The organism is Pseudoalteromonas citrea (genome assembly GCF_000238375.3).
Lineage (GTDB): Bacteria > Pseudomonadota > Gammaproteobacteria > Enterobacterales > Alteromonadaceae > Pseudoalteromonas > Pseudoalteromonas citrea.
In genome coordinates this window covers 1-230,686 of record NZ_AHBZ03000023.1, presented here as the reverse complement: position 1 = coordinate 230,686, position 230,686 = coordinate 1, and the positions used below count along the sequence as shown (strand labels likewise).

At 42.9% G+C, this 230,686-nt stretch carries 153 protein-coding genes, 5 tRNA genes, 2 pseudogenes and 1 CRISPR repeat array (1 of these 161 cut by a window edge); of the genes and pseudogenes, 105 read left to right on the top strand and 55 right to left on the bottom strand.

All coding sequences use genetic code 11. The features are described from left to right. The 12 genes from PCIT_RS17065 to PCIT_RS17010 form a co-directional block, all read left to right on the top strand. On the top strand, nt 1-9,027 hold the 3' portion of the coding sequence (locus PCIT_RS17065; RefSeq protein ID WP_192992822.1) for a non-ribosomal peptide synthetase. 4,650 nt of this gene lie to the left of the window's left edge; the window shows 9,027 of its 13,677 coding nt (coding positions 4,651-13,677); the start codon falls outside the window, past its left edge; its stop codon occupies nt 9,025-9,027. 81 nt (nt 9,028-9,108) lie between these two features. Then, the gene (locus PCIT_RS17060; RefSeq protein WP_010365152.1) at nt 9,109-10,254 is read left to right on the top strand and encodes an efflux RND transporter periplasmic adaptor subunit; all 1,146 of its coding nucleotides are present in this window, start codon (nt 9,109-9,111) and stop codon (nt 10,252-10,254) included. Between the two features lie 9 nt (nt 10,255-10,263). Beyond that, on the top strand, nt 10,264-13,398 hold the full coding sequence (locus PCIT_RS17055) for an efflux RND transporter permease subunit (protein ID WP_010365154.1): 3,135 nt from the start codon (nt 10,264-10,266) through the stop codon (nt 13,396-13,398). Nucleotides 13,399-13,836: 438 nt separating this feature from the next. Further along, nucleotides 13,837-14,133, top strand: coding sequence for a DUF6482 family protein (locus tag PCIT_RS17050; RefSeq protein ID WP_010365155.1), 297 nt, complete (start codon nt 13,837-13,839; stop codon nt 14,131-14,133). 176 nt (nt 14,134-14,309) lie between these two features. Further along, entirely contained in the window at nt 14,310-15,077 is a 768-nt protein-coding gene (locus PCIT_RS17045) for a DeoR/GlpR family DNA-binding transcription regulator (RefSeq protein WP_010365156.1), read from the top strand. Nucleotides 15,078-15,159: 82 nt separating this feature from the next. After that, entirely contained in the window at nt 15,160-16,980 is a 1,821-nt protein-coding gene (gene glmS / locus PCIT_RS17040; protein ID WP_010365157.1) for a glutamine--fructose-6-phosphate transaminase (isomerizing), read from the top strand. A 339-nt stretch (nt 16,981-17,319) separates the two neighbouring features. Beyond that, nucleotides 17,320-17,647: direct repeats of the CRISPR family, unit length 28 nt; unit sequence GTTCACTGCCGCACAGGCAGCTTAGAAA. 2,083 nt (nt 17,648-19,730) lie between these two features. Beyond that, nucleotides 19,731-20,954, top strand: coding sequence for an FG-GAP repeat protein (locus PCIT_RS17035; protein WP_010365159.1), 1,224 nt, complete (start codon nt 19,731-19,733; stop codon nt 20,952-20,954). A gap of 441 nt (nt 20,955-21,395) precedes the next feature. After that, complete coding sequence (locus tag PCIT_RS17030; protein ID WP_010365160.1) at nt 21,396-22,745, top strand: sphingomyelin phosphodiesterase; 1,350 nt, start codon at nt 21,396-21,398, stop codon at nt 22,743-22,745. Between the two features lie 292 nt (nt 22,746-23,037). Next, the gene (locus PCIT_RS17025; RefSeq protein ID WP_010365161.1) at nt 23,038-23,469 is read left to right on the top strand and encodes a TraR/DksA family transcriptional regulator; all 432 of its coding nucleotides are present in this window, start codon (nt 23,038-23,040) and stop codon (nt 23,467-23,469) included. A gap of 192 nt (nt 23,470-23,661) precedes the next feature. After that, the gene (locus tag PCIT_RS17020; RefSeq protein WP_010365163.1) at nt 23,662-24,948 is read left to right on the top strand and encodes a DEAD/DEAH box helicase; all 1,287 of its coding nucleotides are present in this window, start codon (nt 23,662-23,664) and stop codon (nt 24,946-24,948) included. Nucleotides 24,949-25,252: 304 nt separating this feature from the next. Next, nucleotides 25,253-29,197, top strand: a complete 3,945-nt coding sequence (locus tag PCIT_RS17015) for a leucine-rich repeat protein (protein ID WP_192992821.1) — start codon at nt 25,253-25,255, stop codon at nt 29,195-29,197. A gap of 15 nt (nt 29,198-29,212) precedes the next feature. Continuing rightward, nucleotides 29,213-29,644 (top strand): DUF4231 domain-containing protein, encoded by a 432-nt coding sequence (locus PCIT_RS17010; RefSeq protein WP_010365167.1) that lies wholly within the window; start codon nt 29,213-29,215, stop codon nt 29,642-29,644. Nucleotides 29,645-29,813: 169 nt separating this feature from the next. Here PCIT_RS17010 and PCIT_RS17005 read toward each other — a convergent pair whose 3' ends face one another. Then, nucleotides 29,814-30,062, bottom strand: coding sequence for a DUF3297 family protein (locus tag PCIT_RS17005; protein WP_010365168.1), 249 nt, complete (start codon nt 30,060-30,062; stop codon nt 29,814-29,816). 423 nt (nt 30,063-30,485) lie between these two features. Here PCIT_RS17005 and PCIT_RS17000 point away from each other — a divergent pair, with 423 nt between their 5' ends. Beyond that, nucleotides 30,486-32,177, top strand: coding sequence for a methyl-accepting chemotaxis protein (locus PCIT_RS17000; RefSeq protein WP_010365169.1), 1,692 nt, complete (start codon nt 30,486-30,488; stop codon nt 32,175-32,177). A gap of 305 nt (nt 32,178-32,482) precedes the next feature. On the opposite strand, the gene PCIT_RS16995 is transcribed toward PCIT_RS17000, so the two are convergent. The 3 genes from PCIT_RS16995 to PCIT_RS16985 all read right to left on the bottom strand — a co-directional run bounded on the left by PCIT_RS16995 (nt 32,483) and on the right by PCIT_RS16985 (nt 35,108). Continuing rightward, nucleotides 32,483-32,887 (bottom strand): YbaN family protein, encoded by a 405-nt coding sequence (locus PCIT_RS16995; protein ID WP_010365170.1) that lies wholly within the window; start codon nt 32,885-32,887, stop codon nt 32,483-32,485. Between the two features lie 265 nt (nt 32,888-33,152). Next, the gene (locus PCIT_RS16990) at nt 33,153-33,692 is read right to left on the bottom strand and encodes a carboxymuconolactone decarboxylase family protein (RefSeq protein WP_010365171.1); all 540 of its coding nucleotides are present in this window, start codon (nt 33,690-33,692) and stop codon (nt 33,153-33,155) included. A 186-nt stretch (nt 33,693-33,878) separates the two neighbouring features. Continuing rightward, a complete protein-coding gene (locus PCIT_RS16985; RefSeq protein ID WP_010365172.1) occupies nt 33,879-35,108 on the bottom strand; it encodes a porin family protein in 1,230 nt (409 codons plus the stop codon). 396 nt (nt 35,109-35,504) lie between these two features. Between PCIT_RS16985 and PCIT_RS16980 the strand changes: the two genes are divergently transcribed. From PCIT_RS16980 to PCIT_RS16960, 5 genes are all read left to right on the top strand, one after another. Then, nucleotides 35,505-36,356 carry a D-hexose-6-phosphate mutarotase gene (locus PCIT_RS16980; protein WP_010365173.1) on the top strand — a complete coding sequence of 284 codons (852 nt, stop codon included), beginning with the start codon at nt 35,505-35,507 and terminating at the stop codon, nt 36,354-36,356. A 60-nt stretch (nt 36,357-36,416) separates the two neighbouring features. After that, nucleotides 36,417-37,769, top strand: coding sequence for a sigma-54-dependent transcriptional regulator (locus PCIT_RS16975; protein ID WP_010365174.1), 1,353 nt, complete (start codon nt 36,417-36,419; stop codon nt 37,767-37,769). Next, nucleotides 37,747-39,042, top strand: a complete 1,296-nt coding sequence (locus PCIT_RS16970) for a sensor histidine kinase (RefSeq protein ID WP_040696468.1) — start codon at nt 37,747-37,749, stop codon at nt 39,040-39,042. The genes PCIT_RS16975 and PCIT_RS16970 overlap by 23 nt, the downstream gene beginning before the upstream one ends. Nucleotides 39,043-39,071: 29 nt before the next feature. Further along, the gene (locus tag PCIT_RS16965) at nt 39,072-39,317 is read left to right on the top strand and encodes a hypothetical protein (protein ID WP_010365177.1); all 246 of its coding nucleotides are present in this window, start codon (nt 39,072-39,074) and stop codon (nt 39,315-39,317) included. An 89-nt stretch (nt 39,318-39,406) separates the two neighbouring features. After that, nucleotides 39,407-42,256 carry a TolB family protein gene (locus PCIT_RS16960; protein ID WP_040696465.1) on the top strand — a complete coding sequence of 950 codons (2,850 nt, stop codon included), beginning with the start codon at nt 39,407-39,409 and terminating at the stop codon, nt 42,254-42,256. A gap of 73 nt (nt 42,257-42,329) precedes the next feature. Here the strand turns inward: PCIT_RS16960 and PCIT_RS16955 are convergent, their stop codons facing one another. Beyond that, the gene (locus PCIT_RS16955; RefSeq protein WP_010365181.1) at nt 42,330-44,105 is read right to left on the bottom strand and encodes a PKD domain-containing protein; all 1,776 of its coding nucleotides are present in this window, start codon (nt 44,103-44,105) and stop codon (nt 42,330-42,332) included. Nucleotides 44,106-44,206: 101 nt separating this feature from the next. Continuing rightward, the gene (locus PCIT_RS16950) at nt 44,207-45,361 is read right to left on the bottom strand and encodes a tetratricopeptide repeat protein (protein ID WP_010365183.1); all 1,155 of its coding nucleotides are present in this window, start codon (nt 45,359-45,361) and stop codon (nt 44,207-44,209) included. Between the two features lie 236 nt (nt 45,362-45,597). On the opposite strand from PCIT_RS16950, the gene PCIT_RS16945 reads away from it, so the two are divergent. The 9 genes from PCIT_RS16945 (at nt 45,598) to PCIT_RS16905 (ending at nt 58,992) form a co-directional block, all read left to right on the top strand. Beyond that, the gene (locus PCIT_RS16945; protein ID WP_040696461.1) at nt 45,598-46,212 is read left to right on the top strand and encodes a PQ-loop repeat-containing protein; all 615 of its coding nucleotides are present in this window, start codon (nt 45,598-45,600) and stop codon (nt 46,210-46,212) included. A gap of 565 nt (nt 46,213-46,777) precedes the next feature. After that, complete coding sequence (locus PCIT_RS16940) at nt 46,778-48,022, top strand: HlyD family secretion protein (RefSeq protein WP_010365186.1); 1,245 nt, start codon at nt 46,778-46,780, stop codon at nt 48,020-48,022. A gap of 18 nt (nt 48,023-48,040) precedes the next feature. Beyond that, nucleotides 48,041-48,760 (top strand): ABC transporter ATP-binding protein, encoded by a 720-nt coding sequence (locus PCIT_RS16935; protein WP_040696458.1) that lies wholly within the window; start codon nt 48,041-48,043, stop codon nt 48,758-48,760. A 2-nt stretch (nt 48,761-48,762) separates the two neighbouring features. Further along, complete coding sequence (locus PCIT_RS16930; RefSeq protein ID WP_040696455.1) at nt 48,763-51,156, top strand: ABC transporter permease; 2,394 nt, start codon at nt 48,763-48,765, stop codon at nt 51,154-51,156. A gap of 180 nt (nt 51,157-51,336) precedes the next feature. Next, entirely contained in the window at nt 51,337-52,497 is a 1,161-nt protein-coding gene (locus PCIT_RS16925; protein ID WP_010365192.1) for an efflux RND transporter periplasmic adaptor subunit, read from the top strand. Between the two features lie 15 nt (nt 52,498-52,512). Next, nucleotides 52,513-55,656 (top strand): efflux RND transporter permease subunit, encoded by a 3,144-nt coding sequence (locus PCIT_RS16920; RefSeq protein WP_010365196.1) that lies wholly within the window; start codon nt 52,513-52,515, stop codon nt 55,654-55,656. A gap of 148 nt (nt 55,657-55,804) precedes the next feature. Beyond that, complete coding sequence (locus tag PCIT_RS16915) at nt 55,805-56,335, top strand: hypothetical protein (protein ID WP_021032196.1); 531 nt, start codon at nt 55,805-55,807, stop codon at nt 56,333-56,335. Between the two features lie 107 nt (nt 56,336-56,442). Beyond that, nucleotides 56,443-58,497 carry a S9 family peptidase gene (locus PCIT_RS16910; RefSeq protein ID WP_010365201.1) on the top strand — a complete coding sequence of 685 codons (2,055 nt, stop codon included), beginning with the start codon at nt 56,443-56,445 and terminating at the stop codon, nt 58,495-58,497. 69 nt (nt 58,498-58,566) lie between these two features. Next, nucleotides 58,567-58,992 carry a hypothetical protein gene (locus PCIT_RS16905; RefSeq protein WP_010365203.1) on the top strand — a complete coding sequence of 142 codons (426 nt, stop codon included), beginning with the start codon at nt 58,567-58,569 and terminating at the stop codon, nt 58,990-58,992. Here PCIT_RS16905 and PCIT_RS16900 read toward each other — a convergent pair. Continuing rightward, complete coding sequence (locus PCIT_RS16900; RefSeq protein ID WP_010365204.1) at nt 58,960-59,433, bottom strand: Dps family protein; 474 nt, start codon at nt 59,431-59,433, stop codon at nt 58,960-58,962. The genes PCIT_RS16905 and PCIT_RS16900 overlap by 33 nt on opposite strands. A gap of 338 nt (nt 59,434-59,771) precedes the next feature. On the opposite strand from PCIT_RS16900, the gene PCIT_RS16895 reads away from it, so the two are divergent. Continuing rightward, entirely contained in the window at nt 59,772-59,981 is a 210-nt protein-coding gene (locus PCIT_RS16895; RefSeq protein ID WP_010365205.1) for a hypothetical protein, read from the top strand. Here the strand turns inward: PCIT_RS16895 and PCIT_RS16890 are convergent. Continuing rightward, nucleotides 59,978-60,583 carry an alpha/beta fold hydrolase gene (locus tag PCIT_RS16890; RefSeq protein ID WP_010365206.1) on the bottom strand — a complete coding sequence of 202 codons (606 nt, stop codon included), beginning with the start codon at nt 60,581-60,583 and terminating at the stop codon, nt 59,978-59,980. The two genes, PCIT_RS16895 and PCIT_RS16890, sit on opposite strands and share 4 nt — an antisense overlap. Before the next feature lie 9 nt (nt 60,584-60,592). Further along, nucleotides 60,593-61,129 (bottom strand): YaeQ family protein, encoded by a 537-nt coding sequence (locus PCIT_RS16885; RefSeq protein WP_010365209.1) that lies wholly within the window; start codon nt 61,127-61,129, stop codon nt 60,593-60,595. Nucleotides 61,130-61,294: 165 nt separating this feature from the next. On the opposite strand from PCIT_RS16885, the gene ylqF reads away from it, so the two are divergent. The 5 genes from ylqF to PCIT_RS16860 all read left to right on the top strand — a co-directional run bounded on the left by ylqF (nt 61,295) and on the right by PCIT_RS16860 (nt 69,271). Continuing rightward, complete coding sequence (gene ylqF / locus PCIT_RS16880) at nt 61,295-62,239, top strand: ribosome biogenesis GTPase YlqF (RefSeq protein WP_010365210.1); 945 nt, start codon at nt 61,295-61,297, stop codon at nt 62,237-62,239. Nucleotides 62,240-64,289: 2,050 nt separating this feature from the next. Further along, nucleotides 64,290-64,454, top strand: a complete 165-nt coding sequence (locus PCIT_RS16875) for a hypothetical protein (protein ID WP_157592746.1) — start codon at nt 64,290-64,292, stop codon at nt 64,452-64,454. A 553-nt stretch (nt 64,455-65,007) separates the two neighbouring features. Beyond that, nucleotides 65,008-66,309, top strand: coding sequence for a GntP family permease (locus tag PCIT_RS16870; RefSeq protein ID WP_010365212.1), 1,302 nt, complete (start codon nt 65,008-65,010; stop codon nt 66,307-66,309). 299 nt (nt 66,310-66,608) lie between these two features. Next, a complete protein-coding gene (gene fusA, locus PCIT_RS16865; RefSeq protein WP_010365214.1) occupies nt 66,609-68,696 on the top strand; it encodes an elongation factor G in 2,088 nt (695 codons plus the stop codon). Nucleotides 68,697-68,875: 179 nt separating this feature from the next. Beyond that, complete coding sequence (locus tag PCIT_RS16860; RefSeq protein WP_010365216.1) at nt 68,876-69,271, top strand: hypothetical protein; 396 nt, start codon at nt 68,876-68,878, stop codon at nt 69,269-69,271. 64 nt (nt 69,272-69,335) lie between these two features. Here the strand turns inward: PCIT_RS16860 and hemB are convergent, their stop codons facing one another. From hemB to PCIT_RS16810, 10 genes are all read right to left on the bottom strand, one after another. After that, nucleotides 69,336-70,346, bottom strand: coding sequence for a porphobilinogen synthase (gene hemB, locus PCIT_RS16855; protein ID WP_040696006.1), 1,011 nt, complete (start codon nt 70,344-70,346; stop codon nt 69,336-69,338). Nucleotides 70,347-70,355: 9 nt separating this feature from the next. Then, nucleotides 70,356-72,200, bottom strand: a complete 1,845-nt coding sequence (locus PCIT_RS16850) for a sensor domain-containing diguanylate cyclase (protein WP_010365225.1) — start codon at nt 72,198-72,200, stop codon at nt 70,356-70,358. Beyond that, nucleotides 72,197-72,985, bottom strand: a complete 789-nt coding sequence (locus PCIT_RS16845; RefSeq protein ID WP_010365229.1) for a TatD family hydrolase — start codon at nt 72,983-72,985, stop codon at nt 72,197-72,199. The genes PCIT_RS16850 and PCIT_RS16845 overlap by 4 nt, the downstream gene beginning before the upstream one ends. Before the next feature lie 75 nt (nt 72,986-73,060). Next, entirely contained in the window at nt 73,061-73,804 is a 744-nt protein-coding gene (tatC, locus tag PCIT_RS16840) for a twin-arginine translocase subunit TatC (RefSeq protein WP_010365230.1), read from the bottom strand. A 32-nt stretch (nt 73,805-73,836) separates the two neighbouring features. Beyond that, nucleotides 73,837-74,148, bottom strand: coding sequence for a Sec-independent protein translocase protein TatB (gene tatB / locus PCIT_RS16835; RefSeq protein WP_010365231.1), 312 nt, complete (start codon nt 74,146-74,148; stop codon nt 73,837-73,839). Nucleotides 74,149-74,153: 5 nt separating this feature from the next. Continuing rightward, nucleotides 74,154-74,381: a Sec-independent protein translocase subunit TatA gene (gene tatA / locus PCIT_RS16830; RefSeq protein WP_010365232.1), complete on the bottom strand. Its 228-nt coding sequence runs from the start codon at nt 74,379-74,381 to the stop codon at nt 74,154-74,156. Nucleotides 74,382-74,444: 63 nt separating this feature from the next. After that, nucleotides 74,445-76,049, bottom strand: coding sequence for a ubiquinone biosynthesis regulatory protein kinase UbiB (ubiB, locus tag PCIT_RS16825; RefSeq protein ID WP_010365235.1), 1,605 nt, complete (start codon nt 76,047-76,049; stop codon nt 74,445-74,447). Nucleotides 76,050-76,060: 11 nt separating this feature from the next. After that, nucleotides 76,061-76,663, bottom strand: a complete 603-nt coding sequence (locus PCIT_RS16820) for a ubiquinone biosynthesis accessory factor UbiJ (protein WP_010365237.1) — start codon at nt 76,661-76,663, stop codon at nt 76,061-76,063. Nucleotides 76,664-76,671: 8 nt separating this feature from the next. After that, entirely contained in the window at nt 76,672-77,427 is a 756-nt protein-coding gene (gene ubiE / locus PCIT_RS16815; protein WP_010365238.1) for a bifunctional demethylmenaquinone methyltransferase/2-methoxy-6-polyprenyl-1,4-benzoquinol methylase UbiE, read from the bottom strand. 110 nt (nt 77,428-77,537) lie between these two features. After that, nucleotides 77,538-78,539: a GGDEF domain-containing protein gene (locus PCIT_RS16810; protein WP_010365239.1), complete on the bottom strand. Its 1,002-nt coding sequence runs from the start codon at nt 78,537-78,539 to the stop codon at nt 77,538-77,540. A 305-nt stretch (nt 78,540-78,844) separates the two neighbouring features. Between PCIT_RS16810 and PCIT_RS16805 the strand changes: the two genes are divergently transcribed. After that, a complete protein-coding gene (locus PCIT_RS16805) occupies nt 78,845-80,605 on the top strand; it encodes a DUF885 domain-containing protein (RefSeq protein WP_010365240.1) in 1,761 nt (586 codons plus the stop codon). Nucleotides 80,606-80,652: 47 nt separating this feature from the next. Here PCIT_RS16805 and mtnK read toward each other — a convergent pair whose 3' ends face one another. Continuing rightward, on the bottom strand, nt 80,653-81,855 hold the full coding sequence (gene mtnK, locus PCIT_RS16800) for an S-methyl-5-thioribose kinase (RefSeq protein WP_010365241.1): 1,203 nt from the start codon (nt 81,853-81,855) through the stop codon (nt 80,653-80,655). 122 nt (nt 81,856-81,977) lie between these two features. Between mtnK and mtnA the strand changes: the two genes are divergently transcribed. Beyond that, nucleotides 81,978-83,000: an S-methyl-5-thioribose-1-phosphate isomerase gene (mtnA, locus tag PCIT_RS16795; protein ID WP_010365242.1), complete on the top strand. Its 1,023-nt coding sequence runs from the start codon at nt 81,978-81,980 to the stop codon at nt 82,998-83,000. A gap of 30 nt (nt 83,001-83,030) precedes the next feature. After that, nucleotides 83,031-84,989 (top strand): S9 family peptidase, encoded by a 1,959-nt coding sequence (locus tag PCIT_RS16790; protein ID WP_010365243.1) that lies wholly within the window; start codon nt 83,031-83,033, stop codon nt 84,987-84,989. Between the two features lie 44 nt (nt 84,990-85,033). Here the strand turns inward: PCIT_RS16790 and PCIT_RS16785 are convergent, their stop codons facing one another. Genes PCIT_RS16785 through PCIT_RS16775 form a run of 3 tightly spaced genes read right to left on the bottom strand, consistent with a single transcriptional unit; the run spans nt 85,034 to nt 86,867 of the window. Next, a complete protein-coding gene (locus PCIT_RS16785; protein WP_010365244.1) occupies nt 85,034-85,576 on the bottom strand; it encodes a 1,2-dihydroxy-3-keto-5-methylthiopentene dioxygenase in 543 nt (180 codons plus the stop codon). Then, nucleotides 85,576-86,256, bottom strand: a complete 681-nt coding sequence (mtnC, locus tag PCIT_RS16780; RefSeq protein WP_010365245.1) for an acireductone synthase — start codon at nt 86,254-86,256, stop codon at nt 85,576-85,578. Before mtnC ends, PCIT_RS16785 begins: the two co-directional genes overlap by 1 nt. After that, on the bottom strand, nt 86,253-86,867 hold the full coding sequence (locus tag PCIT_RS16775; RefSeq protein ID WP_010365247.1) for a methylthioribulose 1-phosphate dehydratase: 615 nt from the start codon (nt 86,865-86,867) through the stop codon (nt 86,253-86,255). Before PCIT_RS16775 ends, mtnC begins: the two co-directional genes overlap by 4 nt. Before the next feature lie 207 nt (nt 86,868-87,074). Here PCIT_RS16775 and PCIT_RS16770 point away from each other — a divergent pair, with 207 nt between their 5' ends. Further along, a complete protein-coding gene (locus PCIT_RS16770) occupies nt 87,075-88,187 on the top strand; it encodes a methionine aminotransferase (RefSeq protein WP_040696001.1) in 1,113 nt (370 codons plus the stop codon). Then, nucleotides 88,175-88,984, top strand: coding sequence for an amidohydrolase (locus tag PCIT_RS16765; RefSeq protein WP_010365249.1), 810 nt, complete (start codon nt 88,175-88,177; stop codon nt 88,982-88,984). Before PCIT_RS16770 ends, PCIT_RS16765 begins: the two co-directional genes overlap by 13 nt. Here PCIT_RS16765 and PCIT_RS16760 read toward each other — a convergent pair. From PCIT_RS16760 to PCIT_RS16740, 5 genes are all read right to left on the bottom strand, one after another. Beyond that, nucleotides 88,981-92,271, bottom strand: a complete 3,291-nt coding sequence (locus PCIT_RS16760; RefSeq protein WP_010365250.1) for a methyl-accepting chemotaxis protein — start codon at nt 92,269-92,271, stop codon at nt 88,981-88,983. The two genes, PCIT_RS16765 and PCIT_RS16760, sit on opposite strands and share 4 nt — an antisense overlap. 188 nt (nt 92,272-92,459) lie before the next feature. After that, nucleotides 92,460-95,798 carry an amidohydrolase family protein gene (locus tag PCIT_RS16755; protein ID WP_010365251.1) on the bottom strand — a complete coding sequence of 1,113 codons (3,339 nt, stop codon included), beginning with the start codon at nt 95,796-95,798 and terminating at the stop codon, nt 92,460-92,462. 195 nt (nt 95,799-95,993) lie between these two features. Further along, entirely contained in the window at nt 95,994-98,153 is a 2,160-nt protein-coding gene (locus PCIT_RS16750) for an ATP-binding protein (RefSeq protein ID WP_010365252.1), read from the bottom strand. A gap of 106 nt (nt 98,154-98,259) precedes the next feature. Then, on the bottom strand, nt 98,260-98,916 hold the full coding sequence (locus tag PCIT_RS16745) for a helix-turn-helix transcriptional regulator (protein WP_021032157.1): 657 nt from the start codon (nt 98,914-98,916) through the stop codon (nt 98,260-98,262). Between the two features lie 229 nt (nt 98,917-99,145). Further along, nucleotides 99,146-99,517, bottom strand: coding sequence for a histidine triad nucleotide-binding protein (locus PCIT_RS16740; protein WP_010365254.1), 372 nt, complete (start codon nt 99,515-99,517; stop codon nt 99,146-99,148). A gap of 135 nt (nt 99,518-99,652) precedes the next feature. On the opposite strand from PCIT_RS16740, the gene PCIT_RS16735 reads away from it, so the two are divergent. Further along, on the top strand, nt 99,653-100,285 hold the full coding sequence (locus PCIT_RS16735) for a DUF2057 family protein (RefSeq protein ID WP_010365255.1): 633 nt from the start codon (nt 99,653-99,655) through the stop codon (nt 100,283-100,285). Between the two features lie 34 nt (nt 100,286-100,319). Here the strand turns inward: PCIT_RS16735 and PCIT_RS16730 are convergent, their stop codons facing one another. Then, complete coding sequence (locus tag PCIT_RS16730; protein ID WP_010365256.1) at nt 100,320-102,167, bottom strand: M1 family metallopeptidase; 1,848 nt, start codon at nt 102,165-102,167, stop codon at nt 100,320-100,322. A gap of 144 nt (nt 102,168-102,311) precedes the next feature. On the opposite strand from PCIT_RS16730, the gene murB reads away from it, so the two are divergent. The 8 genes from murB to tuf (PCIT_RS16690) all read left to right on the top strand — a co-directional run bounded on the left by murB (nt 102,312) and on the right by tuf (PCIT_RS16690) (nt 106,862). Next, nucleotides 102,312-103,325, top strand: a complete 1,014-nt coding sequence (gene murB, locus PCIT_RS16725; RefSeq protein ID WP_010365257.1) for a UDP-N-acetylmuramate dehydrogenase — start codon at nt 102,312-102,314, stop codon at nt 103,323-103,325. Next, on the top strand, nt 103,318-104,310 hold the full coding sequence (gene birA / locus PCIT_RS16720; protein ID WP_010365258.1) for a bifunctional biotin--[acetyl-CoA-carboxylase] ligase/biotin operon repressor BirA: 993 nt from the start codon (nt 103,318-103,320) through the stop codon (nt 104,308-104,310). Before murB ends, birA begins: the two co-directional genes overlap by 8 nt. After that, nucleotides 104,307-105,008 (top strand): type III pantothenate kinase, encoded by a 702-nt coding sequence (locus PCIT_RS16715; protein ID WP_010365259.1) that lies wholly within the window; start codon nt 104,307-104,309, stop codon nt 105,006-105,008. Before birA ends, PCIT_RS16715 begins: the two co-directional genes overlap by 4 nt. 124 nt (nt 105,009-105,132) lie before the next feature. Then, nucleotides 105,133-105,208 (top strand) — tRNA-Thr (locus tag PCIT_RS16710). Between the two features lie 46 nt (nt 105,209-105,254). Beyond that, nucleotides 105,255-105,339 (top strand) — tRNA-Tyr (locus tag PCIT_RS16705). A 46-nt stretch (nt 105,340-105,385) separates the two neighbouring features. Then, nucleotides 105,386-105,460: transfer RNA gene (locus tag PCIT_RS16700), tRNA-Gly, on the top strand. Between the two features lie 13 nt (nt 105,461-105,473). Next, nucleotides 105,474-105,549, top strand: a tRNA-Thr gene (locus PCIT_RS16695). Between the two features lie 128 nt (nt 105,550-105,677). Then, nucleotides 105,678-106,862 carry an elongation factor Tu gene (gene tuf, locus PCIT_RS16690; protein ID WP_192992820.1) on the top strand — a complete coding sequence of 395 codons (1,185 nt, stop codon included), beginning with the start codon at nt 105,678-105,680 and terminating at the stop codon, nt 106,860-106,862. 73 nt (nt 106,863-106,935) lie between these two features. Here the strand turns inward: tuf (PCIT_RS16690) and PCIT_RS16685 are convergent, their stop codons facing one another. Further along, nucleotides 106,936-107,109, bottom strand: a complete 174-nt coding sequence (locus PCIT_RS16685) for a DUF6435 family protein (RefSeq protein WP_010367621.1) — start codon at nt 107,107-107,109, stop codon at nt 106,936-106,938. Between the two features lie 156 nt (nt 107,110-107,265). On the opposite strand from PCIT_RS16685, the gene PCIT_RS16680 reads away from it, so the two are divergent. Both PCIT_RS16680 and PCIT_RS16675 read left to right on the top strand, forming a co-directional pair. Continuing rightward, complete coding sequence (locus PCIT_RS16680) at nt 107,266-108,093, top strand: arylamine N-acetyltransferase family protein (RefSeq protein ID WP_010367622.1); 828 nt, start codon at nt 107,266-107,268, stop codon at nt 108,091-108,093. Nucleotides 108,094-108,181: 88 nt separating this feature from the next. After that, nucleotides 108,182-109,510: a hypothetical protein gene (locus PCIT_RS16675; protein WP_010367623.1), complete on the top strand. Its 1,329-nt coding sequence runs from the start codon at nt 108,182-108,184 to the stop codon at nt 109,508-109,510. A 71-nt stretch (nt 109,511-109,581) separates the two neighbouring features. Here PCIT_RS16675 and cysQ read toward each other — a convergent pair whose 3' ends face one another. From cysQ to cysG, 6 genes are read right to left on the bottom strand one after another with little or no spacing between them, the layout of a single operon-like run. Then, on the bottom strand, nt 109,582-110,352 hold the full coding sequence (gene cysQ, locus PCIT_RS16670; protein WP_010367624.1) for a 3'(2'),5'-bisphosphate nucleotidase CysQ: 771 nt from the start codon (nt 110,350-110,352) through the stop codon (nt 109,582-109,584). 3 nt (nt 110,353-110,355) lie between these two features. Next, the gene (gene cysC, locus PCIT_RS16665) at nt 110,356-110,952 is read right to left on the bottom strand and encodes an adenylyl-sulfate kinase (RefSeq protein ID WP_010367625.1); all 597 of its coding nucleotides are present in this window, start codon (nt 110,950-110,952) and stop codon (nt 110,356-110,358) included. A gap of 12 nt (nt 110,953-110,964) precedes the next feature. Next, the gene (locus PCIT_RS16660) at nt 110,965-112,689 is read right to left on the bottom strand and encodes an SLC13 family permease (protein WP_010367626.1); all 1,725 of its coding nucleotides are present in this window, start codon (nt 112,687-112,689) and stop codon (nt 110,965-110,967) included. Between the two features lie 33 nt (nt 112,690-112,722). Further along, the gene (cysN, locus tag PCIT_RS16655; RefSeq protein ID WP_010367628.1) at nt 112,723-114,138 is read right to left on the bottom strand and encodes a sulfate adenylyltransferase subunit CysN; all 1,416 of its coding nucleotides are present in this window, start codon (nt 114,136-114,138) and stop codon (nt 112,723-112,725) included. After that, on the bottom strand, nt 114,139-115,038 hold the full coding sequence (gene cysD, locus PCIT_RS16650; RefSeq protein WP_010367630.1) for a sulfate adenylyltransferase subunit CysD: 900 nt from the start codon (nt 115,036-115,038) through the stop codon (nt 114,139-114,141). 48 nt (nt 115,039-115,086) lie between these two features. Further along, nucleotides 115,087-116,508, bottom strand: coding sequence for a siroheme synthase CysG (gene cysG / locus PCIT_RS16645; protein WP_010367631.1), 1,422 nt, complete (start codon nt 116,506-116,508; stop codon nt 115,087-115,089). A 346-nt stretch (nt 116,509-116,854) separates the two neighbouring features. On the opposite strand from cysG, the gene deoC reads away from it, so the two are divergent. The 16 genes from deoC to tuf (PCIT_RS16565) all read left to right on the top strand — a co-directional run bounded on the left by deoC (nt 116,855) and on the right by tuf (PCIT_RS16565) (nt 135,984). Continuing rightward, entirely contained in the window at nt 116,855-117,598 is a 744-nt protein-coding gene (deoC, locus tag PCIT_RS16640; protein WP_010367633.1) for a deoxyribose-phosphate aldolase, read from the top strand. 131 nt (nt 117,599-117,729) lie between these two features. Further along, a tRNA-Trp gene (locus PCIT_RS16635) sits at nt 117,730-117,806 on the top strand. A gap of 137 nt (nt 117,807-117,943) precedes the next feature. Next, on the top strand, nt 117,944-118,321 hold the full coding sequence (gene secE / locus PCIT_RS16630; protein WP_010367635.1) for a preprotein translocase subunit SecE: 378 nt from the start codon (nt 117,944-117,946) through the stop codon (nt 118,319-118,321). Between the two features lie 4 nt (nt 118,322-118,325). After that, nucleotides 118,326-118,883, top strand: a complete 558-nt coding sequence (gene nusG / locus PCIT_RS16625) for a transcription termination/antitermination protein NusG (protein WP_010367637.1) — start codon at nt 118,326-118,328, stop codon at nt 118,881-118,883. Between the two features lie 184 nt (nt 118,884-119,067). Beyond that, nucleotides 119,068-119,496, top strand: a complete 429-nt coding sequence (gene rplK / locus PCIT_RS16620; RefSeq protein WP_010367640.1) for a 50S ribosomal protein L11 — start codon at nt 119,068-119,070, stop codon at nt 119,494-119,496. A 4-nt stretch (nt 119,497-119,500) separates the two neighbouring features. Next, a complete protein-coding gene (gene rplA, locus PCIT_RS16615; protein WP_010367642.1) occupies nt 119,501-120,202 on the top strand; it encodes a 50S ribosomal protein L1 in 702 nt (233 codons plus the stop codon). A 339-nt stretch (nt 120,203-120,541) separates the two neighbouring features. Continuing rightward, nucleotides 120,542-121,036, top strand: coding sequence for a 50S ribosomal protein L10 (gene rplJ / locus PCIT_RS16610; protein WP_010367644.1), 495 nt, complete (start codon nt 120,542-120,544; stop codon nt 121,034-121,036). Nucleotides 121,037-121,107: 71 nt separating this feature from the next. After that, nucleotides 121,108-121,470: a 50S ribosomal protein L7/L12 gene (rplL, locus tag PCIT_RS16605; RefSeq protein ID WP_010367646.1), complete on the top strand. Its 363-nt coding sequence runs from the start codon at nt 121,108-121,110 to the stop codon at nt 121,468-121,470. 263 nt (nt 121,471-121,733) lie between these two features. Further along, nucleotides 121,734-125,759 (top strand): DNA-directed RNA polymerase subunit beta, encoded by a 4,026-nt coding sequence (gene rpoB, locus PCIT_RS16600; protein ID WP_010367647.1) that lies wholly within the window; start codon nt 121,734-121,736, stop codon nt 125,757-125,759. Nucleotides 125,760-125,875: 116 nt separating this feature from the next. After that, nucleotides 125,876-130,057: a DNA-directed RNA polymerase subunit beta' gene (rpoC, locus tag PCIT_RS16595; RefSeq protein ID WP_010367648.1), complete on the top strand. Its 4,182-nt coding sequence runs from the start codon at nt 125,876-125,878 to the stop codon at nt 130,055-130,057. A 273-nt stretch (nt 130,058-130,330) separates the two neighbouring features. Further along, complete coding sequence (locus PCIT_RS16590) at nt 130,331-130,636, top strand: hypothetical protein (RefSeq protein ID WP_010367650.1); 306 nt, start codon at nt 130,331-130,333, stop codon at nt 130,634-130,636. Nucleotides 130,637-130,822: 186 nt separating this feature from the next. Beyond that, nucleotides 130,823-131,353, top strand: a complete 531-nt coding sequence (locus PCIT_RS16585; RefSeq protein ID WP_010367655.1) for a hypothetical protein — start codon at nt 130,823-130,825, stop codon at nt 131,351-131,353. 296 nt (nt 131,354-131,649) lie between these two features. Further along, entirely contained in the window at nt 131,650-132,024 is a 375-nt protein-coding gene (gene rpsL / locus PCIT_RS16580) for a 30S ribosomal protein S12 (RefSeq protein WP_010367657.1), read from the top strand. Between the two features lie 103 nt (nt 132,025-132,127). Further along, nucleotides 132,128-132,598 (top strand): 30S ribosomal protein S7, encoded by a 471-nt coding sequence (gene rpsG, locus PCIT_RS16575; RefSeq protein WP_010367661.1) that lies wholly within the window; start codon nt 132,128-132,130, stop codon nt 132,596-132,598. Between the two features lie 27 nt (nt 132,599-132,625). Continuing rightward, complete coding sequence (gene fusA / locus PCIT_RS16570; protein WP_010367662.1) at nt 132,626-134,740, top strand: elongation factor G; 2,115 nt, start codon at nt 132,626-132,628, stop codon at nt 134,738-134,740. A 59-nt stretch (nt 134,741-134,799) separates the two neighbouring features. Then, complete coding sequence (gene tuf, locus PCIT_RS16565) at nt 134,800-135,984, top strand: elongation factor Tu (RefSeq protein WP_192992820.1); 1,185 nt, start codon at nt 134,800-134,802, stop codon at nt 135,982-135,984. Between the two features lie 120 nt (nt 135,985-136,104). Here tuf (PCIT_RS16565) and PCIT_RS16560 read toward each other — a convergent pair whose 3' ends face one another. Further along, the gene (locus tag PCIT_RS16560) at nt 136,105-136,473 is read right to left on the bottom strand and encodes a hypothetical protein (RefSeq protein ID WP_010365493.1); all 369 of its coding nucleotides are present in this window, start codon (nt 136,471-136,473) and stop codon (nt 136,105-136,107) included. Nucleotides 136,474-136,527: 54 nt separating this feature from the next. Between PCIT_RS16560 and PCIT_RS16555 the strand changes: the two genes are divergently transcribed. Further along, nucleotides 136,528-136,968 (top strand): tellurite resistance TerB family protein, encoded by a 441-nt coding sequence (locus PCIT_RS16555; RefSeq protein ID WP_010365491.1) that lies wholly within the window; start codon nt 136,528-136,530, stop codon nt 136,966-136,968. Between the two features lie 20 nt (nt 136,969-136,988). On the opposite strand, the gene PCIT_RS16550 is transcribed toward PCIT_RS16555, so the two are convergent. Continuing rightward, entirely contained in the window at nt 136,989-137,498 is a 510-nt protein-coding gene (locus PCIT_RS16550) for an RNA polymerase sigma factor (RefSeq protein WP_010365489.1), read from the bottom strand. Nucleotides 137,499-137,715: 217 nt separating this feature from the next. Here PCIT_RS16550 and PCIT_RS16545 point away from each other — a divergent pair, with 217 nt between their 5' ends. The 6 genes from PCIT_RS16545 to sdhD all read left to right on the top strand — a co-directional run bounded on the left by PCIT_RS16545 (nt 137,716) and on the right by sdhD (nt 151,022). Next, the gene (locus PCIT_RS16545; RefSeq protein ID WP_010365487.1) at nt 137,716-140,160 is read left to right on the top strand and encodes a penicillin acylase family protein; all 2,445 of its coding nucleotides are present in this window, start codon (nt 137,716-137,718) and stop codon (nt 140,158-140,160) included. Nucleotides 140,161-140,220: 60 nt separating this feature from the next. Continuing rightward, on the top strand, nt 140,221-140,424 hold the full coding sequence (locus tag PCIT_RS16540) for an MbtH family protein (RefSeq protein WP_010365485.1): 204 nt from the start codon (nt 140,221-140,223) through the stop codon (nt 140,422-140,424). Nucleotides 140,425-140,577: 153 nt separating this feature from the next. Further along, the gene (locus PCIT_RS16535) at nt 140,578-145,821 is read left to right on the top strand and encodes a non-ribosomal peptide synthetase (protein ID WP_010365483.1); all 5,244 of its coding nucleotides are present in this window, start codon (nt 140,578-140,580) and stop codon (nt 145,819-145,821) included. Between the two features lie 2 nt (nt 145,822-145,823). After that, nucleotides 145,824-150,254 carry a type I polyketide synthase gene (locus PCIT_RS16530; RefSeq protein WP_010365481.1) on the top strand — a complete coding sequence of 1,477 codons (4,431 nt, stop codon included), beginning with the start codon at nt 145,824-145,826 and terminating at the stop codon, nt 150,252-150,254. 64 nt (nt 150,255-150,318) lie between these two features. Then, nucleotides 150,319-150,699 carry a succinate dehydrogenase, cytochrome b556 subunit gene (sdhC, locus tag PCIT_RS16525; protein WP_010365479.1) on the top strand — a complete coding sequence of 127 codons (381 nt, stop codon included), beginning with the start codon at nt 150,319-150,321 and terminating at the stop codon, nt 150,697-150,699. Beyond that, nucleotides 150,690-151,022 carry a succinate dehydrogenase, hydrophobic membrane anchor protein gene (sdhD, locus tag PCIT_RS16520; RefSeq protein ID WP_010365477.1) on the top strand — a complete coding sequence of 111 codons (333 nt, stop codon included), beginning with the start codon at nt 150,690-150,692 and terminating at the stop codon, nt 151,020-151,022. The genes sdhC and sdhD overlap by 10 nt, the downstream gene beginning before the upstream one ends. On the opposite strand, the gene PCIT_RS16515 is transcribed toward sdhD, so the two are convergent. Further along, the gene (locus PCIT_RS16515) at nt 151,005-151,994 is read right to left on the bottom strand and encodes an AraC family transcriptional regulator (RefSeq protein WP_010365474.1); all 990 of its coding nucleotides are present in this window, start codon (nt 151,992-151,994) and stop codon (nt 151,005-151,007) included. The genes sdhD and PCIT_RS16515 overlap by 18 nt on opposite strands. Nucleotides 151,995-152,121: 127 nt before the next feature. On the opposite strand from PCIT_RS16515, the gene PCIT_RS16510 reads away from it, so the two are divergent. From PCIT_RS16510 to PCIT_RS16490, 5 genes are all read left to right on the top strand, one after another. Beyond that, nucleotides 152,122-154,269, top strand: a complete 2,148-nt coding sequence (locus tag PCIT_RS16510) for a TonB-dependent receptor domain-containing protein (RefSeq protein ID WP_010365473.1) — start codon at nt 152,122-152,124, stop codon at nt 154,267-154,269. A 374-nt stretch (nt 154,270-154,643) separates the two neighbouring features. Further along, nucleotides 154,644-156,725: a TonB-dependent receptor gene (locus PCIT_RS16505; RefSeq protein WP_010365471.1), complete on the top strand. Its 2,082-nt coding sequence runs from the start codon at nt 154,644-154,646 to the stop codon at nt 156,723-156,725. 181 nt (nt 156,726-156,906) lie between these two features. Next, nucleotides 156,907-173,223: a non-ribosomal peptide synthetase gene (locus PCIT_RS16500; protein ID WP_010365469.1), complete on the top strand. Its 16,317-nt coding sequence runs from the start codon at nt 156,907-156,909 to the stop codon at nt 173,221-173,223. Beyond that, complete coding sequence (locus PCIT_RS16495; RefSeq protein ID WP_010365468.1) at nt 173,220-177,014, top strand: amino acid adenylation domain-containing protein; 3,795 nt, start codon at nt 173,220-173,222, stop codon at nt 177,012-177,014. The genes PCIT_RS16500 and PCIT_RS16495 overlap by 4 nt, the downstream gene beginning before the upstream one ends. A gap of 250 nt (nt 177,015-177,264) precedes the next feature. Further along, nucleotides 177,265-179,361: a TonB-dependent siderophore receptor gene (locus tag PCIT_RS16490; protein WP_010365467.1), complete on the top strand. Its 2,097-nt coding sequence runs from the start codon at nt 177,265-177,267 to the stop codon at nt 179,359-179,361. 76 nt (nt 179,362-179,437) lie between these two features. Here PCIT_RS16490 and PCIT_RS16485 read toward each other — a convergent pair whose 3' ends face one another. The 6 genes from PCIT_RS16485 to fhuF form a co-directional block, all read right to left on the bottom strand. After that, nucleotides 179,438-180,202 carry a 2,3-dihydro-2,3-dihydroxybenzoate dehydrogenase gene (locus PCIT_RS16485; protein ID WP_010365466.1) on the bottom strand — a complete coding sequence of 255 codons (765 nt, stop codon included), beginning with the start codon at nt 180,200-180,202 and terminating at the stop codon, nt 179,438-179,440. Continuing rightward, the gene (locus PCIT_RS16480; protein ID WP_010365465.1) at nt 180,192-181,526 is read right to left on the bottom strand and encodes a condensation domain-containing protein; all 1,335 of its coding nucleotides are present in this window, start codon (nt 181,524-181,526) and stop codon (nt 180,192-180,194) included. The genes PCIT_RS16485 and PCIT_RS16480 overlap by 11 nt, the downstream gene beginning before the upstream one ends. Then, on the bottom strand, nt 181,526-182,392 hold the full coding sequence (locus PCIT_RS16475; protein WP_010365464.1) for an isochorismatase family protein: 867 nt from the start codon (nt 182,390-182,392) through the stop codon (nt 181,526-181,528). Before PCIT_RS16475 ends, PCIT_RS16480 begins: the two co-directional genes overlap by 1 nt. An 8-nt stretch (nt 182,393-182,400) precedes the next feature. Beyond that, nucleotides 182,401-184,011, bottom strand: coding sequence for a (2,3-dihydroxybenzoyl)adenylate synthase (locus tag PCIT_RS16470; protein ID WP_010365463.1), 1,611 nt, complete (start codon nt 184,009-184,011; stop codon nt 182,401-182,403). After that, nucleotides 184,008-185,228 (bottom strand): isochorismate synthase, encoded by a 1,221-nt coding sequence (locus PCIT_RS16465; RefSeq protein WP_010365462.1) that lies wholly within the window; start codon nt 185,226-185,228, stop codon nt 184,008-184,010. Before PCIT_RS16465 ends, PCIT_RS16470 begins: the two co-directional genes overlap by 4 nt. Before the next feature lie 109 nt (nt 185,229-185,337). Beyond that, nucleotides 185,338-186,060: a siderophore-iron reductase FhuF gene (gene fhuF / locus PCIT_RS16460; RefSeq protein ID WP_010365461.1), complete on the bottom strand. Its 723-nt coding sequence runs from the start codon at nt 186,058-186,060 to the stop codon at nt 185,338-185,340. 122 nt (nt 186,061-186,182) lie between these two features. Here fhuF and PCIT_RS16455 point away from each other — a divergent pair, with 122 nt between their 5' ends. Then, nucleotides 186,183-187,808 (top strand): cyclic peptide export ABC transporter, encoded by a 1,626-nt coding sequence (locus PCIT_RS16455; RefSeq protein WP_010365460.1) that lies wholly within the window; start codon nt 186,183-186,185, stop codon nt 187,806-187,808. Nucleotides 187,809-187,864: 56 nt separating this feature from the next. Here the strand turns inward: PCIT_RS16455 and hemN are convergent, their stop codons facing one another. Together hemN and PCIT_RS16445 are read right to left on the bottom strand one after the other, a co-directional pair. Further along, complete coding sequence (hemN, locus tag PCIT_RS16450) at nt 187,865-189,235, bottom strand: oxygen-independent coproporphyrinogen III oxidase (RefSeq protein ID WP_040698095.1); 1,371 nt, start codon at nt 189,233-189,235, stop codon at nt 187,865-187,867. A gap of 118 nt (nt 189,236-189,353) precedes the next feature. Further along, entirely contained in the window at nt 189,354-191,384 is a 2,031-nt protein-coding gene (locus PCIT_RS16445) for a methyl-accepting chemotaxis protein (protein WP_040698094.1), read from the bottom strand. Nucleotides 191,385-191,609: 225 nt separating this feature from the next. Between PCIT_RS16445 and PCIT_RS16440 the strand changes: the two are divergent. The 5 genes and pseudogenes from PCIT_RS16440 to PCIT_RS16420 all read left to right on the top strand — a co-directional run bounded on the left by PCIT_RS16440 (nt 191,610) and on the right by PCIT_RS16420 (nt 204,637). Beyond that, nucleotides 191,610-192,498: pseudogene (locus PCIT_RS16440) on the top strand (ISAs1 family transposase). A 761-nt stretch (nt 192,499-193,259) separates the two neighbouring features. Then, entirely contained in the window at nt 193,260-195,458 is a 2,199-nt protein-coding gene (locus tag PCIT_RS16435) for a type I secretion system permease/ATPase (protein ID WP_010365453.1), read from the top strand. After that, entirely contained in the window at nt 195,455-196,768 is a 1,314-nt protein-coding gene (locus PCIT_RS16430; RefSeq protein ID WP_010365451.1) for an HlyD family type I secretion periplasmic adaptor subunit, read from the top strand. The genes PCIT_RS16435 and PCIT_RS16430 overlap by 4 nt, the downstream gene beginning before the upstream one ends. Nucleotides 196,769-196,800: 32 nt before the next feature. After that, nucleotides 196,801-197,850, top strand: a complete 1,050-nt coding sequence (locus tag PCIT_RS16425) for a lysozyme inhibitor LprI family protein (RefSeq protein ID WP_010365449.1) — start codon at nt 196,801-196,803, stop codon at nt 197,848-197,850. A 31-nt stretch (nt 197,851-197,881) separates the two neighbouring features. Further along, the gene (locus PCIT_RS16420; protein WP_010365448.1) at nt 197,882-204,637 is read left to right on the top strand and encodes a calcium-binding protein; all 6,756 of its coding nucleotides are present in this window, start codon (nt 197,882-197,884) and stop codon (nt 204,635-204,637) included. Nucleotides 204,638-204,668: 31 nt separating this feature from the next. Here the strand turns inward: PCIT_RS16420 and PCIT_RS16415 are convergent. Further along, nucleotides 204,669-205,016: pseudogene (locus tag PCIT_RS16415) on the bottom strand (transposase); the annotation flags it as partial. A gap of 115 nt (nt 205,017-205,131) precedes the next feature. Between PCIT_RS16415 and PCIT_RS16410 the strand changes: the two are divergent. Together PCIT_RS16410 and PCIT_RS16405 are read left to right on the top strand one after the other, a co-directional pair. Next, a complete protein-coding gene (locus PCIT_RS16410; protein ID WP_192992825.1) occupies nt 205,132-205,782 on the top strand; it encodes an ISAs1 family transposase in 651 nt (216 codons plus the stop codon). Nucleotides 205,783-205,971: 189 nt separating this feature from the next. Continuing rightward, complete coding sequence (locus tag PCIT_RS16405) at nt 205,972-206,229, top strand: DDE transposase family protein (RefSeq protein WP_010365443.1); 258 nt, start codon at nt 205,972-205,974, stop codon at nt 206,227-206,229. 15 nt (nt 206,230-206,244) lie between these two features. On the opposite strand, the gene PCIT_RS16400 is transcribed toward PCIT_RS16405, so the two are convergent. The 3 genes from PCIT_RS16400 to hslR form a co-directional block, all read right to left on the bottom strand. After that, nucleotides 206,245-207,783 (bottom strand): phosphoenolpyruvate carboxykinase, encoded by a 1,539-nt coding sequence (locus PCIT_RS16400; protein WP_010365441.1) that lies wholly within the window; start codon nt 207,781-207,783, stop codon nt 206,245-206,247. Nucleotides 207,784-208,045: 262 nt separating this feature from the next. After that, a complete protein-coding gene (gene hslO / locus PCIT_RS16395) occupies nt 208,046-208,891 on the bottom strand; it encodes an Hsp33 family molecular chaperone HslO (protein ID WP_010365439.1) in 846 nt (281 codons plus the stop codon). A gap of 10 nt (nt 208,892-208,901) precedes the next feature. Beyond that, nucleotides 208,902-209,312 carry a ribosome-associated heat shock protein Hsp15 gene (gene hslR, locus PCIT_RS16390; protein ID WP_010365438.1) on the bottom strand — a complete coding sequence of 137 codons (411 nt, stop codon included), beginning with the start codon at nt 209,310-209,312 and terminating at the stop codon, nt 208,902-208,904. Between the two features lie 212 nt (nt 209,313-209,524). On the opposite strand from hslR, the gene gspC reads away from it, so the two are divergent. The 13 genes from gspC (at nt 209,525) to PCIT_RS16325 (ending at nt 221,474) form a co-directional block, all read left to right on the top strand. Then, nucleotides 209,525-210,418 carry a type II secretion system protein GspC gene (gene gspC / locus PCIT_RS16385; RefSeq protein ID WP_010365436.1) on the top strand — a complete coding sequence of 298 codons (894 nt, stop codon included), beginning with the start codon at nt 209,525-209,527 and terminating at the stop codon, nt 210,416-210,418. A 26-nt stretch (nt 210,419-210,444) separates the two neighbouring features. Next, a complete protein-coding gene (gene gspD, locus PCIT_RS16380; RefSeq protein ID WP_010365434.1) occupies nt 210,445-212,514 on the top strand; it encodes a type II secretion system secretin GspD in 2,070 nt (689 codons plus the stop codon). After that, nucleotides 212,507-214,054 (top strand): type II secretion system ATPase GspE, encoded by a 1,548-nt coding sequence (gspE, locus tag PCIT_RS16375; RefSeq protein WP_010365432.1) that lies wholly within the window; start codon nt 212,507-212,509, stop codon nt 214,052-214,054. Before gspD ends, gspE begins: the two co-directional genes overlap by 8 nt. Before the next feature lie 2 nt (nt 214,055-214,056). Beyond that, nucleotides 214,057-215,283 carry a type II secretion system inner membrane protein GspF gene (gene gspF, locus PCIT_RS16370; RefSeq protein ID WP_010365429.1) on the top strand — a complete coding sequence of 409 codons (1,227 nt, stop codon included), beginning with the start codon at nt 214,057-214,059 and terminating at the stop codon, nt 215,281-215,283. Nucleotides 215,284-215,346: 63 nt separating this feature from the next. Then, complete coding sequence (gene gspG, locus PCIT_RS16365) at nt 215,347-215,772, top strand: type II secretion system major pseudopilin GspG (protein ID WP_010365427.1); 426 nt, start codon at nt 215,347-215,349, stop codon at nt 215,770-215,772. 14 nt (nt 215,773-215,786) lie between these two features. After that, entirely contained in the window at nt 215,787-216,377 is a 591-nt protein-coding gene (locus PCIT_RS16360) for a type II secretion system protein (protein WP_010365424.1), read from the top strand. Further along, on the top strand, nt 216,374-216,748 hold the full coding sequence (gspI, locus tag PCIT_RS16355) for a type II secretion system minor pseudopilin GspI (protein WP_010365422.1): 375 nt from the start codon (nt 216,374-216,376) through the stop codon (nt 216,746-216,748). Before PCIT_RS16360 ends, gspI begins: the two co-directional genes overlap by 4 nt. Nucleotides 216,749-216,750: 2 nt before the next feature. After that, nucleotides 216,751-217,458 carry a type II secretion system minor pseudopilin GspJ gene (gspJ, locus tag PCIT_RS16350; RefSeq protein ID WP_010365420.1) on the top strand — a complete coding sequence of 236 codons (708 nt, stop codon included), beginning with the start codon at nt 216,751-216,753 and terminating at the stop codon, nt 217,456-217,458. Next, entirely contained in the window at nt 217,455-218,441 is a 987-nt protein-coding gene (gspK, locus tag PCIT_RS16345; RefSeq protein WP_010365418.1) for a type II secretion system minor pseudopilin GspK, read from the top strand. Before gspJ ends, gspK begins: the two co-directional genes overlap by 4 nt. Continuing rightward, nucleotides 218,438-219,646 (top strand): type II secretion system protein GspL, encoded by a 1,209-nt coding sequence (gspL, locus tag PCIT_RS16340; protein ID WP_010365415.1) that lies wholly within the window; start codon nt 218,438-218,440, stop codon nt 219,644-219,646. The genes gspK and gspL overlap by 4 nt, the downstream gene beginning before the upstream one ends. Then, complete coding sequence (gene gspM / locus PCIT_RS16335) at nt 219,643-220,116, top strand: type II secretion system protein GspM (protein ID WP_010365413.1); 474 nt, start codon at nt 219,643-219,645, stop codon at nt 220,114-220,116. The genes gspL and gspM overlap by 4 nt, the downstream gene beginning before the upstream one ends. Before the next feature lie 3 nt (nt 220,117-220,119). Beyond that, nucleotides 220,120-220,878 carry a type II secretion system protein N gene (locus tag PCIT_RS16330; RefSeq protein WP_010365411.1) on the top strand — a complete coding sequence of 253 codons (759 nt, stop codon included), beginning with the start codon at nt 220,120-220,122 and terminating at the stop codon, nt 220,876-220,878. A 2-nt stretch (nt 220,879-220,880) separates the two neighbouring features. Further along, a complete protein-coding gene (locus tag PCIT_RS16325; protein ID WP_010365410.1) occupies nt 220,881-221,474 on the top strand; it encodes a UPF0149 family protein in 594 nt (197 codons plus the stop codon). Here the strand turns inward: PCIT_RS16325 and PCIT_RS16320 are convergent. After that, nucleotides 221,471-221,674 carry a hypothetical protein gene (locus PCIT_RS16320; RefSeq protein ID WP_010365407.1) on the bottom strand — a complete coding sequence of 68 codons (204 nt, stop codon included), beginning with the start codon at nt 221,672-221,674 and terminating at the stop codon, nt 221,471-221,473. The genes PCIT_RS16325 and PCIT_RS16320 overlap by 4 nt on opposite strands. Beyond that, a complete protein-coding gene (locus tag PCIT_RS16315) occupies nt 221,674-222,033 on the bottom strand; it encodes a hypothetical protein (protein WP_040697918.1) in 360 nt (119 codons plus the stop codon). The genes PCIT_RS16320 and PCIT_RS16315 overlap by 1 nt, the downstream gene beginning before the upstream one ends. A 282-nt stretch (nt 222,034-222,315) precedes the next feature. On the opposite strand from PCIT_RS16315, the gene ccoG reads away from it, so the two are divergent. The 5 genes from ccoG to PCIT_RS16290 all read left to right on the top strand — a co-directional run bounded on the left by ccoG (nt 222,316) and on the right by PCIT_RS16290 (nt 226,578). Continuing rightward, nucleotides 222,316-223,743: a cytochrome c oxidase accessory protein CcoG gene (ccoG, locus tag PCIT_RS16310; protein ID WP_010365403.1), complete on the top strand. Its 1,428-nt coding sequence runs from the start codon at nt 222,316-222,318 to the stop codon at nt 223,741-223,743. 66 nt (nt 223,744-223,809) lie between these two features. After that, nucleotides 223,810-224,784, top strand: a complete 975-nt coding sequence (locus tag PCIT_RS16305; protein WP_010365401.1) for a serine/threonine protein kinase — start codon at nt 223,810-223,812, stop codon at nt 224,782-224,784. Nucleotides 224,785-224,799: 15 nt separating this feature from the next. Then, entirely contained in the window at nt 224,800-225,423 is a 624-nt protein-coding gene (locus PCIT_RS16300; protein WP_010365399.1) for a thiol:disulfide interchange protein DsbA/DsbL, read from the top strand. A gap of 15 nt (nt 225,424-225,438) precedes the next feature. Beyond that, entirely contained in the window at nt 225,439-226,068 is a 630-nt protein-coding gene (locus PCIT_RS16295; RefSeq protein WP_010365397.1) for a thiol:disulfide interchange protein DsbA/DsbL, read from the top strand. A 60-nt stretch (nt 226,069-226,128) separates the two neighbouring features. Further along, nucleotides 226,129-226,578 carry a 2-thiouracil desulfurase family protein gene (locus PCIT_RS16290; protein WP_010365395.1) on the top strand — a complete coding sequence of 150 codons (450 nt, stop codon included), beginning with the start codon at nt 226,129-226,131 and terminating at the stop codon, nt 226,576-226,578. A gap of 7 nt (nt 226,579-226,585) precedes the next feature. On the opposite strand, the gene trmA is transcribed toward PCIT_RS16290, so the two are convergent. Beyond that, a complete protein-coding gene (trmA, locus tag PCIT_RS16285; RefSeq protein WP_010365393.1) occupies nt 226,586-227,683 on the bottom strand; it encodes a tRNA (uridine(54)-C5)-methyltransferase TrmA in 1,098 nt (365 codons plus the stop codon). Nucleotides 227,684-227,868: 185 nt separating this feature from the next. Here trmA and PCIT_RS16280 point away from each other — a divergent pair, with 185 nt between their 5' ends. Both PCIT_RS16280 and murI read left to right on the top strand, forming a co-directional pair. Further along, entirely contained in the window at nt 227,869-228,969 is a 1,101-nt protein-coding gene (locus PCIT_RS16280; protein ID WP_010365391.1) for a DUF5610 domain-containing protein, read from the top strand. A gap of 66 nt (nt 228,970-229,035) precedes the next feature. Then, entirely contained in the window at nt 229,036-229,842 is an 807-nt protein-coding gene (gene murI / locus PCIT_RS16275) for a glutamate racemase (RefSeq protein WP_010365388.1), read from the top strand. Here murI and PCIT_RS16270 read toward each other — a convergent pair. Continuing rightward, entirely contained in the window at nt 229,832-230,299 is a 468-nt protein-coding gene (locus tag PCIT_RS16270; RefSeq protein ID WP_010365386.1) for an RNA recognition motif domain-containing protein, read from the bottom strand. The two genes, murI and PCIT_RS16270, sit on opposite strands and share 11 nt — an antisense overlap. Between the last annotated feature and the right edge of the window lie 387 nt (nt 230,300-230,686).

Below are 230,686 nucleotides of genomic sequence, written 5' to 3'. Positions count from 1 at the left end.
TTTGATGAAGAAAGCATCGTTCGTTTGAATACACATTTATGCCGACTCTTAACGAGCTTAGCGGAAGTGGGTGAAGGGACAGCAGCGCCACACAGTTTAGCGATGCTATCCAGTGCAGAAGAATATCATTTAGTGACAGAGCTTAATGATACGGGAGTGACCTATCCAAAAGAGCTATGTATTCATGAGTTATTTGAACAACAAGCACAGGATAATCCAGATAGTGTGGCAGTGGTATTTGAAGATACGCACTTAACCTATGGTGAGTTGAATTCGCGAGCGAATCAGTTGGCGCATTACTTGGTTGAGAAGCAAGGAGTTAGCCCAGATAAACTCGTTGGTCTATGTTTAGATCGTTCACTGGAAATGGTTGTTGGTATTTTAGGTATACTAAAAGCTGGAGGTGCATATGTGCCGCTGGACCCAAGTTATCCGCAAGAACGCCTTAGTTACATGATTGATGACGCAAAGTTGGAGGTTGTGCTTAGCCAGTCATCAGCAGTAAATGCATTGGGTGAGTTCAGTGGTAACGTAGTGTTATTAGATTCTCCAGAGGTATATACGCATTATAGCTCTGGTAGGTTAAATAGAGTCGCTCAGGGCTTAACGTCTGCGAATTTAGCGTATGTGATTTATACCTCTGGTTCTACAGGTAAACCAAAAGGGGTAATGGTTGAGCATCGAGGTGTACAAAATACGCTTTCAGACAATATATTGCAGATGGAGTTAGCGGAGCATTCAGTCTTTTATCAATCAACTTCAATTGGGTTTGATGCCGCGACTTGGGTGCTATGGTTGACGCTGCAATCAGGTGGAACCGTGAGGCTAGCGGACTCTAATGATTATGAAGAAGAGCTGCTACATTATAATGATGTAACACATATTATGATGACGCCTTCAATGTTAGAGTTGATCACACCTGAAAAGCATACAGGCGTGAGTCATGTTATTGTCGGCGGTGAAGCATGTTCATCTGAATTAGTACATAAATGGTTAGAACGAAAAGTACGGTTTTATAACGCCTACGGGCCAACTGAAACGTCTATTTGTTGCTCTATGTGGCAAGCTACCCCTCATGTGGCTATATCTGTTGGCAAGGTTATATCTAACAGCCAAGCTTACATTTTATCTGAAAAGGGGGAGCTACAACCTAATGGAACAGTTGGAGAGCTGTATATCGGGGGGGTTGGTTTAGCGCGAGGGTATCTAAATCGCCCAGACCTCACTGCTGAGCGCTTTGTTGATAATCCATTTTATGATTCGAAATTAGAAAGTAGCTCATCGCGGTTATATCGTACTGGTGATTTAGTGCGTTACTTACCTGATGGGAATTTAGAATTCATTGGTCGTGCAGATGATCAAGTAAAGATCCGCGGCTTTAGGATTGAACTGGGAGAAGTTGAATCACAGCTGGCGCAGCAAACTGGAGTCGATTCAGCTTTAGTGGTGGCCAAAGAATTAGCGGGAAGCCTACAGCTTATTGGATATATCAAGCCAGACGAAGTGATGGATGAGTCTGCACACAGTACCTATGTGAATGCGCTGAAAACCTCGTTAAAAACAACCTTGCCTGAGTATATGGTGCCGAGTGTATTACAGGTGATCACACAGTGGCCCTTAACGCCGAATGGTAAAGTAGATAAAAAGGCTTTGCCAGAACCAGACAGCAGTGTATTACAAGGCGCGTTTGTGGCACCTGAGTCAGCAACCGAGCATGTGTTGGCAGCTATTTGGTCAGAATTACTGACGATAGACGCGGCGCATATCAGTCGTACTGCGAACTTCTTTGAATTGGGAGGACATTCACTCTTAAGTATTCGTTTAATAGCAGCGATCCGTCAGCAGCTCTCAATAGAGCTGCCAGTGCAAACGGTCTTTGATACAGCGAGCTTAATGGCTTTGGCTGAAGCGGTAGATGCTGCACAAGGTAATACGATACACGCGCCTTTAGTCGCGGTTACCCGCTCGGAAGGGAGTGAGCCGGTGTCATTTTCACAGCAGCGCTTGTGGTTTATTGATAAGTTACAAGGGGGCTCACCTGAATATAATATGCCTATGGCGTTAACGGTACAGGGGCAACTGGATATTGATTTGATAAACCGTGTTATCACGGAAATAGTATCGCGTCATGAAGTGCTCAGAAGTGTGTATATCGAGGTTGATGGCCAGGCGCAGCAGGTGATAAAAGAGATGTCAGACGTCTCAGTGACAGTGATGCAAGAAGATGTGTGTCATTTGCAAGGAGAGGCACAGCAACACGCGGTACGGGCATTAGTTGAGCAAGAGTTTGTTACGCCGTTTGATTTAGCTGACGATGCGATGATGAGGGTAAATTATATCCATACGTCGTCAGACTCTGGGGTATTGTTATTTAATATGCACCATATTGCATCAGATGGGTGGTCGATGGATGTATTGAGCCAAGAGTTCTTTGCATTATATGACGCATTTAGTGCAGGCAAAGCGAGTCCATTACCGGCATTGGCTATCCAGTATGCGGATTATGCGCATTGGCAACGGGAACATTTAGTCGGTGGGGAGTTAGATAAGCAATTACTGTATTGGGAGCAGCAACTAGCAGACGTACCAGGGGTTCATGGTTTGCCACTGAGCTATCCACGTCCTGCGATAAAACAACATATAGGCTCGGTGGTGACAGGCGGTTTACCAGCAGAGGTTGCGAAACAGCTGCAAGTGGTGGCGAAGCAGCATAAGTTGACGCCATTTATGCTATTACATGGTGCATTATCTTTGCTGTTAGCTAGACACAGTAATAGTTCAGATATTGTGGTGGGAACGCCTGTAGCGAATAGAACACAGTCGGAATTAGCGCCTTTGATTGGTTTTTTTGTGAATACACTCGTATTGCGCGCAGAGACCGATCATGAGACGTTGGCAGAATACTTTCAGCATATAAGACAAGTGCATATAGGAGCGCAGTCAAACCAAGATGTGCCTTTTGAGCAGTTAGTAGATAGATTAAAAGTCCCTCGAGGAGGAGCACATAGTCCTTTATTCCAAATCATGCTGACGACGAGCACAGATTATGGTTTGAGCGCAGCGGAGGAAGTAAGCTCTTTACCGGGACTGGCATTGGAAGGATATGACAGTGGGGCAGTGACAGCGAAATTTGATTTAGATATTAACTTGAGCATGAGCGATGAAGGGGTAGGACTGACCTGGACGTATGATATCAGTGTGTTTGATGAACAAATGGTCTCGCGTTTGAATACACATTTATGCCGACTCTTAACGAGCTTAGCGGAAGTGGGTGAAGGGACAGCAGCGCCACACAGTTTAGCGATGCTATCCAGTGCAGAAGAATATCATTTAGTGACAGAGCTTAATGATACGGGAGTGACCTATCCAAAAGAGCTATGTATTCATGAGTTATTTGAACAACAAGCACAGGATAATCCAGATAGTGTGGCAGTGGTATTTGAAGATACGCAATTAACCTATGGCGAGTTGAATTCGCAAGCGAATCAGTTAGCGCACTATTTGGTTGAGAAGCATAATGTTAAGCCAGACACATTGGTGGGGATATGTGTAGAGCGTTCGCTAGAGATGGTGATAGGGATATTGGGTATTTTGAAGGCGGGGGGTGCGTATGTGCCACTGGACCCAAGTTATCCGCAAGAGCGTCTGAGCTATATGATAGAAGATGCACAGTTGGAGGTTGTACTCAATCATGAAGCCACATCAGATGTGCTAAAAGCGTATACGGGTGAGGTAGTTGCACTAAATATGCCGGCTTTGTATTCAAGTTATTCTAGCTCGGCGCTTTGTACAGCTGCATTGGGGTTGGCATCAAGTAACCTGGCTTATGTGATTTATACATCGGGCTCGACGGGCAAACCAAAAGGGGTATTAACACCGCACATTGGTGTGGCCAGGTTAGTGATAAATCAAGGGTTCATGGAGCTCAATGAGCGCACAGTGATGATGCAATGTGCTAATACGGCATTTGATGCTGCTACTTTGGAGTTATGGGGGCCATTGCTAAATGGTGGGCAATGTGTTCTTTATCCATATGTTAGATTGTCGATAGATTTATTAAACGCAGAGTTAGATAAGCATAGTGTGAATAGCTTATGGTTAACGGCTGGTTTCTTTAGAGAGTGGGCTATGTATGGCTCGAAGCCCCGAGCATTGAAGCAATTATTGGCAGGGGGAGATGTGTTGGATCTGGCTGCTGTGAGAGAAGTGCAGCGAAATATGCCGGAGTTATTGTTAATTAATGGCTATGGGCCAACCGAGAATACTACCTTTTCAACAACGTATAAGTTTGCAGGTCAGTACACAAGTGAGTTTGTACCTATAGGTAAAGCATTATCTAGTGATGAACTATACATTATGAGTCCAATGCAGCAGTTATGCCCATTTGGGACCGTTGGTGAATTATATGTGGGTGGTGATGGCTTGGCGCGAGGCTATTTAAATCGTCCAGAACTAACCGCAGAGCGTTTTATTGAAAACCCATTCTATGATGCCAAGGGCGCGCATAGTTCACCGCGTTTATATAAAACCGGAGACTTGGTGCGCTATTTACCGGATGGTAACTTAGAGTTCATTGGCCGTGCAGATGACCAAGTTAAGATCCGCGGCTTTAGGATTGAACTGGGTGAAGTTGAATCACAGCTGGCGCAGCAAACTGGAGTCGATTCAGCTTTAGTGGTGGCCAAAGAATTAGCGGGAAGCCTACAGCTTATTGGATATATCAAGCCAGACGAAGTGATGGATGAGTCTGCACACAGTACCTATGTGAATGCGCTGAAAACCTCGTTAAAAACAACCTTGCCTGAGTATATGGTGCCGAGTGTATTACAGGTGATCACACAGTGGCCCTTAACGCCGAATGGTAAAGTAGATAAAAAGGCTTTGCCAGAACCAGACAGCAGTGTATTACAAGGCGCGTTTGTGGCACCTGAGTCAGCAACCGAGCATGCGTTGGCAGCTATTTGGTCAGAATTACTGACGATAGACGCGGCGCATATCAGTCGTACCGCGAACTTCTTTGAATTGGGAGGACATTCACTCTTAAGTATTCGTTTAATAGCAGCGATCCGTCAGCAGCTCTCAATAGAGCTGCCAGTGCAAACGGTCTTTGATACAGCGAGCTTAATGGCTTTGGCTGAAGCGGTAGATGCTGCACAAGGTAATACGATACACGCGCCTTTAGTCGCGGTTACCCGCTCGGAAGGGAGTGAGCCGGTGTCATTTTCACAGCAGCGCTTGTGGTTTATTGATAAGTTACAAGGGGGCTCACCTGAATATAATATGCCTATGGCGTTAACGGTACAGGGGCAACTGGATATTGATTTGATAAACCGTGTTATCACGGAAATAGTATCGCGTCATGAAGTGCTCAGAAGTGTGTATATCGAGGTTGATGGCCAGGCGCAGCAGGTGATAAAAGAGATGTCAGACGTCTCAGTGACAGTGATGCAAGAAGATGTGTGTCATTTGCAAGGAGAGGCACAGCAACACGCGGTACGGGCATTAGTTGAGCAAGAGTTTGTTACGCCGTTTGATTTAGCTGACGATGTGATGATGAGGGTAAATTATATCCATACGTCGTCAGACTCTGGGGTATTGTTATTTAATATGCACCATATTGCATCAGATGGGTGGTCGATGGATGTATTGAGCCAAGAGTTCTTTGCATTATATGACGCATTTAGTGCAGGCAAAGCGAGTCCATTACCGGCATTGGCTATCCAGTATGCGGATTATGCGCATTGGCAACGGGAACATTTAGTCGGTGGGGAGTTAGATAAGCAATTACTGTATTGGGAGCAGCAACTAGCAGACGTACCAGGGGTTCATGGTTTGCCACTGAGTTATCCACGTCCTGCGATCAAACAGCATATTGGTGCTGTTGTGAAGGGGAGTTTATCCGCCAATGTTAGCCAACAATTGCAAGCATTAGCGAAACAACATCAATTAACTCCATTCATGTTATTACATGGTGCGTTATCGTTACTGTTGTCAAGACATAGCAATAGCCATGATATTGTCATAGGCACGCCTGTTGCAAATAGGTTGCAAGAAGCACTGTCGCCGCTTATCGGGTTTTTCGTTAATACGCTCGTGTTGCGAGCAGATACAGCCCATGAGACGTTGGCAGAATACTTTAAGCATATAAGGCAAGTGCATTTGGAGGCGCAGTCAAACCAAGATGTGCCTTTTGAGCAGTTAGTAGATAGATTAAAAGTCCCTCGAGGAGGAGCACATAGTCCTTTATTCCAAATCATGCTGACGACGAGCACAGATTATGGTTTGAGCGCAGCGGAGGAAGTAAGCTCTTTACCGGGACTGGCATTGGAAGGATATGACAGTGGGGCAGTGACAGCGAAATTTGATTTAGATATTAACTTGAGCATGAGCGATGAAGGGGTAGGACTGACCTGGACGTATGATATCAGTGTGTTTGATGAACAAATGGTCTCGCGTTTGAATACACATTTATGCCGACTCTTAACGAGCTTAGCGGAAGTGGGTGAAGGGACAGCAGCGCCACACAGTTTAGCGATGCTATCCAGTGCAGAAGAATATCATTTAGTGACAGAGCTTAATGATACGGGAGTGACCTATCCAAAAGAGCTATGTATTCATGAGTTATTTGAACAACAAGCACAGGATAATCCAGATAGTGTGGCAGTGGTATTTGAAGATACGCAATTAACCTATGGCGAGTTGAATTCGCGAGCGAATCAGTTGGCGCATTACTTGGTTGAGAAGCAAGGAGTGAAGCCAGACAGATTGGTGGGGATATGTGTAGAGCGTTCGCTAGAGATGGTGATAGGGATATTGGGTATTTTGAAGGCGGGGGGGGCGTATGTGCCACTGGACCCAAGTTATCCGCAAGAGCGTCTTAGCTACATGATAGAAGATGCAGCGCTGGATGTGATATTGACGCAGGGAGAGGGAGTCCAAGCTTTAGCAGGGTATAGCGGTAATCTTGTTGCGTTAGAGGCAGGGCATGAGTATGAAGATTATAGTAAGGTAGGGTTAGCTAAGTCACAATTGGGCCTCACATCGAGTCATTTGGCGTACGTAATTTATACATCAGGATCTACAGGGCAACCTAAAGGTGTAATGATTGAACATAGTGGCGTTATGAATACAATATCGCACAATGCGAGAGCATTTGAATTGCAAACAAGTTCAACGTTTTATCAATCTACCTCAATTGGTTTTGACGCTGCTACATGGGTTGTATGGCTGTCGCTATCTTCGGGTTCAGCATTACGATTAGCAAGCTCGTTTGATTTTGAAAGTGAGTTGTCAAATTACAGTGATGTCACTCACATCATGATGACGCCATCAATGTTAGAATTGATTGATGAGAGAAAAGTCGACCGAGTTACACATGTTATTGTAGGTGGTGAGCAATGTTCGCATGGCTTAATCGAGAGATGGATAGGTCGTAATGTGCAATTCTACAATGCATACGGCCCAACTGAAGTGTCTATATGTAGTTCGGTATGGAAAGCTAGAGCTTCGGAAGTTACCTCGATAGGTCAAGCGGTTGACAATACGCAGTTTTTAGTACTAAGTAAAGATTCAGAGTTGGTTCCAAAGGGAATAATAGGCGAGCTTTATTTGGGGGGGGAGGGGTTAGCGAGAGGGTATTTGAATCGTCCGACACTAACGGCTGAGAGATTCATTGATAACCCGTATTTTGATGCTGCAATGCCTCATAGTTCATCGCGTTTGTATCGCACAGGTGACTTAGTCCGCTATTTACCAGATGGCAATCTAGAGTTTATTGGCCGTGCAGATGACCAAGTAAAGATCCGCGGATTTAGGATTGAGTTAGGAGAAATTGAAGCGCAACTCACAGAACTGGCTGGGGTTGAGTCCGCTTTGGTGGTGGTAAAAGAGTTAGCAGGCAGTCAGCAGTTGGTTGGATATATAAAGCCAAAAAAGACAATTGGTGAGGCAGAGCAAGTAGCATTTATGCGAGAAGTAAAAGCTGATGTTTCAGCTGTGCTGCCAGATCATATGGTGCCAAGTGTCTTATTAGAGGTATCTAATTGGCCTTTAACACCGAATGGGAAAATTGATAAAAAAGCGCTACCTATACCGGGAGATGATGTATTAAACAGTGAATATATAGCACCTAATACTGAAGTGGAGCATACACTCGTTCGTATATGGTCAAAACTACTTAAGCTAGAAGCAGACACCATTAGTGTGACAGCAAACTTTTTTGAATTAGGTGGACACTCACTTTTGATAATAAAGCTCGTATCAGAGATTGAGTTAAATTATGAGGTGCATATTGACATTGCACAATTGTTTAAAGCGATGTCAATACAAGCGCAATTAAAGCTAATTGCAAAATGTAAGCAAAATAAAGAAAGGGAATTAATTAGGACTATTCATAATCACGCAGAGGCAGACAGCCATGTAATATTAATACCTGGTATTGCAAGTACTGAACGAGATTTTGAAGATGTTATGAATTATTTATTAGATCAAAAGCTTAACGTTAGCGTGGTACATCACCTTGGCCTTCGTAATAATGAAGAACCATTTTCGTCCATTGAAGTTGCGGTTAAAGCCTATGCGGAGGAGTTACAATTACAGCAATGCAAAGAGCTTATTTTAGTTGGTCACTCGTATGGGGGAGTGTTAGCACTTGAGCTGGCCAATCACTTACACTCTTTGGATATCAGTGTAAAAACGGTGATGTTAGATACGTATTTTGAACAGCACAAGTTTAGCCGAGTTAAGTTATTAGATATTCAAAAATCTGATTTTCCAGAACACCTTAAAAATTTGTACTTGTATCAAGCAAGTCTATTTAGAAATTATATCCCTATTGTTTATGAAGGGGCTCTTACCATGATATTTGCAGGCGATAGTTCAATGAACAGCAATACATACCATGAATATTTAGAACATACATTCAAGGCGAGTACATGGAAAAGTTACTCTATCGGTGGAGACCATTTTTCTATGCTTAGGGGTTCAGGGGGGCGGTTTATTTCAAAGTGCATTAGCTCGATGACATGAAATTTTAGTCGTAACTGAGTGCATACCCATATTTTAATGTGGGTATGTACTGACTTAGAATAATATTAAGCAGGATTTAAAATGACGAAGAATAAATATATAAAGCCTGTGGCCTTTCCCGCAGCAACTATTCTAGTTTTAGTGGTCTCATTTTTTGTGATGAGTGCAATGAGTAGTATGAAAACAGGAATGGATGTAAAGGTTAAAGTTAATAGCGTAACTGTTTTACCATTAGAAAAAGTTGACCATAGTATTGTATTTAGTGGTTATGGGGAGATCCGGCCGGGTGAAGAAACAAGTCTTTCTAGTCGAGTATCAGGCAATGTGGAGTTTTGGTCTGAGCACTTTGTACGTGGAAAAACTGTACGTAAGGGGGAGGTTCTTTACAAATTAGAAGATAGTCGATATCAAGCTGAGCTTAAGAATGCGGAAGCTAACCTGTTAGAAATGAAGGCTACTTTGGATCGTGAAATAGGGCTTGGTAAAGTTGCGAGAAGTGAATTAAAGCGTGTGCAATCAACAGTAGAGAATAGTTTATTCTTGCGTGAAGCTGAAATTAAGAGTGCATATGCTGCTGTAAGTTCTGCAGAAGCTCGTTTGATTTTGGCAAAAAAGAATTTGGAATATACTGTTGGTCGGGCTCCATTTGATGCTTTGGTTATCGACAAAAATATTGGAACGGGTCAATTTTTAGCTGAAGGCAGTAATATTGCAACTCTATATAACATTAATAATGTGGAAGTTGAGATTCCTATTGCGCGGTTTGATAATCCGTTTCTTCTAGACGAGCTTGCAGGTATATCCGTTGAAGTTAGGCTAGCAGATTCGAATAGAGTGGGGGAAGGGTATTTATCTCGCAAAATAAAAATAGTTGATAGCCGAACTCGAACACATATGGTCGTTGCAAAGTTAGAAGGTTTATTTGACAAGAGAAGTAAGAATGCATTTTTAAGGTTTGGCGATTTCATCAATGTGAAGTTTGCAGGTAGAACAATTAAAAATGTTTATAAGGTACCTGAGTCATTACTGAGTAATGGCAAGTTGTGGGTGGTGAAAGGGGGTCTGCTAGAGCAAAGAGATGTAACTGTAATAAGAAATGAGTCTGGTGTTGCAATTATTAGTAGCGGATTGGAGGAAGCTGATAAGTTAGTTCGATCAGTTCCAGACTATCCTTATGAAGGTATGCCCGTCGCTGTTATCCCTTCCGATACAATCAATTTACTATAGAGGTTTTATATGGAAAAACGATTAAAAAGAGGTGGATTGATTAAGTTTTTTATCCAAAATTCAGTTGCTGCAAATTTGTTAATGATGTTTGTCATTGTTTTGGGTTTTGTTTCTTATAAGTCAATAAATAAGCAAATATTCCCAGAGTCAAAGGTAACAACAATCGAAGTTAATGTAGTCCACTTTGGTTCATCGGCAAAAGAGATCGAAGAACGTATTGTGAGTAAGATAGAGGCGAGTTTAAAAAGCTTACCTGAAATTAAGCGAATGCGCTCTTGGTCAAATGATAGCTCTGGGAGGCTACTACTAGATGTAAAGAAAAATGCAGATGCAAAGATAGTACTAGATAAAGTAAAGTTATTAGTTGATGCAACGCCCTCTTTCCCAGCAGATATTGAACCAATAATAATTCAATTAAATGAAGGGTTACAGCCTGTAATCAGACTTGCGCTAGTTGAACGAAGTGAAATCGATTCGTTTAAAGCTTCTGCGCGTGAAATTTATACTGAACTGTTGAATTTAAACAATGTATCAGTAGTGACAAACAACTTACCTGCCGATGAAATATCGATAGAAGTAGATCCAGCCACTTTGAAAATGTATCGATTGACCATTAGTGATATTCGAACTGCTTTGAGTGACTATTCAAATAATTTGAGTGCAGGAGAGGTCAGATCTAATTCTGGCATCATTCCTGTGCGAGTTGAGAATCAAGCATACGATAAGGAAGCTTTCTCCAATATTCCCGTCATTACTTTAGACTCAGGTTCACAAATAAAACTAAAAGATATTGCATCTGTAAAAGATGGTTTTGTTGAAGGAGTCCATATATACACTTACTCTGGATACAATGCCGTTGCTTATGAAATATCAGCGACGAATGACCAAGACATGGTGGCCGTGGCTGATTCTGTAAAAAGTTACATAGAATATAAAAATAAGGAATTATCAGAGGGTTTGCAATTAGAAGTCATCATTGATGGTACTGACTATTTGGATCAAAGGCTTTCTATGATGCAAAGCAATTTGTTTCAAGGGGCCATTTTAGTGTTAGTAGTATTGACATTATTTCTTAGCTTTAAACTTGCTGTGTGGGTGGTTGTTGGACTACTTGTAAGTTTCCTTGGGGCCATGTTGATGATGCCATTATTTGGCGTGACTATAAATTTGATCTCATTATTTGCCTTTATTATGGTACTCGGATTAATTGTAGATGATGCTATTGTTGTTGGTGAAAGCGTAGATAAAGAAGTCACTCTTCGTGGCAATAGTTATGATGCCGTTGAAGCAGGTGTAAAGAAAGTCGCTAAACCTGCTATCTTTGGCGTTTTGACCACCATAGCAGTGTTTTTCCCTTTTATATTTAGTGATGGTTCACAAAGTGAGCTGTTCAAAGGTATTTCAGTCATTGTTATTTTTTGTCTTGTTTTTAGTATTATTGAATCAAAGTTGATTTTACCATCACATCTAGCAAATATGTCTGCCGCTAGTCGAAAAAGTTCAGGATTTAGATATGTTTTAAACGAGAGGCTCAGTGCTTTTAGTCATGGACCTCTCGCAAATGCTGTAGAATGGGCAGTAAGTAAACGATGGAGTGTGTTACTACTCTTTATGTGCACATTTGTTTTTTCGTTATCTCTTGTTCATTTTGGGCATGTTAAATCTATCTCCGATCCGATGGTTCCTATTGACCAACCTGAAATATCGATTGAATTAAATGACAACGCATCTATAGATGCTGTTGAACATGCAGCGCAAACGTTTCAAGACATGCTAAAGCGAGAAGAGCAGAAGATCATGGATGAATTTGGTCAAGGTATGATTAAAGACATACTTATTGAAAATTCAGGGCAAACTGATCTTAAATTCACAGTAGTGCTAGTTGCTGAAAATATAAGGCCTATAAACACATTTGATCTATCGCGCAGGTGGCGTGAGAATATGCCCGATATTATTGCATTGAAGGCGATTCATATTAAAGATGATGTATTAGGAAGGAATAATCGTTTTGGTGACTTTGGTTACTTCTTGTTTAGCGATAATATGGAAGACTTAAATGCAGCAGCCAAGCTATTAGCGGCTGAGTTTAGAAAACTGGAAGGAGTGTACGAAGTTGGCTCCAATATTTCTGTAGGTCGAAAAGAATTGGTGATGGAGCTGAAAGTACTGGCTAATACACTCGGTTTGACGCTGTCAGACATTGGTAGGCAAGTACATCACAGTTATACCGGTGCTGAGGTAGAGCGTTTTAATCGGAACGGTGAGGAAATTCGCGTTTTGGTAAGATACCCTCAAGAAAGCAGAAACAGTATTAGTGAGTTGCAGTATAAACGTATTCAAACCCCATCAGGTGATGAGGTTTTTTTAGGTGACGTCGTTAGTTTTATCGAACAAGAGGCGATTACTACTATTCGCCGAGAGTCTAACAAACGTAGCGTGTATGTATTTGGTTCTATTGATGTAGAGGAAGTACGTACATCACAAGTAATTTCTCAAGTGCGAGTCAATATTTTACCGCTCATTAAAGATAAGTACCCTTCAGTTTCGACTGACATAGGGGGGCGAATTAAAGAAACTAACAGTGAGAAAGATCAAATGCTTCTTTTCACCGTGGCGTCGCTCTTAACTGTTTATATTTTGTTAGCAATCCCACTAAAAAGTTATTTCCAACCACTGCTAATTATGTCAATTATTCCCTTTTGTGTGGTGGGTTCAATTTTTGGTCATTGGGTTGTTGCCGAGGACTTTAGTTTGGTTTCTATTTTCGGTTTAATAGCAGCCGCAGGTGTTGTAATTAATGATAGTTTAATTTTAGTTGACCGAATTAATAGTAAAATTAGCGACTTAACTCCAGTTCCACAAAGTGTGACAGAAGCTGTCAGTGAGCGATTCAGAGCCATACTGTTAACTTCTTTGACAACCTTTGTTGGTTTATTACCCATTATGTTTGAAACCAGTCTTCAAGCTAAATTTGTATCACCGATGGCAGTATCTCTTGGCTTTGCAGTATTAGTCTCAACGTGTGTGACTTTATTTTTAGTACCTATTTTATATGTTATTGGACATAATTTCAGTACGAGAATGACTCAATTTTCTGCTTGGTTTAGTCGTAAAAAAAGAATGATAGCCGTGAGTGAGCCCTGAAATATAAACGGTATTATTGGAAGAGTGCTGTGTTCACTGGAGAAACAGAGCACTCATAATTCGAATGAGCCAAAGGGTTGAATTTGAAAAGCAGTATATAAAATCATGTACAGGACACCACCGCAGTGGGGGCGGTGTTAACCCTATACAGTTTAAATAGCACTGGTTTCGTCGCAGGATATGACATTTTTGTAATGCGAATTGATCACCGACTAAGTTCCTACCTTCAGTTGATGGTTGCCTCAGAGTCGTGTGCCCTGTTCTCGTCGTAATTATTGTGGGCAATACATTAATAGTGGATGGCCCTTAACCACTGACTTCCTACTAGGGGCGCTTCGGCGCCTTTTTTCATAGGTAGAAAAAATTATCATTGGCAGTGAACAATATGCCGTATTCATACGTTTAATTGTTTTGTACAAAAAATGTTCAAGGTGATTTATGCAAAGCGCACAATTAAAAAACCATTTTAAGCAACACGAATTAAATGCGGTGATATTAAGCTATGCCGACTCAAGTCATTATTTAGCTGGCGGGTTAGATGATAATGGCGACTATCATCTACTGGCAGATAAAAAAGGTAATACTGTGACGTTTAAATCTCTCAGAGAAGCGGAAATGCAGTTGATCGAATTGGGCGCAACGAAAGCTATTTTGGATATGGAAACCGCCTATGATGAAATGGTCGGAACAGCAACGGCCGGGCACGGTAAGATAGAGTTAACTTTGTCTCATTAATATATAGCAAGGGCTTTTCATACATCTCAGTATTTGAGGGGCCTGTAGTTGTCACAACGACAAATAGGTTGCCTACAAACGCACCTAATAGAATGCAGAACATTTGCACTATTGTAATTCATTAAGTTTCGTTTAAAATACACTTAAATTTCGAAACGAAACTTAAGTGTATTCAAATGACCAAAAGAAACACCCAACAGCGTCGCCATACCATATTAAACTTAGTAAATACCCAAGGTGAGATCAGTGTTGATACACTTGCTGTTGAGTTTGAAACATCAGAAGTTACGATTCGAAAGGATTTAACAGCCCTTGAAAAGAGTGGGTTGCTTTTACGCCGTTATGGCGGCGCGATTGCATTACCGCAAGAAATCGTTGCAAAAAGCAACGATAAACAAGATTCCCTTCGCAAAATGGCAATTGCCAAAGCGGCTGCCAACTTAATAAAAGATCATAATCGCATTATTATTGACAGTGGCCGTACGACCGCAGCCATGATCCCAGAGCTAGGCAAAAAGCGTGGACTAGTGGTGATGACCAATGCAATTAATGTCGCTAAGCGTTTGCTTTCTCTAGAAAATGAACCAACCTTATTGATGACTGGTGGTACATGGGATCCGCACTCAGAATCGTTTCAAGGGCAAGTGGCAGAGCAAGTATTACGCTCATACGATTTTGACCAACTCTTTATTGGTGCTGATGGCATCGATGTTGAAAGAGGTACTACCACATTCAACGAGCTAGTGGGTTTAAGCCAAGTGATGGCAGAAGCAGCACGTGAAGTAGTGGTGATGGTTGAGTCTGACAAGATAGGCCGAAAAATACCGAATTTAGAACTACCTTGGGATCAAGTCACCACTTTAATCACCGACAACAACTTGGCAGCGCAAGCACGCCAAGTGATTGAAGCGTGTGGCGTGCAACTGATCTGTGTCGAGGTGTAAATCAAAGAGCAAACATACATTAAACCGTGTTGGCTCATGAATATAAACATCACACTAGCGTGCAAAATTAAATGGAGAGAGTATGTGTGGCATAGTTGGGGCGGTTGCTGAACGCCCAGTAAATAGAATTTTAATTGAAGGCTTAAAACGCCTTGAATATCGAGGTTATGACTCTGCAGGAGTAGCCTTAGGCACGGCGGGCGCTTTAAATACCGTTAAGGCGGTAGGTAAAGTGGTTAACCTTGAAAATGCCTTACTTGATGCAGGAGTAAAGGGGACCACCGGGATCGCACACACGCGCTGGGCAACCCATGGCGGCGTGACGAAAGCCAATGCACACCCGCATATTTCTAATGATGAAATTGCCCTTGTGCACAACGGCATTATTGAAAACCACGGCCCACTGCGCACCGCGTTAAAAGGGGATGGTTACGAGTTTTTATCAGAAACAGACACCGAAGTGATGGTGCACCTCATTCACCAGTTGCGTCAGCAGCACGACAGCTTATTAGAGGCCGTGCGCGCTGCGGTTAAGCAACTTGAAGGCGCATATGGCACCGTGGTATTTGATAAAGCGAACGATAATGAAATGATTGTCGCGCGCTCAGGTAGTCCGTTAGTAATTGGTTTGGGCTTAGGTGAAAACTTCATTGCGTCAGACCAATTAGCGTTGTTACCTGTGACCCGCAGCTTCATCTTTTTAGAAGAAGGCGATGTAGCGCGTATTACTCGCGATACAGTGGAGATTTTCGACAGCCTAGGCAATGCCGTTGAGCGTGAGGTGGTGGAATCAAACATTACCCAAGATGCGTCAGGCAAAGGGGATTATCGTCATTACATGCTCAAAGAAATTTATGAGCAACCATTGGCAGTGCGTAATACCTTAGAAGGGCGTATTGAAAATGACCGTGTCACAGTTGATGCATTTGGCGCCAGTGCTCAGCAAATTTTTAAAGATGTAAAACACGTGCAAATTATTGCTTGTGGTACCTCTTATCATTCAGGCATGGTCGCGCGCTATTGGCTTGAGCAATTTGCGGGTGTGAGCTGTAACGTAGAGATTGCCTCAGAGTTTCGTTATCGACAGTCGTTTGTGCACGAAAATAGCTTACTTGTGACGATTTCACAATCAGGTGAAACGGCCGATACCTTGGCTGCACTGCGCTTAGCGAAAGAACAAGGGTATATGGGGTCAATGACCATTTGTAATGTACCGGGCTCTTCATTGGTGCGCGAATCTGATTTGGCCTTTATGACCAAAGCGGGTGCTGAAATTGGCGTTGCTTCTACCAAAGCATTTACCACGCAACTTGTTGGCTTATTGATGCTAACTGCGTCAATTGCACAAGAAAAAGGTCGAGATCAAAGTGAAATCATCAATGCCATTAAAACGCTACCAAATAAATTGGAAGAAGCACTCACACTGGCAAGTGATATTGAAGAGTTAGCCGAAGAGTTTGCTGATAAACACCATTCACTGTTTTTGGGGCGTGGCTCGCAATACCCGATTGCGATGGAAGGGGCTTTAAAGCTTAAAGAAATCTCTTATATTCACGCAGAAGCTTACGCGGCGGGTGAGTTAAAACACGGTCCGTTAGCTTTGATCGATGCAGATATGCCAATCATCGTGGTAGCACCCAACAACGAATTGCTTGAAAAGCTTAAATCAAATGTTGAAGAAGTGCGTGCCCGAGGCGGTATTATTTATGTATTCGCTGACAAAGACACCGCGTTTGAATCAGACGACACCATGCGTGTAATCAACGTTAATCACGTAGAAGATGCGATTGCACCAGTTGTATATACAATCCCATTACAGCTCTTGTCGTATTACGTCGCGGTGATTAAAGGCACCGATGTTGACCAACCTCGTAACCTAGCGAAATCGGTCACGGTAGAATAACGGAATCCATTTCATACTGGTCCATTAAGGTATGGATTGCGCTGTAGGCGAAGGTTTATCCTTCGCCTTTTCTCTTTGTTAATACCTCCCATACAGGTCAAAGCTTTGTATTTTCAGCACTGCAATGAATATCCAATGTAGCTATAAAATCATGCGTGGCGATCTGCAATCATTCGTGTCATTATTTGTTCGAAAAGGTGAAAAAACACCCTTCAATTTTTAGCTCTTTAAAAAATCCATATAAAACAATGGCCTAAGTTTCATTGGTTTTTAAAGGGTAAAATGTAAGTTTTATTGGTAACGTTATGATTTAATTTAAGTTTACCAAAATAGTTCATTGTTCACTGCCGCACAGGCAGCTTAGAAAGATACCACCAATGCGGTAGTAAGCGAAGCCGCGTTCACTGCCGCACAGGCAGCTTAGAAAGGTTGAATTTTGTTGTTTGCTGTGGTGCTGTTGTTCACTGCCGCACAGGCAGCTTAGAAAAGTATTGCTCTGTGGCTTTTGCTAGTTTTGTAGTTCACTGCCGCACAGGCAGCTTAGAAATTGAAAATTGGCGTGCAAGAAACCCAATAGGAGTTCACTGCCGCACAGGCAGCTTAGAAAACGCGTAGCAACGCACGCAGACGGCCTAAAATGTTCACTGCCGCACAGGCAGCTTAGGTGATGAGTGGCCGAAACGCTTTCGTTTTATAAAAAGTGCAGCACGAAGAAGTGAGGTTATGGATGACCGATATAACCAAGCTCTACGGATAGATTATTCACGCAGTCGAGACTGTTTTGTGGACCCTGAAACAAGTTCAGGGAGACGAATCTTGGTTGAGTTTAACGCTTATGGATAGCTTTGATATGCGCGGCATAAAGCCCCGCCAACGAGGGAGGGTCCACACAATTCGTCTTTCTGACGAAGGTCAGAATCCAGAGTTTTAAAGCGTTGGCTTACATCGTTGAACCTAATCCATGCAAGTAACGCTTGATGTAACCCAGCTCCAAGGATGAATTGTTCACGCAGTAGAGGCTGATTTATGGACCCTGAAACAAGTTCAGGGAGACGAATCTTGGTTGAGTTTAACGCTTATGGAAAGCTTTTATATGCGGGGAATAAAGTTCCTCTAACGTTTGAGGGTCCACACAATTCGTCTTTCTGACGAAGGTCAGAATCCAGTGATTTAAAGTGTCAGCCTACACCGTTGAGCCTAATCCATGCTAGCGGTGATCAATGTAACCAAGATCCAAGGATGGATTGTTCACGCAGTCGTGTTGTTTTGTGGACCCTGAAACAAGTTCAGGGAGACGAATCTTGGTTGAGTTTAACGCTCATGGAAAGCTTTGATATGCGCGGCGTAAAGCCCCGCCAACGAGTGAGATTCCGCACGATTTGTCTTTCTGACGAAGGTCAGAATCCAGTGTTTTAAAGTGTTAGCTTACACCGTTGAGCCTAATCCATGCCAGCGGTGACCAATGTAACCAAGCTCCAAGGATGGATTGTTCACGCAGTAGTGGTTGTTTTGTGGACCCTGAATCAAGTTCAGGGAGACGAATCTTGGTTGAGTTTAACGCTTATGGATAGCTTTTATATGCGGGGCATAAAGCCCCGCCAACGAGGTAGGGTCCGCACAATTCGTCTTTCTGACGAAGGTCAGAATCCAGAGTTTTAAAGCGTCGGCTTACACCGTTGAGCCTAATCCATGCCAGCGGTGACCAATGTAACCAAGCTCCAAGGATGGATTGTTCACGCAGTAGTGGTTGTTTTGTGGACCCTGAATCAAGTTCAGGGAGACGAATCTTGGTTGAGTTTAACGCTCATGGAAAGCTTTGATATGCGCGGCGTAAAGCCCCGCCAACGAGTGAGATTCCGCACGATTTGTCTTTCTGACGAAGGTCAGAATCCAGAGTTTTAAAGCGTCGGCTTACACCGTTGAGCCTAATCCATGCCAGCGGTGACCAATGTAACCAAGCTCCAAGGATGGATTGTTCACGCAGTAGTGGTTGTTTTGTGGACCCTGAATCAAGTTCAGGGAGACGAATCTTGGTTGAGTTTAACGCTTATGGAAAGCTTTTATATGCGGGGAATAAAGTTCCTCTAACGTTTGAGGGTCCACACAATTCGTCTTTCTGACGAAGGTCAGAATCCAGAGTTTTAAAGCGTCGGCTTACACCGTTGAGCCTAATCCATGCCAGCGGTGACCAATGTAACCAAGCTCCAAGGATGGATTGTTCACGCAGTAGTGGTTGTTTTGTGGACCCTGAAACAAGTTCAGGGAGACGAATCTTGGTTGAGTTTAACGCTCATGGAAAGCTTTGATATGCGCTGTATAAAGTTCCTCTAACGTTTGAGGTTCCGCACAATTCGTCTTTCTGACGAAGGTCAGAATCCAGTGTTTTAAAGTGTTAGCTTACACCGTTGAGCCTAATCCATGCCAGCGGTGACCAATGTAACCAAGCTCCAAGGATGGATTGTTCACGCAGTCGTGTTGTTTTGTGGACCCTGAAACAAGTTCAGGGAGACGAAAAGAGTTAAGCAACGACCGATATAACCCAGCTCTAAGGATGGATTGTCCACGCAGTCGTGGCTGTTTTTTGGACCCTGAAACACGTTCAGGGAGACGAATTTTTTTGATTTCAATGGCTAAAACACATATCCCGTTGATACTGTGGTTAAGAGCATTAATTCATATCCCTGCTTGAAAAACGATGAAGTGTGGAATAAATTGGTTTTATAGATATACCGAATAAAGGGAAATTTATAATGAAAATGGGGTTTGTTTTTAAATGCTTATCGTGTGTTGCTTTGATAGTCAGCTGTCAAAGTGTTGCTCAACAACACAAATTATCACCGCATGATGGCAAAGCGGGTGATTATTTTGCTTTTGGTGTGGCAATTGATGGTACAACTGCGTTAGTGGGTTCACATAAAGCCGATGCTAAAAATAAGGAAGACTCGGGAGCTGCCTATGTTTATGGTCTTAGTGCTGGGGGGTGGCAACAGCAGGCAAAGTTGGTCGCCACGCCAGCTTATGCCCATGATACGCTGGGTGGCAATGTCGCGTTGAAAAACGGTATGGCTATGCTAGGGGTGATCAAACGAGATGATAAAGGCGAAGACGCGGGGGCGGTGTTTGCCTTTGAAAGAGAAGCCAATACTTGGTCACAAAAGCAAATACTCACAGCGAACGATGCCAAAGCGGGTGATGCATTTGGCCAGAGTATTGCGCTAACAGAGCGCTTTTTGGTGATAGGTGCCCCTCACAGTGACGCCCCCTACAAAGACTCAGGCTCCGTTTATGTTTACACCCGGGATAAAAAAGCATGGCGCTTTCACAGCAAATTGACAGCAAAAGATGGTGCTGAAGATGATTTGTTTGGCATCAGTGTGGCGATTGACGGCAATACTATTTTGGTTGGCGCTGATTTGCATGATGAAATCGCAAAAGAAGCGGGGGCTGTTTATGCGTATGTATTTGATGGTAAAAAATGGCAGCACCAAGCGAAGCTGATGGCTAAAGATGGTGCTCAAACCGATATTTTTGGGGTGAGAGTATCACTTGTTGGTGATACTGCGCTGATCTCTGCCAGAAGAGACGATATAGCCGGTGTGGGTGTTGATGCAGGATCTGCTTATATATTTGAAAGAGCACAAGGCCGCTGGACTCAAGTACAGAAGTTAGTCGCCCCAGATGGTAAAGCAGATGACAGATTCGCTCGTGGTGTGGCCCTTAACAAAGATACGGCTTTAATTAGTGCGATGCACCATGACGCCAAGGGTGACAATGCGGGTGCGCTTTATGTGTTTAAAAAACAACAGGGGTTATGGCGTTATAGCTCAAAAATTATGGCTCACGATGGCGCAGCAGAAGACCGTTTTGGGTGGAATATTGCACTGACAGATCATGCCGCCATTGTCGCGGTACCCCATCGTGATGAGCGCGGACTGCAGTCAGGTGCTGCGTATGTGGTTGATTTACCGAACTGATTTTGTTTGTGCACCGTAACAATAAAAGTGTATCAGCGTCAGTTGCATGCCTCTTTGACATACAACTGACGCTGATAATATACGGGTAAATGGGTGAGGGATCACGACTGTTTACGCGTGTATCGTATGGTCTTTGCTGGGTTGTTTTGACGATCGCAAAGTTGATAATGTGTTCTTTATAGTTTTTTTCTTCCTCTAATCGTACTTGCTAGGTTAACACGACCTTATTTTTATGATCACGCCTATGTTGTTGATGGTATAAATTATACAAAGTGTCATACCCACGTAATGCACATGATTTAGCTTTAATGGTGTGTCTGTGCACTCACTTGCTGAGTTTTATCATAGCGTTATGGTTTATAAGATACCGACCTATGGCATGAGTGAGGTACAGCAGAACATTCAAATCAAATCCAACAATTAAAAGAAAGGGATCTGTGTATGATCACACTTAAGCAATGCCGCGCGATCGGTTTAGTCATTGTCGGTGTTTTATCAAGCTTACTATCGGGCCAAGCGTTGGCAGAAAGCTACGTGTATTTAACCAACAATACCATGGAAACCTTGACGCTGAGTACGCAGCAAACTGGCCATGACAATATTCGCCATGGCGATCAATGGCAGCAATTGGCTGCTAAAGTACCACCATTAGGCACGGTTAAGTTTTTGCGTTTTAATCGCGACCAAGGCATTAAGTGGGGAAAAGAATATATTTTTACAACTGCCGTTAATGGAGCATCGCAGCCAGTTTATTTAAAGCAAAGATTGCTCGGCACCATGACATTTAGCAAGATGTGGCTCAGTGGTCAGGATGATCCATGGCACTATGATCGCGACATCCATCGTGTGCCTTTAGACTCTCAGCAACAAACTTTGGCATTTAAATCTTCTTCAGCCAGAGCATCAGGTGATGATATTCACTATGTGATCCACGATAAATTTAATAAATCAGAAAAGTCTCAATACTCTAACGAACTAAATGTACTGACTTACAATACTTGGGCATTACTACCACCGCTTGCTTCTAAAAATACGGGAGATCGATTAGATACTATCGCTGAGTATATGACTCATTATGATGTGGTGGTCTTTCAAGAAGTGTTCGACCCCATTTTAACTGCGAAATTCAGAGCAAAGGTTGCTCAGACTTACCCGTATATGACAGAGATCCCATGGCAAGTGGGTAAAATATTAACCGGGGGGTCATTCATTGCGAGCCGCTGGCCTATCGAAGCTCAAGACGCAGTCGTGTATGACGCGTGTCGAGCAGACGGGTGTTTGGCTGGTAAAGGGATGAATTATGCGAAAATAAGAAAAGGCAGTAATGCGTATCATATTTTTGGGACCCACACGCATGCGTACACCAGTGAGCAAGATGTCGCGGTGCGTTTTGAGCAATTGGCGCAGTTAAAGCGCTTTATTGAAAGTAAGCAGATCTCATATCAAGAGCCTGTGATTATGGCGGGTGACTTTAACGTGGATAAAATTAACTACCCGCAAGAGCATTTGGCGTTTTTGGCATTGTTGAATGCCACAGAGCCCGAGGCCACAGGCGCTTACCCATATTCATATGCTGGCCCAGTTAATATTTATGCCGATGAAGCGTTTAATGAATACTTAGATTATGTTTTATATAGTAATGACCATCTTGCGCCTTACGCCTCAGAAAATAACATGCTGACACCACGTAGTATCGACAGTCAGCATTGGCAAAGCTGGGATTTGTCTGATCACTATCCCGTAGAAGGGCGTTTTGCATTTCCATTGGCACCTGAATATATGCCTTATTAAAACAGCTGCATAGTACATCATGGGCGAACTGTCGGGCTTTCTTCATTGATGCCCACATGTTCTCCGTGTTGTGTGCTTTGTGTTTTGTAACACAGATTAAGCTTCTTACTTGGCTTACCTTTGGCTTATTTAAGATGAGAAAGCGAGTATCCCCCTACTTTGTCGTCACTTACTTTTAGTGACTGCAAAGTATCTTTATGATCGTACAACAAATAAAAGGCTATAATAGCCATTAAATGTTATGTTATAACAATATTTTTTGTGTTGTTTTTAAGTAATGTGGGTGAGTAATATGGAAGCAAGTAAATCTGTGCCTGAGTTGACACTAGAGCAAAAAATTCTCAATGCGCCTGAGGATGACTATATGAATGCGGAGCAATTAGCATTTTTTAAACAACGGCTTATCGAGTTACATGATGAGACAAGGGCGCATATTCGTGAGGCGAAAACACAAATATTGAATAAGCCAGATGTGACGGATCCGAGCGATAAAGCAACATGGGAAGAGCAATGTAGCTTATTAATTCGCATTGTTGAGCGCGAGCAAAGGTTATTACCAAAAATTCAGCAATCGTTAGAGCGTATTCGTCTAGATACCTATGGCTATTGTGAAGAGTCAGGTGAGCCAATCGGGATCCCACGGCTGTTGGCGAGACCGACCACCGAATATTGTGTTGATGTTAAAGCGGTACTTGAAATGAAAGAGCACCTACGCCAAGAATAACAGGCCGTGAAGCAGACTAAATATTGCTACGATTACTCGTCGCGTCTTATTTAGTCTGATTCTTATCGGCGGCATTTATTCACTATTTAATCTAATAAACGACCATGAACATTTCAGAGATAATACTAACTAAATTGCACAAAAATGCGCTAAACTCGCCGGCTACTTTTTTAGCATTGAGCCGACCCCTTTATGACTTTAGCCGCTTCGCCTAGTAACTTTACCGATCTTGGCCTTATTTCTCCTTTATTAGCACGACTGGCGGAGCTGGATTATGCCAGCCCAACGCCTATTCAAGCACAGGCGATTGGTAAGATATTAGCTGGGAGAGATCTGATCGCGGGGGCGAACACGGGCTCAGGTAAAACAGCGGCATTTGCATTGCCATTGTTGCAGCAATTATCAGAGCAAGGTTCTAGATGCGCTGATAAAGGCAACTTTGTGTCTGGGTTGGTGTTAGTACCTACGCGCGAGTTGGCAACACAAGTGGCTGACAGTATTAAATCGTATGCGGCACATTTGAATGGCGCAATTAAAACCACCGTGGTATTTGGTGGCGTGTCGGTTAATAAGCAAATGCAAAACTTGCGCGGTGGCAGTGATATTGTGGTGGCAACACCGGGGCGTTTGTTGGACTTAATCGCCAGTAATGCCATAAAGCTTGATCATGTGCGTACTCTGGTATTGGATGAAGCTGACCGTATGTTGGGGCTGGGGTTTGCTGAAGAGCTGTCTCAATTATTGGCGTTGATGCCAAGTACCAAGCAAACATTGTTGTTTTCGGCGACCTTTCCTGAACAAGTAACCGCTTTAACCGATAAACTATTAAACAGCCCAGTGGAAATACAAGTACAAAGCCGTGATGCCAGTACGGTGATACAGCGCGTATTTACTGTCAACGCTGGTCAAAAAACGGCATTGTTAGCGCATTTAATTGAGCAACATCAATGGCGACAGGCGCTGATTTTTGTTAATGCTAAAAACCACTGTGAGCATTTGGCGCAGAAGCTTGAAAAGCGCGGTATTAGCGCCCAAGTCTTTCACGGTGATAAAGGCCAAGCGGCACGAACACGCACCATGGACGCATTTAAATCAGGCAAAATCGATGTATTGATCGCCACCGATATTGCGGCGCGAGGCATTGATATTGCCAAACTACCGGTGGTTATTAACTTTAATTTACCGAGAAGCCCAGCCGATTATATGCACCGTATTGGTCGAAGCGGCCGTGCAGGTGAAGTGGGGTTAGCGCTCTCTTTGATTGATCATGATGACTATCATCACTTTAAAATCATTGAAAAGAAAAACAAAATTCGTCTTGAACGTGAACAAGTTGCGGGCTTTGAGGCGGATGATATTAACCCTGAACCGGCAGTAGAAAAGCCCATGGCCAAGCCTGAAGGCACGGGTAAGAAAAAACGTAAGAAGCAAACTGACCCAGATGATGAAGTATGGACAGGGTGGAAAACACGTTCTTAAGGCTTGCTCTTAAGAGCCGTAATTAAGACAAACAATGTATTATGGGGGCATCGCCCCCAGTTGACATAACGTCACCTAATCTCACCTTTTGTGACCCGTACTTGTAATCACACACGTCTTTACCAAACGCTCCGTACAGTAAACGTATATCTAAAAATTCAGCGTGTACTCTAAGCAAACTGTGTATTTAATCTAGGTATATTTCGCGTGAGGGCTTTATGGTTTATCTTCAGCCAGTTGATACCTTGGTAACAAATTAACAACAAGGTATAGTAATGCGATTGATTGGCAATAAGGTCCTAGGATGGAAAATGAACAGCAGAACGATACACTCGAACTGGCATACGCGCGTATTCAAACGGCACTAGACACGGGGGCTACGTCCCTGAGTTTATCTGGTTTACACTTTACGTATTTACCAACCACGCTGAGTGTGTTGGCGGATACGTTAACCGAGCTTGATTTAAGCTTTTGCCGGTCGTTAACAAACCTTGACGATTTGGCGGGGCTGACCCAGTTAACACAATTAGATTTACGTGGTTGTAGATTAATAGACAACCTTGATGCCATAGGGGAAATGACTCAGTTAACGCAGTTAAGTTTAAGTGGACGTGGGTCATTAACGAACATAGATGCCTTGGCGGGGCTGACTCAGTTAACTCGTTTGGATTTAAGAGGTTTAAGCTCGTTAACGAACCTAGATGCTTTGGCGGGGCTGACTCAGTTAACTCGGTTGGATTTAAGAGATTTAAGCTCGTTAACGAACCTAGATGCTTTGGCGGGGCTGACTCAGTTGACTCGGTTGTATTTAAGAAATTTAAGCTCTTTAACGAGCCTAGGTGCTTTGGCGGGGCTGACTGAGTTAACTCAGTTGCGTTTATATGGTTGCCTTTCATTGACGAAGCTAGATGCCTTGGCGGGGCTGACTCAGTTAGCGCACTTGGATTTACGTGGTTGTAGGTCATTAACGAACCTAGATGCTTTGGCGGGGCTGACTCAGTTAACTCAATTGAATTTAAGTGATTGCCAGTCATTAACGAACCTGGATGCTTTGGCGGGGCTGACTGAGTTAACTCGGTTGGTTTTAAGTGATTGCCAGTCATTAACGAACCTGGATGCTTTGGCGGGGCTGACTCAGTTAACTCAGTTGTATTTTAGTAATTTAAGTTCGTTAGCGAACCTAGATGCTTTGGCGGGGCTGACTGAGTTAACTCGGTTGGTTTTAAGAGGTTTTAGCTCGTTAACGAACCTAAATGCCTTGGCGGGGCTGATTCAGTTAACTCGGTTGTATTTAAGTGATTGTCAGTCATTAACGAACCTAAATGCTTTGGCGGGGCTGACTCAGTTAACAGAATTGGATTTAAGTGATTGCGAGTCAGTGACGAGCCTTGCAGGCATTACAGGGCTGACTCAATTAACCGAGCTTAACTTGATGAATTGTGCTCGTATTAGAGATATCGAATTAGTGGTAACATTAACAAACCTAACCTGGTTGCGACTTGACGGGGTAGCATTAGATAATATTGGATTTGTGCCTGCATTACACAAGTTAGAATATATCGATTTAGATAATAATAGTATTACAGATATTACCCCTTTATATGCGCTCCCACAGTTAAATACAGTATTATTGCAGTATAATGCATTGGTGGATGTTGCGCAGCTTCATACATTACTAGAGTGCCCCACGCTTGAAGAATTGCAGTTGTACAGTAACCCTTTTGCTAGCCACTATGGTATTAAATTAGAAGAACATGAGGATTCACGTAGTGTGCTGCGAAATTTACTGTTTCGCATAGATGACAGTCATGGCAAGCATATTGTGCTGCCCAGCAAGGTACTGCTACTTGGCAACCACGCAGCGGGTAAAAGCAGTTTGGCACATTATTTAACCCAAGGCACTTTAGCGCATAATGGTGACTCAACCCATATTTTGCAAATAAAGCCGTATAAAAAACAGGCTGATGTGAGGGCGCGCAAGGCGGCCCATAAAGCGTCTGCTTTGCCGGATGCGCTCATTTATGATTTTGGTGGTCAAGATTATTACCATGGCATATATCGGGTTTTTATGAGTCAACATGCGTTGACGTGTTTATTATGGCACCCACAGTCAGACTGCAATAAGGTTGAAAAAGACAGCGAAAAAGTGATGAGCCGCCATTTTAACCGAGACTACTGGTTGGGGTATTGGCAACATTATAATGCACTATCGAGCGAGCGTACTATTAGCACAGCACAATTAACCTCACCGATAGACGCGCCCCCTTTTAGTGCCCCGCTTACCGATGACACGAAAAAAGAAGCCAATGCGGAGCCGGCGGCCCCACTGTTACTGATACAAACTCACGCTGATGAAGAGGCAAACTTACGCCCTTGTGATAACCCCTATGTCCTTAATCAGCATATTGTCAGTTTAGACTCAACGCAAGAAAACCCCCTATTTTCAGCAAGTTTACAATATTTTCAGGCACAACTTGATTCGTTGATTAGCCAAACGCAAAAAACCGTTGCAGCGGCGCTGTGGTACGAGAAGTTTTTAAAGATGATTTTTAGCGAGCATAAAAAAAGCGTTAAACGTCATTGGCAGGCAAAACCCGTGAGGGAGTTGGTAGCCCTGTATAATCCTTCGGTGAATAATGTAGCTCAGCAGCTTACCCATTTAAAAACAGAATTAAGTCAGTTGCACGCACAAGGTATGGTGTTGTATTACCCCAGTGTTAATGCTGAGAAAGTCTGGTTGCATCCCATGTCTTTTGCTTATTATGTGCACACAAAGGTATTGAGCAAAGCCACGCTGGGGGAATATAAAGGGGTGATCCCCGCTCAAGCGCTGCGTAATATTGATCAAGATATCATTAGTGTACTTGAAAAAGAGCAAGTGATATTTAAGCATGATTATGGCGACCAAGCCGGTGAGTACATAGTCCCTAATTACTTGCCTTTGACCGACGACACTCAGCATGATTATCATTTACTCACGTTTGGTGTACAGCGTGATTTTGCGTTTGGGTTGTGGTTTAAAGCATATTTACCGCTGGGCCTGATCAACCAGTTAATTTGTCACTTTGGTAATTTACCCAACTATAAAAAGTTTTGGCGTGATCAACTGTTATTTACCTTAGGGGTGACGGAGCAAGGCGGACAAAGCCAAGCCAGCCAAGTACTTATTAAGCTTATTTTTACCGAGCAACTGCAAATTAAAGTCTTTATTAACAACAGTGATGAGTACATAAGGACGGCCCACAGTCGGTATGTTTATTATGTGATCATGAGTTTATACAACGACGGGCAGCCTTTGCAGCAGGTTGGTGAGTTTGAACAGTACTTTGCGGCTTTATCACATGGTTCAGCGGAAAAATCAGCGACTAAGTACGAAGATACTTTGGCCGCAATGAAAGATAAAAAACCAACAGAGAAAGCCTTACCTCACTCTTTTGAAAAAAATGATGACACCGTCGCGCATGCAGCTGAGCACCTAAAAGCCTTAGAGCGCATTTATGTTACACCGCCACAAGGGTTGTGGGTGTCGGTTGATGAACGCCATTATATTAACGCCTTAGATTTGTCGAAAATTAATAGAGAAACCCGTTTACCGTGTGAGCTAATAACGCCGGTTAGAGCACCATCGAATCAAAAACAGTGGTTGTCGCTGGCACCATTTAAACCTTTTACCCATAGGAGGCCAAGTGCGATGTTAAAAGTATTTGTTTCTTATTCTCATGATGATATAGCCCCGCGCCGTGAGCTACAGCAGTACCTGATCAATTTAGAGCGTGATGGCATTATTGAGCTTTGGCAAGATGGTATGATCAACACCGGCGATGACTGGCATGACACCATAGTGACGGCGCTCGATGACGCGGATGTGATCATTATGTTGGTCAGTCAGAGCTTTATTGCCTCAAGTTATGTTCATAGCGTTGAAATGCCGCTGGCCCTGAAAAATATGGCGCGCAGTCAGGCTAAAATCTTCCCGATATTATTGAGCAACTGCGATTATCAAGACTGGCAAATTATGCCTGCTGACGTGCGTACACAGCTCAAGGACAAGCAAGGTATGGGGAATAAAAAAGAGGCTGAGGGTACGCAGAAAACAGCCGCAACTCCTGTGGTAATGGGGAAATACCAATTTTTTCCGCAGGATGAAGAGGCGCAGCGTTTAAAACCGCTTAATCGTTGGCAATACCCTGAAGATGCATGGACGCAAGTCACTCAACAACTGCGCACATTATCGACCAATACAAAGTAAAACAAGGCAAGTACCATGGATAAAGACACCTATTTAACAGAGCGCGTTGATGAGCAAATAGCCTGGTTTGATAACGCGAGTATGAAAAACCAACGGGCGTTTAACCGCTGTCGAGTAATCGAAATGGTCAGTGCTGCGGCGATCCCTTTTATTACTGGGATGTGGGGAGATACCACCATAGGCAAAGTGATTGTGGGCGGCCTTGGGGTACTGATCGGCATTTGTGCTGGCTTGATCAGCTTAAAAAAATATCAGGAAAATTGGGTCAGCTACCGTGCACAATGTGAGGCACTTAAACATGAAAAATATGTATTCTTAAGCCGTTGTGATGATTGCAAAGAAGAAGAGGCGTTTTGTCAGTTTGTAAAAAAGGTTGAAGGGATCCTATCGCAAGAAAATACCCAATGGCAGGCGCGAAACCGCAATACAGGCAAAGAAAAACGATAAAATACGAGAATGGATAATTGGCTGGTGGCCTTTAACTTGGCTTAACTTAACTCAATATAGCTTGGATTTTTAATCACAGTTTAAGAAGTCACTCGTTGCTAGCCGAAGATAGGTAAGTTACTTGTGATGTGCGATTGAGCGCAGATCACAAGTAAGTGTGAGCTAGTTATTAACGATAGAACGCTTCAACCGTGCCTTTAACTGTTAATAGTAGAGGTTGGCCACGACGATCTAGCGCTTTAGGAGAAGCCACTTTGATCCAGCCCTCACTGATGCAGTACTCTTCAACATCAAAGCGCTCTTTACCATTAATTTTAATGCCAATATCGTGCTTAAACACTTCTTCATCGTGAAAACGGCTGCGTGGGTTGATTGAAAGGCGATCTGGTAGTGCTGGTTGTGATGTAGTGTCGTTCATAACATAACTTCTTGTGAGTAAAATATGCGCCATTGTAGGCAATCGTTGTTTGATGCTCAAGCGCGATGCAATAAATATAAATAACTTGATGCTAAAAATGAATGCCTAGGCTGTGTTGGAGAATTCGTTTACAGAGCATCGCTTAGAATGCGTCGTGAAAAAGGCATGATATGTTTGCTTTTACACCACCCTCTAAGCGAGTAATTACCGTGTTTAAGAAAGTTTATATTTATCATTTTTCGCTGGCGTTAACCGAAGCTAGCGACGAATTATTTAGCACTTAGCACTTAGCACTCAGCAGTAAATTAGCACCCAGAGTAAGCAAATGAATGTTTAGCGGAAAGAAGTTTTTTAGAAAAATCGCGATTTTTGCATTGTGTTACTACACTGTTTACACAACGGTAATAATAGGTCGTGCAGTGTATGAAAAGATTGAGTATTGGTACCAGAGTATATGCGATGGGTTTTTCGCAGCTTTGTTTATTACTCATTGTGAGTGGGTTGTCTTTGATACAAATGGCAAAGATTGGTAATGAGCTAATAGATATTGCTGAAGAAGATATTCCGCTTACGCGATACTTAACTCAACTTACTGAGCACCAGTTAGAGCAAGCAATTTTATTTGAACGAGCGCTCCTATACAAGTCACTAGCCGACCAAGGTGAACAGAAATTTGCGCCTAAGTTCAGTACTGTATTGAATGAGATTTCAGCACTCAGTGAAAAGATAGAAAAGGAGTTAGCATTTGCCATATCATTTGCTGCAGAAGCAATCACAAAAGCACATTCAGATTCTGCCAGACAAGAATTTACCAAAGTAACTAAACAATTACGTAGCATAGACGGGCACTATGCCAGTGTGAATTCACATATGATGAGTGTGCTAGATAGGCTGTCTTCTAACCCGCTTGTACAGGTTATGGATGACGTGGTGGCTGTGGAGCAAGAAGAAGATGACTTGAAAAATGAACTGATCGCTTTGCTGGATGACATTCAGTCTTATACCCAAGAAGCATCATTGCAAGCTGAGCATGATGAGCAAGCAGCAATTGTATGGATTGCGGTAACGTCTGCTGTGGCGGTTGGGTTTGCTTTGTTTATATCATTTGTGATTGGTCGTTCGATAACCACGCCGATAAATGAACTTATTGTCAGATTGAAAGCTGTGGCCAATGGCGACGGGGACTTAACGGTTAAGTTAGATGAGTCGGCCAGAGATGAAACCGGTATTATGGCGCGGGAGTTTAATAAATTTATTGGTAATCTACGTCATATTATTGCCAGTACTAATAACATTGTGAAGAGCCTCGGAGAGTCATCAGAATTAGCCACACAGGTTGTTGGCCAAACCCAGCAAAACGTGATTGCACAAAAAGATCAAACGGAGATGGTAGCTTCGGCTATTTATCAAATGACAACAACCACACAAGATGTGTCTAAAAGTACAGCGAACGCAGCAGAAGCGACGCAAAATGTACGAAATAAGGTGGCATCAAGCAAAGCAATTGCTTCTGAAACAAATAATATTATTGAAAACCTCGTTGTTGAAATGAATGAAGCATCGAGTGATATTACGTCGTTAGTGGAAGAAACCAACAACATAAGCACGGTACTTGAGTCGATTCAGAGCATTTCTGAGCAAACAAACTTACTGGCACTCAATGCTGCTATCGAGGCGGCTCGAGCGGGAGAAACAGGGCGAGGGTTTGCGGTTGTAGCTGATGAAGTCAGAACGCTTGCAAGCCGAACTCAAGGTTCAACAGCGGATATTCAAGACTTATTGGCTCGCTTAAAAACAGAAGCTAATAAGGTGGTTGTGAGCATGGCAAAAGGCACAGAAAGTGCCAGTGCTTGTTTAGGGAAAAGCCGAGAGACCCGCAGCACATTAGATGAAGCAGCCCAGTCTATAGACCTAATTAATGACTTAAACACACAAATTGCGACAGCCACAGAGGAGCAATCAGTGGTTGCAGTGGATATTGATAAGAGTGTGACCAACATCAATGATCTTGCCAGTGAAACCGCTGAAGGGGCGAATGAAACCTCCACTGCAAACCAAAACATAGCCCAGCGTGTCGTTGATTTACATGCGAACTTTGATCGCTTTGTGACCTAAGTGTCACACCTTCATATTGAGCCTGCGCAGCGTACAATATGAAGGCATTGAGCAGTACAGAGCCTTACTAGAGTCATCTTTAGTAAGGCTTTTTTAGTTGATGAGCATAACGTTTTGTTAAACGTAGCATTGTTAAACGTAGCATTGTTAAACGTGAGACTGATGGGGAGAATACAGGTAAGTCATATGGTGATGAGACAAGTGGGCCACCACCTTGCTCCAAAATGATGGCTCGATTTTTTGTGATGATTATTTATCACGGTTTAGCTGAGCATGACTCAGTGCAAATGTTGCGTGCGCAGTGATTAAACGACGTCCGATGATGGCGGGTATGATGGTTTGCGAAGTATATACGCCAGCACCATGACTTCGATAGCTGCCACGAGTGCGAGTACCCAGATTGCTGGTTGGCTGTAGCATAAAATAATAAAGCCCAGCAACATACCTATACCTGCGCCCCATTTGCCTTTTGGGGGCACGACTTGGTGTTGTTGCCACATTTGTAGGCTAGGCCCAAAGCGTGGGTGAGTCAGTAACCAGTTGGCAAAACGAGGTGATGAACGGGTAAAGCAGGCTAACGCAAGAATAAAAAAAATTGTGGTGGGCATAACAGGTAAAATGATTCCGATGAACCCCAAGGCAACGAAAATAATGCCAATCAAATGTAGCCAAAAACATCGGTTGAAAATGTTGTTTAGACCGCTCTTCATGCCTATGACCCTGTAATATCACTCATTTTAAGCTTATCACAGGGTTAATTAAAAGCGAGTTTTTGTATTTAACCTCAGCTCTGGATAAGTGAATGTGCCCAATAAAGCTATTTTTCTCACTCTCGGCGTTGCTTTCATTTGTAATAGCCCGCTATTACTGCATAAAAGTGCCTTGATATTGCGTAAAATATCATCATTGGATTGTAGTTAAGTTTGTTTTAAAAACATTTTCTATTCCAAAACCCTTATCCAAACCTGAGGCTATTTAGATAAACGCTTTAAACGGTTGGTCGAGAGGGGTTTTGGCTAAGTGATTCACATAGTTACTCATAACTTTTTGTGCCAAACCTAAAATGATGTCGAGCAAATGTTGTTGCGTATACCCTACGGCAAAAAATTGCTGCTGTTCTTGTTCGCTCAGTTGCCCTCTATTTCGTACTAGTTGTAATACGGTAGTACGCAAAGTTTCCAACTTTTGCGTTGGCAGTGCTGTGTGCGCTCGTAGTGCTTGTGTGAGTTCATCAGCGACGCCCATAGACTTAGCAATAGCGCTATGCGCCGGCACACAGTAATGGCAGTTATGTTCAATATTAATGGTTTGCCAGACCACGGTTTTTTCTTCGCTGTTAAAAGCGCTATTAAGAAATAAACTGTGTAATGTTTGATAGGCCTGCAAGTGAGGGGCAGACTCGGCCATAACTGCGTGTAAATTTGGCAGCATACCAAACGTATTAACGGAATCTTGTAACAAAGGTTTGCTTGGTTCAGGCGCGCTTTCTAAAGTGTGAAGGGTAAATTGAGTCATGTGGAAATACCTTTTACTGTTTAAGTTATATACCACATTAGCTGTATTTGAATGATTGTTCAAATAAGGTTTGGCTATATTGAGTGCATAAATAGACTAGCTGCTGTTGAAAGTTTTTTAATTGAGAGTCGGTCGCACAGAAACCCTTGTGCGACCGTAATATTACGCGTTAACCAATGTGTATGACTAAAAGTAGTAGCCAATATTGATGTTAAAGCGACGCTCAGTGTCGGTGCTATCACCGGCGATAGAACCACCAACGAAAGGCTGGTTTTTGGCATGAACTAAATCAAAGTAAGTAAATAACCCACCGGCAGCAACAGAGACTCCTGTTACATTCATCCAGGTATCTTCGCTCGCATCTGATTTGTCATAAATAATGCCAAAGTCGTTGTAAAATTGCAGTCCGGTTACTGCGCCCCATTTTACGGGTAAACTGTAAGCAATGTTGGCACTAGAAGTGGTGGCTTGTGCTGCAATACTGTCGTAAAACGCATATGCTCCAACAGCCATGCGATCGACGCCTTCAATATCATGATCGTATTCACCGTGCTGTAGCTGAAGGTTCCAAGGTCCAATATTGCTGTTTAAATGTAGTGCCCACGCGAGGCTGTCTCCGACACGATCATTGCCGTCATGTAACCCACCGAGCTGCCCAGAAAACCCAACCTCGGTTGTGCCTCCAGCGTGTTGGATATGATATCCATAACGTGCAGCAAAGGTGTTGTATTCACCGATAGCTTGCGTTGGGCTATCATAAATACCGTCCGAACTCTGGCGGTAGCCAACGACGTCGTATGAATAGCGATCTGCTCGGTCACCAACGTAGCCATCCACGCCACCTAGTTCATCATTTTTAAAAAAGCCGATATCTAGTTGCCAGTTGTCACTTAATTTACGCTTAAATAGAACGCCTAAGTCATGATCGTCTTCTAGGCCAATATAATAATTGGTACTAAAAAAGTAATTATGAGAATTATAAGGCCAGTTGCCAAAAGGGACTTTTGTGATCCCCGCTTGTACCTGCCAGTCTTTAGAAAAGTCATAGGCGGCATAGGCATATTTTACCGCAGTCATATAATCAAAGAAGCGTATTTCAGCATGTAATTCGACGTCTCCTACGTCACCAGCAAAGTTGACACGAAATAGATCAAAATCAAAGTCACCACCGCGATTTTTATTTCCATCGTTATAAGATGTGTGGCTGTAGTTGGTTCGAACCGCACCGCCGACTTTGATCCCCGAGGTGGATTTGGACTGAGGTTGTTTTACTTTTTTTGCATCATCTTCAATTTTTTGTATTTGCTGTTGCAGCTTAGCCAGTTGTTGTTTTAATTGAGCTAATTCGTCGACATTCGCCAACGTCGGCTGCGAGAGTAGCCCTGTCGCTAGGGCGAGCGCACTATATTTTAACATGATTATTATTCAATAAAGTTGCTAATGGGAGTGCTAATAGGGTAGACCATTTCGCACTTAGATCATAATAACATATCTGTAATATATGATTTTTAAGTAATTATCTAGTTATTTCTCGAGTTATGTGGAGGAGGCTAATAGTAAGCGCCTAAGCTAATCGGTGCTGTTATTTAGAGGTAATATAAAGCGGGTAGGTTAGTAAAAGAAGATACATTGTATGCGCTATATCAAAGGTGCCTGTGAAAAGTGGTTATAGAGTGATCATACCCTTGATAGTGAGAGTATGTTTACAGTCAGGTATATGAAGATGCTTCATATTCGCGGTTATTTATTTACTCAACACGCGTAAATTAGGTAACCTAGCTCGTGAATTTCAACACTTAAATAAGGTGAACTATGGATCTTTCAGCATCAGTGTCTATTCAGCGTACTGAGAGCGGTCTTGAGTATATACAAGTCGATAGCCCGTTGTGTCATGGTAAAGTTTTTTTACAAGGGGCGCAGCTAACGGAGTTTACGCCTAAAGGCCGAGATAACTTAATTTGGGTGTCAGCTGATGAAGATTACGTAGAAGGAAAAGCTGTACGCGGTGGGATCCCTATATGTTGGCCTTGGTTTGGTGTGCATAGCGATGCTGATTGGCCTATCCATGGAGTTGCTAGAAAGCTGGTTTGGCGTGCAGAAGAAGTGATTGAACACGACACGCATATTGAAGTGCGTTTATCACTTCCGATGACGTTGGTTGATGATACCTATTGGCCACATCAGTCAAAATTGGAAGTGACTTTTATGTTTGGGCAAAGTATTGAAGTACGCTTAACGAACACCAATTTAGGGCAACACGCCTTTACGCTCACTCAGGCTTTACATACGTATTTTCCAACACCAAATATCCATGAAACATCTGTAGAAGGACTACAAGGGTCGAAGTATATTGAATTTGGTGAAGGGCCGTTTGCACAAAATGAAGTGGTGCATTTTGCCCGAGAAACTGACATGGTCTACACCCAAGCCCCTGCAGTACAAGTGATCAATACACCAAAAGGCCGCATAGAAGTAGCCCGCGAAAACTCACAGTCATGTGTACTTTGGAATCCGTGGATAGAAAAGTCGCAGCGGTTAAGTAATTTTAAAGATGATGAGTACTTGTCGATGCTATGTTTAGAAGCGGCTAATGTGATGGATGATGCCATTACGGTACAGCCCGGAGAAAGCCATACTTTGACAACGCGCCTGCGTTGGATCTAATACCCATTTCATTTTGATTATCGTATCCTTGTAGTGAACCAATCACTGCAAGGAAACAATATGTCTGTTCTTATTATTGATGACAACCCTGAAGTACGTTTGAGTGCTGCATATTTGTTGGAAGACCATGATTATGCAGTACTTGAGGCCGACTCTCCTGATACGGCAAAACAACTGTTAGCAGTAAAGTCTATTGAGCTAATACTACTGGACATGAATTTTAGCCGAGATACCACTTCAGGTGAGGAAGGATTAGCATTTTTACGTTGGTTGAATATACATTACCCAGATAGAGCAGTGATATGTTTGACTGGCTGGTCGAGTGTGAACCTTGCTGTTGAAGCGATGCAATTGGGAGCCTGCGACTTCATAGAAAAGCCCTGGCAAAATGAAAGCTTATTGGCGTCGATTGTTGATCAGTTCAAACTGATGTCAAAACAAAAAGTAACAGCCTCTAAGTCGTTAATTGAACCCAAAGCTGATGCGCCATACCAATGGCAAAGCCAATGTATGAAAGCGTTAGAGCAGCAGTTACAAAAAGTTGCATCAACCAATGCGACCATCTTGCTAGCGGGCCCAAGTGGGGTTGGAAAAAGCCATATAGCACAGTCGGTACATCAATTGTCAGCACGTCAAACAGGGCCTTGGGTGAGCGTAAATATGGGCTCATTAAGTAGCAGCCTGTTTGAAAGTGAAATGTTTGGCCATGTTAAGGGGGCTTTTACTGATGCCAAGTCAGCGAGGGAGGGCCGTTTTGCAATGGCGCGACAAGGGACGCTGTTTTTAGATGAGATTGGTACGCTCGAAATACCATTACAAGCCAAGTTATTGAGAGTGCTTGAATCTGGAGAGTATGAACGGGTGGGCAGTAGTGCCACAGAAAAAACGGATATTCGACTTATTTGTGCCAGCAATATTAATTTTGACCGAGCAATTGAGGATGGGGAGTTTCGTACTGATTTATTTTACCGAATTAATACGTTCAGTTTCGCGGTGCCTCGTTTTTATGAGCGACGAGATGATATTCTGCCATTTGCACAGTATATGTTAGCTGTCCATGCGCAGCGCTACGGGCTGCCCACTAAATCATTGGCTGAGTGTGCGAAAACCAAATTACGGCAGTACACTTGGCCAGGTAATGTGCGTGAAGTGAGTCATGTTATGGAACGCGCTTTGTTATTAAGTGAACAACCCGAAATTAAAGCCACAGATTGCCAACTGCGGTTAGTTAACCCTCAGCGAGAGCACAGTGAAAACGAAGTGAAGACATTAGCAGACATTGAAAAGAATCATATCGTGTTTATTCTAAATCAGTGCGATGGGCATATTGGTGATGCAGCACAACGGTTAGGGCTTACTAAGTCGTCACTATATCGGCGTATTGAAAAGTATGGCCTTAAAGATCATGGCTAATTTTGAGCAACGACAAGCCCGTTATATTGGGTTACTTAGCCTTGGGATAATCATTTTATTGATGATCAGTTTATGGCAACTTGGTTTATCGCCAGTTTGGCTGGTGGTGAGTTGTTTATTATTTTCTATCGTATTGTTGCTTGGGTACCGACGTCAAAAAATACAGCTGATGCAGGTATTGGCACGAGCCAACTGGCAATTAGAAGCGATTTTCGCGGAAGACTTTAATCAGCAAATCAAAGCTCAGTATAAAAGCGGCGAAGTGGCGCTTTTTGAACAGCAGTTAATAGCACTAAGTGAGCATTTACACCGCCATAAAAGCCGCTATAACAGCCAGGTTTTTATTATCTATCAGCTGATAGACAAACTTGATATACCCGTGATGGTGTTTGATCAGGCTCACTCATTAAGTTATTCAAACACTGCATTTGAACATTTATACAGACAACCTTGGCAAACGATGAAAGGTGCGTCGCGAGACACATTACAATTAACTTGTAAAAATCATATTTGGCAATTTACTGATAATAATTTAGCGCGTCATTGGCAGTTACATAGTAGTGAGTTTAAAGAGGGTGAAGAACAATATGTGCTATTGATTGCGTCTAATATACGGCAACGGCTGCGAGAGAATGAATTGCAGGCATGGCAGCAGTTGATCAGAGTGATAAGCCATGAAATTAATAACTCTCTGACACCTGTTAGCTCATTGGCCCAAAGTTTAAATGGTAAAATGACCGAGCATAGAGATACCCAAGCTCTAGACGTTATAAAGCAACGTTGCGAGCATTTACAGTCGTTTGTCGGGCGTTATGCAAAGGCAAGCGAACACTTGGAAATTTCGCCCAGTGTTACACTACTACAACCCGTTTTTGACCATGTTGTGCAACTTTTCCCCGCGCAACGTTTCAAGCTAGACTGTCGGGCACCTCGGTGTATGGCAGATCAGCAATTATTACAGCAAGTTATGATTAATGTGTGTAAAAATGCCATTGAATCTCAACAGCAACCACAGACTGGCATTGTATTATCAAGCGCTTACTCTCAAGAAAAAGTGCTTATTTCAATCCGTGACTATGGGGCTGGATTTGCGAACTTAGATAATGTTTTTACGCCATTTTATACGACAAAACAGACGGGGCAAGGTATTGGCTTAACACTCAGTCGCAATATTATTGAACAACATAACGGTGAACTCTTATTAGAAAATACCGCACAAGGTGCGCGAGTAACGATTATATTACCCATACCAGTTGATAGTAATTCTCATTAACATATAATAAAGTTGAAAAGGAGGTTAATATGTTAGTGATACTGTGTTTGTTAGCGTTATTATTAGTGGTAGCTGTTCTTATCAATGTGAAGGCAAGTAACACATTCAGCCGTTGGTTGCATCGCGCGGGTGTATGGTGTGCCGCATCATTATTGGCATCCGCCATGTACTATGCCGGCCTGAGTGCCTTACTTGCTATGTGTGTGTTAATTATATCGGCAGGTATATTGAGTTTATTTGTGTCGTTAGCGAACCCTGTTGCTAACCCAAGTTAATACCGAATCGGTATTAATGTTTAAGATACACCACGACAAGTAAGCAAAGTTTGCAATACTAAACATAAGATGCTTTTTGCGGATGAGTTATGTTGCGATTGCTAGCGGGGCTATATATGTGTTGTTGCTCATGGGTGTGTTGGGGAGCACTGCATTGGGAAACAATACAGACTGAACACTTCAATGTGCATTACACCAAAGGGCATCAAGCGTGGGCGCAGGCCGCAGCGCAAGAGTTAGAAACTGTTCGCGATATTGTGTTAGTACAGCAAAATCGCAGTTTACCCAGCGTTGCAGATGTGGTGGTATTTGACCCATATCATGGTGCCAATGGGTTTGCCCTACCCAGCACAGACAATCCGCTGATGGCGCTTTTTACCACTCCTCCTCAATCGGATACGGTTATTTCCAATCACCACAGCTGGCTACAGTTATTGATACTGCATGAATATGTTCATTTGGTGCACCTATCTCAGCCAACACGTCATCGATTTAGACAAGTAATACGAGATATATCTGATATCTATGATTTAACCTCTGCGATGGTGCCGCGCTGGGTTGCTGAGGGGTACGCCACCCTATTAGAATCGAAAATAACAGGCCGGGGTCGGCTCTTTGATAATTACAGTGAAGCTATTATCAGGGAGTTTGCTCGTCAAGGTGCGCTGCCAACGTATGCGCAGTTGAACGGAGGAGATAACCGCTACCTATCTGATTCAATGGCATATTTACTCGGTGCGCGATTTTTAGCATGGCTAGAATCAAGGTACTCTGAGCATAGGCTTGATGCGGTGTGGACCCGAATGCAAGCTGTGAAAAAGCGGGATTTTGAAGATGCTTTTCAAGGTATATTTAACCATTCTGCGGCTGTTTTATATCGACGCTTTACGGCGGCATACACTTATCACACTATGCAAGTGACTGCTGAACAACCACCATTAAATGACGCACTGTGGACGACGACGAAATTTAGTGTACATAGCCCAGCATTGTCGCCAGATAAAGGGTTATTAGCGGTGGTTGAACGCGATGCCCAAGGGCGATCTTATTTGAATGTGTATTCGACGAGCGATAATGCTGAAGCAAAAAAAAAGTTTATCGCACAACAAAAAAAGCTGCTTGAAATAGACCCACATGATATTGCTGATACGACTCCTGAAGTTTACCCGAAAAAACTGCTTTTTAGTCTTCCTGCACGTGGTCAAAGAGGGTGTCGTTACCCGCATTGGCAGGGAAGTGATACGCTTTTATTTGTTTCTTCGGTGAGGGATAAATCACATGCGACGGTCGTTTCTGGAGAGTTATTTAGTTGGTCCCTATCAACCGGTAAAGTCACTCAGCTAACTGAAAATGCCCGAATTAGACGCTTTACCTTAAACCAAAGAGCCCAGACAATGTATGCTGAGCAGGTGCATTTTGGTTACTCTCAGTTAGTTGAGATTACCCTCGCAACGAATCATGTTAAGGCCATTACACACAGAGAGTTAGGGACAGTTTATGACCATCCGGTATTAAATCACTCTGGTAACAAACTTGCTTATTTAAGGGTTAAAGCAAACGGCAATTGGCAGTTGGTTGTGCGTGATCTAGTCGATAGCTCAGAGACGTTGGTTCCTATGCCAAAAGGGTATCAGTATTTAGCGCACCCTCAGTGGGATATGGCTGGTCGCTCCATCAGCTTTGTTGCAGGGCGGGCAGGGTTACTTGATATCTACCGTTACGACTTTGAGTTACAAACACGATATAAATTGACCGATGGGCAACATGTATTTACATACCCACTGCCCTTAAGCAAGGATCGTCTACTGTTTTTAGCGAAGACGGCACAAGGCACACAGTTACGGGTACTGAGTGTTGGCAATGAGCAGCTAGTTAATACCATCAGCCGCTCGAGCTCTATGCCGCTAGCCTCACCCAGAGATGTATTATTACCCAAAGTTGAACGTCATAATACACCATTGCCGAGCCAGCCTTATGATATATGGCGACAGTCAACATCACTGGCTGTCGGGGGGCAATATCACAGTAATGGGAGTTCATTGTTACATGTGGGTATCACCGGGTCTGATTTATTAGATTTACTGAGTTGGCAGGTTGGTGTGACGCAAGATCTAGCGGGTGATGCATTATCGGGTCGATTTGCTGATTTACGTTATGTTGGCCAATATGCCAATTGGCACGCTAAAGTATTTGATACACGTTTTTCTGCACCGATCCGCTCCCAGCATTATGATAAAAGCAGTCACAGACGGCGTGGCATTTTTTTGCAAGCTGGCACGGGTTATCAGGCTGAACATTGGCGATTAGATACCCATTTAGCTGGCCAATTGGGCGATGAGCTTACTGACGTAGAGCGAGATGAACTGCGTTGGTCACGGTTTGGTGTATCTCATCAATGGCACGAAGACCGACAGAGCGTGGCAGTTGGCAGCCACGTGTCATGGCATTGGTTACAGGGTAAGAGCGGCGAGCAATCATGGCAAGGCTATGACCTCTCAGCACGGCTATTTGGCCGTGTAGACACATTTCCTTGGTATATTTCAGGTAAATATCAGCACAGACACAATGTGTTTATGGTGTTAGGGGGATTGGAGTCACCTATCGCAGACAATAATAGCCATGTGAATACACTTTTTATCCCTGAGCTAAGTATGGCAAGCCTGAGCGGTTTACAGTACCAACAGTTTGGTGGGGGTGTTACTTGGCGCGCGAATAGACCGTGGCTTTATTATCATCAACATCATTTAGACAGACAACTTATTGGCCACAGTTATGGATTACGCTTATCAAGGAAGATAGAAAAAGGCAGTTGGCTTGGTAAGTTTGCCCCTGCAGGCGTGAGTAATTTGCGCATTGATATGGGATTAAGCCGACTATCCGGCGCATCGATAAGTGATGAAAATAGCGTGTGGTTAGGTATTTGGTATGACTTGAGGTAACCACAATAAAAGGGCAGCCTGCGATTGAGGCTGCCCTACGTCTTCATTTAACTTGGAGGTAGAAATAGGTTAATTAGTTAGTATAGTCAGCTTTTAAAGACACGCCACTAAATGCTCTATAAGCTCTTAACATGACATGATATCGACCAGCACCTTGGTTAACTGTACATGTTTCACTGTTGCCATTTCTATACGGGCGACATGCGTAACTTGATGTCGTTGGTTTTTGATCTTTTCTCACATACAGATCAGCATCACCGGTTCCGCCAGAGATCACAAAGTTGATGTTAGTGGCACCAGCCGGGACGTCTATATAGTAGAAGGCTTCAGAGCGATAACTGCCTTGAAGGCTTGTTTTGGCAACCCCTTTTTGCAGCTGAGCTGGGTCTGTACCATCATTAACAGATACCGATTTGCTGGTGGTTGCTTGCTTGCCTTCTGAGTCCGTCACAGTTAAAGAGACGGTATAGTCGCCGACCGTTTGATAGCTATGTGTCGAGTTAGCACCAAAGCCACTGCTACTATTGTCACCAAATTGCCATTCATATTGGCTAATTGAACCATTCGGTGTGCTCGATGCAGTGCCATCAAACGTGCAATTGAGCGCAGAGCAGTTAAAGGAGAAACTTGCCGTTGGCAGCATATCACCTGGTCCGTTATCACCAACAGGCACTTGGTTGTTAAAGTGGCTGGCTACTTGTGGCCAAATTCGACTGATTTTAGCACCTTTATTGGTACATCCACCTAAATGATGTAATGCGATTACATTGTTGGTCGCGGCTGCTAAGACCGGAGAACCAGATGAACCACCAATGGTGTCACAGTAATATCCTAAGTCAGTACCTGTGCCACGGCCGTTGGCATTTGGTTCATTGACTTGGCATAGACTATTGCTATCTTGATCTGATTCGATTGACAGTTCTTTTGGGTTTCCAGAACCATGTTGTGGAATATAAATACGCTCGCCTTGTGTCGCATCGCGAGTGTCTAATCCGAAGTAACCAAATGGTGCTGCTTTGGCGAAATCGTTAATTGAAAATAATGTGTAATCTAATGTGTAGTCGGTTTTGAAAAAGTCTTTACCGGTCACTTTAACGACGGTTTCTTTGGTTGAACCGTTACAGCTGGTGTTTTGATAGTTAAACCAGACTTCAGTTGAGGCAAGTTCCGCAGCCGACTCAACACAGTGATTATTGGTAAACATGTTATTATCGGCACCTACACGCCACCCTGTACAGAGACTACGACCACCAATAACAAGGCGCGCAACGGGGCGGCTACGCTCAAATTCTACAGGGTGAGAATTTGCCCAACATTGCACATCTTTACGCTCATTGACGCCGCATGTTGACTGAGTGCCTATATCAGGCCCGCCTAATATACTGATCTCATTCTCTGTTCCATAGAAATAATGATCTATGGTCGGCGCTTGCTTACTCGAACCTGCAGTATATTCAACGACCACAGTATCACTAGAAATAGACATGGCAGAGAATGAACTGACGCCATTATCTCCCGCTTCGGTGTCTAATGTGGCTTTATTCATATCGGCAAGGGTGTATTCATAGCGTTCGCTATTATCGAGATTTCTTACAATGAGTTTACCACCGCCTTTAAGATCGAGATCTTTGAAGTGCAGTTTGATGTAACTTGCATCAGGATGAGAGATGGTTTGCTTAAACGATCCCGCTTTTGTGGTAAGCACAATATTGGTTTCTGCTTTCGCACCAATAATGGCTTCGCTTGTGTTGTTAGTATATTTCAGCATTTGCGCTTCTGTGAGCGGCGCTTGTGCCATCGCGGTGAGTGATACAGAGCCAATTAGCGGCAGTAAATAACGCACTTTCATTTTAATTTCCTTTACATGTAGTTGTCGTTTGTCGAAAATTCGAACACAACCAACATAGTTATTAAAATGTTAACTGTAAAGTTTTTTTGTTTACTTTGTAGTTACTTTTTGTGTGTTATTTGCTCTAACGTAGACAGTTTTGCTTGGTAGATGCCTAATTTTTTTTGGTCTTCTGCTTTACTAAGTGCTTCAGATAAATATGCTTTTGATTGTACTAAGTCGTTCTTAAGGTAATAAAGTTTAGCCAATTCAAAATAAGGCTCTGGTAAATAAGAGTATTCGATAGCAAGCTCGCTGAGCAGCTTTTCTGCTGTGTTGTAATGCTGTTTTTGAATCGCATTTTGGGCAATTGAAATAATATCAAATGGGGTTTTAGCGATTAGGTTATTCATATTTTCTAGCTTATTTACCAACGTATAATTGCTGTTATCTTGCGCCAAAGCAGCGTAGCTAGTCAGTAAATTAGTACTGACTAAATTATGTGTTAAAGCAAATTCAAAGAGTTGTTTTGCTGTCTCTGAGTCGCCTGCTCTACGGTGTAAGATAGCAGCGATATTAATGAGTTCAGGATCATTTTTAACATGTTTAAACGATTGAATTATATGTGAATAGCTCTCATTAAAACGTTTATTTAAGAGTGCGTCAGCAGCATGGTTAGCGTAAAATTTTGCGACAAGATCATCAACTGTTGCGGTATCTACGAAGTAAATATCTTGCGCTGGAAAATAGTCAATCACCGTGCCTGGGCGGATGGCGCTTATGAAGCCTTTTTCTCCTTCAGTGGGAGCCAGCAGTTTGGTGTTGAAATGGTTCGAAATAAGTAAAGTTTGCCCTGACATTTTATAAACGGGGATAGAAGCGACTTCTCTAAAGCTGGTTTCTATGCCAATTAAGTTGGCGTAAGCCTGCGTTAGTATAGCAAGACTAATACAGTTACCTTGATCTTGGTTGAGTGTTTGTGTTGCCGATAAGGTTGCGCCATCGTATGAAAAACTAGCGAGTTTATTTTTTAGATAAGCGGGTATGACGCGATCTTGTCGTATACCTTGTTCAAGGGCTTTTTGCTGATAAGCGAAAAAACGATTTTGCTCAGCCAGAGGTAGCGAAAAAATGTCAGTTACTTCTGGCGTGGGCTGACGATTAAATAAAGAGTGATTGAATAGCGCAACAGCATCTACAGGAGTTGTGGGTATTTTATTTGTCGTCGTACAGCCAGAAAGAAAAGCTAACCCCATGATAAATAGTATCTGTTTCATCTTATTATTCTCATCACCAATGTGTTCATCAATTTATCGCGTTCGATAGAGTTCGGCAAGTGTAATGGTTTCTTTGCGTCTCATTAATTGTTTTTTATTGCATTTATTGCAATCTTTGGCTGTGTGATTAAAATGCAGATCTTCAATTTATATCCACAACGTATTGTTTTACAAGTTTTGTTTTTAAATTACGTCATATTTACCTATTTACATAAAAGTAACTGGAGTGTGTTGCATTGGCCATATATTTGCCTATTCTTTCATCGTTGATATTAATGTTTAGCTTTTTGCCGTTGGTCAAAAAAATCCGTAAAAACCGCAGTGTGTCGGGGTTATCATTATTGATGATGAGTTTTGGGGTGGCACAGAGCAGCTACTTTATAGCGTATAACGTATTTTTCGATAGGTTATTTATGATGTTACCATTTGTGGTGACCGGTATGTTAAGTTCACTCATATTGTATTATTTTGTCCGTTATAATGCTTGCTCACAGCAGCGCCGACAGTTAGCCATGATGTTAGGTTTTTCTGTATTGCCATTTTTATTATTATTGAGCCCATTAGTTGCGGCTGCTGAGTTGTTTACCTGGCTCACTTTTGTTGGTTTGATCATGAGTTCACTTCGTGTCATGCCTCAGACTTACAAAACGATTAAAAGCAAAGATGTTGCAAACCTGAGTGCAGGTTACTTTAGCTTGCAGTTTTTAGCTGGGGTGGTGGGTTTATCAGCCGAACTGAATATGGCACAAGTCAGTGTGGCACATCTTATGACGTTTGTGATGATATTATTGACGAATGCGGCACAGATGGGCTGTATTTCTTATTATCGTCGCCGCCCTTCTGTGGCTTAAAGTCTGCCTTTAGATCTCACGGCTCAGGGGTATGCTAATTTTGATGCATGCACCCGCCTCTATATTATATAAGGTTATTTTCCCGCCATGTAACTGGACTATATCTATCTTGATGCTCTATCTTAATGCTCTATCTTAATGCTCTATCTTAATGCTCTATCTTAATGCTCTATCTTAATGTTCCATCTTAATGTTCTACCTTGATGATGGGTTGATATCGATATTCATTTACGGTGCTCACTGCAGGTAATACAGTGATATATGAAACTTTGCAGATAATATTTAATGTAAATAAAAACAAATACTTAAGATACTTTAATTTGATTTTTTGATAAATGTGTTCGATATCAAACACTAGGCTGTTCGATTTTAAAAAAGTTTCAATACGGCATTGATAAGTGACTTTTCGTTAAGTTTCAAAACCGGAATAGCAGTCCGATTTTGAGAGAGTAGAGTATGCTTTTATAAAAAATAAAACTTAATTATATGAAATGTATTAAGTTTTATTTTGGCATGCTTTTGGCTTTGTATTTATCAAGTGTGTAAATAAAGAGAAGTAGATAGTGTGGATATTGCGAAGCCAAGGGCATCTAAAGCATATCAACATGGCATAGTGCTACTGTGCCTTATCATAGTGGGCCTTGGTATAGGCTGGGTTGGGCTCAAATCTAATGCAGTTACTGTTGTGAAACGTGTCGATATTATGACTGATACTGTGAAACAAGGACCGGTATCTATCAAGGTCAGTAGTTTTGGTAAATTACACAGTGCTGAGCGCTATATTATTACCAGTGAGAGTGATGCAATAGTCGAAGCGGTACTTCATCAAGCGGGTAGTATTTTACAAAAAGGTCAGGTCATTGCACGTTTGTCTAACCCCGATTTGCAGTTGCAAATAAAGCAGCATGAGCAGTTATTACAGCAAGCAATGATAATGCGTGCGCAGCTGCAGCTTACCCATCAGCGGGAGCTGCTTTTAGAGCAAACTGAAATTGATACCCTTATCGGGGATTTAAAAACGGCTGAACTTGAATTCACGGCACAACAAGCCTTATTGCGTAAAGGTATTGTTTCGATGTTGACGTTTTTACAAGTGAAATCCAAAAAAGAGAATCTCACACGTCAATTAAGCAGTATAAAAAAGCGCTTTTTACAATTGGAAAAATTACAAGCCAGCATGCTGCAACTTGCGAAGCAACGCATAGATATGCAGTCTTGGGAGTTGACGCGGTTGCGTACTCGGGAGGCAAGTTTAACCGTAAAAGCCCCTCAGCTTGGCGTGTTACAGCGTATGCCTTTAACTGTGGGGCAAAGAGTGCAAAAAGGGGCTGAGTTAGCATTGCTGGGTAGCCCGAAAAACTTAACTGCACGGTTGAAAGTGCCGCAAAGTGTCATAGCCAAAGTGGCTATTGGCCAAAGATGTGAAGTACGGATCCGCGAGCACAGTGTGGCCGGTGTTGTGCAGAGAATAAGCTCTCAAGTAGAAAATAACAGCGTTGAGGTTGAAGTGAGTCTTCTGGGAGATCTGCCTTTGAGTGCGAGGCCTTTGTTGAATATTGATGCTGAGATTATTGTGGCACAGTTGGAGGATGCATTGTATATGTTACGCCCAGCTCACTACAGCGCAGTTAAGCCGATTGTTTTATATAAAATATTAGCCGGAGGTCAGACAAAAGCGACTACGGTCAGTTTTGACAATAGTTCAGGAAAACTTGCCGTGGTCGCTGACGGAGCAAGCGTTGGTGAACAGTTCATTATTTCAGACTTAACAACGCTGGCGCAGCAAGGTGCGCAGGTGGAATTGTATTAATCATATTTTTGGGAGCACATGATGGATGTTGTAATTTCAATGCACGCTGTGAATAAGGTATTTGAAACAGAACTATTGCAAACGCATGCTTTAAGGAATATTCAGTTAGTTATCAGAGAGGGGGAATTTGTTTCTATATCTGGGCCTTCAGGCTGTGGTAAGTCTACATTATTATCGATCATGGGGTTATTAGAGTCGCCCAGTAGCGGTGAGTACTACATCAATGGAACTGATGTGTCAAAACTGACATCAGATGATGCTGCTGAAATACGAAATCAAGAGATTGGGTTTATATTTCAGTCCTTTAATTTGGCAAATGAGTTGTCGGTATTGGAGAATGTCTCACTGCCTTTACGTTATAGCAGTGCCAAGCCGGACAAAGCGAGTATAAAGCAGCGAGCGTTAGCCTGCCTTGAACAAGTAGGCTTATCGCATAGAGCTGGCCATAAACCGAATCAGTTATCAGGCGGTCAACAGCAACGTGTTGCCATTGCCAGAGCGCTTATTGCTGAACCTGCAATTTTACTCATCGATGAGCCGACTGGTAATTTGGATTCAAAAAGTGGTGACTCAGTGATGAGTTTGATTGGTGAGCTTCACAGGCAAGGCCGCACGATCTGTATGGTGACACATGACCCAAGATATGCAGATATGGCCCCTAAAAAAATTAAACTACTCGATGGTGAAATACTGGGTGATATAAGCACAGTGCCAGCGCATGTTGCTTTGAAGGCATGATGATGATCACACATGCACTTTCACAGATTTTAACGACCCCGCGTTACACGTTCAGTGTGATGATGAGTATGGTGATAGCATTAACGACGTTATTTATTGCTGTGACACTCACCTATTCTCTTTTGTTTAGCCCGTTACCTTACCCGAATTCGGATCGCCTCGTTAAAGTCGAATTTGCTCAGTATGATGCGAATAGTAAGTTTAATGTTGAGGCATTTAATTATCCGAGCCTCATGGCTTTGTACCAGCAAAGGCGTCACTTAGAAGAGATTGCATTAGTGCACTATGCAGAACAACTTTTATTGTCCCATGTGGATAGCCCCAAAGTGAATACGGCATTTGTAACACACGAATGGTTTTCAATGTTTGATATACCCATGCATTTGGGGCGAGGCTTTACACATCAAAGTGATAATACCCTCTCTGTTGCGGTACTGAGCTTTGAGCATTGGCAAAAGTACTTTGAGCAAGACTCTCAAATTGTCGGTAAAACGATTTCTTTTGGAAAGGCGCGTTTTCAAGTTATCGGCGTGACGGCGGCACATTTTATCGAGGCGAATTTAGCACAGTTTAATCAAAAAACCGGAGTATGGTTAGCGTGGGATCATAATTTAACCACACAAGAAGCTAGAAGCTTTTGGTGGAACCGATATTCAAATAATTTAATGGTCGCCCGGTTGCCTGAGTCTGAAACGATTGAGGCTATGAGTCTGAATTTATCACAAGAAATGAATAGTTTGTGGCAAACGAACGTGCAGGGTGAAACCTATTTTGATGGTTGGCACATAAAAATATGGTTAAGCCCTTTGAAAGCAGTCTTATTGGGGTCGAGCCGCTCGCTCGTTTTAGGTGTATTGGCTGGCGCGATAGGGTTATTACTCATGGTTTTGTTTAATGTCTGTAACTTGTACATCGCCATGTTAGCAACGCGAAGACATCAGCTGGTGCTTCGTGTCGCGTTGGGTGCAAAAAAGAAACAGTTGTATGCGCAGCTGTGGTTTGAAGGATTACTTATCATGTGTACGGCCACGACACTGGCTATGATAATCGCCCACTTAAGCTTGCTTTATGGTGCACCTTGGTTAGCGACTTTATTCCCTCATGTAAGTTTGCTGACACTATCTTGGCCTGTTGTGGCAATAATACTCGCCAGTGTGTTACTGCTAAACAGTGTATTGGTTTCAGTTGGTCTGTCGCGACTGCCGTATCAAGGTTTAGCGCAAGCTATGGCGGGTGCGACAAAAGGGGGGGGTGTGCAAGTCAGTGCGAAGCAAATTAATATATCCGTAGTCAGTCAGCTCGCCATTGCCATGATGATTGTTAGCTGTTTATTAGCTGTTGCATGGCAGCAATGGCAGAAAATTGAACAGGCACACGCGCTGCCATTACAAGATAAATTTATTGTGCAACTTTCGGATACTACTGGGGGTGGGGAGGTGGTGCAACAAGCAGCCTATAAACACGCCGCCGATGTACTTGAAGCGCTCCCTATGGTTGAACAAGTTAGTCGTAGTAATTCCCCATTAGGGGAGCGGCTTATTAGCTGGGATCTGACTTTGGTTGATACGCTAAAAAAGGTGACGCCATTAGGAAAAGTGGTAGATCACCGCTATGCATCGTTCTTTTCACAGACGTTATTGGCTGGTCGGTTTTTTGACGTCACAGATGTACAAAATAATGCCAATGTTTTAATGATCAGTGAGTCATTAGCTAAGCAACTGGGTGGTATTGAACAAGCATTATCAACTCGACTGAGTTTTAATATTAATGACCCAGATGCGGCGATGCAGATAATTGGGGTAGTGGCTGATCAAGCGAGTGTGAGTGACTCAAGAACCCCGAGTTTTGTGTATCGAGCTACACAGGGCAGGCATTATTTGTTGGTGCATTTAGTACCAGGCTATTCACTATCAAAAGCGAACATGGAGCAGCTATTTGAACAACACCAGCCAGGTATGAAAGTATTCAGGGTTCAGAGCCTTGAAAGCCAGAGAACAGCGCTATTACTCGCTAATAAGCTACTGCTATGGGTAAGTATCTGCATCACAATTGCGACGCTCGTTTTGGCTGCAGTAGGGTTATTTGGTGTAATGAGTATCCGTCAATCAGCTCAGCAGCAAACCATCGCCATGAAGCGAGCAATAGGAGTAAAAAATTCACAATTGATAACGGAAATGCTGTTTCAATTTGGTCGGATTGCAGTCATCGCGACGCTTATTGCATTGTTGGGCGGTATGTTTTTAGTCAATCGTTTTACGATTGCAATGGATGTATGGTTTGTGAGCTTTTGTATTGCCGTTAGTCTGGTGTTGATCAATGCGGTTTTTTGGGCGTACCAACCACTACAGCAACAACTGGGGCAGGCCATTGGGCGTCAGCTGCGTACAGAGAATTGAGAGAATCAATTACAGATAACTTAATACTTACTATTCGGCTTTTTGAAGGACTCGCCGTGCGATAGAGTCCTTTTTTGTCAGTTTTTTTATTTAGCAACAGAATCTTACAAATGTCACGTTTATTGCTTTGTGAATCTTGCTAGTATTACATGAGGAAATAATTTTGGGGTGATATAGAACATGCAAACAAAAATATTAAAAGTGATCTTACCAATCGTGATGTTAGCAGCCGGAGCGTTGGGGTCACTGGCCATTAATGCGCTCGCCACTGAACCAGATGAGAAAGAACTGGTTGATACCCGCCCAGTGGTTGAAGTAGAAACTGCTTTTGCCCTCGATCATCAAGTCGTTATTAATAGCTATGGCGAGGTTAAACCCTTTGAGTCAACACAGCTGTCAGTTCAAGTTTCAGGGGAGGTAACAGCATGGCACCCTAATTTTGTCAGTGGGGGCATTGTTGCTCGTGGTGACATACTGATGGAAATTGAAAAGGACAATTATCAGGCAGCAGTATTACAGGCTGAAGCTGACTTATCACGCGCTCAAGCAACATTAATTGAAGAGCAAGCGCAGGCTGAAGTTGCTGCCGATGAAGCAAAACGTTTCCCTAATCGAAAACATACCGACTTATTTCTACGTAAACCGCAAGTATTAAGTGCGCAAGCTGGCGTGAAGTCAGCACGTGCGGCACTCAAAAGAGCACAAAGAGATTTAGCTAATTGTGAAGTGAGAGCCCCATATGATGCTTTGGTTATTTCTCGCGATGTGGGGTTAGGCCAATTTGTTAGCACAGGATCGCCGGTCGCCACGCTTAATGGTGTTGAGTATGCTGAGGTCGTAATCCCAATCGCAGGCTTTGATAGTGCTTTTTTACCCGAACGGATCACTGGTCTGACAGCCACAATAAAACAAACGGGGCTAAATGGCTTTACACGACAAGCGGTTGTGCACCGAGACCTTGGCGTTGTTGATAGTGATACACGTATGGTGAACTTAGTCGTGCGTATTCAAGACCCATATGGGTTAAAAACCCGTCAACCGCAAGTGAAATTTGGTTCATACGTACAAGTCACTTTTGGGGGTAAAACATTAAATAAAATCTATCGTTTGCCACAAGATTTAGTAAATGACCAAACGATTTGGTTGCTCAATGCTGACAATCAATTAGAGCCACGCAAAGTGACCGTTATTCGTGAAGAAGGGACCTATTTTTATGTGAGTGCAGGTCTGAATGACAATGAAAAAATTGTCACCACGGTGCCTGAGTATCCACAAAAGGGTATGACAGTGAAAGTAGCAGGTGAAGATTCATCTCAGTCAGCTGCAACTGAAAAATTATAAGGGTAGGTATATATCGTGAGCACTCATGAACAGCAAAAGCAAACGGGCCTAATTGCTTTTTTTGCTAATAACCCGGTCGCGGCAAACCTGCTAATGTGGTTTATCATCATCATTGGTATTTTTACTTATTCTACCATTCAGAGGCAGATGTTCCCGAATGTAGAAATTAACTATATTACTGTATCTGCAAACTATCCGGGGGCATCGCCACAAGAGATAGAAGAAAGTATTTTAATTAAGATTGAAGAGTCGCTACAAGATGTTACAGATGTGGAAGAAGCAGTCTACCGTGCTTCTCATGGTAGTGGTAGCGCACAGCTGAAAATAGACCCTGATGTTGAGCTGACAGATGTGTTAGATAAGGTGAAGCTGAGAGTCGATAGCATTGCTACTTTTCCTGCCGCAATGGAGCCTTTGACGGTAAGCCAGGTTGAGTTTCGACAGGATGTGGTTGGCATGACAGTATCTGCTGACTTGCCATTGACTCAGCTAAAACCAATTGCGAAAGAAATAGAAGATGAGCTATTACATTTAGGGAATGTGTCTCTCGTTTCTGTTGACGTCCCATTGGATGAAATCGCGATAGAAATAAAGCCAGATGTGTTGCGTCAATATAACTTAACCATTGCAGATATAACGAACTCTATACGTAATTATTCGGCCAATATCTCAGCCGGTGAGCTCAGAACGGAAGCGGGTATTATTTCAGTCCGCGTTGAAAACCAGTCATACAGTGGTGATGAATTTCGTCAGCTGCCTGTGAAAGTAGGCGCCAATGGTGCACAGGTCTTACTTAAAGATGTTGCAATCATAAAAGACGAATTTACTGAAGGTGAGCGATATTTTAAATTAAATGGCCAAAATGCGGTTTTTATTCAGGTCAAAGCCACGACAGAGCAAAATATGGTGCCGGTGGCAAACTCTGTTAATGCATATATTAAGCAAAAGAATGAGCAGTTGCCAGCTGGTGTGACGATTGAGTCTTTAGTGGATATGACATACTACTTGAATGGTCGCTTGAGTATGATGAAATCGAACTTATTGCAGGGGATGTTTCTGGTTGCATTGATGCTGTTTGTATTCTTGCGCTTTAAGTTAGCAATGTGGGTCACAATCGGGATCCCGGTCTGCTTCTTGGGGGCGATCATGCTAATGCCTGTGTTGGGGATCACGATTAATGTCACCTCATTATTTGCCTTTATTATGGTACTCGGAATTGTGGTCGATGATGCAATCGTCATAGGTGAAAGTGCTTATACCGAAGTCGAAAACAAAGGTCCCGGTGTTGAAAATGTGATCCGAGGAGCTAAACGTGTTGCCACGCCAGCGACGTTTGGTGTCTTAACAACCATGGCTGTATTTGCGCCGTTGATGTTTTCAACAGGGCCTGAAAGTTCAAACTTTATATCTATTGCTGGGGTTGTACTGCTGTGTTTATTTTTCAGTTTAATTGAATCTAAACTCATTCTCCCTGCGCACATTGCGCAAATAAAGTTCAAACCTTTACCAGAAAAAAGCTGGAGAAATGGGTTTAATCGACGCTTTTTTGGCTTTGTAAATGGACCTTATAAGCGCTTTGTCACACGCTGTGTTGAGTGGCGTTGGACGGTATTATTTTCGTTTGTTGGTATCTTTATAATCAGCATAAGTTTAATGACAAGCGGTCACATTAGAACATTGTTCTTGCCTAAAATTCCCCATGATTTTCCAGCAATCAAATTGACCATGAACAATAATGTGTCAGATGAGCAGACTATTGCTGCGGCGAGGCAGCTAGAGCAATTGGTCATTGATATAGATAAGCAGGTTGAGCAAGAGTATGGCGTGAAAATGGTGAAAAACGTCATGGTTTTTAATATGGACAGAACCAGTGCGCAAGTGATGGCGCCTCTGGTTGATGAAGAGCTACGCCCCTTTGATACCTTTGAACTGAGTCGCCGTTGGCGAGAAAGCATACCGGAAATTGCTGGAGTGAAATCTATCCTTGTTGAAGATGAGGTAATTAACCTCGGTGGTGATGGTGATTTTGGTTATTTACTGTATGGCTCTGATATTGAAACACTCAATGCTGCAGGACGCCAGCTTATTACGTTGTTACAGCAAGAACGCGGGTTATTTGATATTAGCTCGACGATTGATCCAGCCAGTAAAGAAATTCAGTTGTCGTTAAAACCGGTAGCTTATGATTTAGGGTTAACACTGCGTGATATTGGCTCGCAAGTGGGCGCAAGTTTTTATGGCGGAGAGGCTCAGCGTGTTATTCGTAATGGTGAAGAAGTACGCGTGATGGTGCGCTATCCTAAGCTAACCCGTGAAGCTTACTCTTCATTAAAACACACAGTGATCACGACACCTCAAGGCAAAGAAGTCGTCCTTGGCGATGTTGTTGAATTGATAGAAAAGCCAGGGATCAGCTATATTCGCCGTGAAGAAGGTTATAGAACAGTATATGTCTATGGCAATATCGATGAAGAAGCCATTGAACCAACAGCGGTGACTAAACGCATTGACGAGGTGATTTTACCTGAACTACTGAAAACTTTTCCTACGGTTAAAACCAAATTAAGTGGTGCTATAGAAGAGCAGCAAGCACAAGCGAATGAGCAGATTGTCTTTTTTGTGATAGGTATGTTGTTAGTTTATATCTTGCTAGCTATCCCGCTAAAGAGCTATGCGCAACCTTTAATCGTGATGTCTGTTATTCCCTTTAGTTTAGTTGGTGCACTATGGGGGCATTTAGCATTTGGCCTAGATCTGAGCTTGATGTCTGCTTATGGCATTATTGCGGCGGCAGGGGTTGTTATTAACGACTCGCTGGTGATGACTGATTTTGTTAATCAGGTACGTCGTCAAGGTATGGCGCTAAAAGAGGCAGTAATAGAGGCCGGTTGTGCCCGTTTTCGGGCTATTACATTGACGTCAATCACGACGTTTATGGGGGTTTTACCTATTATGTTTGAGACCAGTTTACAGGCAATGTTTGTTATTCCAATGGCGGTCTCACTCGGTTTTGCTGTGGTATTCGCAACATTGATCACCCTGTTACTGGTGCCATGTCTGTATATCATCTTAACGGATATACAGTCTGTATTTAGTAAGCTATTTAGTTTTTTAAGAAAAATATTGAATAGCATAAAGCCAAGGGCTTCGAAGGCATAGAGTTATACTCCTTTATTAAAAAAGCCAGTTACCACTGGCTTTTTTGGTTTTAAAGTACTGTGTTTTTATAATTTGGTAGCTAAAAAGTTGTATTCGTGTTTGGCATCATTATACTTGCGAATATTCTAACTATAGATGAGTTTTAGTGGTGTCTGACAAGCATGAACTTACGAATTGGGAAAAAATTGGCATGCTAGCACAGGTGCGACAACTTCATATTGGAGATGTGGTCACTGCTCACTTTTTTACTAAGGAAGGAGAAATAAGTGCGCTCAGGGTTAGTACAAAAATTATCTATCATTCGCAAAAAGATGCACATGCTTGGCAAGGGGAACTTGCAAATGCAATTAATGTGCATGTGCCTTTAGTGAAAGTAGGCTGTTGCTCAGCACAAGGTTGGGTAATTGGCTTTGGCTCACAACCTGTGATGGCACATACCCATAGTGGGATCACGCATTTTAAACTTGAATTCCAATGTAAGTTTCAGCCAAAAAAGCCGGTAGATAAGCGGTCTCAGTATGATCATGTCTTTCCACAAGCTCAGCACAGTTACCGACAAGGTACTCGGGTATGGCATGAACCTTCAGGGCGTTGCTATCGCTGCAAACCTTGGCCATTTACGGAATATTGTCGTAATACAGCGCCGCAATTTGAACCTGGCAGTGGTGCATTGTGGTAAGTTGCATGGAAGGTTATGTAATAACATTGCACCCATTTTAAAACAGCACTGGCTTGCAACTATGACTATGATAGACTGGAAAAAATATCATAAGTTAGGAACAATCTGTGGCTGAAAAAACGTCTGCTTTAACAGCAAAAAAAATCCCCCATAGTATGACTCATCATGGACACCAACGTACCGATAATTATTATTGGATGCGAGATGATAAACGTAGCAATGATGACGTATTGCAGCATTTGCGTATTGAAAACGAGCATGTTGCCACGCAAATGGCGCCTCATAAAGCATTACAAGATTCGTTATTTACCGAAATGAAATCGCGAATTGTGAAAGATGACAGCTCAGTACCTGTTAAAGATGGTGCGTATTGGTATGTTTCAGATGTGACTGGCGATAACGAATATGCGTCGCACTATCGTGCAAGCGATGAAACATTGAGTGATAAGTCGTTGCTGTTAGATGTCAACGCTTTAGCGCAAAGCCACGAATACTATGATATTGGGGATTTGGCTGTAAGCCCAGATGATAAGCTCTTAGCCTATAGCGAAGACTTAGATGGCAGACGTATTTATACTTTTAGATTCAAAGATATTGCTAGCGGCACATATTTAGAAGATGTGTTATTAAACACTGAAGGTGAGCTTGTTTGGGCCAATGACAATCAAACTGTCTTCTATGTAAAAAAAGACGCACAAACCTTACTGGGGACCCAAGTATATAGACATGTCTTGGGCACACCACAAAGCGATGATGTTTTAGTTTATGAAGAGCAAGATCATCAATTTTATATGGGGCTTGGTAAAAGCCGTGATGATAGCCAAATTTACATTTATTTATCGGCCACGGAAACCAGTGACTTATTGGTATTAGATGCGAATACACCCACAGGGGTTTTTGAACGGTTATTGCCGCGTACCATAGGCCATGAATATGGTTTAGATAAACTGGGTGAAACCTTCTATATTCTATCGAATAATAACGCAATCAACTTTCGCTTAATGCGCGCTTCAGCCGAAACTATTGCTGAGACGGCACACTGGGAAGAAGTCGTCGCACATCGAGAACATGTGTTACTGGAAGGGTTAGAGTTGTTCGATAGTCATTTTGTCGTGACCGAGCGCGAAATGGGGCAAATTCGTTTTGTGGTACATACATACCAAGGCGATAGCTATCAGCTAACGTTTAATGATGAATGCTACTTTGCTGGCGTTGGTCAAAACCCAGAAGCCAGTGCGAATAAAATACGTATTTACTATTCTAGCTTGACGACACCGAGCTCAGTGTACGATTGTGATTTAGCGACGGGCCAAAAAGTGTTGCGTAAGCAGCAAGAGGTATTAGGCGAGTTTTGTAGTGACGCTTACGCGTCTGAGCGTATCTTCGTTTCATCTCGCGATGGTGTCGAGATCCCGGTTTCGTTGGTTTATAAAAAGTCTACATTCAAAAAAGATGGCTCCAATCCATTACTACAATACGGCTATGGCGCGTATGGTATTACCATTGATCCTACTTTTTCTAGCACAACGTTAAGCTTGCTCGATCGTGGTTTTGTTTATGCGATTGCGCATATTCGAGGCTCAGAGATGTTAGGGCGTGCGTGGTATGAGCATGGTAAAAAATCTTTTAAAGAAAATAGCTTTAATGATTTTGTGGATGTTACGCGTTCATTAATTGAGCAAGGCTATGGTGCATCAGATAAAATCTTTGCTTCAGGTGGCAGTGCTGGCGGCCTATTAATGGGCGCTGTTGTTAATCAAGCCCCTGAGCTGTATTTAGGTGTTGGGTGCCATGTGCCATTTTTAGATGTATTGACCACCATGTTAGATGAAACGATACCCCTGACCACAAATGAGTACGATGAATGGGGTAATCCAAACAACCAAGCTGACTACAACACTATTTTAGCGTATTCACCTTACGACAATATTGAAGTAAAAGATTACCCTAATGTTTTAGTGACGACAGGCTTACATGATTCACAAGTGCAATACTGGGAGCCCATGAAGTGGGTGGCTAAATTGCGCGAGTATAAAACAGACGATAATTTACTACTTTTCAAAACCGATATGGATGCTGGGCATGGCGGTGCTTCGGGGCGGTTTAAAAGTTTGCACGAAAAAGCATTAGAAATGGCTTTCTTTATAGGCTTGCTAGATTAACTGGCGCAAACAAGAAGCATAACTACATTACAACGTTATTGTGGTTATGCTTGCTAATGAGGAAATCACATGTTTGTAGCACATGGTCTTTGGCGTTTATATGTTGAAGCGCCGGTTATTTATATTGGCTTGAAAGGCGCTTTTAATCGAGAAGGTATTATCGATTTACAAAATAACTTGCTGGCTACAGCGATGAAATACCCACCAGGGCAGCTACAAAGTGCAGTGCTAGATTTGTCTATGTTTGAAATGAGCACAGCAGATAGCTTTGAAGCTATTCGCAATTACTTTGAAGGGGTTAAGCAGCGTGGTTATGTGCGGGTTGACTATATTGGCGCTAATGCGTTAGCACGACAGGTGCTAGAGCAACTTTGGCGTGGTACAAACACAGCGATATATTTCTTTGATGATGCGGCTGATTTGTTAGTATATCAACCACAGCATCACAATGCGTTATTAGCGTTAGTTCAAATACGCTTTGAGCATCCACACTAGCTTTTCTTGCTCTTTGATATAATCACTCATCAGCGCAGCGGTACCTTCATCTTCGGCATCACCTGCTTGCGCTAATACTTCACGCTGCATACCAATTAAAGTCGTGAAACCAGCTAATAGGTTCTCTAATGCGGTGGTGCCATCACTGATCCCTTTTGCTTCAGCTATTTTACTTTGCTCTAAATAGTCAGAAAATACATGTAATGGTTGACCTTCAATGGTGAGAATACGTTCTGCTATCTCGTCTACTTTTTCTAACAGTACATTGTAAATTTCTTCAAATTTTAGATGTAACTCAAAGAAATTACGGCCTTTGATATTCCAATGAAAGCCGCGAGCATTCATGTACTGAATCTGGTAGCTGCTGAGCAGGGTATTTAAAGCTGTTACAAGTGCTTGGCTTTTTTGGTTGTCTAAACCAATAGAATTAATCTGTGTCATAGTAGGCTCCTTATTGCGATGGATTAAGTATGGCTGAGCATAGAGAACTTGGCTAACAAGATAAATCAATGTCTTTAATCTATAAAATCAATCAATTCACCATAAACAGTCTACTGGGTTGATTGTTGTGTTCGGAATAAACCTTGCCATGTGCAAGGTAATAAAGGCGTTAACTCAATAAAATTTGATCTTGAACAAGCGTAATAGCGGCTTGATTGAAGGGTAATTTACAATTTGATTTAGGTCAAAAAACGGGCATAAAGAAAGCGCATAATGCATACGTACATCGGCAGTGAATGCTGATTTAGAGCTTTTAGACGGAATTTAGGAGTAATGTTATGCAAGCTAAAACACAATCCCAGCACAAGACAGAGCTACTCGTTGTTGTTATTGCGTTACTGGCTTTTGTCGTTGGTTTAGTCGGGCATTTAGCTGGGGCGAGTATCGCTAATTCAGATACTTTTGGTTATATTGCAGCGCCAGTCCCCCTTATTGTTGGGTTAATCGCGGTAATTGCTTATAAAATCGCAGAACACGGTGATCATTAAGGCTCACTCGATAGCAATGAGTTAATATATTGCGTGACTTGACGAGAGTAGATCATACTGGTGTGACTGACGTGAAAAACTTTATGTTCGGCCATACCAGGCAACTGGGTTTCCTCTAAGAGGACGGTGCCATCTGAGCGGCTGCCTTTTTGCAATATGGGCATGAACCCCAAGGGTAAGTCGCCAGCAATACTATATAGCTTTGCGGAAAACGGCCAATCTTGATTCTCTGACAATAAAAACTCTATGCTATTTTTTAATAACATATTTAGGCCTTTATCATGCATATGCTTAGCAATGGTGCTGCCTTTATGTGGCGTGCCGAGGGTAATGACCTTTTTAACATGTTGGCTGGAAGGTGAGTTATGCTCCAAATAGGCTCTTGCGATGAGACCACCCATAGAATGGCAGACCAGTGCCGTTGATTGATCAGCAATAAAATGATCAAGTTCATTAAAAATAACAGACTTATCAGGCTCTAACGTATTATAACTGAAATTCAATATTTCAAAGCCACGCTTTTTTAGCTTGGCGCAAAGTGGGCGCATAACAAAGCCTGACATATACAAACCATGTAATACTACGATGCGCCGAATTGTCATATAGGTCTCTTACTTCAGTTGTTGCGGTATAATGTGCACACTATGTTGTTCATCACTAAGCCATATTTCACCATCTTGAATCGTAATGGTGAGTGTAATCGCACGGCTGACCATTTCAGCTAACTGTGCGGTGGCATCATAGGGCAAGCTTATTACCGTTAAGTTCTGATAACTAGCCAATTTTTGTTGGTTCTTTTGCCACCATATTGGTTGGTTATTTTCACCATAAGTATATAGCACGACGTTTTTCGCGCGGTTACAGGCTTTTTTCAAACGCTTCTCTTCTGGTAAGCCGAGCTCAACCCAGAGTTCTATTTCATCACTATAATTTTTAACCCAAACTTCAGGCTCATCATCGGCACATAGGCCCTTGGTGAATTCTAGTCGTTCTTGAAACTGTAATACGTAAGCTAAAATTCGAACCATCAAACGTTGTTCTGTTTCAGATGGGTGCTGTGCTAACGTCAGCGATAAGTCTTGGTATACATGCCTATCCATGTCGCTAATAGATAGGTGAGTTTTTATTATAGTTGATTTAAGCGCCATGGTTTTTAGTTTCAAAAAATTCAGAGGCATGCAGTATACAAGAGATCAGGCTGAGAGTGCGCTGCTTATACTTTGATTGATAAATTTTTTCTGCTTTTAGAGCAATTATGCGATGAACTAGGTAAAATAGCGCGTTAATCAATAATTCACGCAGGAGAATAGCGTATGGCAATTCAGTGGTTTCCAGGACACATGAACAAAGCGCGTAATGAGATCAAAGAAATTATGCCGCAAATGGACGTTATTATTGAAGTGCTTGATGCACGTATTCCTTATAGCAGTGAAAATCCAATGGTTTCTGCACTGCGTGAAGACAAGCCTGTGATCAAGATTTTAAATAAAGCGGATTTGGCCGATCCGGTGATGACGGATCGCTGGATGAAGTATTTAGAGCAAGAAAGCGGTGTGAAAGCGGTGGCATTTGGTCATGATAAAGCGGCTGAAGTACATAAAATAAATGAGTTATGTAAAAAACTAGCACCGCATAAAGTAGGTATTGATAAGCAGCTTAAAGCCATGATTATGGGGATCCCAAATGTTGGAAAATCAACATTAATCAATACCCTTGCGGGACGAATTGTTGCTAAAACGGGCAACGAACCTGCGGTTACAAAAGCGCAGCAACGTATTAAGCTTGAAGACGGTATTATGCTGTACGATACGCCAGGTATGCTTTGGCCTAAAGTTGAAAATGAAAATTCAGGCTACCGTTTGGCTGCTACAGGGGCGATTCGTGATACGGCGATTGATTACGAAGAAGTGGCCAGTTATACCGCGGAATACTTATTAGAAGCTTACCCTAAATTGTTACAAACTCGCTATAAAATTGAAGACCTGCCAGAGCAAGACTGGGAATTTATGGAAATGGCAGGCAAAAAGCGTGGTTGTATCCGAGGTGGCAATCAGGTTGATACCCATAAAATGTCTGAAATATTAATCAACGAATTACGTGATGCAATAATTGGTCGTATTACCATGGAAACACCTGAGATGCGTGAGCGTGAAGAAGTGGTGGTGGCAGAGCTACGAGCACAAGCAGAAGCGAAAAAAGCGGCCAAGGAAGAAGAAAAGAAACAGCGTAGAGCGCGAGCAAGAAAGAACAGACGTTAATCAAGCTAGCCAAATTAAGCGTTATAAAAAAGCCCTTTTAGGGCTTTTTTCGTATTATTTTTAATATAAGCATACTTAGCTTTGTGTTGCCGTGATGGCTTAATTTTAGGCATAAAAAAAGCCCTGTGAGGGCTTTTCCGTTTCATATCTACCGTCACAGATATGAGCAATGTAGCAAGTAAAATAGTGGATTGGTTAAGGTGAACAGCACAAGGGGCGTTGTTTAGTTCACCGTCACCGAGCAATTAACGTGTGCAGCACGTGTTTCGGGTCAGAAACAAATAACAAGACTAAGTATGCATCACTCTTGTTGAGATTGATTATCAGTTAGATCTGAGGTGTTGTCAATATCAAATACAAATAATTATCATTTACTTTATTTAATATGAGAGTAAACGTTTGGGTGTGATAGCAAGAGGGAAGTTAAAAGGTTTGCTAGCTTTATTGAGTGTGCTCTCTTTGTTTATTTAGTTTGGAGTTTACTCAATGCTTTAATCGGTTAAGCTTTTGTATAGGGTATAAATAACAGGCATAAAAAAAGCCCTGTAAGGGCTTTTCTATTTTTCATATCTACCGTCACAGATATGAGCAATGTAGCAAGTAAAATAGTGAGCGGGTGACATATGATGTAATAAGGGGCGTTATTACATCACTATCAACCAAGCAGTTAACGTGTGCCGCACGTGTTTCAGGGTCGAGAAACATATCAGAGTAAAGTAACAAAACAAACCGTCAAACTCGCCTTGTTGAGATTGATTATCAGTTAGATTTGACTGAGTGTCAACAGTTTTATTACAAATAATTCTTATTTAATATTTTAACGTTATCAAGCACAAGCGAGTATATTTTGGGCATAAAAAAAGCCCTGTGAGGGCTTTTCCGTTTCATATCTACCGTCACAGATATGAGCAATGTAGCAAGTAAAATAGTGGATTGGTTAAGGTGAACAGCACAAGGGGCGTTGTTTAGTTCACCGTCACCGAGCAATTAACGTGTGCAGCACGTGTTTCGGGTCAGAAACAAATAACAAGACTAAGTATGCATCACTCTTGTTGAGATTGATTATCAGTTAGATTTGACTGAGTGTCAACAGTTTTATTACAAATAATTCTTATTTAATATTTTAACGTTATCAAGCACAAGCGAGTATATTTTGGGCATAAAAAAAGCCCTGTGAGGGCTTTTCCGTTTCATATCTACCGTCACAGATATGAGCAATGTAGCAAGTAAAATAGTGAGCGGGTGACATATAATGTAATAAGGGGCGTTATTACATCACTATCAACCAAGCAGTTAACGTGTGCCGCACGTGTTTCAGGGTCGAGAAACATATCAGAGTAAAGTAACAAAACAAACCGTCAAACTCGCCTTGTTGAGATTGATTATCAGTTAGATCTGAGGTGTTGTCAATATTAAATGCAAATAATTATCATTTAATTTATTTAATATGAGAGTAAACGTTTGGGTGTGATAGCAAGAGGGAAGTTAAAAGGTCTGCTAGCTTTATTGAGTGTGCTCTCTTTGTTTATTTAGTTTGGAGTTTACACAATTGCTTTAATCAGTTTAGCTTTTGTATAGGGTATAAATAACAGGCATAAAAAAAGCCCTGTAAGGGCTTTTCTATTTTTCATATCTACCGTCACAGATATGAGCAATGTAGCAAGTAAAATAGTGAGCGGGTGACATATGATGTAATAAGGGGCGTTATTACATCACTATCAACCAAGCAGTTAACGTGTGCCGCACGTGTTTCAGGGTCGAGAAACATATCAGAGTAAAGTAACAAAACAAACCGTCAAACTTGCTTTGTTGAGACTGATTATCAATTAGATTAACCCAGCTGTCAATACCTTATTGCAAGTAATTCTCATTTGTTTTGGCTGTATTGTTTTATCCGCATATTAATATCGTTTACATCGTTTTTTCACTGTTCGAACAAATAGGCAGTCCATATCAAGTTCGTTTATGTACACTAAGATCAACCAGATACGGGCTAGGTGTAATTAACTATGATGCCCAAACAATGTATGACTGCTTTAAGGGGAAGAAAATGAAATGGTTTACTATTTTAGTTAGCGTATTGATGTGTATTTCAGCAAATGCTGCTGATAAATGGCGAGGGCTGCTAGAAATCCAGCCGAATATATTTCTTACCATTGGGGTTAATGTTGATATAGCAGACATTAGGCAGCCCCAATCAAGGTTCATTTGGTAAAGCGCCAACTGAGTTTACAGTATCAGAGACAAAAATATCATTCAAAGATACGCGGATCCAAGCTGAATTCACCGGTGTCATTGAGGGTGATAAATGAGTAGGAGCTTTTTCACTGGGGAGAAATGATGCCGCTTACATTGCATTAGTTATCTGAGCAAACCTTGACGGCGTTAGAGTGTGCAAGTTCATACCATGGCAACTTAAATTTAAATGGCAAGTTCTTACCCGTCGTTGCGCAGGCAGCAAATCGACTTACCTCCTAACTAGATAGCCCTTTCTCGCTTAAAAACCACTGCTTTTAAGCAACATTACAAACTCTAATCTGTGTACTTTTTCACCCCATTAGCATAAATTAATCTTAATTATAATAAGAACCCCGAATTGCCAAATATACAAGCTAGCTCTTAGGCACAGCGTAAAAGATATGTTGATAGAACGAGCATTTACGTTGTTGGTAAGGTTTGTATCCTTTACGAGCTTTTAGGTTAAAGGCTATGTAGCTATACAGTATTTAAGCAAGTGGGGCAGTATAAAGGAATTTATAGGTGACATTATGCTCAGTTCAATTGGCCTTGCATGTGCTTTAATCACATTAATAGTACTCACCTTAAGAGGCGTTAATTTATTTATATCTGCGCCGTTGTGTGCTTTAGTTGTTGCCTTAAGCAGTGGCATTATGGTGTTTCCAACGAGTCAGGAAGTGAGCTTTATCAGTGGATATATGAGTGGCTTTGCTGGCTTTGTGCAATCCTGGTTTTTGATGTTTTTATTAGGATCTTTATTTGGTAAATTCATGGAAAATACCGGTGCAGCCGATGCCATTGCTGGGCGTATTGTTAGTACTTTAGGCATGAAGTATGCGGTATTGGCGGTTGTTTTGTCGTGTGCGGTATTAACGTATGGGGGAGTGAGTGTTTTTATTGTGGCATTTTCAGTGTACCCAATGGCATTGAGTTTGTTTAAAGATGCGAATTTACCAAGGCGTTTTATTCCCGCCACCCTGGCTTTTGGCTCAGTGACTTTTACCATGACATCAGCAGGGTCGCCTGAAATTCAAAATTGGATCCCGATAAAGTACTTAAATACTTCCCCTTATGCGGCATGGCAAGAAAGCGTAATCGTCGCGATATTTATGGCGTTATTAGGCTATGCATTATTGACTTGGATGATTAAAAAAGCGCAAATCAATGGAGAGGTTTTTGAGGTGCGAGGCAGTGATGAGCAACATGCGACCAGAGAATTACCTCATCCAATAACTGGTATTTTACCGTTATTGGTTGTTTTGGGGTTATCTTTTTCATTGCATGGCGTATTGCAACAACATGCACTAATAGTGGCGTTATTAGGCGGTGTTTTGAGCTTGTTCATTATTAATTTTAAGTACTTGATGAATCTGTCTGACGCCGTAAACTCGGCGACCACAGGGGCTTTGGTTGCAATCGGTAATACCGCGGCTGTTGTGGGCTTTGGCGCTGTTGCGAAGGAAACTCCCGCTTTTCAAGAGGCGGTGGCGTTGATGACGCAGATCCCGGGTAATGAGTTAGTCGGTGCGGCCATTGCGGTGAGTGTTATTGCAGGGCTTACTGGCTCAGCATCCGGTGGGCAAGCCATCGCATTACCATTGGTTGCCCCACATTATTTGGATCTCGGTGTTGATAATAGTGAGTTACACCGAGTGGTCGCCATCAGCTCTGGGGCGATTGATACCTTACCTCATAATGGCTATGTGGTGACAACCGTGCGCGCGATTTGTAAAGAAACACATCAAGCGGCTTATGGGCCATTGGCCATGCTAACTGTTGTGGTGCCTTTATTGGGCTTAGGTATGATACTCGGGCTTTTTATTTGGTTTTAAGCTCGAATGAACAGTGTATATAAAGCCGGTGTGTTTGGTATGAAGTTAGAAACAATCCCTCGTCTTGGGGAAGGCGCAATAGCGATAAAATGACGTGTTGAAATTAACATTTCACAGTCGGTACTAATAATAATTTCAGTTAATTCGCTGATGAATTTGTATTTTTGAATTACATATTCTAGTAAAAAGCAACTTTTTATTAAATTGATTGCATTTTAAGCGATATCAATGATGATGTTCGCTAGAAGAGGTGATATACTCCCGCCGAATAATTTTTCTACTTTAAATAGAGCAAAATAATGGCAGATTTATCGAAATACAGAAACATTGGTATTTTCGCGCACGTTGATGCGGGTAAAACTACTACCACTGAGCGTATCCTAAAGCTAACTGGTCAAATCCACAAAACTGGTGAAGTTCACGATGGCGAATCAACAACTGACTTCATGGAACAGGAAGCTGAGCGTGGTATTACTATCCAGTCAGCTGCAGTAAGCTGTTTCTGGAAAGATCACCGTTTTAACGTTATCGATACTCCTGGACACGTTGACTTCACAGTTGAAGTTTACCGTTCATTGAAAGTACTTGACGGTGGTATCGGTGTATTCTGTGGTTCTGGTGGTGTTGAGCCACAATCAGAAACAAACTGGCGTTACGCGAACGAGTCAGAAGTTGCTCGTTGTATCTTCGTAAACAAGTTAGACCGTATGGGTGCTGACTTCTACCGCGTAGTAGACCAAGTAACTAACGTACTAGCAGCTAACCCACTTGTAATGACGTTACCAATTGGTATCGAAGACGAGTTCGTTGGTGTTGTTGACGTACTTACTAAGAAAGCATATGTTTGGGATGACACTGGTCTTCCTGAAAACTATGAAGTATTAGACGTTCCAGCTGACATGGTAGACAAAGTTGAAGAATACCATGAGATGCTAATCGAAACTGCTGTAGAGCAAGACGATGATCTACTAGAAGCGTACATGGAAGGTGAAGTACCTTCTATTGAACAAATCAAAGCGTGTATCCGTAAAGGTACTCGTGATCTTGCGTTCTTCCCGACTTACTGTGGTTCAGCGTTCAAAAACAAAGGTGTTCAACTAGTACTTGACGCTGTTGTTGATTACCTACCTTCTCCAACAGAAGTAGACGCTCAGCCTCTTACAGATAAAGAAACAGGTGAGCCGACTGGTGAAGTTGCAACTGTATCAGTTGACGAGCCACTACGTGCACTTGCGTTTAAGATCATGGATGACCGTTTCGGTGCCTTGACCTTTATCCGTATTTACTCTGGTGTGCTTAACAAGGGTGACACTGTACTTAACTCTGCAACAGGTAAAACTGAACGTGTTGGCCGTATGGTTGAGATGCAAGCAGATGACCGTAATGAATTAACATCAGCGCAAGCGGGTGACATCATTGCTGTTGTAGGTATGAAGAACGTTCAAACGGGTCACACTTTATGTGCGCCTAAGCATGAATGTACACTTGAGCCGATGATCTTCCCTGAACCAGTAATCTCTATCGCGGTACAGCCTAAAGATAAAGGCGGTAACGAGAAAATGGGTGTTGCAATCGGTAAAATGGTTGCAGAAGATCCATCTTTCCAAGTTGAAACTGACGAAGATTCAGGTGAAACTATCCTTAAAGGTATGGGTGAATTGCACCTAGACATTAAGGTAGATATCCTTAAGCGTACTTACGGCGTAGACCTTATCGTTGGTCAGCCTCAGGTTGCATACCGTGAAACTATCACTCAAGAAATTGAAGACAGCTACACGCACAAGAAGCAATCAGGTGGTTCTGGTCAGTTTGGTAAGATCGATTACCGCATCAAGCCAGGCGAGCAGAACTCAGGCTTCACGTTCTCTTCATCTGTTGTTGGTGGTAACGTACCTAAAGAATTCTGGCCTGCAGTTGAGAAAGGCTTCAAGTCAATGATGGAAGAAGGTGTTCTAGCTGGCTTCCCAGTACTAGACGTTGAAGTTGAGCTATTCGACGGTGGATTCCACGCAGTTGATTCATCAGCAATCGCTTTCGAAATCGCAGCAAAAGGCGCTTTCCGTCAGTCTATCCCTAAAGCGGGTGCACAACTTCTTGAGCCTATCATGAAAGTTGACGTGTTCACGCCAGAAGACAACGTAGGTGACGTAATCGGTGACCTTAACCGTCGTCGTGGTATGATCAAAGACCAAGAAGCTGGCCTTACTGGTGTTCGTATCAAGGGTGATGTTCCACTTTCTGAGATGTTTGGTTACATCGGTCACTTACGTACTATTACGTCTGGCCGTGGTCAATTCTCAATGGAATTCTCACACTATGCAGCATGTCCTCAGAACGTAGCTGAGACAGTAATTGCAGCAGAAAAAGAGAAAAAAGCAGCTAAGTAATTAGTTCTTTTTTATTAAATACGAAAAACCGCTTATTTTATATAAGCGGTTTTTTTTGTCTTGAAAAAATCACAATAAAAGCTTAAAGGTTTCTTGATTTAGGAACATGATACTCTTATCATTGCATTCTCAATAAAACAGTTGTTTTTTTGGGTACTGTCGTAAGAATGGAGGCTTTTATGAAAACAATAGACTTAACTGTGAACTGGATGTTCTACAGTACGCTATTACTATTATGCATCATTATTTATGGTGTATCACAAACATCCCCCTTGTTGTCTAATATATTGACGATTTCATCTTATTTTTTATTGGCAGGTGTATTGGTATCATTGAGCTTAGCAATGCTCAATCGTCGATACGTGCATCTTGATAAAGCAGGTGTTAGTTACTCAACAGGTTTGAATACTCAGTACATCCCAAGTGATGCGATTGTTGATATACAACTGCTGCAGATTGGCTTCATAAAAGTGCTAGAAGTGAAATTGACTGATCATACCAAAACCCGCTTTTATAGCTGGAAGATGTCGAATGAAGAGCTGGAAAGAACAAAAAAAATAATTAGTGAGCAATAAGTACTTTCATAAAGCATAAAAAAAGCGCCTCAAAAGGCGCTTTTTTTATGCTTTTATAGCGGTATTATTTTTGCTGTAGCCACTGCGCAGCTTGCTTAGCAAAATACGTCAGGATCCCATCAGCGCCAGCACGTTTGAATGCCAACAAAGATTCCATGATGGTGGATTGCTCAGCTAACCAACCGTTGTCAATTGCTGCACGATGCATGGCGTATTCTCCACTGACCTGATAAGCAAACGTCGGCACACCAAATTCAGTTTTAACCCGTTTTACAATATCTAAATATGGCATACCGGGTTTAACCATGACCATGTCGGCCCCTTCTTGAAGGTCAAGCGCAACCTCTCGAATCGCTTCATCTGAGTTAGCTGGATCCATTTGATAGGTTTTCTTATCAGCCCCTTTGAGGTTGCCTGCAGAGCCAACCGCGTCTCTAAATGGCCCGTAGTAGCTAGACGCATATTTTGCTGAGTATGCCATGATACGGGTATCTACATGCCCTTGTTGCTCTAGAGCATCACGAATGGCCGCGATACGGCCATCCATCATATCGGAAGGGGCTACAATGTCGGCACCTGCTTCAGCATGAGAAAGTGCTTGCTGTACTAAGATTTCCGTGGTGACATCATTTACCACATAGCCATTATCATCAATGATTCCATCTTGACCATGAGTTGTGAATGGGTCGAGTGCGACATCCGTTATTACACCCAGCTCGGGAAAAGCTTCTTTTAGTGCTCGTGTTGTGCGTTGGGCAAGGCCTTCGGTATTGTAGGCTTCTTCTGCATGCAATGATTTTTTGTCAGCGGGGGTAACCGGAAAAATAGCAATTGCAGGGATCCCTAATGCGACTAGCTCTTTGGCTTCTTCTAATAGCAGATCGATAGAAAGGCGTTCAATGCCGGGCATCGACTCAATGGCTTCACGGCGGTTTTTTCCTTCCAGTACAAAGACAGGATAGATTAGATCATTAACAGATAGTTGATTTTCGCTCATAAGACGGCGAGAGAAGTCATCTCGGCGCATACGGCGCATGCGAGTATATGGGAAAAGGTCTAGTCCAGATTGAGCCACGGTGGTCTCCTAAGAATGTTCATAAGCAATGACACGATTACGTCCTTGCTGTTTTGCTTGATACAATGCTTTATCGGCAAAGTCGGTAAATAATGTCGGGTTTTTACTGTCACTGGCGATTGCACTGCGAATGCCAGCACTGATTGTCATGGTCAGGGTATGCTCGCCAACGGTGAGCTGAAAGTGCTCTAAGTCAGAACGAATGAGCTCAGCAAGCTCGATAGCGCCTGCCGCGGTGGTATTCGGTAAAAGTAGCACGAACTCTTCACCACCATAGCGAAATACTTCATCATGAGGACGTTTTAGGTGTTGCTGAATTTGTTCTGCAACGGCACAGATTGCTTGGTCGCCAACGAGGTGACCATAAGTGTCATTAATTCTTTTAAAGTGGTCAATATCTAACATAACCACACTTAACATTGTTTGCTCTCGACGCGAGCGCCTTACTTCCATCATGATCCGTTTATCAAAATAGCGACGGTTTTTGACCTTGGTTAGAGGATCTTCCATGTTGAGCTTTTCAAGTTCGCGATTCTTTTCTTCTAATTCGCGTAGCGTAACTTGTAACTCAAAGGTGCGCTCATCAATACTAGATTCTAGGTCTTCTTGGGCTTGTGTTTGCAGATGTAGGCGCTCTTTTAACAACGCATCTGCAGCTTGGCTTTGAGCGAGCTTAGCTTGCTGAGCTTGAATTTTACGGTCTCGCTCGGTAACGTACTTTCTCATTAAAGCGTAAGTTAAAATAATACTAATAAATAAATAGCATAAATATGTCACGGGTCTGTCTAACAAAGCACCTGAGAGCAGGCCCAGCTCAAAGCAGAGTTGATAGGCAATCGCGAGCACTAGAGCACTGAAAAGGCTCAGGTGCGCATAACGTTGTGGCGCATTTTGACGGTATCTTACCAGTACGACTATCAAGTACCCCGAGGTCAAGGTGAGGCTAAATATATAAGCACTCAGCAGTGCGATTTCTATAGGCATAAATAGCAATGATATTGCTAATAGCGTCGCGAGGCTCCAGAGCCATTTAATTGGCTTTTGGTAGGTATTTAACTGCGCTTTGCTGATAATGGTTTGACTAATAAAAGAAGTGAACAATAAACAGCTATAGAGTACTAAGACAGGTTGCGCATATTGTTGTAGCCACTGCCAGTTACCGTATATATAGCGGTAGCTAAACCCATAAAGATGCACATTGAGCAGCCAAATAATGGTGATGATAAAGCCGGCTGATAGGAAGTAGTTCTTTCGCGTGAAGGTATATACAGTAAAGTTGCTGAGCGCCATGGCAATCATAAAGCCAGCCAGTATGCCGTATATCAGATTAAACTTACTTTTATATTTGAGATATTCAATTGGGTGCCACAAGCTCAACGGGATATTTAATGCGCCATGATGCTGAATTTGCAAATAGATCACACCTTTACTTTGTGCTGGCAAATCAATGGGAACCAACTGTGCTTCATGCTTAATTGGGCGCTGCATTAGTGGCAAAGCGTCACCTAAATCTAGGGTCAGTAATGAGCGGTTATGCAATTGAATGTAGGCACTGATCTTATCAAGTAAGTTGTTATCGATACTGAGCAAAAGCGGAAGCTCAATTTTACTCGGGTTGTTAAGAGACACTTTCAGCCACACGTAATCGGTAATGGGCCCAAGGTTAAGGACACCACGGGTGCTTTCTTGCCAGTTCGGGTCAGAAGCAAGTAACTCTTCGACGTTCTGACTGTTATTGACGACATACTCAAAAGGTGGCTCTGACTGTTTTTTAAAATCCTCCTGAAGCTCTAATGCTTTGAGAGGTAAAATAAACAGGCATAGGTATAGAGTAAGTAATCGCGCCAATATCATCTACTTTGCCCAGCAAGAAATAATCGGTTAAAGTTTTCTACACTGAGTTTGGCGACGTGTTCAATTGTTTGGCCACGTAATTGCGCGACAGTGTTGGCGACTTCATGAATAAACATAGGCTCGTTACGACGAGATTTGGGTTTAGGAGATAGACTACGAGGCAGCAAGTATGGGGCATCTGTTTCGAGGAGCAGCTTGTCATCTGGGATCAGTGGCACTAAAGCCTGTAACTCTGCGCCACGACGTTCATCACAGACCCACCCCGTAATGCCAATATATAAGCCGTAATTGAGGTAAAACTCTAGCGCTTCGCGACCCCCAGTAAAGCAATGCAAAACCCCTTTAACATCGGTGTTTTCTAATTGTGCTTTCATAACGGAGAATGCATCACGTTCATGCAAATATACGGGCATTTTTGTTACCTTTGCCAAAGTAAGTTGTTGCTCAAGTATATTTTCTTGAATATCTCGCGGTGAGAAGTCTCTATTGAAGTCTAACCCGCATTCACCGATGGCAACGACTTCTTTGTGTGTTAATAACCCTTCTATTTGACGAATAAAGTCACTATTTGCATCCTTGGCATCATGTGGGTGCACCCCGGCAGTACTGACAACGTTAAACTTTTTAGCAAGCGCTAAGCTGGCTTGGGAGTCAATCATATTGCTGCCTATAAGGAGCATGTTTGAGATGCCAGCAGCAGTGGCTCGATCAACAATGTCGCTACGCTTATCATCATACTGTGGGCTGGTTAGGTTAACCCCTGCGTCGATAAAGTTGTGTTCCATCAGGTCATTCGCTTTATTTCATGGTGCAGTTTGCAGCGTGATGTAAGGATAGCTTGTTAAGCGCTATATTTAAGTTCACTGTTTATTTTCCATTACTTCTGGTTTCTTTGAATAGAAAATAGCCAGTATCAGTCCTAACTCAAATAAGAGCAGCATAGGCAATGCAAGTAATGTTTGTGAAAGTACATCGGGTGGCGTTAAAAACATAGCAATCACAAACGCACCAACCACAATATAAGGGCGTTTTTCTTTTAGGCTTTCAATCGTAGTCGCACCACTCCAGCACAATACCATAATCGCAACAGGAATTTCGAAGGCGACGCCAAAGGCAAAAAAGAGCTTGAGGGCAAACGCAAGATAGCTGCTAATGTCAGGGGAGAGGGTCATCATCTCCGGTCCGACACTGGTAAAAAACCCAAGAATAATCGGTAAAACAACAAAATAGCAAAATGAAATACCAGCGTAAAACAATAGAATACTTGAACATAAAATAGGGATAAGCATACGTTTTTCATGCTTGTATAGCCCTGGTGCAATAAAGCTCCATACTTGATGTAAGATCATGGGTACGGCAGAAAATAAGGCGACGAATAAAGTCAGCTTAAAAGGGGCGAAAAATGGGGCGGTCACATCCGTTGCAATCATCGTGCTATTGGCAGGAAGGTGGGCAACCAAAGGGGCGGCTACAAATGCGTAAATATCATTGGCAAAATAGACCAGGGCGATAAATATCACCAAAATACTTAATATCGCTTTCATCAAACGATTTCGTAGTTCAATTAAGTGACCGATGAAGCCGCTTTGTTGCGTATCTGACATAGTGTACTCATTACTCTAATTGGTCACAGAGGTTACTCTTTACCTGCCTGCTTAGTCTCATTCTTATAGCTATGTTTCACAGAGTTTGCAGCTTGTTGTAGTTCTTCGACAGACTGTTTTACTGTGGAAGAAAGATCAGCCATGTTCTGCTCTTCAGCTTTTTTTAAGTTGTTGTGTAGTTCATGAATGCGCAATTCTTCATTGACTTCCGCTTTCACTGAGTTAGCCATGGATTTGATGGTTTTAACCCATCGACTAACCGTTCTGATCGCGACGGGTAACCGCTCTGGGCCAAGCACAATCAAACCAACAATTAACACAACGGCCAATTCCCACATTCCCATGATGGTTAAACCTTATCCTTTTGCTTTTCCGTCACTTCTTGCTGTTGTTGTACTGTCTGATCTTTTAATTGTTCAGGTGTTTTGCTGTCTTCATCAGAGACCGCTTTCTTAAATCCTTTGACGGCGTTGCCTAAATCCCCGCCAATGCCGCGTAGTTTTTTTGTGCCAAATAATAAAACTATAATGGCTAAAACAATTAATAACTGCCAAATACTTATCCCGCCAAAACCCATATTTACTCCGTTGATAATGAACTGTAGTTGTTAAAAATGATTATACGCAGAGTGTATAAAATATCACCCTGTTTTACGCCATGCAGCGATAAATAACCCGACTGATACAAGCATTGCACTGCTCGCCAGCATTGCATCATTTGCTAAGTATAACAAACAACTGGTGATTGTTGCGCTACACGCTAACATACCCAAGAGCATCGGTTTGGTATTTGATTTAGGTGCCGAAGCTGTGACTTTACGATTACTTTGCTTCAATGTCTGGTAAAGTAAATCAGGTAACTCCGGCATTTTTTCGGCCCAAAATGGTAAGTTAGCATACACTTGCTTAAGTACTGACCAAGGGCCGACTTGTTCTTTAACCCAGTGCTCTAAAAAGGGTTTTGCGGTTTGCCATAAATCAAGCTGCGGGTAGAGCTGTCGCCCTAGTCCTTCAACGTAAAGTAACGTTTTTTGTAGTAAAACCAACTGAGGCTGTACTTCCATATTGAAGCGTCTTGCGGTGTTAAATAGGTTTACTAATACATGGCCAAATGAGATCTCAGCGAGAGGTTTATTGAAAATAGGCTCACAAACCGTTCGAATAGCAAATTCAAACTCTTCAACGCAGGTGTCTGCAGGGACCCAGCCTGAGTCAACATGAAGCTGTGCGACTTGTCGGTAGTCTCGATTAAAAAAAGCAATAAAGTTTTCAGCGAGGTAGCGCTTATCTTCTTTATTTAAGGTGCCGACGATCCCACAATCAATGCCGATGTATTTGGGGTTATGTGGTGTTTGAGGTGAGACAAAAATATTGCCCGGGTGCATATCTGCATGAAAAAAGCTGTCTCGAAAAACCTGAGTAAAAAATACTTCCACGCCACGCTCAGCTAAGAGCTTCATGTTGGTCCCTTGGGCCAATAATGCATCGGTATCAGAGACCGGGATCCCGTAGATACGCTCCATGACAAGGACATTTTTACGAGAGTAATCACTATATATTTCAGGGATATATAATGAATCAGAATCAATAAAGTTGCGTCGAAGTTGCAACGCATTAGCACCTTCACGTAGTAAATCGAGCTCATCTAATAATGTTTTTTTGTACTCTTTGACTACTTCAACAGGACGCAAGCGTCGACTTTGGCTAACAATTTTTACTAACAGGCTGGCAAAGCGTGCCATAAGTGCAAGGTCAGCCTCAATTTGTTGAGCAATGTTCGGTCGTATGACTTTGATAACGACTTCTTTAGTGTCAGAGTCGGTGTGTAAACGCGCGGTATGTACCTGTGCGATAGACGCAGACGCTAAGGGGGTTTGATCGAATTCGCTAAATAACTCGCTAATGTCATTGATCTGTAGCGCTTGTTCAATAAGTTGTTGTGCTTGTTTACCACAAAATGGCTGCACTTTATCTTGCAATTGCGCGAGCTCTAATGCGATATCTTGGGGTAATAAATCACGGCGTGTTGACAGCATTTGGCCAAACTTGATCCAAACTGGACCCAAAGTTTGTAAGGCGAGTCGCAGACGCAGCCCTAGTGGTTTATCTTTGTGTTTGTTTTTGAGCCAGAAAAGGCTTTTTCTTGCTAGCTTGCCATACCAAGGTTGTTTCTTATCGGGGATCAGATCGTCTAATCCATAATGTAGCAAAGTACGAGTGATTTGATATAAACGCGCAACAGCCAACGTAGAGTTCCTTAGCGGTTAAGTAACGAATTAATGCGCTGTTCTAATTGCGCTGTGTGATTTTTTATGTGACGTACATGCACTTTAAACTGTTCAAGTTCCAACGGGTGAATCGTTACCCTAAGCTCGTCTTGGCATAATTGAGTCAGTGTGTTCTGCAACGTTTTATTGGCAGATGCCCCATGCTCTTTAGCATCTTGGAAGCAATTTACTACATGTTGGGCAGGTGCATCACCTAAATAACGAGATAAATGCTCTGCCCAGTTAATATCTAAATTAGAAAAGGCATTGCTGTAACTTTGCGCCAATTGCAGGTCGCCTTCTAAATCGAGTTTATCTTGGCGTATCAACTGCGTGAGCAAGCTTGGGTTGGTCAATTGCATCAGGGTATCTATGTTTGCACTGATCTTACAATCGGCAGCATCATCATATTGACTGAATAGCATAAATTGCTTGCCTGTATAAGTCAGAGCAATATTCTGTTGCCAATCACGTAACTCAACACACAACACTTTATGTTTCGTGTTCTCTAGTGCAACGGTAAGCTGAGGTTCTAGTGTAAGTAAGCGATTTAAAGTTGCTTCCAGCGCGGCACATGCAATGACCTCAATCATAAGAACCTCTAGTATTTAAAACCACGGTGCAGGGCGACAATACCCCCGGTCATATTTTGATAATTGGTTTGTTCAAAGCCTGCCTCATCCATCATCCCTTTAAGTGTTTCCTGATCCGGGTGCATACGAATAGACTCTGCTAGGTAACGGTATGACTCGCTGTCATTTGCAATGACTTTACCCATTGATGGCAATAGATTAAAGGAATAAAAATCATACAGTTTAGATAATGCTTCATTGTCTGTTTTGGAAAACTCTAACACCAATAGTCGACCACCTGGTTTTAATACGCGATACATAGAGCGTAATGCGGCATTTTTATCTGTTACGTTGCGTAAACCAAATGCAATTGTGATCACATCGAAGGTGTTGTCTGGAAAAGGCAGCGCTTCAGCGTTCATCTGTACATATTCGATATTGCTGACTAACCCTAAATCACGCAATTTCTCGCGACCTACTTTCAGCATAGAATCATTAATATCGCCAAGCACAACCTGCCCGCTGTCCGTTACTAGCTGACTGAATTTAGCCGTCAAATCACCAGTACCACCGGCTAAATCTAGGACCTTATGGCCTTTCCTCACGCCTGAGCAGGCAATGGCTTGGCGTTTCCAAAGGCGATGGATCCCAAAAGACATTAGGTCATTCATAATGTCGTATTTTGCAGCCACTGAATGGAATACATCGGCGACCATCGATGCTTTTTCTTCACGATCAACAGTTTTATAACCAAAATCAGCAGTATCTTGTGGCGACTCTTTCATTGTTTTCTCTTTTGGGCTGAACACTATGATGTGCTTAGTGTACTTGATCGCGTGACCGACGTGCAATTCATAACCATGTGATTTTGTCTGATTATTCTAAGATTGTTCAGCTATGATGGGATGTAGTATTCTTGCTTTAGAATAAGTGCTTTATGCGCCGCTTGAGAAGCCTTTCGAGCAAGTGCTGTAAAGTCGGCTTCATTTTTTTGTTTTACGATGCCAACAGAGAGTTCAACACTTGGCAATTCCAGTGGGCTTTTTGAGCTTACAAACTTGAGCTTTTCAACCCCTTTTCGGACTTTCTCAGCAATAACTAGCGCAGTTTCTGGCTCTACATCCGGCAGTAACACGGTGAATTCGTTTTTACCTGTTCTTCCAGGTAAACCGCTTTCAAACACATACTTTTGAATTTTTTTGGCTACGCGATTAAGCACAACCTCACCAATCGCATCCCCATATTTGTCAGAGAATTCATGGATGTTTTCTACTTGTATAGCAATGGCACAAATAGATTTTTGCTGCTTTAACCATTGCTGTGTTTGTTGGTTCAAGTAATGACGCTTGTACATACCAGTTTGGAGATCGATAATGTACTGCTTTCTTAGCTTGAGCAGCTGCTGCTGGGTTTTCTGATGGGTTATCCGTGCTTTTTTAAGTGTATCTTTAAAATGAGCATGTTGTTTTAGCAGTACATCTGTTTGTTTTGAAAGCAGCTGCAGGGCACGTTTACTTTGCTTTATATTGTGCTCACCTAAACTATGGACGCAATGATGGAGTTGTTCTGAAAACTGACTAATATTACGCTGTGAGTTTTGCGTAGAGCTTTGCAAAGTAGATAACATGCCATCGACATTCTTCAACATAGCCGCTTCTTCTTGATGGCCTTGATTGATGTGCTCAAAATAAAGTTGCTCTAAATAGATACTATCGATTTTTTGTCCGCTGTTTAAAATGCGATCAAGTGCAGCATTAAGATCAAGGTCAGACTTACTTATGTAGGTATAAGTAACTTGGTAGTTCAGTGGCGTTGGCGGTAAGTGGTGTTGCTCTAAAAATAGGCAGACTTTTGTCATTTTCTCTTGTGCAACAGCCATGGGGTCATGGAATATCATTTCAATTACCGCAATAATAGGTCAGCTAAAAGTGTGTGTGCAATCTTGATATCCTTGGGCTGTTGCTTAATGTCCCTTCAGTGGGTGCTACATTACTGAGTCACGCCCATATTTAAAAGCAAAATCGATGGTTTTGGTATAGAAAGTTTAGATTTAAGGGTCTATTTGCTGGTTTTATAGTCAACTCAATGTTGTTTGTGCGATTTTTGCGCTAATGTCAATGGTGGCGTCTGTCGAATTTAGTTGCGGTGAATAAATAGGCTTCGATACAGTGCGTGCATATTCGACGAAAATAAGGTCATCAAGTGAAACACACTTTAGCAAACTATACGGCAATCGCAGTGTTGAGCGTCTGCTTATCAGCTTGCCAACTCACTCAAAGTAATATTGATACACGCTTTACCAAGGTAGCTGATAAAATTGAGGCTATGAGAGCGTCTGACAATGCATATGCTAAAACAGCACTGGATGATGCTTTCTTGTTACCTGATTTATCACCACAGAGTTTGGCATACGCTTATAAAAACAACCTTCAGTTGCTCAATCAGCTTGACGCTCTGTCGATGGAAAGTTTAAGTTCAGAAAATAAGATCAACCATACAATATTACGTGCACAAATCCAAAATGACGTGGATGAGTTTAAATTTAATAGTCATTATGTTCCCCTAACCTCTGAGTATGGTTTTCACTCAGGTATGCCCGCCATGGTAGCTGGGCATGACTTTTCTAGTAAGGCGGGTTTTGAGCTGTATTTACGTCGATTGGCACAGATCCCACGCTATTTCGCACAAAATATTCATTGGATGAAAGAAGGTATTAAAGTTGGTTTGACCCAACCTCAAGCCGTTTTAAAAGGTTATGAAGAATCTATCGCTATTTTTGTCGTTGATGATGTGACAACTTCTACCTTTTACAAACCATTCTTGGTGAACTCTGCGAATATCGCAGACGTTGAGTTTGCGCAATTACAAACACAAGCGCAGCGAGTGTTAACACAACAGGTTATACCCGCTTATCAAGACTACTTTGACTTTTTCGTTAAGGAATATAAGCCAGCAGCACGACAAGAAATAGGTATCTCTGCGACAGAGCAAGGTAAAGCGTTTTATATTAACCGAGCACGTCACTATACTACGACATCCATGACACCAGGTGAGATCCATGAACTAGGGCTACAAGAAGTGGCACGGATCCGCAGTGAAATGCAGGAAATTATCGATGGTATAGGTTTTGAAGGCACATTTGCTGAGTTTGTCGAGTTTTTAAGAACGGACCCGCAATTTTATGCCACATCACCGGAGCAGTTATTAAAAGAAGCTTCTTTCATCGCCAAAAAAATGGATGCGCAATTACCTAAACTATTCCACACCTTACCGCGTAGACCGTATGGAGTTGCGCCAGTGCCTGCTAGCATCGCACCAAAATATACGACGGGCAGATACAGTGGTGCTACAAAGGATGATGAAGCTGGGTTTTATTGGGTGAACACCTATGCGCTAGATAAGCGACCATTATATGTACTTGAAGCACTGACATTGCACGAAGCAGTACCTGGACACCATTTGCAAATAGCCTTGAATGCAGAGTTGGAGTATTTACCGGGTTATCGTCGCAATACCTATATTTCGGCATTTGGAGAAGGGTGGGGTCTATATTCGGAGTATTTGGGGCTGGAGGCGGGCTTTTATAAAGACCCTTACAGTAACTTTGGTCGTTTGACTTATGAAATGTGGCGAGCTGCACGGTTAGTGGTTGATACGGGTATGCATATGTTTGGTTGGAGCCGAGAACGTGCGATGAACTTTATGAAAGATAACAGTGCGCTATCACTGCACAATATCAAGACTGAGACAGATCGCTATATTTCTTGGCCAGGACAAGCACTGTCTTATAAAATTGGCGAGTTAACAATTAAGCGCTTACGTCACGAAGCGGAAGTTGCCTTAGGGGAGAAGTTTGATATACGAGAGTTCCATCATCAAATCCTACGCCATGGTTCGGTGCCTTTGTTTGTTTTAGAAGAGCAGATAGGCCTTTATATTAAAGCTGAATTGGCTAAGCAGTAGAATTAAAAAACCTGTGCGGTGCCTAAGTTTTTAGGCACCGCACAGTGCTAGTTTAGTAAGCTCAATAATAATTGCATTGTATTTTTCTGACTGGTGCAGCTTGATGAATTAAGGATCAACTGCTCGCCAAGCAATAATGTATGTTGCTCGACGGCAAAGCGGGCTGTTTTATCTTCGATACCTTCAATATCAGCGACATGTGCGAGCCCAATGGTACGGCGGATGAGCTCGGTACCACAATACCCCATCGCATCCTGCATAATACTACTGATAAAGTGATCAATATACGCAGGATCTCGCAGTGTTACGTCTTGGGTGTGTGTATTTGCTAAGGTTTGCCAGCTTTGCTCGAAAGTAAGTAAGCATTCAGCGATGCATGATATTAAATAAGTTTGCATTTGACGACGTTGAGGTAAGCTTTCAATACGTGCCTGCTGTGCACAGTAATTTAACAGCAAATTGCCAACGAAAGAGCCTAAGTCAAAGCCAATTGGACCAAAAAAACCAAATTCAGGGTCAATAACTTTGGTGGTATTTGCGTCGACAAAAATACTGCCCGTATGCACATCACCATGTAATAACGTTTGTGGTGAACAGAGAAACTTCGCTTTCAGTTTGGCCACTTCGAGACGAAGCTGTGCATTATTTCTCAATGCACTAACAGGTTCAGTCAATGTTATAGGGAAGTCGTTTCGTTCATGCTGATGATAAGGGTCATCAAAGAAGAGTTCTTCAGTAATGGCACATAATTCGGGGTTTAAAAACTCACTGACGAGGGATTTTTTCTTGGCTGGAGTGAGTACGAAATCACTGTAATTAAAGCTAGTGGTAGCCAGATGAGTGGCGATATCTTTGCTTAACTTAGGATAGGTTTCCCCGTTATTAAGTGCGGTCCGAAGAATGGCCAATTGCCCAAGGTCTTCTAATATTGTCAGTGCCAATTGATCATTTTGGTGTAATACTTTAACGGTTGTCTCTGGGCAAACAACGCCATGCAATTTCAAAACACTGGCTTCAATACGCGCTCTGTCGAGCGTTAAAGGCCATGATTCACCCACACAGCGAGCATACGGGAGCGCTTGCTTGAGAATAATACTACGACCTGCGCTGTCGCTAATCCTAAATACTAAGTTTAAGTTACCATCGCCAAATTCGTAGCAACTTAGAGGGGCCTGTAAGTTAAACAGAGAGCCTAAAGATGCCACATAGCCGAGTGCTTTTTCACTATCAAAAACAGAGTATTGAGTCATAGATTATTATCTCAAGTTAATTAAGTGTTTAGCATTCTATATTTTTAAGTGTTTAGATGTCTATACATCTTTAGATCTTAATGTAAAATATCAAATGACTTTTATTCAACATGAGACGGCCAATGCAAACATTAGAAGCACGGAGTTTGAAGTATCAAGACGGTTCAGTATGGGTACTTGATCAGTACTTACTGCCCCACCAGAGCAAATGGCATCGCTGCGAGAGCGTGTCACATATGCAATCGTTAATTGTTGAATTAAAAGTCCGTGGTGCACCTTTGATTGGTTTAGCAGCAACGTTACTCGTGGCTTATTTGGCTGAACAAGGTGCTACGCATAAAGAGTTAGCGCAAGCGATAGATGACTTGGAAGCAACGCGACCGACAGCGGTAAACCTGATGCATTGCATGAATAAAATGCGCCAAGCGTTATGTAAGACGAACTATGTATCTGCGCTGGTTGATACCGCTGAAGCATTGTTTTTAGAAGATATCGCGCTATGTGATGCCATGGCTGACTTTGGAGCCAGCTTGGTTGATGCAGGCGACCAAATATTAACACACTGCAATACCGGCGCACTTGCTACAGCAGGTGTCGGGACCGCATTGGGTGTTATTTACAAAGCGCATCAACGCCATGGTGACATCCATATATGGGTTGATGAAACACGTCCTTTGCTGCAAGGAGCGCGTTTGACGGCGTATGAATTAGAAAGCTGGGAAATACCGTACACCTTATTGTGTGACAATATGGCGGCGAGCTTAATGGCTGCAGGTAAAGTGGATAAGATTTTTGTCGGTGCTGATCGTATCGCCGCCAATGGTGACTTTGCTAATAAAGTGGGCACCTATAACTTGGCTGTGTTGGCACAGTTTCATCATATTCCATTTTATGTGGTTGCGCCGCGAACAACGCTTGATCTGAATTGTGAGAATGGTGAAGCGATCCCCATTGAGAATCGGGACGATGCGGAAGTGCGAGGGGTTAGTGGCAGCTTTGGCAAATGTGAATGGGCGCCCTTAACTAGCCAAGTTTATAATCCTGCCTTTGATGTAACACCGGCACACTTAGTAACGGGTTGGATATTAGACACTGGCATATATAGTAAAAGCTTCGTCTTGAATCAAGGGCTAAGCCGTGTGTAAAATCATTATTCACTCAATAATAGGCTGATTATGAAAATATTTTTACAGATATGCTGGTATATCACAGTACTGTACAGTTTTGGGGGAGCGTATGCTTCTTCAAATATTCCTGTGGAGCACTTCAGCAAAGGAATGGCATACGGTCAGGTGCAAATTTCACCGACTGGAGAATACTTAGCATTTGTGTCTAAAGTCGATGGAAAAAATAATCTTTATATTCTAGATGTAAAAGACAACAAGATCATTAGTGGTGTTGCATTTTCGAATGATGCACAAGTTGGGAGTTACATTTGGGCGAGTGATGACCGTGTGGTTGTTGAAAAGCAATACTTAAGAGGTTGGGCAGATCAGCCGCAATATCGTGGTGAGCTAGTTGCAATGAATGCAGATGGGTCACGTAAGCAGTATGTTGTTGGTTATCTTGGTGAGATGCAAGTTGGATCCTCTATTCGAAAAGCAACGCCGTTATATGGCACATCTTATGTATTAGATAGCTTGCCTGATGATCAGGACCACATTTTGATTGTGACTTACCCTTGGGATTCGGTAAAAGAGCCCCGAACCGCGGTTTATCGTGTAAATATACATAATGGTAAGCGCAAAAGGGTTGCAAACTCACCGTCTAAGATGGGGAGATATTTGACAGACCATCAAGGGAATGTCCGTGTAGTTGTATCATCAGAAAACTATATTGATCAATCCATTCATATTCGAGAAAAGCGTGGTGATAAATGGCAGCCATTGCCTCTGAAAAAAATTGCTTTACAAGATATTACACCATGGTCATTTGATAAGTCAGGAAAATACGTATTAATTACTGGATCTGAGTCAGGTGAACCAAAGGGTATTTATAAACTTAATATTGCTACAGGGACAGCTGACAAAGTATTCCAAGATAGTCAGGTATCCCCATCTAACGTATGGGTTGATAGCTATAGTAAAGAAGTTTTTGCTGTGGAATTAGACGCCGGATACCCAAGTTATGCTTTTGTTGATAAAGCATCCGCAAATAGTAAAAAGTTAAAGTCACTATTAGCGACTTTTCCAAATTCACAAGTACATTTAGCAAGCACCAGTAAAGATAACAAACGCAGCATTGTTTTTGTACGAAGTGATAAAAACCCAGGGCAATATTATTTATACGATGAATATAAAGGGAAGCTAAAATTCTTGTTTGCGCAAAGAAGTTGGCTGCCTACTGAACAAATGTCAACGACAAAGCCAATAAGCCTTACGGCTAGGGATGGTTTAAGTATTCATGGCTATTTGACCTTACCAAAAGGTAAAGAAGCTAAAAATTTACCGCTTGTCGTTATGCCGCATGGTGGGCCACATGGACCAAGAGATTATTGGGGATTTGAACTTGAAAGCCAGCTGTTAGCAAGCAGAGGTATTGCTGTATTAAAAGTTAACTTTAGAGGCTCTGGAGGGTATGGCCTTAACTTTGAGCATGCTGGACATGGTGAGTGGGGTCGAGCTATTCAGCATGATATTATTGATGCTACAAAGTATGTCATTAAGGCTGGTTATGTAAATGCAGATAACATGTGTATCATGGGGTCAAGCTTTGGCGGATATTCAGCATTGCAGAGCGCGATTATAGAGCCTGACTTATTCAAATGTGCCATTGGGGTTGTGGGAGTATATGACTTACCACTAATGTTTGAAGAAGGTGATATTGCAGGGAATCAATCTGGGCGGAACTATTTGCATGAAGTATTGGGAAGCAATGAGCAGCAATTGCAAGAGTTCTCCCCAACTTATAATATTTCCAAATTGAAAGCGCCAGTTTTAATTGTTCATGGTGGGAAAGATCAAAGAGCACCCATAGAGCAGGCTGAGTCTCTAGTAAAAGCATTAAAAAAAGCCAAGCATGACTATCAGTATATGCTGTTAGAAACGGAAGGGCATGGCTTTTATAAAGCTGAGCATCGTACTGCGTACTATAAGCGAGTATTAGCATTTTTGGACGATAATCTAAAGCTGTAGAATAAAAAGAAAGGCAACGTCTATTGCCTTTCTCTTTCTCAAGTTTAATCTATCAGTGGAAATCGCTTTGCGATTTCAGACTCCGTTGACGTGGCAACCCAGCCTTCTTGGTTGTCAAATAACCGAATTGCACTAAACTCTGGGTCGCTGCCCATGTCGAACCAATGCGGTGTATTTTTAGGCACGGATATGAGATCACCTTGCTGACACAACACTTGAAAAACTTGTTCATGTAAGTGCAAGCAAAATAGTCCTTGTCCTTTGACAAAAAATCGCACTTCATCTTCGCTGTGGGTGTGTTCAAAAAGGAACTTCTGGCGTAACTGTGCTGCATTTGGGTTGCCTTTGGCGAGGCTTATAACATCCACAGTTTTATAGCCCTGCGCTGCTTTTAGTCGAGTAATGTCAGCTTGATAAGCCTCAATGATGTCACCTTGGTTCATATCATCAGTAATGTCATGACTTGCCTGCCACTGTTCAAACCTCACGCCAATATGGCTAAGCTGCTGGGCTATTAGCGCTGGATCATGGCTATCAAAGGTATGTTGAGCGGGATTGTCGTGACGGTAAATAGTAAGCTGGCTCATTAGTTGTTACTCGTATATTGATTAAAATCAGTGATAATAGGGTGTGCAGCCGATTGGGTTTGACCATCACGCCATAACTGTAAGGTGGCTAGACCTGCTGATTTGGCTGCATCTAATTCTTCAACAATATCACTTAGAAACAAGATTTCAGAGGCAAGGTAAGGGAGCTGCTCTACTATGTTTAGGTATGATTGAGCCTCTTTTTTTCCACCAACTTTAGTATCAAAATAGGCGTTAAATAACGGTCTGATATCGCCATAATCAGAATACTCAAATAGCAATTTCTGTGCTTTGACTGATCCCGAAGAATATACATAAAGATTAAGTTTGGCGGTGTACTGCGCGTTGAGAAATTCGAATGCATCAGGATAGATATGACCAGTAAAGTCACCATTTTCGTATCCTGCTTGCCAGATCAGCCCTTGCAACTGCTTTAAAGGAGTAACTTTTTCATCATTTTTGATCCAATTGAGGAGTGCATCGATGGCTTCTGATGTTGATGCCGTGGGCTTTGCAATGAGGTGTTTTACTTCATGTAATTGTGCTGCGACTTCTGGGACATGCTGATGTTGTTCGACAAATTTAGGTAAGTGTTTGGCAGCGTATGGAAATAAGATATCTTTGACGAATGATATTCGGGTGATCGTACCTTCAATATCTGTGAGAATGGCTTTAATCATCGTGTACCCTCTAATTTTATACGTTCAAGTTCGCAAGCAAACAAAAATTCTAACCCCTCGATATGCCGGCGAGTTTCTGCAATGCTATCACCCATTGCATACAAACCATGGCCACGGATCAATACGCCATGCACAACTGGTGTGGTGGCATGATGTTTGGCGACACGCTGCGCCAATATCTCAATATTTTGATCATTGTCAAAAATAGCAATGTGCAAAGGGGTTAAGTGACTTTGAATGCCTCTGAGTGATTTTTGCATCTCATAGCCTTCTATTTGCAACGTGTCATCACGGACAAAACGCGAAAGTGTCGTTGCAGCGACAGAGTGAGTATGTAACACGCATTCAGTGTTCGGACTAAGTTGATATAACATAAGGTGAAGAGCTGTTTCAGCGGAAGGCGCGCCATTACCTGCAGTAATTTGCCCGTCAGCACATAACTCTAAAAAGTGCTCCGGTTCGAGATATCCTTTATGGTGTCCACTGGCGGTGACAACAAACCCTGAATCAGTTTTTATTGAAAAGTTGCCACCAGTTGCGGGGACCCATCCTTGTTGGCTTATCCAACGCCCAGTCTCAATCAAGGCGCGTTTTGCAGCATGATTTTGCATCTTATGTTACCTTTGCGTTATGCATTACAATTCATTTTAGACGGCTATACATCTAGTTTAATCATGATAACATCGCTTTTTAAATAGCACTACCTGTGAATCTCGAAACCATAAAGGGTGGGCTGGTAAAGTTAAAGGTGGGCGGTGGTCGCAATACACACAGACTATTGGAGAAGTGCAGTGCGCAGTAAATTACCGAATCTTGGAATGAGTATTTTTAGTAAAATGACGGGGCTGGCAAATCAGTATGAAGCAATTAACTTATCGCAGGGCTTTCCTGAGTTTGATACCCCTGAATTTTTAAAACGCAGACTGGCAGACTATGTTCAGGAAGGGGTTAATCAATACGCTCCTTCAGCAGGCGTTGCGCCGTTACAACAACAAATTAGTGCATTGGTCAAAAGGCGTTATCAGGCGAATATCAATGCTGATGATATGGTAACAGTGACATCTGGTGCGACCGAGGCTTTGTTTGTCGCGATTCAATCAATCACGCGCTCGGACGATGAAATTATTGTATTTGACCCTGCCTATGATTCATACAAGCCTGCGATTGAGCTCGCTGGGGGTAAAGCCGTTCATATTGCACTGAATGCACCTGATTATATAATTGATTGGGCTGAGGTTAAGCGCCTTATTACTGATAAAACGCGGGCTATCATTATCAATACGCCACATAACCCCAGTGCAAAAACCTTAAAGTTGGCCGATCTGACAAGCTTAAAAAAGCTAGTTATCCAGCATGATCTTTATGTGATAAGTGATGAAGTATATGAGCATATTACTTTCGATGATCAGCCTCATTTAAGCGTGTTACGAGATCCTGAATTATTTGAGCGTAGTTTTGTGGTATCGAGTTTTGGTAAAACTTTTCATTGCACGGGCTGGAAGATGGGCTACTGTATTGCACCAAATAAGTTAACCACTGAATTTAGAAAGTTGCATCAATATGTGACATTTTCTAGTTTTACTCCCGCTCAGTTTGCATTAGCAGATATGTTGGATGAAGAAGGCGATCATGTTGATTCATTGGCTCAGTTTTACCAACAAAAGCGAGACTGTTTAGTGTCAGCGTTGGCATCTAGCCGCTTTACAGTTTTGCCCAGTGAAGGCACGTACTTTTTATTACTTGATTATAGTCAACTTTCTGAACTGGATGACGTGGCATTTTGTGAGTATTTAGTCAAAGAAATTGGCATTGCTGCTATTCCGTTGAGTGTTTTTTATGACTCGCCGACGGGAGACCGTGTGATCCGGCTGTGTTTTGCAAAAGAAACTAATACATTATTAGCTGCTGCGGAGAAGTTATGCCAACTCTAACACCCAATGACAACACGCAATTGTGCGTGGCATTAGTGCAACATGATATTGCGTGGCTACAGGCTGAACTTAATTTTAAGCAGCTCGAGACGTTATTAACCAAGCGCTTGAGCGACCATGCTCACCCAGTTGATTTAATTCTACTACCAGAAACCTTTGCGACAGGGTTTGCCGTTGATTTAGCCGTTGCCGAAGCGCAGCCAGGGCCTATTTTACAATGGCTCATCACTGCAGCTCAGCGCTTTCAGGCGGTTATGGCGGGATCTGTATTGGTAAAGCAAGGCGCAAAACAAGTTAACCGCTTTTACTGGGTACGCCCAGATGGCACCATATCATATTATGATAAAAGACATTTGTTTCGACTTGGCAATGAAGGTGAGTATGTCGAGGCAGGTCAATCCAGAGCGGTATTTACCCTTGGTGAGTTCAGGTTTTTACCACAAGTGTGTTACGACTTAAGGTTTCCTGTTTTTCAGCGAAACCGTAATGATTATGATGTAATGGTTAATGTTGCCAATTGGCCGGCGGTCAGGCGACATATTTGGGATACTTTATTGATGGCCAGAGCAATGGAAAATCAATGCTATGTACTCGCTTGCAATCGCGTTGGCACAGATGGTAAAGGGGTCGCACACAATGGTGGCAGCGCGGCCTATGACTTTAAAGGTGAGCCGTTGGTGCAATTAGCGGATGATCAATCCAGTATTGAAATTGTTCAATTAAGCAAAACGACTTTGGATGAATTTCGAGCCGGTTTCCCAGCTCATTTAGATGCCGATGAGTTTATACTAAGTTAACTCGCAGTGTGATGGGTCAGTCGTTGGATGTTACTCGTATCTGACTCTTTCAACGCAAAGTAACCAAGCAAGCGGCGCATTTCGTGGGCTTGATCCGCCATTTGTTTCGCCGCTGCCATGGTTTCTTCAGTAATTGCGGAGTTTTCTTGAATCAAATCAGTTAAGCGCTGCACTACTAAATCCACTTCGGTGATCGCCTGTTGTTGTGTCATGGTCGATTGATTGATTTTGACGATAGTCCCGTTTACTTTAGAAACCGCGTCTACAATTTGCTCTAATTTGTGGCCTGAGCTATTCGCCATTTCGGTGCTTTGCTCTACTTTTTCATTACTGTTTGCGATGATGTTTTTGATTTGTTTCGCTGAAGCGGCACTTCTACCAGCCAGCTCCCTGACTTCATTAGCGACCACAGCAAATCCTCGACCATGTTCACCTGCGCGTGCTGCTTCAACCGCAGCGTTGAGCGCTAACAAATTGGTTTGAAAGGCTAGAGCGTCAATCACAGAGACAATTTCGTTGATATCTTTACTGGCATTGTTTACTTCTTCAATGGCAACCACGGTATCTTTTGATAGTGTGCCACCTTCTTGAGCAATATCTTGTGCATTGTCTGATAACTCAACAGCATTACTAGACTGTTTTGCCACTGCCGTGATTTCACTTAATATATGACCGGTGCTTGCGCTTGCTTCTTCTAAATTGGCTGCTTGCTCTTCCGTTCGGGCACTGATCTCGGTATTACTGGCCGCAATTTCTCCAGCGCTTTGCGAAACATGATTTGCCGAAAGCTGGATCCCTTCGATGACTTCAGTCAGCTTACTAATGGTTGTATTTACATCTTGTTTGAGTTCTAGAAATACCCCCTCATAGTCACCAGCGATCGCATCCGTTAATTTACCTTGCGATACAGCACTGAGTACATGTGTCACTTCACTAATAGCGGCCGAAATGGTGGCAATAGAGCCGTTGACATCTTGTTTAAGCTGCTGAAGCTGCCCCTTCAATGACAATTCGATCTTTAAACTAAAATTGCCCTGACACATCGCAGCCATTACGGTGCTAAGTTCTTCGATCACTTGGTTGAGATTTTTAACAGAATTATTAATGTCTACTTTGAGGGCGTTAAGTTGCCCTGGCATCGCAGAGGTAATGGTTCTATCAAAGCGCCCATGACTAATCGCCATCATCACTGACGAAATCTCACTGACGGCTTTATCGAGATCTTTAATCGAGATATTGATATCTTCTTTGAGTAACCCTAATTGACCTTGTGCAGGGCACTCTACGCTTTGTTTGAAGTTACCTTTGCTCATTGCAGCCATTACGGTACTGATATCTTTAATAATGAGTGCTAAGTTTTCGACACTGAAATTAATATTTTCTTTAAGTTCATGAAGCTGCCCTTCAAGCGGAATATCAACCCGTTGGGAGAAGTCTCCTTGTTTAATTGCAGCCATTACTGTACTTATTTCATCAATCGCACCAGACACACTAAAAACTGAATTATTAACACTGTCTTTTAATTGCCCGAGCTTGCCTTGTGCTGTAATAGACACTTGACCTTTAAAATCGCCATGCTCGACGTTTTCCATCACGCCAACAATGGCATTCATGGTGTCGTTCAATGATCGTAGTGACTGGTTAATATTATTTTTAAGTTTTTCTAAATCCCCTGACATTGGCGCGTTTAGTTGCAGATTAAACTGTCCCACTGACATTGCTTTTACAACTTGATTTATTTCACCAATGGCAATGTCTAAACTGTCAGCACAATGATTGGTGGCTTGCTTGAGAGTTTCAAGCTCACCTTTACACTGAACTTTTATCCGTTTTGAAAATCGTCCTGACGCCATGTCATTCATGACCAAATTAGTTTCTGAGATAGACTGTTGAAGTTCATTCAAGAGTGAATTAAAAGCGTGAGCTGATTGTCCAATCTCATCTTTTGAGGTAACAGGTGCTCGAATCGAGAAATCACCTTCTTGTTCAACTCGACGCATGGTATTTACTAATGAATGGGCTGGACGAGTGAGTGTACGTGCGAAAAGAAAGGCACTGACAACAATAGCGGTGATAGTGAATAGTAAAACAATAGCGAGTAGGTTCCGTAGCCGAGTGACCGCATAAAAGGCTTCTTGTTTGTCGATTTCAGCGATTAATGCCCACTCGGCACCCATCACTGTAATAGGCATAAAAGCGGATAAGACAGGTTGCCCATTGTAGTCCAAGATGAGCTTTTGCCCCTGCTCACCTTGTATTGCACGTTGAAAAGCCTCGGTGTTAATTGTTCCTTTATCTGGGTATTTAAAAGAATTGATGACCGAATGGTTTTGCGGGTCTAAGTAAGAATCAGAACGCATCAAACCATCACTCCCAACCAGGTAGGTTTCTCCGCTTTCTCCTAATCCCTCTCGTTCCGTCATAATTTGATTGAGTGCGTCAATTGAAAGCTGAAATATTAATGTCGCCTTAGCTTGTTCGCTATTAACCAGAGGCGCGGCAATAAAGCTTGCTGGCGCATTGTATGATGGTAAGTATTGTTGATAGTCAACAAAGGCATATTGTTCTGGCGAGGTTAAAAGGCGTGCTTGTTGAAACACTTTAGCAAGATTACTATCAGCATAGGGGCCTGTTAGTAAGGAGGTTGCAAAGTCGAGTTCTTTAAATACAGAGTAGACGATGTTGCCTGTTTCATTATCGACGATGAAAATATCATAAAAGTGATTAATTTCTGCAATTTTTAAAAAGTACTCATGATGACGCTGATGTGTCGCGTCGTATTCGTCACCATGGTTGGTAGCTAACAATTGGGACTTTTCACCCAGTGGAAATGGGTTGTCTGAAATGTAGCGCTGTTGTAATGAAATGCCTTCGGCATTCACACTACTTAGTAAGTCTTCAGGTAGTACAACTCCTGGGTTTTCATCAATAAACTTTTTAGTAAACTCATTATCGTAAAATGACACCAGTCCATCGGGCGTATATGTACTGCCATCAAGCGAACTGTACGCGTACATAAATTCTTTGGCGGCTTTTTGTGCGTAAGGGTTGTGCGCCAGTGCACTCATTTTGTTTTTTACCGCTTTGAAATGACGTTCAACAGCGCTTTTCTTGATTTCTCCGACCGCTGCGAGTTGCGAATATGCTTGTTCTTGCAGCGCTGTAGATGCATGGTACAACGCGATTGAAATGACAATGGCGATAGGCGCAAGTGCAACAAGTAAAAATGCCACAACGAGCTTCTTAGTCAGGTCTAATGAATGGTAAATAGCGCTTATACTGGCCACGGCGTGTTCCTTGTCCTAGTTTACTATGCTCATAAAAATAAGAGCGTTGTAGCAAAGTGTAGAACAGTTCTCGTTTACGTCTAGCAAAAGAGGAGTAAATGTGTGCCGAAATTTGCGAAAAAATGGGGGAAGTTGGTGAGATAAAAAAGGCCACCAAAGGCAGCCTTTTTATATTTTAAAACAATTAATTAGTGTTTCCAGTGGTATTTGTGAGCTTTTTCTTCCATATACATCTGCGTTGCAGGGTGCATTTGTGTTTTCGTGCCATTTTCAAAGAAGAAAGGCGCTCGTTTGTTGTCGTAGTTACCTACTTCATTCATGGTTGCTGAATCGTAAATACGGCCATTGATCACAGTGTAAGCGACTTTTTCTGATTGACGAATATCGGTTAAGACATCGCCATCAATAATTGCCAGGTCGGCTAATTTACCTGTTTCGATAGTACCAATATCGTGGTCCATACCTAGATATTTTGCGCCGTCTATTGTGCCACTGCGTAGTGCTTCCCATGCACTAAACCCGCCTTGTGCCATCGACCATAGCTCCCAATGTGCCGCAAGACCTTCACGTTGACCGTGTGCCCCGATATGAACTGTGACACCTTCATCACGCAATTGCTTAGCAACTTCAGCAGCCAAGATATGGTTGTAAAGTCTTTCTGGTGCTTGGCCTGGGCGAATTGCATGCGGCTTAACAATGTATTCTGGTACAAAGCTCATTAAGCGCTCGTTTTCCCATACATTGGTGTGCTCGTAGAAGTAGTCCTCCCCTTTTATACCACCATAGGCTACTACAAATGTTGGGGTAAAGCCGACATTACTCTGGCCCCACATTTGCTCTACGTCAGAATAAATATGTGGGATTGGCAATGCATGTTCAACGCCCGTATGGCCATCGACAATCATATTCATATTATGCTGAAACTTAGAACCGCCTTCTGGTACCACCATGATCTCCATGTTCTTCGCAGCTTCTAGTACTTGCTGGCGAGTTTCACGGCGAGGGTGGTTATAACTCTTAACAGAAATTGCACCCGAATCTTTAAGACGTTTTACATGGAATTCGGCATCATCTAGATTGCTGATCGGCGTCTTATACCCTGGTGCGTTACCGGCATAGAGAATACGGCCAACAGAGTAAATACGTGGCGCTAGAGTTTCACCTGCTTTTGCAAGCTCTGCCATCGAAAACACTTCAGATGAATTGTTTGATGGATCATGAATGGTTGTTACGCCAAAGCTAAGGTTTGAGTATTGGTTCCAATTTTGTTTTGGCTGTAGGTCGTAGCTACCGTAGCTGCCATGTGCATGTGCATCAATTAAACCTGGAATAACCGTTTTACCACTGATATCCATGGTTTTAGCACCACTTGGTATAGTGACTTCGCCTTGTTTGCCAACGGCAATGATACGGTTCTCTTTGATGATGATCACACCATTTGAGATGATTTCTTGCTGTTTATCAGCATCACGCATGGTAACGACAGTCCCGCCGATGAGTGCCAGCGTACCGTTGGGCTTGTCTGCTTGTTTTTCAAAGCTTAAATCAATACCTTCAGCCGTTAATTCTGTTGGTGTGGTTTCACCTTCCGTTAAAAAGGCAAAAGTGTCAGTTAATTTACGCTGATACAAATTTGGACCGAATGCCCACGTAAGCGCACTGCTGTCGCTGACCCAGTTTAGATAATCACCAGAGTATTTTGATACTTGTTTAACCGGAAAGGATTTAGTCCCTTTATTAATCGTCAGGGTCTTACCAGTACTCGTAAACGGGGCAACAAAGGTATTAAAGTGCTCAATAAAGGCGATATATTGGCCATTAGGAGAGACTTTAAAGTCAAAGATGTAATCGCCTTTAAAATGACTTCGCTCTTCTTGGCCGTTTAAGTTTACGCTTTTTAATTCGCGACTTGTTTCGCCAGCAACAGAGAAGAAAACACGGTCAGATGCTGCGCCAAAGTGTGGGTTATCACCCGATTTAACTAGACGTTTGGCTTCGCCACCTTTACTGCTCACAAGATAAATGCCTGGAGACATTGACCAGTCACCATTTAGTAAGTAACCACCAGTGACTTTTTTATATAATACCTGTTTACCATCAGGAGAGAAGCTAGGTGATACATAATGGCCCGGCTGTTGGGTGATGGTTTTTCCTTTTCCGCCTTTGGCTGAGACAACACGAATAGATCCGAGTTCTTTGTCATCCCACGCGGTATATACGATAGATTTTCCATCGCGAGAATAGCTTGGGTAGAATTCAAAGTGATCGGTTTGTGTTGTTAAACGGCGCACTTTTCCAGAGGCAATATCTTTTACATATAAGTAGCCAAGGGCTTGAAACAGTGCTGTTTCACCATTCGGTGAAAGTTGTGACCAACGCGCCATTTTTACTTTAAAGCTATCTGGTGCGACATCAACAGCAAAGCGCAGAGCTGGGGTGATTTGTTTTTCAGCAACGATGCGTGTTGGAATCACTTGTGCTTTTTTTGAGTCGATATTAACCGTGCGGAAAACGCCGCCGGCCCAAAATACCAATGACTTACCATCTGGTGTATACGCAAATGATGGTGTGTTACCGTGCGCACCGTTGGCTTCTTGTAAATCACGGTCTAACCCAGCGTAAATCTCGGTTTCAATCCCTGACTCAAGGTTTTTAATATACAGCGCACTGGCCATAGCTTTGCCGTCATCAACACGTTTTACAAATGCGATAGACTTGCCATCAGGACTTGGTGTTGGACGGATCGCGCCACCCGCACCGCGAATAACCACCTCTTCTTCACCGGTAGCAAGATCCCAACTACGGACTTCAAATACGGTATCAAGGGCATTTTTATTATATTGCCAGCGCACACCGGCAGTTCCATCTACTGAGTAATAGATTTTTTTACCATCGATAGAAAATGTGGGTTCTGCCACATTTTTTTGCGACTTAGCCCCATGTAGACGATCTCTTACTACCACGCCTTTACCGCCACTAATGTGATACATGCGAATTGAGCCACCAGGAATGGTACGCCCAGTTACTTGGCCTTGTTTAACCGCAATGTACTGTCCGTCAGGAGACCAGGCTGGGTTATGGACGATATTATGGCTTTCTTTTGATACTTGTTTTTTGTTCTCACCATTAATATCCATCACCCATAAGTTATCACCACCGGCGCGGTCAGAGATAAAAGCGATTTTTTTGCCGTCAGGAGAAAATTTAGGCTGAATGTTCCAACCCATGTCATTGGTAACAATCGTGGCTTTTCCGCCTGTAATTGGCATGATGTAAATATCACCCAACATATCAAATACAACCTGTTTACCATCAGGACTCACATCTAAGTTACTCCAGGTAGTTTGGTTGGTATCGATTGTAATGGTTTGCTTGTCACCTGGTGTATTAAGTACATCCCAGCCCTCAGTGCTTCTTTGCTCTGCGGCAGGGGTGGTTGCATTTGTGACTTCAGCCAAACTTGACACACTTGTGCCTAATACAGCAAGGCTAATTGCTACTGTCAGTGGTTTTTTGAAAAATGCCATCATGATTTCCATGTTATGGTTATTGGTTTCTCTAATATCGAGTATTAGAGTATATAGTCTTAGAGAATGACGAAATTTGACGAAGATGTCGACTATGCGCGATAAATGGTGAGTCAGCTGATTAAAATCTAGTCGAATGTACCCCGTTACGCATCTGAATATAAATAACAGTCGCGTAACGGTGTAATTGTTGGGTTAGCGAAGTGTGTTTTTACGCACATAATCTAAATAGGCTTCTAGGCTTTGTTGCCACAGTGCCATCGCTTGCGTTAATTCACTGTCACTGGACTTTTTATCAAGTAAGCGACGCTCAATTTTTTTCAGCAGTAGGCCATAGCGGTTAAAGCCGAGTTGCATTGCAGTACTAGATTGGCGATGCAGCTGTCTAATACATTGGTCGTTGTCTTGGGTGAGCATTTGTTGAATATGAATTAACTTGTTCCTTGCTGACAACACAAACTCATTGTAAATAGACGACACTTCGTCCTCATTAAAGCTGTTTTTTAATAAACTAACCGCAGTTTCATCATACAGTGTATCGGTTAATTCAACACTGATACTGGGTTTTTGCGCTGATTGTGAGTCATTCAGTGCTTGACGTAATTTTTCTTGTTTAATTGGCTTACCGACAATATCTTTGATCCCTAAAGTTAAATACTCTTTGACTTCATCAGGGCTAAGGCTGGCAGTAAATGCAAGAAAGGGCGTGCGTTGGTTTTTATGTTCAATGGTTTGCAGGCGGCGCAGTACTTCTTGGCCGGTGAAATCTGGTAGGTTCATATCCAATAACACCACATCGAATTGAAACTCAGATAATAACTCCAATGCACTTGTTCCGTTGGTAGCTAACTTCACTTTATGTTCGTCGGTTGCCATAAACTCAATGGCAATTTTTTGATTTAGATCGAGGTCCTCGACTAACAGAATATTCAAGCCAGTAATGCAATCAGAGCTGTGATTACGTTGTTCCACAAGGCTCAATTCACCGATAGCCAAAGGAATATCAAAGCTAAATGAGCTGCCCTTGTTTAGTTCACTTAAAATATCAAGGTGGCTATCGAGTCTATCGAGTAAGCGACTGGTTATTGCAAGACCAAGGCCTGTACCGCCTTTTACTTTACCTGCACTACTTTGCACATAGGGTTCAGTGAGTTTACTGATGTCTTCTTCATCTATGCCTGGGCCAGAATCTATCACACTAAATCGCACTACATGTGACATATGCTGCTCAGCTAATAATTCAACACGGATCTTCACACAGCCCTTGTCAGTGAACTTTATTGCATTACCAACGAGGTTGATGATGATTTGCCGCAGTTTTTGCTGGTCACAGTAATAACATGCTTGTTCAGGTAATTCGTATATTAATTCGAAGCTGAGCTTTTTCTGTTCGGCCAGTGGGCTTAACAATAAGCACAGGTTATTGAGCCAGCTTTTTAACTCCACATCTTCTTCGTAAAGAGATTCGTCGCTTTGATCTAAGCTGGCATAATCGAGTACTTTATCTATGAGCAAGTTTAAGGATTCTGCCGAGTTAATTATGGCTTCACAGTAGGCTTTATTCCGGTGGTTCGTCGTGCGGTTAAGCACTAATTGTGCACTGCCTAAAATACCGTTCAGTGGTGTACGAATTTCATGACTAATGGTGGATAAAAACAACCCTCTGATCTCAAGGTCTTTTTTGGCTTTGTCAGTTAATTGGTTCAAATGGTATTCGCGTCGCTCATTACACAGCAGCGCCATACCCGTTGCATAAAAAATAGGTGCCAGAACCCCATTAATGAATAAGGTGATAATAAACCAATTGTCTTCTAATAAAGTAAAGGAGGTTACTTCACCCATGAGGACTGTACGGGCTATAAAGGCACTCATAACGAGTGTCAGAACGATACCGTAAACAATTGTCCCATTGGGGTACAGTGGTCGTGCAAAGCGGAAGAAGATGTAAAGTAGAAATATTGCTTCACAAATATGTTGTAAGTCAGAGACAAAAATACGACAGCGTAAATCATCATCGACCACACTGAAGTAGACTAGGGCGGCGAGTAAAAAAGCCGTAATGATGAGAAATAAGCGAAGCTCCCAGCCTCGATAATTTAAAAACTGACATATAGCGAGGCAATGAATAATTGAGGCGGCAAAGAGCAGGGTATTGGCAATGCCAATCGTTTGCCATGATTCAATATCACTGTGCACAAAAAAGCCGACGATAGCCGCAAATAATACCATAGGGTAAAAAATATAGAGCAAGGTACCGGGCGTATGTTTGTTTGCACGCCAAGTCAAAAAGTTTAGCAATGTCATCATGGCCATCATGACAGCACTGGTAAAGTAGAGTGTTTTAGGGTCAAACATTATTGTTATTTTTTGAGGGTTTGTTGTTAAGGATAGAGATTACAGCGGAAGGAGTAAAGAAACAAAAACAGCCGTATAGTACGGCTGTTTTTCTTAGTAACGCGATTTAGCGAATTTCGTCAGGGATATTTTGCTGTGCCCATGACAATAACTCGATACGGTTACGGCATTTGGTTTTTCTAAATGCGCTATATAAATGTGTTTTAACCGTATGCGGGCTGATATTGAGATCTTCAGCAATCTCTTTATTTTTTGCCCCTTTACTCATTAACGAGATAATGGCTTTCTCACGTTTGGTAAGTTTTACTGGTTCAATATCGCCTTCGGTTAACTTATGTAGGGCGTCTTTGTTATATTGCAACATGCGGTTTAAGGCGTTGCACATAATTTCACGACGATACCAAAGCTGGTCTTCCATAAGAAGACGAATACCTTTCATCAATACATCAGCGTTATCGGTTGTATAAAATACACCTCGGATCCCACTTAATAATGCACGATTGGCAAGTTCAGGATTTTCATCCAAATTAAATAGTATGATATCGCAACTTACTTTCAGCCTGACTAATTGTTCTTTTAATTTATTCCAAGCATCGTTGGTTGCGGTTTCTATAAATAATAGGCGTGTCCCTTCAGGTACATCTGCTATATCGGTACCTGTGGTTACATCTAGTCCTTGCGTTTTCAGCAATGGCTGCAAAACGTTAATTCCTATGGTGTTAATAGGCTCTTTATCTAATAACAAAAAGGCAGAACTGCTCATTTTTGGCAACACTCTTATTCCAACTGATGATTCAATGCTAACACGTGACTCAGGCCTTTTGTATTAGAATCTTCATCAAACGATAGATAGTTTTGCTATATGTAATCGACATATAACGCTATGAATACAAATGAATTACATTACCCATAACATAACTTTATGATATAGATGGCTTTTCATGTTTTTGAAATAATAACTTACTTGTTTACATTCCTTAACAGAGAATATTTTAAAGTAGTTCTTTTTTCGTATTTGTATAGGGTGGCCACCCCATTGTTTTACCTGCGAGTAGGTGTAGGTGAATATGGTATACAGTCTGCCCACCATGCTCATTACAGTTCATAACAACACGATAACCGTCCTCGGCAAAGCCATGTTCTTTAGCTAGTTTAGCAGCAACTGCGTATAAGTGGCCGACAAGGTATGAATTTTGTTCAGTCACATCGTTGATTGTTGCGATTCTTGCTTTGGGGATCACCAACACATGAAAAGGCGCTTGTGGATTTATGTCTTTAAAGGCGAGTGCTTTGTCGTCTTCATAGACAATATCAGCAGGGATTTCTTTATTAATGATTTTGTCAAAAATGGTGCTCTGGCTCATTGATAATCCTAAATAAAATGCTTCTCTTACACAAAGGAAGAGAAATTAAAAGTTAAGGTGTACACTAATGACAAAGTTTGGCCTGAGTGTCAAACCACGAAATGTAATTATACGTAAATAAAAGGAGCAACTAGGATGAAAATAATAAGCTACGTATGTTTCGCGCTATGCTTTGCTATGGTTATGAAAGACAGCCAGGGTGCAACAGTGCGTTTTAACGAAGAGCTATTACCTCTGCAGGTAGGCAGTGATGTGATTGAACACTCGTTATTTAGCAATGTGACAGAGTTAACGCTGGCACCCGGCGTTTATACAGTTAAGTTACAGTATAGTGATTTATATGAATTAGAATATGATGAACATGAAGTGGTTGAGTCAGACGCTTTTTGGGTTGAATTAAACATCATGATGGAGGGGGAGTATTTAATTACGTTTGAGCGCCCCGATGAGGTGGAAGAAGCTAAATTATTTGCGAAAAACCCACAAGTGACGATAGTGTCGCCAGACAAAAATAGACAAATTGCTGATAAACGTGCGCGCTTTATGCAGCAGGCTTATGCCTCGCAGCCAGTGGTAGCGCCTAGTTCTCGTCATTCAGTAAACATGGCTGATCCCAAAGGCGCATCAAAAGATCGGGTGAAGCACCATAAGGCAGCGCCTATACAAGGCGTTATGCACCCAGATGCGGCTACGATGCTAGAGTTTTGGTGGGACCAAGCGAGTACTGAACAGCGCGCCGCTTTTTTACAAAAAATTAAAAAGGGCTAGGAGTAGCCCTTTGATAGAAAAGCAGCTGAATAAGTTACTTATTAAAAATCGCGTCAATGGTGCCTTGCGCGAGTGGGTGATAACCCGGGCGGGCTGCTTGGTAAACCTTTTGGGCCCATGCGCGTTTACCATTTTTAACCAATGCTTTGTACAAGGGTACAATCAACTTACGACGGCCAATGCCCGATAGGTGTTCATCTAAAGCGGGGTAAATTGCCTGATATCCATTACCTACTGCCAGCATATACCACGCAAAAGCACGCTCAGCATTGGTTGAAGTAGTGAGGTTAAAGGCATTATCGAGTTCTTTCATTTTGTTTAAACTGAGATCTCGAGGCAGATTATTGATAAAGTGTAGCCACTCGTGAACTGTCCACTTCCCGGTTGGGAGCGCTGTTACTGAGACTTCATCTTTTAGCCATGCGGCAGCAATTTTATCAACATTAATAAAGGCATCTGACGTTGGGTTAGGAGCATCTGCAGGTAATCCCGGCTGGTGGATCCATTCATTGGCCTTCTCTAGGCTGACAATACCAGGGTACTTTTCGAGTAAGTGTGTGTTTAAGTACACAGTAAATTCGGCGGTTGTCAGAGATTTAAAAGAGTATTTACTAAAGTAGCCTTTGACGAATTCGTCAAATCGCGCACGGCCAAATTTTTCTTCTAGATACAACAAGAACAGTTGACCTTTAGTATAAGGGACTGAGCTAAAGGCATCATCTGGATCGCGGCCATTGAGTTTCAGGTTTAAGCGTGTATCTGGGGCGGGAATATTTTTGAGTTGTTTTTTAAGGCCCGCAGTATCGAGTGCTTGCTCCATAACGGCGCGTTCTCGGCCAAAGACTTCTTCCATAATGCGGTTTTCAACATAAGAGGTAAATCCTTCATTTAACCAAAGGTCTTCCCATGTTGCGTTTGTGACTAAATTACCCGACCAAGAGTGTGCCAGCTCATGTGCGATTAAGTTCACCAAGCTTTTATCACCGGCTACAACGGTAGGGGTAATGAATGATAGGCGTGGGTTTTCCATGCCACCAAATGGAAAGCTCGGTGGGAGCATGAGTAAGTCATAGCGCCCCCATGCATACTCTCCGTACATCACGTTGGTTTTATCGATCATGGCTTGTGTATCGTTAAATTCAGCCACGGAAGCGTCTAAAATTTGTGGCTCTGCGAAAATAGCGGTTTGGTGAGACATTTCCTTATATTCAAGATTCCCCGCACCAATAGCGATTAAATAAGGTGGGATCGCTTGTGGCATATCAAACCAATAATCCCCGTCTTTAATAAAAGCGCCTGAGTTATCAGCACTCATCACCGCGCGAACGTCTTCCGGGGTATTAATGCGCGCTGAATAGGTGACACGCATTGCTGGCGTATCTTGGACTGGGATCCAGCTGCGCGCATGAATGGCTTGCGACTGGCTATACATGAAAGGGTGCGTTTTGCTGGCCGTTTGAATGGGGGTTAACCACTGTAAGCCTGAAGCTTGAGGCAAGCTATTATAATAGATACGTGCTTTTTTAGCTTGCTGCTTAAATGTAATAGTCAGTTTGGCACCTTTTACATCATCTCGTTTTGCTAATGTAAATGCCGCTTTGTGCCATTGGCCATTTTTACCTTGATACATGACTTTGTCGATTTCTAAATCGCGAGTATCTAGCACCAATGTGCGCGCTTGGGCAGTGCGCCAGTCTAAGGTGTGCTCTACAAAACCTTCTAGTTGCTTATCTGCAAAATCAACATCTAAATCTAAGTGTAAGTGAGTACTAATTACGTCGTTTAGGTTGGCGTAGGTGTGTTCGTCTACTGCTTGCGTTGCTATGGCTAAGTGAGAGAAACCAGCCAGCATTAAGCTGGTAGTTAAGGCAGAAAGTTTCATAGGATCCTTATTCTTTATTGTTAATTAAATCTCAGGTGATAGGCTTTTATACCATGCTTATCATGAAAGTCACATACTGATGCGCCCAGCATCGCAATGGGTTAAACTATTCCATATTATGAGATTTAGGTTTAAGGCACGTCCGTGCAAGCATTGCAGTCACTTCATACTTTCGCATTACCTCACGCATGTCAGGACATCGTTAATATAGACGACCCCTTGCAGTTACACTCTGTTGATTTTTCTCAGCCCTTTTGCGTGCTAGGGGCTGGAAGTAATACGGTTTTTATCGAAGACTTTATTGGCACCGTGGTCCGAATTAACAATAAAGGTGTGGAGATTGTAGAACATGGTACATTTTGGAATGTGAATGTGGCTGCGGGTGAAAATTGGCACTCGCTCGTAACCGATTTATTGGTAAAAGGGATCGCAGGGCTTGAGAACTTAGTGTTGATCCCCGGTACTATGGGTGCTGCACCGGTGCAAAATATTGGGGCATATGGTGTTGAACTGGCAAAGTTTATTGATTATGTCGAAGGTTTTAATGTTGAAACTCTGGCGTTTGAGCGTTTGAATCAAGCGCAATGCCAGTTTGGTTATCGTGATTCAATTTTTAAACACAAGTTAAAGAATAAATTTGTGATCACCAAGGTGGGTTTGCGTCTTAATAAACAATGGCGGCCAACACTAGACTATGGGCCTTTGCAAAAATTGAATGAGGCTAAAGTGACCGCATTGCAAGTCAGTGATGCAGTGATGGAAATTCGACAAAGTAAATTACCAAACCCTGATGAACTACCCAACGCAGGAAGCTTCTTTAAAAATCCTATTGTATTAGAGGCTCATTACCAAAAATTATGTACTGAGTACGCGAATATGCCGGCATATCCCGCAGGGCAGGGGATGCGCAAGTTGGCAGCCGGCTGGTTAATAGAACAAGCTGGGCTTAAAGGGTATAGCGTGGCTGGTGTGCGTGTATATGAAAAACAAGCACTGGTATTAGTGAACGAAGGTTATAGCTCCGGTAGTAGCTTGTGCAGCGTTATTCATCATGTGCAACACTGTGTGGCACGTCAGTTTAATATTCAATTAGAACATGAAGTGAGGCTCATCGGCCGTGAAGGTGAGGTGATATTGCAGGAGAAAAGTCATGGATAATGCACCGCAAGGCAATAAACTGGCGATTTTGCATGCACTGAACCAAGGTGGTTTTGTATCTGGTCAGGTGCTGGCAACACAATTGGGTATAAGTCGTGCAGCCATTTCAAAACATATTCGCTCGTTACAAGAGATGGGCATTGATATATTTACCCTTAATGGCAAAGGATATTGTTTGAATGAGAGTTTACCTTTATTGAATACTGAGGATATATCCCATTATTTAGCTGAGTTGCCGTGTGAAAATGAGGTTGAAGTAGAACCAATCATCGATTCAACAAATTCAGAATTAATGCGTCGTATTCAGCAAGGCAATAAATTAGCTTCGGGTCATGTGCTGGTGGCAGAAATGCAACAAGCGGGACGTGGCCGACGAGGCCGAGTATGGCAATCCCCTTTTGGCGCGAATTTATATTACAGTTACTACTGGAAACTAGAAGAGGGCATGCAAGCGGCAATGGGTGTCTCCATTGCGGTTGGACTGGCAGTTTATGATGCAATTGAAGCGCTATATGGTTTATCAGCAACGCTCAAATGGCCTAATGATATTTATCTAAAAGGGCGCAAGCTCGCGGGTGTATTGGTCGAGCTCGAAGGGCAGGTTGAAGGGCCATGTCATTTAGTGATTGGTATTGGCATTAACTTGCAAATGCCAGAAGCGGCCTCTAAAGATATCGATCAGCCTTGGACTGACTTGGCATCGCATACCCATAGCTTAGATAAAAATGCCCTCGTTGCTCAGCTAACTCATAGCCTCGCTCAGCGATTAGCGGTATACCAAGAGTCGGGCTTAATGACCATGGTTGAGCAGTGGAATAGGGTGAATGAATTCGCCAATGATGTTGTGACGCTATCGACCGGTATGCGAACCTGGCGAGGCGTATGTGAAGGTATTGACCAACAAGGCGGTATTGTATTGCGTCAAGACGGTGAATTAAAAAGTTACTATGGTGGTGAAATATCACTGCGCAAGGATGGTCTGTGAGATTATTAGTAGATGTGGGAAATACCGCAGTCAAACTGGGCTTAGACAATGATGGCGACATTGCACTGGTAAATGAAGCGGATATTCCTTGGAGAGAAGTCAGTGATATTGTTGTTGCGCAGGTAGGACATGCCAATGCATTAGAGTCAATAACACACCATGCGGCCTGTCATAGTATCAGTATAAGACAAGCAACAGTAACACCAACGCTTGGCACGGTGCGTTGTGGTTATGGCCAATATCAAAATTTAGGAATAGATCGTTGGTTAGCCGTAGTAGCGAGCCATTACTTGTATCCACATAAACACTGCGTTGTGGTTGATTCAGGTACGGCCACTAAAGTTGATGTGGTTGATATCTCAGGGCAGCACTTAGGTGGCTGGATATTACCGGGTTTGGATATGATGATCGCAAGCCTTTTGGCGAATACAGAAAAAGTATTCAGTGATAACACCAGTTTATTTGCTCAAGAGTTGGGCTGTAACACGCCGAATGCAGTAAAAAATGGCGCGTTAGTATCGACATTAGGAGCAGTCTATACAGCCATCGCGCAATTAGAGTGTGATGCGAAAGATATGCAAGTAATTTTTGCTGGTGGTTATGGTGAACTATTGCAGCAACATTATGAAAAGCCAAGTATCTTTATTGATGATTTGGTATTCAAAGGGTTGAAAAATTGGTGTGATTTTGTACGTTAACTACTGTTTATAGTGGTTTTTGCTGTAATAATGAGCATTTAGTTAAAAAACTTTGATTTTTTTTGATTTTACTCTTGCATCACCCCCGACCTTGCTCTAGAATCCTGCCCCGTACTAAAGCAGTGCCGACTTAGCTCAGTTGGTAGAGCAACTGACTTGTAATCAGTAGGTCATCCGTTCGACTCGGATAGTCGGCACCATTTTCTGCACTCTTATGCAGAAGCTTTAGACAAAGAATTGTTATGTGGAGGGGTTCCCGAGCGGCCAAAGGGATCAGACTGTAAATCTGACGGCACTGCCTTCGCTGGTTCGAATCCAGCCCCCTCCACCACTTTATTCTTGACGGTTAGAGGTAGTTAAGAAAACAGTTTGCTAAAGCGGGCATCGTATAATGGCTATTACCTCAGCCTTCCAAGCTGATGATGTGGGTTCGATTCCCACTGCCCGCTCCAGTTTTCTGGTGTTGCTGATATAGCTCAGTTGGTAGAGCGCACCCTTGGTAAGGGTGAGGTCGGCAGTTCAAATCTGCCTATCAGCACCAGGCTGCTGAATCTTCTCAAACGCTTCCTTTGATTTGTCCTAAAATATTCATTTATTGAAAAATTCTAATCCGCATTTTCGTGGGTTGGTTTTATATGTAATCTAGACACATAAACGATAGGTTCCGTCATGGCAAAAGAAAAGTTTGAACGCGTAAAACCGCACGTAAACGTTGGTACAATCGGCCACGTTGACCACGGTAAAACTACCCTAACTGCAGCAATCACTAACGTACTTGCAAAAGTATACGGTGGTGAAGCAAAAGACTTCGCAGCAATCGATAACGCTCCAGAAGAGCGTGAGCGTGGTATCACAATTTCAACGTCTCACGTTGAGTACGATACACCGACTCGTCACTACGCACACGTAGATTGTCCAGGACACGCGGATTATGTTAAAAACATGATCACTGGTGCTGCACAAATGGACGGCGCAATCCTAGTAGTTGCTGCAACTGACGGTCCTATGCCACAAACACGTGAGCACATCCTACTTTCTCGTCAGGTTGGCGTACCTTACATCATCGTATTCATGAACAAATGTGACATGGTTGATGACGAAGAGCTACTTGAGCTAGTAGAGATGGAAGTTCGTGAACTTCTTTCAGAATACGACTTCCCAGGTGATGACTTACCACTAATCGCAGGTTCAGCGCTTAAGGCGTTAGAAGGCGAGAAGCAGTGGGAAGACAAGATTGTAGAGCTTGCAGAAGCACTAGATTCTTACATTCCAGAGCCAGAGCGTGACATCGATAAGCCATTCATCATGCCTATCGAAGACGTATTCTCAATCCAGGGTCGTGGTACAGTAGTAACTGGCCGTGTTGAAGCTGGTATTGTAAACGTGAACGACGAAGTTGAAATCGTAGGTATGAAAGAAACTACGAAGACAACTTGTACGGGTGTTGAGATGTTCCGTAAGCTTCTAGACGAAGGTCGTGCGGGTGAGAACATTGGTGCACTTCTACGTGGTACTAAGCGTGAAGACGTTGAACGTGGTCAAGTACTAGCGAAGCCTGGTTCAATCACACCACACACAAAGTTCACTTCAGAAGTATACGTACTTTCGAAAGATGAAGGTGGTCGTCATACTCCATTCTTCAAAGGTTACCGTCCACAGTTCTACTTCCGTACAACTGACGTAACAGGTAACGTTGAGTTACCAGAAGGCGTAGAAATGGTAATGCCTGGTGATAACATCAAGATGACTGTAGATCTAATCGTACCAATCGCGATGGACGAAGGTTTACGCTTCGCTATCCGTGAAGGTGGTCGTACAGTTGGTGCTGGTGTTGTTGCAACTATCGTTGAGTAATATCGACTATAGTTAATGCAAACGCATTAATAAAAAACCCAAGCTTAGGCTTGGGTTTTTTTATGCCCGTAATTTAGTCACTTTGCTGTAATTGGAGTATTTCAGCCCATATACTTTCGGCTTCCGCAGTTAATAGGGCATAGCCTTTGATGTCGCCACGGCGCTGTGCATGCATAGCCTCCTCTAGTTTCTCATCATAACGCTTACGTAACTTTTTCTGTGGGTCTTTTTTAAAAATGCCAAACATGGTGTTTTTCCAAATGATAATTACCCTTTTGTACGTTGATTGAGTGATGAACGATCTGTTTATATTTATGAGTAAATTAACGCTTAAAGTTGTTGACCTCAACTTGACTTGAGGTTTTACCTTGGCTGCACTTACTAAAATTAATCAGGACTTTACATGACGACGTTACCTAGCAACTATATTGCCGATTACCTTCTCCAGCTTGGACTACCAGGCAACTTGAGTGGTTTAGAGTTAGTATCTCAACTGCAAATAAGGCATTTAGCTGAATTTAGCTTTAGCAGTATTAATGCATTATATGGTGACTTTTTATCGCTTGAAGAAACAGACGTATTTACCCGGGTGATCGCTAATCGCCAAGGAGGGTATTGTTTTGAGCACAATAAGATTGCTTGTATGGCACTGGCCCACCTTGGGTTTGAAGTGCGGCCTGTACTTGCGCGTGTGATGCTCAATGGCCTTGAGACTAACCCCAGAACGCATCGTGTGACGTTACTCACACTAGCGGGCTGCGAGTATCTTGTTGATGTTGGTTTTGGTGTCAAAACGCCGATTCTTCCACTAAAAATTGACAGTAATAATAGTCTAGAGCAAGGGGTGAATCAGTATCTCGTTGAACGTAAAGAGCAAACAGTTAAAGTCAGTATTCAGGCTCCTGAGCAGCTTGATTTATATGAGGTCGATTTATCTGTCGTCTATGAAGGGGATTGCGATGTGGCGCATTTTTACAGTCATCAACACCCAGAAGCGGGGTTTGTGAATAACTTGGTGGTATCACGCATTGAAAGTGGGCAACGTCATTTAATTCGTAACTTACACTATTTATTTTGGAATGAGCATACCGGGGAACATACCCAGTGCGATATTACCGGAACTCAGCAGTTACAAGGTTTATTACAAGAGCATTTTAGGCTACAGATTAGTCCCCCTGTGATTGAGAAAGCCTTTGCCAAGGTGCATGAAAGAGTAAATCAACAGCGCTAGTATATGGATAGATTTTGCGCGTGAACTAGGGTAGAGTCTTGGCATATAAAATCCGGTGATATGAAACCAAAAAGGATGGTTGAGAAATATGCGTAAACCGTTATATATACTCGCTTTAGCACTTAGTTTATCAGCATGTACTAGCTTAGTTGAAAAAGGCGATAAGCTATATCAGCAAGGGTTATATCAGCAAGCAGCATCACTTTATGAACAAGCATTGGCTGAAGATGCAGAGGATATTAAAGCGCAACAAGGTTTAGCCATAGCAAGAAATAAAATCGTTGATCGTGGCTTAATTGAAGTGAGAATGCTGCGTTTAGCAGGTAACTTTACTGGCGCGGCACAAAAACTTGAAACCATATTGCGTAACCAATCTAAATGGAGTTTAGAGTCATTTGGAGCCCAAGCTGCCACACAAAGTGAAGAGCTGGGTCATATGAACAGGTGGCTGCGCAAAGAAGCAAAGAGTTTAGCTAACAGCCAGCAGCCAGACCGATTCCGATGGTTTGAAAGTCAATATGCCTACTTACTAAACAATGCACAAATTAGTGCTGAACTCACACAATATAAAGCGCAGCTAAATCAAGATGGAAAATCACGCTGTCTGTCGCTTGCCGAGCATGTTCATGGTCAGCGCTTTTACTTACGTCAATTTGTACACAAGTATTGTTTGGCTTGGCAACAGGCAGTGTCACTTAAGTTAGACACCTATGACCAAAGCCGCTTTAAAAGCGTGCGCTTTGATACTCGCTTAAATTTAGGCTCATTTGAGAGTACAGCACAGCGTTACTTAGTTGAAAGTACTGTCATTGATTTGAGAAATGCATTCCAAAAAAGCTTATGGTATACCTCACAAGCACGGCAAACGGCGCAATTTCAATTTAATACTGATATAACTTATGAGCGCCAAGTTCGACATACTCAGCAAGAAAAGCGTTATCTGGTGACAGAATCACGAGTCGACCCGCAAGACAGTGAGAAGCGTATTGATGTCGACATTGAGCGGGTATACATTTACCCGATAAATGAATATCAAGAATACTACACCGTGCGACTGGGTTACAAAGGTATGATGGCAGGACAAATGGTCAGTCATCAACACTCTAACAGCGAAGTTAACTCGACTAAGAGTCATACCGCGAATTACAAAGAAGCAGAAATAAAGCCTTTGGCCGCTAATTTCTTGAACTTAACCGACTTGTTAAAGGTACAGTTAAGGCCGTTACAAGGCCAGTACATATCGGATCTGAATGCACTTTGGAAATTACAATATTGTCAGCATTCTGCTGCTGAGTCAGTGGCTGAAAATGCGCTGCGATGTGGCAAAATTAACCCGAATGAAGATTTTGTCAATCATTGGTTCAGACAAGAGTTCGGCGTAGATTATAAGGCGATGCAATCGTTGTATTCTTTGTAGTGTTATGCGGATAAAGTAGAGGCACCAAAAAGGTGCCTTTTTACGTTACAGTATCTGCCAATACCTTAACGTTAATCTAATAGTCTAGAAACAATAAAGTAGGGGTTTAAGTAGCTGTCTTTTTGATTGTAAGTCAATGGGCTGCCGTCGACTTTAGTAACCGTAGCTCCAGCAATTTCGGCCACCGCATGACCCGCTCCGGTATCCCATTCTGACGTCGGCCCTAAGCGCGGGTATATGTCTGCACTGCCTTCAGCCACTAAGCACAATTTGAGAGAACTGCCCTTGGGTACCATTTCTACGTCATCAAATTTTTCTAAATAGGCAGCAAGATCAGGTGAAGGGTGCGAGCGAGACCCTACGACATTAATTTTACCTGTGTTGGCCTTCTGCGTCACCTTAAGCTCTATGCGTGCTTCACCACACTCACGAAATGCACCAATGGCTTCTGCTGCTAAATAGCTGACATTGAGTGCTGGCGCGTGGACCACGCCTAAAATGGGTTTACCCGCTCTTATAAGAGCGATATTAACGGTGAATTCGCCATTTTTCTTAATAAACTCTTTAGTGCCATCAATCGGATCAACCAACCAGTATTCATCCCATGTTTGACGAGTCGCCCAAGGAATATGTGCACTCTCCTCGCTGAGAATGGGGGTTTTGGGCGTCAGAGCTTGTAAGCCGGCCACAATAACCTTGTGTGCGGCTATGTCTGCGTCTGTTACTGGGCTCTCATCTGCTTTGTACTCGATAGCGAAATCTTTGGCATAGATAGGCATGATGGCCTCTCCAGCTTGACGGCTAAGGTGCAGAACTTCTTCGAGCAGATCCGTTTGATTCATGATTTATCCTATGATGTTTTTTTCTTTTAAATACGCTACCAGTTGTGTGACCGATTGGTCTAGCGAATTTTTACTAGTATCTAATACGATCTCGGGCTGAGTTGGGATCTGATAATCTGAATCAATACCAGTAAAGTGTTTGATTTCACCTGCTCGGGCCTTTTTGTATAACCCTTTTGGATCACGCTGCTCACAGACATCAAGTGGGGTATCTAAAAACACTTCAATGAATTCACCCTCACCAAGTAAATCACGAACCATATCTCGCTCTGCTTGAAACGGGGAAATAAAAGCAGTGAGAACCACCAAGCCAGCATCAGCCATTAATTTACTGAGTTCACCCACACGGCGAATGTTTTCAATGCGGTCTGCATCACTGAACCCTAAGTCTTTACATAAACCATGGCGAACGTTGTCGCCATCGAGCAGGTATGTATGTACACCTTGTTGGTGCAAGGCGCTTTCTAACGCGCCTGCAACGGTACTTTTTCCCGAACCAGAAAAACCGGTGAACCATAATACACAGGGTTTATGGCCTTTATGTTCATTGCGTTTTTCTTTATCAACGGCATAGTTATGCCAAACTACATTTTCATCCATTATAAGTGCCTACTAAAACGGGAAGACCATTGGTATGAGAGTCAAAACCGTAATTGAATAAATAATTGAGAGCGGCAAACCCATCGCAACATAATCTTTAATACGATAGTTACCTGCACTGTATACCATTAGGTTTGTTTGATAACCAAATGGCGATATAAAACTGGCTGATGCGCCAAATGCCACCGCCATGACAAAAGGCAAAGGGTTTACCCCAAACCCAGCAGCGAGTGCATAAGCAACGGGAAACGATAAAGCTGCAGCAGCATTATTGGTAATAAGTTCGGTGAACACCACGGTCATCACAAATATCGCAATAAATGCACCGTATGGACCAAAGTCACCCAAGAGAAAAAAGAGTGCATCAGATATTTGCGCGGCGAGGCCGGTACCGATCATCAATTTTGCTAGACCTATAGCACTCCCTACAATAGCAATGAGCTCAATAGGAAAGCGACGCTGTAGCTCACCGACTTTAATCGTGCCCATAAGCACTAATGCCACCAATAAGACCAGGAGGCCTTTTACTAGGGGGACTATATCTAAGATACTGAGTCCAAGCACAGCGATGAAGCTCGTAAGGACTAGGTTTGATTGTTTCGACTTAAGGTGAGTTTGTAAGTCTAAACCTGAGATATAAACAAATTCACGCTTTAAATTCGGCAGCTCATAAAATTGGCTACCTGGGGCCAGAATAAGGGAGTCGCCAGCTTGTAATTGAACCTGTCCTAATCCACCTTGAAGGCGGTCGTGACCGCGACGTATGGCAATTACAGCGGCATGAAACTGTTCTCTAAATCGGACTTCTTTGACTGTTTTACCGATGTATTTAGATGACTGACTAATGACCACTTCGACTAAGTGTTCAACGTCTTTTTCATGCTTGTCATGGACGATTTTCAAGCCATCAAAACGTGTTAATAGTGGTACTGATTTGATATCACCAACGAATAATAAAACATCACCAGCGAGGATTTCTTGTTGTGGGGTGACCGCGCAAATACGGCGCTCTCCGCGAATAATTTCAGCTAAGAAAAGGTCTTTAAGATCGCGTAAGCCATTTTCTTCAACAGTTCGACCAACTAGCTTAGAGTGGGCTTGTACTTTACCCTCTAGATAAAAAGGTACCACTTCTTGGTCTGACTTGCCATTATCTGGTAAGTATTTAAGCATCACCATAATGGTTAATAAACCAACGAATAACGCCCCTAAGCCAACCAAGGTAAAATCGAAAAAACCGAGGGGCTGCATGCCGGCATCCACGGCAAAGCCATTGACGATGAGGTTGGTTGACGTACCGATTAGGGTAAGCGTGCCACCTAATATTGCGGTATATGACAATGGCAATAAGAGTTTGGATGGTGAGTGTGTTGGGCTGTCTTTGATTGCAGAAATTAATGATGCGACAACAGCGGTATTGTTGGTGAATGATGATAAAAAGGCAGTAGATAAACCGAGTTTCATTACTGATTTTGTTAAGCTGCCTTTCGCTAACGATTGCGCCAGCTTTTGTACTAAGGTGGTTTTCTCAATCGCCACTGACACAAGGATTAATAAGATCAGTGTTATTAGAGACGGGTTTGCATAGTTAACAAGCATATTTTCAAGGTCAATTAACCCTGTTAGATAGCTGGTGCCAATAGCACCAACAAATAACCATGCGGGTTTTAGTTGAGTGCCAAATAAGCACCCAACTAAAGTCAGCATTATACCTGTTAAAATGATTTGTTCGTACATCCTAGAATGCTCCTAATAACAGGTATGGCGACATTATTTTAACTTTGAAATGTCGAGTGCTTGCCAGTGTGGGAAGTGCTTACGAACAAGACTATTAAACTCAACCTCAAATTCACTGAACTGTGATTGGTTTGCTGTTTGTTCACTAAGCAATGCTTCTACCATACCTGCACCAACCGTTAAGTTAGACAATCTATCGATCAGGATAAACGACCCCGTGTCACGGTTATTACGGTAACTATCAGCCACTATGCTTTCAGTCAGTTCAAGCGTCACAACCGCAATTTCATTCAGTTGTAAGCTATCGGCTGATCCATGCTCAAGTGTATTGACATCAATGGTGTAATCAATCTTTTTCACTATTGCTGAGGTATTTTTGCTGCCAAGCTTAAAGTTATAGCTTTTACCCAGTACGAGTGGTGCTTCATGCATCCACACTAACTTAGCCTGTACTTGGTTGGTAGCAGCGGCAGTTGAATTGTCAGCGACAATGACATCACCACGGCTAATATCAACTTCATCATTTAAGGTGATAGTAAATGCTTGGCCGGCTTCTGCTGTATCTAAGTTGCCGTCAAATGTAACCAGCTCTTTAATAGTTGATTGCTTACCAGAAGGTAATACCTTTACTGCTTGACCAGCTTCTAATGTACCTGAAGTTAACGTCCCTTGGAAGCCTCTAAAATCAAGGTTAGGGCGCACAACATATTGGACTGGGAAGCGTGCTTCAAAGTCGTTGTTTGCCGCGGCTGCGGGTGAGTCTTCTAATAACTCTAGCAGTGGCTTGTCAGTATAATAAGGTGTGTGCTCTGAGCGAGTTACAACGTTGTCACCTTTAAGTGCCGACATTGGAACGAACTTAATATCCGTCACATTTAACTGCTCAGCAAACTGTAAATATTGTGCTTTGATACGCTCAAAAACTGCTTCGTCAAAGTCACAAATATCCATTTTATTGATAGCAACCACAAATTGCGTAATGCCCAGTGAATCACAGATAAAACTATGGCGTTTAGTTTGAATTTGCACACCGTAGCGGGCATCAACCAAAATAATTGCCAAGTCGCTGGTAGACGCACCCGTTACCATATTACGGGTGTACTGCTCATGCCCAGGAGTATCAGCAATAATAAATTTGCGCTTAGTGGTCGAGAAGTAACGATATGCTACATCAATGGTGATACCTTGCTCACGCTCAGCTTGTAATCCATCGACCAATAACGCTAAATCTAAGTCTTCACCCGCATTACCGACTTTCTCATTGTCTTTATGTAGTGCAGCAAGCTGATCTTCATAAATTTGGTGGCTGTCATGGAGTAGACGACCTATTAATGTTGATTTGCCGTCGTCTACGCTGCCACAGGTCATCATGCGCAGCAAACTTTTATCTTGTTGGCGTGCTAGGTAAGCGTCAATACCGAGTTCTTTTACTTCATTTGCAGTCGTCATTTAGAAATACCCCTCACGTTTTTTCTTCTCCATTGACCCTGATGAGTCATGGTCAATGACACGGCCTTCACGTTCAGATGATGTAGACAGTAGCATTTCTTCGATAATTTCTGTTAGCGTACTGGCCGTAGATTCAACCGCTCCGGTGAGTGGATAGCACCCTAGCGTACGGAAACGCACAGACTTCATTTGTGGCACTTCACCTTCTTCCAGTGGCATACGTTCATCATCGACCATGATAAGCGTCCCATCACGTTCAACCACAGGGCGTTCTTTGGCAAGGTATAGAGGAACCATGTCGATGTTTTCTTGATAGATGTATTGCCAAATATCAAGTTCAGTCCAGTTAGACAGCGGGAATACACGAATACTTTCGCCAGGGTTAACTTGGCTGTTATAGGTATTCCATAGCTCTGGACGTTGATTTTTTGGATCCCAACGATGGTGCTTGTCGCGGAATGAGTAAACGCGTTCTTTAGCACGAGACTTTTCTTCGTCACGGCGGGCACCACCAAATGCAGCATCAAAGCCGTATTTATCTAGGGCTTGTTTTAAACCTTGCGTCTTCATAACGTCAGTGTGCTTTGCTGAACCATGAGTAAAAGGGCCCATACCCATTTCAATCCCTTCCGGGTTTTTATGGATCAATAGATCAAAACCATATTCTTTAGCAAGACGATCACGAAACTCAATCATCTCACGGAACTTCCAATTCGTATCCACATGTAATAGTGGGAATGGAATTTTAGCTGGGTAAAACGCTTTACGCGCTAAATGCAAAAGTACCGAAGAGTCCTTACCTATTGAGTAAAGCATCACTGGGTTTTCAAACTCAGCGGCGACTTCGCGAATAATCTTTATACTTTCAGCTTCAAGTTGCTGAAGGTGTGTTAAAGCCATTGTCGTCGTCCTACTTAAAAATAATAAAAAATCGTTATAAAAATGTGCTTATGCTACATCAGTTAAAGGCTGTGCAAAGCTACTTATTTGCGCTGAGCTGCCAAACCATGCGAGCTGTTCATGTAATGCTGCGACTTCACCGATGATCAATAGAGCCGGTGATACAATATGATGTTGCTCAATTTGCTGAGCTAAGTCACCAAGGTGCGTGCGCACAACACGTTGTTCTTTTCTTGTGCCATTTTCAATAATGGCTACTGGAGTACTGGCATCACGTCCATATTTAATGAGCTGCGCTTGAATATGCGGCGATTTTAGCACGCCCATATAAATGGCCAAAGTTTGGTTCGGTTTTGCTAAAGAAGGCCAATCAAGTTCTTGCCCATCCTTTTTACAGTGGCCAGTGACAAACTGAATTGCTTGAGCGTGATCTCGGTGCGTCAGTGGAATACCTGCATAGGCGCTACAGCCTGCAGCAGCGGTAATACCCGGGACAATTTGGTAGCGCACATCGTGCTGTGCGAGTACTTGAACTTCTTCACCGCCTCGACCATAAATGAAAGGGTCACCGCCTTTGATACGGCATACTTTTTTACCTTGTTGAGCTAAATCAACAAGTAACTTATTGGTGTCTTCTTGTTTGACACTGTGGTTACCCAAGCGTTTTCCAACACAAATTAAGTCAGCATCTCGACGTACTAAATCCATGATTTCGTCAGACACTAAGTAGTCATAAACGACAACATCTGCTTGTTGCATCAGCTGTAATGCTTTTAGAGTCAGTAGCTCCGGATCTCCAGGACCTGCGCCAACGACGTACACTTCACCTTCAGGCTCTGCCTTAGCGTCCAGCATCTCGTGTAATTGTGCCGTTGCGCCTTGAGTATCCCCAACTTGTACTTTACTTACGACGCTTGAGTCGAATACACCTTCCCAAAATTGTCGGCGGTCAGCAAAGTGCTTAAATCGTGCTTTTACGTTATCTCTAAAGCTGCCCACTAAGGTTGCCAGTGGACCAATGTGCTGTGGAATAAGGGTTTCGAGTTTTTCTCGCAAACGTCTTGCTAAAACCGGTGCTGTGCCGGCACTGGAAATGGCAATCGTGATTGGATCTCTATCAACAATAGAAGGAAAGATAAAGGTACACTTTGGTTGGTCATCAACTACGTTGACAAAGACATTACGCTTATTCGCTAATTCAAATACGGTGTTATTAACAGATTCATTATCTGTTGCAGCAATGACCAGCATTTTGCCATCTAAATGAGACTCTTCGAAATAAGCTTCAATTAAGGCAACTTCTTGATTGCTTTCATGTTCGAGTAGCTCATCACAAAAATCAGGTGCAACCAGAGTGACTGATGCTCTGGCTTTTAAAAAAGCACGGCATTTTCTCAGAGCAACTTCACCACCACCGACGACGAGCACCGGTTTATTATCAAGCTTGGTAAATATTGGTAAGTATTGCACGTTGGTAACCCCTTTATAATTCGTGGTGCTTCAGCCAACATAATGGTTGTTGGTTGCTAGCAGGTAAGCAGAATATAGTGGCGCTAGCATATGAAAAAAGAATTTAAACTAAATTCTTATAACTAAAAGTTATATGGGGTTGGTGATTTAGACCTAAGGCTTAATTTACAAGGTTATACACGGGTTTGTTATCGGTCGTTTTGCCTTATAGTGTTTGGTTATGAGTTATGCAAGAGCCAAATTTTACGAACATTCCAAACTTTATCGCTGTGCGGACATATGTCCTGTAGTGCATCTGCGTAATGCATTGTACTGAGTATGAGATAATTATGAATGGATTTTTATTATGACTGAATATGCACTTGCTCAGCGAGTACTCACACTAATGGACCTCACGTCACTTAACGATGATGATTCAGTACAGCAAATTACCGACTTGATTGACGGTATTGATCAGCATCATGCTTTACCAGCTGCGATATGTGTATTTCCTCAATTTGTGGCCCATGGTAAACAGCGGTTATTAGCGCGAGAACTGCAACAAATAAATGTAGCAACCGTCACTAACTTCCCTCAGGGTGAGCAATCAATAGATGGCGTTTTGCAAGAAACAGAGCGAGCACTAACGGAAGGAGCTGATGAAATTGATTTAGTGCTTCCTTATAAACAGTTGTTGGCTGGTGACCCTGATACAGCATGGCAATATGTGCACTCGACTAAGCAATTGTGTCGAAATAAATCAGTATTAAAAGTCATCATTGAAAGTGGGCAATTAGAAGATCCAGTACTTATTGAGCAAGCCACCGAAATTGCGGTACTCGCTGGTGCGGACTTTGTGAAAACCAGCACAGGTAAAGTGCCGGTAAATGCAACACTCGATGCCGCAAGGGTGATCCTCCAAACCATTAAAAAAACGGGTAAAGATGTGGGCTTTAAGGCTGCCGGCGGGGTAAAGACTGTGGAAGAAGCCCAGCAATATATTTATTTGGCAGAAGATATCATGGGTGCGAGTTGGGTAAATAGTCAGCACTTTCGATTTGGCGCGTCGAGCCTGCTAAGCGATGTGTATCGTATTTTAAATAAGGGTTAATCAGCAAAGGTAATCTGTATTTTGGTGAAAAAATACACTGCCACTTGAAATTAGCGCAATGAATTTTGCTTTTGCATATCTTTTACCCTTGTTTTCAATTTGTTCGTCAGTATAATGGGCGTCCACTTTGCAGGGGCGTAGTTCCAATTGGTAGAACAGCGGTCTCCAAAACCGATGGTTGCGGGTTCGAGTCCTGCCGCCCCTGCCATTCATATATTGATGAGTCCAAATCTAAAATAAGGTGTTGGTTTCTTACATATTAGCGCTTATTTATACATTTGGATTTAATGGATTAACCCTGCCTTGGTGCAGGGTTGTTGTGTCTGTATTTAAGGTAAATTTATTATGAGCACGAATGTTGAAACGCCGTCAAACTCGATGGACATGGTTAAATGGCTAGTTGCAATCTCATTACTGACTGGTGCGGTAGTAGGGAACTATTTATACGCTGATATGTCAGTGTTAGTACGTGCAGTTGGTGTTGTAGTTGCAGTTGCCGCAGCATTGGGTATTGCTGCTACTACAGGTAAAGGAAACACCTTCATTGCGTTTGCAAAAGAAGCTCGCATTGAAGTTCGTAAGGTTGTTTGGCCAACGCGTCAAGAAACGACTCATACAACATTTATTGTTATGATTGCGACTGTGATAATGGCGCTGATCCTTTGGGGTCTAGATGGCCTGTTATTCCGAGTTGTTGGCTTTTTAACTGGATTGGAGATCTGATCCCATGTCGGATGAGAACAAAGAAAAGAAATTACGTTGGTACGTAATTCAGGCGTTTTCAGGATATGAAAAACGCGTAGCTCAAACCATTAATGAGCATATTAAAATCGAAGGTTTAGAAGAAAGCTTCGGTGAAGTACTGGTTCCAACAGAAGAAGTTGTCGAGATGCGCGCTGGTCAAAAGCGTAAGTCTGAACGTAAATTCTTCCCAGGTTATGTACTTGTAGAAATGGATATGAACGATGCGAGCTGGCACTTAGTGAACAGCACGCCTCGTGTTATGGGCTTTATTGGCGGTACATCAGACCGCCCAGCACCAATAAGCAAAAAAGAAGCAGACCGCATTCTTAACCGCTTACAAGAAAATGCTGAAGCGCCAAAACCAGCAACGTTGTTTGAAGTGGGTGAAGTTGTTCGTGTAACCGATGGCCCATTTGCAGACTTCAGTGGTGTGGTTGAAGAAGTGGATTATGAGAAGAGCCGCGTAAAAGTGTCTGTTCTGATCTTTGGTCGTTCAACACCAGTTGATTTAGACTTTGGACAAGTAGAAAAAGATAAGTAAGGTATTTTTAATAACCTTACTTGAAAAAGGCCGCTGGTTAACTTATAATCAGCGGCCTTTTTGTATTCGGGCTTTTACCTTTGTGTGGAAGTTGCGGGCAAAAAGTTTTTTATTAATTTGGGAAGCCGCTTGAGTACGCGTCCTCGCGCGCACAAGGCTAAGACCCACCTAATGAGGTATTATCATGGCTAAAAAAGTTGAAGCTCTAATCAAGCTACAAGTTGCTGCTGGTATGGCTAATCCAAGTCCTCCAGTAGGTCCTGCACTAGGTCAACACGGTGTAAACATCATGGAATTCTGTAAAGCGTTCAACGCACGTACAGAATCAATTGAAAAAGGCGCACCAGTTCCTGTAGTAATTTCAGTTTACAATGATCGTTCTTTCACGTTCGACATGAAAACTCCACCTGCTTCTTACCTTCTTAAGAAAGCAGCTGGCATCAAGTCTGGTTCAGGCCGTCCTAACACTGAGAAAGTGGGTACTGTTACACGTGCTCAACTTGAAGAGATCGTTGAGACTAAACGTCCTGACCTTACAGCTGCAGATTTAGACGCAGCGGTTCGCACTATCGCAGGTTCTGCGCGTGCGATGGGCTTGGATGTAGAGGGATAATATAATGGCTAAACTTACTAAACGTATGCGTACTATCCGCGAGAAAGTGGAAGTAACTAAAGATTACGAAATCAACGAAGCAGTTGCGCTTCTTAAAGAGCTAGCGACAGCTAAGTTCGTTGAAAGTGTTGACGTTGCTGTTAACCTTGGTATCGATGCACGTAAATCTGACCAAAACGTTCGTGGTGCTACGGTACTACCACACGGTACTGGTCGTGAAGTGCGCGTTGCTGTATTCACTCAGGGTGCAAACGCTGATGCTGCTAAAGAAGCTGGTGCTGATTTAGTGGGCATGGAAGAACTTGCTGAGCAAGTTAAAAAAGGCGAAATGAACTTTGACGTTGTTGTTGCTTCTCCAGATGCAATGCGCGTTGTTGGTCAACTAGGTCAGATCCTAGGTCCACGTGGTCTTATGCCTAACCCTAAAACTGGTACTGTAACACCTAACGTTGCAGAAGCAGTTAAAAATGCTAAAGCTGGTCAGGTTCGCTACCGTAATGACAAGAACGGCATCATCCACACTACTATCGGTAAAGTGGATTTCACAGCTGTTCAGTTACAAGAAAACCTTGAATCTCTACTTGTAGCGCTTAAGAAGGCTAAGCCTTCACAAGCAAAAGGTGCTTACCTTAAGAAGGTAACTATCTCTACAACTATGGGTGCTGGTGTTGCTCTAGATCAAGCTACTTTAAATACAGTAGTATAAGTTTTTAGAGAATAGCATTTACATGGCGTAAAATTTGTACTATAATTTCGCGCCATTTTGTTGATAAATTCACGTGTGAAAATATCAACAATAAAAGAATTCGGGTTGAAGCATATAATTTCGTTAAGCTTTATTGCAAGGCGATAAATTGTGCTTCCGTCCAAGACCGTAGGAGGCTTTCGGGTCTTAATAGTATTCCTACGTAGACGGTGTGAATCCCAGCTAGATTTTTCCTAATCTTCTGGCTCTCGCCGTAAAAAGCATCTCTGCTAACGAAAGTTGCAGGGTAGAGTAGAACTGAAAAACATTATGTTTTTCAATAAACCAGGAGTAACACCCATGGCTTTAAATCTTCAAGACAAAAAAGCAATTGTTGCTGAAGTCAACGAAGCTGCCAAAGGTGCTCTATCAGCAGTTGTTGCTGATTCTCGTGGTGTAACAGTAGGTGCAATCACTGCTCTTCGTAAAGAAGCTCGTGAAGCTGGTGTATGGATGAAGGTTGTCCGTAACACGCTAGCTAAACGTGCTGTTGAAGGCACTGATTACGAATGCCTAAACGAATCACTAGTTGGTCCAAGCCTTATCGCTTTCTCTTCAGAGCACCCAGGTGCTGCTGCGCGTATCTTTGCTGATTTCGCGAAAAAGAACGAAGAATTTGAGCTTAAGACTGCTGCATTCGAAGGTAAAGTTGTAGACGTAGATATGCTTGCTAAGCTACCTACATACGACGAAGCTGTTGCACGCTTAATGAGCGCTATGAAAGAAGCGTCTGCTGGCAAATTGTGTAAAACAATTGAAGCAGTACGTGTACAGAAAGCTGAGCAAGCGGCTTAATTTAAGCCCGCTCCTTTCTTTAATAAATTTTTTTGAACCACATGGGTTCGTAAATAATTAGGAAATTTGAAATGTCTGTAACTAAAGACCAAATCCTTGACGCAATTGCTGAAATGTCAGTAATGGACGTTGTTGAACTAGTAGAAGCAATGGAAGAGAAGTTCGGTGTAACTGCAGCAGCTGCTGTTGTTGCTGGTCCTGCTGCTGAAGCTGCAGAAGAGAAAACTGAATTTGACGTTATCCTTACTGCTGCTGGCGCTAACAAAGTTGCTTCTATCAAAGCAGTACGTGGCGCAACTGGTCTAGGCCTTAAAGAAGCTAAAGCACTTGTTGAAGCTGCTCCAACTCCAGTGAAAGAAGCTGTTTCTAAAGAAGAAGCTGAAGCACTTAAAACTGATCTTGAAGCAGCTGGTGCTGAAGTTGAGATCAAGTAATCTAGCTTTTGCTAGGTTCGCTGTCTGAGAAATCAGGCAAGGGCTGGTGATTTTTTAATCACCGGCCCTTTTGCGCTATAGCGTGAAATATTCGCTGAGTGCAAAACCTCTATATTTTTTCATTATTTTCAATGACTTATATTTTTGTCAATAGCGTTGATTTATAGGGTGACAATTAGATGTTGTTATCCTGGCTTAGATGCCAGTTAAGTCTGTTCATACAAGAACAGGTTGGGTCAAAGATCAGCAAGCTGAGGAACCCCATGGCTTACTCTTATTCTGAAAAGAAACGTATCCGTAAGGATTTTGGTAAACGTCCACAAGTTTTGGACATACCTTTCTTACTGTCTACGCAGTTAGAATCGTTCAAAAAGTTCTTGAATCCGGACGCCGATGGTGATCATGGTTTGGAAGCAGCATTTCGTTCTGTTTTCCCAATCAAAAGCTACTCGGGAAATTCTGAGCTACAGTACGTAAGTTATCGTATTGGTGAGCCAGTATTCGATGTAAAAGAATGTCAAATTCGCGGTGTGACTTTTTCTGCTCCACTTCGCGTAAAACTTCGTCTTGTGCTAATGGATAAAGAAGCGCCAGGCACAGTAAAAGACATTAAAGAGCAAGAAGTGTATATGGGCGAAATCCCGCTCATGACAGATACCGGTACTTTTGTTATCAATGGTACTGAGCGTGTAATCGTTTCTCAGCTACACCGTTCACCTGGTGTATTCTTTGATAACGACCGTGGTAAGTCACACTCGTCTGGTAAAGTGCTTTATAATGCACGTGTTATTCCTTACCGTGGTTCATGGTTAGACTTTGAATTCGACGTAAAAGATAATCTTTACGTACGTATTGACCGTCGCCGTAAATTACCTGCGTCAATCATCTTACGTGCACTTGAGTACACGACCGAAGAAATTCTAGATATGTTCTTCGAGACCACTGCATTTGAAGTGGCTAACGGTAAAGTATTAATGGAGCTAGTACCATCACGTCTTCGTGGTGAAACAGCGGCATTTGATATTAAAGATGATGAAGGCGAAGTGTTAGTTGAAGCGGGCCGTCGTGTTACTGCGCGCCACATCAAAACACTTGAAAAGAAAGAAATCAAACACCTTGAAGTACCACATGAGTACATCATAGGTCGTGTGGTTGCTAAAAACTACGTTGATACATCAACAGGCGAAGTAATTGTTGAGGCAAATGCTGAGTTATCTCTTGAGTTGATGGCAGAGCTTGTAAAAGCCGGCCATACTAAGATCGATACCCTGTACATCAACGATGTAGACAGCGGTGCTTACATTTCTGATACAGTTCGCATTGATTCTACAAGCAACCGCCTAGAAGCATTGGTAGAAATCTACCGTATGATGCGCCCAGATGAGCCGCCAACGAAAGATGCTGCTGAAGCATTATTCGATAACCTATTCTTCTCTGAAGAGCGTTATGACTTATCGACTGTTGGTCGTATGAAGTTTAACAGCCGTGTAGGTTACGATACAGATACAGGCCCGGGTACATTAGACAAAACTGATATTGTTTCTGTGATGAAGGTATTAATCGACATCAGAAATGGTAAAGGTGAAGTAGATGATATCGACCACCTTGGTAACCGTCGTATTCGCTCTGTTGGTGAAATGGCTGAAAACCAATTCCGTGTTGGTCTTGTACGTGTAGAACGTGCTGTGCGCGAACGCTTAAGCCTTGGTGACCTTGATGCAATCATGCCTCAAGATCTTATTAATGCTAAGCCTATTTCTGCGGCAGTTAAAGAGTTCTTCGGTTCTTCACAGCTTTCTCAGTTTATGGACCAAAACAACCCGCTTTCAGAAGTAACGCACAAGCGTCGTATTTCTGCATTAGGTCCGGGTGGTTTGACACGTGAACGTGCTGGCTTCGAAGTGCGAGATGTACACGTAACGCACTATGGTCGTGTTTGTCCAATCGAAACGCCGGAAGGCCCGAACATCGGTCTAATCAACTCATTATCAACGTATGCGCGTACAAATGACTACGGTTTCTTAGAAACACCTTACCGTAAAGTTGTCGATAGCGTTGTAACTGATGAAGTTGATTACCTTTCTGCTATTGAGGAAGGTCAGTTTGTAATCGCACAGGCGAACTCAAACTTAGACGAAAATAACGAATTTATTGATGAGCAGATCCCGTGTCGTCACAAAGGTGAATCAACCTTTATGGGTCGCGCTGACATTCAATATATGGACGTATCTCCACAGCAGGTTATCTCTGTGGCAGCAGCGCTTATCCCATTCCTTGAACACGATGATGCTAACCGTGCATTGATGGGTTCAAACATGCAACGTCAAGCAGTTCCGACGTTAAAAGCAGATAAGCCGTTAGTAGGTACTGGTATTGAACTTACACTTGCGAAAGATTCAGGTGTAACCATCGTTGCAAAACGTGGCGGTGTAGTGAAATACGCTGATGCAAGCCGTATCGTTGTAAACGTTAATGAAGAAGAGCGTGTACCTGGTGAAGCCGGTATCGACATCTATAACTTAACGAAATACACACGTTCAAACCAAAATACTTGTATTAACCAAAAACCAACTTGTATGGTTGGTGAGCCGGTTGTACGTGGTGATGTACTTGCAGATGGTCCATCAACAGATTTAGGTGATTTAGCACTAGGTCAAAACTTACGTGTGGCATTCATGCCTTGGAATGGTTACAACTTCGAAGACTCGATTTTATTATCTGAGCGCGTTGTTGAAGAAGATCGTCTAACGACTATCCACATTCAAGAGCTACAGTGTATTGCCCGTGATACTAAGTTAGGTCCAGAAGAAATCACTGCAGATATTCCGAACGTAGGTGAATCTGCGTTAGGTAAGCTTGATGAATCAGGTGTTGTATATATCGGTGCTGAAGTAAAAGGCGGCGATATCCTAGTTGGTAAAGTAACCCCTAAAGGTGAAACACAACTAACACCTGAAGAGAAGCTACTGCGTGCAATCTTTGGTGAGAAAGCGTCTGACGTAAAAGACAGCTCTCTACGCGTACCAAACTCTGTAACTGGTACTGTCATCGACGTACAAGTATTCACGCGTGATGGCGTTGAAAAAGATAAGCGTGCACTTGAAGTTGAAGACATGCAGCTTCGTGAAGCGAAAAAAGACTTCAACGAAGAGTTCAAGATCCTAGAAGGTGGTGTACTAAACCGTGCACGTAATTTACTTGTTCAAGCTGGTTTCAGTGAAGACAAAATTGCAGAGCTAAGCACTGAGAAGTTGCTGACGCAAAGCCTTGCTGACGAAGGTCAACAGTCTGAACTAGAGCAGTTAGCTGCACAGTACGACGAGCTTAAAGCCGAGTACGACAAGAAGTTTGAAAACAAACGCCGCAAGATCACACAAGGTGATGACTTGCAGCCTGGTGTACTTAAGATTGTTAAGGTTTACCTTGCCGTTAAACGTCGTATTCAGCCTGGTGATAAAATGGCTGGTCGTCACGGTAACAAAGGTGTTATCTCAACCATCGTACCTGTTGAAGACATGCCTTATGATGACAAAGGTCGTACTGTAGATATCGTGTTGAACCCACTGGGTGTACCATCGCGAATGAACATCGGTCAGATCCTTGAAACGCATATGGGTCTTGCTGCACGTGGTATCGGTGAACGTCTTGAAGAAATGATGAAAGAGCAGCGTGAAATTCACGAATTGCGCGAATTCATCAAAAAAGCATACGAAGTCGGTGATTGTCGTCAGAAGGTAGATATTGCTAGCTTCTCTGATGATGAAGTCCAACGCTTAGCTGTAAACCTTAAAGGTGGTTTACCAATTGCAACACCTGCATTTGATGGTGCAAAAGAAAGCGAAATCAAAGAGCTACTTGAGCTAGGTGGATACCCATCAAGCGGTCAGGTTACGCTTTATGATGGTCGTACTGGTGATGCATTTGAACGTCAAGTAACTGTAGGTTACATGTACATGTTGAAGCTTAACCACTTGGTTGATGACAAGATGCACGCACGTTCAACTGGTTCTTACAGCTTAGTAACTCAGCAGCCACTAGGTGGTAAAGCTCAGTTCGGTGGACAGCGATTCGGTGAGATGGAGGTATGGGCATTAGAAGCATACGGTGCTGCCTATACACTTCAGGAAATGTTGACAGTTAAGTCGGATGACGTAAACGGTCGTACTAAGATGTATAAAAACATCGTTGACGGTAACCATAAGATGGAACCGGGTATGCCAGAGTCATTCAACGTATTGCTCAAAGAGATCCGCTCACTCGGTATCAACATCGAGTTGGAAGAACACTAATCTGATAGCCGCATCAATACGGTGCGGCAGTTCCCCATAATTGGGTAGCCGGATTAAAAGAATGTAGGGGTGAGCAATGCTTGCCCTCAAGATTAACCTCCGACAGGAGAGCTAAGGTGAAAGACTTACTTAAGTTTCTGAAGCAACAAAATAAGACCGAAGAATTCGATGCGATTCGAATTGGTCTTGCTTCACCAGACATGGTTCGTTCATGGTCTTACGGCGAAGTAAAGAAACCTGAGACAATCAACTACCGTACTTTCAAGCCTGAGCGTGATGGCTTATTCTGTGCCCGTATTTTCGGCCCAGTGAAAGATTATGAGTGTTTATGTGGTAAATATAAGCGCTTAAAACACCGTGGTGTGATCTGTGAAAAATGTGGCGTTGAAGTAACGCTAACCAAAGTACGCCGTGACCGTATGGGTCACATTGAACTAGCGAGCCCAGTGGCTCACATCTGGTTCCTTAAATCACTTCCGTCTCGTATTGGCTTAATGCTAGACATGACGTTACGTGATATTGAGCGTGTACTTTATTTCGAATCATTCGTGGTAACTGAACCAGGTATGACGACGCTTGAGCGTAGTCAGCTACTAGGTGAAGAAGAATACCTAGATGCATTAGAAGAGCACGGTGATGAGTTCGAAGCTAAGATGGGTGCTGAAGCAGTACTAGACTTACTTCGTGAACTTGACCTTGGTCAGTTAATCGCAGAAATGCGTGAAGAGTTACCAACAATTAACTCTGAGACTAAGCGTAAGAAAATCACTAAGCGTCTTAAGCTTATGGAATCTTTCCACCAATCAGGTAACAACCCTGAGTGGATGATCATGAGCGTGCTTCCGGTTCTTCCACCAGATCTTCGTCCACTAGTACCACTAGATGGCGGACGTTTTGCGACGTCTGATCTGAACGATTTATACCGTCGTGTTATTAACCGTAATAACCGTTTGAAGCGTCTTCTAGACTTAGCGGCACCAGACATTATCGTACGTAACGAAAAGCGTATGTTACAAGAAGCGGTTGATGCGCTACTTGATAATGGTCGTCGTGGTCGTGCAATTACCGGTTCTAACAAGCGTCCACTTAAGTCGCTTGCAGATATGATCAAAGGTAAGCAAGGTCGTTTCCGTCAAAACTTACTAGGTAAGCGTGTAGATTACTCAGGCCGTTCTGTAATCACAGTAGGTCCTACGCTTAAACTTCACCAGTGTGGTCTTCCAAAGAAGATGGCATTAGAGCTATTTAAGCCATTTATCTACGGTAAACTTGAGCGTCGCGGCATGGCTACGACTATCAAAGCTGCCAAGAAGATGGTTGAGCGTGAAGTACCTGAGGTTTGGGACGTACTTGATGAAGTGATCCGTGAACACCCAGTATTACTTAACCGTGCACCAACACTTCACCGTCTTGGTATCCAGGCTTTTGAGCCGGTACTAATCGAAGGTAAAGCAATCCATTTACACCCATTAGTATGTGCGGCCTATAACGCCGACTTCGATGGTGACCAAATGGCGGTACACGTACCGTTGACAATCGAAGCTCAAATTGAAGCCCGTGCGCTGATGATGTCTACAAACAACATCCTATCTCCAGCGAACGGTGAACCAATCATCGTACCTTCACAGGACGTTGTATTGGGTCTTTACTACATGACGCGTGATCGCATCAATGGTAAAGGTGAAGGCATTGTCTTTAAAGATCAGAAAGAAGCAGAAAAAGCATACCGTACAGGTACTGCTGAACTTCATGCTCGTGTAAAAGTACGTATTACTGAAACACGCATTGATGAAGAAACTGGCGAGCGTTCTGAAGTAACAGAAATCATTGATACGACAGTGGGTCGTGCAATACTTTCTTTGGTATTACCTGAAGGCTTACCGTTTGAGCTTATCAACAAAGCATTAGGTAAAAAGCAGATTTCAAATCTTCTAAACGAGTGTTATCGCCGTTTAGGTCTAAAAGATACGGTAATCTTTGCTGACCAAGTAATGTATACCGGTTTCCATTATGCGATGAAGTCTGGTGTTTCTATCGGTATTAATGACTTGGTTATTCCACCAGTTAAAGCCGAAATCATTGACAATGCAGAAGCAGAAGTTAATGAAATCAACCAACAGTTCCAATCTGGTCTTGTAACTGCGGGTGAGAAATACAACAAAGTAATCGATATCTGGTCACGTGTTAACGAAAACTTATCACGTGAAATGATGGCAAACTTGTCGAAAGACACCGTTATCAATGCTAAAGGTGAAGAAGAAGAGCAACCGTCATTTAACTCAGTGTTTATGATGGCAGACTCTGGTGCTCGTGGTAGTGCCGCTCAGATCCGTCAGCTAGCGGGTATGCGTGGTCTAATGGCACGTCCAGATGGTTCAATCATCGAGACTCCGATCACCGCTAACTTCCGTGAAGGTCTAAACGTACTACAGTACTTCATCTCAACGCACGGTGCGCGTAAAGGTCTAGCCGATACAGCACTTAAGACAGCGAACTCGGGTTACCTAACTCGTCGTCTCGTAGATGTTGCACAAGATTTGGTTATCAATGATGACGACTGTGGCACATTAGACGGTCTAACAATGAAACCACTTATCGAAGGTGGTGATGTTGTTGAGCCACTACGCGAACGTGTATTAGGTCGTGTAGTTGCTGAAGATGTTGTTAAGCCTGGTACTGACGAAGTATTGGTTGAGCGTAACATCATGCTTGACGAAAAACTGTGTGACCTTCTAGAAGAGCACTCAGTTGACGAAGTACGCGTACGTTCTGTTATCACTTGTGATAACGACTTCGGTGTATGTGCTAAGTGTTACGGTCGTGACCTTGCACGTGGACACATCATCAATGCGGGTGAGTCAGTGGGTGTTATCGCTGCTCAGTCAATCGGTGAGCCAGGTACACAGCTTACGATGCGTACATTCCACATCGGTGGTGCTGCATCAAGAGCATCAGCAGAGAACAGCGTACAAGTTAAAAATAACGGTAGCATGAAGCTACATAATGCTAAGTATGTACTTAATACTGATGGCAAAATCGTTATTACTTCACGTTCAACAGAAATTACTGTTATTGATGAGCATGGCCGTGAGAAAGAGCGTTATAAAGTACCTTACGGTGCGGTATTAACAATCCAAGACGGTGCTGAAGTTCAAGGTAACGATGTTGTTGCAACATGGGACCCGCATAGTCACCCAATCATTCTTGAGCATGAATCAAAAGTGTCTTTCTCAGACATTGATGATAGCAATACAGAAGCGCAAACGGATGACCTGACTGGTTTAACACGTGTTGTTGTTAAAGACCTTTCTAAGGTTAACGCTAAAGAGCCTAAACTTATTGTTGAAAGCCAAGAGCGTGGCCTACAAGAAATTCGTTTACCATCATTCACGACAATTGAAATTTCTGATGGTGCAACTGCTGCACCGGGTCAAGCGCTAGCGCGTATCCCACAAGAAGGTTCAAAAACTCGAGATATCACCGGTGGTCTACCGCGCGTTGCGGACTTATTTGAAGCACGTAAGCCTAAAGAGCCAGCAATTCTTGCTGAGATCACAGGTACTATTAGCTTCGGTAAAGAGACTAAAGGTAAGAAGCGTTTAGTTATTACACCAGATGAAGGCGATCATTACGAAGAGATGATCCCGAAATGGCGTCAACTTAACGTGTTCGAAGGTGAATCAGTGTCTAAAGGTGAAGTTATCGCCGATGGTCCTGAGTCTCCGCACGACATCTTACGTCTACGTGGTGTGACTGATGTGTCTAATTACATCGTAAACGAAGTACAAGAAGTATATCGTTTACAGGGTGTAAAGATTAACGATAAGCACATCGAAACAATCATCCGTCAGATGCTACGTAAGTGTATCATCCTAGACGGTGGTGATACGGAGTTCTTAGCCGGTGAGCAAGTTGAAGTGGCACGAGTGAATATCTCGAACCGTGAACTTGAAAAGCAAGGTAAGATCCCAGCCAAGTTTGAAATACAACTTATGGGTATTACTAAAGCATCACTTGCGACTGAATCGTTCATTTCAGCTGCCTCGTTCCAGGAGACAACACGTGTCCTAACTGAAGCTGCTGTAAATGGTAAGAGCGATGAACTTCGTGGTCTGAAAGAAAACGTAATCGTGGGTCGTTTGATCCCAGCGGGTACTGGTTTCTCTTATCACCAAGAGCGTATGGCACGTCGTAAGCAAGCTGAACAGCCTGTAGAAGAGCAGACGGTAAGTGCAGAAGAGGCAACTCAAGCACTAACAGATGCACTTAATGCGGACTTGTTAGGTGGTAATGACTAAGTGCATTATCAGCTAGGTATGTAAATACCACTAGGTTTTAAAGCCGCCGAAAGGCGGCTTTTTTGTGCGTGGATATCGGTGTTTTGGTTGCAAAATAAGCGAATTGGCACATGTAATTAGCAGTAATCGGTACATATATTGCAAAAGGACTTGAAATATACTCAAAGGTATTGCTCGTGAATTTGTTATTTTAACAGCAAGCTGATTGAGAGAAACTAAGTTACATATTAGCACTTCGTACTGTATGAAGTGTCGGTTAATAAGGAAATTAAAGTGAAAAGAAAATTGTTGCCCATAGTGTCTTTGTTGGCACTTTCTTGTGGTGTTCAGGCGAATACACTGGGCGTTTCTCAAGGTCCTCTTACTTTATCTAAAGACGACTTTAGACCCATAACCAAATCATATGCAAATCGTGAAGCTGTGGTCGGGTATGTGGCGTTAGTGGATGTCACAGGAGCACAACTATCCTTGCTATTTGATATCGCAGGAAAGGTATCGACAAGATGGTTCGCCGGAAACTTTGGTTTAACGACTAAAGTGACATGTAACGGTGTGCCTGTCGGTGCAGATGTATCGTAAGAATCGTTCATCAGTGCCCGCAATGCCAAATATTTATGAATTAAGACATGATATGGAGGCTTGCACACAAATAAAAATTGAGGTAGTTAAAAAGGGGCATCTAAGTAAACAGTTTTATACTCGAGTTGAGAATATTGACTTCACCATTGCAGTAGATGGACTGAGAGCGACTTCGGAGAATACGCTATGAACAAATCAATGATAGTGAGCAGCACGATTTTGTTAGTAGCCAGCATGGGGAGTCAAGCAATAGAATATAGTCGAACATTCAATATAGAAGATATGACCAATGACGACGAAAAATATAGTGTGGCGTTTACGCCTGAATTTGATGTTGCGGCGTCGATGATCGTGTTAGATGTAAATGTTGAAGGGAATGCTACGCTTTCATCAAGGCAAGAATCGGTTTGCACTTTGTGGGAAGAAGATATCTGTGTTGGTCCGATAAAACAGCTATGGCACAGTGAGTTTACGCATGAACTCAATTATACGGTTTCGTGTGATGATAAAGTCATATTAAATAAGTTTGCAGATCAGCTTGAATTTACGAATGAAAAGCTAACGAGTACAAAAAGTAAGATCCACATACAAGACGCTTTTATTAATCTGAATGAGCTTACATGTGAAACAGTGTCGTTTGCCATTGAAACCTTACAGGGCAAAGACATTGAACAAATTGCTGGGTCAATCAAGTTTAGCGATAGCACGTCAAAATAAAGTTTTGAACAAGTATAAGCGTAAGAAAACGGTGCATAGGGCCACGAGTGTACATTGACATCTAATAACTAAAATATGACTTTGAGCAGAGGATTTTACTAAAAAAGTATAAAAAAGGGCGAGTTTGCCCTTTTATCACCATTCTTATTGCTTCAACAGATGCTTTTTGTTGACAGTTCAAACTTTGCTCATTAAAATTCGGCCACCCATTTATTCGTTCAAAGCTTAGAATGAAAAGTTGGGTCAGATTTTTTTATTTTTTTCAGCAGTAATTTTAACTAATCAGGAGCTATTTAATGGCAACTATTAACCAGCTAGTGCGTAAGCCACGTCGTAGCAAAGTTACTAAAAGTAACTCAGCCGCGCTTAAAGCTTGTCCGCAAAAGCGTGGTGTATGTACTCGCGTATATACAACTACACCTAAGAAACCAAACTCAGCATTACGTAAAGTAGCGCGTGTACGTTTAACTAACGGTTTCGAAGTTACATCATACATCGGTGGTGAAGGTCACAACCTTCAAGAGCACAGTGTAATCCTAATCCGTGGTGGTCGTGTTAAAGATTTACCAGGTGTGCGTTTCCACACAGTACGTGGTGCACTTGACTGTGCAGGCGTAAACGACCGTAGACAGGCTCGTTCTAAATACGGTGCAAAACGCCCTAAGGGCTAATGGTTCTCCGTTAGTAAGGCCAAGCACTTAAGTTTTAATTTTTAAATAATTTGTTTTGGGGAATCGTTTTAAATAACGAACCTGAAGATACCGGAGATATAAAATGCCTAGAAGACGCGTAATAGGTCAACGTAAAATTCTTCCAGATCCTAAGTTCGGATCGGAACTTCTTGCTAAATTCGTTAACGTAGTAATGTTAGACGGCAAGAAATCTACTGCTGAAAAAATCGTATATGGTGCGTTAAACGTGGCTGCTGAGAAATCAGGTAAGTCGCACCTAGAAATCTTTGAGTCTGCACTTGAAAATGTACGTCCAACGGTAGAGGTTAAATCTCGCCGTGTTGGTGGTTCTACATACCAAGTACCAGTTGAAGTACGTCCAGTTCGTCGTAACGCATTAGGTATGCGTTGGTTAGTTGACGCTGCACGTAAGCGTGGCGAGAAGTCTATGGGCCTTCGTTTGGCTCAAGAAATCGTTGACGCTGCTGATAACAAAGGCACTGCGGTTAAGAAACGTGAAGACGTTCACCGTATGGCTGAAGCGAACAAAGCATTCGCTCATTACCGTTGGTAATCTGCTAAGACCCTTTAAGAGGATAATATGGCACGTACAACTCCTATTGAGCGCTACCGCAACATCGGTATTTGTGCTCACGTAGATGCAGGGAAAACCACCACAACAGAACGAGTTCTGTTCTACACAGGTCTGTCTCATAAGATCGGTGAAGTTCATGATGGTGCTGCAACTATGGACTGGATGGAGCAAGAGCAGGAGCGTGGTATTACCATTACTTCTGCTGCGACCACGTGTTTCTGGAAAGGCATGGAAAGTCAATTTGACGACCATCGTATCAATATTATTGATACTCCAGGACACGTAGACTTCACCATTGAAGTAGAGCGTTCTTTACGCGTACTTGATGGTGCGGTTGTGGTGTTATGTGCTTCATCAGGTGTGCAGCCACAGACAGAGACTGTTTGGCGTCAGGCGAACAAATACGAAGTACCTCGCATGGTATTCGTCAATAAAATGGATCGCACTGGTGCTGACTTTTTAGCTGTCGTGGAGCAGGTTGAAACGCGCCTTGGCGCGACACCTGTGCCTATTCAGTTACCAATTGGTGCTGAAGACGAATTTAAAGGCGTTATTGATCTCATCAAAATGAAAGCCATAAACTGGAATCAAGAAGACCAGGGTATGACGTTTACATATGAAGAGATCCCAGCAGACCTTCAGGATTTAGCCGAAGAATGGCGCGCTCACATGGTTGAGAGTGCTGCTGAGGCCACTGAAGAGCTAATGGACAAATATCTAGAAGACGGTGAGTTGACTGAAGAAGAGATTAAATCTGCACTTCGTCAACGTACATTGGCCAGTGAAATTGTGCCGATGACATGCGGTAGTGCATTCAAGAACAAAGGTGTTCAAGCTGTGCTTGATGCGGTTGTTGAATTCATGCCGTCACCTACAGAGGTTAAAGAAATTCAAGGTGTGTTGGAAGATGAGTCTGAAGATACCCGTGCCGCAGATGATAATGCGCCGTTCTCGGCGTTGGCATTTAAAATTGCCACTGACCCATTTGTTGGTACTTTAACCTTTTTCCGTGTTTACTCTGGTACTATTAAACAGGGTGACGCGGTTTACAACCCAATTAAAGGCAAAAAAGAGCGTTTGGGCCGTATCGTCCAAATGCACGCGAATTCTCGTGAAGAGATCAAAGAAGTACGCGCTGGTGACATCGCGGCGGCTATTGGTCTTAAAGATGTCACTACCGGTGACACAATATGTTCACAAGAAGCTGTTATTACTTTAGAGCGCATGGAATTTCCTGAGCCAGTAATTTCAGTAGCGGTTGAGCCAAGAACAGTGGCTGACCAAGACAAAATGGGTCTCGCGCTAAATAAATTAGCGGCAGAAGATCCATCGTTCCGTGTAGAAACGGATGAAGAATCAGGGCAAACGATCATCTCTGGTATGGGTGAACTTCACCTTGATATCATTGTTGACCGTATGAAACGTGAATTCAACGTACAATGTAACGTTGGTAAACCTCAAGTGGCATACCGAGAGACTATTCGTAACTCAGTAGAAGCGGAAGGTAAATTCGTACGTCAATCTGGTGGTCGCGGTCAATATGGTCACGTTAAGCTCAAGCTTGAACCAATGGATATTTCTGATGATGAAGCACCAATTTACGAATTCGTTAACGAAATCGTAGGTGGCGCAGTACCAAAAGAATATATTCCTGCGGTTGATAAAGGCATTCAAGAACAGATGCGTCAAGGAGTCCTTGCCGGTTATCCGTTATTGGGTGTTAAAGCGACATTATTTGATGGCTCATTTCATGATGTAGACTCAAACGAAATGGCGTTTAAAATTGCCGGATCAATAGGTTTTAAAAACGGGGCGCTTGAAGCGAATCCTGTTATTATGGAACCTGTGATGAAGGTTGAGGTTATCACCCCTGATACAAACATGGGTGATGTAGTAGGTGACTTAAATCGTCGTCGTGGCATAATTGAAGGCATGGAAGAAGCATTTGGTGGCTTAAAGCAGGTTAATGCACAAGTCCCGCTTTCTGAAATGTTTGGTTATGCGACCGATCTTCGCTCCGCTACACAAGGCCGTGCTTCATACTCAATGGAATTTTCCAAGTATGCTGAAGCCGGAAAAAATGTAGCAGAAACAATAATTGCAGCTCGCGCTGTTAAGTAATTTTAGTTCGGTCCGGTCTCTAAGGGCTGGACTTTAATTTCTTTATAGGAATTTTTAAGATGGCAAAAGAAAAGTTTGAACGCGTAAAACCGCACGTAAACGTTGGTACAATCGGCCACGTTGACCACGGTAAAACAACCCTAACTGCAGCAATCACTAACGTACTTGCAAAAGTATACGGTGGTGAAGCAAAAGACTTCGCAGCAATCGATAACGCTCCAGAAGAGCGTGAGCGTGGTATCACAATTTCAACGTCTCACGTTGAGTACGATACACCGACTCGTCACTACGCACACGTAGATTGTCCAGGACACGCGGATTATGTTAAAAACATGATCACTGGTGCTGCACAAATGGACGGCGCAATCCTAGTAGTTGCTGCAACTGACGGCCCTATGCCACAAACACGTGAGCACATCCTACTTTCTCGTCAGGTTGGCGTACCTTACATCATCGTATTCATGAACAAATGTGACATGGTTGATGACGAAGAGCTACTTGAGCTAGTAGAGATGGAAGTTCGTGAACTTCTTTCAGAATACGACTTCCCAGGTGATGACTTACCACTAATCGCAGGTTCAGCGCTTAAGGCGTTAGAAGGCGAGAAGCAGTGGGAAGACAAGATTGTAGAGCTTGCAGAAGCACTAGATTCTTACATTCCAGAGCCAGAGCGTGACATCGATAAGCCATTCATCATGCCTATCGAAGACGTATTCTCAATCCAGGGTCGTGGTACAGTAGTAACTGGCCGTGTTGAAGCTGGTATTGTAAACGTGAACGACGAAGTTGAAATCGTAGGTATGAAAGAAACTACGAAGACAACTTGTACGGGTGTTGAGATGTTCCGTAAGCTTCTAGACGAAGGTCGTGCGGGTGAGAACATTGGTGCACTTCTACGTGGTACTAAGCGTGAAGACGTTGAACGTGGTCAAGTACTAGCGAAGCCTGGTTCAATCACACCACACACGAAGTTCACTTCAGAAGTATACGTACTTTCGAAAGATGAAGGTGGTCGTCATACTCCATTCTTCAAAGGTTACCGTCCACAGTTCTACTTCCGTACAACTGACGTAACAGGTAACGTTGAGTTACCAGAAGGCGTAGAAATGGTAATGCCTGGTGATAACATCAAGATGACTGTAGATCTAATCGTACCAATCGCGATGGACGAAGGTTTACGCTTCGCTATCCGTGAAGGTGGTCGTACAGTTGGTGCTGGTGTTGTTGCAACTATCGTTGAGTAATATCGACTATAGTTAATGCAAACGCATTAATAAGAAACCCAAGTTTAGGCTTGGGTTTTTTTATGTCTGTGATTTTGTTTAACGTGTGTTCAGATGGTTCTTTTAGCGCTTGTAATCACCTCAGGGCGTAACACAGTCTATTTCTGCGTATAGGTCAGGCTGATAGGGTCTTGGTTCTGTAGGCAGCCTGTCAAAGCGCTGAACTCCTCTTTTTAGGGTTAATTGAGGAACTAACTCTTTACATAAATGTCTACTGTGTCTAAGTAAAAATACACTTTGCTGGTTAAATGCTTCGTAGCTATCGGCTAAGATCCGAATTGCAAACTTATTATCGCTATATTGCACTTGCCGATAATGTACTTTATGGTCGAAGTCGTAGAGTTTTTCTATTTCGCCAAATTGGGTCGGTGTATGGTGGCAGCCAGCAAGAGCAAATACTAAGGACAGACTTAGTAGCTTTAGAGAGTGGGAGTAATGGAGTGGCAACATAAATTTCCTTAATCAACTGGCCAACTTTTAGCATAACATATGGAGGTTACGAAGGTGTTTAAACACATAAAAAAATTACTTAATGAGTTCTCAGCACCATCCATAGAAAAGCCCGCTATTGACTTTAACAGTGCGTTAGCAGCTTTAATGGTCGAGGTTATGCGCTCAGATGGCAAAGTGCTCGCGGTAGAACTTAAAAAAATTGAACAGTTATTACGAGAGCGTTGTGAATTAGAGCCTGACCAAATTACAACTTTAATTACAACGGCACAGGAATTAGTCGAGCAAGCAATTGACTTATATATATTTATTAAGCAAGTGAATAATCATACCGATGATGTTGAGCGTATCGAAATCGTGCAGTTACTTTGGTATGTCGCATATGCGGATGGCAATATAGATAGCTATGAGGATCATATCATTCGCAAAATTTCTGGCTTAATGTATGTTACTCATGCTGATTTTATTGCGGCAAAATTAGCCGCAAAACCATAAATTGCTAAATACAATTAGTATTAATGTGCGAGTTCAGACTTACACGATTGCACCACTTCTTTAAGCATAAAATTCACCAAAGTTGGGCTGATCTGGTACATTTTGGCAATGTCTTTTTGTTTCATTTTACCACTTCGATAAAAGCTAACCACATTTTGATGTCGAGTCGACAGTTTATTAATCGTCCTGTTAACTTGTTGAGAGACTTGGCGTTGTAAATAACGCTTTTCAATATTGGAATTATCATCATTGAATTGCTCTGTTTGAACGCACTCAATATCGACCCAGGCTTCCCTAGTTTGTTTCCTTAACATATCAATCGCAATGTTACGTGCCACTTGGTAGGCGTAACTGGTTGAATTTTTCACTTGAAAGTTTTGATTTTCAGACATACCAGAAAGGCGTATGAACGTGTCTTGTAAGGCATCTTCAGCAAGATAAGGGCAGCGTAAAATATTACTTAAGTAGGCGAGTAATTTTGCTTGATTATCAGCGATAACTTGCGACCACTTATTGGCGAACTGCGACACGATACACTCCTTATTAGTACCAAAAATCAAAATGACAGTGATAATGCAAATGATTATCAGTTGTGTATTATTTATAAATTTTTCCCTTTGTCAATGGTCATAGAGATAAAGTTACAAATAGTGAAGCAATTCGTCAGTGTCTATTTGTGCTTTAGATCATCAGGCGTGATGTTCTTAACCATGTCTGGTTAATTTTTTTATTGTTGTAAGGGAAATAATGAAAGTACTTCGAATAATGCTACCGTTGAGCATAATATTACCAGTTACATTTCAGGTGGATGCACAGCACAGTGAACGACATGGTGTTGATATTAATGGTAAAAAAAATGAATGGGTCACGGTGAAGCGTAGCCAATATGGCATGGCACATATTGAAGCCGACAGTTTATATGGGTTGGCTTACGGCAATGCTTATGCACAAGCGCAAGATCATAGTTGTATTTTAGCGGATGGTTACTTACGCGTTCAGGGGCAGCGAGCTGAGTATTTAGGGGCACATAACCAACCGGGAGATAATCGTCATGTTTTATCTGACTTTGGATATAAGATTTTGGATATTCGAGGTAGGACAGAGCAAGCATATGCTTCATTATCCTCAAACACCAAACAATTAGCAGAAGGATTTGCAGCAGGTTATAACGCTTTTTTGAGTGCTGCTGATAAAGGTAAAGAAGTGCTTGGTAGTGAATGTCAAAATGCCTCATGGGTGAAGCCAATAGAGGCTATTGACGTAGTCGCAGGTATCTTGGATTTGGGGGTGCAAAATAGCTCTGTCAGAATGATCCCTGCGTATGTTAAGGCCCACCCGCTTGAAGGCGATGAATGGCGGCCGACACTCGTGAAGCCAACAGAGCTGACTGCTTGGAATATTAACAATTATGGACCACTTGATTTAGAGAGCCCGCTCCAGACACAAGGCTCTAACGGTTGGGCATTGGGTAAGAATAAAACAGAGAATGGCAGGGGGATCGTATTAGCAAACCCTCATTTTCCCTTTAATGGTAACTTTAGGTTTTGGGCTAATCACGCAAAGGTCAAAGGTGAATTAGATGTAATGGGGGCGTCAATTATCGGCTTTCCTGGACCTGTCAATGTTGGGTTTAATCAAAACTTAGCTTGGACACATACCTACTCATCAGCCTCTCATGCAGTTGTGTACCGTTTATCACTAAAACCTGGAGATAGGTTAAGTTATGAGTTGGATGGGCAATGGCAACCCATTAAGCAACAGGATGTGGTGATAAATGTTCAGACGGAGGCGGGCATACAGAAGCTCAGTAAAACGTTGTTTTATACCGATGTGGGTATTATCGTCGAAGATGAACGTCGCTTTCCATGGGATGACGAGTTTGTTTATGTGATAAAAGATACCAACCTAGATAGTTTTGATGCCATTGATCATTGGTTAGCAATGAATAAAGCATCAAATATGCAGGCGTTCAAAAAGACGTTTAGCACATTCGATGGTATGCTATTTAACAATACTTTAGTAGCAGATAATCACGGGGAGACATTTTATGTCGATGATTCTAATGTACCGTTATTATCTGATAAAGCCATTAACTTTCTCAAAACCGATCCAATGAGCTCACAGGTGTTTGCAAGCACCGGGATTGCGTTATTACCAGGCAATAAGAGTGAATTCATTTTTCAAGATGAAATAGCCTTTGCTGATGCACCACAGTTACAACATAGCGATTATGTACAGAACTCTAACAATTCATATTGGTTGACTAACCCTCAACAGCCTTTAGCTGAAAATTCTCCTCTGTACGGCAAATTTTCTACTGAGCAATCTCTGCGTACGAGACATAGTATTCATATGCTGTCAGAGCGTGCAGGTGAAGATAAGAAGTTTAATGTGCATGAAGTTGAACGAGCACTGTTTGATAACAGTACTTTCGCGGCGCATTTTAAAAGTGACATAGCGCAATTATGCACCGCTTTTTCAGCTCAAGACTTAGCTGAAAGTACCGTGAAACAAAGTTCTGTGGATGCGGTATGTCGTGCGGTATCTCTATGGGATGGCAAGTTTAATAGCACGTCAAAAGCGGCGCATTTGATTAATGAATTCGTATATTTATTAGACTTTGAACGTGACTTTAACGTCAAGTTTGATGCTGCCAATCCAGTGGCAACACCTCGAGAATTGGCTGTCAGTGCAGATATGCTGAAGCGATTAGTTATCGCAGCTGATATTGTTCATGAAGCTGGCTATTCGTTGACCGCGATGTGGGGAGAGGTGCAGTACTTACAAAAAGGAACGAAACGGATCAGCTGGCCTGGGCCAACACACAATGTGGGTGGGTTTAACATCTATGCACCAGGTAATCGTATGGATATTACAACATTTGCAAAACCAGTTAAGGCTGCAGTGCTCAACCCATTAACAGAAAAAGAAACGTGGTCTGGATTGAACAAAGAAGGCGTAGAGGTGCACTTTGGTTCAAGTTGGATGATGGTTGTTGGTTTTGATGATAATGGCCCTCAGGCACGTGGTTTATTAACCTTTTCTCAGTCGACGTTAGAAAGCTCTCCGCATTTTGCTGATCAAAGTGTTTTTTATGGTAAACAGCAAAAGTTAGTTGATTTGCCTTACACGAAAGAAGCGTTAGCAAAGCAATTAAAGAGTAAAATTAAGCTAAAAGTTAAAAAAGACTAAAAATCTTTCATTGTCGAGCGTCACAAAGCCAATAGTCGTAAATGAACTTTAGGAAACACGATGAGTTTTGATAATGAAAACGGCACTTTTAAAGTCTTAGTGAACCATGAAGAACAGTATTCACTATGGCCTAGTTACAAAAGTGTCCCTGGTGGTTGGAAAGACGTAGGCATTGAAGGTAGCAAAGAGACTTGCTTGACGTACATTAACGAAAATTGGGTTGATATGCGTCCTGCAAGTTTACGTGCGGCCATGGCTGAATAAATCTCTAAAAGTAGTGATATGACAACTGTATCACAGTGCTATGCGGTACACATATCACTACTATTTAAGCCGCAACCTGTTGTTATTTTAGTAATCAAATCTAGTAAATCCTTTCTAATACACTAGCCAGTTAACTTTCAAGTGGAGTCTAATATGTCGGCCATTACTATCATGGATTATTTAGCTCAGCATGCTGAGCAAACCCCGGATCGCGTTGCACTTATATGTGTCGACCGAAAGCAACGTACTTCTTGGACATATCATGCTTTATACCAACGTAGCTTATGGGTAGCAGGGCATATTCAGGACAAGGCCAATGCCGGGGATAGAGCCTTAATATTGATGGATTCTGGCATTGATTACGTGGCGAGTTTTTTCGCATGCCAATATTTGGGGATCACAGCGATTCCGAGTTTCCCACCTGAATCAACAAAAGAGCAGCATATTGCGCGCACAGTGGGGATTGCTGAAGACTCTCAAGCAGCCTTGGTTTTAACGACCAAACGTTTTGGTGATACGGTACAAACCATGGTGGAGCACACGAGTCAAAGTGTGATGGTTGTGGTTGATGCTTTGGATGAATCGATTCGCACAGCGAAGAAGCATAGGGCCACTGAAAATGAGATTTCTTTTTTGCAATACACATCAGGGTCGACAGCAAAGCCCAAAGGTGTGATGGTCAGCCATAAAAACCTGATTGCAAATGAAATAGCGATTGCAGAGTCACTTGAGACGTCGACAGAAGATGTGTTTGTTAGTTGGTTACCACTATTTCATGATATGGGTCTTATCGGTGGTTTATTACAGCCTTTATTTACTGGCTTTGCATTGGTATTGGCATCTCCCCGTTATTTTATGGAAAAGCCGCTTAGATGGTTAGAGTTGATCAGTGAATACAAAGGAACCATTTCAGGTGGGCCTGATTTTGCTTTTCGCTTATGTATGGAACGGATCAAAGAACAGCACAAAGCGACGTTAGATTTATCGAGCTGGCGTGTGGCATTTTCAGGCGCAGAACCAATTCGCCATGATACGTTGTTAGACTTCGCTGACCATTTTGCAGCGACGGGCTTTAAATCGTGTGCATTATACCCATGTTACGGGTTAGCTGAAGGCACGTTATTGGTTACTGGCAGTAAAGCTAGCAAAGGGGCGCACATAAATGCGTTTTGTAATGAGGCATTAAGCCAAGGCCAAGCGGTTAAGGTAACTGCGCAAGATAGTCGCAATAATAGTGAATATAGCCATCAAGTCAGTTGTGGTAGAACCCCTTCGCAACATGTAATCAGGATCACGTGCCCCAATACATTCACTGAATTGCCTACCGGTCAAATTGGCGAAATTTGGGCTGCTGGACCCAGTATCGCGGTGGGTTATTGGCAGAATAAGCAAGCGACAGCAGACACGTTTGTAGATCGTGATAATCATCGCTGGCTTCGGACAGGTGATGTAGGCTATATCTATAAAGATCAACTCTATATCTCAGGTCGACAAAAAGATTTAATCATTAGTAATGGGCACAATATTTACCCACAAGATATTGAGCGCAGTATTGAAGCCGGTTTAAGCTTTGTACGTAAAGGGCGGGTCTCGGCTTTTCCTGTGCCAAGTGCAGAACTCGGAGAGGGTATTGGTTTAGCCATAGAAACCAGCAATAAGTTTCGGGACGATATGCCCGCTGAGCAGGTGGCGTTGGTCGTGAGAGATTATGTGATTGAGCACTTTGGACAAAGCCCTGAGCTAGTCTTACTGCTTGACCAAGGAGCTTTACCCAAAACGTCCAGTGGTAAATTGCAGCGCAGTGCCTGTTTAAAATTATATGACCTTAAAAAGCTAGCCATATATGGTGACTTTAATCGTGATGCGCTAGGCCAATTACACAGCGTGCAAGAGACTGATAATAGCCATTGGGGTGAGGTGGAAAAAACCTTAGCAGCACTATGGCAATCGGCCCTTAATTATCCGGTACGTCATGACGGAGCCGACTTTTTTGCATTAGGTGGAAGCTCGATTAAAGCGGTGCAATTGTTGGCGAAAGTGGAAGCCGAATTTTCGTGCCATATTGCGCCTACCAGCTTATTTAAAGCACATACCTTTGGTCAATTTTGTGCCTTACTTAAAAGTACATTGGAGCATACTGAGGCGCAGCAAAAAATTGTGTCTCAGCAACTTTCTAGCAGCGAACTCAGTGCTCAGCAATTACGTCAGCTATTTCTGTGGCAATTGCAGCCGCAAAGTAATGCATATCATATTGGTGCTCAAATCGTACTCACTGGTAAGCTCTCACCACAGTGGTTACAGCAAGCGTGTGAACAGGTTTTATTAGAGCATGCAGTATTGCGCCATCGTTATTATAAAAATGAGCAAGGGCAGTGGCGTCAAACGGTCACGGAGCAAAATCTCGATTGGCAGTATGTTGATTTAAGGTCTGAGCAGAATAGTGCAGCACAAGCTGACAGCTGGATAGCGACGTTGAACAGTAAAGCGTTTGCCCTTGAAAAAGGAGAAAACTTCCGTGTTGGACTGGTGCAATGCACAGATGAGAAGTTTATCTGGGTAATGAGCATGCACCACATAGCATCAGATGCGTGGACATTTGATTTATTACTACGTGGGGTAAGTCAGCATTATCAGCGGTTGGCTCAAGGCCAAGCATTAAACATCGAACCGTCAGAAATAGAGTATGGTGATTATGCGCAGTGGCAACAACAGTGGTTGGCGACTGAGCAAGCGCAGCAGCAATTAGCCTATTGGCAGAACGAGCTGAACGTACCTGCTGATGAATTACTTTTTGATCCTCAACACCCAAGAAAAGTAGACATGGTGCCATTGGCTACCTCAACATTACATTTGGATTATCAACAAGTTGCAGGTTTGCAGAAGCTAGCACATCACCACAGTGCCAGTTTATTCATGTTGCTGTTAAGCAGCTTTCAAACGCTATGTTACCGCGTGGCTAATAAAGCAAACCCTCGGATCGCGATCCCAGTGGCCAATAGGCAAAACAGCCAAGTACATGGCTTGGCTGGGTTTTTCATAAATACCCAGTTGATAAATGCAAATATTGATGCAGCTGATAGCTTTAGTGACATATTACTACAGTGTAAAAATCGCACGTTGGCTGCACAAGATAATCAAGATTTCCCGTTTGAGAAATTAGTGGAAATCGTTAACCCAGAGCGCCATGTTGGCCAAACGCCTTTATTCCAAGTGATGTTCAATCATGTTGAACATAATTTGGATATGCTGGATACCTTACCTGATGTGTCGCTTGTCGAGGTAGCACCGCTAAAACATGAAGCGCAGTTTGATTTAAGTATTGATTCGCGCTTATTTAATAATGGTCAATTGGCGCTTGAATTACAGTACAATGAAGCATTGTTCGATGCCTCATTTATTGAGTATTTGCAAACTGCATGGGCGAACTTACTTGCTCAAGTGGTGAAACACCCTGAGCACGCCGTGGGTAACTTGGCACTCCTTAGTGATACAACGCGTATGCTTGCACAAGGTCAAGGTGATGACGTTATAGCGCCGTCTAGTCACTGGCTGGTTCAATTAAGTGAATATGCAAGGCAATATCCACAGCGCACCGCAGTGATTTATAAAGATGAGCAATTTAGCTATGAATGGTTAGAACAAACCTCAAACAGGTTGGCTCATGCTTTACTCGCTGAAAAGTTTGGGGAAAACCCAATTGTGGGTGTGTTGTTAGAGCGTACCCCACTGATGTTGGCCAGTGTTCTAGCCTGTTTAAAAGCCAATATCGCCTACTTACCATTAGATGCCCAATTCCCCGCTGAAAAATTAAACTATATGCTTAAAGATAGCGTATGCAGTGCGGTGATCAGTGACCTTGAGTGCACGGGCATTGCCTTTTCTGGACAATGGCTCGCTCCTGTACAGTTGCTAAATCAGCATTATAAAAAGATTAATATTCCGACGGTATTAAAGCACTCGGCACATATAGCCTACTTAAATTATACCTCAGGTTCGACAGGTCAAGCCAAAGGTGTGGCGATTAGTCATGATGCATTGGCACAATATATCGAATCTGCGAAACAGTTTATCTCGCTCAGTGAGCAAGATGTGGTGCTACAGTTTGCGACCGCGAATTTTGATGCGTTTGTCGAACAAGTGTTTCCGACATGGTCTGCAGGTGGGGCCATTGTATTAAGAGATAACGGGCTATGGGATGCGAAAACACTCTATGCACAGGCGCAGCGTCATAATATCACGGTGATGGATTTAAGTGCGGCTTATTGGCGCAGCATTGCCTCAAGTTGGGCGCATCATCACGAGCATATCGCGCCGCTTTCGCTGCCTAAGCTAAGGCAAGTTCATTCTGGTGGCGAGGCAATGTCTATCACTGCCATTGCTGATTGGCGACGTGCAGGGCTTGGGCATGTGCGCTTATTGAATACGTACGGACCGACTGAAATCGTGGTGGAAGCGGCAATTTATGATTGCCAAGCTAATCCTCCTGTTGATGCGGTTCCTTTAGGTGAACCGTTACACGGGCGTAAATTGTATGTGCTTGACCACAACCTTGAATTAGTTGCCGAAAAGCAGATCGGTGAGTTATATGTTGGTGGTGAGGTCATTGCGCGTGAATATTGGCGTCGAGCTGGACAAACAGCCAGTCAATTCATCGCAGATCCGTTTAGTACTAATGGTGCACGGATGTATGCGACGGGGGACTTAGTGAGCTGGGACAATGGTCAGCTTCAGTATCACGGGCGTCGAGATCATCAAGTCAAAATACGCGGCTTTAGAGTTGAATTAGGTGAAGTTGAGCAGTGTTTAACGCAATTACCAAGTGTTGATGCTGCGGTGGTTGTGACGCAAAGCAGTGAGCATAGTATAGAGCTTATCGCTTATGTTCAGTGCACTGCGCAGACGTTACCCACTGGCGATAGTATTAAACACGCGTTGAGTGAGCAGTTACCGCATTACATGATCCCAAAACACATGGTGGTAATGGCGCAATTGCCAGTGAATGCCAGTGGTAAATTGGAAAGGCACAAGCTACCAGAAGTAAAGCCAGAACAGTCGGTGTCTCCTGTGCAGGTTGTACAGGCAAATAATGACGTTGAGCGTCTAATTAGCCAAATATGGCAGCAGCACTTGAAGCAGACAGAAATTGACCGTCAAGCCAATTTCTTCGACATTGGTGGTCATTCTTTATTGCTTATGGCGGTGCATGAATCATTGCAAGCTCATTACCCGAACGTGCAATTAACCGATTTGTTTACCCACCCCAGTATTGCCACATTGGCAGATCATCTTTCTGGGTCATCAGTAACGGAAAAATCTCAGTCGAAACCATCAGCTAAGCAGCAAAAGAAAGGCATGAATGCATTGGCTGCTCGTCGTAAAAAATCAAGAGAATCATAAGTATGTCAGATATAGAATATAGTGAATTAGATATCGCCATTGTTGGCATGGCGGGGCGTTTTCCTGATGCAAGTAACGTCGAAGAGCTTTGGCAAAATGTCGCGAAGCAACATTGTAGTATCACACAATATAGTGATGAACAACTGCATAGCGCTGGGGTAGACAGTGACACGTTAGCGGACCCTGATTATGTGAAAGCAGGTGTCTCGTTCAGCGGTGTTAGAGCGTTTGATGCTGGCTTTTTTGGCTATAGCCCCAAGGAGGTTGAGCAACTTGACCCTCAACAACGTATTTTTTTACAGACGTGTTGGCATGCATTAGAAGATGCGGGTATTACGCCAAGCGCTGATAATTTAACCGGCGTCTTTGCGGGGTGTGGCGTACCGAGCTACTTATTGCAAAACCTGTTATCAAACAACACGCAGAATGATATAACGAGTTTACTTGCTTTAACAAACGGTAATGATAAAGACTCCTTATCAACGCGGGTAAGCTATGAGCTTAATCTTAAAGGCCCGTCTGTCACCGTACAAACGGCCTGTTCTACCTCGCTGGTCGCCGTTCATATGGCATGTCGTTCACTGCAAAACTTTGAAAGCGATGCAGCACTTGCTGGCGGTGTATGGCTAAATTTGGCATCCGAGCAGGGGTATCATGCACCCGCTGGAGGGAGTTTATCTCCTACCGGTCGGCTAAGTGCTTTTTCAGAGAATGCCGATGGTATTTTAATTGGTAGCGGCAGTGCTGCCGTGGTATTGAAGCGTGTTGAAGATGCACGCAATGCTGGCGATACCATTTTGGCCGTGATCCGAGGTTCCGCGGTTAATAACGACGGCAAAGACAAAATAGGTTACACAGCACCCAGTGTAACAGGGCAAGCTAATGCTGTGAGTGCAGCGCTTGAATTTGCTGATGTGGAGCCAAGTTCAATTGGCTATATCGAAACGCATGGCACAGGCACTAAACTCGGTGATCCCATCGAAATTGCCGCGCTCAGCCAAGCCTATCAATCGGATAAAACACAGTATTGTGCCATTGGCTCGATTAAAGCCAATATTGGGCATTTAGACTCAGCTGCGGGTGTCACCGGTTTGATCAAAGCCGTTCAAGCTTTGCGATATAAGCAATTACCCCCGAGCATTCATGCCAAGCCGCTCAATCCCGCTATTGATTTTGCTGCTAGTCCGTTTTATGTCAATGACACATTAAAAGCATGGGAAAGTGATACCCCTCGTAGGGCGGCTGTTAGTTCGTTAGGGATGGGTGGTACCAATGCACATGTTATTTTAGAGGAATATGTCTCGCAGGAGCAACCGGCACAAGCAGAATCAACCCGCCGAGCGCCTTGGTACATCTTGCCTGTGAGTGGAGCAACTAAAAGTGGGCTCAATGATCAGGTTGCTGCACTGCAGAATATGCTGGTTGCACAGCCACACAACCTTCCAGCAGCTGCCGCGCAATTACAGCAAAAGCGCGCCGCACTGGCCTACAGAAAAGCGTTTGTGGTTAAAGACCACGAGCAAGCCGTCGCGATGCTAAGCCGTGACGTTGTAGCAATGAAAACGACAGATATGCGTATTGGTTTACTGTTCTCGGGACAGGGTTCTCAGTATGTGACAATGGCTCAGCCATTGCTCAAACATAACGCGTATTTTAAATCTGTGTTTAACGAAACATTGAATCATTTTTCTGAGCAATTACAACAGCAACTGACTATGGTATTTGCACCTGAAGATGATCAAGTTCTGATAGCGAACCAACTTCTGAACCAAACGCGCGTGACACAGCCAGCATTATTTATTGTGGGTTATGCGATGGCGCGCACATATCAGGCATTAGGTGTAACTATCACTGGCATGTTGGGACATAGCATCGGTGAGTATGTCGCGGCATGTTTGGCAAATGTGATGTCATTAGAAACGGCGGTTACTTTGGTGACGGCCAGAGGAGAAGCGCTTCAAGGAATGGCACCTGGTACGATGTTGTCTGTTGTGACTGATAAGCAAACTATTGCCCCTTACTTAACTGCTGAGCTGGATATTGCCGCGTTAAATAGTCCGACGAATACCGTGGTTGCTGGGACAAAAGAGGCAATAAAAGCATTACAAACACAATTAAAAGCCGAACAGATAAGTTGTACACGACTCCATGTATCTCATGCATTTCATAGCCATTTAACAGAGGCGGTGTTACCGGAGTTTAAAGCTTCTTTAGAGGCGGCCGATTTAAGCGCACCGGATATTGCGTTTGTGAGCAATGTCACCGGACAGCTGATCACAGATGATCAAGCAACATCGGTACAATATTGGTTAGATCACATTCGTCAGCCAGTAAAATTTGCTGAAGGGGTACAGACGTTATCTGAACGTTGTGATGTGCTCATTGAAGCGGGGCCTGGTGATACGCTGCAGAAATTGGTGCAGCAGGTGGGTATAACGAAAGAGCTGACAGTTTTAAATTCTATTGCCCATGTGCGCGATATGAAAGACGTCATCGCGCCTTTTGCTAAAACGGCTGCAACGCTATGGCAATTAGGGTTAAATATTGATTGGCAATATGTTGGAGAGTTGACTCCGAGTGCATCTAAAGTCTTGCCTGAATACCAGTTTAGTCAGCAAGAATATTGGGTTGAGGTTAATCAAGAGCGAACTGTATCAGCGACACGCGACGCTGAGTCATCCAGTTCACAGCCGCAATTATTGCAACCTATTTGGCAGCAACAACCGTTGCATACTAAACGTCAAGATGTGAGCGCAGAGCACTTTATATTATTGGCTTCAGACTCACAAGTATGCAGCGCATTGAGTACCGCACTTATTGAACGGGGCGCACACTTAACTACGTTATGGGCAGCACAAAGCGAGAGTGCTGAGTTTACGGTTCAAGAAAATGGCCACATTAATTTTGATCACACCAACCCCACTCATTGGGAAAAGCTACATGCTTATTTAGCGGATGATAAACAGGTAACACATTTTGTTGATACGCGCTTTATTGAGCCGGCACAATCGAGTGATGTCATTGGTTATGAAGCATTATTGCCACTGGTACAGCATTTAATAGCCACCTTTAATGTGCGCTTAAGTGTGTTAGCGACCCAGTTATTTTCGGTATTAGATGATGAAAGTTTGTCGCCAGAAAAGGCCACGCTTTTGGGCCTCACCCGTGGATTGTCGCTAGAGCATAATACGCTCACACGGGTGATTGAATTTAAAGATGCAGATATTGCCTTCAATGAAGATGTATTGACTAAATTGGTGGCTGATTTAGTGGCCGATAAGCCAGAACATAATGAAATAGCTTATCGCGGTAAGCAACGTTTTGTGCTTAGTCAGCAAGCCATTCCTGCGAGTGCTGATACACCGATTGAGTCGGGTGTCACGTTAATTACCGGTGGTTTGGGTGGCGTAGGGTTACATCTGGCTAAATACCTAGGTGAACAAGGTCACAAACTTATTTTGCAAACTCGTGGTCAGTTTGCACCTGAGTCTCAGTGGCAAGCATTACAGCAAGCCAGTGAGACTGATGACAAGTTACGTAAGCAGCTAACCGCCTTATTATCACTGCGGGCACAGAATATTGATGTCATGGTGATCACTGCTGACGTACTTGATGCCGTGCAGCTCGGGCAGTCGGTAACGTCAGCTGAGCAGCAACTGGGTACTATCACGCATGTTGTACATAGTGCAGGGCTGCCAGGTGGTGGGTTTATTGCTGGGATGACAATGGAGCATGCTAGCGTGACCTTATCGAGCAAAATTCAAGGCACACAGAACGTATTAAAGGTATTTAAAGGGCATGCATTACAGCAGTTTGCTGTGTGTTCTTCTTTGGCTTCTGTATTAGGCGCATATGGACAAAGTGATTATTGTGCGGCCAATGTGTATCTAGATACATTGGCTCAACAACCGCATAATTTCCCTGTTGTTAGTATTAACTGGGATGCGTGGGCTCAAACCGGTATGGCTGCTAAGTTTGACTTGCCTGAGGGGTTAGGGCTACAAGGTGATATTGGTGCTGCTATGTTGGCTGATATTTTTGCTTGTGGTCAGTCGCAAGTGTATGCCGCAAGCATGAGTTGGTCACAACTAGTACGGGTAACACGTGAGGCGGAGCAGTCGATTTTAAACGCGAAAGCTAAGCCAGCGGGACATGGCCGCCCAGATTTAGACACTGAATATGAAGCACCAGAGAGCGAACTTGAACATAAGCTGGTGGCTGTTTGGCGCGAGTTTCTTGGCTTTGATGAAATAGGAGTCTTTGATAGCTTATTTGCCTTGGGCGGGGACTCATTGATAGCCATTCAAATGTTGGCGAAGGTAAAGCAGCAGTTCTCTATTGAATTAGAGCCTGCGGAGTTTTTTGAAGATCCGAGCATTGATAACTTGGCTTATATTATTGAAGGTAAGCTCATAGAACAGCTTTCATCATAGCAAAAATGCAAGCCCACACCTGAGCAGGTTTGGGCTTTTTTATGGCAATTGATCAGAGGTTAAAATGAAAAAACAGCGGCCCATGAACTTGGCGATACAGACAATGGCTTTGCCTATTACAGCCTATGCGTCCATCCTCCACCGTGTCAGTGCTGTGGTGATGTGGGTGGGGTTTGCCTTTTACTTACCCACCTTATGGTATTCACTGCAGTCACCAGAAAATTTTGCTTTATTGCATGCATTACGTGATGAAAGCATTATTATTCAACTGTTTTTATGGGCGTTTTTAACCGCCATGGGATATTACTTATGCGGCGGGGTTAAGCATTTAATCCAAGAAGCTGGACACTGTGAAAGTCTTGAAGGCGGTGCGAAAATATCTTGGGCGTGTATTGCGGCAGGTGTATTACTGAGCGTGTTATCAGGAGTGTGGATATGGCTATGATAAATCTATCAGGAACACAACAATGGATTTTACAGCGTATTTGTAACGTGATCATTATCTTGTTTGTGGCAGCGATGATCGGGTATTTGGTGTTGTGTGGACCGATATCATTTGCAATGTGGTCAACACTGCACAGTGCGTTGTGGTTTAAAATATTGGCAACATTAGTGCTTACTGCAACAGTCGCAAATGGTATTTTGGCTGCTTGGCAAATCGCAGGAGACTATATTAAAGGCCGTTTAAATTCGGTGTTTAATATCATACTGGTTGCACTAAACCTCGGCTTATGGGGCTTTGGTTTAGGGTTACTTTGGGCCGTATGAGGGGCTGCTTCGGTGTAATTTAATCAGCTGCATAGGCGTAATATTAAAGTGTTTTTTAAAGGCGGTAATGAAGTTGCCCACATGGGTATATTTCGCTAAATATGCAGCTTCTCCTATGGTTAACCCCTCTATTAACAGTGCTTTTCTTGCCTTTTCTAAACGTTTTATTTTGACATATTGCTTTAATGTGGTGTTAAAGCTGCGTTTAAAATTACGCTGCAGCGTGCTAATACTGACCCCTAGCTGCTCTGCAATATCAATAAGGGTAAAATCTTGCTCTAATAGCAGCAGTAGTGCTGCCAGTTTACTTTCACTGGCTTGAATCGGCGAATGGGCGTAGTTCGCTTGAGTTAGTGTAGATTCGGGGTGATAAAATTGACTTATGACCTCATGCAAGAATTGCAACGCATGATGTTCCAATAGCAGCGGAGCTAGCAAGTGTGCTTCACTCTCTTGATTGGCAAGTACTTTGACCTGTTGAAGTAGGGTGGGGGTCAGTGGCGTAATATAGACATTTTGAGAATGAAACAATTGTTTGTCTATTTGCTTACACGCTTGTTCACTTGAGACTTTTTGTAACAACCAACTACGTTCACAGCTTAATGTGACCTTTTCTACATGCTGATCTTTTTGCATAAAGCGGGTAAATATATCTTGTTTGTTCAGTACATTAATAAAGGCAACAGCTCCCTTATCGGCACTAAATTGATAGCGTTTTTGCGCCACTCTAAATGACACGGTGCCCGCTAATAGCACCGTGACATGAAATCCCGCAGGTAAGATGGCACTGCTGCTGGTATGACTGTTTTCGATGATATCTGCGCGGTGTAAGTACAGTCCTTTTTGTAATTCTATAAAGCTTAAGTCACCTTTTGCCAAGTGTGTTTGCGCAGCTGAGGTGTGCTGGCGAGACTCTAAGCCAATTTTTTGCAGTGCATAAGAAAGATCATCAACATAAATAGGCGTTGTCATAACCTGTACATCCTTGACGTTTTTGCAAATAAATTAGGCGATTTTGCAAAATAGAAGCACAAATATCAACCCATAAACTCTGTACAATATTGATATTGGTTCTTATTTACATTTAAAAAGGTGTTGTATGTTGGTTTTAACTGCTCAGCAAGTGAGTTTTCGTCGTACTGGTTTAGCATTGGCTGTGGCTGGGGTGTGTGCCGCCCCGAGCGCATTGGCTGCGGCTGATGACATAGAGAAAATTTCAGTGTGGAGCACGCAAGTTAAAACGTCAGCTCTGTACTTACAAGAGCAAGATATTGCAAATAAGCAAGCTGACCACATTTCCGATTTATTGCGCAGTATCCCTGGTATTGATGTAGGGGGTGCGCACTCTTTAAATCAGCGTATTACCATTCGCAGCATGGATGATAAGGACCTGAAAATATCAATAGATGGCGCAGCGCAAAACTCTTATATGTATCACCATATGGGTAACTTACAGATCCATGCAGATATTTTAAAATCAGTAGATATTGAAACCGGCACGAACTCGGTGATCAATGGTGGGTTGGGCGGGGCTGTGCGCTTTGAAACCAAACAGGCTGCCGATCTATTGACTGATGGAACATCTATGGGTGGCCGTGTATCGGTCGGAGTTGCTGACAATGCGGGGCATCGTTTCTCATTCACCGGTTATGGCGAGCTAAACGAGCAATTGGACTTTTTAGCGTATTACAACCAAGTGAACAGTGATAATTATGAAGTCGGTGGCGGTAAGATTAAAGATCAAACGGGTCAACAAGTCGCGGGGACTGATGGCACCGTACGGGGCTTGGAAGGAAAGGTCCATGATACCTTGGTCAAAATTGGCTGGAATATTAATGCGCAGCAACGTTTGGCACTAAGCTACGAAGCCTATCAAGATAAAGGGAATTATAGTTACCGACCTGATATGGGGCTAGCAACTGACTTAGTGTTTGAGAAAGGGCTGGGCACACCTCTTTTGTGGCCGACTGAGTTTACCCGTGACACGCTGACTTTAAGTTATGACTTAGGCTGGGGCCGAGATTCTGTATTAAAGGCAAGTATATTTAGCAATACCAGTGAGCTGTACCGCGATGAAGCTGGTTGGGCATTATCACCGAATCCGCGCTTTAGTGGTCATGCTGGCCAAGTTACGGGAGAGGCGAAAAACAGTGGCCTTAATATGTTAGCCGAAACGCCGTTTAACGCTTTATTTTCGGATGAAAACCACATTATTACTTATGGCTTAGATTATCTTAAACACGATACTGATTTTCATAAGGTCAGCATGGATAGCTCGGTCGCTGTGTCACAAGAAAGTGCCAAGAATATCGCGGTATTTGTGCAAGATCGCATTGAATTTGAGAATGGCTTGGTAATGATCGCGGGTGTTCGCCACGACAGTTATGAGCTAGACGCGAAAGTCGTGAGTAATGATTACTCAGAGCTATCACTGTCCCTTGCCGCTGAATATCAGATCACTGATAACTTTCTGGTCAAATTCAGTAGCACAGAGTTGTTTAAAGGACCTGAGATTGGTGAGGTTTTTGCGGGGGCGGGTCTTAGAGACAGTGAAAATAGTGCGATTGAAGCTGAAACTGGGCTCAATACCGAGCTTGCCGTGGCGTATCAACATCACATTGGGCAATCCATGACGTGGTCTGCAGGTGTTACTGCGTTTTCAACACAGATTGATAATTATATTTTTGACAGTGCGATGAAGCCTAATCCAAAGCATCGCTGGGACCAGTGGAAAGACAATATCGGTGATATGCGTATTGAGGGATTTGAAGCGTATTCACAGTTCACGCATAACGCTTTGTCGGTGCAATTGACGTATGCGCAATCAAGCAGTGACTTGTCTGCTTTTAGTCAATATTCACAATTAGATGGAGCGCGGTTAGAGCGTGAGCAAGGAGATACCATCACCACGAAAGTGGCATATCAGTTAACAGATTATGATCTTGATATTGCATGGGAGGCCATGCTGGTTGATGGGGTTGCTGGTGGGCACTTTTTAGGGGGGGCCAGCATTAATAATGAAAAATACAGCTACGCAGTACATAACCTCGCAGCACATTGGTCTCCTGCAGCGATCCCAGAGGTTAATATACGGTTGGGAATTGATAATCTATTCGATGAGTTTTATGCCTCACAATCTTCAAAAAATGGTGTAACAGGCCATCCATTAGCGGGCGAAAACGGATTATTTATGATGGACTATGAGCCGGGTCGCAATATTAAGGCCAGTATTGCCTATCAATTTTAGCAATTATTAAAAATCTAATGTGTTTCCTACCAAAGCCCATACCTTTGTCGCCCGTTGCAATGTATGGGCTTTATCAATTTACTTCACCTTTGAAATAGAAAGAGGCAGGGCTATCGCAGCGATAATTTAATTAATATCGCTGTTATAGTTTTTTATTATTGCTTTTTGGTTAATTGTGAGGGGTTGGTTTAGGTGTTTTTGAGTATATTGATATCTCTTTCTTTGCTAGTTTAAAGGGTCAATTTCTGGCCATTTAAAAGTTGGATTGCATTGTTATCTATTGAATATTAATAATAAATTTACTTTCTGTGTCGTTAAATATTTCTTTATTATGTTCGTCTGTTGGTCGGCTAACTATAATTTAGGATGGAATAATGAATAAACTGGCATTTTGTATGGTTCCAGTTGCCTTAGCAGTATCGGCAGCTGTTTCAGCGGATGAAAAAGAACAAATTACATCGATAGAGAATATTGTTGTTTATGGTGAGAAAGCGGGTCGCTCATTAAAAGATACTACGACTTCTGTTGCAGTAATTACGAGTGAAGAGCTTGCTAATGGACAATCAGATTCATATGTCGATATTTTAGCGGATATTGCAAATGTTGTTTTTTCAGATAGTTTACCAAGTATTCGGGGTGTAAAAGGGGAAGGAATTGCCATTGGCTCTTACTCTTTCACGTCAGGTGCTAAAGCGCGTGTCGCGGTTTTAACCGATGGTGTTGCTGAACCATTCGTGGCAACCTTAACGGGTGATCTTGGTTTGTGGGATGTAAAGCAAATTGAAGTGTTACGTGGACCACAATCTTCCAATAGTGGCCGTAACAGTATGGGAGGAAGTATTTATGTCACTACAAATACCCCTTCCATGGATAGATTAGAAGCATCTGTGAGAGCGGGCTATGCGAATAAAATGCAAAGCAAAGAGCTTTCAGCTATGGTGTCTGCGCCTATTATAGAAAATGAATTGGCGTATCGTTTTACCGTACAAAATGTTGATAGAGAGCACCACTCTCACTTTCAGCTAGCTGAAGGGGATTCATATTCTTTCGACCCTAAGCCAATTGAGCTGACACGGATCAATGCGAAATTACAATGGACGCCATCACAAGTTGATGGGCTTGATATGCTTTTGAGTTATGTTGATTCGCAAGAAGAAGGATTCCGCTATTGGGGTTTAGGCGGACCAGACCTTTCTAAACGTATTATTTCATCACCGAGAAACACCGATACGTCATATGCACGTGATAAAGAAGTAAATAGTGAACATACTTATTTAAAAACATCTTATGAGATAAGTGACAATTTTGACATTGAATTATTGGTGTCAGATGTTGATTATAGCTATGAGTTTCATCAATACCCACTTGTCTGGCATGTACGTATGGATGATGAAAGCCAAACTGTAGATGGTAAATTTAGCTTTGCTTTTGATGATGGCTTAAGTGGGCACTTTGGTGTGTATAGATATGATCGTGAACAAGCTTTCTTCAATAAGGGTATCTACGAAGGGGATGATGAGTCTTCATCAGATGCTATTTATGGTGAAGTAACGGTGAGTGTTTCTGAACAAGGCCAAGTTATTGCAGGTGGGCGAATTGAAAAAGAGAAGCAACATCGTGAATTTAGAGCAGCATCCGGTGCATCATTTATCATTGCCAATGATGAGACGCTTTATTTACCAAAAATCGCTTATTTACATACTGTTGATGAAGAGCTAACGCTTGGTCTTAGCTTCCGCAAAGGGTATAACTCAGGTGGTGGAGACTTTAATTGGGCTTCTGCTTCAGTTTATAGTTATGAGCCTGAATACGTTAATACGTATGAGTTCAGTGTGCGCAAATCATGGGATGATGTATTAAATCTTGCAGCAAATGTTTTCTATAACGATTATTCGGGTTATCAAGTTTTCGCAACGGGTGACTCAGGTCAGCAGTGGGATACAGTTATCCACAATGTTGAAGATGTAAAAAGTTATGGATTTGAAGCAGAGTTAACCTATGCTGTGACCGATTCATTGACATTATCAGGTAGCTTTGGTTCATTAGAGACCAGTATTGAAAAAGCCAATAGCAATAATCAACATTTGTTAAGTCAAGAGTTACCGATGGCACCAAGCGCGACAGCAAGTATTGGGGCTGATTATTGGTTGACAGATAATGTTCAATTTAGTTTGAATACTCGCTATACAAGTGCTTATCAAAGCAAGATCCTACGAAAGCATGTTGCAGAAGCACAAATTAGTCAGTCAGATTTATATCAAACGGATAGTTACACTGAAACACGTTTTTCAGTCGCTTATATTGCGGATAATTGGCGAGCAGATGCGTATGTTAATAACGCATTTGATCAAGACAATGAAACCGCAATGGATCGTTCGCCTATGACTGGTGAGATTGTAACAGGTCAATTAACAGAGCCACGTACAGTTGGTTTTTCTGTAACATATAATCTGTAATTCTCTATAATTAATGTACGCTGTGAGAAAAATAACCACAGCGTACATCTTATGTTCTAACACGCCCCCTTTTGTCTCAGTTACACAATAAAATAAAGCACCACAATGCTTGATTTTTCAGGTTTCTATTCGTCTAGCTCACATATTAAATTTGAACCAATTTATGTTGAGTGGAGCCAGAATGTCACGGCAAAGACGTACTAGAAAAAACAGACAGCTTTCTTCTTTATCAGAGGCTGAACGCAGCAAGTTACAGCAGCTTATCAGCGGTGCAGAAGCCAGTGAGACCACTCAAATAACCGAAAGCGTTACTCAAGGCGAGTTGATCCCATTAACACCGGCACAAAAAATATTGTGGTATGCGTGGAAATTAGACCCAAAAGACACCGCATACAACTTAGGTGGGACACTGCACTTTAAAGGTGTATTGAACGCGGCTTTAGTCGAACGAGCATTTGACGATTTGTGCCAGACGCATGATGCGTTACGCATCAAGTTCTTTGAAGATGATGCACAGGATGTATGGCAGCTCGATGCATCACACAGTACGTTTACACTCTATGAAGCCGAGGCTGAATGTCTTACAAGTCGAGATGAAAAATTAAAAGCCGTCGTATCAAAACCATTTGATTTACTTATTGGGCAGTTGTTACGAGTCGGCTTAGTGACGTTGAATGGTGATAGCAGCCTTGTTGTCACATTACACCATATCATCGCCGATGGTACCTCGATGCAGCAGTTACTCGATGAATTTGTTGCTATTTATGTATCGCTGGATGCCGGTCATGCTGTGCAGGTAGTGGAAAAGCAGGTTGGCTATCTTGATTTCGCGAAATGGTTAAATAAACAAGATAAAACCGCATTGTATGATTCGCAACTGACAGTATGGCGTGAACTACTTAACGGCGATGATGAGCCATTAGGGTTGCCAGCGAACAACCAAGCGCGTCAGCAAGTACAATATAAAGTGAGCACAGCGACTCAGTTAATGGCGGAGGATACTTGGCAGCAGATCACATTATTAGCAAATGAGCGTAACGTGACCCCTTACTTGATCATTTTAACCGCATGGCAACTATTACTTTCTCGATTTGCAAATACGGACAGGGTCAATGTAGGGGTACCGGTTGCAAATCGGCATATGAGTGAAACATTGAACTTAATCGGTTTTTTTGTGAATACTCAAGTGATCCCGCTAAGCATTAGTAATACAGACTCCTTTTCGCAATTATTGAGTCAAGCATCGCAAACGTCGCGCACTGCATTAGGCAATCAAGATTTGCCATTTGAGCTGTTACTAAAAGCCCTTAACCCAGAACGTCAAACCGGGGTTCATCCAATATTTCAGGTGATGTTTAATTACTTACGTAGAGATAAAAGCAGCCTAAAGCAACTAGGAAAGGTCGCGTTAGACGATTATGAATTTTATCGTTTTGGGATCCCGTTTGACCTGCAGTTAGATGTCATTGAGGATAAAGCTGAAGGGACAATACTTAACTTAATTTATGCCAATGAACTATACAATAAGGAATTTGCTACGCAATGCCTAACAACTTTGGATGTTTTATTAAAGCGTGTTTTGAGGGATATTGATTCGCCTTTAGTTAACTTACCATTATTGGCTAACGCAGAAGTTTCACAGTTACACGATTTAAGCCAAGGTGCACAGCCGCATTCATTTACAAACCCAATTCATGAAGTTATTTCAGCACAAAGTGCCAAAACACCAGATGCGATCGCGGTACGGTTTGCTGACACACTATTGAGTTACGCGCAGCTTGAGACAAAAACAAATCAATTAGCGCATTATTTAATGTCTCAAGGAGTCCAAGCGGAAGATAAAGTGGGGGTTGTTTTTGAGCGTAGCTTGGAGATGGTGATAAGCCTACTCGGCGTGATCAAAGCTGGTGCTGCGTATGTACCCATTGATCCAAACTTACCCATTGATAGGGTTGAGTATATTGCTCAAAGTAGTGGTCTGGCTTTATTACTATGCGATGATTCTATTCAGCAGCTAGCAAGTCTTAAAGAGGTTGCATCCGTTTGTTATTTCGCTGATATCCCGTTGAGTACCTATGCGGATAAAGCGACAAATATACCGATTGAGCCAACTCAACTGGCTTATGCTATTTATACTTCGGGCTCGACAGGAAAACCAAAAGGGGTAGGGAATACCCATGAAGCGATATATAACCGGATTGCTTGGCAGCAGTCTGCGTATTCTTTGACCGAAGCTGATGTGGTATTACAAAAAACACCGTTTGGTTTTGATGTATCCGTATGGGAGTTCTTTTGGCCGTTAATGTACGGTGCGCAATTAGTTGTTGCTCCGCCCAACGCTCATAAAGACAGTACGCAGCTACTTGATATTATCAATGAAAATAACATTACGACTTTGCACTTTGTACCGTCAATGCTACAGGCTTTTATCGGTCATGAAGACGTAAACAGTGCAACCAGTATCAAACATATATTGTGTAGTGGCGAAGCGCTACCGAGCGAAGTGCAAGCTACGGCGTTAGAAAAACTACCTAATGCCAGTGTATATAATTTATATGGCCCTACAGAAGCAGCGGTCGATGTGAGTCATTTTACATGCCATGGCAATGCGAGCTTGCCAGTGCCCATTGGTGAACCTATTGCCGGGATTCAGTTATATGTACTCGATCACTCTCTTAATCTAAGCCCACACCGCGTCGCCGGTGAACTATACATAGGTGGGATTGGGTTGGCTCGAGGGTATGTAAATCGCCCTGATTTAACCGCCGAACGGTTTATTGCTAACCCATTCGCGAACGATGGGAGCCGTTTGTATCGCACTGGAGATTTGGTGTGTTGGAATGCCAATGGTCAATTAGAGTATTTGGGACGCACTGACCATCAAGTCAAAATCCGAGGCTTTAGAATTGAACTTGGTGAAATTGAAGCAAGCTTATATGGTATGTCAGCCGTGCGTGAAGCTGTGGTTATTGCCGATCAAGGCCCGTCAGGCCAACGTTTAGTCGCGTATGTATCAGGACATAATAACGCTGATGTAGATAGCAAAGAGCTGCAACAAGCGCTTGGAGAGCGTTTACCAGATTATATGGTGCCTAGCGTGATCATCGTGTTGGATACCTTACCACTGAATAGCAATGGTAAGGTAGACCGTAAAGCTTTGCCTGAACCAGTCGCGCAGGTTCAAACCAGTTATCAAGCACCGCAAGGACTGCGTGAAGAGTTACTAGGCCAAACTTGGCAGCGAGTGTTAGGCCATACCCAAATCAGTCGAGATGATAACTTTTTTGCACTTGGTGGTGATTCTATACTGAGTTTACAAATTGTTGCGGCAATGCGCCAACATGGTTATGCTCTGAGTGCTAAGCAATTATTTGATGCACCTACAATTGCACAATTAGCAAGTCAATTAAGAGACTTAAAAGATGATGATATGGCGGCACAAATTGTGAGTGGTGACGTGCCGTTGTTACCAATTCAGCATACCTATTTTGCAAGGCAGCCCGCTAAATTAAGCCATTGGAACCAAGCAATCCGTTTGACACCGCCTAAGCCGATCGGTTTGACAGAGTTAGCTCAGAGCGTTCAGGCGCTGATCAAGCATCATGATAGCTTGCGTTTGCAATACACCCAACAAGGTGTGTGGCACCAAGCTTACCGAGCGTATGATGAAGTCGACTACCGCGAAGCACTGTGGTACCAAAAAACTACCGACAGCGAGTTTAATCGTTATCTTTCGCAAGCCGCAGAGCAAGCACAAGCGAGCTTAAATATTACGCGCGGTGACAATATACGCGTTGTGTATGTGCACAGTGAAACACGTCAACAGCTCATTTTAATTGCTCACCACTTAGTGATTGATGGCGTATCATGGCGAATTTTGATAGATGATTTAGTTCAAGGTATTGAGCAAACAGTATCTGGTAGCATAATTACCCTTACCCCGAAGAGTCATAGCTACCAATACTGGGCACAGCAATTACAGGCTTATCCTAGTACTTATGCAGACGAGTTTGCGTTGTGGGATAGCCAGCAAAGTACCGCATTAGCACTGCCAAATTTTGTGGCAGGGGGCGACGATACAATGCAAAGTGCTAAAACATTGCAAAGTGAATTGAGTGAAGCACAAACGCACGCTTTGCTATCTCAGGCGCAGCGCCCATATCGCACTCAAATCGATGAGTTGCTATTAACAGCTCTTAGTGTTGCCTTAGAAAAGTGGACGGGTGCAAACGACGCACAGGTATTTATTGAAGGTCATGGCCGAGAGCCATGGCAATCGGGACTTGATCTAAGTCGTACATTAGGCTGGTTCACCGCATTGTACCCAATTAAATTAACGCGCTTTATGGATATCGCTGACACTATAATTGCGACTAAAGAGCGTTTACGCGCATTGCCGAACAAGGGCATTGGCTATGGTGCATTTAAGTATTATGGCAGTGAGGCACAGCAGCAAGCATTAAAAACGCAGTGCAAACCGCAGATTGAATTTAACTACCTTGGCCAACTCGATGCGAGCAGTAACGCGCAATTTGCCGATTGGCAGATGAGCACCGACGGCGTTGGCAGCAGTATTGCGGCAGAAAATCCGCTCAGTGCTGACATTGCCATTAACTGTGCCGTTCAAAATGGTCAGCTTCAATTGTCGATCACCTACAGTAGTGCATGTTTGTTACAGGCCGATATGGCCGAATTTGCGCATCTGTTTGAGCAAGCAATAGGCGACGTTATTGATCATTGTACCGATGCGCAAATACGTTTTACTCCTGCTGATGTACCACTGCTTACAATGAGTCAAGTTGAGCTAGATGAATTACCAATTCCCCAGCCATTGGTCTCGAGTATTTACCCATTGACAGCGATGCAGCAGGGGATGATGTTTCATTCAATGGCTGAGCAAAGCGCAGCTTATTTAAACCAACTTAGGTTAGACATTACAGGTTTAGATGTTGCACGCTTCAAAGCTGCTTGGCAGTTGGTGGTAGAGCGTCATGATGCTCTGCGCAGTGGTTTTATATCTGCGTCCAAGGAACCACTACAGTATGTTGTCAAAGATCATCAAATTACATTCACAGAACTCAATTGGCAATCATCATCTGATCAAACAACGGATACACTAGCCAAAGCGTTATTGGATAAAGGTTTTGTAGTGACAGAGCAAGTCGGCTTAATGTCATTTACACTGGTGCAATTGGCGGCGGCTGAGCATCACTTTATTTGGACATATCATCATATGTTACTGGATGGATGGAGCAGTACGGCGGTGTTGGCTGAAGTGATGATGGCATATCAAGAACAGGCACTTGCGGTACCTGGAGGACAATTTAAAGACTATTTGTCATATCTTGCAAATCAAAATATTGCAGCCAGCGATAAGTATTGGCAAGGTCGTCTTGAACAGTTGCGTGATGCTACCTACCTCACTGAATTGCAAAGTAGCGTAAATGAACCTAGCGAACACGGTTACGCTAAATATACCTTGCAACTGAACGAGCAGCAGGCTGAACAGCTGCAGACGTTTGCACAACAACAGCAAATAACTGTTAATACCGTTTTACAAGGTGCTTGGTCATTATTATTGGGTCGTATGCTGAATAAGTCGGTGGTGTGCTTTGGTGCGACCACTTCAGGTCGTCCAGCAGATTTGGTTGGCAGCGATCACACGGTGGGTTTGTTTATCAATACGTTGCCAGTGATCAGTACCTTAGACAATGAAAAAACGGTAGGTCAGTGGCTTAAAGAGCGTCAACAAGACAGTATGGCAAGTCGGGAATTTGAGCATACGCCTTTAAATCAAATTCAAAAATTGGCTGAAGGGTTGGTGAGCTTTAATCAACAAGGACTGTTTGACAGCTTATTGATCTTTGAAAACTACCCAGTTTCAGACACTCTCGGTGCGGCAGATTTCAATGGAACACGTTTTAATTTAGTTGAAAATCGGGAAGAAACTAATTATCCATTAACTGTATTTGTTGAGACGGCACAAGGCTTGACAATTAATTTTGCTTATCAAGGTTGGCGTTTAAGTGAAGAGCGGGTGACTCAGCTTGCCAGTAATTTAGAGCGTCTTTTAGATGCGTTGCAAACTCATGTAGAAAAGCCTTTAAGTCAGATTCAATTACTGGATGATAATGCACAAGGTGCCATTGCGAAGTTGGGGCGTGGGCAAAGCGAGGTTCTGTCTGAAAAGGATGCATTGGCGTTATTCGAAGAGCGTGCTGAGCAAACGCCAAAAGCGGTCGCTGTACGAAATGAATATTCAGAATATATTACTTACGCAGCATTAAACCAGCGAGCTAATCAACTTGCTCACGCGTTGATTGCACGAGGTGTGACCACCGAAACCCCCATAGTGGTGAGCATGACCCGTGGTATCGAAATGATACTCGCGATTTTAGCTGTGAACAAAGCGGGTGGAGTCTATGTGCCAATAGCATTAGAGCTACCGGATGAGCGACGTGATTATATTTTCAAGCACAGTGGCGCAAAATTAGTACTTACCAATACCAACAGTCACTTTGCCGATGATATTACGAGCTTGAATATCACCGAAATGGTGCTGGACAGTTACTCAGATACTAAACCCAATAATGTTCGCCATCATGATCAACTCGTATATACCTTATATACATCAGGCTCGACTGGCTTGCCTAAAGGTGTTGCTATTAACCATGGTAACTTATTGAACTTCTTGTTGGGGATGCAAAAACGATTGGGGCTTGAAAGCACCTTGAATGCATTGGCACTCACCTCTTTGTCATTTGATATTTCTGGACTAGAGATTTATCTACCACTAATCAGTGGCGGTACAGTGACTGTCGCTAATGATACTACGGCGTTAACGCCTGCATTGCTTTCAGAGCAGGATTTACTACAGGCAACTCCAGCGGGTTGGCGTAGCTTACTTGCGCTTAATTTACTCTCAGATGTTGACGGCACGTTAGCGCTTTGTGGTGGTGAAGCACTGCCTGCTGAACTGGTTGGTGAGTTGGCAAAAACAGGCGTAGCGCTCTGGAATATGTATGGGCCTACAGAAACCACGATTTGGTCAAGTTGCTATCATGTTGAACAGCCTGCAGTGCATCTAGGTGATGCAATACTGAATACGCAGCTTTACGTGCTCGATAATCAATTGAATCTTTGTCCACAGATGGTGGTTGGAGAGTTATATATTGCCGGTGCTGGCTTGGCGCGTGGTTATCTCAGTCGCCCTGATCTCAGTGCTGAGAGGTTTGTTGCCAACCCGTTTGCAGACGATGGGAGTCGCTTGTATCGTTCTGGTGATTTAGTGCGTTGGAACGACCAAGATCAACTTGAATACTTAGGACGGACTGACCATCAGGTGAAAATTCGTGGTTACCGTATTGAGCTTGGTGATATTGAAGCGCAGCTTTATCGTTGCGATGGTGTGAAAGAAGCCGTGGTGATCGATGACAATAGCACCGGGAGCACTCAGCTAGTGGGATATGTGTCGGGTGAACAACTGGATGCAGAAATAGTTAAGGTCAGTATTAGTCAATGGCTTCCTGATTATATGATGCCAGCACTTATTACGGTGTTAGATGATATACCGCATAACAGCAATGGCAAAATTGATCGTAACGCATTACCTAAACCACAGTGGCAAGCGCCACAAGCTTTTGAAGCCGCACAAACTGAAATTGAGTGTCACCTAGCTGCAATTTGGCAAACGGTGCTTGGTGCTGAGCAGGTTGGCCGTCATGATAGCTTTTTTGCCCTTGGCGGCGACTCTATCAGTAGTTTACGGGTTATAGCCTTGGCCAAAAAACATAATTTATTTGTGCCAGTCGATGCCCTATTTGAAAGCGCCGACTTAGCGCAATTGGCAGCACGTCTTGAAGCAATGCCAATGGAAGTGCTCGATATTCCGCGTCTTGCTATACCTTACACTGGCTTATCGTATGCGCAGCAGCGTCAGTGGTTATTGTGGAAGCTGGACCCAAGTAGTGCAGCGTACCACATTACCGGTGCCTTGCGTCTAACCGGAGACTTAGATCTTACCGCAGTAGAGCAGGCATTAACTTACGTGATGCAACGTCACGATAGCTTACGAACTCACTTTAGTGAAACTGCGCAAGGTGACGTGCTACAACAGATTAGCGTCAGCACGGATCTACCATTGGTGCAGCACGATGTTTCTGCCGGGCACTCAGCTAGCCGGGATGCCCTATTCACCGAGGTATTCGATTTATTAGGCAACGAACCCCTCGTTCGTTTTGGTTTATTTAAGTACAGTGAAAATAGCTATGAGTTAGGGGTGGTGTTGCACCACATTATTGCTGATGGTTGGTCGGTGAAGTTATTAATTGATGATTTTGTAGCAGCCTATGAAGCAATCAAACAGGGCGATGTATTGCAAGTTGGCTCACCGGAACTGCGTTACAGTGATTATGCCAAGTGGCAACAAGTACGCTTAAACGATGGCGAAGAAGTGCGTCAATTAGCCTATTGGCAAGATAAGCTGGGGTCCGATCACAGCGTGTTAGGGCTACCCTATGATAAAACGTTTAGCACAGAGGATAAACGCAGTGCTAATCATGAATGGACATTGCCAAGTGAACTTAAAGGGCAATTGAATCAAGTTGCTAAACAACAGGGTTGTACGCTCTTTAGTATTTTGATGGCCGCATGGCAGGTCGTGTTGCATCGCTTCAGTGGTGAGTCTCACATAAAGGTGGGTATGCCGACTGCCAATCGTCAATATAGTGGGTGCGAGAATGTGGTGGGGATGTTTGTAAACACCCAAGTGATCGCCAATAAACTCGATGGCGCACAGTCATTGCTAGAGGTAGTAAATGAGGTTGCACAGACACTCACAGAAGCGCAAGCCAATCAAGATTTACCGTTCGAGAAGCTGGTTGATGCGTTAGACGTGCCGCGGGATTCTCACAGTACACCGATTTTTCAAGTGATGATGAATCATCAGCAAATCAGTGAAGATAAACTCGCGCAACTGTCGGGTTTGGAATTCGAAGTGATGCAAGCGCCGCGCATAGAAGCACAACTTGATTTAACGCTGAACAGCTTTGAGGATGCGTTTGGCACATTGAATGTATCGATAGAATATTTTGCAGCACGCTTTAGCGCAGCACGTGTCAAAACACTGGGTGATGCCTTTAGTTACGTATTATCAATGTGTGCCGAGAGGCCTGATATGCTAGTCAGTGAGCTCGAGCTTTTAACAAGTGACACACAAAAACAGTTAATCTCAAAAGGGTGTGGGAAAACGTGTTCATTTAAGCAAAGTGTTCTGTTGCAATTTGCAGAGGCCGTGCATAAGAACACGGATGCTGTGGTGTTACGCCATGGTCATATTGATATGCACTACGGTGAGCTCGATGCCCGAAGTAACCAATTAGCCAATTACTTAATTGCACAAGGCGTACAAGCTGAAGACAATGTGGGTTTGGTATTTAGCCGTGGCATTGACATGATCGTCAGTATGCTGGCAGTACTCAAAGCTGGGGCAGTATATGTGCCACTAGCGCCCTCTTTACCTGCTGAACGTGTGGCCTATATTTGTGAACACAGTGAATTGGTATATGCACTGTGTAACACTGAGCATAGCTTACCAGAGCATGTGCACATATGGTCATTAAATGATGATGGGCTTACAAAGCATAGTACAACGGCACCTGACATTAATATTTCAAGTGAACAACTGGCATATGTGCTTTATACCTCCGGCTCAACGGGTAAACCCAAAGGGGTAGCTATCAGTCATGGCAGTTTGAGTAACTTTGTTGCCAGCATGGCAGAGACGTTTGATAGTAATGATAGTCACGCTTGGTTGGCATTAACTTCTCTTTCGTTTGATATCTCAGGGCTTGAAATTTACCTACCACTTTTACATGGCAGCACCTTAGTGATTGCCGATTCAGTAATGGATGTCGATAGTGATTTACTCTCGCAAGTGACCCACGTGCAAGCGACACCTGCAGGTTGGCGCAGTCTGTTAGCACAAGAAGTGTTAGGTCAGCCACTGGTTGGTTTATGTGGCGGTGAAGCCCTGCCAGAGAGCTTAGCTCAAGCGCTTAAAGCTCAGCAGGTACAGCTATTTAATATGTACGGCCCAACAGAGACCACCATTTGGTCATCATGTCATGAAGTAGGCGCTAGTATACATTTAGGTGACGCTATTCATAATACGCAACTGTATGTCTTAGACAGCGCATTGAATTTATGCCCACCGCTAGTGCAAGGTGAATTATACATAGCGGGTGATGGCCTTGCGCGCGGTTATTTAGCACGCCCAGATTTAACAGCTGAGCGGTTTATTGCTAACCCATTTGATGAGGTGGGTAGTCGTTTATACCGTACGGGTGACAATGTTCGTTGGAATGGCAAAGGGGAATTGGAATACTTAGGCCGCGTTGACCATCAAGTCAAAGTCCGTGGTTTTAGGATTGAACTAGGCGAAATCGAAGCGGTACTAGATAGTCAAGCTGGCGTGCGTGCTGCAGTGGTAGTGGCTGATGAAGGGCCAAATGGGGCGCGTTTGGTGGCCTATGTAGAAAGCGACACTGTCGAGCAGGCAGAGCTTAACGCTTTACTTGCCAGTAAACTCCCTGAATACATGCTGCCAAATGTGATTGTAATACTCGCTGCTCTGCCACTTAACACCAGTGGTAAAGTTGACCGTAAAGCGCTGCCTAAAGCGGAGGCGCAAATGCACGAATTTATGGCGCCAGAAACTGAATTAGAAAGTAAGTTAGCGGATATTTGGCAAACCGTGCTCGGGGCTGAGCAGGTTGGTCGTCATGATAACTTTTTTGCATTAGGTGGCGACTCGATCACAAGTTTACGTTTTATTGCTGCGGCTAAACAAGCCGAAGTGTACTTAGATATTGCCGATGTATTTAAAGCGCATGATTTACAGGCATTGGCGTTGTTGGCCAGTACGAAAAAACCTGAAAAATTGCAGCCACTTGAAAGGTTAGAACCTGCATATAGTGGGCTATCTTATGCTCAACAAAGGCAGTGGTTTTTATGGAAATTAGCTCCCGACAGTGACGCATACCACATTAGCGGTGGTTTGATGTTACGCGGACAACTGGATATGCATGCGTTACAAAGCGCCTTGGATCACGTTGTTGCTAAGCATAGTACTTTAAGAACGCGTTTTCACGATGATTCTAAGGGCAGCGTGACACAGTATGTGCAAGCGCATACGGCTTGCCATATTGCCACACTGCCAGCTTCTGCATCAGTTTCTGAACAGCAGATGTTACGCTCGGCTTTAGTATCAAAGCCTTTTGATTTGGCTAATGACCTTTTATATCGAATTGCAGTTATTGCGCACGATGATGAGCAGCATGAACTCATTGTTGTGATGCATCATATTATATCTGACGGTTGGTCGATGAATTTAATCATTAATGACTTTGTGATTGGATATAAAGCTGCGAAACAGCAGCAAGCGTTAACCATTGATGCTCAGGCTGCACGCTATAGTGATTATGCTAAGTGGCAAAAATCTTGGTTAGAAAATGGCGCAGAGCAGCGCCAGCTCACCTACTGGCATAGCGTACTCGGAGATGAACATCCGGTGCTTGAGTTACCAACGGACTTACATACGACTGAACAAGAATATCTCAGTGCAGAATTACGCTTTGATATTGCACCCGTATTACAAGAACAATTAGCCCAAGTTGCTAAGCGTCATGAGACAACCTTGTTTAGCGTATTAATGGCTGCTTGGCATGTGTTATTACAGCGAGTAAGTGGGCAATCTGAGGTACGAGTGGGTATGCCGATCGCGAATCGTCAGCATGCTGATACGCAAGATATGGTCGGCTTTTTTGTTAACACTCAAATCATTAAAACGCATATGACGGGAGCTGAGACTGTAGATGATGTAATGGCATTGATTGTCACTGCATTGCAAGGTGCCCAGGCAAATCAAGACTTACCATTTGAGAAACTCGTTAATAGCTTTGAATTAGATCGCAGTATGGGCGATAACGCTTTATTCCAAGTGATGATGAACCACCAGCGTCAAGAAGAAGACAATTTGGCGACGCTGCCTGGCTTAGATATTGTGGAGACTCAATTACCTAATACCAGTGCACAATTTGCCTTGGTACTGAATGTATTAGAAGCACCCAATAAGCCAGTTAATATTGGTTTTGAGTATGCTGTTGAGCGCTTCAGCGCGCAGCGCATGAAAGAGTTGGTTGACGGGTATCAGGCAATATTGGCAACCTTTGCTGACAATGCTTGTGCGCGTGTGGCAAATATTACAGTGCTGCCAGCCAATACCACTGCAGACATATTAGCACTCGGTCAAGAACAAGTGAGCCACTGGAGCACGGCACTTACACAGCAGATAATTGCAGAACAGGCGGCATTGGATGGACACAAAGCTGCACTTGTATGTAATGAGGACACATTGAGTTATGCAACTCTGACACATCGAGTGGCTCAGTTTGCACAATACTTAAAGGCAGCAGGGGTAAACCATGAGGCCCCTGTTGGCATCGCGTGTAGTCGTTCTATTGACATGGTGATTGCGTTATTAGGTGCTTGGCAAGCTGGAGCTTGTGTTATCCCGATGGAACCTGATTTACCTGCGGAACGCTTTATGCAAATTAACGCACAAAGTGAGCTGGCTTTATTGATCAGTGATGGACATTTTGTGCATACGATCACAGTCCCCATGCTTGATATCACTGCGTGTGATTACCAACAATTAGCGGGGTCAGATACGCCGCTAGTTATTCACCCTCAACAAACCGCGTATGTCATTTATACATCAGGTTCTACAGGGGTTCCTAAAGGCGTTGCGGTATCACATGAAGCACTAACGCATCATTGCCAAGCAATGCAACATAACTATCAATTAACCTCACAAGATAGTTGCGTGTTATTTGCATCATTAAGCTTTGATGCGGGGCTTGAGCAATTATTGGTGCCACTGATGGCAGGCAGTAAGGTGGTGATTGTGGATGCAAAACAGACCACAGCTAATGATTTCAATGCATTATGTCATAAACAAAATATTACAGCGGTTGATTTACCGAGTGTGTACTTAAAGCAGTTGGCGCCATTACCCAATGTACGGTTATGTATCGTGGGAGGGGAAGCGTGGTCAAGGCATGACTTCGAGTATGCGCAGCAGCAACTGCCGAATGCGAGCTTAGTGAATGCCTATGGTCCAACAGAGGCTGTGATCACCCCGACTTTATGGCGTGGTGATGCGTGCACACATGTGAACTCAGCCTACGTGCCTATCGGGCGCGCAGTTGGTCAGCGTCGTCTATATATTTTAGATGCTCAGCTGAATTTACTTACCACAGGGATGACTGGAGAGCTTTATATTGGTGGTCCAGCACTCGCCCGAGGGTATGTGGGGCGTGCTGATTTTACGGCTGAGCGATTTATTGCTAACCCATTTGTTGACACCGGAGAGCGGTTATATCGCACTGGAGATTTAGCACGTTGGAATGAACGCGGCGAATTAGAGTACGTAGGGCGTATTGATCACCAAGTTAAAATTCGAGGGTTTAGGGTTGAGCTAGGAGAAGTCGAAGCGGCATTGAATGCACAAGCAGGCATTGATTCATCATTGGTGATGGTTGATAACAACGCGGAGCATGCGCGGTTAGTCGCGTATGTTGTGGGTAAGCTGGTGGATGAAGCACAATTGCGCCAAGCGATAGCTGAACAGTTACCACAATACATGGTACCTCAAGCGATCATGGTGCTAACGTGTTGGCCAACCACGGTGAACGGGAAGATAGACAGAAAGGCATTACCGGATGTCACTTTTGCTTCAGACCGGCACTATGAAGCGCCTGTTGGTGAGGTGGAGAATAAGTTAGCTATGATTTGGTCGGAGGTTCTCGATAGCTCGGATATTGGACGGTTGGATAATTTCTTTTTACTAGGAGGAGATTCCATTTCCGCCCTACGAGTTGTGAGCCGAATAGAGCAAACCCTGTCTGTTAACTGCCCGGTTAAATTGATGTTTGAAGCACCTATATTAGCGCAATTAGCGACTAAAGTGGCGGCGCTAGAGGCAACGACAAAACCGAATTTAGTCCCCATTGAGAGGGTAGCGTTACATGGCTTATCTCCAGCACAGTTAAGCTTATGGCTCAGTGATCAATTGACAGATAATCCATTAGATAAGCAAGCGTACAATATTTCTGGCGGTGTCAGCTTGGTCGGTGATGTCTGCGTAGAGACATTGCAAAGCGCTTTTGATGCGACCATCGCACGACATGAAACCTTAAGAATGCAATTTATTGATAATTTAGGGGATGCGAGTGTAGAGATACTGCCAAAAGTGATGTTTGATTTACCACTTCATGACTTAAGTCAATTGGAGCCAGAACTTGCTCAACAGCAAGCCAAAGAATTACAAATTGAGTTAGAGCATGCCATTTTTGATTTAGCAAAAGCTCCCTTGATCAAAGCTTGTTTAGTGAAGTTAGCAGATGTTTATCACTTATATGTGAATTTGCATCATATTATCGCTGATGGTTGGTCTATTGGTGTTTTAGTACAAGATTTGGGGCTAGCATACCAAGGTTTGCTAGAGGGCACTGCGCCTAGTTGGCATGCATTACCCATTCAATATGTGGACTATGCGGCATGGCAGCAAGCGCAATTGACCGGTCCGCAAGGTGAAGAGACTCGTCAGTTTTGGCGCCAATCATTGGCATCTGCGCCAGCGAATAGTGCATTACCGCCTCATTTTCCACGTCCTGAACAAATGAGTTCTGATGGTGCGAGTGTTGAACTGAATTTTGATGAAACGCAAACGGCGCACATAAAAGCATTTGCAAAGAGTCGTAATATCTCTTTGCATACTGTTTTATTATCGGCTTATCAGTTGTTTCTACATGCAGTGACGGCGAAAGACGATGTGATCATAGGGTCTGATTTAGCGGGCCGTGACCACCCCGATTTAGAATTGCTGATTGGTTTCTTTATTCGAGTATTGCCACAGCGCAGTATTATTGATCCAAATCAAACCTTGGCTGACTACTTAAGCACAACACAAGCACATTCATTAGATATGGTTGAGCATCAAGCGCTTGGTTTAGAGGCGCTTATTGAATTGTCACAAGTTGATAGAATTCAAGGGGTTCAACCTCTAGTTCAGCAGTTGTTTGTGATGCAAAATACGCCTCAAGAAACGTGGCCTGTGGCAGGTCTATCCCTTGAGCCACTCGAAAGTAAAGGCGCAATAAACAGTAAATTTGATAGTGCACTTTTCGTCATGGATGAAAATGAGTTGCAATGTAGTTGGGTGTTTAGAAAACAGCTCTACAACGTGAATATTATGCAGCAATTATTGGGGCGCTGGCAGCAGTGCGTGATGCAACTCATTACAGAGAGCGAAAAAACCATTCGCGACTTGCTTTCTCCAATGACTCAGGATATTAAAACCATGCAAAAAGCAACTCAAGGCAAAAAATTCTCAGGCTTAAAAAAAGGCTTAAAAAAACGCTCAGTAAAAAAAGCGCCGGCAATTAAAACGCGATTTTTACCGGATACAGAATCATTTCCAGTGATCATTGAACCGAGCACTGCGGACTTAGATCCAATCGCTTGGGCTGAGCAAAATCGTACTGTCATCGACCAGCATTTAAATCAATCAGCAGGCATTATTTTTAGAAACTTTGCACTTGCAACACCGCAAGATTTTGAGAAGTTTGCTGATGCTATTCAGCCAGGGTTATATGGTCAATATGGAGATTTACCTAAAAAAGAAGGGGGTAAGAAAACGTATAAATCGACTCCGTATCCAGAAAAGCAAATGATCCTTTATCACAATGAAAGTGCGCATTTAAGCAAGTGGCCACGCAAACAGTGGTTCTTCTGTGAACTGCCATCAGTCGTTGGCGGCGCAACGCCGATCGTAGATTGCCGACGCATGCTACAGGTTCTGCCGGCTGATATAGTCGAAAAGTTTTCTACTAAAGGCTTGCTGTATGTGCGTAATTTTATAAAGAATTTAGATGTAAGCTGGCAAGATTTTTATAAAACGGATTCTAAGCAAGAAGTTGAAAGTTTACTGCATGCAAGTAATACCGAGTTTAAGTGGTTAGACAATGATGGTTTGCAGACGCGAACTAAGACCCATGGTGTGATAGCGCATCCTATAACGGGGGCTCGTAGCTTCTTTAACCAAGTACAGTTGCATCATGAATCATGTTTAGCACCGGATGTACGTAGTGATTTAATTGCCATGGTTGGGCAAGACTTATTACCAAGAAATGTATTTTATGGTGACGGCTCAGCGATCAGTTACGAAGAAATGGCAATCATCGGTGATGCGTATGAGCATTGTGCTGTGCGTTTCGATTGGCAAAAAGGTGATGTAGTGATGGTTGATAATATGCTTGCAGCGCATGCGCGAGACCCATATGAAGAACCGCGAAAAATTGTTGTCGCAATGGGCGATATGGTGAACCAGGCTGATTTAGCATCAACCAAAGTATGTGAAAGTGGAGAAACAGTATGATTGCAGATTACGTAGAAGAATATCAAGAAGGTGTTCCACTAACGGCAGTCCAGCAATTGCTGAACAAGCAAGACTCTGCGGTAAATCAGATACTGTATAAATGTGAAGCGAGGTTAACTACTGAGGCTATTCGTCAACGTGCGCAGTCGTTGTTAGCGGGTCATATTAGTATCTCTTCTTGTTATAAAAAGATTGCGGGCTTTACCTCCCACAGGGGAGTCCCTTTCATGGGCTCGAGTGTGAATGTTCAAGAATGTGCTTGGTCTTTTCAGCGAGAGCCGAATTTAGCACAATTGAATCTGAGTGCACCGTTAGATATTGCACCGGAGCAGGGAGTTAATCTTGATGTATGTGTCGTGACATCAGCAGGTGACATGTATATTGCTTTGCGCTCGTTTGCATTGGCGTTAGATGTGACCTCATTACAATTAATCGCACAGTACATTATCAGTGATGATGAATTGGAAGAGGCATTGCAATTTCCTGACTTTGTTGCATGGCAATTAGATATGTTTGACGACGAAGAGGGTTTAGCGGGCCAAGCTTATTGGCAGCACTATTTGAGTAATAATTTACCTGGTGCACTTAATCTGCCGTATAAAAAGCGTGAAATAGACACATCTAATGTTACTTACTCACACTTAAGCCATCAGTTTACAGGTGAATTAGTAAGCCAAGTTGAGCAATTTGCTGAAACTCTTAACCTGACTGTATTTCAAGTAATACAGCTATCATGGTGGTGGCTATTGGCAAGGTTAGCACCACAACATACTTTCTTAACGCAGCTTAATTATGACCCTCGCTCTGAAAGTGAAGAGTTTGAAGGTGCTTTAGGTTGCTATAACAAAGAGCTACCTATTATTGTTGAGTATGACACGGAGCAAACGTTTAAATCATGGTTGATGAATACAGCTGAAGTTGTAGAAACCCATCTACAGTGGGCTGAATGTATTACTGTTGAGCAACTGGCGTTAGTTGCTACGCATAATGGTGCGGTAAATAGCTTAAATACCGGGACATTAGAGTGCTCAAGTGAGCAGCAATCAGAACTACAGCTCACAATCTTAGACGATCATACAGTCTCGATATGCTTTGCAGATCAGTGTTACTCAGGTGCCGCGATTTCAAGCATATTAACCCAGCTTGAACAGATATTGAAAGAGGTGGTTCGTACTGGTGGAGAAGGACTTAATAGTACCATCTCATTGTTGAGCGAAGTGGAAAAGCAACAGCACTTGGCGCTGAATAAAGCGGATAACAGTCAGCCTGAATTGCTACATGAACGTATTGCACAATTTGCGGTATCTCAGCCAAATGTGTTGGCAATTAATGATGGTCATCAGTGTCTTACTTATGCGCAATTGCAAACACAGATCACCGAATTTGCAGTGGGACTTCACACACACACTCAGGGTAAAGACCAACCCGTGGCACTGCTATTGCCTCGTAGTGCAGACATGGCAGTAGCCATGTTGGCTGCGATGCAATTAGGTGTAGGTTATGTACCGCTTGACCCAGATTGGCCTAAAACGCGCATCGAGCAAGTTTTGGGGCAATTTAATGATATGCAGGTGATTGACTTAGAAGGGAAAGAGGGTCATGCCTTTTCAACAATTGCTAAGCTCGGAGTAAATGCGACGATTCTACCTGATGCATTAGGTGAACTGGCATATGTTATTTTTACGTCTGGCTCAACGGGTACACCAAAGGGTGTGCAAATCAACCAACAACAGCTTGCTCAGTATTGTTATGCTTCGTCTAAAGCAATGGAGTTAGATGAGCAATCTCACTTTGCATTGACCGCTGCGGTGACTGCTGATTTAGGTTATACCTGTTTGTTCAATGCGTTATATTTAGGGAAATCTTTACATATTGCTGATGAATTGCAAAGCAAAGAACGTGACGCATTTGAAGCCTTTTTAACGGATAATGAGATTGATTGTATAAAGATAGTCCCCTCACATTTACAAGCGTTATGCGATACAGCGGCATTAACTTATGTGCCCAGAAAACTAATATTGGGTGGAGAAGCGTGCCCTGCAACATTTTTATGCAGCTTGCAGCAATGGGCGCCTAACAGTGAAGTGTATAATCATTACGGGCCGAGTGAAGCCACGGTTGGTGTCATGAGTCATTTATACGCTGAAAATGGCGGAGGGGTTGCTAAGTTATCTGAAGTATTTGATGGCACAGAAATTTTTATATTGAATGAGCAACAGCAACTTTGCGCAACAGGTGAAATTGGCCAGTTATATATTGCGGGCTCACAGCTGGCTTTAGGTTATTTGAACACACAAAGCTCAGCGTTTGTTACGGACACACCATGGGCAGAGCGTATTTATGCAACCGGAGACTTAGCGCGGTATATGCCTGATAATTCGATAATGATTCTAGGTAGAAAAGATGACCAAGTGAAAATTCGAGGTGTGCGAATAGAGCCACAAGAAATCGCGAAAACGATCGAGTCTGCATTGAATGTCGAACACTGTGTTGTCTTGAGTAATGTGATCAATAACGAACATGTATTGGTTGCATACTTGTACGATACACATTCACAAGTAGGGCAAGTAAATGGAGAGGACATCGCTGAAATACAGCTGCGCCTGCGAGAGAATCTGCCTGACGTGATGATCCCTAATTGTTTTTATTATGTGCATGAATGGCCAAGAATGGGCAATGGTAAAATTGACAAAAAATCATTACCTCAGTATCAGCATGGTAGGAGTGAGACCTTTATTGCACCGAAAGGTGAATTAGAACAAAATTTAGCTCAGATGTTTGCAGATGTTTTAGGTGTACAAAGAGTCAGTACAGAGCAATCCTTTTTCTTACTGGGTGGCCATTCAATTGCAGCGATAAAATTGGTGAAACGCTGGGCGGATAAATACGAGAGTGCGTTGCATTTTGAACTTGCTACGTTATTTCAAGCGCCAAGTGTTGCTTTGTTAGCACAGGCTATTGAGCAGCAAAGTCAGGCACTAATAGCACCACTCAAATATAGCCAATCTGCAACGAAGCAATTGATTTGTATTCACGATGGCTTAGGGTTGACCTTAGCGTATAGAGCATTGGCTGCGCAACTTCCGGAGCACGTAAACGTTTATGGTTTAGCACCGCAGCTTGCTGATTTAACCAAAGTCGATAACTTTGACGAATTAGCAGAGCACTATGCAACTGCAATTGCATCTCAGTTTGAGCAGCAGGTCGTAGAAATACTCGGTTGGTCGATGGGCGGGGTGTTGGCGACTAAAGTAAGTGCATGCTTAAGTGATAAGGGGATACAGGTTAAGCGGTTAGTGATTGCAGATACGTGGCTAGCAAATGAGAATAACCGTATTGATGAGAATACGTCTGTTCGCGAGTTTATAGCAGACTTGGTTGAGGGGGAAAATACCCAGTGGACAAACTCTGTTGACACCTTCTTAACTGAGCAAAATGTGGAGTCATTGTCTGGGGATAATTTAAGCCAATGTATTGCTAAGTGCTGGGACCTTCATGCTGCACAGTTAGCTGAACCGTTAAATGCCATTCGAGGAGAGCAAGTAGCGCGCACTTATGCTACGAGTAACAAGCTATTAGAGCTGCGAAATAAAGGCTGCCATGTACCGCATCTACCTCACAATGTGCAAGATGTACAAGTGGTATGGGCCAGTGAGCGTGCTGCATCGTCATGCTCACAATTTACCACGACATTAGCAACGCAAGGTGTACCTATTACTTCACTAAACCTTGAGATGAGCCATGAGCAAATTGTCAGCAGCGCAGAGTTAGCCCAGTTATTGACAACCTAAAACAGTCTGCCATTTCATGACGTAAAAAGCCGCGCAGTAAGATGACGCGGTTTTTTTATTACAACAGTTCCAATATACATGTTGATTACAGTAACTTGATGATTTTTAGCTTCGCTTTGAAACAGTTTATTAACACTATGTTTTTTATGAAATTTTTAATTTTTATTTTTTACTAAATTTCTATTGTTTTCATTCGTCACGTCGACAGTATTGGTAATAATTCTTATTTAATAAACATTGTGAGGATCGGATGAAGCAGTTTTCTAAAGTTGCACAGGCGGTAGGTTTAGGTATTTTGGTTGGGACAACTGGGTTTGCGTACGCGGATGATGTAATCAAAGTCGATGCACAGGAACTTGAAAAAATAGAAGTACTTGGCAAACACTACCGTAATATTGGTGCAACGGGATTACCGCTTGCCATTGGAGATACACCACAATCGATTTCTTTAATTGATGCTGAATATATCGCATTGTATGACTTAAATTCTGTCGGTGAGGCGTTAGAGCACAGCGCGGCAATTCATACTGACCCTTCGCCTTCTGGACGTGACCGTTTTACGTATGCAAGAGGCTTTGCGATGAACCGTTATTTAGTTGACGGTATGGTTTCTGCGGGTCGCTCTTTTCAAAGTTCATTGCTTGATGCCAGCATGTTTGAGACGGTTGAAGTGATCCGAGGCTCTACGGGTATGCTACAGGAAGTCGGCCAGCCGTCAGGGACTGTTAATCTTATTCAAAAACGCGCACAAGAGAGTTTTTCAGGTTACGTAAATGCTGAGCTAGGTTCTTGGGGTAAGCGTCGAGTAGAGGGTGATGTGACAGGTGCGCTGAGCAATGATGGTTCAGTAAAAGCACGTGCGGTTGCGGTTTATGAAACTGCAGATTCTTTTCAAGACCGAGTTAATAGTGCACGTAAAGTGATTTACGGGACAATCAGCGCTGAACTAACTGATGACCTTTCGGCTTCACTATTCTGGTCGCAACAAGAAGATGAACTAGACGAGTTTTCAAGTGGTTTACCATTTAGCTATAGCGATGGTTCTGCATTTAATGGTGATGCCAGTCACAATGATACTCCGAGCTGGGTTTATGAAGATGTCAATCAAGATAACGTAATGGTTGAGCTGCAATATACTTTGAATGATGATTGGTCTATTCAGGGCCGTTACCATCGCTCAGATGTTGAGTCAGACGGGATATTTTTTAGTGGCGATTCATTACCAGATGTTGAGTCTGGGCTATATCGTTCCTTCATAAACCACTCTGATCGCGAGAATGAAAGTGAGCGTGCTGAACTGAACCTAACAGGTAACTTTACGCTTTTAGATCGTGAACACCATGTGACGTTTAGTGCCGCAGATGCCAGCTTTACAGAAATTGAAAAACGTGCATTTCCGCAGAGTGCTCCTACTATAAATGCGAATGACCCTAGCAGTAGCGCAAGCATTCCAATGCCTGTGTTTTCTGAACCTTCTATCACTAATTCAGAACAAGAGTCTAAGAACTACCGTATTGCTGCTAATCTGAGTTTAGCTGAACCGCTAAATGTTCTATTGGGGGCAAACTATAAAGATATTGACTCACGTGCAGGTGCTGGCGATATCTTTAGTGATTGGGTTAATAACAGTGATACCAGTCTATATATTGGCGCCACTTATGATGTAACAGAAGCGATTTCTGTGTATAGCAGCTATACCGATATTTTTGAACTCCAAATGGTATTTGATAAAAACGGTGACTTACTTGATCCAGCAGTCGGTAAAAATAAAGAGATAGGTGCACGTTATTCATCGCTTGATGGCAATTTAAATATTGATGTCGCATTGTTTCAGATTAACCAAGAAAACTTTGCTATCAATGATACAAGTGCAGCAGCAGCTCGTATTTATAGAGCGGTTGATGGTGTTGAGTCGAAGGGCTATGAAATTGAAATCAGTGGCTATATTAATGACCAATGGCGTGCGTCAATTGCGTATAGTAATTTGAGCTTAGCAGATAACAATGAAGGCCGTATTTCTAAAATTGTGCCTGATAAAGTGGCTAAGTTTAATACGGATTATGAGTTTGATGGCTCGCTAGCAGGGTTAACGGTCGGCGGCTTTATTAATTGGACGGGAGAAAGACATGGCTTTATTCTTGTCCCTCGTAAAGGTTTTGCTTATCCAGAGTTAGAGTCTTACACGGTCGTTGGTTTAGTTGCCAGCTATGACGTAACGGATAACTTAAGTATCAAAGCGAATATTAATAATGCGTTTGATAAAGAATATGAAAGTAAAGTGGCATGGTTTAGTCGCAGGGCGAGTACGCCTCGTAACTACTCTGCACAGATTAATTATCGATTCTAAGACAGTTAGAGAGTGACACCCAAAAAAGGAGGCATATGCCTCCTTTTTTGTTAATGAGAAACCGAATGAAACAGGCTTAAAAAGTCGCGCCGCCATCAATTGTGAGTACTTGCATAGTGGTGTGTGAGGAAAGCTGTGACGCAATAAAAACAATACTGCGTGCTATTTCATCAGCGGTGGCAATTTTCTGTAATGGGATCCCCAGTTTATATTCTTGGGCAAAGCCTGCAATGACATTGTGAGCACCAGACTCATCTTGCCACATGCCCGTTTGCATCGGTGTGAGCGTTGAACCAGGGGCTATCACGTTACAGCGTACGCCATAATTAGCAAGCTCTAATCCCGCAGTGAGTGTCAACTGAGTTACTGCCGCTTTGGATGCGCAATAGGCTGCCATTTTTTGTCTAGGGGTATTCGCTGCATTTGAACCTACCGTGACAATACTGCCTTGCTGGTTGGTTTTAAAGTGCGCATAGCAGGCTTTTATAAATAGAAAAACGGCGCTGCTATTAATAGTTTGGCATTGCATCCATTGAGCGAGAGAGAGGTGTTCCATGGTTTCGAACTCTAAAACACCTGCGACGTTAATCAAGTTATAAGGTGCCAAGCCTTGAGCAATCAATTCACTTAACGTTGCTTCTAACTCCGCTAACTTTGCTAAATCACACTGCACAGGCTTATATAAACAAGCGGTATCGCTGAAGTGTTTGTCAAAGCCGATGACTTTGGCCCCTAGCTTTGCGAAATGCTGCGCAGCGCTGAGTCCAATTCCTTGACCTACACCGGTTACCCACACGACTTTGTCTTGGTATTCGGTCTTTAATTGGGTGTCAAACGACATGTTCAGGCTCCTTAATAAGACATTGTACAAGCTCAGATAAGGCAATAGTTGGCTGATTTGCCCAGCGTATCGCAGCGTCAAAAACCTGTGATTGGATGGCATTGACTTGGCTTGGCTGATATCTGGCTTCATTAACATCAAAATCAATGTTCGCAGGAGTATCACCTAACAAATGAATCTGCAGCATGATGTCATCAGTGGTACCCGCACTGAGAATATGACTATGGGTTTCAATGCCAGCGTATTTCGGGTTGCTCGAAAACGGCAGCAAGTTAATGGTTGGGCCGAAGACGGTTAGTGCTTTACCTTGTTTTTGTCGGTCGCGTTTTAAATACTCTACCCGGTAGCTTTGCACCTGTTTTAACTCTTTTATCTGGTGGTTCACTAATGCAGTGGTGTTTTGCAATGTCATGTCTGGTGATATGTTCAGTGGCAAAGGTAATACATTGCTTTGCACGCAAGGAGCTGAGAGCTCAGCCATTGATTGGCGGTTCATCATGATAAGGCCGAGTGTGACATGATAATGCTGAGTTTTAGCAATTAATGCGGCCGCGATCGCAGCTAATAGTATTTCTGAGCTACTTGAATTAATTAACGAAGCGGCTGATTGAATAGTTTGCCATTGAGTACGCGTAAATTGCTTACTAGTTCGTTTATTTGCGGCAGTGACATCGGCTTTACTGTCGCTAAAGCTGTGAACTTCGCCTATATCATCAAGCCATTGGTTTAATGTCTTACGTGCTGAATCAACCGTTGCTAAATAGGCGGGTTGTTGCTGTGCCTCAAGCAAAGTTTGTTGATCAGAAAAGCGTAAATTTGGCAGTGCTTTATTTTTCATAAGTGCGTTATAGCTGCGACTTAATGCCTGGCTAAAGAGGCCAAACCCATAGCCATCTAATAATAAATGATGTGCTAAAATCATCAAATAATCTTGAGACTCTCCTCTAAGAAGTTGCAACTGCATTAATGGCTGCGATGATAAGTCAAATGACTGAGAGAGCTTTGGAGCCATAAATTGTTGAGCATATTCAGCGATGTGTTCAATATCATGATCAAGTTGAATGACCTCAATCACAGGGGGGTTATGTGTTGGTTGTAGCGTGGGTGTGTAATCTGCATCATGGGGAAAGCGACAACTTAATGTATCACTGGCTTGCCAAACATGATTGAAAGCATGTTGCAGCGTCGTTGCTGCAACTTTACCTTTGAACACCATACATTCAGCAACATTAAATAACTCACCTCGGCCACTAATGGTGTGGAGTAACCACATGGCATGCTGAGATGTCGTCAGTGGCAGAGGGTTTGCAATTGTATGGGTCATTAGTCGTCCTTGCGTTCTTCCAGCAATTCAACCCATGCAGAAAGGGTTGGAATTTGGGCTAGTTCGATGAAATTAGTCTCAATACCTTGTTGTTGCCACAATGCAATGAGGTTCATGACTTGTACTGAGTCTAACCCATAGTCAATCAGACTTTCGAATTCATCAAATTCATCCGGTTCACAGTCTATAAGCGGCAGAATATGCGCTTTAAGCCCGTCAAGAGAGGTTAAATCTAATGTCTCTTCACCTAATACTTGTGCAGTATTAACGACTTTTCCGCAGCGCTGTGCAACGAAATTCAGCGCCATTTGATGTTCATCATAACTAAAGTCAGCGACCGCATCAGCAATGACAAATGGTTTAATATCACGCATAAAGGCATCAACGGCGGTGGTCATTACGCCAATGTGTGCATAAATACCGACGATGAGTAATTGGTCACGCTTTGCGCTTGTTAAGCGTTCTTCAAAATCACACTTTTGAAATGCACTGTAACGCCATTTGGTTAACACAATGTCTTTGTCCGTTGGGGCCAACGTATCAATCACTGGTTGTTGTGTGGGATCTTGTAGGCCATCCCCCCACATATCACGGAGTAATCCACGCTCTTGGGTGCCCTGTTTAATTGGTTGAGCTGTGTAATAAACAGGAATGCCTTGTTCGTAGCAGTAGGATTTTAATGCTTGAATATTAGCGATAACGGCATCGATTAACGGGTTATTTTCACCATAAAAATTAATGAAATAATGCTGCATATCATGGATCAGTAAAGCTGCTCGTTGTGGATCTATTTGCCAATCAACTCGATTGTCTGGCAGTTGTGCTTCACGTGGTAACGGATAGTGACTTAACTTTGGAATACTCATAATTAATCTTATTGTTGTTCAAATGTAGCACGTAGTGCTTTCTTATTAACTTTACCCACTGCTGTTAATGGCAGTGTCGCCACGAATTGGAATTTATCTGGGACTTTAAAATCAGCGATACCTAATTGGCGTAAGTACTTTCGCAATACTAAGGCGGATAGCTTGGTGGTTGGGTTTTCTTGCAGTACGATAAATGCGCAGCTTTTCTCGCCAAGTGTACTATCTGGCATCGATACGATTGCTACATGGGCAATGTCATTATGACCCAGCAGTAAATTTTCTACCTCTTCAGCGGCAATTTTTTCCCCGCCGCGATTTATTTGATCTTTGTCCCTGCCTTCGACGATTAAATGGCCAGAAGGGAGTTGTTTAACCAGATCGCCAGAACTATAAAACCCCTCATCATCAAAGGCGTCTGCATTGTGCAAAGGAGATTTATAGTAGCCTCTGAAGGTGTATGGTCCGCGTGTCAGTAACCTTCCTACTGTGCCAGGTGGGACATCGTTGCCGTGTTCATCAACAATTTTAATTTCATCATCTGGGCTGATTGGCTTACCTTGGGTATTGATAACCGACCACATGTCATCATCATGGCGGGTATAATTGACCAGACCTTCAGCCATACCGAATACTTGTTGCAACTGACAGCCTAGCGTCGGTTCAACTTGTTCTGCTACTGTAACACTCAGCTTTGCACCACCGACTTGGATCAGTTTTAAACTACTCAAATCATACCCTGCTTGCGTGGCGTGACTCAGCCATAATTGCAGTGCTGGCGGCACTAATGCTGTGTGGGTAACTTGGTAATGTTCTATTAATGAAAAGCAGCTAGTTGGGCTTGGCTCTGGTGCCAGTACCACACTTCCTCCTGCATGGAATACGCCAAGCGCACCAGGAGAACTCAAAGGGAAGTTATGTGGTGCTGGTAAGGCACATAAGTAGCGCGTTTCGCCATCAAGTTGACAAATATCGGCACTGGCAACCACACTGTATAAATAGTCATTGTGAGTGCGAGGTATTAGTTTAGGTGTCCCTGTACTCCCACCACTTAGCTGAAAAAAAGCGACATCACAGGGGTTTAATGTCGGGGCATGGAACGGCTGATCAAATAAGTAGGCTTTTTTTAATTCACTATTGCCTTTGTGGTGGTCAACTATCACCTCGTTTAAGCAGTTAAAGCGATGAAATAATTCATTACTGAATTGCTCATCATTAAAAAGAGCATGCATAGAAGACGCTATTATTAGCGTAGGTTGTAGTATTTCACAGTAGCTTTGTAGCTCTGTTTTTTGATGATTAAAGAGTGCACATACTGGTGCGACACCGAGCTTAAGCAATGCAAAGTAACTAATGTAAAATTCAATACAGTTGGGCAGTTGAATGAGTGCAGTATCATGCTGCTTTAACCCTTTTTTTGCCAAAGCAGCGGCTAAGTTGCTGCTATATTGTGATAATTGCTGGTAACTAATTGAGCGCTTACCATCGGCGAGTGCGATACCATTACTATTAGTTACGAGCTGTTCATCAAGTAAGCAAGTTAATGGCTTGTCCTGCCAATAACCTTTATCACGATATAGCTGCGCTAAATCGGCTGGCCAAGGGGTGTATTCAATGCTCATAATTCAGCGTTCTCTTTAGGGTTGGATAATTGCTGAATATCATTGAGCGTTAAGCCTAATGCATTCAGCATGGTTTTTAATTTAGCATCCGTCTCTTGCCACTCAAGTACAGGCTCTGATGCTGCAACGATGCCTGCACCTGCAAATAGCCTTGCACGATTTTTTTCTAATTGGCCGCAACGAATAACGACAACCCATTCACCATTGCCCTGCTTATCACACCAACCAATAATGCCAGAGAAAAGTCCTCTACTGTGTTTCTCTAATGATTGTATGTGTGAGTACGCGGGCAAAGTCGGTTTCCCACATAATGCCGGTGATGGGTGGAGTTGATTTGCAATGTCTAAAATATGGGTGTGCTGATCTTTAAGTGTGCCTTTTAACTCTGTAGATAAATGCCACATTGTTGCTGTGCTAAGTAAAGAGGGTTCTTTAGGTACCTCTAACTTATGACAAAATGGGTTTAGTACGTGTTCCATATCTTCAATGACAACGGCGTGTTCAAAACGGTCTTTGGCAGAGTTAAACAAACGCTGTTTATTTTCAGTCTCTAAAGTACTGTTATTTGCACGCGGTGTAGAACCAGCAAGTGGGTTGGTAATGATCTGAGAGCCTTGCTTTGCTAGTAATAACTCAGGGCTTACGCCCATCAATGTGGCAGTGTCAGTAACTGGAAATGAAAAGTGATAGCCACTACGGCTTTGCTGTAAAAGTTGACATAGCACCTGTTCTTTTTGGATTGACCGCTCGAATTCAATATCGACTTGCTTACTTAATACTATCTTTTCTAGTGTTTTATTAAAGAATAGGGTTTTGGCTGCGTTTACTGATGATTGAAATTGCGCTTGGTTTTGCAGGTACTGAATAGATTTAGTGGTGTTTTCTTTAGTATTTAATGCACTTAGCTCTGCACTTAACCAACTACTAATCGCTGGCTTTTCCCAGTAAGTAGTTTTATTTGGGATCACAAAGTGTGCTTTTTGTGTTTTACAAAAAGGCAAAACACCAAAAGCAATTGTATTATCAGGGTGTTCGGAGAGCTCGGTTTTTACTGTACTTACTAACTCATCGGTACAGTCAATAGATGAAGAAAATCGCTTTTTGATGCCATGAGTAACAATACATTGATCACCTGACATAAATAAGCAATCGCGATTACTTTGGAAGTTTAATGATTTGTTTGGCTCTGCTATATCAAAAGCATGTTTCATATACATAATGGGCTACCTTCACGTGCTAGTACCGCTTTACTGGCTCTTTTATAATTGCCAGTTGCAAATATTATTTTTCCAAGACGAGGGTCACTGCAAAAGATTTAGTCGCTTACTAACGATTTGCACTGTAATGGGCGATATGTTCAGGTAATTTCGGGCAGTCTGAGCAGTACGCCCTATGTGGTACTTCATGTAATAAGCAGCATTGGTTGCGAATAGGGTAGCTTTGACCGCTATGGGTAATGATAAGTGGTTTGTTGAAAAGCGGGTTCACGCGACCTTGTAGTGTTTGATGCACCAGCAAGGTGTTGCGATCGTGTTTTAAAGATGATGTTTTACCGACTACTTGCATGATGGCAGAAAAAAACTGATTAATTCTAAAAGCACAGTTGCTCCAAAGCACCCGTTCGGAAATAGCATAATGTTCACTCAGCCATTTATGAAGCGGCGTTAAGTGTTGAAAGAGCAGAGCATGATAGCGATCTTCAGGGCTGGGGCTAGCGTGTTGCTGTCCTTGGTTAGCTAATAATAATTGCTGCTGGGCACTCTGCCATGACACATCTTTTAACGACACAGGGAGTGACCGTTGCAAAATGCTGTGTGCCACTATGATACTAGGTAGTATTTGTAGCGTGTAATGCATATGCCATACAGAGGCTTGGCTTTTTGGTTTGGTCAGTTTGTTTTGCTGTGCGAAATTATCTATATCTGCGAGTAAGATGCCATTGGCCATTTGCGTGTGTAGCGAGTGTGAATGTGTATTGGTTATTAATCCAACACCTTGACCATAACTGGCAAACTGCCCACTAAAGTAGGGGGATAAAATAGGTAACATAGGGTGATGCAAGGCCTTGGGACAATAGAAGTTATAAACTTAATAAAACAAAGACGATTTGATTATGAATTTTTTTACTGGATCCTCGTCTTGTATCTAATTGAACTTGATTAGGGCTAATTGTGTTAGGGCATTTAATAAAAAAAACCTGGTGGCGCTTTATTGCTACTGCGATCAGCAGTGTACTGTTTGGTTTGATCAGTGTTTCACTGGTTGCACTGATTAATGAGATTATTAATAGTGAGAGCGATCAGTTAAATCAAAAGTTTATTTATTTTGCAATCCTTGCGGTTTCGGGCGTATGTTTACAGCTGTTCTCTAAACTTTTAGCGGAACAATTAAGTGAGCAAAGTCAGGCGGTTATAAGGTCACAAGTGGCGGAGCATGTTATAACAGCAAAGCTAGAAAGTATGGAGCGTCATGGCGGAGCGAAAATAAAGTCTTGTTTGACCGAGCATAGCTTGAAAGTGGCATCATTCTTTCAAAGCTTGCCCAAGATTTTAACTAACGCGATGATCGTCATTGGCAGTTTAGGCTATATGGCATGGTTAGATTGGCAAGTGTTCTTGTTTGCATTGCTCACTCTGTTTCTAGGCTCGGCAGGTTACAGTTTTGCAAATGCCACTGCATTTAAGAAAGTCTCTGAAGCGGCAGATCTACAAGATAAATTATTTGTGCACTTTGACGCGATCGTTGAAGGTGCAAAGGAACTTAAGCTCAATAGGAATAAGCGCCATGTATTTATTCACGATGTGCTTGGTGAGGCGATAGAGTTACTAAAGCAGCGCCGTTTAGCCGGTGCTAATATTTATCATGTTGCAGGCTCATGGGGCGGTTTTTCTATCTTCGCATTTATCGGTGGGGCTCTTTACTATTTATCTGGGGTTGATAATGACAGCGCTAAGGTGATGTCAGGCTTTGCATTATTGTTTTTGTATATGCTAACGCCATTAGAAGTGATGCTCGAAGCTATTCCTGGCGCTTATGCCGCAAAAGCATCGGCCAATACAATTGGTGAACTTCAAGACGATTTAGATCAAATAGAGCAAAATACCACACATGACTTAACTGGTTTTAAGCAATTGCATGTGAAAAATTTAAGTCATAGTTATTATCATGAGCAAAGCGATGAGGTATTTGCACTTTCTCCTATTAATTTGACTCTAAATGCTGGTGAGTTGGTGTATTTAGTGGGGGGGAATGGCAGTGGAAAAACGACTTTTGCTAAAGTCTTGAGTGGATTGTATGGTGCCAACGATGGCAATATCATTGTCGATAATACGATTATTGAAGCGCAGAGCTTAGACAATTATCGTCAGTTGTTCAGCACCGTCTTTACCGATTTTTATCTATTTGACCGCTTATTGGGTATAGGTAATCAGGCATTAGAGGAAAAAGGCAATGGCTTAATCAAAAAGCTAAACCTACATCATAAAGTGGCGATCAAAGATGGTGCCTTTACGACGCAAAGCTTGTCTCAAGGGCAGCGAAAGCGTTTAGCGTTAGTGGTAGCGTATTTAGAAGATAGAGACTTTTATTTGTTTGATGAGTGGGCGGCCGACCAAGATCCGTTATTCAAAGATGTATTCTATACGGAGCTCTTACCTGAGCTTTCTGCAAGAGGAAAAACCGTATTGGTGATCACCCATGATGACAAGTACTTCCACTTGGCTGACAGGTTGTTGAAGATGGAAAATGGTAAATTAACAGAACCATCTGTGATGAAGAACACGCAAAGTATTGCTTAATAGTAAGTAATACAACAAAAAGCCCGTGTAATTTACACGGGCTTTTTTCTTCACTTTTAAATCACACGAGAAAAACGGGTGTTTTGTAGTTGGTTTTGTAAATAAACATCAAAGCACATACAGATAATGCGAATGAACAAGTTACCTTTATTGGTAATGATAATCTGAGATCTAGACAGTATTACTAACCCATCATCAATTAAGGGTTGTAAGCTTTTGAGCTCCCGATCGAAATACTCAAAAAAATGAATTGAGTGGGTCGTTTCAATGTCTGTAATGTTCAACGAAAAATGGCAAATAAGCTGTTTGATAATATCGGCTCTGAGTACATCATCTGTATTGAGTGTCATGCCTTTGGTCAGTGCACAGCCTGCTTCAGAGACCGCCTGATAATACCTTTTTAGTTCCTTATGGTTTTGTAATACGGCATTACCTATTTGTGAAATAGACGACACCCCCAAGCCGAGTAAATCACATTCCCCATGTGTTGTGTAACCCTGAAAATTTCGATGTAATTTGCCTTCTCGCTGAGCGATGGCGAGTTCATCGGTTTGTTTGGCAAAATGATCCATACCAATGAATTGATACTCTGCTTCAGTCATTTGCAACAGCGTATTTTTAAACATGTCTAACTTTTGTTGGGGGGTTGGCATGTCTGATTCATTGAGTTTACGCTGTGCGGCAAATCGTTCGGGTAAATGTGCGTAATTAAAAACAGACACGCGATCAGGACTGAGAGCAATAAGCTGTTTAATACTCTTAGCAAAGCTGTCTGGAGTTTGGTGAGGTAAGCCATAGATCATATCGGTATTAATTGATTTGAACCCTAGCTCACGCGCTTGACGCACTAAGGCGATCACATCATCCATATGTTGCGGACGATTAACCGCTGTTTGTACTTTGTCATTAAAGTCTTGAATACCAAAAGAGACTCTGTTGAATTTAAGCCTGTGCAACGTCGTTAGCATGTTATCGGGTAAAGAACGCGGGTCTATCTCAATACCGCGCTGAGCGTCTTCTTGAAAGTTAAAATGTTGTTCTAATATCGAGATCAGCCGTGTCATTTGTATAGCAGTTAAAAATGTCGGTGTTCCCCCCCCAAGATGCAGTTGCTCTATTTTATACGCTTTAAAAAGGGGGGCTTGCGATTGAACTTCTTTTTCTAAGTGATCTAGATAGACATCGGCTTTTGATTGATGGCGGGTGACGATTTTATTACAACCACAGTAGTAACAGAGTTGGTGGCAAAAGGGGATATGAATATATAGCGACAGTGAACGGCTGGTTGAGTGCTCAATTGCAGCGGCCAAATCGCTTGGTTGGTATCCACTCTTTAACGATAACGCAGTAGGGTAAGAGGTATATCTTGGCCCTGATACATTATATTTGCTGATCAGGGTATCATCCCAGGTTGGTAAGCTCATCACGACGACTCTCACTATTACGATAAATGTATAGTGTAAAAGGGAAGCGGATGCTGCGTGTTGATCTAACGCAAATCAACACATGCCAAAATTGGCATGTGTTGAAGAGTGAAGGCTAATATCAGAGCTTAAATTGATTTACAGTGCTGTTTAATGCACGTGCCAAATCATTCAAATCTTTTGCTTCATCAGCTAACGTGTGAGCATGATGGGCGGTACTATTTACTAAATCATTGATGGCACTTAAGCTACTGTTGATATCTTCAGCAACGACGGTTTGCTGCTCTGTCGAGGTGGCAATTTGATGGCTTTGATCTTGTACGGTCGTGACTGATCCAGCAATATCTTGCAATGAGTCTAGTACACCTTGAGTTTGTGATACAGACCCTTCAGCTTGTTGTTGACCCTGCTGCATCATCGTAGATGCTTGCTGGGCTATTTGCTGTAACTTTGAAATCATTTTTTGAATATCGTCGGTTGACTCCTGCGTACGACTTGCCAAAGAGCGAACTTCGTCTGCAACTACCGCAAATCCACGACCTTGTTCACCGGCTCTCGCTGCTTCAATTGCCGCATTAAGTGCTAGCAGGTTAGTTTGCTCTGCAATGCTATTGATCACATCGATAACGGCACCGATATTACTGGTTTCTTGCTCAAGCCCGGCCACAACCTTTGCCGCTTCACCAATGTGGCTGGCAAGGTTAGTCATATCAGCTTGTGCTTGTGTTGAGCGGGTAGTGCCGTCATTGGTCATACGTTGCACAAGCTCTGCCGCTTGGTTCGTTTCTTGCGCATTACGTGATATTTCAGTGACGGTGGCGGCCATTTGGGTCACGGCTGCACTCACACTATCGACTTGTTCTTTTTCTTGTTGAATTTCATGATTGGTACTAGATGAAACCGCACTGAGTTGTTCTGAGGCATTGCCCAGCTGTGATGCTTGTGCTGCGGTGTCTAGCATCATCGCACGCAATTTATCAATGAAGGTGTTCATATGCTCAGCTAATTGGCCCACTTCATCTTTACTGGTGATATTGATGCGACGTGTTAAGTCACCATCTCCTGAGGCTATCTCGCGCATCGTTTCAGTTAAAGTAGTGATGGGTTTAGTAATAAGTTGAGTCGCCCACAAAATCATTAAAACAATGATGAAGATTATCACAATGACCGAAATGGTGGTGGTCATCACCGCCTCTTCGACGGGGGCTTCAATAAGGCTCACCGGGATCATGATCCCAACATGCCAATCAAGAATGGGGCTATCTAATTGCACACTATTAAAAATTACGTAGTATTCATTTCCCTTAAATGTGACATACGCTGTGCCTGCTGTATTACTTTTTATTGCGCTGTTAAGTGCTTTAAATCCTGAGGTGTTGCTGAATTGACTTTCTAAACCATCAAGCCCTTCTTTACCATTCGGGCCTTCATCGGTAATAGATAAGTTATGCCCAGTCTGCTCCGATAAATGAACTACTTTTAAGTCACTGTCTAATAAAAAACCATACCCTTGGTTATTAAATCGGATATCTTCTACTAAGGCATTGACGTTGGCCATTTGTAAATCAATACCTGCAATACCAATTAATTTTCGTTGGTCATTATAAATTGGTTCTTTGATCACCGCAGATACATCACCCGTGTTGGCATCCACAGAAACAGGACTAACATGTAGTCCACCCATTTTCATCGCCTCTGGCCACCAACCACGCTTATAAGCGTAATACTCGCGGCCGTCTGAAAAGCGAGAGGTCCGCTCGTTTTCTTTAAAATATTCTCCAGTGATGGCGGAGGCAAAGAAGGTTGATAAAATATTGTCATCGTTTAATGTCAGATTTACGAAGTCTTTATTGACCTCAAGGTAACCAGGTTGAGTTTCAAGCTCACTTTCTCTTTGGTCATATTGGCTGAAGAAATTTACCAAGCTGGTGTTATTAGCAAAGGTGGTGACCAATTTCCCATACTGCGCAAAAAACGCCTCCATAGAGAGCTTTTCTGAATACAGATGGCTTTGGGCCTCTCGTTCAATACTATTGCGTGATAAAGAAGCGATATGGTTAACAAAGTAACTTGAGGCGATGATAAGTAAAACGGAGATGGTGCCGCCGATAAGCAAGAGGATCTTCTTCCTCAAAGATAAGTTTTCAAGCATGACATATTCTTTTTATTAGGATTGAGCAAAGCTTAATCAAACCATAACTCCGCGCGCTTTACCACTTTTTAGGCACAGATAACAAATAATAGCGCGGATGATATGTCAGTATTTATTGTGAAAGTAAGTGTGATAGATAATGGAGTGAAGATTTAAATATAAAAAACATCCTGTGGCGGGCAGGGTGAGATCATGAGGTTTCATTAAGGCGCGATTTGTGATCAAATACTCAATAAGTCAGTTAGAGTATTTCCATGTTATCAAAAATTAGAAGAACATTTTTCCGTCATTCTCGACAATAGAAAGCAGTATAAGGTTCACTACCCACTATTTGATGTCATTCTCACCGTAATTGTTGGTGTCATATGTGGAGCCGATGGTTGGGAAGCCATTGATGAAGTCGGCAAAAGCAAACTGGCTTTGCTAAATGAAGTATGGTTATTTTCACTTCGGTATTCTGGTTCACGACACCATAGCTCGCGTTATATCGGCCATAGAGCTGGAGCAATTTTAAGATTGTTTTATCCAATGGATGAAGTCAGCCGAAGTGTCGAGCTTAGGTGAAATTATTGCTATTAATGGCAAAACCGTGCGACGCAGTTTTGATAAACGTTCAAAACAGGCTGCGATCCATATGGTAAGTGCTTTTGCAGCGGAAAACCGTGTGGTATTAGGTCAAATAAAGACATCCGATAAATCGAATGAGATAACCGCAGTTCCTGATTTACCCTCAAAGTTAGATATAAAAGGAGCGGTGGTCACCATTGATGCAATGGGCTGCCAAAAAGCAATAGCACCTTATCATTAAAAAAATGATAAGGTGCTCCCGAAGTCTATCCGCTTCCATTGGAGCGTGGAAAACGAAATACATTGGGTTCTTGATGTGAGCTTTAGGGAAGATGATAGTCGTATTCGAAGAGGTAATACCGCGGGAAACATGACGGCGGTTCGCCATATTACGCTCACTATGTTGCGTAAGGAACAGGCATGTAAAAAGGGCATTAAAGCTAAACGATTTAAAGCTGCACTCAATACTGATTATGCAGAAAAAGTACTACTGACGGTTTTTAAAACATTTATGCGGTTGCCTTGCTTCTTGGGCTTTATTTTGTGAGGCTTGTTGATACAAAGTTAGGTTGTTATCAACGTCAAATACACTGATCACATTGAGCACGTTAAACACATTGTCTTTCCAACAACCTCGAAGTATTTTTCATCAATTACAATGTGTGGTTTTTTTTCACGATGAGAGTTAATCTAATAGTGCTTTGAGAAAAGCGTCGGTATCTAAGGTGCAGATTATGTTAGCAATGCAGTGACGTTTTGGAATACTATGCTCAAAGGAACGATGCAGCTTTAGTCAATCAAATTGCAGCTCAAAAAACTCTTGAATTGACTTCTAACCGTCAGCGCCACTGAGCACTGCGTTTAAAGTTAAAAGCAAGACGTAGACAAGAGTATGTTTGATATTAACATCGGTTCTAGGATCTTCAATCCACTCTAAATGTGTAATAATGCTCATTGTAGTGAGCTCAAAATTGCCATGCTCAATCTAATCATAAAACACCAATACTCGTCAATTTAAAGTTCGTTCCCGCCCTGTATGAGAGGTTTTCATTAAATTCAATTGCCGCGATTTTAGCATTAAATCGCATTTGAGGGGGAAGGATATTGAAGCTTTAAACTTCGCAGCATGGGCGCTGCAATCCAAGTTCAGTGAGAAGAAAAAGTAACACGTCGGGACGATTAATATACAGGTTCTTTCAACGGCTTATGTTTAGGTCATAACCTAGTACTTTTTGTTGAAGTTGAAAAAAATGATTGATAAAGTCTTCGGGAAAGGAATGCTCCTCTTTAGGAAAAGGAAATTTAACTTTGAAAGTTAATAAAAATAATGAAAGAAGCTCGGCGCAAACGCGTTTCGATAATGCCATCCTATGCCTGTCATTAATCGGTAAGTTTCATAGAAAGTCCATAAGTATAAATGATATTCGTCATGAATTTGTGATTAGTGCTGATAATGATGATGAATTTTCTGACATTCAGATCCTGAGGGCTGCTCGCTCAGTTGGATATAAAGCTAAGTTTAAAGTTGTTAAGTTAGAAAATATTAATGAAGATTTGCTTCCGGTCATGGCTGAAACCCAGGATGGTCAATTTTTTGTTATCGCTAAAATCACCTCAGAAGGGATTTTGGTGCAGAACAGTGATCTCCAGCAACCGCCAAAAGAGCTCACACATACCCAATTTATTGCTGAATTTAAACCCAGAATTCTGATGTTGACAGCACGTTCCAGGCAAGGCAGAAGTCAGGTTAAGTTTGGCTTTAAATGGTTTTTACCAGCACTGGCCAGATATAAAGTGTATTTTACAGACGTGCTGCTAGCTTCGTTCTTTATTCAATTGCTGGCGTTGGCTTCACCTATTTTTTTCCAGGTCGCAATAGATAAAGTCATGGTGCACAAAGGCATGACTACGCTCGATGTACTGGCCGTCGGCTTTTTCTTTGTGATCACGTTTGAAGTAATACTGACTGGCTTACGTTCATATTTGTTCAGCCATACGACTAACCGTGTCGATGTGAGTCTGGGTAGTGAGCTTTACCAGCATATGTTGTCTTTACCGCTGGCTTACTTCAAGTCACGTCGGGTTGGAGACACTGTGGCCCGCATAAAAGAGCTGGATACCATCCGGGAGTTTATGACCGGATCTGCTCTTACTGTGGTCCTGGACATGTTTTTTACTGTGGTCTTTTTTGCCATCATGTTTTATTACGCGCCGGGTTTGACATGGATTGTAGTTGCCAGCCTGCCTTGTTACTTTGTGATTGCCTTGCTGATGGGGCCAAGTCTCAGAACCCGGCTGGAGGCCAAATTTCAGCGTAGTGCAGAGAATCACTCGTTTTTGGTTGAATCTGTCAATGGTATCGAAACCATCAAATCTCTGGCGGTTGAACCTCAGCTCAGGCAGCGCTGGGATGAAAAATTGGCAAATTATGTTCGGGTCTCATTTCAGGCGTTTCAGCTTAATAATATTTATGGTCAGTTGTCCGGGTATGTAACAAAAGTAACTGGGTTATTGATCCTGTATTTCGGTGCCATTGCTGTTACCAGTGGCGTGCTTACCATTGGTCAGTTTATTGCATTTAATATTCTCGCACAGCGTGTTGCTGCGCCCATCATGCGATTTGCAAATTTATGGCAGGACTTTCAGCAGGCTAAAATATCTTTGGCTCGTTTGGGAGACGTGCTGAATACACCCACCGAAACACAGGGATCAAATAATATGATGCTGCCAAAACTACGTGGCGAGGTGCGATTTGAAGATGTTGAGTTTCGTTATGCACCAAACAGACCGCCGGTTTTGAATAACATAAACCTGACCATTAAAGCGGGCGAGGTGATTGGTATTGTGGGACGCTCCGGATCTGGAAAAAGCTCATTAACCCGATTGATCCAGCGGTTGTATTTACCCCATCAGGGACGTGTGTTTATCGACGGAATTGATATTAGCTTATTACCACCGGCCTGGTTAAGGACCCGAATTGGCGTCGTGTTGCAGGAAAACTTTTTGTTTAATGCCTCCGTGCGCGACAATATTGCACTGAGCGATCCGTCGATGCCATTGGAACGAGTAATCGAAGCGGCCCGAATGGCTGGTGCCGAAGAGTTTATCTTACAACTACCAGAAGCGTATGACACCCAGATAGGTGAACAAGGCGGCATGCTTTCAGGGGGCCAGCGGCAGCGCCTGGCAATTGCGAGGGCATTGGTGAACGATCCACCCATCCTTATTTTTGACGAAGCGACCAGTGCATTGGACTATGAATCCGAGCAGATCATCGCAAACAATATGGCACGCATTGCCCAAAATCGCACCGTCTTTATTATCGCACACCGTCTGAGCGCTGTACAAAATGCCGATCGTATTTTGGTTATTGATAAAGGAGAGGTCGTTGAGCAGGGGAGTCATTTTGAATTGCTCAGGTTGGGCGGACATTATGCCCGTTTGTCACATATTCAGCATCGGGGACAAGTGCAGTACGCTTCTCTGGAGCCGGAGGTGACGCCATGAGCCGCAAGCAGGATGCTCGGTTATATGAATTCTTGGCTCCCGCGCTTGAGATCGAGGCAGCTCCGCCGCCTCAAGGTGCGCGGGCCATTGTGTGGACTTTATTGGTGTGCATAATCATCGCAATTGCTTGGGCCTACATTGGCCGGGTAGACATTGTTGCTGTGGCACAGGGCCAGCTGATCCCGAAGCAAAAGGTCAAAGTGATCCAGCCACTGGAAACGTCGGTGGTGCGGGGGATCCATGTGCATGAAGGGCAGCGGGTTGAGCAAGGCCAGCTACTGGTGTCTTTTGACCCGGCTATTACCGAGTCAAATTTTCAGCGTATCAGATTGTCAACACAAGACTTTTCTCAGCAGATCCGGCGCAAACAGCTTCTCATTGCGCGTCTTAATCAGGTTAAGCTCCCGAGCACCGGACCGCTTAACCCTGCACAGCAGGCGCTGTTGGAAGCAGAACTGGCCGAGTATCGTAGTGAACGGGCTTCGCTGTCATCGCAATTGCTCAGGTTTGAAGCCGAACTGGCTGGCGCGCGGGCGAAGCTCACTCAACTGGACAAGGTGTTGCCTTTGGTTGAGGAACGAGCGCAAGCGCTGGAGCAGCTACAAGTTAACAAACTGGTTTCGCGAGAAGAGTATCTTGAAATTAAACAAACGGCGATTCACAACCGTGAACAGCGTCATATTGAGCTAGCAACCATAGACACCTTGCAGGCCACCATAAAAGCAACACAGCAGGAGCAGGAAACATTAAAAGCGGCCTTAATTCGCACAGCTCAGGCCGAGCTCAACCAGCTGGAGCAGGAATTAGTGAATGCGCAGCAAGAACTGGCAAAGTCGCAGTTTTTGTTAAACCAAAATAAGCTGTATGCACCTGTTTCCGGCACTGTGGAGGCGCTGGCACTGAGTACACTCGGTGAAGTGGTGACCCCAGCTCAACAATTACTGACCATAGTACCGGCAGAAGATGAACTGATAGTAGAAGCACGGTTATTAAATAAAGACATTGGCTTTACTTACCAGGGACAGATTGTTGAGGTGAAAATCGACAGCTTTCCGTTTACCCGTTACGGGATCATCGAAGGTGAAGTACTCGACGTGTCTACAGATGCGGTAGAAGATGAGCAACTCGGCCTGTATTTTCCTGTCAAAGTAGCGATTAATCAACAAACTATCCAAGTCGATGGCCGCGTTGTGCCGCTTAGTGCAGGTATGAGTGTGTCTGCTGAAGTAAAAACTGGTCAGCGTAGGATCATCGAATTTCTGTTATCGCCCGTTGTACAGCACCTAGACGAAGGTGCCCGTGAGCGTTAAGGCACAACACTTAACTTAAATAAGGAAACATTATGTCTGGTTTCACTAAACTGGCTGTACTCAGCAGTACCTTGTTGCTACTGACCCCTTGCGTCTGGGCGGTAGGCGCGGATTGTAAAAAACCGACGTCTGAGCTGGATAAACGAATATGCCAGTCAGCAACTTTGACAGCAGCCAATGAAGCGTTGAATGTGGCGTTTCATAACCAGCGAGCCTGGCTCTGTCAGGATGCTGAGATTCTGCGTCGTGAAGATGATTGGGATTGTATGGCCGCCAAAGAAGACTTTTTTGCTGAGCAGCGACAGTGGGATAAATCCGTGCTGGCACAATGCAAGACAGACGACTGTTTCACACGCGTTTATAAGGCTCGGATATCCCAGATCAATGGTCAGGACACGCCGCTGCCCAACTTCAGACTGACGACTTACGGCTGGGGCGATAAAGAATGTCAGGCTTACCTTAAGGTGCTTAACCGCACGCCCAGAGAAGAGTTTCGGGGCTGTAAACTCCCCGACCTGAGCGGTTCTGGATTCAAAACTCTACCCTTTAAAGCGGTTGAGGGAGAGGTGCTTAAGCAGCTGGATAAGCAAATAGCGCAGCTTAACCATAAAGAGCAAACCAACTGGCAGGCGCAACTGAAAAAATATCAAAGTGGTTATATAAAGATGGAAATGGCTTATTTAGATATTGATGGGGACGGAAATAAGGAGCGGTTGGTCAGGTATTCCAGGCCAGATATATTTTGTGAGGGGGTTGGTTATGGCGAGGATGTGGATAATAAATTAAAAAGGTGGCGTGAGCTGGGCCAGGAAGTGGTTTTTAAAAAAGCTTTAGAGCACGGTTATCATAGAGATTATTATACTGTTGGTGATGACGGTAAATTAAAGTCTGTTGGAAAAAGAAGTAAGAACAGGTTGGCTTTTTTTGAAGATAAAGTGTTTAGTTTTACAAAGAACGGGGTCGTAGCCACATTAAAGCACGCTGATTTGGGGGCTAAGATATATGTTGAAATGGATTATATAAAATCAATTGATAAAGGTCGTGCAGAAGAGAGTTGGTGTGGTTTTTGGTATAACTACTAGTTTTTATTTAATCGCGAAAGGAGTGTGAGTTTTGTCTGGTGAAAACAATATTTTTGACTTTATATCAGAGCATGAGGGTGTTAGGAAAAATATCTATTTTGATCATAAAGGGATACCAACAATTGGTATCGGTTACAACCTTAGAAATGAAGATGTGCTTATACAAGTGCTGGATAAGCTGGGTTATAGCAATGATAATATAGGAAAAAATAACTATAGCTTATTTAAAGGTGAAATTAAAAAGGTCATCGATAAAGCAAAATGGAACAAAAGCACGCTCGATGCCAACACCAAAAAAATCAACGATATCTTAAATAAATACAAAGATAAAATTACAGACCCTGAATTAAAGGCCAAAGCGAAGGATACCTTTAGTTTTAGTGAGTTTGGTGATGACACTGCGGCCAAAGAGGCCATGAAGCCTATTTTCGAAACGGCTATTCAGGGTTATGAAAATCAAATAATTAACACCTTGGCGAGCCGCCAGAAAATCAGTCGCGCTGACGCCAAAGCTCACTGGGATGGGCTGAGTGAGTCGCAGCGTACCACAGTGTTATCTTTGGCCTTTAATGGCGGTACCAGGGCAATGGTAGGCAAAAACCTGTCGGCTGCGATTGTCAGCGGTAACATTCATAATGCTTTTTTTGAAGTGCTGTTTGGCAGTAATAGATCCAAGGACTTCAACGATGATGGCAGGGTCGATGGCAGGTCATATGGGTTGCAGGAGCGCCGCTTTGCGGAAGCATTCAAAGTGCTGGAATCAATGACACTGGCGCAAAAAAAACAATTGTACGCGTTGCTCAGTGAGCAAAAGGGCAAGATTAATGACTATCTCAATAATGTTGTCGATGTCAATAACAAGGGTGAGCACCGTCTGCTGGCGGACGATCGTAAAACAGCCATGTTCGCCAAATTTAATAACCTGGTTAAAGAGCTGAAAACCGAGCTGGATGCGGCCGAATTTCCGGTCGGTGAGTTTGAATGTAAAATTGACACGACCTTTCCAACAGAACCTTATCTTATTTATATGGGGCAGGATATTCACCCCAGCGATCAGCTCTGGGTGAATCCGGATGGCTCTATTACCAAAGGCGGCTACAAAGACCCGGCTACCAATTTACTTCCTCCCGGTGTTGAGCTGATAAACACTCACACCGGTGAATTTGTGGACTATTCGACGTTAGTGCTGCGAGATGTGATCACGGGTAAGCTGACTCACCCTGATGGTACTCCTTATGTGCCATACAGACCCGGAACAGGTAGTGGCAATAATAACAACAACGACGATGATGATGATGATGATGGTTCAGGCAATAAAAAGAAACCTAAGTATAAACCTAAACCACCGCCGCCACCGCCACGAGTCCCCAGAGACCCGCTTGCAGTGGACTTAGATGGTGATGGTATAGAAACCAAATCATTAGAAAATGGGGTGCACTTTGACCTGGACAACAGTGGTTTTGCAGAGAAAGTCAGTTGGCTGGCACCCGACGATGGTTTTTTATTTCTCGACCGAAATCAGGATGGGATTGTAAATGGCGGTGGCGAACTTTTCGGCACTGAGACCACGTTAGCCAATGGCGAGCTCGCCAGAGATGGTTACGAGGCATTGGCTGAGTTGGATAGCAACGAAGATGGCATTATTGATGCGCAAGATACGCAGTTTGCAGCACTTAAAGTATGGCAGGACCTTAACAGCGATGGGGTCAGCTCTGAAAGCGAACTGTTCTCCCTTGCACAGCTGAATATTACAGCGCTATCACTGCGCACGTCCGGCGGGACTGGTATGGATCCCAATGGGGTCGATCACCGTGGTGCCGGGTATTATACCCGCGCCGATGGTAGTCAGGGGTTGACTGAAAGTCTCTGGTTTGAGCGGGATACAATAAATACCATCCCTGTCGAGATCCATCAGAGTAAAGATAAAAGCATCCCACCTGAGTTGATGTTGCTGCCCGATGCGGACGGCTATGGCAATATGGCATCACTACGATACGCTATGCTGCTCGAAGAAGGCGACCAGTTAAAGACTCTGGTGCGGGCGTTTGCCGAGGAAAGAGATCCAGTTGCTCAGCATAATATTTTGATGGATATTATCTGGCAGTGGGCAGGTATCCCTGCGGACGCGCCGAGCGAAGGGGTGGAATCTGGCTATGTTCAATTTCTTGAAAAGCTTTGGGGTGAGGAAATCACATCATGGACTTTAAACAGGCTAGGTGACAGGGTCAAGGCCGCGTTCGATGAAATGGTGGAGGGGTTCTACTTTCAGATGTTGTCAACCTCTACTTTAGCGCCCTACCTTGGCTTTTTATATGATGATGCGGTAGACCTTGTAGAATCTGCCTCGCAGCTGGTTACTGATATAGAGCAAGGGCTGGTACATGGAGACTACTTGTTCAGATATATTGATATTTTGGATCATTACTCAGAGCCCGGCGAGTCGATGCTGATTGAAATATACTCTTTGGTTACAGATGAGCTGCGCATTTTACTACTCGACCCGCAAAAACGACTAGAGCTGGCAAATGGTGATTTTGCTAAGTTGCTGGCTATTGTTGATAGTTCTTTGAGCGAACTTGAGCTTTTCCCGGAAGTTGCACTATTACAAAGTAATGGAAAAACGGACCAAGAAGTCTTTGAACACATATTTCCTCGCATTCAAGACGAAGTGAATGCTGCGGTGCGTGACCCACACAAACGTGCAGCCTTGTCTGAACTAAGTTTTGTGCGACATGCTGCGCAGTCCTATGGGCGTATATTGAATGGAACGAGTGGTCACAACCTTTTAATGGGAGATGAGAAAGACAATCGAATCTATGGCGGTATGGGAAATGATATACTCCTTGGTGGCAAAGAAGCTGACAGTCTGTACGGCGGCGCAGACAACGATGTCTTATTTGGCGGAGCTGGAAATGATGTGCTAAGTGGCGGTTTTGGCAATGACGAATTGCAAGGAGAGTCAGGCAATGATCAGCTAGATGGCGGTGCAGGTGAAGATATACTGCAAGGCGGGCAAGGCAATGATATTTTAACTGGTGGTGCCGATAACGATACTTACCTGTGGGATCTGGGAGATGGCAATGACATCATCATCAATGATAACTCGCGATATAGGTCAGATGCACACGATAAAATCGAGTTTGGTCCGGGTGTCACAAAAGAGCAGGTTTATATCTCGCGTCAAAATAAGGATGTCATACTGACAATCTCGCCCAGTGGCGAGACCATTACCATTCGCGGCTACCTTACCAGTCAGCGACAGCAAATTGATGTATTTGAATTTCACGATGGCACTGAGATGACTGCTTCAGAGGTAAAGGATCAGTTGTTAACGGTAAATGGCGACGCGCAGAACGATATGCTGGAAGGTAACTACAATGAGCATGACATACTGTATGGCCATGCAGGTGATGACCAGCTTAGTGGTAAGTCAGGGAATGACGATTTATACGGTGGGACTGGTCAGGATATTTTACACGGTGACCATGGTCATGATGAACTGTTTGGTGATGAAGGCAATGATACGCTCAACGGAGGCTCCGGCGATGATACTTTGTTTGGTGGTGCCGGTGATGACAATCTGGAAGGTAGCAGCGGCGACGACTTTATCTCGGGTGATGCGGGTAACGATACATTAAAAGACACATCGGGTGATAATGTCTTCTACTTCGAGCAAGGGTGGGGACAAGACAAGTTACTAGCACCATCAGAGAGTTTTGAGACCTACCTTGATGAGGGTGGCAATCTCATCAATGCTGATTGGCGTTATGATCCACACAATATCATTTCATTTGGCTACGGCATATCGTTCAGCGACATGGTGTTTAAGCGTGTTGATGACTCCTTGTTGATTGAACATGGTCAGGACTCATTGCTGGTCGAAAGTTTCTTTGCGTCTAAGACGGAATTCGGTGTTATGCGCATCACAGCACATATTGACGAGATTCATTTTGATAATGGTGAAGTAATTTCCTATGAACAGATCAAGGCCAACATATTCGCATCAACGGCATCTGATGATGTGATCATCGGGTTTACTCAGCCGGACCTTATAGATGGTGGAGCAGGGGACGATACCATCCAGGGCCTGCAAGGCAGTGACCATCTGAAAGGCGGGCTTGGACACGATCAGGTTGAAGGTGGCGAAGGCCGGGATACACTATACGGCGGAGGAGGCAATGACACTCTTAATGGAGGAGAGGGTATTGACAGGCTGTTTGGCGGCTATGATAACGATACGCTGGATGGTGGAAAGGATGATGACTCCCTAGTCGGAGGGGAAGGTCAGGATAATCTGATTGGCGGTTCCGGCAATGATCGACTAGACGGTGGATATGATGACGACATATTACAAGGCGGATATGGTGAAGATACATACCTGTTTTCCAAATTCTGGGGGCAGGACGTTATTGAAGAGTCCGGCTCACAAAACGATCGCATTGTGTTTGAAGATGGTATCACCCAGGCTGATGTACGATTTGTCAGAGATCACAACGATCTGACTATTGTTGCTAACGAAGATGGTAGTCAGATATATCTCGGTGACTATTTCTGGGGCGATGGCAGGAGCTATAAAGCCGTTGAAGTAATTGAATTTTCTGACGGTCAGGAATTGACCTACGAAGACCTATTTGAGTTGATGAATACGGCCACTGAAGGTGACGACCAGCTATACGGTAAAGAGCAGTCTGCTGTTGAGATCTATGGCCTGGGTGGTAATGATACCATTATTTCTTACGGTCAGGTTTACTCTAAATTCTACGGTGGTGTAGGTAACGACCTCATTGAGGGCAATGGTTATTTGGACGGTGGTACCGGTAACGATGAACTGAGGGCTGGCTTTTTTGATGATAATCACCTGGCAGGCGGAGAAGGAGATGATAAATTAATAGCTTATTTCCACGACTTTTATCGGGTATCGGGCACCTTTGAGGGTGGTAGAGGCAATGACGAAATCTCTGGCAGCCTGGGGAATGATACTTACATCTTCAACAAAGGAGATGGTCAGGACACCATCACCGAGTGGGAACCACGCATGTTTAGCCCGCAACATGAAGCCTCGCACGATGTGCTCCAGTTTGGTGACGGGATCCGCAAAGAAGATTTAGTGTTTCGTCAGGTCCACACAGATCTGGTGATTGAAATTGCCGGTGATAGCGACAAGATCACAGTAAAAAACTGGTTCATGGGCACTGAGTACTACAAAGTAAACGAGCTGCAATTTAAAGATGGAACAGTGCTCAGCATTGCTGATATTGAACAAAGCATCACAACGGACTCTGGTGGGAACGATGGTGATAACACAGATGATAACAGCAGTGCCTCTGTGACCAACCCAGGAGGTACACAGGATGTACTAACGGGCAGTGATGGCGATGATGTGCTCAGCGGTGGCGCTGGCTCGGATGATCTGATTGGCGGGGCGGGTAACGACTTGCTATTGGGTGGCAGAGGGGATGACTACTACTTCTACGACAGTGGTCAGGACGTGATCCGTGACAGTGAGGGCGCTGACACTGTGATGTTCAGAAATGGGATTACCTTTTCGGATGTCGCATCAGGCCTTACACGATCCGGTGATGATCTGGTGTTACGAGTACAGGATAGCAATGAGAACACCCTGACGATAGAAGGCTTTTTTGCCAGTGGCCACAACATGATTGAAGCATTCCAGTTTGAAACCGGCGGGATGTTCAATGCGCAACAAATTTATGGCGCCTTTGGCTTGCCATTACCTGACCCTGAAGCGCCAGCCGCAGTAATCAGTTATGGTACCGCAGGCAGCGATACCTTGAATGGTACAGACAATGATGAGGTCATTGAAGGAATGTCGGGTGATGACACTGTGTCTGGTGGGAAAGGCAATGACGTGCTGATTGGTGGCCGTGGTCATGACCGCTACCTGTATAGGGCTGGCGATGGCCAAGACGTCATTGACAACACCCATGGTGGCGATGATGTAATCGAGCTACAAGGGGTTAGTTTTTCAGATGTAGCAAGCGGTCTGCAAAAGTCGGGCGATAACCTGGTGCTGAATATCGGCTCTGGCGGTGACAAGCTAACGGTCAAAAACTGGTTCCTTGGCGGTGACTTTGTAGTAGAGCAAATTCAGGTGTCGGATGGTTCGAATATTTCTGCGGATCAGATCTTCTCTGCATTTGGCATTGCAAACCCCAGTAGGCAGCGCTCAGCTCAGTACGATAACTTGCCTGATGAAGCGCAGTATGAGTCACGCTTCGCAGGAGCGGCTAACAATGACACTTTATTGGGCAGCTCAAGTGCAGATATGATCGATGGTAAGCAAGGTGACGACTGGATCATGTCAGGTGGCGGAAATGACTACCTGATCGGCGGTGCTGGTGACGATACTTATGTGATCGGTACTCAGGCAGGGCATGTGTTGATCAATAACTTTGATGAGTCTACATCCCGCTCAGAGACTTTGAAATTTGAATCTGCCCACTCTACAGACGTTCAGTTTAGACAATCTGATTCAGATCTGGTCATCGAGTTGTCCGCGACAAGCAGTGTGATTGTTCTTAACTATTTTGCCGAAACGTCGCAAGACGCATACCAACTGGAGCGTCTTCAGTTTGCCGATTCTGTGGTACTAACACCTCAGGATGTGGCTGGCAGGTTGCTTAAAGTAAGCGAACAAAGTGCAGTACAGAGTAGTTTTGAGCGTTTAATGCAGGCAGCACATGCTTCGGATATGTCTGATGATGGAGCAGAGCTTGGCAGCTCAGTTTTGTTAGACAAAGTATTGGTTGCAAGTCAGCTTTTATGACCCTGTAACATACTTTGTGTAACCGCCAGTTTTAAATAATACCTTTTAATCGGTCTTCGTACTCGATCATAAATCGATTCAAGGCCGGTTTCCAATTTCTTATCGGCGTCATCCATTTTTTTCGATACTGATCAATGGTTAAGTAACCCCCCCCTTTTTTAGCTGAATAGTCATGTGGAAACAGTTTACGTTTCTTGGTGGCTTTGCGGATAACCGAGTTGACTGATTCAACGGCGTGAGTTGTGTAAATTGCATCAGGGAAACCTTTAAGTCCATCAACACAGGCGATAAGTATATCTTTTGGGCCACGGTTTTGAAGTTCGGTAAGCATGTTCAATCAGAACTTAGCGCCTTCGCTCTCTGATATCAACATACTGAGGGTGAGATCATGAGGTTTCATTAAGCCGCGATTTGTGATCAAATACTCAATAAGTCAGTTGGAGTATTTCCATGTTATCTAAAATTAGAAGAACACTTCTCCGTCATTCCCGGCAATAAAAATTCGCTATCCACTATTAGATGTCATTCTTACCACAATTATTGGTGTCATATGTGGATCCGATGGTTGGGAAGCCATTGATGAAGTAAGCAAAAGCAAACTGGCTTTGCTAAAGAAGTATGGTTATTTTCACTTCGGTATTCCGGTTCTCGACACCAAAGCTCGCGTTATATCGGCCATAGAGCTGGAGCAATTTCAAGATTGTTTTATCCAATGGATTAAGTCAGCCGAAGTGTCGAGCTTAGGTGAAATTATTGCTATTAATGGCAAAACCGTGCGACGCAGTTTTGATAAACGTTCAAAACAGGCTGCGATCCATATGGTAAGTGCTTTTGCAGCGGAAAACCGTGTGGTATTAGGTCAAATAAAGACATCCGATAAATCGAATGAGATAACCGAAGTTCCTGATTTACCCTCAAAGTTAGATATAAAAGGAGCGGTGGTCACCATTGATGCAATGGGCTGCCAAAAAGCAATAGCGGCAAACATCATTAAAAAAGAAGCCGATTACGTATTAGCACTAAAAGGTAATCAAGGGCGTTTACATACAGCAATAAAAGATTTTTTTGATATCGGCAGAGAAGAAAAATTTAAAGGGTCAGCCATCAGTATCACGAAGAAGCGAATAAAGGGTATGGTCGAATAGAACAGCGCAGCTATCGGTTTACCGAAGAACTAAGTAGCCTAGAAGACTTAACATCTGTTTGGCCAGGTTTGAAAAGCATTGGCATAGTTGAGTCGACGCGTCATATTGGCGAGAAAATCACGACTGGGCGCCGTTTTTATTTTTTGTCGTTATAAGGCGCTCCCGACGTCTATCCGCTGCCATTGGAGCATGGAAAACGAATTACATTGGGTTCTTGATGTGAGCTTTAGGGAAGGTAAAAGCCGTATTCGAAGAGGTAACGCCGTAGAATACATGACGACAGTTCGCCATATTACGCTCACTATGTTGCGTAAGGAGCAGGCATGCAAAAGGGCATTAAAGCTAAACGATTTAAAACCGCACTCGATACTGATTATACAGAAAAAGTACTACTGGCGGTTTTTAAAACATTTATACGGTTGCCCTACTGTTGCGGGTATTCTTTAAAAACTTATAATTTAATTAGCTGCGTGGTCCAGCTAGTTTAATGGCGTCAGACACGTCATATTTTGTAAAGTTCTCTTGGAAGTCTGCTGCAAGCTTCGCGGCATATTCAGCATACTTTGCTTTGTCTTCCCAGGTATTGATTGGGTTAAGCAAGTTGGAATCTACACCCGGAACCGCCACAGGCACGTCTAGGTTAAGTGATTCGATATGCGTAGTTTCAACGCCGGCCAAAGTACCAGATACAATTGCATCAATGACAGCGCGCGTTGTTGGAATATCAAAGCGTTTGCCTATGCCGTACGGGCCACCAGTCCAACCAGTATTAACTAAGTATACCTTTGCGTCGAACTCACGTACACGCTTCATAAGTAGTTCTGCATATACGCCAGCAGGACGTGGGAAGAAAGGTGCGCCGAAACAAGTCGAGAAAGTCGATTCAATATCAGACGTTGAACCAATCTCAGTTGACCCCACCTTTGCGGTATAACCACTTAAGAAGTGGTATGCAGCTGCTTCTTCAGATAAAACAGAAACTGGTGGTAAAACACCACTCACGTCACAGGTTAAGAATACCACAGCTTTTGGCTCACCAGCACGGTTTTCAACTTTACGCTTTTCAACATGCTCAAGCGGGTAAGCTGCACGGGTGTTTTGCGTTAAGCTGGTATCATTGAAATCAGGTGTACGATTCTCATCTAACACAACGTTTTCTAAGATGGTGCCAAATTTAATTGCGTTCCAAATTACCGGCTCATTCTTCTGAGATAAGTCGATACATTTTGCGTAACAACCACCTTCGATATTAAATACGCTGCCTGGTGCCCAGCCATGCTCATCATCACCGATTAAGAAGCGAGTTGGATCCGCTGATAATGTTGTTTTACCCGTACCAGATAAACCGAAGAACAATGCAGTATCACCTGCTTCACCCACGTTGGCACTACAGTGCATTGGTAGAACGCCTTTTGCAGGAAGCAAGAAGTTCTGTACAGAGAACATCGACTTCTTCATTTCACCTGCGTAGTGCATGCCAGCAAGTAACACTTTGCGTTCTGCGAAGTTAATGATCACAGTGCCATCGCTATTTGTGCCGTCGCGCTCAGGATCACAAACAAATGAGGGCACATTCATAACTTGCCATTGTGGTAAGTCAGCGCTGTTATATTTTTTAGGTTCAATAAACATGTTTTTTGCGAAAATGTGGTGCCACGCAGTTTCAGTGGTAACCACAACTGGTAAATAGTGCTCAGGATCAGCACCCACTTCAAGGTGAGAGACGAAGTGGTCACCGCTTTGCACATGTGCTTCAACACGTGTCCAAAGAGCATCAAATTTATCAGCATCGAATGGGCGGTTTACCTTACCCCATTGGATATCATTTTCAGTGCTTTGCTCTTTAACGATAAAACGGTCATTTGGAGAGCGTCCTGTGCGACGGCCTGTTTTTGCAACGAATGCTCCGTTTGCTGCCAAAGTTCCTTCGCCGCGAGAGATGGCGAGTTCGACAAGTTCAGCTGCAGTTAAATCGACAAAACGAGTAGCGCTTGAAGTCATGTTATTACCTAAAATGTGAGAATTGAACGGGATAGCTCTGAGTTCTTACTAACCTTAAGCTGAAATTATAGTAACAGATGATATTCAGATATTCGAGCCTTTGTAGGCCCTGAAATCACATTAATTTGGCAAAAAACTTGAATAATTTCAATGATACCGGTGTCATTGAAATTCATAATTAAATGACACCGGTATCATTTTTTAAACATAAAAAAGCCGTCATTTTGACGGCTTGGTATTCAATTTAGGTGCAACCACATATTTAGTTAAAAATATTGCGAATATCTTGTTCATTGAAGCGGTAATCTGTCAGACAGTAGTGGCAACTAATGATCACTTCGCCTTGCGCTTGTACATCTTCTAATAATGCCTCTTGACCAACATTGACTAATGCGGCGATGGTTTTGTCACGGCTACAGCCACAAACAAAGTTGATTTCTTGAGGCTCAAACAATTGTGGATTATCTTCATGATATAGACGAGTCAACACCGTCTGTGCGTCTAGTTCTAATAGCTCTTCATCTTTTACCGTATGGCTTAACGCTTCTAAGTGGGTAAAATCCTGCTGAGACTTTTCTTTGTTAACAGGTAGAACCTGCAAAAATAGACCTGCGGCTTTCACATTATCGGTATCAGTTTGGGTCGCAAACCATAGTCGAGTGGTGAGCTGTTCTGATTGTGTAAAATAGTCTTCAATACATTCTGCTAATGTGTCTTTAGTCAGCGGAACTATGCCTTGGTAACGTTCGCCTTTAACCGGTGTAATTGTGATGACCATATGGCCATGACCAATTAAATCGGAGATGCGGCTGCCCGTTACTTCACTTTGCATGCGTGCAATGCCACGCATATTTTGTTGGTGGTCACCATTAATGACAGCATATTTTACCGGGCCATCGCCTTGCAGTTGCACAGCAATGTCTCCTTCAAACTTTAGCGTTGCAGTCAGTAAACTGGTGGCAACTAACAACTCCCCCAATAATTGCTTCACGGGCTCGGGGTAGTCATGACCTGCGACAATGTCGTTAAAGGTCTGTGAAATTTGGACAAGTTCGCCGCGAACATCAAGTTCGTCAAAAATATAGCGATGTAGTAAATCGGGTTGCATTGATTAAATCCTAGCTTGATTTCAGTTTTAACAGTTCGCGTCTTTGCTTTTTATCCGGTTTGTTAACAGGATGTGGTGCAAAAAAACTATTATTTTTTCTTGCGATGGCATTTTCTTCGCGTTTGCGGATACTCGATTCCGACTCTAGGTACGCCGTATGGGCTATTGGCGCGGCTTGGCGCTTGTCAAAAAGCACTAAAATAGTCACTTCTTTTTCATCGAAGCCCTGTGCAAGCTTTACCGTAGCGCCTACCTCAGTGATTTTACTGGGTTTACAGCGCTGGCCGTTATAGTGTACTTTACCCCCCTGTATCATTTCACGTGCGAGCGCTCTTGTTTTATAAAACCGAGTGGCCCAAAGCCATTTGTCGAGTCTGACTCCCACATTTTTTTCGTCTGATACAGGTGAATTTTTAGTCACAATTTATTAACCATGTAGAGTGTGAATTTATAGTCGAAATCTAACATATTTTGACATTGAACAAAAGTTTGCAAGGAAGACCTTACTATAGGTTTGAACTGCATTATTGAGTGTGTATTCTGAGTAACTTAAAGTGTCATATTTGGGCGCTTGTTGAATTTTTGCTTAAAGGGTACACTGGGCTGCTACCGTAGAATAAGAAAAAGTCGCATATGGAATTACAACTACAACAGTTACAGAAAGCTTTATTGGCATTACCTCACGCTAAGTTGAGCCGAGCAGTCGTGCTGCTAGTTGTTATGTATATTGCTTATCTATTATCACAAATGTTCTGGTTGTTATGGCCTCAGCCAGTTAATCAGCCACTTCCGAGTCAATCGTCTGTTTATGCAGCAGGCAGTAAGACGATAAATACTCAAACAATTATAGGTCAGCATTTGTTTGGCCGAGCTGATGCCAAAGCACAAGTAAAGCCAGAGCCAATAATCTCTGACGCACCTGAGACAACGTTAAATGTGAGATTGACCGGTATTGTTGCGGTGAGTTTAGATGATGGCGCAGGCTTAGCGATTATTGAATCCCAAGGTCGACAATCAACTTATGAAGTGAAAGAAGCGATTCAAGGCACACGTGCCAAATTATCTCGAGTATTACCCGATCGCGTTATTTTAGATGTCAGTGGCCGATTTGAAACATTGATGTTAGACGGCATAGAGTATTCGAAAAATGTGGCAATGCCAGTCGCATCAAAAGCAAATAAGGCTCCCTCTAGCAATAGAAAAATAAGTGAACGTGCTACGTCACAGTTAGCAGATCGTCGTGATGAATTATTGAAAGAACCTGGAAAATTATTTGATTATATAAGAATTTCTCGGGCGATGAAGGATGGCAAGCTCATAGGATATCGATTAAGCCCAGGCAAAGACCCTGAACTTTTTCGTGAAATGGGGCTCAAAAATAATGACTTAGCGGTTTCAATAAACGGCTATCAACTCACGGATATGAAACAGGCTATGTCTGCTATGAATGAGCTACGGAATAGCTCAGATGCAAGCATAACAGTTGAACGAGATGGGCAAACTATGTCGGTGCAATTTAGCCTGTAAAGATACTAATTTTGGAGTTTAAAAGAATGGGTAATAAGCTACACCTCACAACAATCAAAAAAGGGTTAGCTAAGTATGCAGCTCTCATGTTTGCCGCTGGTATATCTTTGTCAGTTTCTGCTGTTGAATATGCAGCAAACTTTAAGGGCACTGACATCAATGAATTCATTTACATTATCAGCAAAAACTTAAACAAAACCATCATTATCGACCCGAATGTGCGTGGCAACATCAATGTCCGCAGCTATGAGTTGATGGATGAAACCATTTATTATCAATTTTTCCTAAATGTATTAGAAGTATATGGCTACTCTGTTATGGAGATGGACAGCGGTGTACTTAAAGTTGTACGTAGTTCTGATGGTAAAAAGGGCAATGTACCGCTTGTTAAAGGGCAGGAGTTTGGTAATGGCGATGTCATGGTAACGCGTGTTATTCGTGTTAAAAATGTCAGCGTCCAAGAGTTAGGCCCGTTGATCAGACAGTTTAGTGACCAAAAAGATGGGGGTCATGTTACAAACTTTAGTTCTGCGAATGTCATGATGTTAACGGGCCATGCGGCATCAGTGAATAGGCTAGTCGACATTATTCGGTCTGTTGACCAAGCGGGTGATAAGCGAGTTGAAATTATCAACCTTAAGCATGCTACAGCAGATGATGTCGTCAAAGTCGTTGAAAGTATTTATAAAGGTACAGGCAAAAACAGTGTGCCTGAGTTTTTGATCCCTAAAGTGGTCGCAGATAGCAGAACCAATAGTGTGATTGTCAGTGGTGAATCTCAAGCGCGTAGTCGTGCAACCGATTTGATCAAGCGTTTAGATGGGGAACTTGAGAGCCAAGGTAATACTAAGGTATTTTATCTCAATTATGCGACCGCTGAAGATTTAGTAAAAGTATTGCAAGGGGTGAGTAAAACCCTTCAAGAAGAGAATAAGGCCGGTAATAATAAATCGTCTCGTTCTCGTAACAACAGAAATGACACCAGTATTGAAGCTCACGCTGATTCAAATTCACTGGTTATCACGGCACAGCCCGACACCATGCGTTCTTTAACATCCGTTATAGAAAAGCTTGATATTCGCCGTGCGCAAGTGTTAGTTGAAGCCATCGTCGTAGAAGTACAAGAAGGTGACGGTGTTAACTTTGGCTTACAGTGGATCTCAGAAAAAGGTGGCATGCTGCAATTTAACAACGGCAGCGTGCCTGTTGGTTCGCTTGCGGTGGCAGCAGAGCTAGCGCGTGATAAAGAGGTTAAAGGCACCATAGTTGGTACTGATGATAATGCCGTTTCTAATACCATACGAACTGAAGAAGGTGATTTAGGGCCGCTAGGTCAGTTGCTTGGCGGTGTTAACGGACTAGCTATGGGCATTGTAAAAAATGACTGGGGCGCGATTGTACAAGCTATCTCAACGGATAAAAAATCTAATATTCTAGCCACTCCGTCTATTACCACTATGGACAACGAAGAAGCATCGATGATTGTGGGCCAAGAAGTTCCGATTATTACAGGTTCAACATCCGGCGACAATAATTCAAATCCATTCCAAACCGTAGATCGTCAAGAAGTCGGTATAAAACTTAAAGTAACCCCGCAGATTAATGATGGCAGTGCGGTTCAGTTGACCATCGAACAAGAAGTATCGAGTGTCAGCGGGGCAACCGCGGTTGATATTGCCGTCAATAAGCGTGCGATTAATACCACGGTGATTGCCGATGATGGTGGCATGGTTATTTTAGGTGGCTTGATTGATGAAGATGTTCAAGAAAGTGTTTCTAAAGTACCGTTGTTAGGAGATATTCCGTTTATAGGTCACTTGTTTAAGTCAACTAATACGAAAAAGAGTAAACGTAACTTATTAGTCTTTATTCGCCCAACGATTGTACGTGATAGTCGTAGCATGAATGAATTAAGCCATTCTAAATATAACTTTATTCGCAGCGAACAAGTTAGGCGTAATGAAGCGGGCATTCAATTAATGCCTTTATCAGATACACCGGTATTACCAGAGTGGGATGACGCATTAGTACTACCACCGACTTACGAAGAGTTCTTAAGTGGCAAGAACAAGCAAGAGCAAGAAGATAATGACTGATAGCCAACTTGATACGCTGGCTGAGATAAGTGCAGAGGTGCCAGTGCAAGATGATAGCGAACAAGGTGGGCGTTTTTTACGTTTACCGTTTGCATATGCACGCAGAGAAGGGGTTTTACTCAGTGAGACTCCTGATGAACTGAATGTGTTTTATCGGGGTGAACTTTCAGTCAATACGTTATTGGAAGTGCGTCGTGTTGCCGGTGGTGGTTTTAAGTTAATACAACTCGAAGACGACAAATTTGAGCTGTTGCTTGAAGAGTCCTATCAGCGTGATAGCTCTGAAACACAGCAGATGATGGAAGACATTGGTAACGAGGTTGATTTATTTTCTTTAGCGGAAGAGCTCCCTCAAACAGAAGACTTATTAGCGGCAGATGATGATGCACCAATCATTAAACTGATCAACGCTATGCTTAGCGAAGCGATAAAAGAAGGTGCGTCTGATATTCACATTGAAACCTTTGAGCAAGCATTAGTTATCCGCTTTAGGGTTGATGGTGTGCTTAAAGAGGTCTTAAAGCCAAATCGTAAATTGGCCTCTTTATTAGTATCGCGTATTAAAGTTATGGCGAAGCTAGATATTGCTGAAAAGCGTATTCCTCAAGATGGCCGGATCAGTTTGCGTATAGCCGGTCGAGCTGTTGATGTGCGTGTATCAACCATGCCTTCAAGCTTTGGTGAGCGGGTGGTTTTGCGTCTATTAGATAAAAATAATGCACGTTTAAACCTCGAAGATTTAGGGATGACTGAGCGTAACCGTGAATTGTTCGCCGGTATTATTGCTAAACCTCACGGTATTATTTTGGTTACAGGCCCGACGGGGTCAGGTAAAAGTACCACGTTATATGCAGGTATGAGTCAAATTAACTCCAAAGATCGAAATATTCTCACAGTCGAAGATCCGATTGAATATGAGATCCCCGGAATTGGTCAAACCCAAGTTAATGCAAAAGTTGATATGACATTTGCGCGGGGTTTAAGAGCCATACTGCGTCAAGATCCGGATGTGGTCATGGTCGGTGAGATTCGAGATTTAGAAACCGGCCAGATTGCCGTTCAGGCATCTTTGACTGGTCACTTAGTGATGTCAACATTACACACCAATACCGCTTCCGGTGCGATTACCCGAATGGAAGATATGGGGGTTGAGCCCTTCCTACTTTCTTCATCTTTACTGGGCGTGTTATCACAACGCTTAGTGAGAACTTTGTGCCCTAACTGTAAAGAAGGACACTATGCGGATGATGGGGAATGTGAATTACTGGGCATTCCAAAGGGGGAGAACACCACCATTTATCGTGCGGTTGGATGTGAAGAGTGTAATTACAACGGCTACAAAGGTCGAACGGGTATCCATGAGCTATTGATCGTCGATGAGCATATCCGAGAGCTGATCCATAACGGCAAGGGTGAACAAGCGGTAGAGAAATATATCCGCACACATAGCCCAAGTATTCGCCAAGATGGTTGTTCGCGCGTATTAGCGGGTAAGACAACGCTAGAAGAAGTATTGCGAGTGACTCGCGAGGAAGGTTAAGCATGGCAGCATTTGAATACCGCGCTTTGGATGGCAAAGGCAAAGAAAAAAAAGGCATACTAGAAGCGGATACGGCAAAACAAGTACGGCAGATGCTACGTGAAAAGGCGATGATGCCTTTAGAGGTAGCGCCTGCTGCAGAAAAAGACAAACAACAGTCGTCAGATGGCTTTCAGTTGTTTAAAGGGTATAAGCCGTCGGTTGCTGATTTGGCCTTGGTTACACGGCAATTAGCCACGTTGATCCAGTCATCTTTACCGGTTGAAGCTGCGGTAATGGCGGTGGCTGAGCAGTGTGAAAAGCCACGTCTGAAACGCATGCTTATGTCAGTTCGCTCCAAAGTGGTTGAGGGATACACCCTTGCTGATGGTATGTCTGAGTTTCCCCATGTATTTGATAACTTGTATCGCGCGATGGTTGCTGCGGGTGAAAAGTCGGGTCACTTAGATCAAGTACTAAACCGTCTGGCTGATTATACCGAGCAGCGACAACATATGCGCAGTCAAATTACCCAAGCGATGGTGTACCCAACTATTTTGGTTATTTTTGCAATCGCCATCGTGTCTGTTTTGTTGGGCACCGTGGTGCCACAAATTTTAAAAACATTTGAAAAGTCAAAGCAAGTACTCCCTTGGACGACCGAGTGGGTTATGGCTGCAAGTAACTTTGTCCAGTCTTATTGGATGATAAGTCTTGTGGTGATAGTGGGCGGGACATTTGGTATAAAGCAAGCGCTAAAACGCCCTAAAGTTCGGTTTTGGTATGATAGCCAGATAATGATTTTACCAGGTATAGGCAAGATCAGCCGAAGCATTAACACCGCGCGTTTTGCGCGAACACTCAGTATTTTATCATCAAGCTCGGTGCCCTTATTAGAGGGTATGAAGATTGCGGGTAAGGTCCTTGAGAATAAAAAAATAAAGTTTGCAGTTGCTGAAGCGGCCACACGAGTGAGCGAAGGTGCAAGCCTACGCGCAGCTTTGCAGCAAACTAAGTTGTTTCCACCGATGATGCTACATATGATTGCCAGTGGTGAAAAGTCTGGTGAGTTAGAACAGATGCTAGAGCGTGCTGCAAATAACCAAGACAGAGAATTTGAAAGTATGGTCAGTGTCTCTTTAGCGTTGCTAGAGCCTGCTATGATAGCCAGCATGGCGATAATTGTATTGTTTATCGTGATGGCTATTTTACAACCTATTATGGCAATGAACCAAGCGATTGGTTTGTAGTCAAAAATAGTGGTTATGTCGTGTAGTACATAAGAGAACTAATAATTAATTGAGGTATATATTGTGAAAAAACAAGGTGGTTTCTCACTGTTAGAAGTGATGGTAGTACTGGTGATCATTGGGATGATCATGTCGATTGTTGCACCTAATATTATGGGCCAGCAAGAAGAAGCGCAAATAGATAAAGCACACTTAGATATTCAACAACTTGAAGATGCCATGAGCATGTATAAGTTGAAAAATAAAAAATACCCAACAACAGAACAAGGGCTAGAAGCGCTGGTAACTGAAACAACCATAGATCCAGTGCCAAAGCGTTTCCCAGATGGCGGATATATTTCTGAATTACCAGAAGATCCATGGGGCAATCCTTATCAATTATTGAGTCCAGGCGAGATGGGTAAAATTGATATATTTTCAATGGGCCCTGATGGTGAAGTGGGTACTGAAGATGACATCGGTAACTGGGATCCTGAAGAGCAGTCTTAAGTGCTTGTCATACTATGATGAATAAAAGCCACCTCACACCAATGAAACGTCAGCCAGGATTCAGCTTAATTGAAATCCTTGTTGTGTTGACGATCATTGCATTTGCCACCAAGTTAGTCACCTATAACTTGGATGGCAATATGGAAGAAGCGCTTGAGAAAAAGGCGCTTCGAACGCATGGTGTGATCAACTTGGCATCTGAGTTTGCAGTTTTAAACCAGGTTGAATTGGGGTTTCATTTAGACAAAAAAACCCTCGAGTTTTTGGTTTTTGATGGGGATAAATGGGTCACCTTTGAGGGCGAAGACTTATATAAACCCATTAAATTCGAAGATGATTACAAAGTAAACTTAACTATTGAAGGGCTCGATTGGGCTCAAGATAATATGTTAGAGCAATCAAACTGGCGAGAGTTAATGGGTACCGGTGATGAGGCGAGTTTACTGGAACTTAAAAAGCTAAAAGTGCCACAAGTGTTGCTGTTATCTTCAGGTGAAGTCAGTGCGTTTCAGTTGAGCCTCACGTTAGATGAAGACCCAGAAAGTGATTATTTCATTGAGGGTGAATTCATTGCACCTGTTAATTTACGCCGAGAACCAGAATGAAGAAAAAATCAGCAGGGTTTACGCTGTTAGAAGTCATGGTTGCTCTGAGCATTTGTGCGATGGCTGGTATTGCAGCAATGCAAGTCACAGGTGAACATATCACCCATGTTGGTTCTTTAGAAGAGCAAACCTATGCGTCTTGGGTCGCTGAAAATCAAATGGTGATGATGCGCTCAAGTGGTAATAATTGGGCGGGTAAAAATGGTAAAAAAGGCGAAGAAGAACTTGCTGGGCAAAAATGGTACTGGCAGCAGTCAGTGACCAAGACCGAAGATGCCAGCTTTGTTAAAGTGACGGTGACGGTTTATCAAGACGAAGATTTAAAAAATTCCATTTATGATTTAACGACTTTTATGTTGAAAGGTAAATAATAATGCGCCAACGCGGTTTTACCTTATTAGAAGTGATGGTAGCGCTGGGGATTTTAGCCTTTGTGATTTTGGCCACTCATCAGATTTTGAATTCAACGCTCAGAGCTAAAGAAGCTTCAGAAGAAGTCATCGGTGAACTTGAGTCGTTGCAAACCGCGTTTCGTTTGATGGACCAAGACTTTAATCAAATGACAAAGCGCGAAGTACGCAATGAGGCCGGTGATAATAACGAGAGTTATATTATTCACGGACGCTACGCAATGAATAGTCAATACGATGGCATCGCGTTTGTCCGTGATGGCTGGACAAATCCAATTAATTTGCTTCCTCGTTCAGAACTACAAGCGGTGGGTTATCGTGTTGTTGATGATAATTTAGAGCGGATTTATCGAATTTATGTGGATGAGCTAGATGGCTCAGATCCAAGAGTGCAGGTATTACTAAAAAATATTGAAGATCTCAAATTTGAGTTCTTAGATGACAAGCAAAAATGGCAAGAAGATTGGAAGAAAAAAGCATTGCCTTTGGCCGTGGCGGTTACTATTCAATTTAAAGATGCAGAACCAATTCGTCGATTATTTTTAACGCCCGGTGATGGTAAAGAGCAGCAAGCGAGCACAGGGTCAAGCAATGGGCGCAATGGGCGCAATGACCCAAACAATGGACGTAACTTTGGAAATGAGCCGCGAAATCCGGGAGACCGTTCATGACAAAGCAACGCGGTGCAGCACTCATCATTGTATTGTTTATTGTGGCATTGGCTGCCACGATCGCCTCTGAAATGGCGGCTAATTTAATGGTGCAAGTGCAACGCGCACAAAATATTCAGTCACACCAGCAAGCCAAGTGGTACAGCTATGGTGCCGAAGAATTGATAAAAAAGGTGTTGATTGAAACTAAAAAAGAAGACCCTGATAAAGTACATTTAGACCAAGCATGGGCACGTGAAGAAGTCCCTTACCCTGTGGATGATGGTACTTTAAGTGGTGAAGTAACCGATTTACAAGCCTGTTTAAACTTAAATGCGCTGGCTGCGCCTAAAGATAACAGTCAGTCCGGGAACACCATAAAAACAAATCCTGCACATGTTGCACTGTTAGAGCTGCTAAAAAATATTGAAGATTTACCACTAGAAGAAAGTGAAGATGCATTAGCTGATAGCTTGTATGACTGGTTAGATAAAGACAGTATGACTTTTGGCTCTGGGGCAGAAGAGGATGAATATATGTCTCGGCAAACGCCTTATTTAACTGCTAACAACTTATTAGCGTCGGTATCAGAGCTAAGGGTCATTAAAGGGTTTAATCCGCTCGTAATGAAAAAGCTATTACCTTATGTGTGCGTTATCCCGGGTAATACAGAGTTAAATATTAATGTTAATACCGTAAAATCGGAGCAAGCTTTATTACTAAGCGCATTAATAGATGGTTTATCTGAATCTGGCGCTGAGGCAGTTATTTCAGCACGCCCAGAAAAAGGATTTGATACAGTAGATGAATTCTATGCGGAAGTGGCGAATCAAGGTTCAGGCAAAGGCTCTAAACCAAGCAAACTATTTACCGTAGATAGTAATTATTTTAAGTTACGCGCGAAAGCTGAGTTTGATGAACGGCTTTTTACTATGACCTCAATTATACAAATAAATCAAGGTCAAGCGACTATCTTAGCGCGCAAATTTGGAGGCGTACAGTGACAGAAAAATTGGTGATCCGAGTTGGTCAGTCTCAGCAAAACTCGGTACATTGGTTAATATTTTCAGCTCACGATGAGCAGATAATTGCCAGTGGTGAATTAGCAAATAGTGATGAGCTACCTCAGTTGACAGAGAAAGCGGCCACACGCGAAACGGTACTGTTATTGCCCAGCTCTCAGGTGCAATTAAAAACAGTCGCTTTACCAACGAAATGGAGTCGAAAATTAGAACAAGCTTTACCTTTTATGTTAGAAGAGCAATTAGCATGTGATGTTGACGACGTGTTTATTGCCATCGGTAAGCCTGTTCAAGAAGACGAGCAACACAGCATACAGATTGCTTTGTGTGATCAAGCTTGGTTACAGTCGTGGATCACGTTATTTACTGACTCTGATATTGAGCTGCATCGTATTACGCCAGATGCCTTATTGCTCCCTGAACCAGAGCATAAAACACTAGCCATGGTGGAATTAGCCGAGCAGTGGGTTTGTCGGTTTGGTCAATGGCACATCAGTGCAATAGAAAGGAATTGGGGCGCTGACTATTTACATGCATTAGCCCCTGATAATATTGAGCACTATAGCCCTGCGGAGTCAGTGCCTGAAGTTGCTCCTAAAGTTGCCAAGCAAAGTGAATACGACTTGCCATTGGCTATTTTTGCTAAGCAATTAAAGAATCAAAGCTTTAATTTGCAGCAGGGTATTTTTGCTGCGGCGAAAAAGCAGCCTCAGTGGTGGCGTGATTGGCGTAGCGCAGTGATGGCAGCAGGAGTGGCTGTGCTGTCATTTATTGCAGTTAAGAGTACGCAGTTGGTGATTTATCAGTCGCAGGCGGATGACTACCGAGCTCAGGCTGTTGATGTGTATAAAAAAGCTTTCCCAGGAAAAGTGGTTCGCCCTCATTTATTACGTCAGCAAATAAAAAATGAATTAGCAGGTTTGAGCGGCGCAGAGCAAGGCGGCTTTTTAGAGTTAACCAATCATTTTGTTGCTGTTTATGGGGAAGTGAAGGGCTTTACCCCTGAGACGTTACGTTATGACCGTCGTCGTAATGAACTGCGTATTCGGGCCCAAGCCAGCGGTTTTCAAACATTTGGCCAAGTTAAAGCAATCCTAGAGCAGCGTGGTTTAGATGTTCAGCAGGGTTCATTAAATAATGATGGTGATGTGGTTATCGGTGAGATCCGTTTGCGAGGTGAGTCATGAAGCAGCAATTGATAAAGCAGTGGCAGTCACTTAAAGAACAAGAGCAGCGTTTATTAATGCTGGCTGGCGGTATCTTTATTATTTTTATTTTAGTAATGGGTATATTTCGACCGTTAAGCGACGGTGTCGATAAGGCATATAAAGACAAACAGCGTCAACAAGAGCTTGTTGCATGGGTTACCAGCAGTGTTGGTACGCTAAAAGCAACGTCGTCCATTAAAAATACCAGCCGTGTCAATCTATCTCAATTGGTGAATCGCACCCGTGGTAAGTACAATATTAACATTAGTAAAATGCAACCAAGTGATGGTTCGTTGAGAGTAAATATTGACTCTGTTGAGTTTAACCAATTGATAGCTTGGGTTGATGAATTAACGAATAAGCATGGCTTGAAAGTTGAAAACCTGGATATTGCTCAGGGAGATTTGCCTGGGTATGTACGTGTCAGTCGCTTAGTATTAGAGAAGTAAAATATGAAGAGAATAATTAGCTTAGCGTTGACCCTCATTGTGGCATTTTTAGCTTTTACGCTATATTCCATGCCTGCTGCTGTGTTTATACAACTGGTAGATAAGCAGCTTCCCCCTTCATTAAAATTGGGGGTGGTCACGGGCACTGTGTGGCAAGGGAAAGTCAGTGAAGTACGTGTAAATAATATCCAACTGAATAATGTGCGCTGGGATCTGCAAGCCAGTGCGCTGATCCTTGGTGACGTAAAAGGTAATCTCAACTTTGGTAATGCCAGAGACAAAAGTGAGATTTCAGGAAAAGGCCTATTTGTTGTCGGCCTGATGGATGAATCTGTCACTTTAACTGATACCACAGTAAGGTTTAGTGTTGAGCAAGCGATGTCACAGGTTACACTGCCGTTGCCCGTTCAGGCTAAAGGACGCGTGTTATTAGACATTGATACATTTAGCACGGGGATGCCGTATTGTCAGGCACTAACGGGTGAAATACGTAGCCCAGGTATCAGTGTACAAGGGTTAAGTGGATGGTTTGAGATTGGGGCATTAGGAGGGTCGCTTAGTTGTAAGTCGGGCGATATTGCAGTACTAGTTGACCCTGATAATAGTTTGGGGCTTCAGGCTGATGCAGTGCTCGCAGAGCACTTTCAATTTAGAGTTGCGGGTAATATCAAGCCACAGGCCTCATTACCAAAAGAAGTGCATGATGCTGTGAAGTTTTTAGGTCGTCCAGATGCCGACGGTCGTTACCCGGTGAATCTATAACGATGACTGAACTTGATTTTAAATATACCGAGGCACACCAACAATTATTAACCCAATATTTGTCAATGAGAGAGGGTGCTTTTAATTTAGCGCAAGTGTCTGGTTATTTATTCGCTCAAATTTGCTCTCCAGACGCGGTGGAAGTAGAGCAGTGGATAGCTATTATCACAGCCGATGATGATGCGTTAGCTGAGGATGTCATGTTTGCGTTTATGGCATTTCATCATGATATTAGTGAACGTGTTTACACTGAGCAATACCGCTTAGAGTGGGATAAAACAAGTAGCTATACATTGCGTCAACATTGGAGCCAAGGGTTTTTAGTTGGTGCTGAACCCTATTATGAAAAATTACTAAATGCACAGGCCTTATCCGATGAATTGAAGCAAGCGCTACAAATGGCAACAGAGCAGTTAAGCTTTTTCTCCTTGGCGGAGTCTCAGGTAAGGGAATATTGCCAAAAAACAGGAGCGGTGCCGATAGAGTTTATTGCCCAGCAAGCTGAACTCGCAAGTGAGTTTGCCAATGGCTATGCTCAATTAATTGAAGCCGCTGCATTAAGCAGTGGCTTATATGATGCGCAAAGCGACTTCTAGCCTATTTCTAATTCAATATGTGTGCAGCCTTTAGCGCAGCACACAACACCTTGTTTGATACCCTGTGTGGCCAAATCTAGAGATAAGGGTTTACTACATGTTTCGCATAAAATTGTCTTCCCCTGACCTAACTTTTTTAACAGTGCTTTTTGCTGGTTAAACGAAGCTGCTCGGGCTTTGTTAAGCTGACTAAAATCCATTACATCCCCTTCGCTTGATGAAGTGCTTCAGTGGCTATGTCACACACTTGCATTAACGTCGGGCCATACAGGTACAGGTTCATATCACTTTCTTTACAGTAGCGTAAATGAAATGCTCTGAGTTTATCATCGGTTGCCAATGCATCATCAACATAGCTTTGCTCTTCTGCATTGAGTGATATAGTTCGACTAATTACATCTCTGGCTTGTTTTGCTGCTGGGCTACGTTGCACTTTGCTTGATTCACTGAGTATATCAACCCCTTGATTTAGCAATGCCTCTCTGGGCTCTTTGATCATCGGGTGATCAATGGTAAATAAGCCCAGTATCACAATGACTAATATTAAAAATTTCTTCATAACGATGGCAACTTTGATCTCGGTAACATTACAACGGGTACCAGTGTAATAAAATGCTGCTTTTAAAAGCAAGTGAAGTAGACATTTCCTTTATTAAAATAATGCCTTTAGGTTTATGGATAGGTGGCTAAAGCGCTATATTTGGTCAGCTTTACTGATTAGTTTAGTGATTCTTATGTGAATTTATATCCATAACTTACTAAGCTTGCTTATAATATCCATATTATTAATAGGGTCACTGTAGCAAGTAGCCTGTCGATCGTAGCGGCTTAAGGAGCTGAGATGGACAATGAAATCAAAGTAAAGAATATTCCTAGTGAGGTTAAGATACAAAAACCGGATAACCTCCAACCTGACAGGTTTAATCCTCGTAATCGTATTTATGTTCGTGCTGTTAAAGGTTTGCACCAATTACTACGACAGAGGATAGGGTTTATTGGTATGTTGGCATTCATGCTGTTGCCATGGGTCAATTTTCATGGGCAGCAAGCTGTCTTGTTTGATTTATTTGAGCAGCAGTTCAACATATTTGGCCTTACTTTATTACCACAAGACTTAACTATTCTTGCTTTTATTTTAATGATTGCAGCATTTGCACTGTTTTTTGTGACCACGTTTTATGGTCGAGTATGGTGTGGCTATACCTGTCCACAAACAGTTTGGACGTTTATTTTTATATGGTTTGAAGAGAAGTGCGAAGGCAAGGCAAATCAACGTAAAAAGCTTGATCAACGCGAGATGAATTTTGACAAACTGTGGCGAAAAACGGCCAAACACAGTTGCTGGGTGCTCTTTTCATTGTACACGGCGATCACATTTGCAGGCTATTTTACCCCTATTCGTACACTACTGCCTGAGCTGTTAACACTCTCGGCTAGTAGTTATGCCCTATGGAGCATTGCTGTCTTTACTGTCTGTACTTATGGTAATGCCGGCTGGATGCGAGAGATCATGTGTTTACACATATGCCCGTATTCACGTTTTCAATCTGCAATGTTTGATAAAGATACCTTTACTGTCAGTTATGATGAGAAACGCGGAGAGTCTCGAGGCCCTCGTTCTCGCAAACAAGATCCTAAAGAATTGGAGTTAGGAGATTGTATTGACTGTAATCTATGCGTTCAAGTATGCCCAACAGGTATCGATATTCGCAATGGCTTACAATATGAATGTATCAATTGCGGCGCATGTATTGATGCTTGTGATGGCGTGATGGAAAAGATGAATTATGCACCGGGTCTTATCTCATATACTACGGAACGTAATCTCGAAACATCATCTGAAAAAACCAAAGCTGTACGTGGCAAGCTGGTAGGCTATTTACTCATTTTGGTGGTGTTATGTGGCGCGTTAGTCGCAAACATTACGATGCGTAAACCTATGGAGCTGGATATTATTAGAGATAGAAACCAGCTATATCGCGTTAATTACGACGGGCTGGTAGAAAATACCTATACCCTTAAAGTTATTAATAAAGCACAGGTAGCACAAACATATTCGGTGTCGTTAAAAGGGCTCAGTAATTATGAGGTCATTGGTAAATTGGAGTTACATGTTGAAGCCGGTCGTTCTATGAATTTACCTTTGTCGGTGATCATCGATCCTTATGATTTGAAAAAGCCGGTGACAGAGTTTGAATTTGTTATTGCGCCAGTAGATAACCCTCAGCAGCAGTTATCACAGCAGACAAACTTCTTTAAGGGGCGGTAATTCAGTACACTATAGTGATAAGATAAAAGCGGGGCTTACCCCGCTTTTTTAATATTTGAGAGAAGTATGAGTGAATTTAGCTTTGCCAACTTAACACCAGACTTAATTTTAGACGCCATTGAGAGCATTGGTATTTATCCAGAGTCCGGGCTGTTAGCGCTTAATAGTTATGAAAATCGCGTTTATCAATTTAAAGCCGATGACAATTGTCGTTATGTGGTGAAGTTTTATCGCCCGCAGCGCTGGAGCGATGAACAGATACATGAAGAGCATCAATTTTCTCTGAGTCTGATTGAGGCTGAGGTGCCTGTGGTTGCGCCCGTTCAGCGTGATGGCGCAACTTTGTTTGAGTATCAGGATTATCGTTTTACCTTGTTCCCAAGTGTGGGGGGGCGACAGTTTGAAATGGATAATTTAGACCAACTCGAAATGCTCGGCCGTTATATTGGCCGTTTACACAGTGTGGCAGGTAATAAGACATTTACACATCGGCCTACCATTAATACACAGGATTATTTACATCGTGCGCGAGAGGCTATTTTGTCTAGTCAGTTACTCTCGAAGTATATGGAAACACCATTTTTGACCATCTTAGATCAACTGATAGAAAAAACGGAACACGCGTATTACGATACTGCACAAATACGTTTGCATGGAGACTGTCATGCTGGCAATATCTTGTGGTCAAACGATAAATTATTGCTTGTTGATTTAGATGATTGCCGGCAAGGGCCTGCCATTCAAGATCTTTGGATGATGCTCAATGGTGACAGGCAAGAAAAAGCCATGCAATTAGATACCATGTTATGTGGCTATGAAGAATTTCACAGCTTTGACCAGCGCCAGTTAGGCTTGATTGAACCATTACGAGCGATGAGAATGGTACATTACATGGGTTGGCTGGCTACTAGATGGCAAGATCCTGCATTCCCCCGGAACTTTTCGTGGTTTGCGACAGACAAATACTGGGAGCAACAGGTCTTGGCATTAAAAGAACAATATGCGGCATTAAATGAACCCGCTTTGAAACTAATTCCATAAATTTGAGAGAGACCGATGTTAAAAAAGATAAAACTATCCATATTGTTATTTTGTTTACCATTATTTGCAATGGCAGCCGACTTTACAGATGGTAAGCATTACGAAACTTTGACTACCGAGAAAAGTTCGTCATCTAAAGTGACTGAATTCTTCTCTTTTTATTGCCCTCATTGTTTTAAATTTGAGCCAATAGCAAAAGCGCTTTCGGATAATTTACCTGAGGGGGCTGTGTTTGAGAAAAGTCATGTGAACTTTTTAGGTGGTTTACCTGCGCAAGTGCAAAGCAATTTGAGTTATGCCTATATTGTCGCAAAAAGCGTCGGTAAAGGTGATGAGATTGCGGCAAAGTTATTTGATAGCATTCATGTTAAAAAAGCACCATTAGATAATATTGCTGATTTAAAAACATTGCTAGAAGTGAATGGCATCACAGGTACACAATTTGATGCTGCACTGGCGACTATGCCAATTATCAGCGAAGAAGCTGCTATGCAAGATGCGCAAGAAAAGTTTTCAAAAGCTGGCGCGCTCAAAGGCGTACCGACTTTTATTGTGAATGATAAATATAAAATTAATGTAAGTGCATTACAAAGCCAAGATGAACTGAATGAGCTGGTAAAGTACCTACTTAAAAAATAAGGATTGGAGTATAGAATGTTAAAAGTGATTAAAGCTGCTGCGGTAGCAATGATGATGCCATTGTTGGCAAATGCAGCCGTGTTTGAAGAAGGTGTTCATTACGAAGTGATTTCTGAACGTGGTACGAAAAAGCCAGAAGTGACAGAGTACTTTTCATTTTATTGCCCGGCTTGTAATGCATTTGAACCGCTGATAGCAAAGGTTAAGCCCAAACTGGATGATGGTGTTAAGTTTAAGAAAAGCCATGTGGATTTTGTCGGCACTCGTGATGAAAAAGTACAAAAAATCATGAGTAATGCGTTAGCTACGGCAGAAGTGTTGCCACAAAAAGATCAAATTGTGACCGCGATATTTACGCATTTACATGGCACACGCGGTAAAATTAATGAACTGGCTGATATGAAAGATATTTTTGTTGCTCAAGGGGTGGATGGCGACAAATTTGATAAGCTTTATAAGAGCTTCTCTGTTCGCACTAAGGCTTCGAAAATGGCGCGTATGCAAAAGCAAATGCAAGATAAACGTGCTTTAACTGGCGTGCCAACTTTTGTGGTTAATGGTAAGTACAAGCTACGTTTGCGTGAGTCTAAAACGACAACACCAGAACAAATTAGTGAGCTGATCAATTACCTTGCAGCTAAGTAAGATTTTGTTAGACTGAAAAAGCCTCGCACAAGCGGGGCTTTTTGTTTTAGGAGTGTTAGTTTGGATAAAGTGCTTGTGTCGAGTTGCTTGCTCGGTCAGCCAGTGCGATACGATGGCAAGACACAGACGTTGAGGCACCCATTAATCTCTCAGCTTATTGCGCAGCGAAGGGTGGTGTCATTTTGTCCTGAAGTGGCTGGCGGGTTACCAATTCCTAGAGAGCCAGCTGAGATTGTTGAATCGCGCATAGTCACGGGTAATGGCGTTGATGTATCAGCTGAATTTGCACGTGGGGCCAAATTGGCTTTGGCACAATGCCAAGCCAATAATATACGGTTTGCTTTGTTGAAAGAGTCGAGCCCATCTTGTGGCAGAAATACTATTTATGATGGGACACATAGTGGTCGTAAAGTGATGGGGATGGGTTGGACAGCTCAACTTCTAGAGCAAAATGGTATTCGTGTGTTTAGTGAAGAACAACTCCCAGTACTTAATAAAGCACTGGGATAAATAGGAGTTACTTGCGCTGTAAAAATACACCTGACTCTACATGGTGGGTGTACGGAAACTGATCGAAAATAGCGATGCGAGACACTTTGTGGGTTTCGCAGAGTAAGTCTAGATCACGTTCTAGCGTGTCTGGGTTACATGAGATATAGATAACATTGTCGTAATTTGCGACGAGGCGACAGGTTAATTCATCCATGCCGGCACGGGGTGGATCAACAAGAATTGTTTGGCAATTATATTCTTTAAGGTCAATGCCATTTAATCGTGAAAAGCTCCGTTCGCCTTTCATTGCTTGGGTAAACTCTTCGCTGGACATGCGTAAGATGTCTAAATTGTCTACTTTATTCGCGGCAATATTAAATTGTGCAGAATGAACCGACGGTTTAGATATTTCTGTGGCGAGCACTTTATTAAAGCTGCCTGCTAGCGCAATGGAAAAATTTCCGTTCCCACAATAAAGCTCGAGTAAATCGTTTTCTAATGGTGCGCACAGTGACTGTGCCCAAGTGAGCATTTTTTCATTTACGACGGCATTTGGTTGGGTAAAGCTATTTTCTACTTGCTGATATATATAGGTCTGCCCATTGACGTTTAAGTGTTCGGTGACGTAGTCATGTTCGAAAATGACTTTTTGCTTTCTAGCTCGACCAATAAAATCAACTTTATAAGTGTGCTTTAACTCAGAGCGTAGTGTCTCCATTGCTGCTTGCCACTGTTCATCAAGTGGTTTGTGGTAAAGTAGGCTAATAAGGATCTCGCCACTAAGTGTAGATAGGTAATCTATTTGAAACAGCTTGCGACGTAGTATTTCATTGTCGCGCAATTTATCCATCATGACAGCCATTAATTCACTGATAAGTGGGGCTGCGGGGTCAAATTGATCAACACGGATTTTCTGCTTTGTCGCTTGATCAAACATGATGTGGTATAAATCATCACCTTCATGCCAAACTCTAAACTCAGCACGTTGTCGATACTGTGTTTTCGGTGAGTCGTATACTTCTAATTCAGGTGCATCAAAACGCGCGAATTGTTTAGAAATGCGTTGCTGCTTTTCTTCAAGCTGCTGGGCATAAGTGGAAGTATCAATTGTTATGACGGCCATGATCAGAATTACCTTACTAAATAGAGACGCGCTATTTTAGGCGTCGTTACTGATTTGTCCAGTGAATCGCAAAAAATCCGCTTATTTTCTATACTAAAAGCCTTTAGCTTTATATAAACTGGCCGATAACGAAGTCATTACGGTTGGCTTTTCAGCCTACTTGTCTCACCGTGTGGAGTCACGTTATGAAAATAGGACAACTCAATCAATTACTTAACCCTGCTAATTCATTTAAAGCAGGCAATAACAAAGCATTTATGCCGACCATTCAAAATAATGCAGACATTTACTCAGGCGATAAAAGTAAATTGGCTGCAAAGTTTTTAGATGACAAACTGGCGGAAGCATTGGGTATTGAGAAAAAACCAGAAAAAGAAAAGCCACTGTTTGATTTTGAATCTATCGTAAAAAATGTTTTAGATTTTGTGAAAGGAGCAGTGAATAAAGCGAAGGCTGATGGCAAGGATGATGATGAGCTCAGAGGTATGTTAGGTGAGGCTCGTAAGGGCGTGCAAATGGGGATCGATGAAGCCACCGGTGCACTCAAAGAGAGCAGCATTTTTAATAATGAGATTGAAGAAGGCATTGAGAAGTCTAGAGACGGGATCTTTAGTGGACTTGATGAATTTGAGAAAGCATTATTTGAACCCCAACCAGATAAAATGTCGGTCAGTTCTGCACAGTACGCGAGTTTATCAAATCAAGCAGATTATAGTTTCACGACTGCAGAAGGTGATGAAGTTGTGATTTCGTTCAGTGATGCTTATTCGCAGAACAAAGGGGCGAGCTACAGCAAAGAAGGTGATAACGAGGGTTTTGCTTATGCAGAAGAAAATAAGCAAGAAGTGAGTTTCTCTATTAGTGTAAATGGCGACTTAAATGCAGATGAGCAAAAAGCCATTAATGAGATGATGAAGGACATTCGCAATGTCAGTGATTCATTTTTCAGTGGTGAGTATGATGATGCATTTGAAAAGGCAAAAGAGCTCAATATTGGTAACGATCAAATAGCAAACTTCACAATGGACCTTAGGCAAACGAAGACCACTGCTGCTATTAGTCAGTACCAGCAAAGTAATCCTCTGAAAGATTTAGAAAAAGCATTACAACCACTTGATAAGCAACTTGAGAGTATCAATGAAAATGGCAAGGCATTTGGTATAGAAAGTCAGTTACCTGATATTTTAGAGTGGATGAATCAAGGTCAATCAAGACTTAATGAATTTTTAGACTATGCGCAAGGCTTTTTTGGGCAATTAAATAAACAAGAAGACAGCACTCAATAATTAGTGATTCATTTTCTGCTGCGTGCGTGGCACACTTCGCTTAATTGATAGCGGCGGAGCGCAAGCGTGTCACCACACATACTCGTATTTGATTCAGGGATTGGCGGAACCAGCGTACTAGCGCATATAAAAGCAAGCATACCGAGTGCACACTTTAGTTATGTGATGGACAATGCGCTGTTACCCTATGGTTTGCAGTCTGAACAAACGATCCGTGCTCGTTTAGCTGCGTTAGTGCAGTATATTGATGAACAAGAGCTCAACGTTGACATTATTGTTATTGCTTGTAATACCGCATCTACATCTGCACTGGAAGCCACACGACAGTTAACGAGGATATCTATTGTTGGGGTTGTGCCTGCTATTAAACCAGCAGCGGCTCTGAGCGATACTAAACATATTGCTCTATTAGCAACGCCAGCAACTTCAAATAATGCCTATACGCATAGCCTAATAGAGCAGTTTGCTCAAGGGCTACGTGTTGATCTTCATCATTCAACAGCTTTAGTGACGTTTGCTGAGGCACTTTACTGGAATAGACTTGTAGAAGACGCCAAAGTCGTTACAGAATTACACCGAATAGCGATTGCACCTGAGGTGGATACTATTGTACTTGGATGTACGCACTTTCCTATATTAAAGCGCCATTTTGAACAGTTTTATAGCTCTGATGTGAAATTGGTTGATTCAGGCGAGGCGATAGCAAGAAGGGTACAGTCGTTACTAGCTCAAGCTGGTAAATATACAATGATTCTATGTGAACGTGACTTATCTAGAAAAAAGCCGTTACAGTTTTATGCAACGGCTCCTGATAAAATTAGCTTTACTGAGCAAGAGATTAAGTTAATTAGCCTTAACAGTATTAGCTACTAGCAATTTCTTCCTCATTATCGTATTGCTTTTGTTTCGCGGCTCTTACTTTCAGGGTGCGCTGTTGAAACTCTTGATCATTCAAAGCTGATATTGCTTTATCAGCATCGAGTTCCGCCATTTCAACAAACCCAAACCCGCGACGCTTACCTGTATTTTTATCCTTTAATAATCGCACACTAAAAACTTGTCCTTGTTCAGAAAAGAGTTCACGTACAACGCCTTCATTGGCTTTGTAAGGTAAGTTACCCACGTACAGAGTTTTAGTTTTTACTTCTTGCTTGGCTTCTTGTGCTTCGCCAGAAGTAAAAATAACAGCAAAACCACCTACAAGAATACCTGCGGCAAAAAGGATAGGGGTGCTTAATGCAATATTCGAAAATACAAATTGCAAGATAAGAAAACCAATAGCAGCAAGTGCAATGGTGATTATAAAAGGCTTTTGATCTGATGATTTCATAATTGATCTACCAATAAACAGGGGATAAACATTAATTTAACAAAACGAGTGGCTATATTAGCGATATATATAAACTTCGCAATAATAAAACAGTAAATAACGAAGAATACTGCATTAAAAATAAACAAAAATAACAAATAATGCGAGTTTTGCTGGTTTTTTATTCGAACAAACAAAAAGATCAAAAAAAGGCTTGATCAAAAAAAGGATCTCCCTATAATGCGACCCCACTGACACGGAGCAACACGCTGAAAAGCAAATTGAAACGAGTTAGCGTCAAGTAAAACTTAGTTTAGCTTTTCACTTAAGAAAATTTTTAAAATTAAGTGTTGACAAAAAAATAGGAAAGCGTAACATGCGCAGCCCTAGCGAGATAAAGCAAAGCGC

Excerpts from the sequence above, each read along its gene's own strand:
- PCIT_RS17060 (WP_010365152.1), top strand. The coding sequence starts at position 9,109 with ATGACGAAGAATAAATATATAAAGCCTGTGGCCTTTCCCGCAGCAACT.
- PCIT_RS17055 (WP_010365154.1), top strand. The coding sequence starts at position 10,264 with ATGGAAAAACGATTAAAAAGAGGTGGATTGATTAAGTTTTTTATCCAA.
- PCIT_RS17050 (WP_010365155.1), top strand. The coding sequence starts at position 13,837 with ATGCAAAGCGCACAATTAAAAAACCATTTTAAGCAACACGAATTAAAT.
- PCIT_RS17045 (WP_010365156.1), top strand. The coding sequence starts at position 14,310 with ATGACCAAAAGAAACACCCAACAGCGTCGCCATACCATATTAAACTTA.
- glmS (WP_010365157.1), top strand. The coding sequence starts at position 15,160 with ATGTGTGGCATAGTTGGGGCGGTTGCTGAACGCCCAGTAAATAGAATT.
- PCIT_RS17035 (WP_010365159.1), top strand. The coding sequence starts at position 19,731 with ATGAAAATGGGGTTTGTTTTTAAATGCTTATCGTGTGTTGCTTTGATA.
- PCIT_RS17030 (WP_010365160.1), top strand. The coding sequence starts at position 21,396 with ATGATCACACTTAAGCAATGCCGCGCGATCGGTTTAGTCATTGTCGGT.
- PCIT_RS17025 (WP_010365161.1), top strand. The coding sequence starts at position 23,038 with ATGGAAGCAAGTAAATCTGTGCCTGAGTTGACACTAGAGCAAAAAATT.
- PCIT_RS17020 (WP_010365163.1), top strand. The coding sequence starts at position 23,662 with ATGACTTTAGCCGCTTCGCCTAGTAACTTTACCGATCTTGGCCTTATT.
- PCIT_RS17015 (WP_192992821.1), top strand. The coding sequence starts at position 25,253 with ATGGAAAATGAACAGCAGAACGATACACTCGAACTGGCATACGCGCGT.
- PCIT_RS17010 (WP_010365167.1), top strand. The coding sequence starts at position 29,213 with ATGGATAAAGACACCTATTTAACAGAGCGCGTTGATGAGCAAATAGCC.
- PCIT_RS17005 (WP_010365168.1), bottom strand. The coding sequence starts at position 30,062 with ATGAACGACACTACATCACAACCAGCACTACCAGATCGCCTTTCAATC.
- PCIT_RS17000 (WP_010365169.1), top strand. The coding sequence starts at position 30,486 with ATGAAAAGATTGAGTATTGGTACCAGAGTATATGCGATGGGTTTTTCG.
- PCIT_RS16995 (WP_010365170.1), bottom strand. The coding sequence starts at position 32,887 with ATGAAGAGCGGTCTAAACAACATTTTCAACCGATGTTTTTGGCTACAT.
- PCIT_RS16990 (WP_010365171.1), bottom strand. The coding sequence starts at position 33,692 with ATGACTCAATTTACCCTTCACACTTTAGAAAGCGCGCCTGAACCAAGC.
- PCIT_RS16985 (WP_010365172.1), bottom strand. The coding sequence starts at position 35,108 with ATGTTAAAATATAGTGCGCTCGCCCTAGCGACAGGGCTACTCTCGCAG.
- PCIT_RS16980 (WP_010365173.1), top strand. The coding sequence starts at position 35,505 with ATGGATCTTTCAGCATCAGTGTCTATTCAGCGTACTGAGAGCGGTCTT.
- PCIT_RS16975 (WP_010365174.1), top strand. The coding sequence starts at position 36,417 with ATGTCTGTTCTTATTATTGATGACAACCCTGAAGTACGTTTGAGTGCT.
- PCIT_RS16970 (WP_040696468.1), top strand. The coding sequence starts at position 37,747 with ATGGCCTTAAAGATCATGGCTAATTTTGAGCAACGACAAGCCCGTTAT.
- PCIT_RS16965 (WP_010365177.1), top strand. The coding sequence starts at position 39,072 with ATGTTAGTGATACTGTGTTTGTTAGCGTTATTATTAGTGGTAGCTGTT.
- PCIT_RS16960 (WP_040696465.1), top strand. The coding sequence starts at position 39,407 with ATGTTGCGATTGCTAGCGGGGCTATATATGTGTTGTTGCTCATGGGTG.
- PCIT_RS16955 (WP_010365181.1), bottom strand. The coding sequence starts at position 44,105 with ATGAAAGTGCGTTATTTACTGCCGCTAATTGGCTCTGTATCACTCACC.
- PCIT_RS16950 (WP_010365183.1), bottom strand. The coding sequence starts at position 45,361 with ATGAAACAGATACTATTTATCATGGGGTTAGCTTTTCTTTCTGGCTGT.
- PCIT_RS16935 (WP_040696458.1), top strand. The coding sequence starts at position 48,041 with ATGATGGATGTTGTAATTTCAATGCACGCTGTGAATAAGGTATTTGAA.
- PCIT_RS16930 (WP_040696455.1), top strand. The coding sequence starts at position 48,763 with ATGATCACACATGCACTTTCACAGATTTTAACGACCCCGCGTTACACG.
- PCIT_RS16925 (WP_010365192.1), top strand. The coding sequence starts at position 51,337 with ATGCAAACAAAAATATTAAAAGTGATCTTACCAATCGTGATGTTAGCA.
- PCIT_RS16905 (WP_010365203.1), top strand. The coding sequence starts at position 58,567 with ATGTTTGTAGCACATGGTCTTTGGCGTTTATATGTTGAAGCGCCGGTT.
- PCIT_RS16900 (WP_010365204.1), bottom strand. The coding sequence starts at position 59,433 with ATGACACAGATTAATTCTATTGGTTTAGACAACCAAAAAAGCCAAGCA.
- PCIT_RS16895 (WP_010365205.1), top strand. The coding sequence starts at position 59,772 with ATGCAAGCTAAAACACAATCCCAGCACAAGACAGAGCTACTCGTTGTT.
- PCIT_RS16890 (WP_010365206.1), bottom strand. The coding sequence starts at position 60,583 with ATGACAATTCGGCGCATCGTAGTATTACATGGTTTGTATATGTCAGGC.
- PCIT_RS16885 (WP_010365209.1), bottom strand. The coding sequence starts at position 61,129 with ATGGCGCTTAAATCAACTATAATAAAAACTCACCTATCTATTAGCGAC.
- ylqF (WP_010365210.1), top strand. The coding sequence starts at position 61,295 with ATGGCAATTCAGTGGTTTCCAGGACACATGAACAAAGCGCGTAATGAG.
- PCIT_RS16875 (WP_157592746.1), top strand. The coding sequence starts at position 64,290 with ATGAAATGGTTTACTATTTTAGTTAGCGTATTGATGTGTATTTCAGCA.
- PCIT_RS16870 (WP_010365212.1), top strand. The coding sequence starts at position 65,008 with ATGCTCAGTTCAATTGGCCTTGCATGTGCTTTAATCACATTAATAGTA.
- fusA (WP_010365214.1), top strand. The coding sequence starts at position 66,609 with ATGGCAGATTTATCGAAATACAGAAACATTGGTATTTTCGCGCACGTT.
- PCIT_RS16860 (WP_010365216.1), top strand. The coding sequence starts at position 68,876 with ATGAAAACAATAGACTTAACTGTGAACTGGATGTTCTACAGTACGCTA.
- PCIT_RS16850 (WP_010365225.1), bottom strand. The coding sequence starts at position 72,200 with ATGATATTGGCGCGATTACTTACTCTATACCTATGCCTGTTTATTTTA.
- PCIT_RS16845 (WP_010365229.1), bottom strand. The coding sequence starts at position 72,985 with ATGGAACACAACTTTATCGACGCAGGGGTTAACCTAACCAGCCCACAG.
- tatC (WP_010365230.1), bottom strand. The coding sequence starts at position 73,804 with ATGTCAGATACGCAACAAAGCGGCTTCATCGGTCACTTAATTGAACTA.
- tatB (WP_010365231.1), bottom strand. The coding sequence starts at position 74,148 with ATGGGAATGTGGGAATTGGCCGTTGTGTTAATTGTTGGTTTGATTGTG.
- tatA (WP_010365232.1), bottom strand. The coding sequence starts at position 74,381 with ATGGGTTTTGGCGGGATAAGTATTTGGCAGTTATTAATTGTTTTAGCC.
- PCIT_RS16820 (WP_010365237.1), bottom strand. The coding sequence starts at position 76,663 with ATGATTGAGGTCATTGCATGTGCCGCGCTGGAAGCAACTTTAAATCGC.
- ubiE (WP_010365238.1), bottom strand. The coding sequence starts at position 77,427 with ATGAAAGAGTCGCCACAAGATACTGCTGATTTTGGTTATAAAACTGTT.
- PCIT_RS16810 (WP_010365239.1), bottom strand. The coding sequence starts at position 78,539 with ATGATATTCCATGACCCCATGGCTGTTGCACAAGAGAAAATGACAAAA.
- mtnK (WP_010365241.1), bottom strand. The coding sequence starts at position 81,855 with ATGACTCAATACTCTGTTTTTGATAGTGAAAAAGCACTCGGCTATGTG.
- mtnA (WP_010365242.1), top strand. The coding sequence starts at position 81,978 with ATGCAAACATTAGAAGCACGGAGTTTGAAGTATCAAGACGGTTCAGTA.
- PCIT_RS16790 (WP_010365243.1), top strand. The coding sequence starts at position 83,031 with ATGAAAATATTTTTACAGATATGCTGGTATATCACAGTACTGTACAGT.
- PCIT_RS16785 (WP_010365244.1), bottom strand. The coding sequence starts at position 85,576 with ATGAGCCAGCTTACTATTTACCGTCACGACAATCCCGCTCAACATACC.
- mtnC (WP_010365245.1), bottom strand. The coding sequence starts at position 86,256 with ATGATTAAAGCCATTCTCACAGATATTGAAGGTACGATCACCCGAATA.
- PCIT_RS16775 (WP_010365247.1), bottom strand. The coding sequence starts at position 86,867 with ATGCAAAATCATGCTGCAAAACGCGCCTTGATTGAGACTGGGCGTTGG.
- PCIT_RS16770 (WP_040696001.1), top strand. The coding sequence starts at position 87,075 with ATGAGTATTTTTAGTAAAATGACGGGGCTGGCAAATCAGTATGAAGCA.
- PCIT_RS16765 (WP_010365249.1), top strand. The coding sequence starts at position 88,175 with ATGCCAACTCTAACACCCAATGACAACACGCAATTGTGCGTGGCATTA.
- PCIT_RS16755 (WP_010365251.1), bottom strand. The coding sequence starts at position 95,798 with ATGGCATTTTTCAAAAAACCACTGACAGTAGCAATTAGCCTTGCTGTA.
- PCIT_RS16750 (WP_010365252.1), bottom strand. The coding sequence starts at position 98,153 with ATGTTTGACCCTAAAACACTCTACTTTACCAGTGCTGTCATGATGGCC.
- PCIT_RS16745 (WP_021032157.1), bottom strand. The coding sequence starts at position 98,916 with ATGAGCAGTTCTGCCTTTTTGTTATTAGATAAAGAGCCTATTAACACC.
- PCIT_RS16740 (WP_010365254.1), bottom strand. The coding sequence starts at position 99,517 with ATGAGCCAGAGCACCATTTTTGACAAAATCATTAATAAAGAAATCCCT.
- PCIT_RS16735 (WP_010365255.1), top strand. The coding sequence starts at position 99,653 with ATGAAAATAATAAGCTACGTATGTTTCGCGCTATGCTTTGCTATGGTT.
- PCIT_RS16730 (WP_010365256.1), bottom strand. The coding sequence starts at position 102,167 with ATGAAACTTTCTGCCTTAACTACCAGCTTAATGCTGGCTGGTTTCTCT.
- birA (WP_010365258.1), top strand. The coding sequence starts at position 103,318 with ATGGATAATGCACCGCAAGGCAATAAACTGGCGATTTTGCATGCACTG.
- tuf (WP_192992820.1), top strand. The coding sequence starts at position 105,678 with ATGGCAAAAGAAAAGTTTGAACGCGTAAAACCGCACGTAAACGTTGGT.
- PCIT_RS16685 (WP_010367621.1), bottom strand. The coding sequence starts at position 107,109 with ATGTTTGGCATTTTTAAAAAAGACCCACAGAAAAAGTTACGTAAGCGT.
- PCIT_RS16680 (WP_010367622.1), top strand. The coding sequence starts at position 107,266 with ATGACGACGTTACCTAGCAACTATATTGCCGATTACCTTCTCCAGCTT.
- PCIT_RS16675 (WP_010367623.1), top strand. The coding sequence starts at position 108,182 with ATGCGTAAACCGTTATATATACTCGCTTTAGCACTTAGTTTATCAGCA.
- cysQ (WP_010367624.1), bottom strand. The coding sequence starts at position 110,352 with ATGAATCAAACGGATCTGCTCGAAGAAGTTCTGCACCTTAGCCGTCAA.
- cysC (WP_010367625.1), bottom strand. The coding sequence starts at position 110,952 with ATGGATGAAAATGTAGTTTGGCATAACTATGCCGTTGATAAAGAAAAA.
- PCIT_RS16660 (WP_010367626.1), bottom strand. The coding sequence starts at position 112,689 with ATGTACGAACAAATCATTTTAACAGGTATAATGCTGACTTTAGTTGGG.
- cysN (WP_010367628.1), bottom strand. The coding sequence starts at position 114,138 with ATGACGACTGCAAATGAAGTAAAAGAACTCGGTATTGACGCTTACCTA.
- cysD (WP_010367630.1), bottom strand. The coding sequence starts at position 115,038 with ATGGCTTTAACACACCTTCAGCAACTTGAAGCTGAAAGTATAAAGATT.
- deoC (WP_010367633.1), top strand. The coding sequence starts at position 116,855 with ATGACTGAATATGCACTTGCTCAGCGAGTACTCACACTAATGGACCTC.
- secE (WP_010367635.1), top strand. The coding sequence starts at position 117,944 with ATGAGCACGAATGTTGAAACGCCGTCAAACTCGATGGACATGGTTAAA.
- nusG (WP_010367637.1), top strand. The coding sequence starts at position 118,326 with ATGTCGGATGAGAACAAAGAAAAGAAATTACGTTGGTACGTAATTCAG.
- rplK (WP_010367640.1), top strand. The coding sequence starts at position 119,068 with ATGGCTAAAAAAGTTGAAGCTCTAATCAAGCTACAAGTTGCTGCTGGT.
- rplA (WP_010367642.1), top strand. The coding sequence starts at position 119,501 with ATGGCTAAACTTACTAAACGTATGCGTACTATCCGCGAGAAAGTGGAA.
- rplJ (WP_010367644.1), top strand. The coding sequence starts at position 120,542 with ATGGCTTTAAATCTTCAAGACAAAAAAGCAATTGTTGCTGAAGTCAAC.
- rplL (WP_010367646.1), top strand. The coding sequence starts at position 121,108 with ATGTCTGTAACTAAAGACCAAATCCTTGACGCAATTGCTGAAATGTCA.
- rpoB (WP_010367647.1), top strand. The coding sequence starts at position 121,734 with ATGGCTTACTCTTATTCTGAAAAGAAACGTATCCGTAAGGATTTTGGT.
- PCIT_RS16585 (WP_010367655.1), top strand. The coding sequence starts at position 130,823 with ATGAACAAATCAATGATAGTGAGCAGCACGATTTTGTTAGTAGCCAGC.
- rpsL (WP_010367657.1), top strand. The coding sequence starts at position 131,650 with ATGGCAACTATTAACCAGCTAGTGCGTAAGCCACGTCGTAGCAAAGTT.
- rpsG (WP_010367661.1), top strand. The coding sequence starts at position 132,128 with ATGCCTAGAAGACGCGTAATAGGTCAACGTAAAATTCTTCCAGATCCT.
- fusA (WP_010367662.1), top strand. The coding sequence starts at position 132,626 with ATGGCACGTACAACTCCTATTGAGCGCTACCGCAACATCGGTATTTGT.
- tuf (WP_192992820.1), top strand. The coding sequence starts at position 134,800 with ATGGCAAAAGAAAAGTTTGAACGCGTAAAACCGCACGTAAACGTTGGT.
- PCIT_RS16560 (WP_010365493.1), bottom strand. The coding sequence starts at position 136,473 with ATGTTGCCACTCCATTACTCCCACTCTCTAAAGCTACTAAGTCTGTCC.
- PCIT_RS16545 (WP_010365487.1), top strand. The coding sequence starts at position 137,716 with ATGAAAGTACTTCGAATAATGCTACCGTTGAGCATAATATTACCAGTT.
- PCIT_RS16540 (WP_010365485.1), top strand. The coding sequence starts at position 140,221 with ATGAGTTTTGATAATGAAAACGGCACTTTTAAAGTCTTAGTGAACCAT.
- PCIT_RS16535 (WP_010365483.1), top strand. The coding sequence starts at position 140,578 with ATGTCGGCCATTACTATCATGGATTATTTAGCTCAGCATGCTGAGCAA.
- PCIT_RS16530 (WP_010365481.1), top strand. The coding sequence starts at position 145,824 with ATGTCAGATATAGAATATAGTGAATTAGATATCGCCATTGTTGGCATG.
- sdhC (WP_010365479.1), top strand. The coding sequence starts at position 150,319 with ATGAAAAAACAGCGGCCCATGAACTTGGCGATACAGACAATGGCTTTG.
- sdhD (WP_010365477.1), top strand. The coding sequence starts at position 150,690 with ATGGCTATGATAAATCTATCAGGAACACAACAATGGATTTTACAGCGT.
- PCIT_RS16515 (WP_010365474.1), bottom strand. The coding sequence starts at position 151,994 with ATGACAACGCCTATTTATGTTGATGATCTTTCTTATGCACTGCAAAAA.
- PCIT_RS16510 (WP_010365473.1), top strand. The coding sequence starts at position 152,122 with ATGTTGGTTTTAACTGCTCAGCAAGTGAGTTTTCGTCGTACTGGTTTA.
- PCIT_RS16505 (WP_010365471.1), top strand. The coding sequence starts at position 154,644 with ATGAATAAACTGGCATTTTGTATGGTTCCAGTTGCCTTAGCAGTATCG.
- PCIT_RS16500 (WP_010365469.1), top strand. The coding sequence starts at position 156,907 with ATGTCACGGCAAAGACGTACTAGAAAAAACAGACAGCTTTCTTCTTTA.
- PCIT_RS16495 (WP_010365468.1), top strand. The coding sequence starts at position 173,220 with ATGATTGCAGATTACGTAGAAGAATATCAAGAAGGTGTTCCACTAACG.
- PCIT_RS16490 (WP_010365467.1), top strand. The coding sequence starts at position 177,265 with ATGAAGCAGTTTTCTAAAGTTGCACAGGCGGTAGGTTTAGGTATTTTG.
- PCIT_RS16485 (WP_010365466.1), bottom strand. The coding sequence starts at position 180,202 with ATGTCGTTTGACACCCAATTAAAGACCGAATACCAAGACAAAGTCGTG.
- PCIT_RS16480 (WP_010365465.1), bottom strand. The coding sequence starts at position 181,526 with ATGACCCATACAATTGCAAACCCTCTGCCACTGACGACATCTCAGCAT.
- PCIT_RS16475 (WP_010365464.1), bottom strand. The coding sequence starts at position 182,392 with ATGAGTATTCCAAAGTTAAGTCACTATCCGTTACCACGTGAAGCACAA.
- PCIT_RS16470 (WP_010365463.1), bottom strand. The coding sequence starts at position 184,011 with ATGAGCATTGAATACACCCCTTGGCCAGCCGATTTAGCGCAGCTATAT.
- PCIT_RS16465 (WP_010365462.1), bottom strand. The coding sequence starts at position 185,228 with ATGTATATGAAACATGCTTTTGATATAGCAGAGCCAAACAAATCATTA.
- fhuF (WP_010365461.1), bottom strand. The coding sequence starts at position 186,060 with ATGTTACCTATTTTATCCCCCTACTTTAGTGGGCAGTTTGCCAGTTAT.
- PCIT_RS16445 (WP_040698094.1), bottom strand. The coding sequence starts at position 191,384 with ATGCTTGAAAACTTATCTTTGAGGAAGAAGATCCTCTTGCTTATCGGC.
- PCIT_RS16430 (WP_010365451.1), top strand. The coding sequence starts at position 195,455 with ATGAGCCGCAAGCAGGATGCTCGGTTATATGAATTCTTGGCTCCCGCG.
- PCIT_RS16425 (WP_010365449.1), top strand. The coding sequence starts at position 196,801 with ATGTCTGGTTTCACTAAACTGGCTGTACTCAGCAGTACCTTGTTGCTA.
- PCIT_RS16405 (WP_010365443.1), top strand. The coding sequence starts at position 205,972 with ATGGAAAACGAATTACATTGGGTTCTTGATGTGAGCTTTAGGGAAGGT.
- PCIT_RS16400 (WP_010365441.1), bottom strand. The coding sequence starts at position 207,783 with ATGACTTCAAGCGCTACTCGTTTTGTCGATTTAACTGCAGCTGAACTT.
- hslO (WP_010365439.1), bottom strand. The coding sequence starts at position 208,891 with ATGCAACCCGATTTACTACATCGCTATATTTTTGACGAACTTGATGTT.
- gspC (WP_010365436.1), top strand. The coding sequence starts at position 209,525 with ATGGAATTACAACTACAACAGTTACAGAAAGCTTTATTGGCATTACCT.
- gspD (WP_010365434.1), top strand. The coding sequence starts at position 210,445 with ATGGGTAATAAGCTACACCTCACAACAATCAAAAAAGGGTTAGCTAAG.
- gspE (WP_010365432.1), top strand. The coding sequence starts at position 212,507 with ATGACTGATAGCCAACTTGATACGCTGGCTGAGATAAGTGCAGAGGTG.
- gspF (WP_010365429.1), top strand. The coding sequence starts at position 214,057 with ATGGCAGCATTTGAATACCGCGCTTTGGATGGCAAAGGCAAAGAAAAA.
- PCIT_RS16360 (WP_010365424.1), top strand. The coding sequence starts at position 215,787 with ATGATGAATAAAAGCCACCTCACACCAATGAAACGTCAGCCAGGATTC.
- gspI (WP_010365422.1), top strand. The coding sequence starts at position 216,374 with ATGAAGAAAAAATCAGCAGGGTTTACGCTGTTAGAAGTCATGGTTGCT.
- gspJ (WP_010365420.1), top strand. The coding sequence starts at position 216,751 with ATGCGCCAACGCGGTTTTACCTTATTAGAAGTGATGGTAGCGCTGGGG.
- gspK (WP_010365418.1), top strand. The coding sequence starts at position 217,455 with ATGACAAAGCAACGCGGTGCAGCACTCATCATTGTATTGTTTATTGTG.
- gspM (WP_010365413.1), top strand. The coding sequence starts at position 219,643 with ATGAAGCAGCAATTGATAAAGCAGTGGCAGTCACTTAAAGAACAAGAG.
- PCIT_RS16330 (WP_010365411.1), top strand. The coding sequence starts at position 220,120 with ATGAAGAGAATAATTAGCTTAGCGTTGACCCTCATTGTGGCATTTTTA.
- PCIT_RS16325 (WP_010365410.1), top strand. The coding sequence starts at position 220,881 with ATGACTGAACTTGATTTTAAATATACCGAGGCACACCAACAATTATTA.
- PCIT_RS16320 (WP_010365407.1), bottom strand. The coding sequence starts at position 221,674 with ATGGATTTTAGTCAGCTTAACAAAGCCCGAGCAGCTTCGTTTAACCAG.
- PCIT_RS16315 (WP_040697918.1), bottom strand. The coding sequence starts at position 222,033 with ATGAAGAAATTTTTAATATTAGTCATTGTGATACTGGGCTTATTTACC.
- ccoG (WP_010365403.1), top strand. The coding sequence starts at position 222,316 with ATGGACAATGAAATCAAAGTAAAGAATATTCCTAGTGAGGTTAAGATA.
- PCIT_RS16305 (WP_010365401.1), top strand. The coding sequence starts at position 223,810 with ATGAGTGAATTTAGCTTTGCCAACTTAACACCAGACTTAATTTTAGAC.
- PCIT_RS16300 (WP_010365399.1), top strand. The coding sequence starts at position 224,800 with ATGTTAAAAAAGATAAAACTATCCATATTGTTATTTTGTTTACCATTA.
- PCIT_RS16295 (WP_010365397.1), top strand. The coding sequence starts at position 225,439 with ATGTTAAAAGTGATTAAAGCTGCTGCGGTAGCAATGATGATGCCATTG.
- trmA (WP_010365393.1), bottom strand. The coding sequence starts at position 227,683 with ATGGCCGTCATAACAATTGATACTTCCACTTATGCCCAGCAGCTTGAA.
- PCIT_RS16280 (WP_010365391.1), top strand. The coding sequence starts at position 227,869 with ATGAAAATAGGACAACTCAATCAATTACTTAACCCTGCTAATTCATTT.
- PCIT_RS16270 (WP_010365386.1), bottom strand. The coding sequence starts at position 230,299 with ATGAAATCATCAGATCAAAAGCCTTTTATAATCACCATTGCACTTGCT.